209 protein-coding genes and 3 tRNA genes (1 of these 212 cut by a window edge) are annotated in these 228521 nt (G+C 64.0%); 100 read left to right on the forward strand and 112 right to left on the reverse strand.

The window, feature by feature from the left end:
• The first annotated feature begins 138 nt into the window (after positions 1 to 138).
• On the forward strand, positions 139 to 1563 hold the full coding sequence (locus ACOOE2_RS07785; RefSeq protein WP_420382446.1) for a M20/M25/M40 family metallo-hydrolase: 1425 nt from the start codon (positions 139 to 141) through the stop codon (positions 1561 to 1563).
• Between the two features lie 45 nt (positions 1564 to 1608).
• On the opposite strand, the gene ACOOE2_RS07790 is transcribed toward ACOOE2_RS07785, so the two are convergent.
• The 4 genes from ACOOE2_RS07790 to ACOOE2_RS07805 all read right to left on the reverse strand — a co-directional run bounded on the left by ACOOE2_RS07790 (position 1609) and on the right by ACOOE2_RS07805 (position 5340).
• Positions 1609 to 2274, reverse strand: a complete 666-nt coding sequence (locus ACOOE2_RS07790; RefSeq protein WP_420382447.1) for a nitroreductase — start codon at positions 2272 to 2274, stop codon at positions 1609 to 1611.
• A 14-nt stretch (positions 2275 to 2288) separates the two neighbouring features.
• Positions 2289 to 3566: an amino acid permease gene (locus ACOOE2_RS07795; RefSeq protein WP_420382448.1), complete on the reverse strand. Its 1278-nt coding sequence runs from the start codon at positions 3564 to 3566 to the stop codon at positions 2289 to 2291.
• Positions 3567 to 3664: 98 nt separating this feature from the next.
• A complete protein-coding gene (locus tag ACOOE2_RS07800) occupies positions 3665 to 4453 on the reverse strand; it encodes a glycosyltransferase family 2 protein (protein ID WP_420382449.1) in 789 nt (262 codons plus the stop codon).
• A gap of 215 nt (positions 4454 to 4668) precedes the next feature.
• The gene (locus tag ACOOE2_RS07805) at positions 4669 to 5340 is read right to left on the reverse strand and encodes a response regulator transcription factor (RefSeq protein WP_420382450.1); all 672 of its coding nucleotides are present in this window, start codon (positions 5338 to 5340) and stop codon (positions 4669 to 4671) included.
• 142 nt (positions 5341 to 5482) lie between these two features.
• Between ACOOE2_RS07805 and ACOOE2_RS07810 the strand changes: the two genes are divergently transcribed.
• Positions 5483 to 6208, forward strand: coding sequence for an MIP/aquaporin family protein (locus ACOOE2_RS07810; protein WP_420382451.1), 726 nt, complete (start codon positions 5483 to 5485; stop codon positions 6206 to 6208).
• A 27-nt stretch (positions 6209 to 6235) separates the two neighbouring features.
• Here the strand turns inward: ACOOE2_RS07810 and ACOOE2_RS07815 are convergent, their stop codons facing one another.
• The 11 genes from ACOOE2_RS07815 to ACOOE2_RS07865 form a co-directional block, all read right to left on the reverse strand.
• The gene (locus ACOOE2_RS07815; RefSeq protein WP_420382452.1) at positions 6236 to 7345 is read right to left on the reverse strand and encodes a sulfotransferase; all 1110 of its coding nucleotides are present in this window, start codon (positions 7343 to 7345) and stop codon (positions 6236 to 6238) included.
• Positions 7257 to 7688, reverse strand: a complete 432-nt coding sequence (locus ACOOE2_RS07820; RefSeq protein ID WP_420382453.1) for a hypothetical protein — start codon at positions 7686 to 7688, stop codon at positions 7257 to 7259. The genes ACOOE2_RS07815 and ACOOE2_RS07820 overlap by 89 nt, the downstream gene beginning before the upstream one ends.
• Positions 7685 to 7972, reverse strand: a complete 288-nt coding sequence (locus ACOOE2_RS07825) for a hypothetical protein (RefSeq protein ID WP_420382454.1) — start codon at positions 7970 to 7972, stop codon at positions 7685 to 7687. The genes ACOOE2_RS07820 and ACOOE2_RS07825 overlap by 4 nt, the downstream gene beginning before the upstream one ends.
• Positions 7973 to 8031: 59 nt before the next feature.
• Positions 8032 to 9405 carry an arylsulfotransferase family protein gene (locus ACOOE2_RS07830; protein ID WP_420382455.1) on the reverse strand — a complete coding sequence of 458 codons (1374 nt, stop codon included), beginning with the start codon at positions 9403 to 9405 and terminating at the stop codon, positions 8032 to 8034.
• A 195-nt stretch (positions 9406 to 9600) separates the two neighbouring features.
• Positions 9601 to 9855: an ATP synthase F1 subunit epsilon gene (locus ACOOE2_RS07835; protein WP_420382456.1), complete on the reverse strand. Its 255-nt coding sequence runs from the start codon at positions 9853 to 9855 to the stop codon at positions 9601 to 9603.
• A gap of 25 nt (positions 9856 to 9880) precedes the next feature.
• Positions 9881 to 11326: a F0F1 ATP synthase subunit beta gene (atpD, locus tag ACOOE2_RS07840; RefSeq protein WP_420382457.1), complete on the reverse strand. Its 1446-nt coding sequence runs from the start codon at positions 11324 to 11326 to the stop codon at positions 9881 to 9883.
• Positions 11327 to 11343: 17 nt separating this feature from the next.
• The gene (locus ACOOE2_RS07845; RefSeq protein ID WP_420382458.1) at positions 11344 to 11760 is read right to left on the reverse strand and encodes a DUF4259 domain-containing protein; all 417 of its coding nucleotides are present in this window, start codon (positions 11758 to 11760) and stop codon (positions 11344 to 11346) included.
• Positions 11729 to 12601 carry a F0F1 ATP synthase subunit gamma gene (locus ACOOE2_RS07850; RefSeq protein WP_420382459.1) on the reverse strand — a complete coding sequence of 291 codons (873 nt, stop codon included), beginning with the start codon at positions 12599 to 12601 and terminating at the stop codon, positions 11729 to 11731. The genes ACOOE2_RS07845 and ACOOE2_RS07850 overlap by 32 nt, the downstream gene beginning before the upstream one ends.
• 56 nt (positions 12602 to 12657) lie before the next feature.
• Complete coding sequence (gene atpA / locus ACOOE2_RS07855; RefSeq protein WP_420382460.1) at positions 12658 to 14187, reverse strand: F0F1 ATP synthase subunit alpha; 1530 nt, start codon at positions 14185 to 14187, stop codon at positions 12658 to 12660.
• A 55-nt stretch (positions 14188 to 14242) separates the two neighbouring features.
• On the reverse strand, positions 14243 to 14797 hold the full coding sequence (locus ACOOE2_RS07860) for a F0F1 ATP synthase subunit delta (protein WP_420382461.1): 555 nt from the start codon (positions 14795 to 14797) through the stop codon (positions 14243 to 14245).
• A gap of 205 nt (positions 14798 to 15002) precedes the next feature.
• Positions 15003 to 16559, reverse strand: a complete 1557-nt coding sequence (locus ACOOE2_RS07865) for a S1 family peptidase (RefSeq protein ID WP_420382462.1) — start codon at positions 16557 to 16559, stop codon at positions 15003 to 15005.
• 107 nt (positions 16560 to 16666) lie between these two features.
• Here ACOOE2_RS07865 and ACOOE2_RS07870 point away from each other — a divergent pair, with 107 nt between their 5' ends.
• Positions 16667 to 17698, forward strand: coding sequence for a bifunctional transcriptional activator/DNA repair enzyme AdaA (locus ACOOE2_RS07870; protein ID WP_420382463.1), 1032 nt, complete (start codon positions 16667 to 16669; stop codon positions 17696 to 17698).
• Between the two features lie 188 nt (positions 17699 to 17886).
• Here the strand turns inward: ACOOE2_RS07870 and ACOOE2_RS07875 are convergent, their stop codons facing one another.
• The 5 genes from ACOOE2_RS07875 to ACOOE2_RS07895 form a co-directional block, all read right to left on the reverse strand.
• Positions 17887 to 19446, reverse strand: a complete 1560-nt coding sequence (locus tag ACOOE2_RS07875) for a cryptochrome/photolyase family protein (protein ID WP_420382464.1) — start codon at positions 19444 to 19446, stop codon at positions 17887 to 17889.
• Between the two features lie 257 nt (positions 19447 to 19703).
• On the reverse strand, positions 19704 to 20924 hold the full coding sequence (locus ACOOE2_RS07880; RefSeq protein WP_420382465.1) for a GAF domain-containing sensor histidine kinase: 1221 nt from the start codon (positions 20922 to 20924) through the stop codon (positions 19704 to 19706).
• 54 nt (positions 20925 to 20978) lie between these two features.
• Positions 20979 to 21677, reverse strand: coding sequence for a TetR/AcrR family transcriptional regulator (locus ACOOE2_RS07885; RefSeq protein ID WP_420382466.1), 699 nt, complete (start codon positions 21675 to 21677; stop codon positions 20979 to 20981).
• 13 nt (positions 21678 to 21690) lie between these two features.
• Entirely contained in the window at positions 21691 to 25110 is a 3420-nt protein-coding gene (locus tag ACOOE2_RS07890; protein ID WP_420382467.1) for a TonB-dependent receptor domain-containing protein, read from the reverse strand.
• 128 nt (positions 25111 to 25238) lie between these two features.
• Positions 25239 to 27446 carry a primosomal protein N' gene (locus tag ACOOE2_RS07895; protein WP_420382468.1) on the reverse strand — a complete coding sequence of 736 codons (2208 nt, stop codon included), beginning with the start codon at positions 27444 to 27446 and terminating at the stop codon, positions 25239 to 25241.
• Positions 27447 to 27502: 56 nt separating this feature from the next.
• On the opposite strand from ACOOE2_RS07895, the gene ACOOE2_RS07900 reads away from it, so the two are divergent.
• From ACOOE2_RS07900 to ACOOE2_RS07920, 5 genes are all read left to right on the forward strand, one after another.
• Complete coding sequence (locus ACOOE2_RS07900) at positions 27503 to 28159, forward strand: DUF4197 family protein (RefSeq protein WP_420382469.1); 657 nt, start codon at positions 27503 to 27505, stop codon at positions 28157 to 28159.
• A gap of 96 nt (positions 28160 to 28255) precedes the next feature.
• Positions 28256 to 28909 carry a fructose-6-phosphate aldolase gene (gene fsa, locus ACOOE2_RS07905; protein ID WP_420382470.1) on the forward strand — a complete coding sequence of 218 codons (654 nt, stop codon included), beginning with the start codon at positions 28256 to 28258 and terminating at the stop codon, positions 28907 to 28909.
• Between the two features lie 20 nt (positions 28910 to 28929).
• A complete protein-coding gene (gene cobT, locus ACOOE2_RS07910) occupies positions 28930 to 30747 on the forward strand; it encodes a cobaltochelatase subunit CobT (protein ID WP_420382471.1) in 1818 nt (605 codons plus the stop codon).
• Positions 30748 to 30960: 213 nt separating this feature from the next.
• The gene (cysS, locus tag ACOOE2_RS07915; protein WP_420382472.1) at positions 30961 to 32418 is read left to right on the forward strand and encodes a cysteine--tRNA ligase; all 1458 of its coding nucleotides are present in this window, start codon (positions 30961 to 30963) and stop codon (positions 32416 to 32418) included.
• 105 nt (positions 32419 to 32523) lie between these two features.
• Positions 32524 to 33498: a D-2-hydroxyacid dehydrogenase gene (locus tag ACOOE2_RS07920; protein ID WP_420382473.1), complete on the forward strand. Its 975-nt coding sequence runs from the start codon at positions 32524 to 32526 to the stop codon at positions 33496 to 33498.
• On the opposite strand, the gene ACOOE2_RS07925 is transcribed toward ACOOE2_RS07920, so the two are convergent.
• The gene (locus ACOOE2_RS07925) at positions 33495 to 33914 is read right to left on the reverse strand and encodes a hypothetical protein (RefSeq protein ID WP_420382474.1); all 420 of its coding nucleotides are present in this window, start codon (positions 33912 to 33914) and stop codon (positions 33495 to 33497) included. The genes ACOOE2_RS07920 and ACOOE2_RS07925 overlap by 4 nt on opposite strands.
• A 258-nt stretch (positions 33915 to 34172) precedes the next feature.
• On the opposite strand from ACOOE2_RS07925, the gene ACOOE2_RS07930 reads away from it, so the two are divergent.
• Both ACOOE2_RS07930 and ACOOE2_RS07935 read left to right on the forward strand, forming a co-directional pair.
• A complete protein-coding gene (locus tag ACOOE2_RS07930) occupies positions 34173 to 34853 on the forward strand; it encodes a S24 family peptidase (RefSeq protein ID WP_420382475.1) in 681 nt (226 codons plus the stop codon).
• A 41-nt stretch (positions 34854 to 34894) separates the two neighbouring features.
• Positions 34895 to 35563, forward strand: a complete 669-nt coding sequence (locus ACOOE2_RS07935) for an MBL fold metallo-hydrolase (protein ID WP_420382476.1) — start codon at positions 34895 to 34897, stop codon at positions 35561 to 35563.
• A gap of 48 nt (positions 35564 to 35611) precedes the next feature.
• Here ACOOE2_RS07935 and ACOOE2_RS07940 read toward each other — a convergent pair whose 3' ends face one another.
• A complete protein-coding gene (locus tag ACOOE2_RS07940) occupies positions 35612 to 36004 on the reverse strand; it encodes an MAPEG family protein (RefSeq protein WP_420382477.1) in 393 nt (130 codons plus the stop codon).
• 245 nt (positions 36005 to 36249) lie between these two features.
• On the opposite strand from ACOOE2_RS07940, the gene rpmF reads away from it, so the two are divergent.
• From rpmF to ACOOE2_RS07965, 5 genes are all read left to right on the forward strand, one after another.
• On the forward strand, positions 36250 to 36429 hold the full coding sequence (rpmF, locus tag ACOOE2_RS07945; protein WP_420382478.1) for a 50S ribosomal protein L32: 180 nt from the start codon (positions 36250 to 36252) through the stop codon (positions 36427 to 36429).
• Between the two features lie 203 nt (positions 36430 to 36632).
• Complete coding sequence (gene plsX, locus ACOOE2_RS07950; RefSeq protein ID WP_420382479.1) at positions 36633 to 37739, forward strand: phosphate acyltransferase PlsX; 1107 nt, start codon at positions 36633 to 36635, stop codon at positions 37737 to 37739.
• Complete coding sequence (locus ACOOE2_RS07955; protein ID WP_420382480.1) at positions 37736 to 38725, forward strand: beta-ketoacyl-ACP synthase III; 990 nt, start codon at positions 37736 to 37738, stop codon at positions 38723 to 38725. Before plsX ends, ACOOE2_RS07955 begins: the two co-directional genes overlap by 4 nt.
• A gap of 137 nt (positions 38726 to 38862) precedes the next feature.
• Complete coding sequence (locus tag ACOOE2_RS07960) at positions 38863 to 39162, forward strand: integration host factor subunit alpha (protein WP_420382481.1); 300 nt, start codon at positions 38863 to 38865, stop codon at positions 39160 to 39162.
• A gap of 10 nt (positions 39163 to 39172) precedes the next feature.
• A complete protein-coding gene (locus tag ACOOE2_RS07965; RefSeq protein ID WP_420382482.1) occupies positions 39173 to 39628 on the forward strand; it encodes a MerR family transcriptional regulator in 456 nt (151 codons plus the stop codon).
• A gap of 29 nt (positions 39629 to 39657) precedes the next feature.
• Here the strand turns inward: ACOOE2_RS07965 and ACOOE2_RS07970 are convergent, their stop codons facing one another.
• The 3 genes from ACOOE2_RS07970 to ACOOE2_RS07980 are packed head-to-tail and all read right to left on the reverse strand — an operon-like array spanning position 39658 to position 44404.
• The gene (locus ACOOE2_RS07970; RefSeq protein ID WP_420382483.1) at positions 39658 to 41055 is read right to left on the reverse strand and encodes a peptide MFS transporter; all 1398 of its coding nucleotides are present in this window, start codon (positions 41053 to 41055) and stop codon (positions 39658 to 39660) included.
• 2 nt (positions 41056 to 41057) lie between these two features.
• Positions 41058 to 41603, reverse strand: coding sequence for a SixA phosphatase family protein (locus tag ACOOE2_RS07975; protein WP_420384575.1), 546 nt, complete (start codon positions 41601 to 41603; stop codon positions 41058 to 41060).
• Positions 41600 to 44404 carry an ATP-dependent DNA helicase gene (locus tag ACOOE2_RS07980; RefSeq protein ID WP_420382484.1) on the reverse strand — a complete coding sequence of 935 codons (2805 nt, stop codon included), beginning with the start codon at positions 44402 to 44404 and terminating at the stop codon, positions 41600 to 41602. Before ACOOE2_RS07980 ends, ACOOE2_RS07975 begins: the two co-directional genes overlap by 4 nt.
• Positions 44405 to 44494: 90 nt before the next feature.
• On the opposite strand from ACOOE2_RS07980, the gene ACOOE2_RS07985 reads away from it, so the two are divergent.
• The gene (locus ACOOE2_RS07985; RefSeq protein ID WP_420382485.1) at positions 44495 to 45067 is read left to right on the forward strand and encodes a phosphoribosyltransferase; all 573 of its coding nucleotides are present in this window, start codon (positions 44495 to 44497) and stop codon (positions 45065 to 45067) included.
• 254 nt (positions 45068 to 45321) lie between these two features.
• Positions 45322 to 46977 carry a lysine--tRNA ligase gene (locus tag ACOOE2_RS07990; protein WP_420382486.1) on the forward strand — a complete coding sequence of 552 codons (1656 nt, stop codon included), beginning with the start codon at positions 45322 to 45324 and terminating at the stop codon, positions 46975 to 46977.
• Between the two features lie 25 nt (positions 46978 to 47002).
• On the opposite strand, the gene ACOOE2_RS07995 is transcribed toward ACOOE2_RS07990, so the two are convergent.
• Positions 47003 to 47125: a hypothetical protein gene (locus ACOOE2_RS07995; protein WP_420382487.1), complete on the reverse strand. Its 123-nt coding sequence runs from the start codon at positions 47123 to 47125 to the stop codon at positions 47003 to 47005.
• 67 nt (positions 47126 to 47192) lie between these two features.
• Positions 47193 to 49334, reverse strand: a complete 2142-nt coding sequence (locus ACOOE2_RS08000) for a TonB-dependent receptor (protein ID WP_420382488.1) — start codon at positions 49332 to 49334, stop codon at positions 47193 to 47195.
• Positions 49335 to 49573: 239 nt separating this feature from the next.
• On the opposite strand from ACOOE2_RS08000, the gene nikR reads away from it, so the two are divergent.
• The gene (nikR, locus tag ACOOE2_RS08005) at positions 49574 to 50047 is read left to right on the forward strand and encodes a nickel-responsive transcriptional regulator NikR (protein WP_420382489.1); all 474 of its coding nucleotides are present in this window, start codon (positions 49574 to 49576) and stop codon (positions 50045 to 50047) included.
• Between the two features lie 137 nt (positions 50048 to 50184).
• On the opposite strand, the gene ACOOE2_RS08010 is transcribed toward nikR, so the two are convergent.
• The 3 genes from ACOOE2_RS08010 to ettA all read right to left on the reverse strand — a co-directional run bounded on the left by ACOOE2_RS08010 (position 50185) and on the right by ettA (position 54585).
• Positions 50185 to 52107 (reverse strand): DUF885 domain-containing protein, encoded by a 1923-nt coding sequence (locus ACOOE2_RS08010; protein ID WP_420382490.1) that lies wholly within the window; start codon positions 52105 to 52107, stop codon positions 50185 to 50187.
• The gene (locus ACOOE2_RS08015; protein WP_420382491.1) at positions 52098 to 52775 is read right to left on the reverse strand and encodes a prolyl hydroxylase family protein; all 678 of its coding nucleotides are present in this window, start codon (positions 52773 to 52775) and stop codon (positions 52098 to 52100) included. The genes ACOOE2_RS08010 and ACOOE2_RS08015 overlap by 10 nt, the downstream gene beginning before the upstream one ends.
• A 130-nt stretch (positions 52776 to 52905) precedes the next feature.
• Complete coding sequence (ettA, locus tag ACOOE2_RS08020; RefSeq protein WP_420382492.1) at positions 52906 to 54585, reverse strand: energy-dependent translational throttle protein EttA; 1680 nt, start codon at positions 54583 to 54585, stop codon at positions 52906 to 52908.
• A 160-nt stretch (positions 54586 to 54745) separates the two neighbouring features.
• On the opposite strand from ettA, the gene trxB reads away from it, so the two are divergent.
• Positions 54746 to 55714, forward strand: coding sequence for a thioredoxin-disulfide reductase (gene trxB / locus ACOOE2_RS08025; RefSeq protein WP_420382493.1), 969 nt, complete (start codon positions 54746 to 54748; stop codon positions 55712 to 55714).
• Positions 55715 to 55914: 200 nt separating this feature from the next.
• Here the strand turns inward: trxB and ACOOE2_RS08030 are convergent, their stop codons facing one another.
• Genes ACOOE2_RS08030 through ACOOE2_RS08045 form a run of 4 tightly spaced genes read right to left on the reverse strand, consistent with a single transcriptional unit; the run spans position 55915 to position 58633 of the window.
• On the reverse strand, positions 55915 to 56706 hold the full coding sequence (locus tag ACOOE2_RS08030; RefSeq protein WP_420382494.1) for a hydrolase 1, exosortase A system-associated: 792 nt from the start codon (positions 56704 to 56706) through the stop codon (positions 55915 to 55917).
• On the reverse strand, positions 56703 to 57362 hold the full coding sequence (locus tag ACOOE2_RS08035; RefSeq protein WP_420382495.1) for a hypothetical protein: 660 nt from the start codon (positions 57360 to 57362) through the stop codon (positions 56703 to 56705). Before ACOOE2_RS08035 ends, ACOOE2_RS08030 begins: the two co-directional genes overlap by 4 nt.
• On the reverse strand, positions 57359 to 57616 hold the full coding sequence (locus tag ACOOE2_RS08040; RefSeq protein WP_420382496.1) for an acyl carrier protein: 258 nt from the start codon (positions 57614 to 57616) through the stop codon (positions 57359 to 57361). Before ACOOE2_RS08040 ends, ACOOE2_RS08035 begins: the two co-directional genes overlap by 4 nt.
• A 9-nt stretch (positions 57617 to 57625) precedes the next feature.
• Entirely contained in the window at positions 57626 to 58633 is a 1008-nt protein-coding gene (locus ACOOE2_RS08045) for a GNAT family N-acetyltransferase (RefSeq protein WP_420382497.1), read from the reverse strand.
• A 73-nt stretch (positions 58634 to 58706) separates the two neighbouring features.
• On the opposite strand from ACOOE2_RS08045, the gene ACOOE2_RS08050 reads away from it, so the two are divergent.
• From ACOOE2_RS08050 to ACOOE2_RS08110, 13 genes are all read left to right on the forward strand, one after another.
• Positions 58707 to 60176, forward strand: a complete 1470-nt coding sequence (locus ACOOE2_RS08050; RefSeq protein WP_420384576.1) for an acyl-CoA ligase (AMP-forming), exosortase A system-associated — start codon at positions 58707 to 58709, stop codon at positions 60174 to 60176.
• Positions 60173 to 61411 carry a pyridoxal-dependent decarboxylase, exosortase A system-associated gene (locus ACOOE2_RS08055; protein ID WP_420382498.1) on the forward strand — a complete coding sequence of 413 codons (1239 nt, stop codon included), beginning with the start codon at positions 60173 to 60175 and terminating at the stop codon, positions 61409 to 61411. The genes ACOOE2_RS08050 and ACOOE2_RS08055 overlap by 4 nt, the downstream gene beginning before the upstream one ends.
• Before the next feature lie 250 nt (positions 61412 to 61661).
• Positions 61662 to 62285 carry an XrtA/PEP-CTERM system exopolysaccharide export protein gene (locus ACOOE2_RS08060; protein ID WP_420384577.1) on the forward strand — a complete coding sequence of 208 codons (624 nt, stop codon included), beginning with the start codon at positions 61662 to 61664 and terminating at the stop codon, positions 62283 to 62285.
• 15 nt (positions 62286 to 62300) lie between these two features.
• Positions 62301 to 63824, forward strand: a complete 1524-nt coding sequence (locus ACOOE2_RS08065) for an XrtA system polysaccharide chain length determinant (protein ID WP_420382499.1) — start codon at positions 62301 to 62303, stop codon at positions 63822 to 63824.
• A gap of 14 nt (positions 63825 to 63838) precedes the next feature.
• Positions 63839 to 64927 carry a capsular biosynthesis protein gene (locus ACOOE2_RS08070; RefSeq protein ID WP_420382500.1) on the forward strand — a complete coding sequence of 363 codons (1089 nt, stop codon included), beginning with the start codon at positions 63839 to 63841 and terminating at the stop codon, positions 64925 to 64927.
• A 6-nt stretch (positions 64928 to 64933) separates the two neighbouring features.
• Entirely contained in the window at positions 64934 to 66721 is a 1788-nt protein-coding gene (locus ACOOE2_RS08075; RefSeq protein ID WP_420382501.1) for a hypothetical protein, read from the forward strand.
• Between the two features lie 9 nt (positions 66722 to 66730).
• On the forward strand, positions 66731 to 67921 hold the full coding sequence (locus ACOOE2_RS08080) for an AAA family ATPase (RefSeq protein WP_420382502.1): 1191 nt from the start codon (positions 66731 to 66733) through the stop codon (positions 67919 to 67921).
• 10 nt (positions 67922 to 67931) lie between these two features.
• Positions 67932 to 68789, forward strand: a complete 858-nt coding sequence (locus ACOOE2_RS08085; protein WP_420382503.1) for an XrtA system polysaccharide deacetylase — start codon at positions 67932 to 67934, stop codon at positions 68787 to 68789.
• 2 nt (positions 68790 to 68791) lie between these two features.
• Complete coding sequence (locus ACOOE2_RS08090) at positions 68792 to 69847, forward strand: FemAB family XrtA/PEP-CTERM system-associated protein (protein WP_420384578.1); 1056 nt, start codon at positions 68792 to 68794, stop codon at positions 69845 to 69847.
• Positions 69848 to 69852: 5 nt separating this feature from the next.
• The gene (locus tag ACOOE2_RS08095) at positions 69853 to 71064 is read left to right on the forward strand and encodes a TIGR03087 family PEP-CTERM/XrtA system glycosyltransferase (RefSeq protein WP_420382504.1); all 1212 of its coding nucleotides are present in this window, start codon (positions 69853 to 69855) and stop codon (positions 71062 to 71064) included.
• A 4-nt stretch (positions 71065 to 71068) separates the two neighbouring features.
• A complete protein-coding gene (gene xrtA / locus ACOOE2_RS08100) occupies positions 71069 to 72610 on the forward strand; it encodes an exosortase A (protein WP_420382505.1) in 1542 nt (513 codons plus the stop codon).
• A gap of 4 nt (positions 72611 to 72614) precedes the next feature.
• Complete coding sequence (locus tag ACOOE2_RS08105; protein WP_420382506.1) at positions 72615 to 74528, forward strand: XrtA/PEP-CTERM system amidotransferase; 1914 nt, start codon at positions 72615 to 72617, stop codon at positions 74526 to 74528.
• Between the two features lie 109 nt (positions 74529 to 74637).
• Positions 74638 to 76890, forward strand: coding sequence for an EAL domain-containing protein (locus tag ACOOE2_RS08110; protein ID WP_420382507.1), 2253 nt, complete (start codon positions 74638 to 74640; stop codon positions 76888 to 76890).
• A 360-nt stretch (positions 76891 to 77250) separates the two neighbouring features.
• Here ACOOE2_RS08110 and zapE read toward each other — a convergent pair whose 3' ends face one another.
• The 5 genes from zapE to ACOOE2_RS08135 form a co-directional block, all read right to left on the reverse strand.
• Positions 77251 to 78393, reverse strand: a complete 1143-nt coding sequence (zapE, locus tag ACOOE2_RS08115; protein WP_420382508.1) for a cell division protein ZapE — start codon at positions 78391 to 78393, stop codon at positions 77251 to 77253.
• The gene (locus tag ACOOE2_RS08120) at positions 78393 to 78872 is read right to left on the reverse strand and encodes a PaaI family thioesterase (RefSeq protein ID WP_420382509.1); all 480 of its coding nucleotides are present in this window, start codon (positions 78870 to 78872) and stop codon (positions 78393 to 78395) included. Before ACOOE2_RS08120 ends, zapE begins: the two co-directional genes overlap by 1 nt.
• Before the next feature lie 7 nt (positions 78873 to 78879).
• A complete protein-coding gene (locus tag ACOOE2_RS08125) occupies positions 78880 to 79662 on the reverse strand; it encodes a succinate dehydrogenase iron-sulfur subunit (protein WP_420382510.1) in 783 nt (260 codons plus the stop codon).
• Between the two features lie 416 nt (positions 79663 to 80078).
• Positions 80079 to 80876: a nitrilase-related carbon-nitrogen hydrolase gene (locus ACOOE2_RS08130; RefSeq protein WP_420382511.1), complete on the reverse strand. Its 798-nt coding sequence runs from the start codon at positions 80874 to 80876 to the stop codon at positions 80079 to 80081.
• Between the two features lie 70 nt (positions 80877 to 80946).
• Positions 80947 to 83778, reverse strand: a complete 2832-nt coding sequence (locus ACOOE2_RS08135; RefSeq protein WP_420382512.1) for an Rne/Rng family ribonuclease — start codon at positions 83776 to 83778, stop codon at positions 80947 to 80949.
• A gap of 680 nt (positions 83779 to 84458) precedes the next feature.
• Between ACOOE2_RS08135 and ACOOE2_RS08140 the strand changes: the two genes are divergently transcribed.
• The 5 genes from ACOOE2_RS08140 to ACOOE2_RS08160 all read left to right on the forward strand — a co-directional run bounded on the left by ACOOE2_RS08140 (position 84459) and on the right by ACOOE2_RS08160 (position 91531).
• Positions 84459 to 85361, forward strand: a complete 903-nt coding sequence (locus ACOOE2_RS08140; protein ID WP_420382513.1) for an N-acetylmuramoyl-L-alanine amidase family protein — start codon at positions 84459 to 84461, stop codon at positions 85359 to 85361.
• Positions 85362 to 85426: 65 nt separating this feature from the next.
• A complete protein-coding gene (locus tag ACOOE2_RS08145; protein WP_420382514.1) occupies positions 85427 to 87967 on the forward strand; it encodes a penicillin-binding protein 1A in 2541 nt (846 codons plus the stop codon).
• Positions 87968 to 88011: 44 nt separating this feature from the next.
• The gene (locus tag ACOOE2_RS08150; protein ID WP_420382515.1) at positions 88012 to 88578 is read left to right on the forward strand and encodes a peroxiredoxin; all 567 of its coding nucleotides are present in this window, start codon (positions 88012 to 88014) and stop codon (positions 88576 to 88578) included.
• A 265-nt stretch (positions 88579 to 88843) separates the two neighbouring features.
• The gene (gene prfB / locus ACOOE2_RS08155) at positions 88844 to 89971 is read left to right on the forward strand and encodes a peptide chain release factor 2 (RefSeq protein WP_420382516.1); all 1128 of its coding nucleotides are present in this window, start codon (positions 88844 to 88846) and stop codon (positions 89969 to 89971) included.
• A 150-nt stretch (positions 89972 to 90121) separates the two neighbouring features.
• Positions 90122 to 91531, forward strand: a complete 1410-nt coding sequence (locus ACOOE2_RS08160) for an NAD(P)H-dependent flavin oxidoreductase (RefSeq protein WP_420382517.1) — start codon at positions 90122 to 90124, stop codon at positions 91529 to 91531.
• 30 nt (positions 91532 to 91561) lie between these two features.
• On the opposite strand, the gene ACOOE2_RS08165 is transcribed toward ACOOE2_RS08160, so the two are convergent.
• Together ACOOE2_RS08165 and ACOOE2_RS08170 are read right to left on the reverse strand one after the other, a co-directional pair.
• Positions 91562 to 92905 carry an ammonium transporter gene (locus ACOOE2_RS08165; protein ID WP_420382518.1) on the reverse strand — a complete coding sequence of 448 codons (1344 nt, stop codon included), beginning with the start codon at positions 92903 to 92905 and terminating at the stop codon, positions 91562 to 91564.
• Positions 92906 to 92919: 14 nt separating this feature from the next.
• The gene (locus tag ACOOE2_RS08170) at positions 92920 to 93942 is read right to left on the reverse strand and encodes a 2-hydroxyacid dehydrogenase (RefSeq protein ID WP_420382519.1); all 1023 of its coding nucleotides are present in this window, start codon (positions 93940 to 93942) and stop codon (positions 92920 to 92922) included.
• 115 nt (positions 93943 to 94057) lie between these two features.
• Here ACOOE2_RS08170 and ACOOE2_RS08175 point away from each other — a divergent pair, with 115 nt between their 5' ends.
• Positions 94058 to 94543 carry an SH3 domain-containing protein gene (locus ACOOE2_RS08175; RefSeq protein WP_420382520.1) on the forward strand — a complete coding sequence of 162 codons (486 nt, stop codon included), beginning with the start codon at positions 94058 to 94060 and terminating at the stop codon, positions 94541 to 94543.
• Between the two features lie 200 nt (positions 94544 to 94743).
• Here ACOOE2_RS08175 and ACOOE2_RS08180 read toward each other — a convergent pair whose 3' ends face one another.
• A complete protein-coding gene (locus tag ACOOE2_RS08180; protein WP_420382521.1) occupies positions 94744 to 95940 on the reverse strand; it encodes an acetyl-CoA C-acyltransferase in 1197 nt (398 codons plus the stop codon).
• 269 nt (positions 95941 to 96209) lie between these two features.
• Between ACOOE2_RS08180 and ACOOE2_RS08185 the strand changes: the two genes are divergently transcribed.
• From ACOOE2_RS08185 to ACOOE2_RS08280, 20 genes are all read left to right on the forward strand, one after another.
• Positions 96210 to 96596: an NADH-quinone oxidoreductase subunit A gene (locus ACOOE2_RS08185; RefSeq protein ID WP_420382522.1), complete on the forward strand. Its 387-nt coding sequence runs from the start codon at positions 96210 to 96212 to the stop codon at positions 96594 to 96596.
• Positions 96597 to 96604: 8 nt separating this feature from the next.
• On the forward strand, positions 96605 to 97159 hold the full coding sequence (locus ACOOE2_RS08190) for a NuoB/complex I 20 kDa subunit family protein (protein ID WP_420382523.1): 555 nt from the start codon (positions 96605 to 96607) through the stop codon (positions 97157 to 97159).
• 10 nt (positions 97160 to 97169) lie between these two features.
• Positions 97170 to 97859 carry an NADH-quinone oxidoreductase subunit C gene (locus tag ACOOE2_RS08195; RefSeq protein ID WP_420382524.1) on the forward strand — a complete coding sequence of 230 codons (690 nt, stop codon included), beginning with the start codon at positions 97170 to 97172 and terminating at the stop codon, positions 97857 to 97859.
• The gene (locus ACOOE2_RS08200) at positions 97856 to 99067 is read left to right on the forward strand and encodes an NADH-quinone oxidoreductase subunit D (RefSeq protein ID WP_420382525.1); all 1212 of its coding nucleotides are present in this window, start codon (positions 97856 to 97858) and stop codon (positions 99065 to 99067) included. Before ACOOE2_RS08195 ends, ACOOE2_RS08200 begins: the two co-directional genes overlap by 4 nt.
• Complete coding sequence (locus tag ACOOE2_RS08205; protein ID WP_420382526.1) at positions 99064 to 99270, forward strand: hypothetical protein; 207 nt, start codon at positions 99064 to 99066, stop codon at positions 99268 to 99270. Before ACOOE2_RS08200 ends, ACOOE2_RS08205 begins: the two co-directional genes overlap by 4 nt.
• A gap of 36 nt (positions 99271 to 99306) precedes the next feature.
• Positions 99307 to 99975, forward strand: coding sequence for a complex I 24 kDa subunit family protein (locus tag ACOOE2_RS08210; protein WP_420382527.1), 669 nt, complete (start codon positions 99307 to 99309; stop codon positions 99973 to 99975).
• Positions 99976 to 100149: 174 nt separating this feature from the next.
• A complete protein-coding gene (nuoF, locus tag ACOOE2_RS08215; protein ID WP_420382528.1) occupies positions 100150 to 101442 on the forward strand; it encodes an NADH-quinone oxidoreductase subunit NuoF in 1293 nt (430 codons plus the stop codon).
• The gene (gene nuoG / locus ACOOE2_RS08220) at positions 101442 to 103448 is read left to right on the forward strand and encodes an NADH-quinone oxidoreductase subunit NuoG (protein ID WP_420382529.1); all 2007 of its coding nucleotides are present in this window, start codon (positions 101442 to 101444) and stop codon (positions 103446 to 103448) included. Before nuoF ends, nuoG begins: the two co-directional genes overlap by 1 nt.
• On the forward strand, positions 103445 to 104491 hold the full coding sequence (gene nuoH / locus ACOOE2_RS08225) for an NADH-quinone oxidoreductase subunit NuoH (protein WP_420382530.1): 1047 nt from the start codon (positions 103445 to 103447) through the stop codon (positions 104489 to 104491). The genes nuoG and nuoH overlap by 4 nt, the downstream gene beginning before the upstream one ends.
• Positions 104488 to 104949 (forward strand): hypothetical protein, encoded by a 462-nt coding sequence (locus ACOOE2_RS08230; protein ID WP_420382531.1) that lies wholly within the window; start codon positions 104488 to 104490, stop codon positions 104947 to 104949. Before nuoH ends, ACOOE2_RS08230 begins: the two co-directional genes overlap by 4 nt.
• A 1-nt stretch (position 104950) precedes the next feature.
• Positions 104951 to 105436: an NADH-quinone oxidoreductase subunit NuoI gene (gene nuoI, locus ACOOE2_RS08235; RefSeq protein WP_420382532.1), complete on the forward strand. Its 486-nt coding sequence runs from the start codon at positions 104951 to 104953 to the stop codon at positions 105434 to 105436.
• Positions 105437 to 105445: 9 nt separating this feature from the next.
• Entirely contained in the window at positions 105446 to 106063 is a 618-nt protein-coding gene (locus tag ACOOE2_RS08240; protein ID WP_420382533.1) for an NADH-quinone oxidoreductase subunit J, read from the forward strand.
• Entirely contained in the window at positions 106060 to 106365 is a 306-nt protein-coding gene (gene nuoK, locus ACOOE2_RS08245; RefSeq protein WP_420382534.1) for an NADH-quinone oxidoreductase subunit NuoK, read from the forward strand. The genes ACOOE2_RS08240 and nuoK overlap by 4 nt, the downstream gene beginning before the upstream one ends.
• Before the next feature lie 8 nt (positions 106366 to 106373).
• Entirely contained in the window at positions 106374 to 108425 is a 2052-nt protein-coding gene (nuoL, locus tag ACOOE2_RS08250; RefSeq protein WP_420382535.1) for an NADH-quinone oxidoreductase subunit L, read from the forward strand.
• Positions 108422 to 109957 (forward strand): NADH-quinone oxidoreductase subunit M, encoded by a 1536-nt coding sequence (locus ACOOE2_RS08255; RefSeq protein WP_420382536.1) that lies wholly within the window; start codon positions 108422 to 108424, stop codon positions 109955 to 109957. The genes nuoL and ACOOE2_RS08255 overlap by 4 nt, the downstream gene beginning before the upstream one ends.
• Positions 109957 to 111423 (forward strand): NADH-quinone oxidoreductase subunit NuoN, encoded by a 1467-nt coding sequence (gene nuoN / locus ACOOE2_RS08260; protein ID WP_420382537.1) that lies wholly within the window; start codon positions 109957 to 109959, stop codon positions 111421 to 111423. Before ACOOE2_RS08255 ends, nuoN begins: the two co-directional genes overlap by 1 nt.
• Positions 111420 to 112253: a biotin--[acetyl-CoA-carboxylase] ligase gene (locus ACOOE2_RS08265; protein ID WP_420382538.1), complete on the forward strand. Its 834-nt coding sequence runs from the start codon at positions 111420 to 111422 to the stop codon at positions 112251 to 112253. The genes nuoN and ACOOE2_RS08265 overlap by 4 nt, the downstream gene beginning before the upstream one ends.
• Complete coding sequence (locus tag ACOOE2_RS08270) at positions 112253 to 113032, forward strand: type III pantothenate kinase (RefSeq protein WP_420382539.1); 780 nt, start codon at positions 112253 to 112255, stop codon at positions 113030 to 113032. The genes ACOOE2_RS08265 and ACOOE2_RS08270 overlap by 1 nt, the downstream gene beginning before the upstream one ends.
• A 173-nt stretch (positions 113033 to 113205) precedes the next feature.
• Positions 113206 to 114858: a ribonuclease J gene (locus ACOOE2_RS08275; protein ID WP_420382540.1), complete on the forward strand. Its 1653-nt coding sequence runs from the start codon at positions 113206 to 113208 to the stop codon at positions 114856 to 114858.
• A gap of 3 nt (positions 114859 to 114861) precedes the next feature.
• Positions 114862 to 115149 carry a DUF1467 family protein gene (locus ACOOE2_RS08280; RefSeq protein ID WP_420382541.1) on the forward strand — a complete coding sequence of 96 codons (288 nt, stop codon included), beginning with the start codon at positions 114862 to 114864 and terminating at the stop codon, positions 115147 to 115149.
• A 142-nt stretch (positions 115150 to 115291) separates the two neighbouring features.
• Here the strand turns inward: ACOOE2_RS08280 and phoB are convergent, their stop codons facing one another.
• The 8 genes from phoB to recJ all read right to left on the reverse strand — a co-directional run bounded on the left by phoB (position 115292) and on the right by recJ (position 121421).
• The gene (gene phoB, locus ACOOE2_RS08285) at positions 115292 to 115981 is read right to left on the reverse strand and encodes a phosphate regulon transcriptional regulator PhoB (RefSeq protein WP_420382542.1); all 690 of its coding nucleotides are present in this window, start codon (positions 115979 to 115981) and stop codon (positions 115292 to 115294) included.
• A gap of 133 nt (positions 115982 to 116114) precedes the next feature.
• Complete coding sequence (phoU, locus tag ACOOE2_RS08290; protein ID WP_420382543.1) at positions 116115 to 116801, reverse strand: phosphate signaling complex protein PhoU; 687 nt, start codon at positions 116799 to 116801, stop codon at positions 116115 to 116117.
• Positions 116802 to 116925: 124 nt separating this feature from the next.
• Positions 116926 to 118143: a sensor histidine kinase gene (locus ACOOE2_RS08295; protein ID WP_420382544.1), complete on the reverse strand. Its 1218-nt coding sequence runs from the start codon at positions 118141 to 118143 to the stop codon at positions 116926 to 116928.
• Between the two features lie 88 nt (positions 118144 to 118231).
• Complete coding sequence (locus ACOOE2_RS08300) at positions 118232 to 118441, reverse strand: hypothetical protein (RefSeq protein ID WP_420382545.1); 210 nt, start codon at positions 118439 to 118441, stop codon at positions 118232 to 118234.
• Positions 118442 to 118681: 240 nt separating this feature from the next.
• Complete coding sequence (locus ACOOE2_RS08305) at positions 118682 to 119251, reverse strand: hypothetical protein (RefSeq protein WP_420382546.1); 570 nt, start codon at positions 119249 to 119251, stop codon at positions 118682 to 118684.
• A gap of 72 nt (positions 119252 to 119323) precedes the next feature.
• Positions 119324 to 119398: transfer RNA gene (locus tag ACOOE2_RS08310), tRNA-Glu, on the reverse strand.
• Positions 119399 to 119447: 49 nt separating this feature from the next.
• Positions 119448 to 119522, reverse strand: a tRNA-Glu gene (locus ACOOE2_RS08315).
• Positions 119523 to 119639: 117 nt separating this feature from the next.
• Positions 119640 to 121421 (reverse strand): single-stranded-DNA-specific exonuclease RecJ, encoded by a 1782-nt coding sequence (gene recJ, locus ACOOE2_RS08320; protein ID WP_420382547.1) that lies wholly within the window; start codon positions 121419 to 121421, stop codon positions 119640 to 119642.
• Between the two features lie 221 nt (positions 121422 to 121642).
• On the opposite strand from recJ, the gene ACOOE2_RS08325 reads away from it, so the two are divergent.
• The 3 genes from ACOOE2_RS08325 (at position 121643) to ACOOE2_RS08335 (ending at position 123602) form a co-directional block, all read left to right on the forward strand.
• On the forward strand, positions 121643 to 122083 hold the full coding sequence (locus tag ACOOE2_RS08325; protein WP_420384579.1) for a flavodoxin family protein: 441 nt from the start codon (positions 121643 to 121645) through the stop codon (positions 122081 to 122083).
• 144 nt (positions 122084 to 122227) lie between these two features.
• Positions 122228 to 122974 (forward strand): hypothetical protein, encoded by a 747-nt coding sequence (locus tag ACOOE2_RS08330; RefSeq protein WP_420382548.1) that lies wholly within the window; start codon positions 122228 to 122230, stop codon positions 122972 to 122974.
• A gap of 181 nt (positions 122975 to 123155) precedes the next feature.
• Positions 123156 to 123602 (forward strand): AHH domain-containing protein, encoded by a 447-nt coding sequence (locus ACOOE2_RS08335; RefSeq protein ID WP_420382549.1) that lies wholly within the window; start codon positions 123156 to 123158, stop codon positions 123600 to 123602.
• A gap of 3 nt (positions 123603 to 123605) precedes the next feature.
• Here ACOOE2_RS08335 and ACOOE2_RS08340 read toward each other — a convergent pair whose 3' ends face one another.
• The 6 genes from ACOOE2_RS08340 to ACOOE2_RS08365 all read right to left on the reverse strand — a co-directional run bounded on the left by ACOOE2_RS08340 (position 123606) and on the right by ACOOE2_RS08365 (position 131925).
• Positions 123606 to 124586, reverse strand: a complete 981-nt coding sequence (locus tag ACOOE2_RS08340) for an NAD(P)H-dependent flavin oxidoreductase (protein WP_420382550.1) — start codon at positions 124584 to 124586, stop codon at positions 123606 to 123608.
• Between the two features lie 103 nt (positions 124587 to 124689).
• Positions 124690 to 126363 carry a 2-isopropylmalate synthase gene (gene leuA / locus ACOOE2_RS08345; protein ID WP_420382551.1) on the reverse strand — a complete coding sequence of 558 codons (1674 nt, stop codon included), beginning with the start codon at positions 126361 to 126363 and terminating at the stop codon, positions 124690 to 124692.
• A gap of 393 nt (positions 126364 to 126756) precedes the next feature.
• Positions 126757 to 127845, reverse strand: a complete 1089-nt coding sequence (locus ACOOE2_RS08350; RefSeq protein WP_420382552.1) for an LLM class flavin-dependent oxidoreductase — start codon at positions 127843 to 127845, stop codon at positions 126757 to 126759.
• Positions 127842 to 128756 (reverse strand): aldo/keto reductase, encoded by a 915-nt coding sequence (locus tag ACOOE2_RS08355; RefSeq protein ID WP_420382553.1) that lies wholly within the window; start codon positions 128754 to 128756, stop codon positions 127842 to 127844. The genes ACOOE2_RS08350 and ACOOE2_RS08355 overlap by 4 nt, the downstream gene beginning before the upstream one ends.
• Before the next feature lie 2 nt (positions 128757 to 128758).
• Positions 128759 to 129781 (reverse strand): LacI family DNA-binding transcriptional regulator, encoded by a 1023-nt coding sequence (locus tag ACOOE2_RS08360; RefSeq protein WP_420382554.1) that lies wholly within the window; start codon positions 129779 to 129781, stop codon positions 128759 to 128761.
• The gene (locus ACOOE2_RS08365) at positions 129778 to 131925 is read right to left on the reverse strand and encodes an alpha-glucosidase (protein ID WP_420382555.1); all 2148 of its coding nucleotides are present in this window, start codon (positions 131923 to 131925) and stop codon (positions 129778 to 129780) included. Before ACOOE2_RS08365 ends, ACOOE2_RS08360 begins: the two co-directional genes overlap by 4 nt.
• 427 nt (positions 131926 to 132352) lie before the next feature.
• Here ACOOE2_RS08365 and ACOOE2_RS08370 point away from each other — a divergent pair, with 427 nt between their 5' ends.
• Complete coding sequence (locus ACOOE2_RS08370; protein WP_420382556.1) at positions 132353 to 134761, forward strand: TonB-dependent receptor; 2409 nt, start codon at positions 132353 to 132355, stop codon at positions 134759 to 134761.
• Between the two features lie 52 nt (positions 134762 to 134813).
• Here ACOOE2_RS08370 and ACOOE2_RS08375 read toward each other — a convergent pair whose 3' ends face one another.
• The 5 genes from ACOOE2_RS08375 to miaA form a co-directional block, all read right to left on the reverse strand.
• On the reverse strand, positions 134814 to 136037 hold the full coding sequence (locus ACOOE2_RS08375) for an MFS transporter (RefSeq protein WP_420382557.1): 1224 nt from the start codon (positions 136035 to 136037) through the stop codon (positions 134814 to 134816).
• A gap of 327 nt (positions 136038 to 136364) precedes the next feature.
• Entirely contained in the window at positions 136365 to 137384 is a 1020-nt protein-coding gene (ilvC, locus tag ACOOE2_RS08380) for a ketol-acid reductoisomerase (RefSeq protein WP_420382558.1), read from the reverse strand.
• A 46-nt stretch (positions 137385 to 137430) separates the two neighbouring features.
• Positions 137431 to 137949, reverse strand: a complete 519-nt coding sequence (gene ilvN / locus ACOOE2_RS08385; RefSeq protein WP_420382559.1) for an acetolactate synthase small subunit — start codon at positions 137947 to 137949, stop codon at positions 137431 to 137433.
• Positions 137950 to 137962: 13 nt separating this feature from the next.
• On the reverse strand, positions 137963 to 139711 hold the full coding sequence (gene ilvB / locus ACOOE2_RS08390) for a biosynthetic-type acetolactate synthase large subunit (RefSeq protein ID WP_420382560.1): 1749 nt from the start codon (positions 139709 to 139711) through the stop codon (positions 137963 to 137965).
• Positions 139712 to 139870: 159 nt separating this feature from the next.
• Positions 139871 to 140830 carry a tRNA (adenosine(37)-N6)-dimethylallyltransferase MiaA gene (gene miaA, locus ACOOE2_RS08395; protein ID WP_420382561.1) on the reverse strand — a complete coding sequence of 320 codons (960 nt, stop codon included), beginning with the start codon at positions 140828 to 140830 and terminating at the stop codon, positions 139871 to 139873.
• Here miaA and serB point away from each other — a divergent pair.
• Together serB and ACOOE2_RS08405 are read left to right on the forward strand one after the other, a co-directional pair.
• On the forward strand, positions 140823 to 141704 hold the full coding sequence (serB, locus tag ACOOE2_RS08400) for a phosphoserine phosphatase SerB (protein ID WP_420382562.1): 882 nt from the start codon (positions 140823 to 140825) through the stop codon (positions 141702 to 141704). The two genes, miaA and serB, sit on opposite strands and share 8 nt — an antisense overlap.
• Before the next feature lie 57 nt (positions 141705 to 141761).
• The gene (locus ACOOE2_RS08405) at positions 141762 to 142547 is read left to right on the forward strand and encodes a Coq4 family protein (RefSeq protein ID WP_420382563.1); all 786 of its coding nucleotides are present in this window, start codon (positions 141762 to 141764) and stop codon (positions 142545 to 142547) included.
• Positions 142548 to 142733: 186 nt separating this feature from the next.
• Here the strand turns inward: ACOOE2_RS08405 and purL are convergent, their stop codons facing one another.
• Positions 142734 to 144932 carry a phosphoribosylformylglycinamidine synthase subunit PurL gene (gene purL / locus ACOOE2_RS08410; protein ID WP_420382564.1) on the reverse strand — a complete coding sequence of 733 codons (2199 nt, stop codon included), beginning with the start codon at positions 144930 to 144932 and terminating at the stop codon, positions 142734 to 142736.
• Between the two features lie 93 nt (positions 144933 to 145025).
• Positions 145026 to 145424, reverse strand: a complete 399-nt coding sequence (locus ACOOE2_RS08415) for a DUF2177 family protein (RefSeq protein ID WP_420382565.1) — start codon at positions 145422 to 145424, stop codon at positions 145026 to 145028.
• Between the two features lie 90 nt (positions 145425 to 145514).
• Between ACOOE2_RS08415 and ACOOE2_RS08420 the strand changes: the two genes are divergently transcribed.
• The 5 genes from ACOOE2_RS08420 (at position 145515) to queA (ending at position 149370) form a co-directional block, all read left to right on the forward strand.
• Positions 145515 to 145766, forward strand: coding sequence for an exodeoxyribonuclease VII small subunit (locus ACOOE2_RS08420; RefSeq protein ID WP_420382566.1), 252 nt, complete (start codon positions 145515 to 145517; stop codon positions 145764 to 145766).
• A 5-nt stretch (positions 145767 to 145771) separates the two neighbouring features.
• Positions 145772 to 146692 carry a polyprenyl synthetase family protein gene (locus tag ACOOE2_RS08425; RefSeq protein ID WP_420382567.1) on the forward strand — a complete coding sequence of 307 codons (921 nt, stop codon included), beginning with the start codon at positions 145772 to 145774 and terminating at the stop codon, positions 146690 to 146692.
• Positions 146693 to 146718: 26 nt separating this feature from the next.
• Complete coding sequence (gene coaD / locus ACOOE2_RS08430; RefSeq protein ID WP_420382568.1) at positions 146719 to 147240, forward strand: pantetheine-phosphate adenylyltransferase; 522 nt, start codon at positions 146719 to 146721, stop codon at positions 147238 to 147240.
• A gap of 375 nt (positions 147241 to 147615) precedes the next feature.
• Positions 147616 to 148323: a peptidylprolyl isomerase gene (locus ACOOE2_RS08435; protein WP_420382569.1), complete on the forward strand. Its 708-nt coding sequence runs from the start codon at positions 147616 to 147618 to the stop codon at positions 148321 to 148323.
• Between the two features lie 18 nt (positions 148324 to 148341).
• The gene (queA, locus tag ACOOE2_RS08440) at positions 148342 to 149370 is read left to right on the forward strand and encodes a tRNA preQ1(34) S-adenosylmethionine ribosyltransferase-isomerase QueA (protein WP_420382570.1); all 1029 of its coding nucleotides are present in this window, start codon (positions 148342 to 148344) and stop codon (positions 149368 to 149370) included.
• Between the two features lie 14 nt (positions 149371 to 149384).
• Here the strand turns inward: queA and ACOOE2_RS08445 are convergent, their stop codons facing one another.
• On the reverse strand, positions 149385 to 150170 hold the full coding sequence (locus ACOOE2_RS08445) for a TSUP family transporter (RefSeq protein ID WP_420382571.1): 786 nt from the start codon (positions 150168 to 150170) through the stop codon (positions 149385 to 149387).
• Positions 150171 to 150233: 63 nt separating this feature from the next.
• Between ACOOE2_RS08445 and tgt the strand changes: the two genes are divergently transcribed.
• Both tgt and ACOOE2_RS08455 read left to right on the forward strand, forming a co-directional pair.
• Positions 150234 to 151358, forward strand: a complete 1125-nt coding sequence (gene tgt / locus ACOOE2_RS08450; protein ID WP_420382572.1) for a tRNA guanosine(34) transglycosylase Tgt — start codon at positions 150234 to 150236, stop codon at positions 151356 to 151358.
• A gap of 55 nt (positions 151359 to 151413) precedes the next feature.
• Entirely contained in the window at positions 151414 to 151755 is a 342-nt protein-coding gene (locus ACOOE2_RS08455; protein WP_420382573.1) for a GIY-YIG nuclease family protein, read from the forward strand.
• Between the two features lie 81 nt (positions 151756 to 151836).
• Here ACOOE2_RS08455 and rpsD read toward each other — a convergent pair whose 3' ends face one another.
• From rpsD to rpiB, 5 genes are all read right to left on the reverse strand, one after another.
• The gene (gene rpsD, locus ACOOE2_RS08460; RefSeq protein WP_420382574.1) at positions 151837 to 152448 is read right to left on the reverse strand and encodes a 30S ribosomal protein S4; all 612 of its coding nucleotides are present in this window, start codon (positions 152446 to 152448) and stop codon (positions 151837 to 151839) included.
• A 221-nt stretch (positions 152449 to 152669) separates the two neighbouring features.
• Entirely contained in the window at positions 152670 to 153389 is a 720-nt protein-coding gene (locus ACOOE2_RS08465; protein WP_420382575.1) for an RNA methyltransferase, read from the reverse strand.
• Positions 153386 to 153847, reverse strand: coding sequence for a transcriptional regulator NrdR (nrdR, locus tag ACOOE2_RS08470; protein WP_420382576.1), 462 nt, complete (start codon positions 153845 to 153847; stop codon positions 153386 to 153388). The genes ACOOE2_RS08465 and nrdR overlap by 4 nt, the downstream gene beginning before the upstream one ends.
• Positions 153848 to 155170 (reverse strand): serine hydroxymethyltransferase, encoded by a 1323-nt coding sequence (gene glyA / locus ACOOE2_RS08475; protein ID WP_420382577.1) that lies wholly within the window; start codon positions 155168 to 155170, stop codon positions 153848 to 153850.
• Between the two features lie 23 nt (positions 155171 to 155193).
• Entirely contained in the window at positions 155194 to 155631 is a 438-nt protein-coding gene (rpiB, locus tag ACOOE2_RS08480; RefSeq protein ID WP_420382578.1) for a ribose 5-phosphate isomerase B, read from the reverse strand.
• 137 nt (positions 155632 to 155768) lie between these two features.
• Between rpiB and ACOOE2_RS08485 the strand changes: the two genes are divergently transcribed.
• Positions 155769 to 157526 carry a M20/M25/M40 family metallo-hydrolase gene (locus ACOOE2_RS08485; protein ID WP_420382579.1) on the forward strand — a complete coding sequence of 586 codons (1758 nt, stop codon included), beginning with the start codon at positions 155769 to 155771 and terminating at the stop codon, positions 157524 to 157526.
• Positions 157527 to 157535: 9 nt separating this feature from the next.
• Here the strand turns inward: ACOOE2_RS08485 and ACOOE2_RS08490 are convergent, their stop codons facing one another.
• From ACOOE2_RS08490 to ACOOE2_RS08520, 7 genes are all read right to left on the reverse strand, one after another.
• The gene (locus tag ACOOE2_RS08490; protein WP_420382580.1) at positions 157536 to 158108 is read right to left on the reverse strand and encodes an HD domain-containing protein; all 573 of its coding nucleotides are present in this window, start codon (positions 158106 to 158108) and stop codon (positions 157536 to 157538) included.
• Positions 158105 to 159268 carry a 2-trimethylaminoethylphosphonate dioxygenase gene (gene tmpA, locus ACOOE2_RS08495; RefSeq protein ID WP_420382581.1) on the reverse strand — a complete coding sequence of 388 codons (1164 nt, stop codon included), beginning with the start codon at positions 159266 to 159268 and terminating at the stop codon, positions 158105 to 158107. Before tmpA ends, ACOOE2_RS08490 begins: the two co-directional genes overlap by 4 nt.
• A complete protein-coding gene (locus tag ACOOE2_RS08500) occupies positions 159265 to 160593 on the reverse strand; it encodes a DUF5690 family protein (protein ID WP_420382582.1) in 1329 nt (442 codons plus the stop codon). The genes tmpA and ACOOE2_RS08500 overlap by 4 nt, the downstream gene beginning before the upstream one ends.
• A gap of 102 nt (positions 160594 to 160695) precedes the next feature.
• On the reverse strand, positions 160696 to 161301 hold the full coding sequence (locus ACOOE2_RS08505) for a DUF2059 domain-containing protein (RefSeq protein WP_420382583.1): 606 nt from the start codon (positions 161299 to 161301) through the stop codon (positions 160696 to 160698).
• Positions 161302 to 161351: 50 nt separating this feature from the next.
• A complete protein-coding gene (rpoD, locus tag ACOOE2_RS08510) occupies positions 161352 to 163364 on the reverse strand; it encodes an RNA polymerase sigma factor RpoD (RefSeq protein ID WP_420382584.1) in 2013 nt (670 codons plus the stop codon).
• 78 nt (positions 163365 to 163442) lie between these two features.
• On the reverse strand, positions 163443 to 165338 hold the full coding sequence (gene dnaG, locus ACOOE2_RS08515; RefSeq protein ID WP_420382585.1) for a DNA primase: 1896 nt from the start codon (positions 165336 to 165338) through the stop codon (positions 163443 to 163445).
• A 34-nt stretch (positions 165339 to 165372) separates the two neighbouring features.
• The gene (locus ACOOE2_RS08520; protein WP_420382586.1) at positions 165373 to 165828 is read right to left on the reverse strand and encodes a GatB/YqeY domain-containing protein; all 456 of its coding nucleotides are present in this window, start codon (positions 165826 to 165828) and stop codon (positions 165373 to 165375) included.
• A gap of 139 nt (positions 165829 to 165967) precedes the next feature.
• Here ACOOE2_RS08520 and carA point away from each other — a divergent pair, with 139 nt between their 5' ends.
• From carA to greA, 3 genes are all read left to right on the forward strand, one after another.
• Entirely contained in the window at positions 165968 to 167167 is a 1200-nt protein-coding gene (gene carA / locus ACOOE2_RS08525) for a glutamine-hydrolyzing carbamoyl-phosphate synthase small subunit (RefSeq protein ID WP_420382587.1), read from the forward strand.
• Positions 167168 to 167390: 223 nt separating this feature from the next.
• Positions 167391 to 170711 (forward strand): carbamoyl-phosphate synthase large subunit, encoded by a 3321-nt coding sequence (carB, locus tag ACOOE2_RS08530; protein WP_420382588.1) that lies wholly within the window; start codon positions 167391 to 167393, stop codon positions 170709 to 170711.
• Between the two features lie 127 nt (positions 170712 to 170838).
• Entirely contained in the window at positions 170839 to 171312 is a 474-nt protein-coding gene (gene greA, locus ACOOE2_RS08535) for a transcription elongation factor GreA (RefSeq protein ID WP_420382589.1), read from the forward strand.
• A 118-nt stretch (positions 171313 to 171430) separates the two neighbouring features.
• On the opposite strand, the gene ACOOE2_RS08540 is transcribed toward greA, so the two are convergent.
• The 5 genes from ACOOE2_RS08540 to ACOOE2_RS08560 all read right to left on the reverse strand — a co-directional run bounded on the left by ACOOE2_RS08540 (position 171431) and on the right by ACOOE2_RS08560 (position 173758).
• A complete protein-coding gene (locus ACOOE2_RS08540) occupies positions 171431 to 171652 on the reverse strand; it encodes a DUF4170 domain-containing protein (RefSeq protein ID WP_420382590.1) in 222 nt (73 codons plus the stop codon).
• Positions 171653 to 171862: 210 nt separating this feature from the next.
• Positions 171863 to 172417, reverse strand: a complete 555-nt coding sequence (locus ACOOE2_RS08545; RefSeq protein WP_420382591.1) for a hypothetical protein — start codon at positions 172415 to 172417, stop codon at positions 171863 to 171865.
• Between the two features lie 53 nt (positions 172418 to 172470).
• The gene (locus ACOOE2_RS08550) at positions 172471 to 172782 is read right to left on the reverse strand and encodes a hypothetical protein (protein ID WP_420382592.1); all 312 of its coding nucleotides are present in this window, start codon (positions 172780 to 172782) and stop codon (positions 172471 to 172473) included.
• Complete coding sequence (locus ACOOE2_RS08555) at positions 172779 to 173165, reverse strand: phage holin family protein (protein WP_420382593.1); 387 nt, start codon at positions 173163 to 173165, stop codon at positions 172779 to 172781. Before ACOOE2_RS08555 ends, ACOOE2_RS08550 begins: the two co-directional genes overlap by 4 nt.
• Before the next feature lie 26 nt (positions 173166 to 173191).
• Entirely contained in the window at positions 173192 to 173758 is a 567-nt protein-coding gene (locus ACOOE2_RS08560) for a hypothetical protein (RefSeq protein ID WP_420382594.1), read from the reverse strand.
• 214 nt (positions 173759 to 173972) lie between these two features.
• Between ACOOE2_RS08560 and eno the strand changes: the two genes are divergently transcribed.
• Positions 173973 to 175259 (forward strand): phosphopyruvate hydratase, encoded by a 1287-nt coding sequence (gene eno / locus ACOOE2_RS08565; protein WP_420382595.1) that lies wholly within the window; start codon positions 173973 to 173975, stop codon positions 175257 to 175259.
• A 116-nt stretch (positions 175260 to 175375) separates the two neighbouring features.
• On the opposite strand, the gene ACOOE2_RS08570 is transcribed toward eno, so the two are convergent.
• From ACOOE2_RS08570 to ACOOE2_RS08585, 4 genes are all read right to left on the reverse strand, one after another.
• Positions 175376 to 176221, reverse strand: a complete 846-nt coding sequence (locus ACOOE2_RS08570) for an EamA family transporter (protein WP_420382596.1) — start codon at positions 176219 to 176221, stop codon at positions 175376 to 175378.
• The gene (gene ribH, locus ACOOE2_RS08575; RefSeq protein ID WP_420382597.1) at positions 176221 to 176640 is read right to left on the reverse strand and encodes a 6,7-dimethyl-8-ribityllumazine synthase; all 420 of its coding nucleotides are present in this window, start codon (positions 176638 to 176640) and stop codon (positions 176221 to 176223) included. The genes ACOOE2_RS08570 and ribH overlap by 1 nt, the downstream gene beginning before the upstream one ends.
• 14 nt (positions 176641 to 176654) lie before the next feature.
• Positions 176655 to 177926: a 3,4-dihydroxy-2-butanone-4-phosphate synthase gene (gene ribB, locus ACOOE2_RS08580; RefSeq protein ID WP_420382598.1), complete on the reverse strand. Its 1272-nt coding sequence runs from the start codon at positions 177924 to 177926 to the stop codon at positions 176655 to 176657.
• A 184-nt stretch (positions 177927 to 178110) separates the two neighbouring features.
• Complete coding sequence (locus ACOOE2_RS08585) at positions 178111 to 178455, reverse strand: hypothetical protein (protein WP_420382599.1); 345 nt, start codon at positions 178453 to 178455, stop codon at positions 178111 to 178113.
• Positions 178456 to 178885: 430 nt separating this feature from the next.
• On the opposite strand from ACOOE2_RS08585, the gene ACOOE2_RS08590 reads away from it, so the two are divergent.
• The 3 genes from ACOOE2_RS08590 to ACOOE2_RS08600 are packed head-to-tail and all read left to right on the forward strand — an operon-like array spanning position 178886 to position 182729.
• A complete protein-coding gene (locus tag ACOOE2_RS08590) occupies positions 178886 to 179404 on the forward strand; it encodes a 2Fe-2S iron-sulfur cluster-binding protein (RefSeq protein WP_420382600.1) in 519 nt (172 codons plus the stop codon).
• Entirely contained in the window at positions 179401 to 180387 is a 987-nt protein-coding gene (locus ACOOE2_RS08595) for an FAD binding domain-containing protein (protein ID WP_420382601.1), read from the forward strand. The genes ACOOE2_RS08590 and ACOOE2_RS08595 overlap by 4 nt, the downstream gene beginning before the upstream one ends.
• Positions 180384 to 182729 (forward strand): xanthine dehydrogenase family protein molybdopterin-binding subunit, encoded by a 2346-nt coding sequence (locus tag ACOOE2_RS08600; RefSeq protein WP_420382602.1) that lies wholly within the window; start codon positions 180384 to 180386, stop codon positions 182727 to 182729. Before ACOOE2_RS08595 ends, ACOOE2_RS08600 begins: the two co-directional genes overlap by 4 nt.
• A 68-nt stretch (positions 182730 to 182797) precedes the next feature.
• Here the strand turns inward: ACOOE2_RS08600 and ACOOE2_RS08605 are convergent, their stop codons facing one another.
• Together ACOOE2_RS08605 and ACOOE2_RS08610 are read right to left on the reverse strand one after the other, a co-directional pair.
• Positions 182798 to 183268 (reverse strand): Lrp/AsnC family transcriptional regulator, encoded by a 471-nt coding sequence (locus tag ACOOE2_RS08605; protein WP_420382603.1) that lies wholly within the window; start codon positions 183266 to 183268, stop codon positions 182798 to 182800.
• The gene (locus ACOOE2_RS08610) at positions 183268 to 183447 is read right to left on the reverse strand and encodes a hypothetical protein (protein ID WP_420382604.1); all 180 of its coding nucleotides are present in this window, start codon (positions 183445 to 183447) and stop codon (positions 183268 to 183270) included. The genes ACOOE2_RS08605 and ACOOE2_RS08610 overlap by 1 nt, the downstream gene beginning before the upstream one ends.
• Positions 183448 to 183487: 40 nt before the next feature.
• On the opposite strand from ACOOE2_RS08610, the gene ACOOE2_RS08615 reads away from it, so the two are divergent.
• The 3 genes from ACOOE2_RS08615 to ACOOE2_RS08625 all read left to right on the forward strand — a co-directional run bounded on the left by ACOOE2_RS08615 (position 183488) and on the right by ACOOE2_RS08625 (position 184736).
• On the forward strand, positions 183488 to 183826 hold the full coding sequence (locus ACOOE2_RS08615) for an SDR family oxidoreductase (protein ID WP_420384580.1): 339 nt from the start codon (positions 183488 to 183490) through the stop codon (positions 183824 to 183826).
• Positions 183827 to 183912: 86 nt separating this feature from the next.
• Positions 183913 to 184107: a hypothetical protein gene (locus tag ACOOE2_RS08620; RefSeq protein WP_420382605.1), complete on the forward strand. Its 195-nt coding sequence runs from the start codon at positions 183913 to 183915 to the stop codon at positions 184105 to 184107.
• A 62-nt stretch (positions 184108 to 184169) separates the two neighbouring features.
• Entirely contained in the window at positions 184170 to 184736 is a 567-nt protein-coding gene (locus tag ACOOE2_RS08625; RefSeq protein ID WP_420382606.1) for a hypothetical protein, read from the forward strand.
• Positions 184737 to 184839: 103 nt separating this feature from the next.
• Here ACOOE2_RS08625 and ACOOE2_RS08630 read toward each other — a convergent pair whose 3' ends face one another.
• The 7 genes from ACOOE2_RS08630 to ACOOE2_RS08660 all read right to left on the reverse strand — a co-directional run bounded on the left by ACOOE2_RS08630 (position 184840) and on the right by ACOOE2_RS08660 (position 191593).
• Complete coding sequence (locus ACOOE2_RS08630) at positions 184840 to 185379, reverse strand: hypothetical protein (RefSeq protein WP_420382607.1); 540 nt, start codon at positions 185377 to 185379, stop codon at positions 184840 to 184842.
• A 200-nt stretch (positions 185380 to 185579) separates the two neighbouring features.
• A tRNA-Lys gene (locus ACOOE2_RS08635) sits at positions 185580 to 185655 on the reverse strand.
• A gap of 94 nt (positions 185656 to 185749) precedes the next feature.
• On the reverse strand, positions 185750 to 186865 hold the full coding sequence (rodA, locus tag ACOOE2_RS08640) for a rod shape-determining protein RodA (RefSeq protein ID WP_420382608.1): 1116 nt from the start codon (positions 186863 to 186865) through the stop codon (positions 185750 to 185752).
• On the reverse strand, positions 186865 to 188949 hold the full coding sequence (gene mrdA / locus ACOOE2_RS08645; RefSeq protein ID WP_420382609.1) for a penicillin-binding protein 2: 2085 nt from the start codon (positions 188947 to 188949) through the stop codon (positions 186865 to 186867). The genes rodA and mrdA overlap by 1 nt, the downstream gene beginning before the upstream one ends.
• The gene (mreD, locus tag ACOOE2_RS08650; protein WP_420382610.1) at positions 188949 to 189524 is read right to left on the reverse strand and encodes a rod shape-determining protein MreD; all 576 of its coding nucleotides are present in this window, start codon (positions 189522 to 189524) and stop codon (positions 188949 to 188951) included. The genes mrdA and mreD overlap by 1 nt, the downstream gene beginning before the upstream one ends.
• A 3-nt stretch (positions 189525 to 189527) precedes the next feature.
• Complete coding sequence (gene mreC, locus ACOOE2_RS08655) at positions 189528 to 190433, reverse strand: rod shape-determining protein MreC (protein ID WP_420382611.1); 906 nt, start codon at positions 190431 to 190433, stop codon at positions 189528 to 189530.
• A 113-nt stretch (positions 190434 to 190546) separates the two neighbouring features.
• A complete protein-coding gene (locus tag ACOOE2_RS08660; protein WP_420382612.1) occupies positions 190547 to 191593 on the reverse strand; it encodes a rod shape-determining protein in 1047 nt (348 codons plus the stop codon).
• Between the two features lie 195 nt (positions 191594 to 191788).
• Here ACOOE2_RS08660 and mutL point away from each other — a divergent pair, with 195 nt between their 5' ends.
• Both mutL and ACOOE2_RS08670 read left to right on the forward strand, forming a co-directional pair.
• Positions 191789 to 193639, forward strand: coding sequence for a DNA mismatch repair endonuclease MutL (gene mutL, locus ACOOE2_RS08665; RefSeq protein ID WP_420382613.1), 1851 nt, complete (start codon positions 191789 to 191791; stop codon positions 193637 to 193639).
• Complete coding sequence (locus ACOOE2_RS08670; RefSeq protein WP_420382614.1) at positions 193639 to 194094, forward strand: hypothetical protein; 456 nt, start codon at positions 193639 to 193641, stop codon at positions 194092 to 194094. The genes mutL and ACOOE2_RS08670 overlap by 1 nt, the downstream gene beginning before the upstream one ends.
• A gap of 37 nt (positions 194095 to 194131) precedes the next feature.
• On the opposite strand, the gene ACOOE2_RS08675 is transcribed toward ACOOE2_RS08670, so the two are convergent.
• The 7 genes from ACOOE2_RS08675 to ACOOE2_RS08705 all read right to left on the reverse strand — a co-directional run bounded on the left by ACOOE2_RS08675 (position 194132) and on the right by ACOOE2_RS08705 (position 199605).
• On the reverse strand, positions 194132 to 194488 hold the full coding sequence (locus tag ACOOE2_RS08675; RefSeq protein ID WP_420382615.1) for a hypothetical protein: 357 nt from the start codon (positions 194486 to 194488) through the stop codon (positions 194132 to 194134).
• A gap of 16 nt (positions 194489 to 194504) precedes the next feature.
• On the reverse strand, positions 194505 to 194963 hold the full coding sequence (locus tag ACOOE2_RS08680; RefSeq protein WP_420384581.1) for a MaoC family dehydratase: 459 nt from the start codon (positions 194961 to 194963) through the stop codon (positions 194505 to 194507).
• Positions 194963 to 196063 carry a redox-regulated ATPase YchF gene (gene ychF, locus ACOOE2_RS08685; RefSeq protein ID WP_420382616.1) on the reverse strand — a complete coding sequence of 367 codons (1101 nt, stop codon included), beginning with the start codon at positions 196061 to 196063 and terminating at the stop codon, positions 194963 to 194965. The genes ACOOE2_RS08680 and ychF overlap by 1 nt, the downstream gene beginning before the upstream one ends.
• A 79-nt stretch (positions 196064 to 196142) precedes the next feature.
• Positions 196143 to 196712 carry an aminoacyl-tRNA hydrolase gene (gene pth / locus ACOOE2_RS08690; RefSeq protein WP_420382617.1) on the reverse strand — a complete coding sequence of 190 codons (570 nt, stop codon included), beginning with the start codon at positions 196710 to 196712 and terminating at the stop codon, positions 196143 to 196145.
• Between the two features lie 207 nt (positions 196713 to 196919).
• The gene (locus ACOOE2_RS08695) at positions 196920 to 197522 is read right to left on the reverse strand and encodes a 50S ribosomal protein L25/general stress protein Ctc (protein WP_420382618.1); all 603 of its coding nucleotides are present in this window, start codon (positions 197520 to 197522) and stop codon (positions 196920 to 196922) included.
• Between the two features lie 302 nt (positions 197523 to 197824).
• Positions 197825 to 198703, reverse strand: a complete 879-nt coding sequence (locus ACOOE2_RS08700) for a TraB/GumN family protein (protein WP_420382619.1) — start codon at positions 198701 to 198703, stop codon at positions 197825 to 197827.
• Positions 198700 to 199605, reverse strand: coding sequence for a TraB/GumN family protein (locus tag ACOOE2_RS08705; RefSeq protein ID WP_420382620.1), 906 nt, complete (start codon positions 199603 to 199605; stop codon positions 198700 to 198702). Before ACOOE2_RS08705 ends, ACOOE2_RS08700 begins: the two co-directional genes overlap by 4 nt.
• Positions 199606 to 199709: 104 nt before the next feature.
• Here ACOOE2_RS08705 and ACOOE2_RS08710 point away from each other — a divergent pair, with 104 nt between their 5' ends.
• From ACOOE2_RS08710 to ppdK, 3 genes are read left to right on the forward strand one after another with little or no spacing between them, the layout of a single operon-like run.
• A complete protein-coding gene (locus ACOOE2_RS08710) occupies positions 199710 to 200615 on the forward strand; it encodes a glycine--tRNA ligase subunit alpha (protein WP_420384582.1) in 906 nt (301 codons plus the stop codon).
• Positions 200612 to 202660 (forward strand): glycine--tRNA ligase subunit beta, encoded by a 2049-nt coding sequence (gene glyS, locus ACOOE2_RS08715; protein WP_420382621.1) that lies wholly within the window; start codon positions 200612 to 200614, stop codon positions 202658 to 202660. The genes ACOOE2_RS08710 and glyS overlap by 4 nt, the downstream gene beginning before the upstream one ends.
• 53 nt (positions 202661 to 202713) lie before the next feature.
• Positions 202714 to 205377, forward strand: coding sequence for a pyruvate, phosphate dikinase (ppdK, locus tag ACOOE2_RS08720; RefSeq protein WP_420382622.1), 2664 nt, complete (start codon positions 202714 to 202716; stop codon positions 205375 to 205377).
• Positions 205378 to 205455: 78 nt separating this feature from the next.
• Here ppdK and ACOOE2_RS08725 read toward each other — a convergent pair whose 3' ends face one another.
• The gene (locus tag ACOOE2_RS08725) at positions 205456 to 206262 is read right to left on the reverse strand and encodes a class I SAM-dependent methyltransferase (protein ID WP_420382623.1); all 807 of its coding nucleotides are present in this window, start codon (positions 206260 to 206262) and stop codon (positions 205456 to 205458) included.
• Positions 206263 to 206346: 84 nt separating this feature from the next.
• Here ACOOE2_RS08725 and ACOOE2_RS08730 point away from each other — a divergent pair, with 84 nt between their 5' ends.
• The 3 genes from ACOOE2_RS08730 (at position 206347) to ACOOE2_RS08740 (ending at position 208476) form a co-directional block, all read left to right on the forward strand.
• Entirely contained in the window at positions 206347 to 207237 is an 891-nt protein-coding gene (locus ACOOE2_RS08730; protein WP_420382624.1) for a ComF family protein, read from the forward strand.
• 419 nt (positions 207238 to 207656) lie between these two features.
• Positions 207657 to 207992 (forward strand): phosphoribosyl-AMP cyclohydrolase, encoded by a 336-nt coding sequence (gene hisI / locus ACOOE2_RS08735; protein WP_420382625.1) that lies wholly within the window; start codon positions 207657 to 207659, stop codon positions 207990 to 207992.
• A gap of 64 nt (positions 207993 to 208056) precedes the next feature.
• Complete coding sequence (locus ACOOE2_RS08740) at positions 208057 to 208476, forward strand: MerR family transcriptional regulator (protein ID WP_420382626.1); 420 nt, start codon at positions 208057 to 208059, stop codon at positions 208474 to 208476.
• 49 nt (positions 208477 to 208525) lie between these two features.
• Here the strand turns inward: ACOOE2_RS08740 and cysK are convergent, their stop codons facing one another.
• The 4 genes from cysK to tyrS all read right to left on the reverse strand — a co-directional run bounded on the left by cysK (position 208526) and on the right by tyrS (position 212627).
• Entirely contained in the window at positions 208526 to 209443 is a 918-nt protein-coding gene (gene cysK / locus ACOOE2_RS08745) for a cysteine synthase A (protein WP_420382627.1), read from the reverse strand.
• On the reverse strand, positions 209440 to 210732 hold the full coding sequence (locus ACOOE2_RS08750) for an MFS transporter (protein WP_420384583.1): 1293 nt from the start codon (positions 210730 to 210732) through the stop codon (positions 209440 to 209442). Before ACOOE2_RS08750 ends, cysK begins: the two co-directional genes overlap by 4 nt.
• Positions 210733 to 210843: 111 nt before the next feature.
• Positions 210844 to 211182, reverse strand: coding sequence for a PilZ domain-containing protein (locus ACOOE2_RS08755; protein ID WP_420382628.1), 339 nt, complete (start codon positions 211180 to 211182; stop codon positions 210844 to 210846).
• A 200-nt stretch (positions 211183 to 211382) separates the two neighbouring features.
• On the reverse strand, positions 211383 to 212627 hold the full coding sequence (tyrS, locus tag ACOOE2_RS08760) for a tyrosine--tRNA ligase (protein ID WP_420382629.1): 1245 nt from the start codon (positions 212625 to 212627) through the stop codon (positions 211383 to 211385).
• Positions 212628 to 212687: 60 nt separating this feature from the next.
• Between tyrS and ACOOE2_RS08765 the strand changes: the two genes are divergently transcribed.
• Both ACOOE2_RS08765 and ACOOE2_RS08770 read left to right on the forward strand, forming a co-directional pair.
• The gene (locus ACOOE2_RS08765; RefSeq protein ID WP_420382630.1) at positions 212688 to 213224 is read left to right on the forward strand and encodes a DOMON-like domain-containing protein; all 537 of its coding nucleotides are present in this window, start codon (positions 212688 to 212690) and stop codon (positions 213222 to 213224) included.
• Complete coding sequence (locus tag ACOOE2_RS08770) at positions 213221 to 214432, forward strand: exo-beta-N-acetylmuramidase NamZ domain-containing protein (protein ID WP_420382631.1); 1212 nt, start codon at positions 213221 to 213223, stop codon at positions 214430 to 214432. Before ACOOE2_RS08765 ends, ACOOE2_RS08770 begins: the two co-directional genes overlap by 4 nt.
• 155 nt (positions 214433 to 214587) lie before the next feature.
• Here ACOOE2_RS08770 and ACOOE2_RS08775 read toward each other — a convergent pair whose 3' ends face one another.
• The 4 genes from ACOOE2_RS08775 to ACOOE2_RS08790 all read right to left on the reverse strand — a co-directional run bounded on the left by ACOOE2_RS08775 (position 214588) and on the right by ACOOE2_RS08790 (position 218592).
• Positions 214588 to 215892 (reverse strand): MFS transporter, encoded by a 1305-nt coding sequence (locus ACOOE2_RS08775; RefSeq protein WP_420382632.1) that lies wholly within the window; start codon positions 215890 to 215892, stop codon positions 214588 to 214590.
• 239 nt (positions 215893 to 216131) lie between these two features.
• Positions 216132 to 217313, reverse strand: a complete 1182-nt coding sequence (locus ACOOE2_RS08780) for a vWA domain-containing protein (protein WP_420382633.1) — start codon at positions 217311 to 217313, stop codon at positions 216132 to 216134.
• A gap of 3 nt (positions 217314 to 217316) precedes the next feature.
• Positions 217317 to 217742: a GFA family protein gene (locus ACOOE2_RS08785; RefSeq protein WP_420382634.1), complete on the reverse strand. Its 426-nt coding sequence runs from the start codon at positions 217740 to 217742 to the stop codon at positions 217317 to 217319.
• Between the two features lie 7 nt (positions 217743 to 217749).
• Positions 217750 to 218592, reverse strand: coding sequence for an AAA family ATPase (locus tag ACOOE2_RS08790; protein WP_420382635.1), 843 nt, complete (start codon positions 218590 to 218592; stop codon positions 217750 to 217752).
• Between the two features lie 308 nt (positions 218593 to 218900).
• Between ACOOE2_RS08790 and ACOOE2_RS08795 the strand changes: the two genes are divergently transcribed.
• Genes ACOOE2_RS08795 through ACOOE2_RS08805 form a run of 3 tightly spaced genes read left to right on the forward strand, consistent with a single transcriptional unit; the run spans position 218901 to position 220335 of the window.
• Entirely contained in the window at positions 218901 to 219686 is a 786-nt protein-coding gene (locus ACOOE2_RS08795; protein ID WP_420382636.1) for a hypothetical protein, read from the forward strand.
• 38 nt (positions 219687 to 219724) lie between these two features.
• Positions 219725 to 220027, forward strand: a complete 303-nt coding sequence (locus ACOOE2_RS08800; RefSeq protein WP_420382637.1) for a ribbon-helix-helix domain-containing protein — start codon at positions 219725 to 219727, stop codon at positions 220025 to 220027.
• Positions 220024 to 220335 carry a type II toxin-antitoxin system RelE/ParE family toxin gene (locus tag ACOOE2_RS08805; protein WP_420382638.1) on the forward strand — a complete coding sequence of 104 codons (312 nt, stop codon included), beginning with the start codon at positions 220024 to 220026 and terminating at the stop codon, positions 220333 to 220335. Before ACOOE2_RS08800 ends, ACOOE2_RS08805 begins: the two co-directional genes overlap by 4 nt.
• A gap of 38 nt (positions 220336 to 220373) precedes the next feature.
• Here ACOOE2_RS08805 and ACOOE2_RS08810 read toward each other — a convergent pair whose 3' ends face one another.
• Together ACOOE2_RS08810 and ACOOE2_RS08815 are read right to left on the reverse strand one after the other, a co-directional pair.
• Complete coding sequence (locus tag ACOOE2_RS08810; protein ID WP_420382639.1) at positions 220374 to 222389, reverse strand: DNA topoisomerase IV subunit B; 2016 nt, start codon at positions 222387 to 222389, stop codon at positions 220374 to 220376.
• Between the two features lie 121 nt (positions 222390 to 222510).
• On the reverse strand, positions 222511 to 223710 hold the full coding sequence (locus tag ACOOE2_RS08815; protein WP_420382640.1) for a penicillin-binding protein activator: 1200 nt from the start codon (positions 223708 to 223710) through the stop codon (positions 222511 to 222513).
• A gap of 40 nt (positions 223711 to 223750) precedes the next feature.
• On the opposite strand from ACOOE2_RS08815, the gene rsmI reads away from it, so the two are divergent.
• The 5 genes from rsmI to ACOOE2_RS08840 all read left to right on the forward strand — a co-directional run.
• Complete coding sequence (gene rsmI, locus ACOOE2_RS08820; protein ID WP_420382641.1) at positions 223751 to 224626, forward strand: 16S rRNA (cytidine(1402)-2'-O)-methyltransferase; 876 nt, start codon at positions 223751 to 223753, stop codon at positions 224624 to 224626.
• Positions 224623 to 224991 (forward strand): YraN family protein, encoded by a 369-nt coding sequence (locus ACOOE2_RS08825; RefSeq protein WP_420382642.1) that lies wholly within the window; start codon positions 224623 to 224625, stop codon positions 224989 to 224991. The genes rsmI and ACOOE2_RS08825 overlap by 4 nt, the downstream gene beginning before the upstream one ends.
• Before the next feature lie 205 nt (positions 224992 to 225196).
• Positions 225197 to 226153, forward strand: a complete 957-nt coding sequence (gene gshB, locus ACOOE2_RS08830) for a glutathione synthase (RefSeq protein ID WP_420382643.1) — start codon at positions 225197 to 225199, stop codon at positions 226151 to 226153.
• A 10-nt stretch (positions 226154 to 226163) separates the two neighbouring features.
• Positions 226164 to 227825 carry an acid phosphatase gene (gene acpA, locus ACOOE2_RS08835; RefSeq protein ID WP_420382644.1) on the forward strand — a complete coding sequence of 554 codons (1662 nt, stop codon included), beginning with the start codon at positions 226164 to 226166 and terminating at the stop codon, positions 227823 to 227825.
• A gap of 21 nt (positions 227826 to 227846) precedes the next feature.
• Positions 227847 to 228521 carry the start of a beta strand repeat-containing protein gene (locus tag ACOOE2_RS08840; RefSeq protein WP_420382645.1) on the forward strand. The gene runs 2706 nt beyond the window's last position, so only the first 675 of its 3381 coding nucleotides appear in the window; it begins with the start codon at positions 227847 to 227849; its stop codon lies off the right edge, out of view.

Raw genomic sequence — 228521 nt, forward strand, 5'->3', positions numbered from 1 at the left:
GCATCACACGCCATTTTCGAGGGTCATACGGTTCATTCCGAACCGGATCGAATCACTATTCGACAGGCTGCGTCCGATAGGCGGTTGCCATTCCGGCGCGCAGGCGTCAGCTAATCCGGCGAAGGAGATTTCCCCACCATGACCAGTTGCACAGCTTTGCGCCGCCTGACTACGAGCGCATTTGCGCTTGCCGCCATGATCCCGGCGCTTGCGCATTCCGCCCCGGTGCCGGTGCCGACATCGGCCGAGGCGGCACAGGCGCTCGATCTGGCGCAGCGCGAAATTGCCATCCGCTCGGTCCGCGGCGAGGCCAACCGCACGGCCGACGTGGCTGCGCTCATCCGTGATCGCCTGATCGCCGGCGGCTGGGCGCCGGGGGACGTGGTGGTGACCAAGCGCGGCGAAACCGCGACGCTGGTGGCAAAGTGGGCAGGCAGCGATCCCAGGCTGAAACCGCTGGTGTTGTCGGGCCATATGGACGTGGTCGAGGCCAAGCGTGGCGACTGGGTGCGTGATCCGTTCGGCCCGGTGATCGAGGACGGCGTGCTGTACGGACGCGGCGCAACCGACATGAAATTCGACGGTGCGCTGATGGTTTCGGCGGTGATCGATCTGCGCGCGCATGGCTACAAACCGCGCCGGGGCATCGTAATCGCGTTTTCGGGCGACGAGGAAACCGTGATGGCGACGAGCGCCGCGCTCGCCAACGAATTGAAAGACGCCGATATGGTGATCAACGCCGATGGCGGCGGCGGCACATTTGCGGATGGGACGGACAAGCCGCTGTTCTGGCTGTGGGACGGCAACGAGAAAGCCTATGCCGATTACCGGCTGGAAGTTACCAATCCCGGCGGCCACAGCTCGGAACCGCGCCACGACAATGCGATCGTCCAATTGGCGCAGGCACTGGTGGAAGTCGGCGCCTATCAGTTTCCGCCCGAACAGAACGAACTGACCAAAGCCTGGTTCGAACGCGCCGCGCAATTTCAGGCCGACCCGGCCAAAGCCGCAGCCATGCGCGCCTTTGCCGCCAATCCCAATGATGCCGCGCCGCTGGCGCTGGTCCGTGCAGATCCCGATCTGGTCGGCAAGACCGGCACGACGTGCGTGGCCACGATGCTGTCGGGCGGCCACGCCGAAAACGCGCTGCCCCAGCGCGCGCGTGCCAATATCAACTGCCGTATTTTTCCCGGCCACAGTCGCGAGGCGATCATGGCCGAACTGAAAGGTGCGATCGCGTCCGACGTGGTCAAGATCACCGATGTCACCGACGGGTCGATCACTCCGCCGGTCACGCCATTGCGCGCCGATTACGTTGCCGCGGCGGACAAGGCGATCCACGCCGCCTGGGGCAGGGACATCGCGATCCTGCCGAACCAGGCGTCGGGCGGATCGGATTCGATGTTCTATCGCGCCAATGGCGTGCCGGCGTACAATGCCAGCCCGGTGTTTACCCGCCGCGACGAACGGATGAGCCACGGCCTCAACGAACGCGTCCGCCTCGTCAATATCAAGCCCGCGCTGACGTTCTATTTCAATCTGATCCCCGACCTGACGAAGTAACCGTCCTGAAGCCCCTCCCCGGAAGGGGAGGGGTTGGAGCAGGCTTTACGGTTGGAAGCCCTGAAACGTTACCTGCTCGGCGAGCGGCACGCGTTCGCGTCCGAAATGGTTGACCGGCGCCTTGTCATCCTTCCAGCCGATCGCCAGGCCGCAGAACAGCATGTGATCCTCGGGCAAACCCAGGTGCGCCTTGATCGTCCGGCCGTAATTGCCCATGTATTCCTGCGGGCAGCTGTCGAGCCCTTCGCCGCGCAGCAGCAGCATGATCGTCTGCAGCCACATGCCGACATCGGACCACTGCGGCTCCTTCATGAATTTGGGAAAGTGGCACAGCAACAGCACCGGCGCGCCGAACGACACCAGATTGGCGCGGGTGAAATCGGTGCGGTTTTCCTTGTCTTCGCGCGCGATCGCCAGCGCGCCGTACATCGCCGCGCCGACCCCTTGCAGCCGGGCCTGATATCGGGGACTGGCTGCGGGCGCTGCCCAGTCGTATTCCGCCGGGTCATCGGGTGTTGCGGCGAGCAACACCTTCTGCAACGCGTCCAATGGTGCGCCGGTCAACACGACCGCTTCCCACGGTTGATAATTGCATCCCGAGGGGGCCCAGCGCGCCTGATCGAGCACACGCTCGATCGTTGCATGGGGCACTGGCGTATCGAGAAATTCGCGCACGGAACGGCGCGAGGCAACGGCATCGGCAACAGTCATAACATCTCCCCTATTCAAACACGTGTGCGGCGCACCAGCCAGTAGATCGGCAGCCCGATCAAGATCAGCACCACGCCATAGCCTACCGCTTCGCCGCCCAGGCCCCATGTCGCCCAGCCGGTAAACGCTGTGGCAAACAGCGCGACCGGAATCAACGTACGTTCGCCGGGCAACAGGCGGATCGCCGCGATCATCGTCATGGCATAAGGCAACATGCCGGCCGCCAGGCTGATCGAGGCGATGAACGTAAACAGATCGCCCATGCCGCGCCCGAAATTCAGCAGCGTGACGACGCTGAGCAAGGCGCTCGACACCAGATGCGCGCGCGCCGGCGTGCCGGCGGCAGTCTCGCGTTCGAACCAGCGCGGAAAGACGCCGCCGCACGCCATCGCCAGCGGCATTTCGCCCTGGACCAGGATGAACCCGTTCAACGTGCCGAACGCGCTGATTGCGGCAAACACCGCGACCGTGCCCGCAACCGTGGCACCGAAATACCGCCCGAGGAAATCGGCCACCGGCGCGGGCGACGCGGCGGAGACCGCATCGGGCATGTACCCCAGGAACGCGAGCGAGATGCCGATGTAGATCAATCCGGCAAGCGCAGTGCCCGCCAATGTCGCGATCGGCACGATCCGTGCCGCATTCTCGACCTTTTCGGCCGGGACCGTTGCCGATTCGAGCCCGAGAAACCCCCAGAACGTCAGCCCGGCGGCCATCGCGATATGCCCGCCGGTGATCGCCACATGCGGTTGCGCGATCACCGGCGTTCCGCGCAGCCACAGCACCAGCGCCAGCCCGATGAGCGCGACTAGCGGCACCAGCTTGATCGCCGTGGTGACCAGCGAGATATCACCCGCCTTGCGCACGCCCAGGATGTTGATCGCGGTCAGCAGCCACACGCACGCCACCGCCAGCACCGCCGGCAGGCCCGCAACATGCCCGATCATCGGAAAAACCAGCGACAGATTGCTGACCACCGCCACCGCCAGCGCGCCATTGCCCGCCCACAGCATGACCCAGTAGCTCCACGCACAGACATAGCCCGGGAACGGCCCGAACGCCGCCTGGACATAGGCATACGGCCCGCCCGCCATCGGCCGGCGCGCCGACAGCCGCGCAAACACCGTCGCCAGCGCCAGCGCGCCGGCGATCGTCACGAGCCAGCCGAAAATCTGGTTCGTGCCCAGCGGCGCCAGCGTCGCCGGCAACAGATATACGCCCGACCCGATCAGATTGCCGATGACCAGCGCCAGCACCATCCACGGGCCCAGGCCTCGTGGCGCGGATGTCATGGCAGTCGTCATCGGGTGGTGCGCGCAGCCCAGTCGTGGATGAAGTCGTTCGAGCTGCGACATTCGGCCATCTCGCGCGTTCCCCACTGCGGTTGCGTTTACTCCCAGCTGCGATTGCGCAGGGCCTCGCTCATCATCTTGCGCCGTTTGAACCGCCCCGCAAGATGCGAATGGAAAAACCATGGCATCGCGCGCGCAGGCAGCACGCCGTACGCGATCTTTTCCCAGGTATTCCAGCTGACTGCGGCGGAATTCGTGCGCCGTGTCGAGGGGAAGCAATAATGCCCGGCGTCATAGATCGACGGGCCCTTGTCCATCATCCGCACCATGATCTCGTGATCTTCGAGCACATACGGCCAGATCGCGCTGTCGAACGCGCCGGCGGCCATGAACGGCGCGCGGCGCCAGCATTGCGCATATGTGCCCGCGTGCGATTTCTTGCGCATGATCCGGCTGGCAAACAGCACACGTCGCAGGCGTTTTTGCGCTGCTGCGCTATCCGCCGGGCTGTAAAGGTCGATCGCCATCACGCTGCCGGCGGTGGGGTTGGCATCGAACAGCGCCAGCGCGCCCGACACGTAGTGCGGCGGATAGATCGTATCGGCGTTAAGGAATCCGATGAATTCGCCCGTGGCCAGCGCAATGCCCTTCATCAGCGCGGGTACGACGCCGGGGGTGTCTTCCTCGACGTGGGCATAGTCGATATCGCTTGCCGCCAGAAATGCCTCGACCAGCGCGGGCGATCCGTCGCTCGACCGATTGTTGACCACGATCAGCGTAAAATCGCGCGTGTCCTGCGCCGCGATCGCCGCCAGCGTCGACAGGATAAAATGCTCTTCGTTGTAATAGGGCAGGACCAGCGCGATCCGCTTTGGCAGTGATGTCACGTTGTGGCTCTCGACGGAATTTCAATTCCCGCTCATCCTGAGCTTGTCGAAGGACACGCGCCAAGATTTGCCCAAAGCGCAGCGTGGTTGCACCAAGTTCGAACGTCGCGCGCATCCTTCGACAGGCTCAGGATGAGCGAGGTTGTGTTAAACCAAACCGGTGGATTGGGCCAGAGCCCAGGCACCCTGGAAAAATCAGGCGCTAGCCACGCAACCTACGGCTTGTCGAGCACGTAGCCCAGCGAGCGGACGGTGCGCAAGGGCGACCCGGCGCCGCTGTCGCGCAAGGCCCGGCGCAACCGGCTGACCCAGGCATCGACAGTGCGTTCGTCGATCGGTTGGCCTTTCTTGCCCAGCGCGCCGATCAGTTGCAGCCGCGAAAACACCTGGCCAGGCTGCTCCATCAGATAGCGCAACAAACGGAATTCATTGGGCATCAGACCGATCGGCTTGTCCTTCCACCGCGCCTGCAGCGCGGACAGGTCGAGCGACAGGTGATCCAGCCGCAAAGTCCGCGCGGGGCTTTCGGCATCGGGCAATTGCACCGACAGCACGCGATCGAGCACGGTCGACCGGTCGATCGGCCCGATCAGATAATCATCGGCGCCGGCGCGCAGCGCGCGGCGCTTGACCTCTGCTTCGTCTTCTTCGAGCACCATCGTCACATGCGCGGATTCGGTCTGCGGATCGCAGCGCAGGCGGCGGCACAGTTCCAGACCCGAAAATTCGGGCAGCACCCAGTCGACAAACGCCCAGGGCTGCCCGTCGAGCAGCGGCAGCGGTGCATCGCCCAGCCAGCGATGGAACACGACGCGCAGATCGCCATGGAGGAAGTTGTCATTGCCGCCATTGAGCGCGCCGGTCACCAGGATATCGATCTGCCGCATCGGGTGGCCTCATGTTTGCAGGTTAAACGCCTGCACGGCCATGTCGCCATAATATGACCGGTGTATGACGATGTCTGGCGGGTTGCCATCGTGGCCCTTTAGCGCTTTGAAGGGCGATGAGGACAAGAGGGGGATGACCGTGATGCACGGCGCTGTTTTCGGGGAATTTCTGGGCACGATGGTCATGTTGCTGTTCGGCAACGGCGTCGTCGCCAACGTGGTGCTCGACAAATCGAAAGGCCAGAACGGCGGGTGGATCGTGATCACCGCGGGCTGGGGCTTTGCCGTCTTCTGCGGCATCGTGGTCAGTGTCGGGGTGGGCGGGGTCGCGCATCTCAATCCCGCGGTCACGATCGCATCGGCGATCGTATCGGGCGATTACAGTCACGTCGTGCCCTATGTGCTGGCGCAAATGGCGGGCGCGATCGTCTCGGGGGTGCTGGTGTGGCTGACCTACCTGCCGCATTGGCCGGTCAGCGATCCCGATGCGAAACTCGCCGTGTTCTGCACCCAGCCTGCGATCCGCAATCCGTTCGGCAATGTGATGAGCGAAGTGATCGGGACGATCATGCTGATCATGATCGGCATGGGGCTGGCGTCGAAGGGGTTTGTCGGCAGCGGCCTGGCGCCGGGCATTGGGCCGTTTTTCTGGGGTATCGTCGTATGGGCGCTCGGCCTCTCGCTCGGCGGGCAGACCGGCTATGCGATCAACCCCGCGCGCGACCTGGGCCCGCGCATCGCGCACTGGCTGCTGCCGATCGCGGGCAAACGCGATTCGGACTGGGGTTACGCCTGGGTGCCGGTGCTCGGGCCGATCATCGGTGCGATCGTGGGGGCACTTATCGTCAAAGCAACCGGCATAGCCTGAATATCCTCGCCGGGACGGGGAGGATATTCAGACCGCCGCACGTGCGAGCAGCCGGGCGTGTATCGCCTGCGCCTCCGCAAGTTCGGCGCGCGGTACATCGGCAGCGTCGATCCCGTGCGGCGCAGGCGGGCGCAATCCGTCCCCGGCCAGCGGTTCGGCCAGCCCAAGCCGCTGCGCCAGCCGCTCGCGCAAGCGCAGATCGCCGGTTACCAGCCGGTCATAATCGACGAAACACTGCATCGCCGCGACGTCGGCCGGCTGGACCAGCAGATGCGTGTGCACGCCTGTCCAGGTGCGCAGCCAGAACGCCAGTGTATCGGGATTGCCCACAGGGCCAGACCCGGGCGGCAGCAGGATCGCGCGCTGATCGACGCCGAATTCATGATGCCCCAGCCAGCGCATGAACGACGCGCGGAACGCATCGGTCCGGCCCAGCGCGACGGCGCGGCGGTGCTGCATCAGCAGCGAGGCGGCCTGTTCCAGCGGCGCGCGAAACGGATGGATCAGCACAGCATCCGTCGCGGTCTGCGCCAGCGCGCGCAGCCGCAGAATGTTGGCATTGTTTTTAGACAGATACCGGTCGCCGCCATAGCGCAGGCAGACGAGCCGCATCAGCATCGCGAAATCTTCAAGCGTGGCCGGCGCGGGCGCATGCGCGCGCATGCCTGTGGCAGACAGATACTGATCGCCTTCGCGCAGTTTCCAGAACACTTCCTCGATCGCCTCCGGGCTGTCGAGATCGTGAGTCAGCCCGTCGCCATGGCCGCGTTCGTGCGCGGGGATCGCGCGCCTGCGCTTTTCCGTCAGCGCAGCCCACGAATTGGGTGCCAGCGGAAACGGCATGTCGCGATAGCGCAGCGAGGCAAAGCGGTCGGCGCCGTGGATTTTCTGCATCAGGATCGTCGTGCCCGCGCGCGCCAGACCGGTGACGAACACCGGCGGGCGCAACGTCTGCGCGGCTGCGGCCTTGCCAAAGCGGCCTTTTTCCAGATCGAAACTCAGATCCAGAACGGCAGGAATACCCAGCGCGATGCGGTGGAGCAGCCGGTCAATGCCCCTGTATGTGGAGGCGGAGCCGGGGTTGGACGAGCGTGCGCCGGCCGAGTCTGGGGACGATGACGCTGCGGGTGACGACAAGACAGACTCCGATGGCAAGGATGGTCAGGCGTGCGCCGGGATCGGCCAGCGCGGCGCGGGTCGGCACGCCGGTCCAGCCATCGAGCGCGATGGCCGCTACCAGCGGCAGCGCGACGACCACCAGCATTGCGCCCGCGACCAGTGCCTGGGTCATCATCCGTCGCGCCAGAATCCGCGCGGCGCGTTCCCTGGAAAAATCGGACGCACCGTGGCAACCCATGATCCGCACCGAACGCCTGCCGGTCGCGGCGAGCCGCGCAAACCGACCCATGAGGCCGGACACCCGCGCGAGCATGGCCACGGCAAGCAGCGCGCAGCCCAGCAGCATCGTGGCGGCGATCACGATACGATCTCTTCAGCGACAGGGCCCCGGTCATCCTGGCGCAGAACCGGGGTAGCAGGCGCGGCAAACCGCGCGCGCACGCGGCGGATCAGGCGCTTTACCGGATACCAGATGAACGCGATGATCCCCAGGATGATCGCACCGACGACACCGAGCGCGGTCGATACCGCGCCAAGCCCGAGCCCGGGCCCGACATAAGCCGAAGCCGGCATCGTGCTGGCCACGAAGATCAGTGCGGATAGCCCCGCAGTGCCGGCAAACGGGATCGAAATGGTCATGCGCATCGGGCGGTCTCCGCAGCGTGAATGCCGGCCTGGTCTGAAACGGGGTCCACATAGCGGGATCAGCGAAGTTCGTAGCGTCGGTTGTGGTCGTCGGCCGAGATGTAGCGCCAGCGCACCGTGCCATCGGGGGCCACGCGCATCACGCGGCCCCATTCGGTTTCCTCGATCATCGTATCGCCACCCGGCAGCGGGGTGGCACGGCCCTGCGCCCTGGTCTTTATCGCCAGGGTTTCGAACGCCCTGGCCAGCGGTTCGCTGGTGGCATGCGTGGCGAAATCATAGACGACCAGATGGTTGGTGCGGTCGTTCGCGACGTGTTCGGGCTGATCCCAGGCGAATTTCAGATGGTTGTCGAACACGCTGATCCGATGGTCGTCGATCACCGAGACATCGTGCTGGAACCGCCACGGCATCGCCTGGCTCCACAGCACCCGGCCCGTCGAGGGACGATAAAGCAGCACCAGCGACAGGTTACGCAGCGATACGAACACATCGCCCCGGCGCCAGTACGGCCCGTCACCGGGAACCGGCTGGATGTCGTTGACGTGGAGCGGATCGTCGAGATACGGCCGCGACCGCCACAGATACCCCAGGCCATTGCGATCGAGCAGCGCGATGACCGAAGTGCGCGCAAGCACGTGCCCGGCTGGTGTCAACTGCACGAGGCTTTCATCGATGAAGGCCGGGCCGACGCCGGGCTCGTGCGATACAGGCGCGCGATAATTGGCCCACAGCGTGCCGTCTGGCGCGGTTTCGATCGCGTGGTGAAATATCCCGTCGATCATCCATTCCCGGCGACCGCACGCATCGACACGCACCAGCGGCGATTCGTCGTGAAGGATCAGGCCGCCATCCGCCATCAGCAGCGGGTGCATCGGCATGTACCGCCCGTTGCCCTTGTCACGCGCCAGGTCGACAATATCCGAATGGAATGCCGAATGCGCGTGGATCGCGGTTATGTCGGGCGCATAGTCGCGCAGCACTTTGCCATCGCTAAGCCGCACCAGCTTCACCACATAGCGTCTGCGCGCAATGTCGAAAACCGTGACGAGCAGCGCGCCGCCATCCACCAGCGGCTGCGCCGGATTGCGCCATAGACCGCCCGGTATCGGATCATACCCGCCGGGCAGCGAAGGATGGTAGGTGCCGATCGAATCGTCGATCCGCTGCAGCGTTTCGGGAACCGTCGCGATCGCAACGGCCATCGCGCCCAGGCTGCCATGAGCCCCTGGATCGCGCATCACCGCGCCATATTCGATCAGCCCCGCAAAGCCGCTCACCACGATCAGCCCGACCAGCCACAGCGGCGCGCGCGCACTGCTCCAGCGTTCCAGCCGGCCGGGACCAACGCGGCGCGCAAGGCTGCCGTTGGGCCCCGAAGGCTGGCGTATCTTGGCAACGTCAGGTGTTACGTCGCATCCTTCCCTATTCATGGGAGCGAAAGCTACACCTGACATGTATTGGGATTTTATCGGCGGGAGCCCGCTTTGTCTCGATTTGTCGCGCTTTGGGATCCCGATGCGTGGTCGAAAGCCGCGGGCTGCATAAATCTACGCCAGATTACGCAGTCCAAACGAAAACGGCCCACCGCAAGGGCAGGCCGTCTATCCGCGCATCAATGGACCGTATTACCCCACATGCTCGGCCAGCACGGTCAAGCCTGACGCGCTGACTTCGGCAAAGCCGCCCTTGACGGGGTATTCCTTGGGGTTGCCGCCAGCCGACGCCCACACCCGGATCACACCGTCCTTGACCGTGGTGGCGAACGGGGCGTGCCCTTCGAGCACGCCGAATTCACCCTCGGTGCCAGGCACGTTGACCATATAGACGTCTTCCGACAGGACCAGCCGGGCCGGCGTCACGAGTTCAAAATGCAGCGCCATATCAAGCGGTTCCCGTACCTAACGATCAGACTTCGGCAGCCATCTTCTTGGCCTTTTCAACCGCTTCCTCGATACCGCCGACCATGTAGAACGCGGATTCGGGCAAGTGATCGTATTCGCCGTCGACCACCGCCTTGAACGATTTGACCGTGTCTTCCAGCTGCACGAACTTGCCCGAGATGCCGGTGAACACTTCGGCAACGTGGAACGGCTGGCTGAGGAAGCGCTGGATCTTGCGCGCGCGGGCCACCGTGACTTTGTCCTCTTCGGACAATTCGTCCATGCCCAGGATGGCGATGATGTCCTGCAGCGACTTGTATTTCTGCAGCGTTTCCTGGACGCGGCGCGCGGTCGCGTAATGCTCTTCGCCGACGATGCGCGGTTCGAGCACACGGCTGGTCGAATCGAGCGGATCGACCGCGGGATAGATCCCCAGTTCCGAAATCGCGCGGTTCAGCGTGGTGGTCGCATCAAGGTGGGCAAACGAAGCGGCCGGCGCAGGGTCGGTCAAATCGTCGGCCGGCACGTAGATCGCCTGGACCGAGGTGATCGAGCCCTTGTTGGTCGAGGTGATGCGTTCCTGCAACTGGCCCATGTCGGTCGCCAGCGTCGGCTGATAGCCCACGGCTGACGGGATACGGCCGAGCAGCGCCGACACTTCCGAGCCCGCCTGGGTGAAGCGGAAGATGTTGTCGACGAAGAACAGCACGTCCTGGCCTTCTTCATCGCGGAAATATTCCGCCATCGTCAGGCCCGACAGCGCAACGCGCGCGCGCGCGCCCGGCGGCTCGTTCATCTGGCCGAACACCAGCGCCACTTTGGAACCCTCCGACGTGGCATTGCCATCGGCGTCCTTGGCAATGACGCCCGCATCGAGAAATTCGTGGTACAGGTCGTTGCCCTCGCGGGTGCGTTCACCCACGCCCGCAAACACCGACACGCCGCCGTGGCCTTTGGCAATGTTGTTGATCAGTTCCTGGATCAGCACGGTCTTGCCCACGCCCGCGCCGCCGAACAGGCCGATCTTGCCGCCGCGCGCATACGGCGCGAGCAGGTCGATGACCTTGATCCCGGTGACCAGGATCGCCGATTCGGTCGACTGGTCGATGAATTCCGGCGCCTTGGCATGGATTGGCGCGAACTGCGTCGCGCCGACCGGACCCATCTCGTCGATCGGTTCCCCGATCACGTTGAGAATGCGGCCGAGCGTCTTGGGGCCGACCGGCACAGTGATCTGCGCGCCGGTGCTGCGCACTCTCTGGCCGCGCGTCAAACCTTCGGTCGCGTCCATCGCAATCGTGCGCACGGTGCCTTCGCCCAGATGCTGCGCGACTTCGAGAACCAGGCGGTTGCCGTTGTTGTCGGTTTCCAGCGCGGTCAGGATCGGTGGCAATTCGCCATCGAACGCGACGTCGACAACGGCGCCGATGACCTGGCGGATTTTGCCGGTAGAGGGGAGCACGGTGGCCATGGATTACCTTCCGATTTTCAAAGTCTTGATAGGGTTTCGTTCACGGACGCTTGCCAGTCCGTATATTCATCGGCTTCTTGCCAAAGTTCGTTCAGCTCGCTGTCGTCTCGCACTCGTTTAACTGCATCGATCGCATGTTGACGACGGGGCACGGCATCAGATGCATTTTTAGATGCCCACTCGGTCATCCGAATTTCAAGCTTGGGTGAAGCCTTGGCCAAGCCCGCAGCAACAATTTCGGCGGCTGCCAAAGCGGCCGATGCGTCTGGCGCTTCAACATATCCAGACCCCGTCATCGCTAGTGCGTGATCAACGGCTTCCCAACTCGGGGCATCAACGAAGTCTGCCAGCCAATCGGCAGCATCGTCGTTTTCGTCAAATTGGAAGCCCCAAGCGCCCATCTTACAGCGCTTCCGCGCCAGCGATGATTTCAATCAATTCGGTGGTGATCGCGGCCTGGCGGCTGCGGTTGTACTGGATCGTCAGTTTCTTGATCAGGTCGCCGGCGTTGCGCGTGGCGTTGTCCATCGCGGTCATCGACGCGCCCTGTTCGCTGGCGAGATTTTCCAGCAAGGCGCCGAACAGCTGCGTACGCAGATAGCGCGGCAGCAATTCAGCCAGGATCGTTTCTTCATCGGGCTCGTATTCGACCACCGCGCCGTCGCTCACGACCGCTTTGGGCGTCGGCACGGGGATGATCTGCTGCACGGTCGGTTCCTGCACCAGCGCGCTGCGGAACCGGGCATAGACCAGATGCGCCACATCGAACTGCCGCGCGGCAAACAGCGCGAGCAATTCGTCGGCAATCCCTTCGGCCTCGTCGAACCCGGGTTCGCGCACGCCGGTGGTATCGTACATGCCCAGGATCGCATCGGGATATTCGCGGCGGATGATCGGGCGACCCTTGCGGCCGATCAGATAGAACAGCACGGTCTTGCCCTGCGCGAGCAGCTCGTTGGCTTTCACCCGCGCCGCCTTGACGATATTGGCGTTGAACGCGCCGCACAGGCCGCGATCCGAATTGGCCACGACCAGCAGGTGGACCTGGTCGCGGCCGGTGCCACCCAGCAACGGCGGCGAGCCTTCACCGACGAGCACGGTAGAGGCAAGGCTGGCCACGACTTCGGAAAGCCGCGAAGCGTACGGGCGTGCAGCTTCGGCAGCGGCTTGCGCCTTGCGCAGCTTGGCTGCGGCCACCATCTGCTTGGCCTTGGTGATCTTCTGGGTCGACTTGACCGAGTTGATCCGACCTTTGAGTTCCTTGAGCGAGGCCACTCGTCGTTATCCCTGGACCTGGCAGGGCGCCTTAGAAGCGCCCTGCAAGTGATTGATTAGGCGAACTGTTTGCCGAACGTCTCGAGCGCGGCCTTGACTTTCGCCTTGACGCCGTCGCCCAGATCCTTGGTGTCGCGGATTTCCTTGAGCACGTCGGCATGGTTGGCGTGCATGAAGCTGAGCATTTCTTCTTCGTAATTCACTACGTCCTTGACCGGGACAGCATCGAGATAGCCGTTGGTGCCGGCAAAGATCACCACGGTCTGTTCCTCGAACGCCAGCGGCGAAAACTGCGCCTGCTTGAGCAACTCGGTCAGGCGCGAGCCACGGTTGAGCAGTTTCTGCGTCGAGGCATCGAGATCGGAACCGAATTGCGCAAACGCCGCCATTTCGCGGTACTGCGCCAGCTCCAGCTTGATCGAGCCGGACACCTTTTTCATCGCCTTGGTCTGCGCGGCCGAGCCGACGCGGCTGACCGACAGGCCGACGTTGATCGCCGGACGCACACCCTGGTAGAACAGGCCGGTTTCGAGGAAGATCTGGCCATCGGTGATCGAGATCACGTTGGTCGGGATATACGCCGAAACGTCGCCGGCCTGCGTTTCGATGATCGGCAGCGCGGTCAGCGAACCCGAACCGTTGTCCTTGTTCATCTTCGCGGCGCGCTCGAGCAGGCGGCTGTGCAGGTAGAACACGTCGCCCGGATACGCTTCGCGGCCCGGCGGGCGGCGCAGCAGCAGCGACATCTGGCGATAGGCCACGGCCTGCTTCGACAGATCGTCATAGACGATGACCGCGTGCATGCCGTTGTCGCGGAAGAATTCGCCCATCGTGCAACCGGTGTAGGGCGCCAGGTACTGCAGCGGCGCAGGCTCCGACGCCGTGGCGGCGACGACGATCGAGTATTCCATCGCGCCGTTTTCTTCGAGCTGGCGCACGATCTGCGCAACCGTCGAACGCTTCTGGCCGACCGCGACATAGATGCAGTACAGCTTCTTGCCTTCGTCGGTGCCGCCGTTGGCTTCCTTCTGGTTGATGAAGGTGTCGATCGCGACGGCAGTCTTGCCGGTCTGGCGATCGCCGATGATCAATTCGCGCTGGCCCCGGCCGATCGGCACGAGCGCGTCGATAGCCTTGAGCCCGGTCTGCACCGGCTCGTGCACCGAGGTGCGCGGGATGATGCCCGGCGCCTTGATTTCGACGCGGCGGCGTTCGGTGTACTCGATCGGGCCCTTGCCATCGATCGGGTTGCCCAGCGCATCGACGACGCGGCCGAGCAGGCCCTTGCCGATCGGCACGTCGACGATCGTGCCGGTGCGGCGCACGACGTCGCCTTCCTTGATGTCGCTGTCGGTGCCGAAGATCACGACGCCGACATTGTCGGCCTCAAGATTGAGCGCCATCCCTTTGATGCCGTTCGAAAATTCGACCATTTCGCCGGCCTGGACCTGATCCAGCCCATAGATGCGGGCAATACCATCGCCGACCGACAGCACCGAACCGACTTCCGAAACTTTGGCTTCGGTGCCGAAACTGGCGATCTGGTCCTTGATGACCCGGGAAATTTCAGCAGCGCGGATTTCCATGTTCTGCCTTTCTGAGACAGGTAAAATGATCAGGCCCTGGCGGGCCGGAAATGGATCAGGCCTTCATGACCTGGGCAAGCGAATTGAGACGGGTACGGATCGAGCTGTCCACCATCTGGCTGCCGATCTGAACGACCAGGCCGCCCAGGATCGCCGGATCGACATGCGTGCGCAACGTGACCGCACGGCCTTCGCGCTGCGCCAGCTTCGCCGACAGTTCGGTCAGCTGGTCAGGCAGCAGCGGATGCGCGGTGGTGACATCGGCCGTGACCTCACCGCGCGCATCGGCGGCGATTGCGCGAAACGCGGCGATCACGCCGGGCAGGCTGGCCAGGCGGCGGTTTGCCGCCAGCACACCGAGAAAGTTCGTCGTCAGCGGATTGAGCGATGCAACATCGCCGACCGCCTTGACCGCATGTTCGGCGGCGTCACGCGAAACCTGCGGGTCGTGCAGCAATTGCGCGAATTCGGGCGAATCGGCAATGGCCGTCGTCAGCCCGTCGAAATCGCCTTCAATGGTCGCGACCGAGCCCTGTGAGCTGGCAAGATCGTACAACGCCGAAGCGTATCGCCCTGCCAGGCTGGCCGTAATGCCGCCGGATATTCCCACGCGCGATAGTCCCCAGTTAGAATGCAGGTCGTGACAGCCGCATTGCGAATGCGCCTTGTGTATCGACTTGTGACCGGGGCGCGCCTAGCAACCCCACGTTCGTATGACAAGATGCCAACTGGCAAGTGTGTCCGCCGATTGTGCAGACGTATGCGCGTTGGCGCCGCGAAACAAGCCGGCCCGACGTCCGATCCATGGATTTGCGTTATTTGACGGACTGGCAGGTATAGCGCATCCGCTCGTTCGGCTCGGCGGGCAACATCGCCTTGATCGCGCCCTGGCTTTCGCCGAACTGGCGGGCGACCGCCTCGCTGGCGCCGCATTGCGGGATGGACATTTTTTGCCGTTCGCTGCGCGCGCGGGTCATGTCGTTGATGCCCATCAGAAATCGCTCGAGCGTGTAGGTGTGCGTTGCGGGGTCATAATGCGTCAGCGAAATCGTATCCTCGCCATTCGGCACCAGCACACGAGACCAGCCGTCGCCCGCCAGCCCGTATTGCGCGCGCGAATTGACACAGCCGTCCGCGCTCCATGTCAGCGGGATATCGGTAATGTCGGAGACGGTCACGCGGCTGCGGCGCGGATCGAGCACACAGATCAGCTTGTGCGTGGCAGCGTCCGCTTTTGCGCCGGATTCCACCGGGGGAATGCCGCTCGCATCGATTTCGGCCATGTGGTCCTTGGCGCGTTCGTCGATCGCGCGCAGCGGCGGGCGCAGCACCCAGACAAACAGCGCCGCGATCACGAATACGGCGGCGAGGCCAAGCCCAAGCCGCCCGAACCGCGGTTTTGCGCGCTGGACAAAGCCGAACGTCGCCGCCCCGATTGCCGCGACCAGCAGCAGTGCCGCTACCGCCAGGCCGTTGTCGCGTTCGGACAACACGTCGAGTTCGGCATTGCGGCGCGCAGTGTCGAGTTCGTGATCGCGCGCGGTGCTGCGCGCGGCGGATTGCGCGGCGACGCGCACCTGGTCGTCGGCGGCGCGCTGGGTATCGGCGCGATCGAGATCGGCGATCGAGGTGCAGGGCAGGCCGGCGAGATGCGGAACGACATGCGCGAACTTCAGAAACGGTTCGAGCTCATGCATCGAAATCGCGAAAAAGAAGGATGAATCCGTGCCGTTGCTGCTCACCGTGCCAAAGCTGTTGACGCCAAGCACGCGGCCGCATGTATCGAGCAGCGGCCCGCCCGAATTGCCCGCACCCAGCTGCGCGGTGTGCAGGATCGTATCGAACTGTTTCGAAGACCGCCCCGATGAAACCTGGCCATACGTCTTTACGGTATCCTGCGGCTTGACCAGATCGCCCGAATTGAGCCCTTGCGCCGCATCGACATTGCCCGGGTAGCCAACTGCCGCGATCTGCATGCCGTCCGGCACGACGCCGGCAAACAGCGTCAGCGGGGCGAGCGCAGCGTGATTGCCCAGTTGCAGCAGCGCCAGATCGTTGGCGGCCGAATAGGCAACGATATGCGCGGGATAACTGTCACGGCCCTGCGAAGGGATCACGCCGATCAGCACGTTGCCGTCGCCATGCGCGTCCTCGACCACGTGGGCATTGGTCACGACCATGTCGGGTGCGACGGCAAAGCCCGAACCGTGACCGAGCATCGACACGCCGGTCCAGCCATTGCGCACCAGCACGACGCGCACCACGCCCCGGCTGGCGGCGGCAATGTCGGCCGGATCGGCCACGGCTGGTTGCGCCAGGCCGAGCAGCGCGGCCAATGCGATGAACAGAGAGGTGAAGCGAAAGCTGCGCATGCGACTGCTCTTGCCCGTCCCGGGATTTGATCGCAAGGCGCGGGATGCATTGTCATGCGGTGGCGCGCAAAAGGACGCGACGCCAGGCAACCGCGATGGAGCACCCGATGACCGAAGTTGCAACGACCGACGAACAGGCCTGGGCCGCGGTCCAGGCGCGCGATCGCGCCTTTGACGGGCGGTTCGTGACCGGCGTGCTGACCACGGGAATCTATTGCCGTCCGTCATGCGCGGCGCGGCATCCCCGGCGCGAAAATGTCCGCTTTTTCAGCGATGGCGCGCAGGCGCAGGCGCAAGGTCTGCGCCCCTGCCGGCGTTGCCGACCCGACGATCTGGCGCGCGACGAACGCGCGATCCTGACCGCGATCGCCGCGATCCGTGATGCGGGCGAGGCGCTGTCGCTTGGCGAACTGGCGCTGTCGGCCGGATACAGCCCGACGCATTTTCAACGCCTGTTTACCCGTCACACCGGCCTGTCGCCGGCAGGCTACGCCCGCGCGCTGCGTGCGGAACGCGCCGCGCAGGCGCTGAGCGAGGCTGCCACCGTGACCGAGGCGATCTACGACGCCGGCTTTTCGGGCCCCTCTCGGTTTTATGCCGCCAGCGACGGGCGGCTGGGCATGGCCGCATCGGCATGGGTCGATGGCGGGCGCGGCGCGGAAATCCACTGGGCGGTCGTGCCGACCAGCATGGGCCCGCTGCTCGTCGCGGCGACAGACAAGGGCGTCTGCCGGCTGTCGTTTGCCGAAGATGGCGCGGCGCTTGGCCAGCGGTTTCCCAGGGCGACGCTGATCGAGGGCGGCGACAGCTTTGCCGCGCTGCTGGCGGATGTTGTCGCGGCGGTCGAATCGCCCGGCACCGGTGATCACATCCCGATCGATGTGCGCGGCACTGTGTTTCAAGAGGCGGTGTGGCAGGCGTTGCGCGCGATCCCGCCGGGCGAAACGCGCAGCTATGCAGCGATAGCGGCCAGCATCGGGTACCCCCGGGCTGTACGCGCCGCGGGCAGCGCCAATGGTGCCAACCACGTCGCGGTGCTGATCCCGTGCCACCGCGTGATCCGCGCCGACGGCAAGCTGGGCGGTTATGCCTATGGCGAGGATATCAAACGCGAATTGCTGGCCCGCGAACGCGCCTAAATCCTCCCCGGAACGGGGAGGGGGACCACGCCCAAGTCTTTTTTGGGCAGTGGTGGAGGGGCGGTGCCTCTGGGCGAAACCTGGCGATGGGACACCCATGAACAGCGCCTCATGGTAAAGTCGGCGCTTGTGGCCCGGCCCCTCCACCACCCTGCGGGCGGTCCCCCTCCCCGTTCCGGGGAGGATTGTCAGGCGCGCGCCCACCCGGGCGCCGCCGGTTCCAGCGTCATCAGGAACGCCTCGGCGCTTGCCAGTGTGTCGGCGCGTTTGTCTTCGCTCATCCGGCGCCATGTCGCATAGGCTGTCGCCAGGCGCGGGTTGCGCCCGAGCCGCGACGCGTTGCGATCGAGAAAATGCCAGTACAGCGCGTTGAACGGGCACGCCTGCGGACCGGTCTTGAGCTTCACCTTGTAAGCGCAATCGCCGCAATAATCGCTCATCCGCGAAATGTACGCGCCGCTCGCCGCATAAGGCTTTGACGCCAGCCGCCCGCCATCGGCATGCAGCGCCATGCCTGCAACATTGGGCAATTCGACCCATTCGTAGGCATCGGCATAGACCGCCAGGAACCAGTCGGCGACCTGGGCCGGATCGAGCCCTGACAGCAACGCAAAGTTGCCCATCACCATCAGGCGCTGGATATGGTGCGCATAGGCATTGTCGCGCGTTGCGCGCACGGTCTGCGCGATACAGCGCATCGGCGTGTCACCCGTCCACCAGAATTCGGGCACGGGCCGCGTGGCGTTCAATTCATTGGCACTGGCCATGCCGGGCATATCGAGCCAGTACATCCCCCGGATATATTCGCGCCAGCCGATGATCTGGCGGATAAAGCCTTCGACCGCAGCCAGCGGCGCGCGACCTTCGCGGTATTCCGCCTCTGCGCGCCGGCACACCTCGACCGGGTCGAGCAGCCCGCAATTGATCGCAGGCGACAGCAGCGCATGGAACATCGTGTCATGATCGCTCAGCATCGCATCCTGCCACTGGCCGAACAGCGGCAGCCGCTCCGCCAGGAACCGTTCGAGCAACGCTTGCGCATCGGCGCGCATGACCGGCCAGCCGAAATGATCGAGACTGCCGAAATGGTGACCGAACCGTGCGCGCACCAGGTCGATCACGTCGCGCGTGATCGCATCGGGCACGAAGGTCATCGGCGCCGGCGGGTTCAGCCCCGGCGGCGGGCCAGAGCGGTTCTCGGGATCGAAGTTCCATCGCCCGCCGGCGGGGTCGTCGCCGTCCATCAACAGCCCGGTGCGCCGGCGCATGTCGCGGTAAAACCATTCCATCCGCAATTCGCGGCGCGGCGCTGCCCAGGCATAGAAATCGGGCAAGGGACACACGAACCGCGTATCGCCGAGCACCCGCACGCGCAGCCCGCTTGCCTCGGCCCAGCCATCCATCATCCGCCGCACCCGCCATTCGCCGGGCTCGGTCACCTGGATCCCGCGCGCATCGTGGCGCTTTGCGGCGCGCAACACTTCATCGGTGAACGTGCCGGTGTTGGCGCGATCATCGAGCGCAATGTAATCGACACGCCAGCCGCCCGCGCGCAATTCGTCGGCAAAATGGCGCATCGCGGACAGGATGAGCGCGATCTTGGCCTGGTGGTGGCGGACGTAGCCGGTCTCTTCGGCCACCTCCATCATCAGCACCACGGTATCATCGGACTTGCGATCGGCGAGGCTGGAGATCGCTGGGGTTAGTTGGTCGCCCAGGATCGGGACAAGGACCGGGCGCTTCGTCATGCATCTGTGATATTGCGCAAGGGGCGGGGCGGTTCAACCTGTTCTTCGGGCCGGGGTGCACTTCTGGTCCACCCGGCTTGCGTCAACTGCACAACATCAACCCGGCTCCCGGCCTTGATCCGGGATCAGGCGTTCTTTTGGGCGCGAGCGAGAAAGAACAAGAACAAGCTTAAGCCCGGATCAAGTCCGGGCAGACGAAAAAACGGGGGAAGGGACAAAAGAGCGAGCGTGGGAACAGGACGCAGCCTGTACCGCGCTCAGGCGCCGCGCAGTGGCACCCGGAAAATGAACGCGGTCTCGTTTGCATCCGATGTTGCGGTCAATGTCCCGCCGTGCGCCCTGGCGATTTCGGAGGCGATATACAGCCCCAGGCCCAGCCCCTGCAGGCTGGGGCGGACTTCGCCGCGGGCGAACGGGGCGAACAGCTTCCGCATCGCTTCGGGCGGTATCGGGTCGCCCTGGTTGATCGTGCGCAGTTCGAAATGAGCGGCATCGATCGTGGCGATCGCGCGGATCGGCGCATCGGACGCGCCGTGTGTCAGCGCGTTGCCCAGCAGGTTTGAAAACAGCTGACCGATGCGCACAGGATCGCAGTCGATCATGCCCGGCACGTCCAGCTGCGCGTTGATCACGCGGTCGGGCGAACTCACGCGCAGTTCGTTGATCACCTGGCGCAGCACGGGCTCGATCGCCACCGAACAGCGTTCCAGCGTGATGCCGCCGCCGAGGCGGCCGCGCGCAAAATCCATTACATTGTCGATCAGGCCGCCCATGCGTTCAACGGTCTGATGGACCATGGCAAGGACTGCGTTGCCCCGCTCGGTCAGTTTTTCGCGCTCGAGATAACGCACCGCGCCGCTGATCCCGGCAAGCGGATTGCGCAGATCGTGGCCGAGCACCGCGATGAACTGTTCGCGCAAGGCCGATGTCTGCTGTTCGCCGATCAGGTCGGTGGTCTTTGCTGCCAGTTGCTGATGCGTTTCGATATTCTGCGCGATCAACTTCGCAAACAGTCTGAACATGCCGATCACATGCGGCTGGCTGACATGCGCGGGACGCGGGTCGATCGCGCACAGTGTTCCGAAAAAATGACCATCGGACAGGACGATCGGCATCGAGATATAGCTTTTCAGCCCGTAAAGCGCCGGCGTGTGATGCCCGGCATAAACCGGATCGGCATCGACATCGTCGATCACCACGATTTCGCGATGCTCGCGGATTTCATGGCAGATTGTGGTTGTTATATCGAGTTCGCCGCCGGCCTGAAGCCCGAATTCGATCGTATCCCTGACGCTGCACGCAATCCAGCGGTCTTCGGTCACGCGCGCGACAGCGGCAAATCCCATGCCCGTCGCCTGGCACACGACTTCCAGGATCGACGGAACCGTACCAATGCTGTTGATCAGGCCGACGGCGTCGCCGTACGAGTCGGGCGAAGTTTCAGACGGCGCCAGGATATAAGGCATGATCGATGACATGCGCCGCTTTGTAATGCGCCTTTGCGGTGCCGACAATCCCGATCGAGGGCGCGTTCATTTGTGATCATTCCGATACGACGCCAACAGCCGCTCGCGATCGATATTGCCGTCCTCGGGCTCGGGATCGCCGCGCATCGCCGGCTCCATGATGGCCAGCGCGCAGACGATCAGGCGGTCCGCGAGCGTAGCGGTCGGCGTACCGCAGGTGTTGGCGTAATGCCACGACGCGGTTTCAAGGCAATAGGTGGTCATGCACAGTTCGAACAGCGCCGCATCGCTCCACGGCGAGCCCAGCGTCTTGAGCAGATCGACCGTATCATCGGTGATATAGATCGCATGCAACGTATCGATCCGGCGGATTTCCGGAATCATGAAGCCCGCGCTAGCCAGGCTGATATCGAAATCGGTGCTGCGTTCGGCACCTTTGAGCACTTCGATGTACGTGCGCACCGCGGCGCGCCAGTCATCGCCGCGCTGGAAGGTCACCCGGATTTCGTTACCGATCGCGCGAACCTGGCGGATCTTGTCTTCATAGACCTTGCAGACGATCGCTTCCTTGTTGGGAAACAGGCGATAGACCGTGCCCACCGCCATGCCCGACTGGCGCGCGACTGCCGCTGTGCTCAATCCGTCGATACCCTCGGTTTTCAGGATATGATGGGCTGCATCGAGCACCGCCTGCAACGTGCGCGCCCCGCGCGGCTGGACCGGCGTGGCGCGTGGTTCGAGATTGCGCGGCGCGGCTTTGTTCACCCGCGCAGCGGTGTCATGGTTTGGCCAGGGTGTAAACCAGCTTGCCCCGGAACCAGGTCTTGAGCACGCGGGTCGTGCCGATGGCGTCTGCCTTGCCGGCGCGTTCCAGCGCGAACACATCCTGGTCGATCACGATGAAATCGGCCGATTTGCCCATGGTCAGCGATCCGAATTCGCGGTCGCGTCCCATCGCGCGTGCGCCGTCGATGGTATACGCCTGCAAGGCTTCGTGCAGGGTGATGTGTTGGCCGATACTCGCTGCCGGCTCGCCCGGGACCGCACGCGTGATCGCCAATTGCATGTTGACGAACGGTTGCGGATCGGGCGTGTTGACAGGGGCATCGGACCCGGCAACCAGAATACCCCCCGCATCGCGCGTTTCGCGCACGGGATAGAATTCGTGCTCGTACTTGAACGCCGGATCGTGGAATGCCTTGTATCCGGTGCCCGTCACATGTTCGAAAAACGGGATCGTCACCAGGTCATAGTCGGGGTCGGCGTTGGCCCAGCTGTACGTATAGGCCAGGAACAGGTGATCGCGCCCGATCCGCGCCACATCCTCAGGCGTGACCAGTTGGAGATGCGCGATCGTGTCGGGGGTGTGATCATTGCCGTCGGCCGCGCGCGCGCCTTCGATCGCATCGATCGCGGTGCGGACGGCCGCATCGCTGATCGCGTGGATATGCAGCGTAAACCCGGCAAGATGCGCGGCTTTCGCGTAATCGAGAATCACCTGGCGATCGTGCTGCAATTGCCCCTGCGACAGCGCGCATTGCGCCGGCAGATAGCCGTGCGCCCTGGCAAAGCCCGCACCATCGGCATAGCGCGCCGGATTGGCGCGCACGTCGGCGCATAGCGTCGATGCGGTATCGACATAACCCGTCACCATCAGCTTGCCATCGGGACCGGGCCCGAAGGTCGGTTGAAGGTACGGCGTCAGCTTTGGCGCATCGGGCAGCGCGGGCGGGGTGGCATAAGGATTGGCCTCCAGCACGCCATCGGCAAAGATTTTCAGCGCTTCGGCGCGGATCAGATCGTCGCCGGCGAATTTGGTGCGGTACGATTTGGCCAGTGTGATCACGGCCGGATAGTCGATCGCGCCCGCCGCATTGCGGAATGCTTCAGGGTTGTAAAGCTGCATCAGATTGGCGCGAAAGGTCATCAGGCCCGATTTGCGCAGCAGCTCGTAATACGGCACGGTCGCTGGCACGACCAGCGCGTCCTGCACCGCGGTTATCCCCGATTTCGCCAGCCGTTCGGACACTTTTTCGGGATGTTTCATCAGCGCATTCAGGCTGACCGTGATCAGATCGGGCGAATCCATCATGTCGCGTGCGTCTTCGTTGACCGTGCCATCGGGTTCGCCTGCGGCATCCACGCCGATGATCTTGCTTTGCGCGGCAAACACGGTGGCCAGCGTCGCCTTGCTGAACCCGATCGCTTTGCCTGCGGGCGTGTGCGCCCTGGCCAGCGCCACACTGTTGTACGCGCCGTGATGCCCGTCATTGCCGAGCAGCGTCACCGGAAGATCGCGGCTCGCGCGATCGAGCGCGGCGCGCAGGTTTGGCGTTTGTGCGTCGGGCTCATTGCCCTTCGAAAAATTCCACCCCGTCACGGCAAGCCATTCGCCGTGCTTGATCCCGAAGCGATGGATGCAGTCCTGAACGAACGGTGCCAGGTCTTTCAGCGCGATCAGCTTGGTCTTGGCGCCCAGTTCATAGCTCCACAGGCTGTCCGATTTGTAGGTGTCGGGCACCCTGGCATAGCCCTGCGCCCCGATGTCGCAGAAATCGGACAGCGGCGCGTTCGATCCGCCGATGCGATAGCCTTTGGCCGCGATGGCATAATATAGCGTCTTGTCGGTCTGGTACGATACGCCGAATTTGGGCGTGACCGGCGTTTCGGTGGTCGATGTGCGCGGGCCAACGACCGTGGCACCGACGAACGGCCCGGTGGCATAGCTCTGCCCGATGAACGTCGCGCGCGCCACGCGCAGCCCGGCGGTCAGTTTCAGCGCATCGGTCAGGTGATAGTTGACCTCGCCAAACGCGGCGATCTGACGATCGCGCCCTTGCGAGTTGGCGACAAGCGAATACGTGTTGGCGATCAGCGCCTGGCCCAGCAGGTCCGCAGGCGGCCCGCCGATGACTTCGGCCGTTTTGGGATCGACGATGTTTTCGTATGATCTCTGCTGCGAGGTCGAGGCAAACAGGCCCACTACCCACGACAGCCGCGCGGCCTTGTCCGACGATTGCGCGCGCAACTCCTGCGTCCACGAGGTTTGCACATTGCGCATTTGCGCATACGCGGCGTAGCCGGGATCGCCAGGCACGAAATTGACCATCGGCCCGGTTTGTGCCGGGTTGAAGATCGGGTTGAACACCGCCGGCACCAGCGTTGAATAGTCGTCGATCGCATCATCGACGCGCGCAAAGAACGAGGTGTTGGAAATCACGGTGACGCCCGGCAGGTCAAGCTGTGCGCGCACTGCCGGCAGCACGAAGCGGTCATGATCGGGCTGCGCGAGCGGCTGACCGTTGACCAGTTTGCCGTCCGGTTCGTCCGCGCCTTCCCAGAAGGTGCTGATATCGTGGATCTTGCGATCCTGCAGCAGCACCGAGGGCGCAATCACCAGGTTGGGCGCGGCCTGCCATTTCAGCGCGAACCGGCCGACCACGCTCTGGGCGTGGTTGGCATTGCGCTCGATCGGCGCGGATCCGGTCAGTTCGGGGTTCCGGTCCTGGCGATCGATATAGCCGCCCTCGTGCTGGGTCCAGATGCTGGCGCGAAAGCCCAGGACATCGCGGATGATCGGCGCACCGAAGGCCACGCCGACTTCGCCGCCTGGGTCGCCGCCCTTGGTGGCGGTCAGTTCGGCACGCGCATAGACCGAGGTTTTGGTCAGGCTCGGCTCGGGCGTGATGAACCGCACCGCGCCGCCTTCGGCCCCGCTGCCGAACAGCGTGCCCTGCGGCCCGCGCAGCACTTCGACCCGGTCCAGATCGAACACCAGCGGATACGTGTTGGTCGACGAATAGCCGACGACGCGTGTCTGGACAGGGGTGTCGTCGATGTAGATGCCGGTCGTGGCCGAACCGACTTGCGAACTGATCCCGCGAATGGAGATATCCGCCTGCGAGCCGAAACCGTTGGGATTGAGCGTGAGGCCCGGCGTCATCAGCGCGATATCGGCAACATTCTTGATCCCGCGCCGGTCGAGCGCGGCCTCGTTCAGCGCAGACACGCTGGCCGCGATCTTCGACAGCGGCTCGGCCTGCCGCGTGGCAGTCACGACGATTTCGGCAGGGTCGGATGGCGCCACGACGGTCTTGGCATCATCGGCAGCATGGGCCTGCACCGCGGCAAGACCGATCCAGACGGACGGCATCAGCCGCAATGCCTGTTTGAAACGCGTCCCGAAGTGCGCCGCCATGTCGATTTCCCCCATGAATATGAACCTGACGTCATATTCATGTTTTACCCGAATTATGTCAACGCGGCATTCGCTGCAAAAAACGAACCGCCGGTGCGCATCGCCGGGCGGGGTATGTCCCGCCCCGGTCACACAAAGCTGTAGGGATCGATATCCACCGCGACCCGCACGCCCTGCGGAAATTTCAGCGTGCCAAGCCAGTCGCGCAGGACGGTTTGCAGATCGCTCGACCGCCGCGCATTGACCAGCAGGCGGTAGCGGTGGCGGCCGCGCAAGAGCGACAGCGGTGCGGGCGCCGGGCCCATGATCGCCACGTCGTCGAGCACCGGGCGAGTCCCGCCGATCGCGCGCGCGGCCGCTTTTGCTTCGGCTTCGTCTTCGCTCGACACGATGATCGCGGCCCAGCGGCCGAATGGCGGCGCGCCGGCATCGCGGCGCGCCTCGGTCTCGGCGGCGTAGAACGCATCGCGGTCGCCGCTGGCCAGCGCCGCAATCACCGCCGCATCGGGATGGCGCGTCTGGAGCAGCACTTCGCCCGGTTTTTCGCCGCGACCGGCGCGGCCGGCGACTTGGGCAATCTGCTGATAGGTGCGTTCGGCGGCGCGCAAGTCGCCGCCTTCGAGACCCATGTCCGCATCGATCACACCGACGAGCGTCAGATTGGGGAAATGGAAGCCTTTGGTGACCAGTTGGGTGCCGACGATCACATCGACCCCGCCTTGTGTAGCGATCGCTACGAAATCGGCGGCCTTGGCCGGGCTGTTGAGCGTATCGGATGTCGCCAGGATGACCCGCGCCTCGGGCAGGATCTCGGCCAGCTCGTCGGCGATGCGTTCCACCCCCGGGCCGCAGGCGACCATGCAATCGGGCTCGTGGCATTCGGGGCAGGCAGGCGGCGGGGGCACTTCGTGGCCGCAGTGATGGCATGCCAGCCGGCGCGACAGGCGGTGTTCGACCAGCCAGGCCGAACAGTTGGGGCAACAGAAGCGATAGCCGCAGGCGCGGCACAACGTCAGCGGGGCATAGCCGCGCCGGTTGAGGAACAGCAGGCTCTGTTCGCCGCGTTCGGCACGGTCTTTCAGCGCCTTGACCAGCGGCGGCGCGATCCAGCGGCCACGGTCTGGCTGATGCTCGCGCAAGTCGACGATCTGGATATCGGGCATCAGCGCACCGCCGAAGCGGTCGGGCAGGATCAGGCGTTCATACCGCCCGGCCTCGGCCATCGCCAGGCTTTCCAGCGCGGGTGTGGCGCTGGCCAGCACCACCGGGATCGATTCGAACCGTGCACGCATCACCGCAACATCGCGCGCGTTGTACCGCACGCCGTCGTCCTGCTTGAACGCGATCTCGTGCGCCTCATCGACCACGATCAGGCCCAGATCGGCAAAGGGCAGGAACAGGGCGGACCGTGCGCCGACCACGACTTTGGCGCCGCCCAGTGCAACCTGGCGCCAGGCGCGCCGCCGTTCGGATGCCTTCAGCCCGGAATGCCACGCCACCGGCGGCGCACCGAACCGCGCCTCGAACCGCGCCAGGAAATTCTGCGTCAGCGCGATTTCGGGCAGCAGCACCAGCACCTGGCGACCCATCGCCAGCGCAGCGGCGATCGCCTCGGCATAGACTTCGGTCTTGCCCGAGCCGGTCACGCCATCGAGCAGGAACGGCTGGAACGAGCGGCTTTCGACCTCTGCGATGATCCGTGCCGCCGCTTCGGCCTGGCCGGGATTGAGTGCGGGTACGGCATGGCCCTGGTCTGGCGGCGGATAAGGGCGGTCGCTATCGACCCGCACGGCCTCGAGCAGGCCCGCACCGACCATGCCGCGCAACACTGCATCGGACACACTGGCGATGACCGCCAGTTCGCGGATCGTCGCCTGTGCGCCGTCGAGCCGCTCGATGGCCTGCGCCCGCTGGGATGTGAGGCGTTTGGGCTCTTCGCCGGTTTGCGTCAGGCGATATTCGGTGATCATCCCGCCACCCTGCAGCGCGGCATTGCTCGACAGCGCCATGCGCGCGACCGAGGCCAGCGACGACAGGTAATAATCGGCGGTCCATTCGATCAGCCGCCGCAAGGGCTCGGCCAGCGGCGGCACCGGCAGCACCTGCAACAGCGGGCGCAATTTGGCGATCGGGAAATCCGCGCCTGGCAGGCGCCCTTCGTCCCACACGATCCCCAGGATCTGGCGCGGACCGAGCGGGCACAGCACGACGCTGCCCGGCTCCACCGTCATGCCCGCCGGCACGCGGTAATCGAGCACTTCCAGCACCGGATTGAACACCAGGCAACGGCACCGTGCCGGAACGGGCGTGGGGGGAAAGGTCTTGGCGGCGTTCATGTTTGGCGGGATATAGTGCGCGTGGTGATTTCTACCCAGTGCAAATCGGAGCCGTGATGACGCCTGCAATCCTTTCCCGGCGCGCGACGATCGGCGGCATGGCCGCTTTGCTCGCGGCCTGCGCTGCCTTGCCTCCGCTCAGTGTCGATGAAGCGGTGCGCCGCCTGCTGCGCAAATCGACCGAACGCGCGCTGGCAAAGCTGTATGCGCCTGGCGGGGTGTGGGATCGCTTTGTCATGGGCCTCGATCTGGGCGGCGGTGTGGCCGGCATGGTGTTGCAGCGCGCGCTGATGTCGGACGATTTTCACCGGCGCCTCGATGACTGGGTCCGCCCGATCGCGCTGCGCGCCGCGCACGCCGCCGCCCCGCGCATCGCCGCCGCTGTGAAAACCATGGGCATCGCCAATGCGCGCGCCGTCATGGCCGGCGGCCCGCGCGCCGCGACCGACCTGTTGCGCAGCGAAATGGGCCCGGCCGTGGTCGAGGCGATGGTCCCTGAATTCCGCAATGCGCTGGATACGGTGGGCGATCCGGTCCTGGCGCGGATTTTCGCCGCGCTGCTGCGGGTCGGCGGCGATGCCCTGGCGCAGAAGCTGGCGCACCATGCCGACGACGCGGTGTGGGGCGCGATCGGCGACGAGGAAGCCGCGATCCGCGCCGATCCGACGGCCGGCGGCGATCCGCAACTGGCGGCGTACCTGGCGCATCCGTGATCCTCCCCGTTCCGGGGAGGATTTGCGTGTTCGAGGGGCTTTGCCTATAGGGCTGGCAAGCCTCGGGTGTTGGGGATTACAGCCAGGATACCCATCATGAAATTCTTCGTCGACACCGCCGACACTGCTGACATTGCCGATCTGGCCGCGACCGGGTTGCTCGATGGCGTTACCACCAATCCCAGCCTGATTGCCAAGGCGGGCAAGAATTTCCTCGAAGTCGTGGCCGAGATCTGCACGTTGACGGCAGGGCCGGTCAGCGCCGAAGTGGTCGCGCTCGATCATCCCACGATGATGAAAGAGGCCGAAATCCTGCGCAAGATCGCCGACAATGTCTGCGTGAAGGTGCCACTGACGATCGACGGCCTGAAAACCTGCAAGGCGCTGACGTCGGATGGCACGATGGTCAATGTGACGCTGTGCTTTGCCGCGACGCAGGCGTTGCTGGCGGCCAAGGCGGGGGCGACGTTCATTTCGCCGTTCGTGGGCCGGCTCGACGACAATGGCTATGACGGGATGCAGCTGATCGACGATATCCGCCTGATCTACGACAATTATGACTACACGACCGAAATCCTGGTCGCCTCGATCCGCAACGGCATGCACGTGCTGGAAGCGGCGAAAATCGGCGCCGATGTGATCACCGCGCCGCCGGCGGTGATCAAGGGCCTGTTCAAGCACGTGCTGACCGACAAGGGCATCGAAGGGTTCCTTGCGGACTGGGCCAAGACTGGGCAGAGCATCGGCTGAGCTAGAGGAAGTTTTCAGCCTTGCGTGACGAATCGCCGCTAGACCAGTTCCGCGCCGTGCTGACCGGCACGTCGCGGGCGCTTGCCGATGAGCCCGAGATCGAGGTGGCATGGACTGCCGATGCGCCCGGTCAGGCGGGCGCGTCCTTGCGCGTGCCGATGCCGCCGCGCGCATTGCCCGCGGCGCAAGTGGCGCAGGCGCGCGGCTTTGCCGATTCGATGGCGCTGAAATTGCGGCACCATAACGCCGCACTGCATCAGGCGCGCGCGCCGGGCGAACCGGTGGCGCGCGCGGTCTACGATGCGATCGAACAGGTCCGCTACGAGGCGCTCGGGTCGGACGGATACGCCGGCATCCGCGGCAATATCGGCGCGGCGACCGACATGCGCACGCTGAGCGACCCGATCGCGCGCGCCGCGCGGGCCGAGGACGTGCCGTTGCAGTCCGCGGTGTCGCTGTTGCTGCGCGAGGCGCTGACCGGCCAGCCCGTGCCCGATTCGGCGAAGCTGGGCACCGAGATGGTGCGCAGCTGGATCGCTGGCAAAGCGGGCGACGATTTTGCCGCGCTGGGCGACGCGCTCGGTGACCAGAAAGCGTTTCAGAAACTGGCGCTCGACATGCTCGGGCACCTGGAGCTGACGCTGCCCAGCGACATGCCCGAAACCGATCCCGACGACAGCGGCGAGGACGATCAGCAGGACGAAGGCGAGGACGCGCCCGACGACAGCGAAGGGTCGCAGGACCAGGACCCCAGCGAGGCAGCGGGCGAAAGCAGCGAAGACGGCGAGGACAACGACCAGGACCAGGACCAGTCAGAGGCCGAAGACAGCGCCGATGCCGACATGGCCGACGATGGTGAGGAGGGCATGCTGCCCACGCGGCCCAACCGGCCGTGGACCGACTTTCCCGACGGCTTCGACTACAAGGCCTATACCGAACAGTTCGACGAAGTGATCGCGGCCAGCGACTTGTGCGACGAGGAAGAGCTGACCCGGCTGCGCGCCTATCTCGATGCGCAGATGAAGGGGTTGCAGTCGGTCGTCACGCGGCTGGCCAACCGGTTGCAGCGGCGGCTGATGGCGCAGCAGAACCGGTCGTGGGATTTCGACCAGGAAGAGGGCATCATCGACGCGGCGCGGCTGGCGCGCGTGGTGATTTCGCCTGGGCATTCGCTCAGCTACAAGATCGAGCGCGACATCGAATTCAAGGATACGCTGGTCACGCTGCTGATCGACAATTCGGGGTCGATGCGCGGGCGCCCGATCTCGATCGCGGCGATCAGCGCGGATATCCTGGCGCGCACGCTGGAACGCTGCGGGGTCAAGACCGAAGTGCTCGGCTTTACCACGCGGGCGTGGAAAGGCGGGCAGTCGCGCGAGTCCTGGCTGTTGAGCGGAAAGCAGGCAAATCCCGGCCGTTTGAACGACTTGCGGCATATTGTTTACAAAAAGGCTGATGAGCCGTGGCGCCGTGCGCGCAAGAATCTCGGGCTGATGATGCGCGAGGGGCTGCTCAAGGAAAACATCGACGGCGAGGCGTTGTTGTGGGCGCATGCGCGGTTGCTGGCGCGGCCTGAGGATCGCCGGATTTTGATGGTGATTTCGGACGGTGCGCCGGTGGATGATTCGACGCTGTCGGTGAACAGTGCGGGATATCTGGAACAGCATCTGCGCAAGGTGATCGACTGGATCGAGAAACAGTCGCCGGTGCAACTCGTCGCGATCGGCATCGGACACGATGTCACGCGGTATTATCGGCGTGCGGTGACGATCATGGACGTCGAACAACTGGGCGGCACGATCGTCGAGCAACTGGCAGATCTGTTCGACGACGATTGACGCAAGCTCAACCTCGCGCGGCACGATCCCCTATCCAAGCTTGTCATTCCCGCGGACGCGGGAATCCAGGCTAGGCGCAATGCGGTGAGGCTAGCGAGTGAGCGATACGTCGCCACTGGATTCCCGCGTTCGCGGGAATGACGAAGAGGGGGTGTGGCCGGGGTTATATCCCGCTCTTGACGCCGCGCCCTACCCCAAGGCAATGCCGCACCCATGACCGCCGCAACTCCGCTCGTGCTGTTCAACAGCCTGACCCGCCAGCTCGAACCGTTCGAGCCCGTCCATCCGGGCGAGGCGCGCGTCTATACCTGCGGGCCGACGGTCTACAACTATCCGCATATCGGCAACATGCGCGCCTATGTGTTTGCCGATGTGCTGGGCCGCGCGCTCAGCCACAAGGGCTATGCGCTGACGCATGTGATCAACATCACCGACGTTGGCCATCTGACCGATGATGCCGATGACGGCGAAGACAAGATGGAGCGTGCCGCCGCCGCGCGCGCGCAGTCGATCTGGGACGTGTCGCGCCATTATACGCAGGCCTATTGGGACGATATCGCGGCGCTGAATATCCGCGCGCCGGCGCACTGGTCGATCGCGACCGACTACGTGCCGCAGATGCTCGCATTTGCGCAGACGATCGCGCCTGCGCATTGCTATGAATTGCCGAGCGGGCTGTATTTCGATGTCGGGTCGGTTGCGGATTACGGGCGGTTGGCGCGGGCGCAGACCGAAGAGGGTTCCGGGCGCATCGATGAGGTGGCGGGCAAGCGCCACCCGGCCGATTTTGCGATCTGGCGCAGGACTCCGGCGGGCGAAAGCCGGCAGATGGAATGGGATTCGCCGTGGGGCCGGGGCGCGCCGGGCTGGCATCTGGAATGCAGCGTGATGAGCGGACAGTTGCTCGGCTTTCCGTTCGATATCCACACCGGCGGGATCGATCATCGCGAAATCCACCACCCCAATGAAATCGCGCAGAACCAGGCGTTCTGCTGCACCGGTGGCCTCGATCTGCCGGCCAATTCGGGTGCGCGGATGTGGCTGCACAACAATTTCCTGGTCGAGCGATCTGGCAAGATGTCGAAAAGCTCGGGCGAATTCCTGCGCCTGCAACTGCTGATCGATCGCGGCTATCATCCGCTGGCCTATCGCCTGATGTGTTTGCAGGCGCAGTATCGCAGCGAGCTGGAATTCAGCTGGGACGGGCTCGGCGCGGCGCTGACGCGGCTGAAGCGGCTGGTCATGGCTGTCGGGCAATTGCGCGAACGGGCCGGCGACGGTGCAGGTCTGCTGGGGCCGCGCTTTGCCGATGTGCTGGCGCGGTTCGACGCGGCGATCAGCGACGATCTGAACACGCCGCTGGCGCTGACCGTGCTGGACGAGATCGTGGCGATGAAGAAGGTCGATCCGGGCGAGAAGCTGGCGGCGATCGGACTTGTGGACGCGGTGCTGGGGCTGGGCTTGTTGACGCTTGGCCGGGAGGCGTTGCGCTTGCGGCCCAAGGCGGCGGTGATGGATGACAGCGCGATTGCAGCGGTGCTCGATCAACGCCGCGCGGCGCGGGCGGACAAGGATTTTGCGCGGTCGGATGCGTTGCGCGACGAGCTTGCGCGGGCTGGGGTCGAAGTGATGGATGGCGATCCGCTTGGGTGGGACTGGACGCCGGGTTAAAAGCGGAGAAGAAGCTTTGGCCCGGATCAAGTCCGGGCAGACGAAAAAAACAGAAAACAAAAGAAAAAAAGAGAAAACGAAAGAGTTGAGGGCGGGACAGACGTGATGACTTCCACGACGGACAGCACCAATTCGCCAGCGCGCACTGTGGTCGTCGTCAATGCGATGGCCGTGCCGTTGTTGGCCGCGCGCGTGCCCGACTGGGTCGATCTGCGCGGCTTTGCCAGCACGGAACAGCTGATGCAGCTGGCGCCGCTGGCCGATATCGGCTGGTTCGACTTGCTCAAACCAGAGGGTATGCCGCCTGCCATCGTTGCCGCGACGCGGTTGCGCTGGCTCAATTCGATCTATGCCGGGGTGGATTTCTTTCCGCTCGATCTGCTAAAGCAACGCGGCGTGGTGCTGACCAACGGGACCGGGATCAATGCGATCACGATCGCCGAATATGTCGTGATGGGCATGCTGACGATCGCCAAGGGCTATCGTGAGGTGGTGCGCGCGCAGGACCGGCAGGAATGGCTGTTCGATTCGCCAGGCAAACGCGAATTGCATGGCAGCCGCGCGCTGATCCTGGGCGCGGGCGAAATAGGCAGCCGTGTCGCGCGAATGCTCGCCGGGTTCGATGTCGAGGCGACGTTGGTGCGCCGCAGCCCCGCGCCGGGCTGTATCGGGCCCGATGCGTGGCGGGCGCGGCTGGGCGAATTCGACTGGGTGATCCTGGCCGTGCCGTCGACGCCCGGTACGGTGGGAATGATCGGCACGTCCGAACTGGCGGCGATGAAGCGCGACGCGGTGCTGATCAATGTCGCGCGCGGCAGCGTGGTCGATCAGGATGCGCTGATCGCCGCGCTGGAGGCAAAGGCACTTGGCGGTGCGTTTCTCGATGTCTGTACGCCAGAGCCTCTGCCGGCCGGGCATCCGCTGTGGTCGGTGCCCGGTGCCCACGTCACGATGCATCTGTCGGGGCGCGCGCAGGACCAGATGTTCATGCGCGCAGTCGAGCGGTTTCTTGCCAATCTCGACCGCTGGCACCGGGGCGAGCCTGTCGCCCCGATGGTGGACCTGACAGCCGGGTATTAGGCCTGGTCGAGCAGCAGGACGCTGACCTCGATTTCGGCCTCGGGCTGGGGCAGCAGTGTCTGCGTAAAGCGGGTGACGGTGATTTCGGCGATCAGCGCGCCCATGATCGCGACTTCGTCGTCGCTGATCGCCAAAGTCAGCGTTTCGGCATCGGCGACCGCTTCGGTGCCCTGAAACCGCAGCACAAAGGTGTGGCGCGCGCCGGTGAAGGTCGCGCTGGCCCATTGGGTTTCGCCGTGGCGGACAAGGCGCGCGAGCGGACCGGCCAGATCGAACAGCGCCTGCGCCAGACGCTGGCCCGGGGTGACGCGCGGGCGGTGACCGGGGCGGTGTGCGTGCCGTTCGCTGTGATGCGGGGCGGGGCGGGTTTCGTCGGAATTGCGCCACATGGCCGAGGTGCTCCTTGCTATGTTCATGAAATGTTCTCCTAAAGATGTCAGCTTGGCGGAGGCGCTTTGAGTGCGCCGCGGTGGTGCGGGAATTGGATCGCGGTTTGGGGCAGCGGCTTGGGCAGTCGGCGCGCGCGCTGGAAGGCTTGGGGACATGGCTGGGCTCCTTCGATTCGGCGTAAGATATTTCCTAGATTGACATAAAAATATCTACCGTCTAGGAAAAATCCTTCGAGATTGGGGTGAGGAATCGTCAACCATGGTTCTGGTACGATCCGTTCCGAGATGGTGATCACCGACACTACCGAGGCCGACGTGCGCGATCGGTTGATGGCGCTGGCAACGGGCCGGGGGGTCAGCCTGTCGGCGCTGTCGGCCATGCTGGGGCGCAATGCGGCGTATCTGCAGCAGTTCGTGCGCAAGGGATCGCCGCGCAAGCTCGAGGAAACCGACCGGCGCACGCTCGCGACGTTTTTCGGCGTCGATGAGGCCGAACTGGGCGCGCCCGGTGCGCCGGTGGTGGCGACGGCCACGATCCGGCCGGGGGCCCGCATGTCTTCGGCTGAGTGGGTCGATATTCCGCGCCTGGCGCTCGGCGCTTCGGCGGGGCCGGGGGCGGTGGCGGCCGATGAGGACGCAGGCGAGCGGTTCCGGTTTCGGCAGCAGTGGCTGCGCAAGCTGGGGCTCGATCCGGCGCAACTGTCGGTGATCGAGGTCACCGGCGATTCGATGGAGCCGACGTTGCGCGATGGCGACGAGATCTTGGTCGACCGGTCGCAGCGGCCGTGGCGCGACGGCATCCATGTCGTGCGGATCGACGATGTGTTGCTGGTCAAGCGGCTGGAGCAGGGCGCGGCGGGCATGATCGGGGTGATCAGCGACAATCCTGCCTATCCGCGCAGCGTGCGCGCGCATGCGGATGTGACGATCGTCGGGCGCGTCGTGTGGAAGGGCGGCCGGATCTGATGGCCTTGCGCTCGCGCACGTGTCGCCTCATCTAGGGCGCGATGACCGAACCGCAACAGCCTCCGCTCAAAGTCGCCATCCTGCCTGTCACCCCGCTGCAGCAGAACTGCACGCTGGTGTGGTGCACCAAAACCATGCGCGGCGCGTTTGTCGATGCCGGCGGTGATCTGCCGTTGTTGCGCCAGGCGATCGCCAAGACCGGGGTGACGATCGAGAAGCTGCTCGTGACGCATGGCCATATCGACCATTGCGGCGGAACTCATGCGTTTGCGCGCGAACTGGGCGTGCCGATCGAGGGACCGGAGGAGGCCGACCGCTACTGGATCGCCAAGCTGGACGAAGACGGCGCGCGCTATGGCATTCCGGGCGAAGTGTTCGAGCCCGATCGCTGGCTGCACGACGGCGATACTGTGACGATCGGCGAATGCGTGCTCGATGTCGTGCATTGCCCCGGGCACACGCCGGGGCATGTTGTATTTTTCCACGCGCCGTCGCGCTTTGCCATCGTGGGAGACGTTATTTTCCAGGGGTCGATCGGACGGACTGATTTTCCGCTCGGCAATCACCAGCAATTGCTCGATTCGATAACGCAGAAATTATGGCCGCTGGGCAGCGATGTGACGTTCGTGCCGGGGCATGGCGCGGTGAGCACGTTCGGACGCGAGCGGCAAACCAATGCGTATGTCGCAGACGATGTGCTGGCGGGGTAGGCGGGGTAGGCGGGGTCACGCTTCTCCTCGGTATGACGAAGGGAAGCGTTATTTCAGGACCGCAATCACCACCGCCCACAGGCCCAGGCCCAGCAGCGTCAGCATCGTGGTCAGCGTGCCGACCATGCGGCCTTGGCCAAGCGTACCGCCATCCATGCCCACGCCATGCGCCACGCGGCCCAGGATGAACACACCGGCGATGATTGCCAGCCACAGGTTCATCGGGCGCGCGGCCTCGATCACAGCGATCAGGATCAGCGCAATCGGGGTGTTCTCGATGAAATTGGCCTGCGCGCGCATGCGGCGCATCAGGCTTTCGTCGCCGCCATCGCCGACCGACACTTTTTTCGCCGCGCGCAGCGAGCCGATGCGGATCGACAGCCACAGGTTGATCAGCGCGGCAGCACCCGCCGCGGCGAGCGAAATCGGCAAAATCATCATCGTATAATCCCCCATGGCCGGCGCACGCTCTGGTGCGGCGACGTCTTGTGCGTCATCTATCGCAGGCCGTCTTGCAAATCATCTGAAATTGCGTATAGGCCCCCTTCGCCCGCGATTGGTACCAGTCGGTTCGGCCCCTCCTGTGTGCCATCATGCAATTTGGTTCGCGGGGGTTGTCTGGCTGTCCGGTTTTGCCTATCGCGCCGTAATCCGTAAACTTTGATCAATCAGGAACAGGTGCCGAAATGGCCGTCCCAAAGCGAAAAACATCGCCCTCCCGCCGTGGGATGCGTCGCAGCCACGATGCGCTGAAGGTTGAAGCCTTCCACGAGTGCTCGAACTGTGGCGAGCTGAAGCGTCCGCATTGCCTGTGCAATGCTTGCGGCCATTACAATGGTCGTGAAGTGATCGCGATCGGCGCCTGATACGGGGCTTCGCGCGCCGGGGTGATTCGGCGTGCGCAGGACTTTGAACGACGGCGTGGGTCGCAAGGGCCGGGCCGTCAGTTCTTCGCAAAGTGCATCTTCGCTAAATACCGGCGTGCATTGCCGGATCTGCCCGCAAGCAGATATTGTGTCACACAATATCGTTATGACCGGCAGACCGATCGCGTCAGAGGGGACCTTGGATGAGCCTGCCGCGTATCGCCATTGACGCGATGGGCGGCGATGAAGGGCTCAGCGTAATGGTCGCCGGCGCGGCGCTGGCGCTGGACGCCGATCCACGCCTGACATTCCTGATGGTGGGCGACGAGCCCCGCGTGGCCGAAACCATGGCCCGCTATCCCGCGCTGGTCGCGCGGACGCAGATCCGTCATGCCCCCGATGTCGTCACCGGCGATGAAAAGCCGACGCAGGCGTTGCGCCGCGCGCGTACGACATCGATGGGGCTGGCGATCGATGCGGTAAAGCAGGGTGATGCCGGTGCTGCAGTCAGCGCGGGCAACACCGGCGCGCTGATGGCGATGGCCAAAGTGTCGCTGCGCACGTTGCCCGGCATCGACCGGCCGGCGCTGGCGGCATTGGTGCCAACGCTTGGCGACCACGACCTGGTCATGCTCGACCTGGGCGCCAATACGACATGCGACGCGCGCAATCTGGTGCAGTTTGCGATCATGGGGGCGGCCTATGCGCGAATCGCCAATGGCCTGGCCAGCCCGCGCGTACGCCTGCTCAATATCGGCAGCGAGGAAACCAAGGGCACCGAAGATCTGCGCGATGCGGCGGCCTTGCTCAAGGATGTCGATGCCGCGCTGGCGCTGACCTTCGACGGTTTTATCGAGGCGGACAAGATCAGCCGGGGCGATGTCGATGTCGTCGTGACCGACGGATTTTCGGGCAATATCGCGCTGAAGGCGATGGAGGGCGCGGCGCGGTTCGTCACCGACCTGCTGCGGCGCAGTTTTTCCAGCTCGCTGCGGTCGAAATTCGGCTTCCTGATTTCGCGCCCGGCTACCGAATTGCTCCGCAACCGGCTCGACCCCAACAATCACAATGGCGCGCTGTTCGTCGGGCTGAACGGGGTCGTCGTCAAAAGCCATGGCAGTGCCAGCCCGCGCGGCGTGGCCCATGCGATCGAAATTACCGCGCGGCTGCTGTCGGAAAACCTGACCGAGCGCATCGCCGCCGATCTGGCCGATGTCGGCGCGGAAAAAATCCAGATGGCGGTGCGGTCGGCCAGAACCAGTCAGCCAGCCGAAGCGACAGATCTGGCCAATTCGGAGAGAGATGCATGAGCGGCCAACGCGTGCGGCGTTCGGTTATTCGCGGCAGTGGCTCCGCTTTGCCCGAAACCTGTGTGACCAATGCCGAACTGGCGAAGCGCGTGGATACGACCGACGAATGGATCGTCGAACGCACCGGTATCCGCGCACGCTACATCGCCAACGCGTCCGAAACGACAAGCTCGCTGGCGACTCTGGCGGCGCAGCGCGCGATCGCGGCGGCCGGGATTGCTGCATCGGATATCGACCTGATCATTGTGGCGACCGCGACGCCCGATCAGACATTTCCCGCCTGTGCCACGATCGTGCAGCACAATCTGGGCTGTAATGGCGGGATTGCGTTCGATGTCGCCGCAGTGTGTTCGGGGTTTCTCTATGCGATGACCACGGCCGATGCTTTGCTGCGCGGCGGCAATGCGCGCCGCGCACTGGTGATCGGCGCCGAGACGTTCAGCCGCATTCTCGATTGGGACGATCGCACGACATGCGTGCTGTTTGGCGATGGCGCCGGCGCGCTGGTGCTTGAAGCGGTCGATGGCGATGCCGATGACATGGCCGCACCGGGCATCATCGCGACACGGCTGCACGCCGATGGCGCGTACAACGACATGCTGTATGTCGATGGCGGTCCGTCGACCACGCAGACTGTGGGAAAACTGCGCATGAAGGGCCGCGAGGTGTTTCGCCATGCCGTCGTGAACCTGGCCAGCGTCCTGGCCGAAGTGCTGGCGGTGGCCGGAATGACGTCGGCCGACCTCGACTGGGTCGTGCCACACCAGGCGAATTACCGCATTCTGGATGCCACCGCGCGCAAGCTGTCGCTGCCGGCCGAAAAGGTGATCGTCACGGTCGATCATCATGCCAACACCAGCGCTGCCTCGGTTCCGCTCGCCTATGACGAAGCTGTGCGCGACGGCCGGATCAGGCCGGGCCATATGGTCATGTTCGAGGCGATGGGCGGCGGGTTCACGTGGGGCGCGGTGCTCGCGCGCGTCTGATTTCGGTACATTTCGCCCCTGTGCGTGGTAAAAAAGGGCGCGGTGGGTAGGGCGCGTAACGCATTGCCATTGCCCGAAAACCCGTTATTCCTGTAATGGGGCAATGGTAAACTGATACAATTAGGGGGGAGTATCTGATGCGGTCAGTTGGGACTTTGACGCGAGCGGATCTGGCCGAAGGCATCAATCGCCGGGTGGGTCTGTCGCGTGCTGAATCGCTGGATATGGTCGAAAGTATTCTTCATCATCTGTGCCACGCGCTGGCCGAGGGTGAAAATGTCAAGATTTCGGGTTTCGGCACATTCCTGCTGCGCGACAAGGCCGAACGGGTCGGTCGCAATCCCAAGACCGGCATCGAAGTGCCGATCACGCCACGCCGCGTCCTAACGTTCCGCGCCAGCCAGATGCTGAAGGACAGAATTTGCGCGGGCGATTGAACCCTTCTGCATGAACGATCCGGCTGATCCCGGAACAAGCCCGCGCAAACGTGCGGCGCAGGGCAGGCAGGTGCCGGGGGCGGGGCCGGACGGCACGTTCCGGGATGGCAAGCACGTCGATGCGCTGCGCACGATTGGCGAAGTCGCGCAAGCGCTCGGGCTGCGCCAGCATGTGTTGCGCTATTGGGAAGAACAGTTTCCGATGTTGCGCCCGCTGACGCGCGCGGGCGGGCGACGCTATTACCGGCCCGAGGATATCGCGCTGCTGCGCCGGATCAACGGGCTGGTGCACGGGCAGGGATACACCATCCGCGGCGCGCGTCTGGCGCTGATGGCGCCGGCGGCGGTTGATTTGGCTGTGGACAGCGACGAGCCCGAAATGGCGATTGTCACCGCAATGGCTGTGTTGCGCGCACACTTGAGCGCGATCCAGGCGCGTTTGGCGGCCGCACTGGCGGATTCATGAAATGGGGTAAGCCCCTTCCTTGAAGGGGGCTAAGCGAGCAGGCGCCGCGCCAAGGTTACCTTGAACAGCGCAAACGCCACCAGGCCGACCCCGGCACTGGCGACATGCAGCAGCCAGAACTGCGGCGTGGACATCGAGGAATACCAGCCGCCGACCACGCCCACGATCTTGTTCGCCGCGAAAAATGCCAGGTAATAGATCCCGGTGATCGTCGCGTTCATCGCGCGCGGCGCCAACCGGGTGAACAGCGCCAGGCTGACCGGCAGGATGTGCGCAAAGCCGATCGAGTTGAACAGGTGGAACATCACCGGCCAGAACAGCCCGATCTTGCCCGGGCCGGCATGGGCAGCGGCAAACCACAGGCACAACCCGCCCAGCATCGAAAACACGCTGCCGATCATCATCTTGCCCAGTTCGTCAGGCTCGGTCCCAGTGCGCTCCAGGCGCCATTTCCAGAACGCCGCCACCACGATCAGCATCGAGAAACTGAGCGTGGCATCGATCGTGATCATCCAGCTGGTCGGGAGTGTCTGGCCATTGAAGGTCAGCTGAAACGCCGCATCCGCCCAGACGAGATAGGCGTTGAAAATCTCCTGGTTGGTCAGCAGCGCGACCGCCATGACCGGTACCAGCAGGCAGATCCCGAGGATCCGCGCGCCATCGCCCGGCGCCAGCGCGGCGCGCAGGGCGGTGCTGCCGGCAACACGCACATCGGCCGGGCGGACATCGGCCGGCAGCCAAGGCCGCGCCGCCAGGTAGATCAGCAATCCGGCGACCATGACCACGCCGGCGCAGCCAAAGCCCCAGTGCCAGCCATACCGTTCGCCCAGGGTGCCCGAAATCAGCGGCGCGGCGACCACGCTGATATTGATCGCGATGTAGAAAATCTGGAACGCCATTGCGCGGCGCAGATCGCCGGGGCGGTACAATTCGCCGACCTGGCTGGCGATATTGCCCTTGAACAGGCCCACCCCAGCGACCAGCGCGACCAGCGCAAACAGAAACGCGCCTTCGATCGCCAGCAGGAAATGGCCCAGCGCCATGATCAGCCCGCCCGCGATCAGCGTCGCGCGCCGGCCCAGCCAGCGGTCGGCGACAAACCCGCCAAGGATCGGCGTCAGATACACCAGCGCGGTGTAATCGCCGAATATTGCCGAAGCGAGCGGCTGCGCGTCTTTGTGATACCAATGCTCCGCCAGCCAGCCCAGGCCTGCAACATGTGCCATATGATCGGGCAACAACAGGTACTTGACCATATACAGCGTCAGCAGCGTCTGCATCGAATAGTACGAAAACCGCTCGCACCCTTCGACCACCGCCAGATAGCCCAGGCCCTTGGGATGGCCCAGGAATGCGCGGTCGTGCGCGGCGAGGTGCGCCAACTCGGGCGCGTCATCGAGTTCGGGCGTGGCTTCGGCAATGGTCATGATCAATCCATCAATTCGGGGCCCAGGGTCGGATCGAGATCGCGCGGGCGAGTCAATTGCGTAAGGCGCGCGCAGCCGGGGGCAAGCTCTGCCCAGCGGTCGATCGCGCATTCGAGCACGGCAAATGTCGCGGTCGGGAATTTCTGCTCGACGATTTCGCGCAGAGGACTGCTGCCATCATCGGGCACGAGGTCGAAGATCAGGTCTTCGAGGCTTGGATTGTGGCCGACCATCAACAGGTTGCCCGGATTGCCGGTAATGTCGCGCAGCAAGTCCATCAATGTCGCCGAGCTTGCGAGATATATCCGCCGGTCCCATTCGATCGGGAATGTCCGGCCCCAGGCCTGACTGGCGATCTCCATCGTTTCGGCCACGCGCACCGCGGGCGAGGCGATGATCCGGTCGAACCGCCAGCCGCCGCCCTGCACATGGCGGCCCATCGCCAAAGCGCCGCGTTGGCCGCGCGCATTCAGCGGGCGATCGAAATCGCGCGCCCGCGCATCGGACCAGTCGGATTTGGCATGGCGGATCAGCGCGAGCGTTTTCAGGCAGGGTCCCCGGATACAGCAGGCGCGATGGCGCCCGCGACAGGCCCAGAAACACTGGCGACGATGCTTTGTAAAGCCGCATCAAGCGTCACCCGGCGCACCGGCGTGCCCGCCGGAAACGCGGAAATCAGCCGCGACGGAAATGCCGACGACAGCACGACGAATGTGCCCCGGTCGGCATCCGAGCGGATCAGGCGGCCAAAGGCCTGCGCCAGGCGCGCGCGAATGATCGCATCGTCATACGCCTGTCCGCCACCCGCCAGCCGCCGCGCGCGGTGCAGGATCGACGGTTTGGGCCAGGGCACCTGTTCCATCATCACCAGCCGCAACGAATCACCGGGCACATCGACCCCGTCGCGCAGGGCGTCGGTGCCCAGCAGCGAAGCGCGCGGATCGTCGCGGAATATATCCACCAGCGTGCCGGTGTCGATCGGATCGACATGTTGCGCATACAGCGGCAGCCCGGCGCGCGCGAGCCGGTCGACAATGCGGCCATGGACGCCGCGCAAGCGGCGGATCGCGGTGAACAGCCCCAGCGCGCCGCCGCCCGAGGCCTCGATCAGGCGCGCATAGGCACCGGCCAGCGCAGCGATGTCACCGCGCGGCACATCGGTGACGATCAGCACTTGCGCCTGCGCGGCGTAATCGAACGGGCTGTTTACAGCAAAGCGCCGCGGCTCGATCGACAGATACCGTGCGCCGCTGCGCGCGACCGCGCCGGCCCAGTCGGGCTCTGCCCCTGCATCGATCGACCGGCGATCGCACAGCGTGGCGCTGGTCATCAATACGCCGTGCGCGGGCGCCAGCACGGTTGCGGCAAACGGTTTCATCGGATCGAGATGGCGCCGGTGCAGCCCGATATCCCATTCGCGCCCTTCGGAGCGATCGACCGCCAGCCAGTCGACGAAATCGGGATCGGCCGGGCCACCGAGGCGTGCCAGCAGCGCGATCCAGCCGCCCAGTGTGTCGCAGCGCCACTGGATCGACCCGCGCGCGCCCTCGATCCGCGCGCGCGCCGATCCATCGAGCCAGTCGGGCGGATCGGTCAGGATCGCTTCCAGCCGGGTGCCCAGGCGCACCAGCGGCTGGCGCAGCGCCTCGAGCGCATCGTGCGCGACACCGGCGGCGGAAATCGTCGCGGGATCGAGCCCGGCGGCCTCGGTCTCCAGGCCATAGCCCGCATCCTGGCCGCCGCTTTCATCGCGCGCGTGAACCACATCGCGCACCGCGGCGAGCAAGTGCTCGATCGGCCCGGTTGCCATGCCTTCGCCGATGCGCCCCAGCCAGCCGTCGCCGGGCAGCGCTTCGGCGGCTTCCCGCGCGCGGCTGATTGCGCGCCCGCCGTCCTCGTCATAGCTGGCGACATCGGCCAGCCGTGCGGCCAGGCCACGCCGGCGGCCACGCGACTTGCCTTCCGGCCCGATTACCCAGCGGCGCAGTTCGATCGTTTCGGCGCCGGTCAGCGCGGCGGCAAAGGTCGAATCGGCGGCATCGAACACATGATGCCCTTCGTCGAACACGATCCGCGTCGGCTGGCCCCCCGTTTCGCGGCCGCGCGCCGCGTTGATCATCACCAGCGCGTGGTTGGCGATCACCAGGTCGGCCTCTGCCGAGGCGCGGCTCGCGCGTTCGATGAAGCATTTGCGGTAATGCGGGCATGCGGCATAAATGCATTCGCCGCGCTGGTCGGTCAGCGCGGCCATGCCCCGGCGGCGGAACAGCGTGCCCAGCCAGCCGGGCAGATCGCCGCCGACCATGTCGCCATCCTGGCTATACGCCGCCCAGCGCGCGACCAGTTGCGCCATGATCGCCGGGCGGCCCTGGAACCCGCCCTGCAACGCGTCTTCCAGATTGAGCAGGCACAGGTAGTTTTCGCGGCCCTTGCGCACGACCACGTTGGCGCGTTCTCCTGTCGCGCGATCGGCGAACGCGCGGCGGCTTTCGCGGCGCAATTGGCGCTGCAGGGCCTTGGTATACGTCGAAACCCAGACCGTGCCGCCCGAGGCCGCGCTCCATAGCGACGCGGGTGCGAGGTAGCCAAGCGTCTTGCCGGTGCCGGTGCCGGCCTGCGCCAGCACGACATGCGGTTCGCGCGTGCGGCCACGCGGCGCAAAGGCGCGGCCTGCTTCCTGCGCAAACTGGCGCTGCGCCGGGCGGTCCTCTGCATCGCTGCCCGCAATCGTGGCCAGCCGCGTCGCGATCGCGTCGGGTTCGAGCACGACTTGCGCGGGCTGGGGCCGGGCGGGCGCTTCTTCCCATTCGGGCAGGCGGGTGAACAGCCAGCGTTCGGCGCGTTCGGGCCGGCGGATCGTCTGCACCAGATGCGGCGCCCACGGCCAGTGCAGGCGGATCATCGTCTGCAGCACGGTCCACGCGCCTTCGCGTTCCTGCCAGGCCGGCCGCGCGGTTTCGGCAATCAGCGCGGCGGCGGCGAGGCGCAGGAACGCGGGCACCGCCGCATCGCCCTGCGGCTCGGGCAGGTCGAGCACATGCGCCAGCCCGCGCGGGGTGGGCACCATGAACCGCGCCGGGAATATGAACGCGAACAGTTCGAGCAGATCGAGCCCCGCCAGATCGGGATAGCCCAGCCGGCTGGCCACCAGCGGCGCGTTCAGCACGATCAGCCCGGGCTCGGCGGCAGCGATGATCGCATCGCCCTTGCTGACCTGGCGCGCGAACGTATCGCCCCCCTGACCATGCGCTCGTCCATTATCGATCCAGCACCCGCCGTGGCTGGCATGCAGCGCCGGCAGGGCCAGCGGCAGGATCGGCTGGGCAGGGGGCAGGGACGATTCCATCATCCACCCGTCTGGCGTGCGGACCGCCGAATGTAAACGTCGCCGCCATGATCCGATGTTGCATCGCCGTCAGGCTTGTGGCCTTAGTTGCCGATGGAAAACGTCGCTGCTGCCATCGAAAAAGTCTGGCTGACTGCCGATCGCCTGCTCGAGGATTCGTTTCGGCTGGCCAATCTGATCGCCGACAGCGGGTTTGCGCCCACCCATATCGTCGGCATCTGGCGCGGCGGGGCGCCGGTTGGCATCGCGGTGCAGGAATTGCTGGAATATCGCGGGATCGAGGCCGACCATATCGCGATACGCACCAAATCCTACGCGGGGATCGACCGGCAGAATGCCGAAGTGCGCGTCTATTCGCTCGGCTATCTGGTCGATACGCTGTTGCCCGACGACCGGCTGGTGATCGTCGACGATGTGTTCGATTCCGGCCGCTCGATCGAGGCGACGCTGCAGGAGCTGCGGGCACGCTGCCGGCACAACACCCCGCGCGCAATCCGCATCGCCACCGTGTACTGGAAGCCCAAGCGCAACCAGACGGCGCTGCAACCCGATTACTATATCCACCAGACCGACGAATGGCTGGTGTTCCCGCACGAAATCTGCGGCCTAAGCGAAGAGGAAATCCGCGCGCATAAGCCCCAGGCGGGTTTGATTTTGCGCGCCTGAGCGCGCTTTGCGCCAACATTAAATTCGTCATCCCGGACCTGATCCGGGATTGTGCTTCTTCTTTGCTTCCGGTGCGGACATCGGTTGCGCCAAAAGAAGCACAATCCCGGATCAAGTCCGGGATGACGGAATGGTTTGAAGGTGGCGCCTTGGCCATCGCCTCTGGCGCCGGTTTTTTTGCTCGGAAACGTGGTCGGAGTCGGTGGCTCAGTCATCTCTTGCAAATCCGGGCGTAATCGCGTCTGGCCGGCGTCATGACCGACACCACCACCAAGCCCGCCCTTCTTCGCGACGATGCCGTTCACCAGGCGGCGCAGGTATCGAAATCCTGGCCGTTTGAAGAAGCGCGCAAAGTGCTGAAGCGCTATCCGCAGGGCAAGCGCGATGCGACAGGGGCGCTGGTGCCGGTGGTGTTCGAAACCGGCTATGGCCCCTCGGGCCTGCCGCATATCGGCACGTTTACCGAAGTGTTGCGCACGACGCTGGTGCGCCGCGCGTACGAGGAACTGACCCGCGACGCCGATGGCAATCCCGCACCGACGCGGCTGGTGGCGTTTTCGGATGACATGGACGGGTTGCGCAAAGTGCCCGACAATGTGCCCGACAAGGACATGCTGACGGCCAATCTGGGCAAGCCGCTGTCGCGCATTCCCGATCCGTTCGGCACGCATGCCAGCTTTGCCGCGCACAACAACGCGCTGCTGCGCGAATTTCTCGACCAGTTCGGGTTCGACTACGAGTTCGTCGCGGCGTCGGAGCGGTATGATGCGGGCGCGTTCGACGACGCGTTGAAAAACGTGCTGCGCCATTACGATGCGATCATGGCGATCATGCTGCCGACCTTGCGCGAGGAACGGCGCAAAACCTATTCGCCGGTTCTGCCGATTTCGCCCAAGACAGGCGTCGTGCTGCAGGTGCCGATCGAAGTGGTCGATGCCGATGCCGGCCTGATCCGCTTTACCGATGAGGATGGCACGGCGATCGAACACAGCGTGCTGGGCGGGCAAGCCAAGCTGCAATGGAAAGTCGACTGGGCGATGCGCTGGGTCGCGCTGGGCGTCGATTACGAAATGTTCGGCAAGGACCTGACCGACAGCGGCACGCAATCGGGCAAGATTGCGCAAGTGCTGGGCGGCCGGCGGCCCGATGGCCTGATCTACGAGCTGTTTCTCGACGAAAAGGGCGAAAAGATTTCGAAGTCGAAAGGCAATGGCCTGACGATCGAACAGTTCCTGGAATACGGCACCGAAGAGGCGATGGCGTTCTACCTGTTTCGCGAGCCCAAGAGCGCCAAGTCGCTGCATGTCGGGGTCATCCCGCGCGCGGCGGACGAATACTGGCAGTTTCGCGAAAAATTGTCCGCGCAGCCGGTCGAACAGCAGCTCGGCAATCCGGTGTGGCATCTGTTGCGCACCAATGGCTATCACGGCGGCGCGGGTGACAGCCTGCCGGTGACGTATGGCCTGTTGCTCAATCTGGTCGGCGTGCTGGGCGCGGGTGCCAGCCGCGATCAGGTGTGGTCGTACCTGGGCAACTATGTCGCCAATGCCGATGCGGCGGCCCACCCTGCGCTCGACGCGCTGGTGACCCGCGCGCTGGCATACAACCGCGATTTCATCGCGCCGACGTTGCAACGGCGCAAGCCGCAGCCCAACGAGGCGGCCGCGCTGGCCGCACTGGATGGAGCGCTTGCGGGCATGGCGCCCGATGCCGGAGCCGAAGCGTTCCAGACGGTCGTCTACGAAGTGGGCAAGACCGAAGCGTTCGGTTTTGAATCGTTGCGCGACTGGTTCAGGGCGCTTTACGAAACGCTGCTGGGATCAGCCCAGGGCCCGCGCATGGGCAGCTTCATCGCGCTGTATGGCCTGGCCAACACCCGCGCGCTGATCGCCGAGGCGCTGGGCGCATAGCCAAACTGGCTGTCCGGATAGCCCGTCAGGGCACGATCACGGGCAGCAGCGACAGAGTCTTGGCGTGTTGTGCAAGCCTGCGATCGAATGTCACGAATGCGCTGCAATCGGCTGATCGTGCAAGATGCAGGGCATCGGCGAAATCCATGCCCTGACTCAACCAGTCGAGCGCACAAACGCGTAGTGGATAGGCAGTATAGCTGACCTAATCGATTTTAGAAGCCAAGCGTGAATGACGCGCGGATCTCGCGCGGTTCCGAGGGATGGGTATGAATGTCGGCCACTCCGGCGACAGGCTCGCCGGGCAGGCGTGACACATAATAATAGTCGATGTCGCTCGACTTGTTATCGAGCAGATTGAAGACATTGACACCCAGCCGCGCGTGGTCCGAGATCCGATAGCCGAAATCGGCATAGAGCAGCGTTGTCGCTTTGGATTTTACGGTCCCGTCCTGCGTGAGTGGGCGAGGACCGAAATAGCGCAATCGCAGACCTGCGGAAAAACGCGATACCCGGCCGGGCAGATCGTGCAGCGCAATACCGCCGTCGAAGGTCGAGACCAGTGCCTCGGGCACATAATTTCCGTCCGGTTCGACATCGGTAAAGCGGGCATGGCTCCAGGCGTAATCGGCATCGATCGTCAGCCATTTCGTCGGTGTGTACCAGTTAGCAAATTCGACGCCGTAACGCGTCGTCGGGCCGCTTGGCGTGTTGGTTCCAGCGTCACCGTCCCACACCAGTTCGGATTGGAGGTGCAGCCGCCACAGCGACAACTCGCTGCGCAGATGCGGAATGCGCGTTGTACGCAGACCGATTTCCTCGCCGCTGGATCGCGGCAAGGCCGTGGCGGGATCGAGGTTCGAAGTGACTCCCCGTGCGTCGTTGGAATGAAAGCCGCGGCCGTAATCGAGATACAGTTCGGTCTTTTCCCAAGGGCCAAAGACGACGTTGACCTTTGGGCTGAAGATCTGGCGGTTTGCATTGCCGGAATTGCCTCCTGCCTTGTTGTCGACGTTCATCCAGAACGCATCGGCCCGCAGACCCACGATGGTCCGCAACCAGTCCGTCCAGTGAGTCTGGTTCTGGACATAGGGCGCGACGCTGGTTTCAACGATGTGGTTGACCGTTGTTGCGGAAAGCCTGATCCTGTCTTCGGTGTGATAGAGGCCGTTGTTGATAATGTCGCTGCGCACATCGAGGCCGAGCGTCGTGTCGGAAGGGCGCCCCAGGAGGGTGTGATGCCAATTCTGATCAAGATGACCGCCGATGATCCAGCGTTGATCCTGTTGCTCGATCTGATCGCCATGCACCGGATCGTCGAGGAAGTAGCTGAAGTTTGAAAACAGATTGAGATCATAATGCAGCACATAGGCGCTGGCATGCGTGGAACTGGCCTGGCCCGTATGGCGCCACGCTGCCGTCAGCGCGTAGCGCCCTGTATTTCCGCCATCCGACCCGTCGATTTCGCCATAGCGGGAGATCAGATCAGGCGCTGGCGGTGTCGGCGCACCGACCGGATCGGCCAGGCCGGCAATCGCGCGATCGGGCACCTGGTCGGTCGAATTCCAGATATTGTGATAGGCGGAGGCCGTAATCGACCAGCCATTGGCGGCGGTGCCGGACGCATAGCGCAGCAGGCCGTCGATCTTGCGCTCGTTGTCGCCTTTTACCCAGGGTCCGTCATTGTGTTCGACTTCGATTGCGTAGAGCAGATTGTCGGCGCCGATCGCCTGACTGTTCGCGATCAGTGCGCGCCCGTAGCCATACTGGCCGCCCTCGATTTGCGCGATACCGTGCGGCAGGCGATCGTAATAATGCAGGTCGAATGCGCCTGCCGAACCGAAATCGCCGACATCGGCATAATATGGCCCTTTCTTGTAATCGATCTTTTCCACCAGTTCGGGGATCAGGAAATTGAGATCGGCGTAGCCCTGGCCATGGGCGTGGCTGGGCATGTTGACGGGCACGCCATCGACGCTGACCGCCAGATCGGTGCCATGATCCAGATTGAACCCGCGCAGGAAATACTGGTTGGCTTTGCCGCTGCCGGAATGCTGGGTGATGATCACGCCTGGAATCTGCTCGACGACTTCGCCGGGTCGCAGCAGCGGACGCAGGGCGATATCGGCGGCACTCACCTCACCTTGATTGGCTGAGTCGGCAACCCCCGTCAGATCGGCACGCCGCCCGGTCACCATGATGGAATCAGTGAGATTATCGGGGTGCGGTTTGCTCTGCGTGCTGGTCGGGCGATTGCCGGATGTGCCATCGGACGGCAGGGCAGCTTGCTGGGCAAAGGCGCTTGTTGCAGAAGCCGCAGCGTATAGTGCGCACGTCGCCGCCATGAACCGTTTCATGCCAAAACCCCCCAATTGAACATTTGGTTTCCGCCTGAATGACGGCCCCGGATATTATACGATTGGCCCGACCTAAAAGTTTCATAACTTTTTAAAAAAAGTTAAGCACTCGTCACTTAAGTGGTTTATGAGAGATCCTGTCCCGTCTGCATGGCGGCAAGGATCCAGATCGCGAGAGCGGTGGTTTGATGTGGGCCTAGCTGTCATAGGTGATGCACAACATTACGAGGCATCGATCAATGCAACGGATCACCATATCACTGGACGACCCCCTGGCGGCAGCGCTCGACGCATTTCTTCAAAAGACCGGCTATCATAGTCGCTCGGAAGGGGTACGCGACCTCGTGCGCGAAGCGATGGGCCGAACAGCAAACGAGCAGGCGGTTCATGCCATCAGCGTTGCGAACCTGTCGTATATCTACAACCGTCGGGTCCGGTTGCTGGCGAGCCGGTTGTCAGACATGCAGCATGCGCATCACAATCTGATTGCATCGACCACGCTGGTCCATCTTGACCACGATTTCAGCCTGGAAAGCGTGATGCTTAAAGGTCCCACCCAATCGGTCCGGGATTTTGCCGACAAGGTGCGGGCCGAGCGAGGTGTCCTGTCTGCGATGCTGAACCTGGTTGGGGTTGAGGCCGGGGATCTCCATGAGCACGATCATGACCACTCGCATACCGGACAAAAACACCTGTCGCCCACTGTATCCTAGATTTGTGGATAGGCGTCGAAGCAGGACCCCCGCAAAAATCCGACACAATAATTGAAAATGTGCATCCCCCCTGGTTGCAGCGGGATCGACCTGGCCCAAGCCGGATGGCCGCAACAGCGAATACAGCCATATGGCGATCAATCGGCGGGCGCGGCCTGCGCCGCGATCCACCGGTGGATCTTCGCCTCCAGGATGGGCAGCGGCAGCGCGCCGCTGTTCAGCACTTCGTCGTGAAAGGTGCGGATGTCGAACCGCGCGCCCAGCGCGGTGCAGGCTTCGTCGCGCAACCGCTGGATCGTCATCGCGCCGATTTTGTACGCCAGCGCCTGGCCGGGGTTGGCGATATAACGATCGACTTCGGCGGCGGCGTCGATCCGGCCGATGCCTGAATTGGCGAGCATATAGGCGATCGCCTGGTCGCGGGTCCACGCGCGGGTGTGCAGCCCGGTGTCGACCACCAGCCGCATCGCGCGCAGCATTTCGTCATCGAGCGTGCCCCAATGCTGCAGCGGATCGCGGTACAGCCCCATGTCATAGCCCAGCGTTTCGGCATAGAGCGCCCAGCCTTCGACGAATGCGGCATTGCCGCCGAACCGCTGAAAATCGGGCAGGGCCGCGTTCTCCTGCGCCAGGCTGATTTGGAAATGGTGCCCCGGTGCGCCTTCGTGCAGGTACAACGTGGTCACCCCGGTCATGAAGCGGTGCGGCCAGTCGTACGTGTTGTACCAGAACACCCCGGGGCGGCTGCCGTCTGGCATGCCCTCGCTATAGCTGCCCCCGGCCTCGAACTGCGCGCGATAGTCGGGATAGGGCTGAATCAGCAGCGGGGTGACCGGCACGTGCCGGAAATAGCGCGGGGCAAGGCGTGCGACTTTGTCGCCGGCGGCGCGAAAGCCCTGGCCCAGCTCCTCGGCGGTTTTGGGATGAAACCGGGGATCGATGCGGATCACATCGAAAAAGTCGCGCAATGGCCCGGTATAGCCCAGCTCATGCTGCACACCGGTCATCGCGGTCTGGATCCGCGCGACTTCGCCAAGGCCGGTCTGGTACACCGCGCCGGGATCAAGATCGAGCGTGGTCTGCGCGTGGACCAGCAGGCGGTACAGCCCGGTACCGCCCGGGATCGCCGAAAGGCCGACCGACTGGCGCGCGGCGGGCAGGTATTCGTCGGCCAGAAAGCGGCGCAATTTGCGATAGGCGGGGTAGACGTCTTCGCGCGTGGCCGCCGCAAAGCCGCGTTGCAGCCGCTCACGCGCGGGGAGCGAAGTCTGGCGTGGCAGATGGTGCAGCGGCGCCATGAACAGCGAATGCTCGGGCGCGCGCGCCAGGATTATATCGATTTCCGCGATCATATTGACGACGGTCATACGCGGCTCGACCACGCCGCTGGCCATGCCTTCGCGAAAGCGGTGGATCGCATTGTCGAACAGCACCGGCAGCGTGCGTTCCACGTCCAGCCGCGCCGCGACATCGGCGACGGTGCGCAGCGATCCGCCTTCGCTGGTCGCCACCATGTCGGGAAATTCGACCGGAAAGCCCATGAAATGGTTGAACGGCTGCACCCCGATCAGCGCCTGCGCCGCGGGTGCCAGGATCGCGCGCTGATCGGTCAGTGATTGTTGGAACACGTCGTACGACAGCTGGCGCGGTGCATCGAGCGCATCGCGGTCGATCCGCCCGAGCGCCGCCAACGCGTGCGCGATGACCGCGCGCTGCAGTTCGGCCAGTGCCGGCGTATACATCAGCACCAGCAGATCGTGCGGCACCGCTTCGCCGCGCACCATCGCGCCCAGCGGATCGAGCGCCTGTTGCGCGCGGCTGTCTTCGGCAAACAGCCGGTCGAGCCGGTCGGCCACCGATGCCGCGAGCGCGGGCGATACGGCTGTGGCAGCAAGCCCGGTGTTGGGCGGCGAGGCCAAGCGCGGGGAGAGGGGCGGCGTGTCGAGCCTGGCGATGGCGGGCGGGGGTTGGGCCACGTTAACGCGTGGCGCGGTGGTATGCGCTGCACAGCCGGCCACCAGCAGCGCCAGGGCGCCGATGCCCGCCCGTTTCACCGCCACGGCTGCGCGCGGTACCAGCGGGTCAGCACGTATTTGACGCCCTCGGTCACCGGTGTGCCCGCGTGCAGGGTGCGCGGATTGGGCCGGCCATCGGGCATCATGTTGTTCCACACCAGCAGCACCCCGGCACGCGGCGGAATGGTCAGCTCGACCTTGCGGAAATCGGTTGCACCGCCGCCTGCGACATCGTTGAGATAGCCCATCGCGGTCCAGCTGCGCTGCCCGCCGCGCCGGCGCTCCTCGTCCCAATAGGCGTGTTTGGGCAGGAAATAGTCGTAGTGGTGCTTGAATTCCTGCCCCACCGCATAGCGCTGGCCCTGAACGGTTTCGCCCAGCGCCGGATCGATACCCAGCAGCTCGTCGATCCGGCGCTGAAGCGTCCGCACGAATGGATCGGCGGGATCGACATCGCCGGTATAACTGGTGCGGCCACCATCGATATTGTCGTTGTACGTGGGCGATGGCCGCGCCACGGCATCGACTTTGGTGATCATGCGCCGGCAGTCGTCGGACGACAGGAAATCGGCCACGGCGTAGATTTCGATCCCGTCCGTCGGCAGGCGATAGGCCGCCGGGGCCGCATCCAGCCGCGCACGCACGGTTTCGCCAAGCTGGCGCAATTCGGCGCGATCAGGGTCGCGAGCGGCGGAACTGAACGAAAAAACCATGACTGCGCAAGCTCATGGCCGAGGCACGGACCGGGCGACGGCAGTTGGTGACAGGCGGTATCGGGGGAACGGCGTAATGGCAGGACGGTGGCAGGACGGCGGCAGGACGCGCCGCCCTGCCGCCCATCGGTCAGCGTGACAGCTTCTTGTACGACAGCGGCGTCGGCCGGTCCGCAGCATCGCCCAGACGGCGGCGCTTGTCTTCTTCGTAGCTGGCAAAGTTGCCTTCGAACCATTCGACATGGCTTTCGCCCTCGAACGCCAGGATATGCGTGGCCAGGCGATCGAGGAAGAAGCGGTCATGGCTGATCACCACTGCGCATCCCGCGAAGTTTTCGATCGCTTCTTCCAGCGCGCCCAGCGTTTCGACATCGAGATCGTTGGTCGGTTCGTCGAGCAGCAGGACATTGCCGCCGGTTTTCAGCATTTTGGCCATGTGGACGCGGTTGCGTTCACCGCCCGACAGTTTGCCGACGTTCTTCTGCTGGTCCTGGCCCTTGAAGTTGAAGGCGCCGACATAGGCGCGGGTCGAGGTGTCGAACCCGTTGACCTTCATGTAGTCGTGGCTGTCGGAAATTTCCTGCCACACGTTGTTGGCGGGGTTCAGCTTGTCGCGGCTCTGGTCGACATAGCCCAGCCGCACGGTCGATCCGATGTCGATCGCGCCGCTGTCGGGCTCTTCCTGCCCGGTGATCAGCTTGAACAGCGTCGATTTGCCCGCGCCGTTGGGTCCGATCACCCCGACGATGCCGCCCGGGGGCAGCAGGAACGACAGGTCTTCGAACAACAGCTTGTCGCCATACGACTTGGTGACGCCCTTCAGCTCGATGACTTTGCCGCCCAGCCGCTCGGGCACCTGGATAACGATCTGCGCCTTGCCCGGGCTGCGGCTGTTCTGGCCCGCGACCAGTTCCTCGAACTTCTTGATGCGCGATTTGGATTTGGTCTGGCGGCCCTTGGTACCGGCGCGGATCCATTCGAGCTCGTCGTTGATCGCCTTCTGGCGGCCAGTCGCCTCGCGGTCTTCCTGTTCCAGGCGCTTCGACTTCTTTTCGAGATAGGTCGAATAATTGCCCTCGTACGGGAAGTATTTCCCGCGATCGAGCTCGAGAATCCAGCCGACGACGTTGTCGAGGAAATAGCGGTCGTGGGTGATCATCAGCACCGCGCCGGCGTATTCCTTCAGATGGTTTTCCAGCCATTCGACGCTTTCGGCATCGAGGTGGTTGGTCGGTTCGTCGAGCAGCAGGATCGACGGCTTCTGGATCAACAAGCGCGTCAGCGCGACGCGGCGGCGTTCACCGCCCGACAGGTTTTCGACAGAGGCATCCGACGGCGGGCAGCGCAGCGCCTCCATGGCGATTTCCAGCTGGTTATCGAGCGTCCAGCCGTCGACCGCGTCGATCTTGCCCTGCAGATCGCCCATTTCATCCATCAGCGCGTCGAAATCGACGTCTTCGGGCGGGTCGCCCATGATGTTGGAAATTTCGTTGAAACGATCGACCAGGTCGGCAACTTCGCGCGCGCCATCCTTGACGTTTTCGAGCACGGTCTTGGTCGGATCGAGCTCGGGCTCCTGCGCCAGATAGCCGACGGTGATGTGTTCGCCGGGCCACGCTTCGCCGGTGTAGTCGGTATCGATCCCCGCCATGATCTTCATCAGCGTGGACTTGCCCGCGCCGTTGGGCCCGACGATCCCGATCTTTGCGCCCTGGTAGAACTGCAGATTGATATCGCTGAGTACCGGTTTCGGCGCACCGGGAAAGGTCTTCGTCATGCTTTTCATGACGTAGGCGTACTGCGCGGCCATGGTCGTCCTTCTTGGGAAGCTGGTTATCGCCGCGCTCTACAGGGGCCGCGCGGGCGCTGCAAGCGGGGAGGCGTGGGCGCACTCTTGATGGGGCGTGTCATTCGGACTCGATTGACTCTGTCCCGCTCGCACCTATTTCGCAGGGGAAACGGAGACAGTCATGGCCACCACGCACAAGACACGCATGCTGATAATCGGTTCGGGCCCCGCCGGGCTGAGCGCTGCGATCTATGGCGCGCGTGCGGGGATGCAGCCGATCGTGGTGCAGGGCCTGCAGCCGGGCGGACAATTGACGATCACCACCGATGTCGAAAACTATCCCGGGTTTCGCGATGTGATCCAGGGCCCGTGGCTGATGGAAGAGATGCAGGCGCAGGCCGAACATGTCGGCACGCGCATGCTGTGGGACACGATCACGGAAATATCGATGACCGGATCACCATTCCGCGCGATCGGCGACAGCGGCGACATCTATGAAGGCGATGCGCTGGTGATCGCCACCGGCGCGCAGGCGCGCTGGCTGGGTGTGCCCGGCGAGCAGGAGATGTCGGGCAAGGGCGTTTCGGCCTGCGCCACATGCGACGGGTTTTTCTTTCGCGGCAAAAAGGTCGTGGTGATCGGCGGCGGCAACACCGCGGTCGAGGAAGCGCTGTACCTGACCAACCATGCCACCGAAGTCGTGCTGATCCATCGGCGCGACAGCCTGCGCGCGGAAAAGATCCTGCAGGACCGGTTGTTTGCGCATCCCAAGATCAGCATCGTGTGGAACAAGGCGGTCGATCGCTTTGTGGGGGACAGCAATCCGGGCGGCGGGCTGACGGGCGTCGCACTGACTGACACCGTGACCGGCGAAACCAGCGAGATCGCCACCGACGGCGCGTTCGTGGCGATCGGCCATGCGCCGGCGACCGGGCTGTTCAAGGGCAAGCTGGAACTCGATGCGGCGGGCTATATCGTGGTCGAACCGGGTACGCCCAAGACCGCGATTCCAGGCGTATTCGCGTGCGGCGACGTGATGGATCACACCTATCGCCAGGCAGTGACCGCGGCGGGTACCGGCTGCATGGCCGCGCTCGACGCGGAACGATTCCTGGCGCACCGCGATTATGTTGCCGAGGCGACGTACTGACGCCATTCAAAATCCTCCCCGGAACGGGGAGGGGGACCGCCCGCAGGGTGGTGGAGGGGCCGGGCCCCACGCGGAAATGCCCGCGACAAGTCACCTGTAGGGTGCGGGTTGCTGGCGTTCTTTCGCGAGGTTTGCGTCATGAGGCACCGCCCCTCCACCACGGCTTCGCGTGGTCCCCCTCCGCGTGCCGGGGAGGATTTTTAATGGCGCGACGCTGTTGCCTCCAACAGCTGCGCATAAAGCCATTGCGCGCTGTCGGCATCTTCGCCGAAGCTGTGGCTGCTCCCGGGGTGACGATGAACGCGCGGGTCGTTGTCGGGCCACAGATCGAGAAACCGCTCGCCGACACGGTCGCGTTCGGCGGCCAGGATAGCGACCGGGCGCACACCTTGCGCCAGGCTGTCATGCAATTGGTCGGCCAGCGGTGACGCTGCTTCATTGGGCTGCGCGGCCTGGCCCAGACCGCGCCACAATTTGCGCAAATCCACTTTGCCGCTGACGAGTTGCCACAGAGCGCGCGGGTTGGTCAGCTTGGCCAGATACCGCCGGCGCAGCGCGCCGGGGGTGTGCGCCGCATCGTCGTCGGTTTCGTATGTCCATGGGTTGACCAGCACCAGCCCGTCGAGCGCGGAGCCATGCAGCATCAGCGCGCTGGCGGCGTCGCAGATGCCGAACCCGACCACGCGCCGCATCCCGGGCAGCACAGTGCGAAACGCGGCCAGCGCGGCGGCGATATCGTCGTGCGAGCCGCGCCAGCCGGTGTTTTCGCCCTCGCTGTCGCCGATCCCGCGCCGGTCGTAGCGGAACACGGGCACGCCCGCTTCCTGCGCCAGCCGCGCGGCCAGGTGCGCGGTGCCGGCAAAGGCACCGGCGCGGATTTCATTGCCGCCAGACACGATCAGCAGCCCGGTCATGCCATGCGCGTCGGCGCAGTCGAGCATGCCGGACAGTGTGTCGGGCCCGCAAGCAAAGGCAATCGGACGCCGGCTCATGCGGTTATGCCATCGGCGATGATTTGCGCCAGCCGCAGCGCCTGCGCCGGATCATCGCCCGGTTCGGCGCGCAGCCACAGCGCGGCGCCGCCAAGATCGGACTGGTTGATCTGGCGCTGGCCCTCGTCGAGCGGGCGCGCGGTTTCCAGTCCCGCGACCAGGCCCGGGCCGAGGTCATATCCGGCCAGCATCAAGCCCTCGCTACGGCCCAGTTCGATCAGCGCCGCGGTGTCTTCATGGTCGCCGCGCTCGCGCGCCGCGACCGTGCGTGCGCGCACCATCTGGCGCAGGATTGCCGCGCCCGACACCGGCTCCAGCGCCCAGCCGGGCAGCACGTTGGGAAAGATCAGCGCGCCGCCACGCACCGCCAGCACATGGCTGGCGGCGAAATGTTTTGCGGCGCGTTCCATCGCGGTGCGCCAGGTGTGCAGGCTTTGCGCATAGAGCGGCGCGGTGCTTTCGTTGGTGCCCGGCAGATCGGGCGCAAAACTGTCGACGCCATGGACATCGAGCGCGCGCATGGTGCCTGCGATCAGGCGGCGCATGCGGTTCATTTCGGCGAACAGCGGCGGCACGATCAGCACACGGTGACGCCGCCGACGGTCGATCACCGCAGCGAATTCGTCGCCACCGGAATTGGGCCAAATCTCGATCAAGCGGCGGTTTTCGCGTTTACGAACGCCAGCAACGTGCCATAGGTTTCAAGCACTTCGCCGCTGATCTCATCGTCATTTATGAACAGATCGAACTTTTCCTCGATCGCGCCGAACAGCGTTGCGACGGCCATTGAATCGAGCTCGGGCAGCGCGCCGAACAGCGGGCTGCCGGGTGCCAGGGCGTCACGCCGGGCGGGGCTGAGTCCCAGGACATCGGACAGAACCTGGCGCAATTTTGGATCGATGTCGGTCATGATGGTCCTTTACGTACAGGTTTCGGGCCGGGCAAGCGCGTCCGGGCGAAGGATCGCCCTGGCCAGAAGTCTGGCCAGGGCCGGCCAGCGGCGCGGATTGCCGGGCCAGACCGCATCGAGCCGGTATCGCGGGCGGACCTCGTCCATCCAGTCGCGTTTGTAGCCATCGTCGCCGGTGCCGAAGTCGATCAGCGCAACGCGGTCCTGATCGAACGCCATGGCGAACAGCGCATGGCTGAGCAAGGTGCCAGGCGAATGCGCAGTGGCAGCGGGATCGTGCGCCAGCTTGTGGATGAACGCGGTGCCGTCCTCCACGGTCCAGAATTGGGCCGCGACAGGGGTGCCATCGACATGGGCCAGACCCAGCCGCAGGCGGCCGGCAGCGCCTTCGTCGCGCGCAAAGCGGCGCAGGAGTTGCGGCGAGCTCTCGGCGGGTTTCCAGCTGCTGGCGTAGATGGCCTCGTACGCGTCCCAGTCTGCATCGTCGAAGGTGGTGGCAATGCGGATCGTGACCGCGCCCTTGCGCGATTTGCGCCGCACGGTTTCGCGCAAGAGTCCGGGGCGCTTTGCCCACCAGGTCGCGAAATCGGCGCCGGCGGTGCGCAGCACGTGGTTGTGATCGGCGTGGCGCAGTTGCGCGACCCAGCCGGCGCGGCGCGCGGCATCGCGCAGCAACACCGCCTCGCGTTCGGGCAGGGGCGCGAAGGATAGCGCGCCGACGGGGTTGAGACTGCGCATGATTGCCGTCAGCAGCGCGGGATCGGTGCCGAGCGGGCGCGCGATGAAGCTGTACCAGTTGCCGAGCGCGGCATAGCCGGTGCGATGCAGCACCAGCGGTAGCGCGGCAATCGCATCGCCGTCCTGCGCCACCGCGATTACCGCGCGCGCGGGCGCCAGGCATTCCTGCGCCATCAGGCGCAACCACGCGATCCGGTCGAACGGCGTAATGCCGGGGCCGGGCGCGAGCAAGGCGAGGTCGGCTTGCGCTTCGTTAATATCGGCGTGATACACGGTCATCGTGACTGCTGTCGTTCCTCTGGCCCAACTGGCACCCCCATTTGCGCCCCGCCCGATCGATCACCTGCCGCTGATGGGGGCGGGCGATGCTCCGGCTTTGCAACTGGGCGATCGCGTGATGGACTACACAGGGTTAAATCGGCGTGTAGGCCAACTGGCCTGCTGGCTGGCCGAGCAGTGTGGCCTACGCGACCGCGTGGCAAGCTGGTTGTCCAAGGGGGAAATCACCTGCCTGCTGCCGCTGGCCTGTGCGCGGGCGGGGCTGATCCATGTGCCGGTGAACCCGGTGCTGAAACGCGGGCAGGTCGCGCATATTCTGGCCGACAGTGCCGCTGTGCTGCTGATCACCAATCTGGCGCGTGCTGTCACACTTGAAGAGGATGATCTGGGCGCATGTCGCCTGTGCGATGATGTGCAGACGCTGGCGGCGGTCGACGCCTGCGATCCGCTGCCGCCGTCGCAGGCCCCGGTCGATGATCTGGTCGCATTGTTGTACACCAGTGGCTCGACCGGGCGGCCCAAGGGCGTGATGATTTCGCATGCCAACTTGTGGCTCGGCGCGCACAGCGTTGCGTATTACACCCGGCTGGCGCCCGACGATCGCGTGCTGGCGGTGCTGCCGCTGGCGTTCGATTACGGACAGAATCAGCTGCTGTCGGCGTGGGTTTCGGGCGCATGCGTGGTGCCGCATGATTATCTGGTGCCGCGCGATGTGCTGCGCGCGGTCGAGCGACGCGCGATTACCACGCTGGCGGGGGTACCGCCGCTGTGGCGCCAGCTTGCGGCGTTCGAATGGCCGGCAGGCTTGCGGCGGCTGACCAACAGTGGCGGCGCGCTCGATGTGGCGCTGGTGCGGCGGCTGCGCGCTCTGGCGCCTGAGGCCGATCTGTATGCCATGTATGGCCTGACCGAGGCGTTTCGCTCGACGTATCTCGACCCCGCGTTGATCGACGCGCATCCGACCGCGATCGGCGATGCCATTCCCTATGCCGAAATCCTGGTGGTGCGCGACGATGGCATGCCGGCGGGGCCGGGCGAGGCGGGCGAACTGGTGCATGCGGGGCCGCTTGTCGCGCATGGGTATTGGCGCGATGCGGCGCGTACTGCCGAACGGTTTCGTGCCGCCCCGGCGTGGTCGCAATCGGGCGGCACGGCGGTGTGGTCGGGCGACCGGGTGCGCCGCGATGCGGCGGGGCTGTTGTATTTCGTCGGGCGGCGCGATGCGATGATCAAGACTGCGGGCAACCGGGTCAGCCCGCAGGAGGTCGAGGATGCCGCACTGGCGACCGGGCTGGTCGTCGATGTGGTCGCGTTCGGCCTGCCCGATGAAGCGCTGGGGCAGGCGATCCATTGCGTGGCCAGCCCGACCGGTGAGGCGGACAGCGCCGCGCTGATCGCGGCAATGGCGCGGGACCTGCCCAATTTCATGGTGCCGCGCGTGGTCCACTGGCGCGATGCCTTGCCGCAAAATGCCAATGGCAAAGTCGATCGCGCTGCGCTTTACCGGGAATTATCGGATTTGGTGGATAGGCAAGCCTCATGACCCTTTCCAGCAAACCGATGGGCTCCATACCGGCGGGCTTTGGCGTGATCGACGGGCAACTGGCGATCGGCAAGGTGTCTGCGCGCGATTGCGTGGCCATGGCGGGCGGCGCGCCGCTGTTTGTCTATGATGCCGCGCTGATCGCCGCGCGGATCGCGGCGTTTCGCGAGGCGGTGCCGGGCGCCGATCTGCACTACGCGATCAAGGCCAATCCCTATGCGCCGCTGCTGGCGTTCATGGCCTCGCGCGTCGATGGCTTCGACGTGGCCTCGGGCGGCGAACTGGCGCTGTTGCAGGCGGCCGGCGTCGCCGGCGCGCGGATCGGCTTTGCCGGGCCGGGAAAGCGCGATGCCGATCTGGCCATGGCGATTGCCGCGGGCGTGACGCTGCATATCGAATCCGCTGGCGAGGCGGATCGTGCGCTTGCTGCGGGCATGCGCGCCGGCATCGCGCCGCGTGTTGCGATCCGGGTCAATCCCGATTTCGAACTCGCTGGCGCCGGCATGCGCATGGGCGGCGGCGCGCGGCCGTTTGGCGTCGATGCGCCCGATGTGCCCGCACTGGCGCGGCATCTGGTTGCGCAAGGCGCCGATTGGCAGGGTTTTCACGTTTACGCGGGCAGCCAGTCGCTCGATGCCGGAGCGATCGTCGCGGCCCAGATCGCAATGCTCGATCTTGTCGCGCGGCTGGCCGATGCGGCAGGTGTCGGCGTGCCCGGCTGCAATCTGGGTGGCGGGTTCGGCATTCCCTATTTTTCCGGGCAGACACCGCTCGATCTGGCGATGGTCGGGGCAGGGCTGGGCGAGGCGCTGGCCAATCGCGCGGCCGTTCTTGCCGACACGCGCTTCATCATCGAGCTTGGCCGCTGGTTGGTGGGAGAGGCGGGGGTGTACCTGGCCGAAGTGATCGAGCGCAAGACCAGCCGGGGCGAGACGTTCCTGGTCGTCGATGGCGGGATGCACCACCAACTGGCCGCCAGCGGCAATTTTGGCGCGGTCATCCGCCGCAATTACCCTTGCGCGGTCGCCACGCGAATCGCTGAACCTGCGCACGATGTCGCGCATGTCGTGGGGTGCCTGTGTACCCCGCTCGATCGGCTGGGCGAATCGCTGGCGCTGCCCCATGCCGGGCCGGGCGACCTGATCGCGGTGTTTTGTGCAGGGGCCTATGGCGCGAGTGCCAGCCCGGCGGCATTTCTGGGGCATGGCCCCGCGCGCGAGCTGCTGCTTGGTTAAGCTATCCGTAATGCAGTGTGCTGTCCTGGCACACAACCACATGCACAGTCCGGCGGGACCAAAGCACTAACCGTATCTTCACCCTTTTTGGACATAGCTGCAGTGTGGAAATGCGCAGGTTCCGTCCCTTCCGGGGACAGGCGGGACACTGCGCGAAAGTGTTTTCAAAGGATGGTTCATGTCGAACGACGCCGCGCCTGCCCCTGCCGCGCCTGCTTCTGGCGACCGCCCGTTCAGCCGGCGTTCGGCCATGGCGTTTGCCGGGCTCGCCGTAGCCGGGCTCGCGCTATCGGGTTGCGCAAGCGGCGGGCCGGCGGGGCAGTTGCCCTCGGCCTCGTTCGTTTCGCTGCAGGAAGGTCCGGGCGAGGATTACATCATCGGGCCCTTGGATGAGCTGACGATCTTCGTGTGGCGCAATCCCGAGCTTGGCGCGCAAGTCCAGGTGCGCCCCGATGGCCGCATCACCACGCCGCTGATCACCGACATGCCGGCCGTGGGCAAAACCCCGTCGATGCTGGCCGAAGACATCAAGCTGCAGCTTTCGCAATATATCCAGGAGCCGATCGTTTCGGTGATCGTCAACAAATTTGCCGGCACATTCAGCCAGCAAGTGCGTGTCGTCGGCGCGACCGAGAAACCGGCCTCGATCCCCTATCGCGCCAACATGACGCTGCTCGACGCGATGATCGCGGTCGGCGGATTGTCCGAATTTGCCGCGGGCAATCGCGCGCGGCTGGTGCGGTTCGACAAGACCACCGGCAAGCAGAAGGAATATGCCGTTCGTATCAACGACCTGCTGCGCAAGGGTGATACCCGCGCCAATGTCATGCTGTTTCCGGGCGATGTGATCATCATCCCCGAAAGCATGTTCTGAGCGGGGCCTGAAACCATGGACGGTCTTGCAGACCAGATCAGAGGCGCGCTGCACAGCGTGTGGAACCGGCGCTGGATCGCGCTGGGGCTCGCGTGGGTCGTGTGCCTGGCCGGATGGCTGGCGGTGGGGGCGATCCCCAACAAATACGAATCGCACGCCCGTATTTTCGTGCAGATCGACGATGTGCTGTCCGACCAGATCGGCGTCGGTGCCGACAGGCATCGCGATATCAACCGCGTGCGCGAAACGCTGACCAGCGCGGTGAACCTCGAAAAGGTCGTCCGCGCGACGCGGCTGGGCGAAAAGGTGACCACCGAAAAGCAGATGGAGGGCGCAGTCGCCTCGCTCGCCAATGCGGTCAAGGTTACCAACAGCCAGGAAAACCTGTTCGAACTCAGCGCCACTTCGGGCAGCAGCGGCTATTCCGACGCCGAAAACGCGAAGCTGTCGCAGGACATCACGCAAAAGTTGATCGACATCTTTCGCGAGGAAAACCTGTCGGGCGGGCGCGGCGAAATGAGCGACACGCTGGCGTTCATGGATACGCAGCTGACCGATCGGCAAAAGGATCTGGAAGCAGCCGAGCAGAAGCGCCAGGCATTCGAATCGAAGAATGCCGGGATGCTGCCGGGCACAGGTGCGGCGTCTGCGCGCATCGAAGGCGCGCGATCCGAATTGCGCGGTATCGATTCGGACCTGTTGGCAGCACAAAGCGCCGTGGCCTCGATCAGCGGACAGATGGCCGGCACCCCGCCGACGATCACGTTGCCCGGCACCAGCGGTGGCGCCAAGGGCGCGCTGGCCCAGGCGCAGTCGGACCTTGCCGCAATGCATGCCAAGGGCCTGACCGACAGCCACCCCGATGTGATCGCACAACGCGCGCAGATCGCGCAATTGTCACGCGCCGCGGCGGCCGAAGGCAATCACGGCGGCGGCGGTTCGCCCAATCCGGCCTATGCCTCGCTGCAGTCGATCAGGGCCGACCGCGAAGCCAGCCTGATTGCGCTGCAATCGCGCAAGTCTTCGCTGCAGCAGGAAATCGCGCAGCTGACCACGCAGCAGTTCAGCGAGCCGGCGGTTGCCGCCGAAGCCGCGCGGATCAACCGCGATTACGACGTGCTGAAGGAACAGTATGACAAGCTGCTGCGCGATCGCGAGGCGCTGCGCCTGCGCGGCCAGGTCGAAAACGAGCACAACGCGATCAAATTCAATGTGATCGATCCGCCGACCGTGCCGCATGAACCTTCGGCGCCCAACCGCCCGCTGTTACTGGCCGGGGTGCTGATCGCTGGCCTGGGCATCGGTTGCGGCGTGGCATTCGGCCTCGGCCATATTCGCGGCACGTTTGCAACGACCACGGCGCTCGAACGCGCGATCGGCCTGCCGGTGCTGGGCGCGGTTACGCTGTCGCGCACGACGGCGGCGCTGATCGAACAGCGGCGGCAGTTGAAATGGTTTGGCGGCGGTGTCGCCGGGCTGGTCCTGGTGCTGATGGTGCTGATGGCGCTGGAATTCATGAAGCGCCGGTTGGTGGCCTGAACGGAAGCTATGACATGACCGATCAGACCCCGCTCCCCCCGCCCAAGCGCGTCAAGCGCGCCTCGTTGATCGAGCGCGCCGGTGGCGGCGATGACTGGCGCAGGATCGTTGCGCCCCCCGCGGCTGCTCCGCCTGTCGCCGTTGCGCCTCCCGCGGCTGCTCCGCCAGTCGCCGCTGCGCCTGTCGCTGCACCGGAACCCGTCATCGTGCCGGCGATCATCCCTGCTACGCCCGAACCGGTGTTCGACGTTGCGCCGATGCCAGCACCGTTTCCCGTGCCGCCCGTACCCTCGTTCGGCGCGCCTGCCGTGCAGGGTGCGCGAGAGCCCGCGCCACTCGATCGCCCGACCGGCGCGCAGCTGTTTCGCGGCACGTTCCATGCGATCGACCGCAAACACTTGCGCGAACGCGGCATGATCGAGCCCGAAGGCCCGGTAACCGCGCTGCTCGAAGAATTCCGCATCATCAAGCGCCAGTTGCTTCAGACCGCCGCCGAAACCCGTGCGGGCCGTGGCCCGGCGCATGGCGAGCGGATCCTGGTCTGTTCAGCATTGCCGGGCGAAGGCAAGACGTTCTGCTCGGTCAACCTGGCGCTGTCGATGGCGGCGGAAAAAGACACCGAAGTGCTGCTGGTCGATGCCGATTTTGCCAAGCCGTCGGTGCTGTCCACGCTTGGCCTGCCGGGCGGGCCGGGGCTGCTCGATGCGCTGTCCGATCCGCGCGTTGCGGTCGAGGACTGCATCCTGGGCACCGATGTGCCGGGGCTGTTCGTGCTGCCTGCTGGCAATGCTTCGGGTTCGGATACCGAATGGCTGGCGGCGGCGCGCACGGCGCAAGTGCTCGACCGGCTGACCTCACAGACGCGCGGGCGCATCGTGATTTTCGACAGTTCGCCGGTGCTCGCCGCGTCTCCGGCCAGTGCCCTGGCGCTGCATGTCGGGCAGGCGGTCGTCGTCGTGCGCGCCGACATGACCAGCGAAGCGGCGCTGCGCGATGCGGTCGGTCTGCTGTCCGGATGCAACGATATCAAGCTGTTGCTCAATGGATCGCATTTTTCTCCCAGCGGGCGCCGGTTTGGCACCTATTATGGATACAAGGACTAATCCGGCATGAAGGGGGTTTGGACCATCACCGTCAGCGCCGTCGCGCTGATCGCATCGGCAGGGGGGGGCGCATCCGCGCTTGCCCAGGCGGCGCCGGGCGGAGCGGGGCTGTCGTACAACAACGCGACCGCTGTGGACGACACCGCGACCGCGCCCGACGGCACCAGCGCTTCGGCATCGAGCGCTTCGGACGGGGCCTATACCCCCCCGCTCGCGCACGGCAACGCGCAGCGCAAGCGCAAGCGCACGAAGATCATCCCGTATCTGGAGGTCGATCAGACGGTCTATGACCAGGTCACGCCGCACCAGCCCTTTGTCACATATACGACAGTGGCCGCTGGCGTTGATGTTCAGCTGAATGACAAGCGCACCACCGGCTTTGTCAGCCTGCGCTACGAACACCATTTCGACGAAGCCGGCGGCATCGGCAATTCCGACACGTTTACCGGCATCCTGCGCACCACCACGACGATCATTCCGCGCACGCTGACGTTCGATGTGGGGGGCCTGGCCACCCGCACGTCGATCGAACAGAGCGGCGGCGTGCTGATCAATCCGATCGAAAACCAGGGTTCGATCTACCAGATCTATTCGATCTATGGTGGTCCTTCGCTGTCGACGCATGCGGGCATTGTCGGGATCAAGGCGGCGTACAACGTCGGCTACAACGAAATCGACCAGATCTACCATTATGCGCAGGCCAACGGTGGCGCGCAGCCCGATCTTTTCGGCCATTCGCTGACGCAGCAAGGCATGGTTTCGGCCGGCGTGCGCCCGGGCGCGGTGCTGCCGTTCGGGGTGACGCTGATCGGCAGCTATCTGAAGGAAAACATCAACAGCCTCGATCAGCAGCTGATCGACGAGCGCGCCGGTGTCGAATTTACGCAGCCGATCACTCGCGCGGTCGCGCTCGTGGCCGATATCGGCTGGGAAAAGGTCGCGGTGTCGCAGCGCAATGCCGAATTCGACGGCAATGGCATTCCGATCCTTGCCGCCAACGGGCAATACGCGGTCGACCGCAGCCAGCCGCGCCAGATCGCCTACAAGACCGATGGCCTGACCTGGGATGTCGGTGTCGTCTGGCACCCGAGCAAGCGCACGATGGCCGCAGCCTATGTGGGCCGCCGCTATGACAGCACGACGTATTACGGTTCGCTGTTTCACGCCCCCGACAGCCGCCAGACGTTGAGCGCGTCGGTCTACGACGGGATCTACGGCTTCGGTTCCGGGCTGATGACCGCGCTGCAACAGGTACCGACCGACAGCACGGTCGTGCGCGATCCGTTCAGCGGCAATGTCGGCGGGTGTTATACCGGCACGCCCAATGGGGCCGGCGGCGCAGGCGGCGGTTGCGTCACCGGCACGCTGGGGTCGGCCAATGCGCTGGTGTTCCGCTCGCGCGGGTTCAACGCGGCCTATGGGCTGAATGTCGGGCGGCTGAATTTCAGCGTCGGGGGCGGGTACACCACGCGCCGCTATATCGCGGCGCCCGATACCATCCTGGCCAGCGAAAACGGCAAGCTCGATCAGACCTGGTATGTCGATGCGGGCATTTCGGGTCCGATCGATCGCCAGACACGGTTCTATGTCAGCGCGTTCGGATCGATCTATCACACCGATACGTATGTGTATGGCGGGACGGCCGACTGGGGCGTAAGCGGGTCGTTGGTGCACCATTTGACCGATCGCCTGGTCGCGACCGGGTCATTCGAAGTGATGGGGGTCAATCCGCAGATTTCGCAGGACCAGCTCGAAACGCTCGGCCAGCTTGGGCTCCGCTACAACTTCCGCTAAGGATCAGGTATGTACGATCAGTTCTACGGGTTCAGTGGCCGGCCGTTTCAGCTTGCGCCCGATCCCGAATTCTATTTCGAAAGCCTGACGCACCGCAAGGCGCTGTCGTACCTGGGCTATGGCCTGGCGCAGGGCGAGGGCTTCATCGTGATCACCGGTGAAGTTGGTGCGGGCAAATCGACACTGGCCGCGCATCTGGTGGCGTCGATCGACCGGCAGCGGCTGAGCGTCGGGCAGATCGTGACCAGCCGGCTCGATGCGGGCGAACTGGTGCGCGTTGCGGCGCAGGCCTTCGGCGTGGCCCAGGCTGGCGGATTCGACAAGGCCGCGACGCTGGCCAGCCTGGAGCAATACCTGCAGAACGAAGCGCGCGCCGGGCGCCGCACGCTACTGATCGTGGACGAAGCGCAGAACCTGGCGGTGGCCGCGCTCGAAGAGCTGCGGATGCTGTCGAACTTTCATCTCGGCGCGCATCCGTTGTTGCAGATATTGCTGCTGGGCCAGCCCGAATTCCGCGCGACGGTCAATTCGCCGGGGCTGGAGCAATTGCGCCAGCGGGTGATCGCGACGCATCATCTCGATGCGATGGAGGTCGAGGAAGTCGGCGCCTATGTCGAACACCGGCTGACGCATGTCGGCTGGACAGGCCGCCCGACGTTTGCACCAGGGGTCTATGCGCGGCTGGCCGAAGCGAGCGGCTGCGTGCCGCGCCGGATCAACCAGCTGGTCAATCGCCTGTTGCTGCTGGGCGAAGTCGAACACGCCGATACGATCGATCTCGACATGCTCGATGAAGTGATCGCCGATCTTGCAGGCGACGCCGACGACGATTCGATCGCGCCGCCCCACCCGGTGGAATTCAGGCTCGATCATGCCGAAACGCAGGCGCCGGCGCCCGACAGTTCGGCGCAGGCCGGCGGTATGATGGAGGCCATGTCGCGTGAACTGGCCGCGCGCGACGAACAGATTGCCGAATTGCAGGCGGCGGTCATGGAACTGGCCGAGATGCGCGATGCTCCTGTGGCGGAGCACGCGCCCGCCATCGATCACGCGCCGCTGATGACCACGATCACCGAACTGACGCATCGGATCGAGGCGCTCGAAACGCGCACGACCGACCAGAATGAAGCGATCCGCCATGTGCTGACGATGCTGATCGAATGGCTCGAGGGCGAGAACGCCTCGGCCCGCGCGGCCTGATCCTCACGCCATGGCATCCGATCTGATCAACGGCCTGTCGGTCGATGTCGAGGACTGGTTTCAGGTCGGCGCGTTCGAAAATGTGATCGATCGCGCGCGCTGGGACAGCCTGGACCTGCGCGTCGAGCGCAATTGCGATGCGATCCTGGCACTGTTTGACGAGGCCGGGGTCAAAGGCACGTTCTTTACGCTCGGCTGGGTGGCGCAGCGCTGCCCCGAGATGATGCGCCGCATTGCGGGCGAAGGGCACGAGATTGCCAGCCATGGCTGGGACCACCGCCGGGTGTTTACATTGGGCCGCGCGGAATTCGCCGCCGACCTGGTGCGCGCGCGCGACGTGCTGCAGGATATCACGGGCGCGCAGGTCATCGGCTATCGCGCGCCCAGTTTCTCGATCGATACGCGCACGCCATGGGCGCACGAAGTGCTGGCCGAACAGAGCTATCGCTATTCGTCGAGCGTCGCGCCGATCGTGCATGACCATTACGGCTGGCGCGAGGCGCCGCGCTTTGCGTTTCGCCCGGTGGCGGGCGCAGAGCTGATCGAAATTCCGGTGACGACCGCTGAAGTTGCAGGCCGGCGCATGGCGGCAGGCGGCGGCGGGTTTTTCCGGTTGTTGCCTTATGCGCTGTCGCACTGGGCTTTGCACCGGGTCAATCGCCACGATGCGCGGCCGGCGCTGACATATTTTCATCCGTGGGAGATCGACCAGGCGCAACCGCGTGTGGCCGAGGCTTCGCTGAAATCGAAGATCCGCCATTACAGCCGACTGGGCGCGATGCAGGGCAAACTGGCGCGGTTGCTGCATGATTTCGAATGGGGCCGGATGGATGCGCTCGCGGCGCGCGAAGCCGCACGGACGCCGTGATGATGCATGCAACCTTTCCGCTGGCGCGCATCCGTACGGCGGGCGCCGAGGATGCGCCGCGCATTGCTGCCTTTGTTGCACAGTGCGCCGATGCGACCGTGTTTCACCGGCCGGAATGGTTGAGCGCGGTCGAAGCCGCCTGCGGCCATGATACGCATGTGCTGCTGGCCGAAACGGCGGGCGACATCGTGGCGATGTTGCCGCTGAACGCCGTGCATTCGCCGCTGTTCGGCCGCGCGCTGGTGTCGACCGGGTTTGCCGTGGATGGCGGGGTGATCGGTGATCCGGCTCAGACGCAGCCGCTGGCCGACGCTGCGCTGCGGCTGGCGGCGCGGCTGTCGTGCCCATGTGTCGAGTTGCGCGGCGGCGCATTGCCCGAGGGGGCGGGGTGGCATCACAAGACCGATAGCCATGCCGGGTTCGTCATGCCGCTGGCCGCCGACGATGATGCGCAATTGACCGCGATCCCGCGCAAACAGCGCGCCGAAGTGCGCAAGGGGCTGGGCAATGCGATGACGGTGCAGATCGGGCGCAGCGCCGCCGATCGCGCAATGCATTATGCGGTCTACGCCGAATCGGTGCGCAATCTGGGCACGCCGGTGTTTCCGCGCGCGCTGTTCGATGCCGTGCTCGACAGTTTTGGCGATGATGCCGATATCCTGACCGTGCGCGACGGCGACCGGGCCGTGGCATCGGTGCTCAGCCTGTATCATCGCGGCGCGGTCATGCCCTATTGGGGCGGCGGGATCGCGGATGCGCGGCGGCTGCGCGCCAACGACGTGATGTATTACGCGCTGATGTGCCATGCGCGCCAAAAGGGCTGCGACCGGTTCGATTTCGGCCGGTCGAAGACCGACAGCGGTGCGTATCATTTCAAGCGCAACTGGGGTTTTGCGCCGCGCCCGCTGGCCTACGCGCAATGGAGTGCCGACGGCGTACCTGCGCGCGATATCAATCCGCTGAGCCCCAGATACCGCGCCCGGATCGTGCTGTGGCAAAAGCTTCCTCTCGCAATTGCCAACCGTCTCGGGCCGTTGATCGCCGCAGGGCTGGCGTGACGGCAATGCAACCGCAGGTCCTGTTCCTGGCGCACCGCATTCCGTGGCCGCCGGATCGTGGCGACCGCATCCGCTCGTGGAACCTGTTGCGCGCGCTGTCGGCGCATGCCGATGTGCATCTGGGCTGTCTGGTCGAGGATGTCGCAGAAATGGCGCGGGCAGGGGCGGCGATCGATGGCGTCACAGCAAGCACGTGCATGGCGCTGCGCAAGGGGTCGATCGGCTGGGCCGGGATCCGCGCGCTGATCACCGGGCAACCGGTGTCGGTCGCGGCATTCCGGTCGTGGCGGCTCAAACAGTGGGTGCGCCGGACCTTGGCCGAGCGCGCGATCGACGCGATTTTCGTATTTTCCGGGCAGATGGCGCAATTCGTACCCGCCGATTTCCGTGGCCGCGTGGTCATGGATTTCGTCGATGTGGATTCGGCCAAGTTCGCCGATTACGCCGCCGCGATGCGCCCCGGCCCGGTGCGCGCGATCCATGCGCGCGAGGCGCGCGTGCTGGGCGCCTACGAGGAACGCTTTGCCCGCCGCGCCGATATTGCGCTGCTGGTCACGCCCGAGGAACGCGATCTGTTCATCGCAGGGTTGGCCAATCCAAAGGGTATCACCGTCGGCGCGCTGGGCAACGGCATCGATGCAGTCACCTTTGCCCCCGATGCGGTGCCGGCCGAACCGGGGCTGGCCAGCCCGCAGATCGTGTTTACCGGGCAGATGGATTACGCGCCCAATGTGGCCGCCGTGGTAATGTTTGCGCGCGATGTGATGCCCTTGGTCCGCGCGCGGTATCCGGCGGCGGGCTTTGCCATCGTCGGCCGCGCGCCGAATGCCGAAGTGCGCGCGCTCCAAGGTGTCAATGGCACGCATGTCACCGGCGAAGTGGCTGACGTCCGCCCGTGGCTGGCCGGCGCCGATGTGGTGACGGCGCCGCTGCTGATTGCGCGGGGGGTGCAGAACAAGGTTCTCGAAGCGATGGCCATGGCGCGCCCGGTGGTGCTGACTTCGGCGGCGGCGACGGGTATCGGCGCGCGCGATGGCCACCAGTTCGCCATTGCCGAAGGTGCGCCCGCGCTCGCCGCGCGGGTGCTGGCGCTGCTGGATGATGGCGATGCCGCGCTGGCCATGGGCGCGTCGGCTCGTGCGTTCGTGCTGGCCCATGCCGGGTGGGATGCCGTGCTGGCGCCGCTGCGCGCCATGGTCCTGGCCGATGCAGGCTGAGGCGATGGCTATCGGACCGGCGCGCGCGCTGCCCGTGATCTGGCGCGCGCCGCTGGTGCAACTGGCAGCGGTCTGGGCCGGGCTGATCGTGCTGTTCCTTGGCGACTGGTCAGCGATGGCGAAGCAATGGTGGGGCAGCTCGACATTCAACCATATCCTGCTCGTCCCGCCGATCCTGGGCTGGATGATTGCGCAGCGCCGCCACGAACTGCTGCGCCTGACGCCGGTCGCATGGGGCCCCGCGCTGCTCGTGTTCGCCGGCGCGGGGCTGCTGTGGCTGCTCGGCGATTTCGCCGGGGTCGCGGCCGCGCGGCAATTGGCGGTCGTGATCATGGCGCAGGCCTCTTTTGCCGCGATCATGGGGCCCGAGGTCGTCGCGGGGCTGATGTTCCCGCTGTGCTACATGCTGTTCCTGGTGCCGATGGGGGACGAACTGATCCCCGCGCTGCAGACCATGACCGCATCGCTGACGATGGTGTTTCTTCACGCTGCGCATGTGACGGCAACCATCAACGGCGTATTCATCACGACGCCTGCCGGGTATTTCCAGGTCGCCGAAGCGTGTTCGGGGGTCAAATTCCTGATCGCGATGGTCGCTTATGGCGCGCTGGTCGCCAATGTCTGTTTTGTGCGCTGGCTGCGGCGGCTGGCGTTCATGGCGGTATCTGTCGTGGTGCCGATCATTGCCAACGGGCTGCGCGCGTTCGGCACGATCTGGATCGCGGGCTGGTACGGCATGACTTTTGCCAGCAGTTTCGATCATGTGTTCTACGGCTGGGTGTTCTTTGCCGTGGTCATGGCGCTGTGCATGGCCGTCGGCTGGCGGTTTTTCGATCGGTCGGTCGACGCCCCGATGATCGACCCCGTGGCGATCGCGGCTTCGCCGCTGGTGCGCCGGTTGCGGGCGATGGCACTGCCGGCGCGCGCGGCGATCCCGGCGATGCTGGCAATGGCGCTGGTGTGTCTGGCATGGGGCGCGTCGGCGCAGATGCGGGTGGCACAGTTGCCACAGGGCCTGCCTCTGCCGCAGATCAAGGGGTGGGAGGCCGTGCCCGGCGATTCCGGCGTGGCATGGAATCCGCTGCACGGCGGGGCCGACCGGCATCTGCGCATGCGGTTGCGCAATGCAGCGGGGCAGACCGTCGATCTATCCTTTGCACTCTATGCCAGCCAGCACACCGGCAACGCGGCGGGCGGGTTTGGCCAGGGCGATCTGCCCCTGGGTTCGCCGTGGGCATGGGTCGGCCCGGGGTATCCGTTGGGAATTGCAAAAAGCGAGGTGATCCAGGCGCCTGGCCCGTCCGGGCCCGAGCACCGCATTTGCGGCACCTGGTATCGCAGCGGCGGCCTGCTGACCGGCAGCAATCTCGCCTTGCGCCTGCACGCCATGGTCGATCACCTGTTGCTGCGGCGCCGCGCGACCGCCGTGGTCATCCTGTCCGCGTCGGATCGGTTCAATCGCGATCCTGCCGCTGCGGTCATCGCATTCACGGCGGCCACGGGTCCGCTCGACCGCTGGATCGACGGCATGGTAACAGGGGCCTGATGCAATGTGTGGCATAGCCGGGATCTTCGACACGCGCGGGTTGCGGCCGATCGACACCGCGCTGGTCGATCGCATGCTTGCCGCCGCGCCGCATCGCGGGCCCGATGGTCGCGGCACGTGGACTGCGCCCGGCATTGGCCTTGGCCACTTGCGCCTGTCGATCATCGACCTGGCCGGATCGCCGCAACCGATGCCGTCGAACGATGGCTCGGTCATGCTGGTGTTCAACGGCGAGATCTACAATTTCCGCGAATTGCGCCGCGAATTGCAGGCGATGGGCGCGCATTTCCGCACCGACGGTGACAGCGAAGTGATCATTGCCGCGTGGCAGCGCTGGGGCACCGAATGCCTGTCACGCCTGCACGGCATGTTCGCGTTTGCGCTGTACGATCTGCGGCAGAAGACGCTGTTTCTGGCGCGCGACCGACTGGGCGTAAAACCGCTGTTCAGCGCATTGCTTGATGACGGCAGCCTGATTTTCGGGTCCGAGCTGAAACAGTTGCTCGCACATCCCGGACTTGGCCGGGCAATCGATCCGCTGGCGATCGAGGATTTCATGACCTGGGGCTATGTCCCCGATGCGCGCTCCATCCTGAAGTGCGTCACCAAACTGCCGGCGGGCCATTACCAGCTGCTGCGCCACGGCGCGCCGGTGCCGGAGCCGGTGCAATGGTGGGATATCAGTTTTGCCGACCGCGCCACCGGCTCGGTTGAAAGCCTGGCCGAAGAGCTGGTCGACACGATGCAGGCGGCGGTAAAATCGCGGATGGCCGCCGATGTACCGCTGGGCGCATTCCTGTCGGGCGGGGTGGATAGCTCGACCGTGGTCGCGATGATGGCCGGCGCGAGCAGCGATCCGGTGACGACCTGCTCGATCGGGTTCGATGTCGCCGCGCTCGATGAAACCGCCTATGCCGACCGCATCGCGGAACAGTTTCAGACCACGCATTACCGCCGGATGGTTGGTTCGGATGATTTCGCCCACGTCGATACGCTTGTCGCGATGTTTGATGAGCCGTTCGCCGATGCCTCGGCGCTGCCGACGTGGCGCGTGTGCCAGCTGGCGCGCGAGCATGTGACCGTGGCATTGTCGGGCGATGGCGCCGACGAGGCGCTGGCCGGTTATCGCCGGCTCGCGTTTCACCACCACGAAGACCAGGTGAGAGGGCTGTTGCCATCCGGCTTGCGGCGCGGCGTGTTCGGCGCGCTGGGCCGGGCGTATCCTGCGCTGGGTTGGGCACCGCGCCCGTTGCGCGCGCGCGGCACGTTCCAGAGCCTCGCGCTCGACAGCGACGTGGCTTATGCGCGCACGCTGTCGGTCACGCGCGCCGAAACACGCGGCGGGCTGTATTCAGACGCGTTTCTACGCTCGCTCGGCGGCTACGCCGGCGAGGACCCGATGATTGATTTGATGCGGCAGGCACCCGCGCGCAGCGGGCTCGACCGTGCGCAATATGCCGATCTCAAATGCTATCTTCCCGGCGACATCCTGACCAAAGTCGACCGCGCGAGCATGGCGGTCAGCCTGGAAGCGCGCGAGCCGCTGCTCGATCATCGCCTGATCGAATTTGCCGCGCGGCTGCCCGAAACCATGCGCGTGCGCGGCACCACGGGCAAATGGCTGATGAAGCACGCGATGCGCCCCAGCCTGCCCGAAGATATCCTGTTCCGCCCGAAAATGGGTTTCGTCACGCCGATCGCGGCGTGGTTGCGCGGGCCGCTGGCAGCCGCGGCACGCGCAATTGCCTCCGGCGACCTCGTGCAATCGGGATGGTTTGCACCCGAGGCGATCACGGCGTTGGTCGATACGCATCTGTCGGGCCGCGCCGATACCAGTCGCACGCTGTGGCAATTGCTGATGCTCGAACGCAGTCTCGCGCGTCTAACACGCTCTGAAATCAAGGTTTCCAGCGGGTAACTATCGCGATCCGGCAAAGGTTTGCTTGGTTGATAAAACGTAACACGGGTAAGGGGATATCAATCAATTCGGGCTAATTCCGGATAGGTTTCAGACGGCATAAGGGCCCATGCGTAGACTTTTGCGAACACCACTATGGCTCGCGCTGTTCATTGCCCTCGCAGGATGGGCAACGGACTTCGGCGAACCCGTGGCGCATATCTACTGGAATGTGCTGTACAAGAACTGGCACCATCAGGCGCCACAATCGATCGTCGTCGTCAACACGGCCGACATCGCGACACTTGGCGCCGCGGGTGAGGCGCAGTTGATCGACATGGCGCGGCAAAGCAATCCGCACCGGCTTTACATTGATACCAAGCTGCAATTCGGGGCCGACAAGTCGGGCGATGCGCGGCTGCGCGATGTGCTGGGGAAGCTGGGCAGCAATGCGGTGTTTGTCGTCCGGCCGGTGGTCGATACGGCCTTTACCAAATCCTTCATCATTCCCGATGCCTCGCTCGTTCACCATCATCCGATCGTGGTGGCAGCGTGGGCGACCAATTTCCTGAGCTATGTCGAACATGCACCCTATTGGGTGGATATCGATGGCGCCCGCTATCCTACGGTCAGCACCGATCTGAGCGGTGTGCACTCCGGCTTTCAATCCGACTATTACGCCGATTTCTCGGTCGATCCCGGCACGATCCCGACTATCTCGGGGCGCGACTTGCTCGATGGCAAAGTCCGCCCGGATAAGCTTTCCGGCAAATCGGTCATGCTGACCTCGTTCGATGCACGTGACGGCCGCACGTACTATTTCGGTCACGGCCTCGTCAATCCGGTTGCCCATGACATTGCCGGGGCGGTTGCGCTCGAACGGCCGGTCAATGCCTCGCTCACTGGGTTGGCGATGCTCTCGCTGGTGTTCGGCCTGCTGTACCTGGGCCACAATGCCCCGCGCAAACGGATCAAGCTGGCGATCTATGCCACTGTGCTCGGCGCACTGGTCATACTGCCGGCCGCATTGCGCACCGTGGGCCTGGTCGCGACGTCCGACAGCGCGCTGCTGCTCGTGCTGTTGTTTGCAGGTATGCGCATCTGGCAGAAACGCACGCGGCGCATCCAGCATACCAGCGCATCGGGCCTGCCCAATATGCTGGCGCTGTCGGCCAGCACGCTGCCGATCGGTTGCGACGTCGTGGTCGCCGCGATTGCGCGCTACGACGAAATGCTGGCGACCCTGCCGCGCGATCTGCGCGGCGAATGTTCGCGCCAGATCGCGCGGCGCATTTCGGTCGGTTGCGGCGCGACCGAAGTCTATCATTCGGACGGCGGCCATTTCTCGTGGACCGAGGAAGCCCGCCCGCTCGACATGCAATTGAGCCATCTGGAAGGGCTGCGCGCGCTGTTCGCCTCGCCATTGCAGGTCGGGCCACACACCTTCGATACCAACATTCACTTCGGTCTCGATCGCAACGAAGGCGTCGAAACCGCAACGCGTGTCAATTCCGCGTTGGCCAGCGCCAACGAGGCGCTCGCCAACGGTCGTGCGATCGAACTGTTCGAGGCGCATCGCCTGGCCGAGGCGCCGTGGGAGCTTTCGCTGCATGCGCGGATCGATGAAGGCCTGCGCAATGGCGACATCTGGCTGGCATTCCAGTCGCAGTGGGATGTCGCCAGCCACCGCATCTGCGGCGCGGAAGCGCTGATCCGCTGGAACCATCCGACGCGCGGGCCGATCGCGCCCAACGCGTTCATCCTGCAGGCCGAACGTGCCGGACGCATCGACGCGCTGACGTATTGGGTGCTCGACCAGGCGATTACCGCAACTTTGGCGATCAATGCCAAGGGCGAACGGTTTCAGATGAGTGTCAATCTGTCGGGGCAGATGGTCGACAAGCCCGATCTGGTGCGCAATTTTGCCGAGATCACTGCGCGGCGCGGTGTCGATCCGGGTCTGATTACCGTGGAAATCACCGAAACCAGTTCGATGGGCAATCGCGCCGCCGCGGTGTTCAACCTGTCGCAATTGCGCCAGCTGGGTTTTCGACTTTCGATCGACGACTTCGGCACGGGAGAGGCCAGCCTGGCGTATCTCGCCGATCTGCCCAGTGATGAACTAAAACTCGACCGACGCTTCATCGCGCGGATCTGCGACAGCGAGCGCGAGCGGGCAATCGTCGCCAGCACGATCGGGCTCGCGCATGCGTTGGGGCAAACCGTGGTTGCCGAAGGGATCGAGGACGCGCCGACGCTGGCGTTGTTGCGCGACATGGGTTGCGACCAGGCGCAGGGCTTTTATCTCGGACGGCCACAACCGTTTGCGGTCTTTGAACGGGAGTACGACGCGAACGGCATTCGCCGTTTCGGTCATGTTTAGACATTGTTAACCTTAAGGCGAAATGCTACATAATAGTCCTCTTCGTGGATGGAGGACTAAAATCATGTGGCGTTATCTCGTTAGCTGATTGATGCCGCAAGGCATCGAAATGGTGTTTTCTGGGCGCCGAAATCACGGATTTCCGCGAAATTACCCGCCTGGCAAGTGCCATAAAGACGAAGCCCGCGTGAAAACGCGGGCTTCTTTTTTGGTTAACGCATCTGCCGATTCGCGGTTTACGAATGGTTTCGACAAAACCGATGCCGGCCGTCAGACACGGCGGTGCATAGTTGATGTCTCGAAATGGGACTGTACCCAGCGGTAGGGAGAGTGGTCAACCCCTGCCTCAAAATTCGCGGATCAATCTTCGCCGTGACCCAGGGCAAGGTAATCCTGGCTCTGCATTTCCATCAGCCGGCTGACGGTGCGATCGAACGCAAACCGGCCTTCTTCGTCACCGCCGCTGCTGGTGTCGTACAGCTCCGCCGGCTCGGCCGCTGCGGTCACGATCAGCTTGACCTTGCGCTCATACAGCGCGTCGATCAGCGTGATGAAGCGCATCGTTTCGTTGCGCCGATCGGGCCCCAGCCGCGGGATCGCGACCACGATCACGGTATGATACTTGCGCGCAATCGCAAGGTAATCTGATGCGCCCCGAGCTTCGGTGCACAGGCGCTTGAAGCTGAATACCGCAACGCCCTTGAGGCTCTTGGGCACATGCAGCACGCGCCCGCCGCCCAGGTCGAGCTCGGCCGAGGGGACGTTTTCGCTGTCTTCGGGCGGAAAGTCGGTCAGCCGGAAAAACGCCTCGCGCACTTGCGCAGTGGCCGCATCGCCCACGGGCGTGTGCCAGGTGCCCACACCCTGCATGCGGTCGAGCCGGTAATCCGTCGGGCCGTTGAGCCCCAGGACGTCGATCCGCTGCCCGATCAAAGCAATGAACGGCAGAAAATGCTCGCGATTGAGCCCGTTCTTGTACAAGTCGGCGGGCGCGCGGTTCGATGTCGTGACGATCACCAGATCGTGGCGCACGATCATCGCGGTGAACAGCCGGCTCATGATCATCGCATCGGCGCTGTTGTTGACGACCATCTCGTCGAACGCCAGCACGCGCGTTTCTGCAGCGATCGCGGCCGCGACCGGCGCAATCGGATCGCCGCTTTCCTTTTTTCGCTCCTCGCGCAGGCGCGCATGCACATCGAGCATGAATTCGTGAAAATGCACGCGGCGCTTTGCAGGGATGGCCAGGTTATCGTGAAACAGGTCCATTAGCATCGACTTGCCGCGCCCGACGCTGCCCCACAGATAGACTCCGCGCGGGATTGCGGGTTGCTTGTGGCCGAACAGGCGTCCGATAATGCTTGATGCCGGGCCGAATGCCGGGGGGGGGGGCTCGAGTTCCTGCTGAAGCTGGTCCAGCCGGGCGGCGGCGGCGGCCTGTTCGGGATCGGGGCGCAATTCGCCGGCGGCCACGAGCTGCGCGTAGCGGACCGAAACGCGCATCAGCGGGCCGTTGGAGGGGGAGGGGACGGCTTGCGCACAGTGCCCTGGAACGCTGCGATCAGCGTGTCGCCCTGCTCGACGGTGCCGCGGACAAACACCAGGCGGCGGGTTTCGCGCATGATTTCGGTGATCGCGTCGAGCGGTTCGTCGATGCGCCCCGCGCCGATGAACTGCGTGGACAAATCAAGCGTAACCGAACCGGAGGCATCGCCCCCCAAAATCAGCCGAATGCCGGTGAACAGCGACACATCGATCAGCGCGAGGGTGATTGCGCCATGTACCGCGCCCTGCAGATTGCTGTGGCGCGTTTGGGGAAACATGCGCAGACGCATCGCCCGGGCGCCACCGGGCAGCGTCTCTTCGCGCACGACCATGCTGCCCATGGTCTGCGCATTGAACAGCGCCGTGTCGCGCACGTTCCATGTGTGCCACCCCGGATGATCCGGGGATGGCTCGTACCGGAAATCGCTATCGGACATCGCTGGATCAAATGACGCGTTCAGCCTGCATCTTCTTGATTTCGGCAATCGCGCGCGCCGGTGACAGCCCCTTGGGACAGACATTGGCGCAATTCATGATCGTGTGGCAGCGATAGAGGCGGAAGGGATCTTCCAGCTCGTCAAGCCGTTCACCGGTCATTTCGTCGCGGCTGTCGGCCAGCCAGCGATAGGCCTGAAGCAGGATTGCGGGGCCCAGGAACTTGTCCGAATTCCACCAGTAGCTTGGGCACGAGGTCGAACAGCATGCGCACAGGATGCATTCGTACAAGCCGTCGAGCTTTTCGCGCTGTGCGGGGCTTTGCAGCCGCTCCTTGCCCGAAGGCGTCGGTGAAACGGTCTGCAGCCAGGGGCGGATCGAGGCATATTGTGCATAGAAATGCGTGAAATCGGGAACGAGATCCTTGATCACTTCCATATGCGGCAGCGGCGTGATGCGGATCTCGCCGGTCAGGTCTTCGATCGCGGTGGTGCACGCCAGGCCATTGCGACCGTTCAGGTTCATCGAGCACGACCCGCAGATGCCTTCACGGCACGAGCGGCGGAAGGTCAGTGAGGGGTCCTGCTCCGCCTTCATCTTGATCAGTGCGTCGAGCACCATCGGGCCGCACTGGTCCAGATCGATGTCGAACGTATCGTAGCGCGGATTTTCTCCGCTGTCGGGGTCATAGCGATAGACCTTGAACTTCCGGATCTTGCCATGGGTCGCGGCCGCGTAGTGACGCGCTTTGCCCGTGATCCTGGAATTTTTCGGAAGACTGAAAGTCGCCATGTTCAACCCTTCATTCGCCGCTGGGGTGTGGCCGATACGCTTGACCGGCAAAACTGTTCGCACTTGCAAACATGCACGTAGTACTTAGCGCGACAGGCGCAAGGGGCAAGATGCGCATTCGGGCAGGGCACCGTGCGTCGCAATGGCAAAATGACGGCGCCGGCCATGGGAGGCAACCCATGATTGGCCGGCGCCGCCGAGATTTCGCCCATGCGCGCCCCGGTCGCAAGGGGGCGGCGGTGCAGGGGCGACGATTGCGGCGCAAGCCCCGCAATCATGGCATCGCGCACCAGGGCAGGCGGCAGACGATGTCGCAGGCACGATGAACGTCTGACGTTAAGCGAAATTTGACCAACGCGGTTGACCGCGCGGAAACCATGGTTTTGGTCGATTTGGCAGCATACGAACGATCCGGACTAAAGCCTTGGTGCAGCCCAGCGCATCTCGTGCAGGTACGGCATTTCGGCGCGCGCGGCGGGAAGCGCCGCCGGGTCGAGCGTCACAACCAACAGTGCTTCGTCTTCGTCAGCGCGGGCCCGGACCACCCCGTCGGGGCCGACGATCGCCGACTGCCCGTCGAACCGATAGCCAAGTTCCTCGCCCGAGCGATTGGCAAATGCCAGCCACACGCCGTTCTCGGCTGCGCGCACGCGGATGATCGCCTCACCAACCAGCGCGAATTCGCGGCCCACGGCGGCCGGCGCCAGCACCAGATCGGCACCGCGCATCGCCATATCGCGCACCGTTTCGGGGTATTCCGTGTCATAACAGATCGAAAATCCGATTCGCCAGCCGTGCAGTTCGGCAATGGCGCTGGGCGTGTCACCGGCGGTGAACAGCGCGCGTTCGTAATCGGCCCACAAATTGACCTTGCGATAATGCAGGATCGCCCGCCCGGTCGGATCGACCAGTTGTGCGGAATTATAAGGTCGAGATCGGTTGTGTTCGGCGTATCCGAACGCCACGGCCACGCCATGCTTGCTGGCGAGCGCAGCGATTTTTCCGGGGTAAACGCCATTGGGACGTTCGCTCCCCTCTGTAACGGCGAGCGCATCCATATAGCCGGTCGTCCACAATTCCGGCAGCAGCAACAGGTCCACCCCGGCAAGCGCGCCTCTGGCGAACAGCGCCGCAAGTCGCTCGACCATCGTATAGGGTTCGCCGGGCACGCCCGGTTGCTGCCATATTGCGAGGGTGAGCGGGCGGTCGGGCAAGGGCCGGGCCTTTCGTTAGAATGAGCCCCGCCCACGGCCTTTCGGCGCATGGGCGGGGTGATCCATCAGGTCATGCGCCGAATGTGCGCTGCCACCAGCCACGCCGCGGCGCGCCGTTTTCATCGACCGAGTCGTCGGCGCCCGTTTCCGCGTCGCCGTCTGCCCCGGCTTCTGCCGCAGCTGCAGGTTCGGCCGGCGCGGTCTCGGGCGCAAGCGATTCGCCGGGCGTTTCGACTGGCGCTTCAGCGGTTTCCGCTTCTGCCGTCACATCGGCTTTCTTGCGCCGCGTGCGCTTCGGCTTTTCGGCGGCCGGTTCAACAGCCGCTTCAACGGGCGCTTCGACAAGTGCCTGGGCAACCACCTCGGCATCGGCCTTCTTGCGGCGGCTGCGCTTGGGCTTTTCCGCAACCGTTTCGGCTTCGCCCGGTGCTTCCGCTGCGGCTGGCGCTTCGGTTGCGGCTGGCGCTTCGGCTACGACTTCGCCGTCGTCAGACGCCTTTTTGCGGCGGCTGCGCTTGGGCTTGGGCGCTGGTTCGGCGTCGACGGCTTCTTCCACCGCTGAAACCGGTTCGGCCTGGTCATCGCCGCCATCCGCTTCGGGTGCATCGCCTTCGGACGTTTCGCCGTTCGTTTCGGTATCGGCGGGCGATCCGTCACGGTTGCGACGGCGACGGTTGCGACGACGACGCTTGCGGCGGCCATCGCCGTTTTCGCCGCCTTCACCGGCCTGTGCAACGGTTTCGCCGGCGGTGTCTTCGTCACCATCTTCATCGGTGCCGGTATCTTCGCCGTCACCGTTTTCGCCCGCTGTTTCGCCGTTCTCAGGCGCGCCATCCTCGCGATCACGATTGCGCCCGCGCCGGCGGCGGCGGCGTTTGCGCTTTGCGCCATCGCCGCCTTCGGCATCGCGGGGTTCGCGTGGCTCGCGCTGTTCGCGCGGCTCCCGCGCCGTTTCGCGCTCGACCTCTTCTTCCTCGATCTCGTCCTCTTCTTCATCCAGATCGTCCTCGATCGGCTCGGCGATCGGTTCGAAACGGGGGATGAATTCGGGGCGCGGCCCGCGCGAGGCGACGCGCATTTTCGCGCCTTCGTTCTCGCCTTCGGGGATTACTTCGACCAGCACGCCATAGCGCGCCTCGATCTCGGCGAGATCATGACGCTTGGCATTGAGCACGTAGATGGCGGCTTCCTGGCTGGCATACAGCGTGATGATGCTGCCTTTGCCCTTGGCTGCCTCATCCTCGATCATGCGCAGCGCCGACAGCCCGGCCGACGAGGCCGTGCGTACCAGGCCCGAGCCGTCGCAATGCGGACACCCGCGCGTCGTCGCTTCCAACACGCCGGTGCGCAGCCGCTGGCGGCTCATTTCCATCAGGCCGAAGCCCGAGATCCGGCCGACCTGGATGCGCGCGCGATCGTCCTTCAGCGCGTCCTTCATCGCCTTTTCGACTTTGCGGACGTTCGATCCGTATTCCATGTCGATGAAATCGATCACGACCAGCCCGGCCATGTCGCGCAAGCGCAACTGGCGCGCGATTTCGCGCGCGGCTTCGAGGTTGGTCGAAACCGCGGTCTGCTCGATGCCGAGTTCCTTGGTTGACCGGCCCGAGTTGATGTCGATCGACACCAGCGCTTCGGTCGGGTTGATCACCAGGTAGCCGCCGCTGCGCAATTGCACGACCGGATCGTACATCGCGGTCAGCTGGTCTTCGGCGCCATAGCGCTGGTACAGCGGCACCGGATCGGCGTACTGCTTCACCCGCTTGCCGTGGCTGGGCATCAGCAGCTTCATGAAATCCTTGGCGGCGCGGTATCCCGCTTCGCCTTCGACGACGACCTCTTCGATTTCGCGATTGTAGATGTCGCGGATCGCGCGCTTGACCAGATCGCTGTCCGAATGGATCAGTTCGGGCGCATTCGCCTTCATCGTGTTTTCGCGGATGTCGTCCCACAGGCGCGCCAGATAGTCGAAATCGCGCTTGATCTCGGTCTTGTTGCGCTGCAGCCCGGCAGTGCGCACGATGCAGCTCATCGACTTGGGCAGTGCCATGTCCGAAATGATCGTTTTGAGCCGCTTGCGGTCGGCCGACGAATTGATCTTGCGGCTGATCCCGCCGCCATGGCTGGAATTGGGCATCAGCACGCAATAGCGGCCGGCCAGGCTGAGATACGTGGTCAGCGCCGCGCCCTTGTTGCCGCGTTCTTCCTTTACGACCTGGACCAGCAGCACCTGGCGGCGCTGGATCACGTCCTGGATCTTGTAGCGGCGGCGCAGCGCCAGGCGACGCGCGCGCAGGTCGTCGGCTTCCTTGGCCTGGCCGCGCGACTGGCGGCGGCGGCCGCGACCACGGCGCTGGCCGTTTTCGTCGTCGGAGGCGCCGTCTTCGGCATGGCCGTCTTCGCGATCGCCCGCGGTATCGTGGTCTGCTTCGTCGTGCTCGGCGCCATCTTCGATTACGCCGCCCTCGATTGTGGCGACGCGGCCGGTGCCGGCGTCGTCGATCTCGGTCACGCCATCGGCGTCGTCGTAATGATCGCCTTCTTCGAAATCTGCGCCTTCGAATTCATCGTCTTCTTCGTCTTCGGCGGCGCGCAGTGCGGCCTCTTCCTCGGCGTGGTGGGCCTCTTCGGCCAGCAGCGCCTCGCGATCCTCCTTGGGGATCTGGTAATAGTCGGGGTGGATTTCGCTGAACGCCAGGAAGCCATGGCGATTGCCGCCAAAGTCGACGAAAGCGGCCTGCAGCGAGGGTTCTACCCGGGTAACCTTGGCAAGGTAGATATTGCCCTTGATCTGCTTGTGGTCGGCAGATTCAAAATCGAACTCTTCAATCCGATTGCCTTTTAGCACCGCCACCCGGGTTTCTTCCTGGTGGCGCGCATCGATCAGCATGCGCGTAGTCATCAAATAATCTCCAGCCGCGCGGCCGCGGGACGAATCCCGGGTCCTGGGCGCGGTTCATTGCGGTGGCGCGAACGCCAGCCGGGCAGCACAGGCTGCCGGCGGGGCGGATCGCGAATGCGGATGTGCCGGATGCGAGCGGGGAAAAGGCCCCCATATGCTCGCCGCCCGGCGGCGGTTGGTGTGAATCTGCCCGCATGGCGATGCGCGACGCTGTGCGCGCAAGCCTGTTTGTGCGTTCCCGACGGTTATGGTCGGGACAAGGGTTGCCGGGTTTATTCCAGTCGCGAAGGGCCCCGGTGGGGCGCTTCGTCAGGCTGGAAAATCGGCTCGTCATTGTGGGCATCAACCTTTGGCGGGGGCAGGGCATGAACATCGTGCGCCTCGTCCCGCAATTTTTACCGGATCGTCCTGCCAACGGCCACGCTCGCCGCACTTGCGATTGATACGCAGGTGCCTGGCTGGTGCCGGTGCCGGCAATCCCCGGTATTTGGGTTGCTAGCATCGCAATTGCAAAGCGGCAATTAAAACCCGCGCATCTTTTATAGCCATGCTGGTTCCATTGGGTGCAATGCACGCGCATTTTTTTCACAACCGCTGCGCTGGCACTGGCGCTGGGCCGCGCGGCAGGGTTAATGGCGCTTCGGGAAACCAGGTGGGGGCATGATGAGCGCGGTCGCCGGATGAGTGAGCAGGCACGCAATACGGTGGATTGGCGGCGCCTGTCGTGGATCGCGGCGATCGTCATGCTGTTTGCGCTGTCGCTGGCCGCGCTGGGCGCGCAATTTCGGCTGCCCGGCGGCGCGCTTGGCCGCGTGCCCGCCTATGTCGTGCGGATTGCGCTGCCCGATGGCCAATCGGCGATCGGCCTGCCGCCAATCGAGGGCCCTGCCGATGCCAGTCGGCCGCTGGTGGTGATCGATGCAGGGCACGGCGGGCACGATCCGGGCGCGTCTGGGCCGGGAGGCGAGCGTGAAAAGGTGCTGACATTGGCGCTGGCGCTCGCGGTGCGCGATGCATTGCTCGCCGACGGGCATGTCCGCGTGGCGCTGACGCGCAGCGACGACCGGTTTCTGGCGCTGACCGAACGCTCCGGCATCGCCAGCCGGATGCACGCCAGCCTGTTCCTGTCGATCCACGCCGATGCCGCCGATGTGCCCGATGCGACGGGCGCCACGGTCTATACGCTGTCGGACAAGGCGTCGGACGCGCTGGCCGGCGCGGTGGCGGCGCGCGAAAACAAGGTCGATACGATCAATGGCGTTTCGCTCGATGGCAAGGGCGATACCGTCTCCCAATTCCTGGTCGATCTGTCCCAACAGCGCATGCGGCTCGATTCCGCCCGCTTCGCCGCATTGCTTCGCCGCGAAGGGCAGGGCCAGATCGCCTTTCGCGATGTGCCGTTGCAGCAGGCCGCGTTCGTCGTGCTCAAATCGCTCGATTTGCCATCGGCGCTGCTGGAGGCGGGCTATGTCAGCAATCCGGCCGATGCCCGCGCGATGACCTCGCGGCCGTGGCGCGACGGGTTTGGCAAGGCAGTGGCGCGCGCCATCGCGATATTTCTGGCAGGTGGGCCTGGTGCCTGATTAAGGACCAGGCGTGAACTCGATTATTCCCAAACCGCAGAACCTGCTCTAAAGCCCGGCGCACAATGGTCAACGACACCCCGCCCGACGATACCCCGCCGCAAGACACGCCCGGCGCGCAGCCCGTGTCGTTTCGCATCCGCCGCGCAGGATCCGGCCGGATTGCCGGGATCTGGCGCGCGCTGACGACCCGGGGCTGGACCCGCCGCATTGCGATCGTCGTGCTGGTCATCGCGCTGGCCTATGGCGTGTTGTGGGCGTCGGTGCTGCGCGGATTGCCCAGCGCGGACAAATTGCTGACCTATCAGCCGACATTGCCGACAATGGTGCGCGGCAGCGATGGCGAAATCGCCTCCACGTTTGCGCGCGAGCGTCGCGTGGAACTGCGCTATGTCGATTTCCCCGAGCCGCTGATCGGCGCGTTCCTGTCGGCAGAAGACAAATCGTTCTTTCAGCACCACGGCGTCGACGTCACCGGGCTTGGCGCCGCGGTGATCGACTATGCGACCAAGTTCGGCACGGGCAACCGCGCACGCGGCGGTTCGACGATCACGCAGCAGGTGGCGAAAAACCTGCTGATCGGCAACGAATACAAAGTCTCGCGCAAGCTCAAGGAAATGGTGCTGGCGATGCGGATCGAATCCGTGTTGACCAAGCAGCAAATTCTCGAGCTGTACCTTAATGAAATCGCGCTGGGGCGGAACAGCTTTGGCGTGCAGGCGGCCTCGCGCGCCTATTTCGACAAGGACGTCGGCGATCTGAAGCTGAACGAGGCGGCGTTCCTCGCGATCCTGCCCAAGGCGCCCGAAGAATACGGCCGCGCGAAATTCCTCGACAAGGCGATGACCCGGCGCAACTGGGTGCTCGATCAGATGGTCAAGAATGGCTATGCGACGCGCAGCGCAGCCGACGATGCCAAGGCGCAGCCGCTCGGCCTCGTCACGCGCCGGCCCGACAATTACACGACCGACGCGGGCTATTTCCTCGAGGAAGTGCGCCGGCAACTGATCGACCAGTTCGGCGAAAATCCCGATGACGGCGTCAACAGCGTCTATGGCGGCGGGCTGTGGGTGCGCACTTCGCTCGATACGCGGTTGCAATCGGCAGCGCAGGCGTCGTTGCGCACGGGGCTTTTGCGCTATGCCGCCGGGCACGCCTGGCACGGCCCGATCGCCAAGGTCGATCCGGCGCAATGGCAGGGGCAGCTGATCGGCAGCAACATTTCGATCAAGTATCTCGACTGGCGGGTCGGCGCGATTCTGGAAAAATCGGGATCGACCGGCCGCATCGGGTTTACCGACGGATCTACCGGCGCAGTCGCGGGCCTGGCCGATGCGATCCGCCCCGGCGATGTCGTCGCCGTCGCGCCGAACGGTACGAACTGGGCGCTGCGCATCATTCCCGAAGTGTCGGGCGGCATGGTGGTCCAGGACCCCGAAAACGGCCGCGTACTGGCGATGCAGGGCGGGTTCGACGCGCGGCTCGGTTCGTTCAACCGTGCGACGCAGGCCAATCGCCAGCCGGGTTCGGCGATCAAGCCGTTCGTCTATGCCACTGCGCTCGACAACGGCATGACGCCGGCCTCGATCGTGCTCGACGGGACGTTCTGCGTCTATCAGGGCGCGGCGCTGGGCCAGAAATGCTTCAAGAACTTTGGCGATGAAGGCGCCGGCGGCAGCCACACGATGCGCTGGGGCCTGGAGCAATCGCGCAACCTGATGACCGTGCGCATCGCCAACGACATCGGCATGGACAAAGTCGTGCGGATGATCAAGACGATGGGCATCGGCAATTATCCGCCCTATCTGGCGATGGCGCTGGGCGCGGGTGACACGACGGTTGCGCGCCTGGTCAATGCCTATGGCGCGCTGGCCGATCATGGCCGGCTGCACGACCAGACGCTGATCGATTTCGTGCAGGACCGCAACGGCAAGGTGATTTACCGCGCCGACAAGCGCAATTGCGACACGTGCAACATGGCGCAATGGGACGGCCACGCGATGCCGCGCTTCAAACCGACCGGGCGCCAGGCGATGGATGCACGCACCGCATTCCAGGTCGAACATATGCTCGAAGGTGTCGTTGTGCGCGGCACGGCCGCCAGCTTGCGCGATCTCAACCTGCCGATCTTCGGCAAGACAGGCACGACAAGCGGTCCCACGAACGTGTGGTTCGTGGGCGGATCGCCCAATATCATCGCGGGCATCTACATGGGGTATGATCAGCCGCGCAGCCTGGGCGGCTATGCGCAAGGGGGGCGCATCGCGGGGCCGATCTTCCACCAGTTTGTCACGACCACGCGCGACGAGTGGCACGCCATTCCGTTTACCGCGCCCGAAGGCGTGCGCATGGCCAAGATCGACCGCGTATCGGGCAAGCACGTGTTCGAAGGCACGCCCGATGATCGCGATCCCAAGGCCGGGATCATCTGGGAAGCGTTCAAGCCCGACAGCGAACCGCGCCGCACCAGCCGCGACCTGCAGGTATCGACGCGCGAGGCGGTGCTCGATGCGTTGCGCAAGGCCTATGCCGCGAAATACGGCGCGATTGCCGCCCCGGCCGAAAGCGATGCGGTGCCGGTCGAGGATGATGGCACAGTTTATTGAACGGCGGGCTTGAGGCCACGCAAAGCTGTGGTATCGTGCGCGCCATGACCACAAAAACCCTCATTGCGGCCGCTGCCGCAATCTCGTCCACCCTGGCGCTCGCCATGGTCCCCCTGACCGCACACGCCGAACTGGCCGTGGGCACGATGGCGCCTGATTTCGCCACGCAGGGCGCACTGGCAGGTCAGCCGCTGCCGGTTTCGCTCAAGGCGTTGCTCGCCAAGGGCCCGGTGGTGCTGTATTTCTATCCCAAGGCGTTCACACCGGGCTGCACGCTCGAAGCGCACGCGTTTGCCGATGCCAGCGCTGACTTTACCGCCGCCGGCGCGACCGTGGTCGGCATGTCCAACGACAATATCGAAGCGCTCGAAAAATTCTCGTCCCTCGATTGCCGCGACAAATTTACCGTCGCCAGCGCCAGCCCGGTCGTGATCAAGGAGTATGACGTCCACCTGATGGGCAAGGATGGCAAGGACACCGGCCTCGCCAGCCGTACCAGCTATGTGATCACGCCCGATGGCAAGATCGTCTATGCGCACACCGACATGGACTACCGCAGCCACGTCGAGCAGACGCTGGCCCTGGTGCAGAAGCTGAACAAGGAACATTGAAAAATCCTCCCCGGAACGGGGAGGGGGACCGCGCGAAGCGTGGTGGAGGGGCGCGGTGCCTCATGGTGCACCCCCCTCGATGAGGCGTCGCAAGCCAGCGCGTCCAGGCGATGTTTCCGCGTGGGGCACCGCCCCTCCACCGCTGCTGCGCGCGGTCCCCCTCCCCGTTCCGGGGAGGATTTAACGTGCGTTCCCCTTTACAACCCGCGCTGCATTGCTAAGCGCCGCAGCTTGTCCGTTGTGGACACCGACGGAGATCAAAGTCATGCGTGCCGAAGGGCAGGCCCATATCGACCGTATCGAGAGCGCGCTCGCGCTGGTCCGGAAATTCCTCGTGTGGGATCGCGCGGTGCGCCGGCTCGACGAGTTGAACGCGCGGGTCGAGGATCCCAAGCTGTGGGATGACCCCAAACAGGCCGAAGTGCTGATGCGCGAACGCCGCCGGCTCGATGCGTCGATCGGCACAGTGCGGCAGATCAGCCAGGAAATGGCCGACGCGATCGAATTCATTGAAATGGGCGATGCCGAGGGCGACGAAGATATTGCCAACGAGGGCCTGGCGACGCTGGCTGCGCTTGCCGCGCGCGCCGATGCCGACAAGGTCCAGGCGCTGCTGGCGGGCGAAGCCGATGCCAACAATGCCTTCCTCGAAGTGCACGCGGGCGCGGGCGGCACCGAGAGCCAGGACTGGGCCGAAATGCTGCAGCGGATGTATTCGCGCTGGGGCGAACGCCACGGTTACAAAGTCGATCTGGTCGACTATCACGCGGGCGAAGCGGCCGGGATCAAAAGCGCGACGCTGCTGATCAAGGGCGAAAACGCCTATGGCTATGCCAAGACCGAAAGCGGCGTGCACCGGCTGGTGCGGATCAGTCCGTATGACAGCTCGGCTCGGCGCCACACGTCGTTCAGCTCGGTATGGGTCTATCCCGAAATCGACGACAATATCGATATCGACATCAATCCGGCCGATCTGAAAATGGATACCTACCGCGCGTCGGGCGCGGGCGGGCAGCATGTGAACACCACCGATTCGGCGGTACGCATCACGCATATTCCCAGCGGAATCATCGTCGCCAGCCAGAACGACCGCAGCCAGCACAAGAACAGGGCGACCGCGATGGGCATGTTGCGCGCGCGGCTGTACGAGGCGGAACTGGCCAAGCGCGAAGCCGTCGCCAGCGGCGAATACGCGGCCAAGACCGAAATCGGCTGGGGCCACCAGATCCGATCCTACGTGCTGCAGCCGTATCAGCAGGTCAAGGATCTGCGCACCGGGGTCGTCTCGACCAACCCGGGCGACGTACTCGACGGGGCGCTCGATCCGTTCATGGCGGCCGCGCTGTCGCAGCGGGTCAGCGGCGAAAAAGTCTCGGTCACCGATGACGATTGAGGGGAGGATCGACCGGCTTTGGGCTCTTTCGCTTTGGCAGGATTGCGCCTAGTCAGGCTGGTGCGATCGGCCTGCATTGGGGGGCCGAAGGCGTTCGTTAGGCTGCCGTGGGCGAGTGGACCCGTCCGATGTCAGATCTGAAAGTGTGATATGTCTGTTTTCAAAGCTTTGAAGCCGATCCTCTATGGTGGACGCGAAGTCTGGCCGTTGATCGAGGGGGGCAAGGGGGTTGCCGCCAGCAATCACGCCAGTTCGGGCGCCTGGGCGGCGGCCGGCGGGATCGGCACGGTCAGTGCGGTCAATGCCGACAGCTATGACCCGACGGGCAAGATCGTGCCGCAGCTCTATCCACAGCTGACCCGGCGCGAACGCCACGAACAGCTGATCCAGTACGCGATCGACGGCGCGGTCGAACAGGTGCGCCGCGCATACGAGATTTCGAACGGACAGGGCGCGATCAATATCAACGTCTTGTGGGAAATGGGCGGCGCGCAGCCGGTCCTGGAAGGCGTTCTCGAAGCGACGCGCGGGATGGTCACCGGCGTGACGTGCGGTGCGGGCATGCCATACAAGCTGGCCGAAATCGCCGAGCGGTTCGATGTCCAGTACCTGCCAATCGTATCGTCGGGCCGCGCCTTTCGCGCGCTGTGGAAACGCGCCTATCACAAGGTCGCGCATCTGATGGCAGCGGTGGTCTATGAAGACCCGTGGCTTGCCGGCGGGCACAACGGTTTGTCCAATGCCGAAGATCCGCGCAGGCCGGAAGACCCGTACCCGCGCGTGAAAGCCTTGCGCGATATCATGCGCATCGAGGGCGTGGCCGACAGCGTGCCGATCATCATGGCCGGCGGCGTATGGTGCCTGCGCGAATGGAACGACTGGATCGACAATCCCGAATTGGGCGCGATCGCATTCCAGTTCGGCACGCGGCCGCTGCTGACCGAGGAAAGCCCGATCCCCCAGGGGTGGAAAGACCGTTTGCGCACGATCGAGCCGGGCGATGTGCTGCTCCACAAGTTTTCGCCGACAGGGTTCTATTCGTCGGCGGTGCACAATCCGTTCTTGCGCAGCCTGGAGGCGCGCAGCCATCGCCAGGTGCCGTATTCGAAGGTTGCGGCAGGTGAACACACCGTGCAGCTGGATGTCGGCGTGCGCGGCAAGAATTTCTGGGTGACGCCGACCGATCTGGCGCATGCCCGCGAATGGGCCGCCAGCGGGTTCGAAACCGCGCTGCGCACGCCCGACGATACCGTGGTGTTCGTCAGCGCCGCAGAGCGGGACACGATCCGCAAGGACCAGGCCGATTGCATGGGTTGCCTGTCGCATTGCGGGTTTTCGTCATGGAAGGACCATGACGATTATTCGACCGGTCGCCTGGCCGATCCGCGCAGTTTCTGCATCCAGAAAACGCTGCAGGACATCGCGCACGGCGGCGATCTGGATAACAACCTGATGTTCGCCGGTCACGCCGCGTACCGGTTCAAGCAGGACCCGTTCTATTCGAACAATTTCACCCCGACGGTGAAGCAACTGGTCGACCGGATTTTGACCGGCGATTAAACAACCCTCCCCGGCACGGGCAGGGGAACATTATGCGGTTTCTTCGGCTTCGCTGATGCGCATCGGCACGACCATCGCGACCATCAGCGCGACGATCGCGGTGCCGATCGCGGCCCATCCGGCGATGACACCGGCGCCGATCGCCTGGGCAACCACCTGGCGCATCGGTGTCATGCCCGGCGCATAGCCTGTGCCACCCAGCGTACCGGCGATCAGCGGCGCGGCGAGCAAGGCGCCGGCGAGACCGGCAATGCCGTGGACCGCGACCAGGTCGACGGCATCGTCGATACCGCTGTACCGGATCAGGCGCGCGGCAAGCCATGCCACCACCGCGCCGACGAGCCCTGCCACCATGGCCGAGCCCGGCGCAATTGCGTTCACTGCGGCGCTCGATGCGACAATCCCCGCCAATGCACCGCGCGCCAAGGCAAAACCATGCGCTTTGCCGCCGGTTATCGCATCGGCCAGCAACCAGACGAGCGCGCCTGCGGCCGCGGCGAGTTGCGCATTGACGAGCGCGGTCGCAGCGTCGTCGCTGGCGGCAAGCGTTGCCCCCGCCGTCAGCGCCAGCAGCGCGGCCCACACCATGCCCGTGCCGGCAAACGCCAGCCCGGACGATCCACCATGCGCGTCGTCGGCGCGCGCCCGGCGCCCGATCAGCAATGTGATCACCAGCGCCGAAATCCCGGCGCTGGTATGCACGACCAGTGCGCCGCCGAAATCGACCGTGCCCAACCGAGTGGCGAGCCAGCCGCCGCCCCACACCCAGTGCGCGACCGGCGCATAGACGATCAGGCTCCATAGCCCGGCAAAGGGCACGGCCCAGGCGATATTGCCGCGCTCGGCCCAGGCCCCGGTCAGCAGGGCCGCCGCCAGAATGGCAAACCCCAGTTGCAACAGCACGAAGGCGACTTCGGGCACCGCACTGGCGCCGCGCACGTTTCCGAGATCGTTCAGCATCCACGCATTGCCGCTGCCCAGCCAACCGCTGGTGACGTTGCCGAATCCGAGCGTATAGCCGACCATGACCCACAACAGCGTGACGACCGCAGCAATCGCGCCGACTTGCGTTGCAGTCGCACCAAACGCCCGCGCGCGCAGCCGGGCGCCGTGATGCAGCGCGATGCCGGGCAGGATCATGGCAAGTCCGAGCAGAGCCATGGCGATGACGAAGGCGGTGTCGCCGCTGTCGGTCACACCGATGGCATCGGGAACGCCATCGGCGGCCTGCGCCTGCGCCAGGCCCGGCAACAGCAGCAGTGCCGCGCCCGCGCAAACGCGCTGTGCCAACCCGAAAATGCCCGAAACCCGCATGACCGCCCCTGATACGCTGCTGCCCGAAGGCGCTGTTCCGGCCGGGTATGCCCCGAACATCGTTAACAAAACTGCTATAGCCAGCCGTCCAGCACCTGATCGGGCGGGCGGTGGCCATCGACCCAGAAGCGGATGTTGGCGATGACCTTGTCGCCCGAGGCGAGGCGGCCTTCGACCGTGGCGCTGCCCATGTGCGGCAGGATCGCGACATTGTGATGATCGCGCAGCCGCGCATCGACCATCGGTTCGTGTTCGAACACATCGAGCCCGGCGCCCCCGAGATGGCCCGACACAAGCGCCGCGATCATCGCCTCTTCCTCGACGATTTTGCCGCGCGCGGTGTTGATGACAAAGGCGCCGGGCTTCATCAGCGCGATCCGCCGGGCGTCGATCAGGTGGTGCGTGTCGGGCGTGGCCGGGCAATGCAGCGTCAGGATGTCGGCCGAGGCCAGCAGCGTGTCGAGATCGGGCTCATAGCGTGCGCCCAGCATCATCTCCAGCGCATCGGGCAACCGGTGCCGGTTGTGATACACCACCGCGAGGCCAAAGGCGCGTGCACGATGCGCCACCGCCTGGCCGATACGGCCCATGCCGACGATCCCGAGCACCCGGCCGCCCAGCCGCGCGCCCAGCATTGTCGACGGCGACCAGCCCTGCCATTGCCCGCTGCGCAACACGCGCCCGCCGTAATTCATCCGCCGCGCGACCGACAGGATCAGCGCCAGCGTCATGTCGGCGGTATCGTCGGTAAACACGCCCGGCGTGTTGGTGACGACGATCTTTCTGGCACGCGCGGCGCGCAAGTCGACATGATCGATGCCCACGCCGAAGTTGGCGATCAGGCGCAGACGCGGGCCGGCCGCAGCGATCAGGTCGGCATCGATCGTATCGGTCACCGTAGGTACCAGCACATCGGCATCGGCCATTGCGGCGGTCAGCTCGGCCCGCGACAGCGCGTGATCGTCGCGATTGACCACGACATCGAACAGTTCGGCCATCCGTGCCTCGGTTTCGGGCAGCAAGCGGCGCGTGACGACGACACGCGGTTTGCCAATGACACGGCGGGTTTCGATTGGATGGGTCGGGGCGCGGGTCATGCGACAGGGCTAGGCTGGCTTGGGGGCAGGGGTCAATACAATCTCCACCGAATGCGACACACGGCGGCCTTGCCCCGCGCGCATGATGTTGTATCGCAAGCCCATGCGGTTACGGATGAGACGTGTCTTCGGTTTGGCGGCGCTGCCTGCGCTCATGGTGAGCGCGGCCGCAATTCCCGTCGCGCATGCCGCCGATACCGACGCCGTGCCGTACTGGGTGTCGCTGCGCAACAGCCAGACCAACATGCGAGTCGGCCCCGGGCGCGATTATCGGATCAACTGGATCTACGGCCGCGTCGGCCTGCCGCTGAAGGTCCTGCGCGAAATGGGCGGCTGGGTCCTCGTCGAGGATCCCGATGGCGCGCGCGGATGGATGCTGACGCAATTCGTGTCGCGCAAGGCGCATACCGCGATCGTGCAGGGCGCGATCATCGAAATTCATCCGAATAACGACGGTTCGGGCCCGATCATGTGGCGTGCCGAGCCCGGCGTGATCGCGCGCATGATCGGCGATTGCACCGGACAATGGTGCAAAGTGGACATCGACGGCCGCCAGGGCTTTGCCCCTGCGGCATCGCTGTGGGGCGCGGCGAAACCGTAAAATCCTCCCCGGAACGGGGAGGGGGACCACGCGAAGCCGTGGTGGAGGGGCGGTGCCCCACGGGATTCGTCGCGATGATACAGTAGGCGCCATCCCCACGCGCGGGGGTGCGTTGCCGAGTGACGACGAGGACGGAGCGCAATGAGGCACCGCCCCTCCACCACGCTTCGCGCGGTCCCCCTCCCCGTTTCGGGGAGGATTTAGACCAGCTCAACCGCAATCGCGGTCGCTTCGCCGCCGCCGATGCACAGGCTGGCCACACCCTTTTTCAACCCGCGCGCTTTCAGTGCGCCGATCAGCGTGGTGATGATGCGCGCGCCCGATGCGCCGATCGGATGGCCCAGCGCGGTCGCGCCGCCGTTGACGTTGATCTTGTCGTGGGGGATGCCCAGATCGTGCATCGCAAACATGGCGACGCAGGCAAAAGCTTCGTTGATCTCGAACAGGTCGACATCGCCGATCGACCAGCCGGCCTTGGCCAGCAGGTGCCGGATCGCGCCGACAGGGGCCGTGGTGAAATCCTTTGGCGCCTGCGAATGCGCGGCGACCGCGATCACGGTGGCGACCGGGCTCAGCCCGGCAGCAGCCGCAACCGACTGCCGTGTCAGCACCAGCGCAGCCGCGCCGTCCGAAATCGATGACGACGTCGCAGCGGTGATCGTGCCGTCCTTGGCAAAGGCGGGCTTCAGCGCGGGGATCTTGTCGGGCTTGCTCTTGCCCGGTGCTTCGTCGGTATCGACCACGGTTTCGCCGCTGCGCGATGTGACTGTGACCGGCGCGATCTCTCCGGCAAAGCGGCCCTCGGCAATCGCGCTTTGCGCGCGGCGCAACGATTCGAGCGTATAGCTGTCCTGTGCCTCGCGGGTCAGCTGGTATGCGTTGGCGGTATCCTGCGCAAATGTGCCCATCGCGCGGCCCGGTTCATAAGCGTCTTCGAGCCCGTCGAGGAACATGTGATCATAGGCGGTGTCATGGCCGATGCGCGCGCCCGAGCGATGCTTTTTCAGCAGATACGGCGCGTTGGTCATCGATTCCATGCCGCCCGACACGACATAGTCGATCGAACCCGACGCCAGCGCCTCGGCGCCCATGATCACCGTCTGCATGCCCGAACCGCAGACCTTGTTGACCGTTGTCGCCTGCACGGATGTCGGCAGGCCGGCCTTGATCGCGGCCTGGCGCGCGGGCGCCTGGCCCAGCCCTGCGGGCAGGACGCAGCCCATGTAGATGCGATCGAACTTGTCACCCGCCACGCCCGAGCGTTCGACCGCCGCCCTGACCGCCGTCGCGCCAAGATCAGTGGCGGACATATCGGCCAGCGCGCCCTGCATCGCGCCCATCGGCGTGCGCGCGTACGACAGGATGACGACCGGATCTGCGGCGGAAAACTGGGCCATGATGATACATCCTGTGCTTGGGCGATTAGATTGCTCGATTGGCATCTAGGGAGGCGCGGGCGCCTTTGCAATTCGGCGCCGGGGTTGCGGCTGCGAAAATTGTTGCATTGCGGCAAAGATGATTGGGCGCGACGGGAGCACGTCCCCCATGCGGGCCGTGTCATGCCCAAAAAGGATGATGATCAAGGGCAATATGCATTGGCTACCACTTGCGCGGGCGGCGAGGCAGGACTAGGGGCCGGGGCAGAGACTTCAAAAGGCGCCCCCCCTTGGTCGACCAAACATCCTATCTGGCGGGTTACCTGCCAATCCTCATCTTTCTGGGCATTGCGCTTGCGCTGTCCTCGGCGTTCGTGTTCCTGCCGATGGGTGCGGCGCGGCTGACCGGCACGCACAATCCCGATCCGGAAAAGCTGTCGGAGTACGAATGCGGCTTTCCCGCGTTCGAGGATCCGCGCAGCCAGTTCGACGTGCGGTTCTACCTCGTCGCAATCCTGTTCATCATCTTCGATCTGGAGGCGGCGTTCCTGTTTCCGTGGGCGGTCAGCCTGAAGCAGACGCAGTGGACCGGCTGGACCACGATGATGCTGTTCCTGTTCGAATTGATCATCGGCTTTATCTACGCCTGGAAAAAAGGGGCGTTGGACTGGGAATGACCGATATGATGTCAACGCCGCTCATGCCTGCCAATCCTGCCACGGCGGGACAGGGGATCGTCGCGCCGAACGCCGCGTACTTCGACAGCGTGAATGCCGAAGTGTCGGACAAGGGCTTTTTGCTCACATCGACCGAGGATCTGTTCCAGTGGGCGCGTACCGGCTCGCTGTGGTGGATGACGTTCGGCCTGGCGTGCTGTGCGGTCGAGATGATCCATGTGAACATGCCGCGCTATGACATGGAACGCTTTGGCGCCGCGCCGCGCGCATCCCCGCGCCAGTCCGACGTGATGATCGTGGCGGGCACGCTGTGCAACAAGATGGCACCGGCGCTGCGCAAGGTCTATGACCAGATGTCCGATCCGAAATACGTGATTTCGATGGGCAGCTGCGCCAATGGCGGCGGCTATTATCACTACAGCTATTCGGTGGTGCGCGGGTGCGATCGCATCGTGCCGGTCGATATCTATGTGCCCGGTTGCCCGCCCTCGGCCGAAGCCCTGCTGTATGGCGTGATGCAGTTGCAGCGCAAGATCCGCCGCTCCGGCACGCTGGCGCGCTGAGGACATAGCCATGGCAACTGTGCTCCATTCCGCGCCAAGATACGCTTCGTTCGATGGCGTGCTCGATGCGCTGCTCGTCCGGCTGGGCGGGCATGTGCTCGCCAGCCGCGAGGAACATGGCGAGATCGTGATCGACGTCGCGCGCGACCAGGTCGAACATGTGCTGCGCACGTTGCGCGATGACGAGCAGTTCCAGCAGCTGATGGATATTGCCGGCGTCGACTACCCCGATCGCGCCGAGCGATTCGAAGTCGTCTATTGCCTGCTGTCGGTCACGCGCAATCTGCGCCTGATCGTCAAGGTATCGACCGATGAGGCGACGCCGGTGCCGACGGTGACGACGCTGTGGCCCAATGCCGGCTGGTACGAGCGCGAAGTCTACGACATGTTCGGCGTGCTGTTTGCCGGCAATCCCGATCTTCGCCGAATCCTGACCGACTATGGGTTCCAGGGGCATCCGTTCCGCAAGGATTTCCCGCTGACCGGCTATGTCGAGCTGCGCTATTCGGAAGAAGACAAGCGCGTGGTCTATGAGCCGGTGCGGCTGGCGCAGGATTTCCGCCAGTTCGATTATACCAGCCCGTGGGAAGGCGCGAACTACGTGCTGCCCGGCGATGAAAAGGCCGGCACGGATGCGAACCGCCAGGCCCCGGCTCCGCCAGTGCCGCCTGCGCAGACGACAGGAGCGCCCAAGCCATGAGCTTTTCGCTTGAGCAGTCGCCGACCACCGGCGACGAAGTCATCAGCAACTACACGATCAATTTCGGCCCGCAGCATCCGGCCGCGCACGGCGTGTTGCGCATGGTCATGGAACTCGATGGCGAGATCATCGAACGGATCGATCCGCATGTCGGCCTGCTGCACCGCGGCACCGAGAAACTGATCGAGCACAAGACGTATTTGCAGGCGTTGCCGTATTTCGACCGGCTCGATTACTGCTCGCCGCTGGCCATGGAATATTCCTATGTGCTCGCGATCGAGAAGATGCTCAATCTGGCGGTGCCGATCCGCGCACAATATCTGCGTGTGCTGTTTGCCGAGCTGACGCGCATCTGCAATCACATGCTCAACCTGGGCAGCCATGTGATGGACGTCGGTGCAATGACGCCGAACCTGTGGCTGTTCGAAATCCGCGAGGACTGCCTGACGTTCTTCGAACGCGCATCGGGCGCGCGGATGCATTCGGCCTGGTTCCGCCCGGGCGGGGTGCATCAGGATGTGCCGCTCAAGCTGCTGACCGACATCGCCGACTGGCTCGACACGCGCCTGCCGGATCTGTTCGAAGACGCGATGAGCCTGGTTGTCGACAACCGCATTTTCAAACAGCGCAATGTCGATATCGCGCTGGTCAGCCGTGAAGACGCCCTCGCGTGGGGTTTTTCGGGCCCGATGATCCGTGCCGCGGGCATCCCGTGGGATCTGCGCAAGTCGCAGCCGTACGATGTCTATGACCGGATGGATTTCGAAGTGCCGGTGGGCACGCGCTCGGATTGCTACGACCGGTTCATGGTCCGCGTCGAGGAAGTGCGCCAGTCGGCGCGCATCATGAAGCAGTGCCTGGCGGAAATGCCCGATGGGCCGATTGCGTCGGACGATCGCAAGGTCGTGCCGCCCAAGCGCGGCGAAATGAAAAGCTCGATGGAATCGCTGATCCATCACTTCAAGCTGTATACCGAAGGCTTTCACGTGCCGGCGGGCGAAGTCTATGTCGCGACCGAAAGCCCCAAGGGCGAATTCGGCGTCTATCTGGTCAGCGATGGCACCAACAAGCCGTACCGCTGCAAGATCCGGCCGACGGCGTTTTCGCACCTGCAGGCGATGGATTTCATGTCGAAAGGCCACATGTTGCCCGATGCGACCGCAATCCTGGGCGCGATCGACGTGGTGTTCGGGGAGTGTGACCGGTGACGGGCCCGTCGCGTAGCGAGATCCTGCGCCAGGTGTCGATCGCCGCGTGCATCGTCGGGCTGGCCACCGCCACGGTCTATTTCCTTGCGCGGTGGAAGGGCATTCCCGTGCCGCAATGGATGCCGATGCTGATCGCCATGATGGGCGGGTATGAACTGGTGCAATGGGCGCAGGCACTGTGGCTCAAGCGGGCAGGGCGGTGACCGTGACTGCATATTTTATCGAGGATATTGCCTGAGATGGCCAATCGTCATCCCGAACCCGACAGTCCTGAGCTGCGCGCGCGCTGGGGCCAGTTCGCCTGGACGCAAGGCAATGCAACGCTGGCACAGGACATCATCGCGCGCTATCCCGCCGGGCGCCAGCGCAGCGCGGTGATGCCGCTGCTCGATCTGGCGCAGCGCCAGGTCGGCGCGGAAGAAAACACGCAAGGCTGGCTGCCGCTGCCGGTAATCGAATTCGTCGCGAAAGAGCTGGCAATGCCGGTGATGCGCGTGCTCGAAGTCGCGACATTCTACACGATGTACAACATCGCGCCGATCGGCCGGTTTCACGTGCAGGTGTGCGGCACGACGCCGTGCATGCTGCGCGGGTCTGACGACATCATGGCCGCGTGCAAGGCGCGCGGCATGAGCAAGGGCCACACCACGCCCGACGGACTGTTTTCGCTGACCGAAGTCGAATGCATGGGCAATTGCGCTTCGGCGCCGATGGTGCAGATCAACGACGACAATTACGAAGACCTGACGCCCGACCGGCTTGATTTCGTGCTGAACGAACTCGCCGCCGGGCGTCAGCCGAAGACCGGGACGCAGGACCCGGCGCGCCATACGGTCGAACCGGTCGGCGCCCCGACCAACCTGGCCGCGATGGTGACCGAAAATCACGATTATCGAGGGGAGTGGTAACGTGACCGCTCGCTTCACCTCTTTCCCCACACCCGCTCGTGCTGAGCCTGTCGAGGCAGGCGCGCAGGGTGTGGGCTGGGCGCTCGGAGCCGCACCACGCCCACGGTTAGGGCGTGGCCTTCGACAGGCTCAGGCTGAGCGGGTCTTGTTTGAAATTACTGCGGGAGGTGGACTGTGAGTCTCCAGGACAAAGACCGCATCTTTACCAACGTCTATGGCTATCAGCCATGGAACCTGCCTGCTGCGCAGAAACGCGGTGACTGGGACAACACCAAGGCGCTGATCGAGCTCGGCCGCGACACGATCATTCAGACGATGAAGGATTCGGGGTTGCGCGGGCGCGGTGGCGCAGGCTTTCCGACCGGCATGAAATGGTCGTTCATGCCCAAGGAATCGAAGGACGGCCGTCCCAGCTTCCTGGTGATCAACGCCGACGAATCGGAACCCGGTTCGTGCAAGGACCGCGAGATCATCCGCCACGATCCGCACAAGCTGATCGAAGGCGCGCTGGTCGCGGGCTTCGCGATGGGCGCGCGCGCGGCGTATATCTACATCCGCGGCGAATATATCCGTGAGGCCGAGACGCTGTTTGCCGCCGTGCGCGAAGCGTATGACGCCGGGCTGATCGGCAAGAACGCCAGCCAGTCAGGCTATGATTTCGATGTCTTCGTCCATCGCGGCGCGGGCGCCTACATCTGCGGTGAAGAGACCGCGATGCTCGAAAGCCTGGAAGGCAAGAAGGGCCAGCCGCGCCTGAAACCGCCGTTTCCGGCGGGCGCGGGGCTGTATGGCTGCCCCACGACGGTCAACAATGTCGAATCGATCGCGGTGGCGCCGACGATCCTGCGGCGCGGCGCCGCATGGTTTTCGTCGTTCGGCGCGGCCAACAACAAGGGCACGAAGCTCTTCCAGATCTCGGGCCATGTCGAGCGCCCGTGCGTGGTCGAGGAAGAGATGTCGATCCCGTTCCGCGAGCTGATCGAGCGGCATTGCGGCGGCATTCGCGGCGGGTGGGACAATCTGCTGGCGGTCATCCCCGGCGGATCGTCGGTGCCGCTGGTGCCGGCGCATGACATTATCGATGCGCCGATGGATTTCGACGGGCTGCGCGCGGTCGGTTCGGGTCTTGGCACCGCGGCAGTGATCGTCATGGACAAGTCGACCGACATCGTGCGCGCGATCGCGCGGCTGTCGCATTTCTACATGCATGAAAGCTGCGGCCAGTGCACGCCGTGCCGCGAAGGCACCGGCTGGATGTGGCGCGTGATGGAACGGATGCGCACCGGCGACGCGCATATCGAGGAAATCGACATGCTGTACAACGTCACCAAGCAGGTCGAGGGCCACACGATCTGCGCGCTGGGCGATGCCGCGGCCTGGCCGATCCAGGGCCTAATCAAGCATTTCCGCCCCGAGATGGAACGCCGCATCCACGAGAATGCTTCGCTTAAAGAGGCTGCCGAATAATGCCCAAGCTCAAAGTAGACGGCGTCGAACTCGAAGTCCCGGCAGGCGCGACGATCCTGCAGGCGTGCGAACTGGCGGGCAAGGAAATCCCCCGGTTCTGCTATCACGAGCGGCTGTCGATCGCCGGCAACTGCCGGATGTGCCTGGTCGAAGTGAAGCCCGGCCCGCCCAAGCCGCAGGCGTCGTGCGCGCTGCCCGCGGCCGAAGGCCAGGAAATCCGCACCGACAGCGAAATGGTCAAGAAGGCGCGTGAAGGGGTGATGGAGTTCTTGCTCATCAACCACCCGCTCGATTGCCCGATCTGCGACCAGGGCGGCGAATGCGATCTGCAGGACCAGTCGGTCGCCTATGGCCGGGGTGGCTCGCGCTATCACGAGGACAAGCGCGCGGTTACGCAAAAGACGATGGGGCCGTTGATCAAGACGATCATGACCCGCTGCATCCATTGCACGCGCTGCGTCCGCTTCAGCGAGGAAGTCGCCGGAGTCGATGAAATCGGCGCGCTGTATCGCGGCGAAGGCATGGAAATCACGACGTATCTGGAACAGGCGGCCAAGCACGAGCTGTCGGCCAATGTGATCGACCTGTGCCCGGTCGGCGCGCTGACCAGCCGGCCTTATGCGTTCGAAGCACGTCCGTGGGAATTGAAGAAGACGCTGGGCATCGACGTGTCCGACGCAATCGGCGCGAATATCCGCATCGATTCGCGCGGGCGCGAAGTGCTGCGCGTCCTGCCGCGCGTCAACGATGACGTGAACGAGGAATGGCTGGCGGATCGCGGGCGCTATCTGGTCGACGGCCTAACGCGGCGCCGGCTCGACCGCCCGTGGCTGCGCGTTGATAACACATTGCAGCCGGTGACGTGGGGCGAGGCGCTGGCCGCCGTGGGCAGGATCAATCCGGGTTCGTCTGTCGCGGTGGTTGCGGGCGATATGGTCGATTGCGAAACGCAATTTGCCGCCGCAACGCTGGCCAGGGCACTCGGCTCGACATTGCTCGAAGGGCGCCAGACCGGTCTGGCGTATGACACGAGCAACCTAACAGCGGTCGCGTTCAACACGACGCTGGCGGGAATCGAAAACGCCGATGCGATCCTGATCTACGGCAGCCATGTGCGTGACGAAGCGCCGCTGCTGAACCCGCGCCTGCGCAAGGCGGTCAAGAAGGGCGCGAAAGTCTGGATCATCGGGCCCTGGTGGGAGCCGACGTATCCGGCCACGCATCTGGGCGATGACGCGGGTGCGATCGGCAGCTTGCCCGATGACATGGCCGACGTGTTTGCCAAGGCGCAACGCCCGGCGATCATCATTGGCGGCGGCGCGCTGGCCAAAGGTGGCCTCGCCACCGGACTGGCATTTGCCGAAACCTACAATCTGGTGCGCGACGGTTGGAACGGCTTCAACGTGCTGCACTTTGCCGCCGCGCGGATGGGCGGGCTGATGCTGGGCTATGCGCAAGCCGGCGGCATTGCCGATCTGGTCGATGCGAAGCCGAAAGTGCTGATTTCGCTTGGCGCGGATGAGGTGGATTTCACCCGATTTGCCGGTTCGATGATCGTGCACATCGGGCATCACGGCGACAAGGCGGCGCATGTCGCCGATGTCATTTTGCCAGCCGCCGCGTTCACCGAAAAGGACGGCACTTACGTCAACACCGAAGGCCGCGTGCAGTATGGCGAAAAGGCCGTGTTTGCGCCGGGTGACGCGCGCGAGGACTGGGCGATCATCCGCGCGCTGGCCGATGCGCTGAACGTGTCGGTCGGGTTCGACAGCTTTGCCGAACTGCGCGCGGCGATGGTCGCGGCGGTGCCGGCGCTGGGTGTCGAAGGCCTTGCCGATTATGGCGCCTTGCCCGCCGTACCTGCTGGCGCGAGCGCCTCGGGCGTGATCGGCTACGCGGTCAAGGACCGGTACCTGACCAACGCGATCGGCCGCGCCAGCCCGACGCTGCAACGCTGTTCGGCCGAACTGATTCACGGCGAGATCCTGGCGGAGGCCGCAGAATGACGCCGTTTTTCCTCTGGACCGGCCTGCCGTTCGCATGGGCCTGGGGCATTGCCACGGTCCTTGAAATCCTGCTGATCGCGTTTCCGGTCATGCTGGCGGTCGCGATGGTGATCTATGCCGATCGCAAGATATGGGCGGCAATGGCGCTGCGCAAAGGGCCGAACGTGGTCGGGCCGTTCGGCCTGCTGCAATCGTTCGCCGACGGGCTGAAAGTCTTCCTGCAGGAAACGATCATTCCGGCAGCGGCGAACAAGGCGCTGTTCCTGATCGCGCCGATCATCACCTTTACCGTCGCGCTGCTTGGCTGGGCAGTGATGCCGTTTGCGCATGGCGCGATCCTGGGCGATATCAATGTCGGGCTGTTGTATATCCTGGCGATGTCGTCGCTCGGGGTTTACGGCATCGTGATTGCCGGCTGGGCGTCGAATTCTAAATACCCGTTCTTTTCCGCGATGCGCGCCGCCGCGCAGATGATTTCCTACGAAGTCTCGATCGGGTTCATCCTGATCTGTGTCGTGTTGTGGGCGGGCAGTTTCAACCTGGGCGCGATTGTCGAGGCGCAGCGCGGGTTCGGCTTTGGCATCATCAACGGTTTCTGGTGCAGCCCGCTGATGTTCCCGGTCTGGGTGATGTTCCTGATCTCGTCGATGGCGGAGACGCAACGCGCGCCGTTCGACATGACCGAGGCCGAAAGCGAGCTCGTCGCCGGGTACCAGACCGAATATTCGTCGATGTCGTTCGCGCTGTACTGGCTGGGCGAATACGCCAACGTGCTGCTGATGTGCGCGCTCAATGCGACGCTGTTCTGGGGCGGATATCTGCCGCCGCTCAACTGGGCGCCGCTGTATATCATTCCCGCCTTCCTCTGGCTGGTGCTGAAAATCGCGTTCGGGTTTTTCGTGTTCAGCTGGGTCAAGGCGACGGTGCCGCGGTACCGCTATGATCAGCTGATGCGCCTGGGCTGGAAAATCTTCCTGCCACTCTCGCTGCTGTTCGTCTTCCTGATCAGCGGCTACCTGATGCTGACGGGGCATTTCGCATGAGCACGCAGAGTTCGTTGCGGAAAATTGCGGCCATTGCGATATGCGTTGCGATGGCGTCGTATCCGGCATTGGCGACGACTACCAAGGGGCTGCCAAGTTTTTATTGTTACGATGCTGCAGTTGAAACTGCGCCAGCAGAATTCAAGTTCAGCAAAATTCAACTCGGAGATAAGGACGTCTGGCAGGTTACGCTGTCAGACGGGCACACGTATGCGACGGACCGCCTGCCCAGAACCGATCCACCGCCGGTTGGAACGGGCGAAGCATTCGGGTGGGAAGGCGCAGGCGGTAATCGGAAGGTCGCAGTTGTGGATTTCTCTGATGTCATTGATGCATCCGGCCCGAAAATGGCAACCCTTCTGCTGCTCGCCAAAGATGCTCCAAATGGTAAAAAGTACCAATGCATTCCGTCTGTTATAGCCCTTGGCTTCAAGGGCAAAGATCGGCCAGGATTTTAACATGACCGTCGCCCATCTGATCAAGAGCTTCACGCTGTGGGAGTTTTTGAAGGCGCATTGGCTGACCTTGAAGTACTTCTTCAAGCCCAAGGCGACGATCAACTACCCCTACGAGAAAAGCCCGATTTCTCCGCGTTTTCGTGGCGAACATGTGCTGCGCCGCTATCCCAATGGCGAGGAACGCTGCATCGCGTGCAAGCTGTGCGAAGCGGTGTGCCCCGCGCAGGCGATCACGATCGAATCCGAACCGCGCGAAGACGGCAGCCGCCGCACCACGCGCTACGACATCGACATGACCAAGTGCATCTTCTGCGGTTTCTGCCAGGAAGCCTGCCCGGTCGATGCGGTCGTCGAAGGGCCGAACTTTGAATATGCCACCGAAACCCGCGAAGAACTGCTGTATGACAAAGCCAAGCTGCTCGCCAATGGCGACAAGTGGGAGCGAGCGATCGCTGCCAACCTCGAAGCCGATGCACCGTACCGGTAAGGGCAACCCATGATCCAGGCCATCGCCTTTTACCTGTTCGCCACGCTGATGATCACATCGGGCGCGGTCACGATCCTCGCACGCAATCCCGTGCATTCGGTGCTGTGGCTGATCCTGGCGTTCTTCAACGCCGCCGGGCTGATGGTGCTGGTCGGCGCCGAGTTCATCGCGATGCTGCTGATCATCGTCTATGTCGGCGCGGTCGCGGTGCTGTTCCTGTTTGTCGTGATGATGCTCAACATCGATTTCGCGGCGTTTCGCGCGGGGTTCATCCGCAATGCGCCGTTGGGCGCTGTGCTGGGCGTGGTGCTGTTCGTCGAGCTGTTCATCGGCATCCTGGTGCGCAGCGGCGGGGATATGGCGCTGGGTAACGCGGCAGCCGCTTCGGCGACGCCTGCGGGCCTGTCGAACACGGCGGCGATCGGCGCGCTGTTGTACACGCGGTATCTGTTTGAATTCGAAGCGGCCGGCATGATCCTGCTGGTCGCAATGATCGGCGCGATCGTGTTGACCCACCGCCAGCGCACCGGCGTGCGCGGGCAGAATGTGTCGCACCAGATCGCGCGGCGGCCACAGGACGCCACGGTCAATGTGAAACCCGAAATCGGCAAGGGGGTCACGCTGTGATCGGTATCGGCCACTATGTCACTGTCAGCGCGATCATGTTCGTGCTGGGCGTGCTGGGCATTTTTCTCAATCGCAAGAACGTCATCATCATCCTGATGGCCATCGAGTTGATCCTGTTGTCGGTGAACCTCAATCTCGTGGCGTTTTCGGCCTATCTGCATGACCTGGTCGGGCAGATTTTCGCGATGTTCGTGCTGACCGTTGCAGCGGGTGAAGCGGCGATCGGCCTGGCCATTCTCGTGATCTATTTCCGCGACCGTGGCACGATCGCGGTCGACGATGTCAATCGGATGAAGGGCTGAGTATCCAGATGTCTCCCATCCTGATCATCGTATTCGCGCCGCTGTTTGCGGCGATTGTCGGCGGCCTTGGCAACAAGACGTTCGGTTTCCTGCCGACCAAGCTGATCACCACCGGTTCGCTGTTCCTGGCATGTGCGCTGTCGTGGCCGATTTTCGTGTCGTTTCTGACCGGCCACGCCGAGCCGAGCGTGACGCCGGTGCTGCACTGGGTGAAATCGGGCAATCTCGATTTCGAGTGGGCGTTGCGCGTCGATACGCTGACCGCGGTCATGCTGGTCGTCGTGACCAGCGTTTCGGCTCTCGTGCACACTTACTCATGGGGCTACATGAGCGAGGACCCTGATCAGCCGCGCTTTTTCGCGTATCTGTCGCTGTTCACGTTCGCGATGCTGATGCTGGTGACCGCGAACAACCTGGTGCAGATGTTCTTCGGCTGGGAAGGCGTCGGGCTTGCCTCGTACCTGCTGATCGGGTTCTGGTTCCGCAAACCGAGCGCCAATGCCGCCGCGATGAAGGCGTTCGTGGTCAACCGCGTCGGCGATCTGGGCTTCATGCTCGGAATTTTCGGCGTGTACCTGGTGTTCGGCACCGTCTCGATCCCCGAAATCCTGCACAATGCGCCGGGCCTGGCCGGATCGACGATCGGCTTCCTCGGGTTCCGCTTTGAAACCGCGACCGTGCTGTGCATCCTGCTGTTCATCGGCGCGATGGGCAAATCGGCGCAATTGGGGCTGCACACCTGGCTGCCCGACGCGATGGAAGGCCCGACTCCGGTTTCCGCGCTGATCCATGCGGCGACGATGGTCACCGCCGGCGTGTTCATGGTGTGCCGCCTGTCGCCGCTGTTCGAACAGAGCCAGACTGCCCAGCATTTCGTCACGATCGTCGGCGCTGCGACCTGTTTCTTCGCCGCCACGATCGGCACGACTCAGACCGATATCAAGCGCGTGATCGCCTATTCGACCTGTTCGCAGCTGGGCTACATGTTCTTTGCCGCAGGCGTCGGCGCTTATGGCGCAGCGATGTTCCATCTGTTCACACACGCGTTCTTCAAGGCGCTGCTGTTCCTGGGCGCCGGCTCGGTGATCCATGCGATGCACCATGAGCAGGACATGCGCTATTATGGCGGCCTGTGGAAAAAGATCCCGCTGACGTTTGCGGTCATGGTTGCCGGCACCCTGGCGATCACCGGGGTCGGTATCGACGGCGTGTTCGGGTTCGCCGGGTTCTATTCGAAAGATGCGATCCTGGAGGCAGCGTATGCGCGTGGCGGCGAAACCGGCGGCTTTGCCTTTGCCATGGGCATTGTCGCGGCGTTGCTGACCAGCTTCTATTCGTGGCGCCTGATCTTCCTGACGTTCTTCGGCAAACCGCGCTGGGATCTGTCGGAGCATATCCAGCACGCGGTGCATGACGCGCATGGCCATGACGCAATCGTTCACGATGATCACGCGCACGCGCATGATGCCCACGGTCATCATGCGGTCGTTGACGGCACGGCGGGCTATTATCCGCACGAAAGCCCGCTGAACATGACCCTGCCACTGGTCATCTTGGCGATCGGCGCGGTGTTTGCCGGCTTCGTGTTCGCGCCGTGGTTCCTCAGCGAAGGCACCGGCGAATTCTGGAAGGGCGCGCTGGTGTTCAACGAGAGCCTGCTGTCCGGGATGGAGCATGTGCCGTTCTGGGTGAAGCAGGCCCCGTTCATCGTCATGCTGATCGGCTTGCTGATCGCGATCTACGGCTACCTGATCAACACGGCATTCCCCGCCGCGTTCGTCGGACAGTTCGGGTTCCTCTACCGCTTCTTGTTCAACAAGTGGTATTTCGACGAGCTGTATGCCGCGATCTTCGTCCGTCCTGCCGTGTGGCTGGGCCGGGTGTTCTGGAAAGTGGGCGATGTCGGCATCATCGACCGGTTCGGTCCGAACGGCGCCGCCTGGGTGGTTGCGCGCGCCAGCCGGGGGGCGGTCAAGCTCCAGTCCGGATACCTTTATAGTTATGCGCTGGTCATGCTCGTCGGCCTTGTCGGCGCGATCAGCTGGGTGATTGCACGATGACCGGCTTTCCAATCCTTTCGCTGATGTTGCTGGTGCCGCTCGTCGGCGCGGTGGCCTGCGTCAAGGCCAGCCGCGAACTGGCGCGCACGATCGCGCTGGGCACGACGCTGGTGAATTTCGCGCTCGGCGTGGTGCTGTGGCTGAATTACGATGTCGGCGGTGCGCAGTGGCAGTTCCAGGAACATGCCGACCTGTTTGCCGGATTTTCGTGGAAACTCGGTATCGACGGCATCGCGCTGGTGCTGCTCGAACTCACCGTGTTCCTGATGCCGGTTTGCATCGGCGCCAGCTGGAATTCGATCGAGAAGCGCGCCGGCGAATATTACGCGGCGTTTCTCGCGATGGAAACGCTGATGATCGGCGTGTTCACCGCGCAGGATCTGTTCCTGTTCTACATCATGTTCGAGGCCGGCCTGATTCCGATGTATCTGATCATCGGGGTGTGGGGCGGGGCGGAGCGGATCTACGCCAGCTACAAATTCTTTCTCTACACGCTGCTCGGCTCGGTGCTGATGCTGATCGCGATGTTCTGGATGGTCAATGTTGCCGGCACGACCGACATCCCGACGCTGATGCAGTTCGACTTTCCGCCGCAGGCGCAAACCTGGCTGTTCCTGGCGTTCTTTGCCAGCTTTGCGGTCAAGATGCCGATGTGGCCGGTGCACACCTGGCTGCCCGATGCGCACGTGCAGGCGCCGACCGGGGGCTCGGTCATTCTGGCGGGCGTGCTGCTGAAAATGGGCGGTTATGGCTTTATCCGGTTTTCGCTGCCGATGTTCCCCGTTGCGTCGGCGTATTTCGCGCCGATGATCTGGGGCCTGTCGATGATTGCGGTGGTGGTGACCTCGCTGATCGCGCTAGTGCAGACCGACATGAAAAAGCTGATCGCCTATTCGTCGGTCGCCCACATGGCGATCGTCACGATCGGGCTGTTTGCATTCAACCGCCAGGGTCTCGAAGGCTCGATGATCGTCATGCTCAGCCATGGGCTGGTTTCGGGCGCGCTGTTCATGATGGTGGGCGTGATCTACGACCGGCTGCATACGCGTGACATCGCGCGCTACGGCGGCCTTGCGATCAACATGCCGTATTATGCGCTGTTTTTCCTGCTGTTTACGATGGCCTCGATCGGGCTGCCGGGCACGAGCGGGTTCGTCGGTGAATTCCTGTCGCTGCTGGGGGTCTACCAAGTGTCGAGCTGGGTCTCGCTGGTTGCGACGACCGGCATCATCCTGGGCGCGGCGTATATGCTGTACCTCTATGCCCGCGTGGTGTTCGGCGTGCAGAAAAATGCCGATGCCGCCGCGATGCCCGATCTCGATATGCGCGAATGGGCGATGGTCGTGCCGCTGGCCGCTGCCGTGTTGTGGATGGGGATTTACCCCGAATCGTTCCTGGCGCCGATGCGCAAGGATATCGGGGTCGTCGAGGCGCGTGTCGCGATCGCGAAGCCCAAAGGAGATGCCCAGGTGAGGACGGCTTCGCACGCGATCGCTCGGACTGCGGGCCAAAATGCCGTGGAGCCGCGCTGATGAATTTCGTCAATTCCCTGATCGCGGTTTCTGCCGAAGAACTGCTGAGCGGCGCCAGTCTCGTGCTGTTGCTGGTCGCGGCGTGGGGCGGGGACAAGGCCGGCCGCGCGATCTCGATCGCGGCGTTTGCCGTGCTCGTCGGCGCCGCCGCGATTGCGGTCCCCGCGCTGGTGGGCAGCCTTGGTGGTACGGCGTCGATGGCCTTCGATGGCCATATCCGCCTCGATGCCTTTGCTTCCTTTGCCAAATTGCTGATCTACCTGGGCGCCGGGTTTACGTTGATCATCGCACCGGGCTTTTTTGACCGCGAGGGTGGTCTGCGCGCAGAATTTCCGTTGCTGGTGCTGCTTGCCGCGCTCGGCATGGGCATCATGGTTTCGGCCAACAACATGCTCACGCTGTATCTGGGGCTCGAACTGAACAGCCTGGCGGCGTATGTGCTCGCTGCGATCCTGCGCTCGAACGGGCGTTCGGCGGAAGCGGGCCTGAAATACTTCGTGCTCGGCTCGCTCGCGTCGGGCATCCTGCTTTACGGGATCAGCCTGACGTACGGGTTTACCGGCACGACCTCGTTCGACGGTATCCGCGCGGCGCTCGGTGCCGGGCCCATGTCGATCGGCGCGACGTTCGGGCTGGTGTTCGTGCTGTCGGGGCTGGCGTTCAAGGTCAGCGCGGCACCGTTCCACATGTGGACGCCCGACGTGTACGAGGGCGCACCGACGCCGGTAACCGCGTTCTTTGCCACCGCGCCCAAAGTTGCGGCGCTGGCCTTGCTGATGCGTGTCAGCCTGGGCGCGTTTGGCGCGCAGCCGGGCGCGTGGCAGCAGATCGTGATCTTTGCCTCGCTACTGTCGATCGTGATCGGCGCGCTGGGTGCGATCGGACAGGACAGCATCAAGCGCCTGCTCGCGTATTCGTCGATCAACAACGTCGGCTACATGCTGATCGGTCTGGCTGCGGGTACGGCTGCGGGCGCATCGGCGATGCTGGTGTACCTGGTGATCTATGTCGTCACGACAGTCGCAGCATTTGTGGTGGTGCTGGCCCTGCGGGATGCGGACGGCAATGCAATCGAATCGATTCCCGATCTGGGCGGATTGTCGCGCACGCGGCCTGGCCTGGCCTTTGCAATGGCGTCAGTCATGTTCGGGCTTGCCGGCATCCCGCCGTTGTTCGGATTTTACGGCAAGTTCGTGGTGTTTCAGGCAGCGGTTCAGGCGCATCTGATGGTCCTGGCCGTGCTGGGCTATGTCGCTTCGGTGATTGGCGCATTCTATTACCTGAAGGTCGTGAAAGTGCTGTATTTCGACGATGCCACCGACAAGGTGCACGGGCAAAACCCGTTTGCCAATGGTGCGTTGCTGATCGCTTCGAGCCTGTTTCTGTCACCGCTGGGCTATGTCCTGACGCCCTGGCTCAGCGGCCTTGCCAGCAACGCCGCTGCTGCGTTGTTCCGCCTCACTTGATCGAAACTGTCGCCGAAACCGCTTCGACCAACAGCGCGCAGCTTGCGCGACTAGGGCAGGGCGAAGCGATCGGCGAGGGCACCTGGCTCATCGCCGATCGCCAGACGGCCGGACGCGGTCGCGCTGGGCGGGCATGGAGCGATGGCCATGGCAATTTCATGGGATCCACCGTCGCGCAATTGCGCGCCGGGGATCCGCCAGCGCCGACATTGTCGCTGGTTGCAGGGGTCGCGCTGCACCGGGCGATTTGCGCGGCGGCCCACTTCTTCCCCCCTCCCCTTCAGGGGGGCCGGGGGTGGGGCCTCTCGGCTGCATTCCACGTCGCACGGACCTCGGCGAGTGGGGAGAGGCCCCACCCCAACCCCTCCCCTGAAGGGGAGGGGCTTGATGGCCTGCAGCTTAAATGGCCGAATGACGTGCTGGTCGATGGTGCAAAGCTGGCCGGTATCCTGCTGGAACGCCATGACAGCACTGTCGTCGTAGGTATGGGCGTCAATCTGGCGCAGGCGCCCGAGTTGCCCGACCGGCCTACGGTGTCGCTGGCGGCGCTGGGCTGCAACATCACGCGCGACGACTTTGCAAACATGCTGGCCGAACAATGGCACGCCGCACTGGCGCAATGGCATGACCATGGCTGGCCGTCCTTGCGCGAGGAATGGCTGTCGCGCGCGCATCCGCGCGGTACGCTGCTGCAAGTCCATGACAGCGATGCCGGCATGATCATCGGTGCCTTTGCCGGGCTCGACCGCGATGGCGCGGCGCTTCTGCGCTTGGCGGATGGCGAACAGCGTGCGATCCACGCCGGCGACATGGAACTGGTGAGGGACTGATGCTGCTGGCGATTGATGTTGGAAACACCAATGTCGTCTTTGCGCTGATCGACGGGCGCGCCATTCTCGGGCGGTGGCGTATTGCCACCGATCCCCGGCGCACGGCCGACGAATACGCGGTGTGGCTGCTGCAACTGTTGCAGTTTCAGGGCTATTCGCCCGCACAGGTTACACGGGTGATCGTGTCGACCGTGGTGCCACGCGCGCTGCACAACATCCAGGTGCTGTCGAACAAGTACTTTCACCACGATGCCTGGATTGCGGGCAATGCGCCGGTCGAATGGGACATGCGCATCGACATCGAACAGCCGCGCTCGCTGGGCGCCGACCGCGCGGTCAATGCGATTGCCGCGCATGCGCGGTTTGGGGGTGATCTGGTGGTGGTCGATTTCGGCACCGCGACCACGTTCGACGTGATCGACGCCGATGGCACGTACAAGGGCGGGATCATCGCGCCGGGGATCAACCTTTCGCTCGAGGCGCTGGTCAATGCCGCCGCTCGCCTGCCGCGCATCGCGATCGAGCCGCCGCGCAACAATGGCAGCGTCATCGGGCGCAATACCGAAGATGCCATGCATATCGGCGTGTTCTGGGGTTATGTCGCGATGATGGAAGGGCTGATTGCGCGCATGCGCACCGAGATTGGCCGCCCGGTTACAGTGGTTGCCACCGGTGGGCTCGCAGTGTTGTTTCATGACCACACGACGATATTTGATCATGTCGAGACCGACCTGACGATCGAAGGGCTTGCGCTGCTGGCCGAACGGGTCAAGGACTGAATGTGATTTAGTAAGCCGCTCCCCTTCAGGGTAGGGGTTGGGGTGGGGCCTCTCCCCACTCGTCGACGTTCATGATTCAATGCAAGCTGGGGGTGTAGCCGAGAGGCCCCACCCCCAGCCGCTCCCCTGAAGGGGAGGGGGGCCATTGATAACTTTAAAGATCAGGAAATTACGTGAAGCCTGGAAAAGAATTGCTGTTTCTGGCGCTCGGTGGCTCGGGCGAAATCGGGATGAACGTCAACCTCTACGGCTGCGATGGCAAATGGTTGATGGTGGATCTCGGCATGACATTTGCCGATCCGTGGTACCCGGGCGTCGACCTGGTGTTTGCCGATCTGGAATTCATCGAGGACCGCCTCGATGACCTGATCGGGATCGTGCTGACCCATGCACACGAAGATCACATCGGCGCGGTGCCCTATTTCGCCGCAGACCTCGGCGTGCCGCTGTATGCGACACCGTTCACCGCGCGCCTAGTCAAGGAAAAGCTGGTCGAGGCGGGCATCGACAAGACGGTCAAGCTCAACGTCATCCAGAACAACGGCAGCCTGTCATTGGGGCCGTTCGATATCCGCTATGTGCCGCTGGCGCACTCTATTGCAGAGGGCAACGCGCTGGTCATCGATACGCCCTATGGCCGGGTGTTCCACACCGGCGACTGGAAACTCGACGATGCGCCGCAGGTCGGCGAACCGGCAACCCCGGCCGAACTGACCGCCATCGGTGACGAGGGCGTGCTTGCGCTGGTGTGCGATTCGACCAACGTGTTCAACGACAAGCCTTCCGGGTCCGAAGGCGCGGTGCGCGACGGCCTGCTGGAAACCGTAACGGGCCTCAAGGGCCGGCGCGTGGTCGTGACCACCTTTGCCTCGAACGTTGCGCGGCTGCAGACGCTGGGCTGGGTTGCACAGCAGACCGGGCGGCAATTGTGCGTCGCCGGGCGTTCGCTCGATCGCATCATCGGCGCGGCCAAGGCCAGCGGGTACCTGAAGGACCTGCCGCCGATCGTGCCACTGGATCGCGCGATGGATGTGCCGCGCGGCAATCTGCTGGTGCTGGCGACAGGTGGCCAGGGTGAACAGCGCGCCGCACTGGCGCGCATCGCCAATGATTCGCATCAGATCAAGCTGGAATCAGGCGATGCCGTCGTGTTTTCCAGCCGCCAGATCCCCGGCAACGAATTGCAGATCGGCCGCATTCACAACGCGCTCGTCGGCAAAGGCGTGCGGGTCGTTACCGATCGGCAGTCGGTCATCCATGTTTCGGGACACCCCGGCCGGCCTGAACTGATCGAGCTGTACAAATGGATCCGCCCCGAAATCCTCGTCCCCGTGCATGGCGAGCTGCGCCACATGGACGAACAGGCGCGCCTGGGCCTGGAGCAGGGCATTCCGCGCGCGATCCTGCAGAAAAACGGCGATCTGGTGCGGCTTGCGCCCAAGGGCCCGCACAAGGTGCAGAGCGTGCGTAACGGCCGCTTCGTGCTCGATGGCGATATCATCGCGCCGGCCGACGGTCCGACGATGTCAGCACGGCGCAAGCTTGGTGAAATGGGTGTGATCACGGTTGCCCTGGCGGTCAATGCCGAGGGCAAGCAGGTCTCGCCGGTCGAAGTCGCCACGCTCGGCATTCCGCTCGATGAAGACATGGATGCCTTTGTCGCCGAAGCGCAAGTGGATGCGGCCGAAGCCGTCACCCGGCTCAAGGGCGAAAAGCGCCGCGATCGCCATGCGATTACCGAGGCGGTGCGCGCGGCGATCCGCAAATGCGGCCAACGCTGGATCGGGCGCAAGCCGATGGTCCAGGTCATGCTGCGTACGCATTAAGCCATGCGCTGGACTTCGATCGTCGCGATTTTCACGCTGTTCTGGGTGCTGGCGGCATTCCTGGTGATGCCGTTCGGCATTCGCACGCATGACGAGCTCGGGTTGGAAAAAGTGCCTGGCCAGGTGCATAGCGCACCGGGCAATTTCCGCCCGCGTGCGTTTTTGCTGCGCACGACGGTGCTCGCGATCGTGATGTTCGGGCTGTATTACGCAAACTACGTGCACCAGTGGGTGACCGTGGACGATCTGGATATCGCGCCGTGGCTGGGGGCGCCCAAGACCGCTGGTTAAGCGGACTGGGCCCTCGTCATTCGTCACCCCGGATTTGATCGGGGGGTGTGCGTTACAAGTGAGCTTGGAAAAGGCAGCACAATCCCGGATCAAGTCCGGGATGACGTGGGTGGGGGCCGTGTGTCGGCTTATCCAGCCAAAATCACACGCCCTCGAGCGCGTACCCCGCCGAACGCACGGTGCGCACCGGATCCGCCGCGCCGTTGATCGCGATGGCCTGGCGCAGCCGGCGGATATGCACGTCGACCGTGCGCAATTCGATGTCGCTGCCGCTGCCCCATACCGCGTCGAGCAGTTGCCCGCGCGAAAACACCCGGCCCGGGTGCTCCATGAAATGGCGCAGCAGGCGGAACTCGGTCGGCCCGATCTTGATCGGTTCGTCGCGCCGCGTTACGCGGTGCGCGGTCGGGTCGAGCGACAGGTCGCCCACGGTGATCGTCTCACCCGCGAGCGCGGGACGCACGCGGCGCAGCACCGCGCCGACACGCGCGATCAGTTCGCGCGGCGAAAACGGCTTGGTCACGTAATCGTCGGCACCGATTTCCAGCCCGCGCACGCGGTCATCCTCGTCGCTGCGCGCGGTCAGCATGATGATCGGCACATGCGCGGTGGCCTTTTGGCGGCGCAGGCGGCGACACACTTCGATCCCGCTGGTCCCGCCGATCATCCAGTCGAGCAGCACCAGGTCGGGCGTATCTTCGGCCGCGAGCAGCAGCGCTTCGTCACCATCGTCGGTGGTGCGCACGTCGTACCCTTCGCCGCGAAAGCGATATTCGACCAGCTCGGCCAGCGCGGTGTCGTCCTCGACGAGGAGCAGCTTGGGCGCGGACATCGCGTCAATTCCTTCATTCGGATCGGGGTACCGTCCCCTGCCGGCATCTCGCGCAGACACCAATAGTGTTACGATGTCATGACTGGCCAGCCCGGCTTACGCGCCATTGTGCCAATTTGTATCAAGTCGTGGCTCAGGCCGGGGGTGGCACGTCTTCGCGTTCGGGCAAATAGGTGCCGGTTGCCGCAAAATGTACCATTTCGGCGATATTGGTTGCGTGGTCGCCGATGCGTTCGATATTGCGTGCGACAAACATCAATTGCGCCACGCTGCTGATCGTGGCCGGATTTTCCACCATGTACGATACGAAATTGCGGAACACGCTGTCGTAGAACGCATCGACTTTGGCATCGCGCTGCACGATCTCGGCGGCGGCGACCGGATCGCGCGCGGCATAGGCGGTCAGCACATCATGCACCATGTCGCCCGCCAGTTCGTTCATCATCGGTAGCAGCGTCAACGGCTCGAACCGCTTGCGCCCTTCGATATGCCCCACCCGTTTGGCGATGTTCTTGGCATAGTCGCCGATCCGCTCGATCACGCCCGCAATTTTCAGCGCGGCGATCACTTCGCGCAGATCCTCTGCCATCGGCGCGCGCAGCGCCAGCACACGCACCGACAGACGATCAACCTCGCTTTCCAGCGCGTCGATCCGCTTGTCACGCGCGATCACGCCCGCGGCAAGATCCTCGTCGCCACTCACCAGCGCGTCCATCGCTTCGGAAATCGACAGCTCGGCCAGGCCACCCATTTCGGCAACAAGCCCGCGCAGGCGCGTCATGTCCTCATCGAATGCCTTGACGGTGTGTTCAGCGACCATGGGGCCCTATCCGTGTTGAACGTGCGTACTGAAACGTGCGGCCTTTGCGCGCAATAGGCAATGCGGCCGCGCCGGCCTGGCAGGTCCGCTGCTGCACAAAGCTGTTCGTAAACCGGGACAGGGCCTAATCCACCAGGGCAAGTCGAATGGTAACGGTCGTGCCCACGCCCTGTTTGCTGGTGATGTCGAGCTTTCCGCGGTGGCGCTCGACGATATGCTTGACGATCGCCAGACCCAGGCCGGTGCCGCCGGCGGCACGGCTGCGGCCGGGATCGGTGCGATAGAACCGGCGGGTGAGGTGGGGGATGTGATCGGCATGGATGCCTTCGCCGTGGTCGGTCACGCTCAGCACGGCCTCGGTACCGCGACGTACGACGCTCAGCTCGACCGGGCGCGAGGCGTCGGAATATTTCATCGAATTGTCGACCAGGTTGCGGATTACCTGGTCCAGTTGCTGGCGATCGCCCAGCACGGTGCCCGGCTCGGTGACGATCACAATGCGATCTTCGCCCACGGTCGCGCCGACTTCGCCGCCGATCGAGGCGGCCATCTGGCCCAGGTCGATCAGATCGCGCGGTATGTCATGCTTTTCGGCCTCGATCCGCGACAGCGACATCAGGTCCTCGACCAGATGCTGCAGGCGTTTGGATTCGCGCAGCACCGTTGCGTGAAAGCGCGCAGTCGTAGCGGCATCGATCCGCGCATCGGGATCGGCCAGCGTTTCGATATACCCGATGATCGATGACAGCGGCGTGCGCAATTCGTGGCTGGCATTGGCGACGAAATCGGTATGCGCGCGGCTGATGTCGGCTTCGGCGGTCTTGTCGGCCAGCTCGATCAGCGAAAACCGGTCGTCCATCGCCACCCGGCGCACCTGCCAGATGCTGCGCGGCCCGGTCAGCCCGCGCACCGTTACGATGCCCTCACGCATATCGAGCAGCGTGATCGCCTCGGGGTGGCGCAAGGCGACGCGCGCATCCTGGCCGACGATATGATTGCCAAGTTCGGTGCGTGCGGCGGCATTGGCCGCGGCAATACGCTGCCCGTCGAGCATCAGCATGGGCACGCTGAACGGTTCGAGCAGGTCGATCATCGCGAGCCGCGATACGCTGCCGACTTCGACGGTGCGCACTTCGACGATGGTTTCGGGGCGGACGGACCACAAACTGGCCAGCCAGGCCAGCACGACAGCGCCGGTCACCAGCAGTCCGACGCCCGCCAGCAACAGTCCTGCGCCCGCGATCAACGCAATGACAACGCCGACCCATGGCACGCGCGGCAGCCCCGGCAGGATGCCGGGGGTGTTCGCGGGGGCGTTCAGGGTTGCAGGATTTGTGCTCATCACCGGGCGCAGTGTTACAGGGAGGTCAGTCGGCGTACCAGCGCCAGGTTACTGATTTTGGACAAAGAAGCGCGCCAAAGGCCTTTGTTCAAAACGCCGCGTGCAAACCCCGCGCCAGGCACGCGATCGCGATGATCATCGCGAAGATCGAAACCTTGCCCCAGGCGACCAGGCTGACCCGGTCGAGATCACGCCGGCGACTGTGGCGGTAGTCGGTGATCGTGCCGAACAGGGCTATTGCGCCGGCTATGGCGGCGGCGATCAGCAGCGGGTTCCAGGTGATCGACGGCAGATCCATGATGCGGCCATGGCAGGCGGCCGGATTGATGTCGAGCTAAGCGCGATGTCGGTGCCTAATCAGTTACGACCGAGATCGGGCTGATCAAGGCTGACAGGCTCAGCCACAGGCCGGGAATTGCGCGGTTGCCGGTCGCGCTGACGAGCCATGTAACGATAAATGGCGTTGGCAAACTCGCCCACACCAAGAAGTCGTACATTTCCGGGAAGTTCCGCTCGCAATCCTCAACGCGTCACCGGACTATTCGGCATGCCGGCTTTGGAGCGTCTCAATCAGCTTTTTCATGTTTGCAGCATTTGTGAAGCGATTTGCAATCACAAGTGCGCAGCCATCACTGATCATGATAAAAAGCCTTGAGCCGATGGGCTTATAGGATTGTATTGTTGCCCATTTGTATAATGTTCGAACATTGTCCGTTTCGGCCACCAACCCCTCGGAATCATAAGACAGGTAAATGTTTCTGCTGCGTTTTCGTGATCTGAGTGCAGGCCCTCCAACGAACATTCCAGTTAATGCCCCAATAGCCATAAAAATCATCGGCAGATCACTGGTCGCCGCTCCGATAATGGCCACAACCGCGCCGACGATCATTATCAGACCGGTTTTTATACGAGTTGCTTTGGCTCCGGTCACGAATGAGATCGCAAGTGACGCGGCGACCAGGTCGCCACGGCTAAATGCATATGGACCGATTTTTTCAAAGCACATTATCAGGCACCTAGCTCCGACTCCCGCCCAGCGTACGATTCGCCAAACTCGCAATAAAATGGCGAGCTTATTCATGTCGTGCCGGCTGTTGACCATCGCCAAAGCATGTCCAATGGGAAGCTAACAAATCGAGATATATTGGCAAATACCCGCATTTCTCACTTTTGTGAAAAGTGGTGACCCCTACGGGACTTGAACCCGTGTTTCAGCCGTGAGAGGGCCGCGTCCTGACCACTAGACGAAGGGGCCGCCGGTGCGGCTCGGGCGTATCGCCAAAGACGCGCTGCACTGCCAAAGGTGGTGACCCCAACGGGAATCGAACCCGTGTTTCAGCCGTGAAAGGGCCGCGTCCTAACCGCTAGACGATGGGGCCTCCTGATCAGCGACTGGCGCTGGTGCTGCGGGGCAGGTCCGCGCCTCTATTGGCTCTTACCCGGGTCGTCAACCCCCCCTGTCGCCCAATGTCATGACACTTTTGGTACACTGTTTTTCAGTCTGCGAACGCGGCGTCCTCGACGTGCAGTTCGGCGGCGGGGCGGCTTGCCCAATCGTCGATCTTTGCGCGCCCGGCCAGCCAGAACTTGCGGCCCTTGTGAGCGTTCAGCAGCGCCTGGCCCAATTCGGTCGGCGCAGCGCGAAATGCGATCGCCTTGAACGAACGACCGTCGTTGCCCGCGGCGACCATGCGCACATGATCGGTGCCGACCATATCCACCTTGATCAGCCGTACCGGGCCGATCGCCACGCGCGGCCCGGGCCAGCCGATCCCGAACGGACCGGCCGCATCGAGCGAATTGACCAGATCGGGGGTCAGGCCGCCGGGCGCCAGCGACAGGTCGAGCAGCATCGTCTGCGCGTTGCGCGCGTGCGCGACATCGTGCGCCAGCCGCTCGTTCAGGAACGCGCGCAGGGCATCGAGCTGCCCCGGCGCGATCGTCAGCCCGCAGGCCATCGCATGCCCGCCGCCCGCCACCAGGAGGCCGGAAGCGCGCGCCGCAATCACCGCCGCGCCCAGATCCACGCCGGCGATCGACCGCCCCGATCCCTTGCCATGCCCGGCCTCGTCGGCATCGAGTGCGATGATCAGCACTGGTTTGCCCGTCTTTTCCTTGATCCTCCCGGCAACAATGCCGATCACCCCGGGGTGCCAGCCTGCGCCGGCCAGCACGGGCACGCAGGTGTCGCCCGCCGCTGCCAGGCAGGCCTCGGCGGCCTCCTGGACGACCTGTTCTATACCGCGCCGTTCATCGTTCAGCGTCGACAGCTGTGCCGCGATTGCCGCCGCTTCATCGGGATCATCGGTCGTCAACAACCGCACGCCCAGCGAACTGTCGCCGATCCGCCCCGCCGCATTGATGCGCGGCCCCAGCGCAAAGCCCAGGTCGCTGCAGGTCGGCTGGCGATTGATGCGGCTGGCATCGATCAGCGCGGCCAGCCCGACATTGTCGCGCCGGGCCATGATCTTCAGCCCCTGCGCGACCAGCGCGCGATTGAGCCCGCGCAATTGCGCGACATCGGCCACCGTGCCCAACGCGACCAGATCGAGCAGCGCCATCAGGTCTGGTGGCGCATTCGTGCCGAAGTACCCGCGCTGGCGCAATTCGCGTGCGGTCGCAATTGCGAGCAAAAAGGCCATGCCGACCGCCGCGAGATGCCCGAACGCTGCGGCCTCGTCGCTTTCATCGAGCCGGTTGGGATTGACCAGCGCGACCATCATCGGCAATTCGGCGGCGCATTTGTGATGATCGACCACGATCACTTCGACCCCGGCGCGCGCGGCCATCGCCAGCGCATCGTGCGCCATCGCGCCGCAATCGACCGTCACGACCAGTTTGGCGCCCTCTGTGCCGAGCCGGACGAGCGCTTCACCAGTCGGGCCATAGCCTTCGAGCAGGCGATCGGGGATATAGGCGCGCGCGGTGGTACCGCACAGGTTGAGGAACCGGATCAGCAGCGCCGCGCTGGTCGCGCCGTCGACATCGTAATCGCCATAGACCGCGATGGCCTCGCGCGAGGTGATCGCATCGGCCAGCCGCGCCGCGGCCTTGTCCATGTCGCGAAAGATCGAAGGGTCGGGCAGGAATTCCCGCAAGGTCGGGCGGCGGTGACGTTCGAGCTCGGACCGGTCGACTCCGCGCGACAGCAGCAGTTGATCGACCAGATCGTCGCCCGATGTCAGGTGCGGCGCAGCATTGCCGAAATCCATGTTGCCGCCGCGCCAGCGCCAGGCCTGGCCGGACAACGAACGGTCGATCGCGGTAACCGGGATCATGCGCAAAGGATCGGAAAAAACGGGAGCGGGTTGGAATGGACCATGCCTTTGCGTCTAGACGATCGCGGCGCGAAGCAAAAGGAGGTTGGCCATGGCGCAGGCTTGCCGGTATCGACTGTGGATAAGTCGGGGGATCGATTGTGGAGCGACCTGTGGATAATTCTGTGGCAGCCACCGGCCTGTTGATCGTGTGGCACAGTCGGACCGGCGCAGCACAGGCCATGGCCGCAGCGGCCCTGTCCGGTGCGCATGAGGACCAGGATAGCGCCGCGCGCAGTCTGCGCGCCAGTGACGCCACGCCCGGCGATATGCTGGCAGCGGCAGGCTACCTGTTCGTCAGCCCTGAAAACCTGGGGACAATCAGCGGCGAAATGAAGGAATTTTTCGATCGCTGCTATTACCCGCTGCTGGGCCGTATCGAAGGGCGCGGTTATGCCAGCGCGATTGCGGCGGGCAACGCGGGGCAGGGTGCAGAGGCACAGATCGATCGCATTGCAACCGGCTGGCGATTGCGCCGGGTCGCGCCATCGCTGATCGTGCGGACGGGTGCCGACACCCCGGTGGCGATCCTTGCCCCCAAGCTGGTGCAACGTAACGACTTGCAAAGATGCCGGGATTTGGGGCGATCTGTCGCAATGGGCTTGCATCTTGGTATTTTCTGACCCTTTTGGAGTAATCTGTGCAGCAGCGTTTCGATGGGGTGAGGCGGTGGACGGGGCCGCCAACCGGGACGATGACAGCAGGATAACGATGACGCCGGGGTGGAAATGACAGGGGCCCAAGACCGCAACAGTAAAGACCGGCGCGTGCCGGGCGCGGCAAACCGTCCGCCAGGGCGCGCTGCCGGCGTGCCGGTGGCAGCGTTGTTGTTCGATCCGGACGCGCGCCCCGTGCTGGCCGATCTGCAGGCGCTGTCGCTGGGCCGGGCGTTTCGGGTCATGGATGACGGTGGCGTCGGGGGCCACGCCCGATTGCTGTGCGACGGCCTGGCGTTCGATTGCCAGGGGCTTGCGCCTGCAACAGCCCGGCGGATCGATACACCGCTGCAAGGCATCACTTTGCCCGCCGGCTTTGCCGCCGCCGATCAAGCGCTGGTGACATTGAGCCCCGGCGCGGAGCTGGCAGGCGCGGCCCGATTGCTGCCGGTCATGCGCGTGTTGTCGGGTCTGGTCATCACGCTGGCGGATTTGCCCGGCGTGCGCGCAATCGCCTGGCTGCCCGCGCGCATGGCGATGTCGCCGGCGTGGTTTGCCGAGGCGGTCGGCATCTGGTTGAACGGCGGACCTTTCCCTGCCCTTGCGCTAACCGCGCTTTCCCGGTCGGACGAGGGTTTTACCAGCCGGGGCCTTGCCTATTTCATCGGGCAGGAATTCGTCTTGACCGGCAGGAATGGCGTGGTGCGCGACACCGATGCGCGCGGGGCGATCCGGCTGACCGACTGGCTGGTTGCGCATGGCCGTATCGATTCCCCGCAAACAGTCGAATTGCCCGGATTTGGCACGGTGTACCTCGAACCTGCAGGCTCCGATGCGGTGCTCGCACGCACTCTTTAACACCGATATGGTACCAACCCGGCCGATGCTGATTCCGGCAAGGGTTTGTTTACAAGTGCACGCCAGCCTAGTCCCGTAACCCTTGGGGGGACTACGAAATGATTTTGCCGTGAAGGCGCCGCGTGCGGCGCTACCCTTCAGATCCGTCAATATACCGGGTTGCGCCGGATATTGTGCCGGCTTGCAACGCCACCACCTGCTGCCACGGCAATTGCTCGATGTGCGCAGCGTCGCCAGCCTGATCGAGGAAATCGGGTCCGACAGCGTGGGATTCCATGACTTTCACCGGAACGGCCTGTTGCTGCCCGCGACCGAAGAGACGGCGGTTCGGCTGGGTCTGCCGTTGCATCGCGGGCCGCACCATTCATACAACGACCTGGTGATCGAACGCATGGGTCAGATCGAGGCCAGCTGGCAGAAACGGCGGCGCGAACGGCGCAATGCGGGCGCGAAGGTCGAGGCGCTGATGCGGATCGACCTGTTGCAGCGCGCCTTGCGCGTGCGCCTGCTCGATCCGGCGCGGTGGCGCGGCACCCGGCTGAGCAGCCGCGATCCGGCGCTCGATTACAGCCATCTCGACCGCATGGCCGAAATGCTGTGGCGCGAAACCGAGCCGGTTACCGGGTGAGAATCAGAACCGGAAGGGTTCGCTGTTGGCGGCCAGTTCGGTGATAGCGTCATGGTATTCGGTTTCGAACTGCGCCACGCGGGTCTCCACGCTGGCGACAGACTTGATCGCGCCGATGCCCTGGCCCGAACCCCAGATATCCTTCCAGGCTTTGGCGTCGGTGTTGCCGCCTGAGCCAAAGCTCATCTGCGATGCGTCGCTTTGCGGCAACTGGTCGGGATCAAGCCCGGCGTTGACGATCGATGACCGCAGATAATTGCCGTGCACCCCGGTAAACAGGTTGGAATAGACGATGTCATCGGCGCCCGATGCCACGATCGCCTGTTTGTACCCCTCGATGGCGCGGGCCTCGTCGGTTGCGATCCAGGCAGAGCCGATATACGCGAAATCGGCGCCAAGCGCCTGCGCCGCCAGGATCGACCGGCCATGCCCGATCGCACCCGACAGCGCGACCAGCCCGCCGAACCACGACCGGATTTCCTGCATCAGCGCAAACGGCGATTGCACCCCGGCATGCCCGCCGGCGCCCGCCGCCACCGGTACCAGGCCATCGGCGCCCTTTTCGATCGCCTTGTGCGCAAAGCGGTTGTTGATCACATCGTGCAGCACGATTCCGCCCCAGCCATGCGCGGCGCTGTAGACATCCTCGCGCGCGCCCAGCGACGTGATCAGCAGCGGCACCTGCCATTTGGCACACAGCGCCATATCCGCTTCCAGCCGGTTGTTTGTCTTGTGCACGATTTGGTTGACCGCGAACGGCGCAGCCGGGCGATCGGGATTGGCGCGATTGTGCGCGGCCAATTCCTCGGTAATCTGGTGCAGCCATTCGTCGAGCATGCTGGCCGGGCGCGCGTTGAGCGCGGGAAAACTGCCGACCACGCCGGCCTTGCACTGCGCGATGACCAGCTCGGGCCCGGAAATGATGAACAGCGGCGAGGCGATCACCGGCAGGCGCAGATTGGCAAACAGCTTGGGCAGCGGCATGGAAGGTCTTTCGTCGGTTTAAGCAGACGATTAAAATGCTAGCCGCGTGGGGTGCGGTTTGTCAATCGGCGCGCCCGGCCCGATCGGCCGGGCGCCCCGATCATTACCCCCGCGCCGCGTTGGCCGCCGAAAGGACCGCGCGCACGCTGGCAGTGGCAACGTCTTCGTCGATACCCACACCCCATACGACGCGGCCGTCGCCGGTCACGCATTCGACATAGGCCGCCGCGCGCGCATCGCTGCCGCCGGTCAGTGCGTGTTCGGAATAGTCGCGCACATCGATCGTGATGCCGAAATGTTCGCCGAGCGTGGCCACCACCGACGAGATCAGCCCATTGCCGCGCCCGCTGACCGATTGCACCTGCCCGGCAACCGCGATCTTGCCGGCAAACACGCGCGTGCCGTCATGCGCCTTGGCTTCCTCGTAATCGACCAGCTGAAAATGCTGCGGATCGTCCAGCCGGTACGCCTTGCGGAACACTGTCCAGATATCGTCGGCATGCAATTCGCGGCCGAGTTCATCGGCCAGCGCCTGGACATGCCGGCTGAAATCGGCCTGCATTTTCTTGGGCAATTTCAGCCCCTGGTCCTGCTCGATCACCCAGGCGAAACCGCCCTTGCCGCTCTGCGAATTGACGCGGATCACCGCTTCATAACTGCGGCCCAGGTCGGCCGGGTCGATCGGCAGGTAGGGCACTGCCCACATCTGGTCATTGCGGCGTTCCTGCGCGGCAAAGCCCTTTTTGATCGCGTCCTGATGGCTGCCCGAAAACGCGGTGAACACCAGTTCGCCGCCATAGGGATGGCGCTCGGCCACCGGCAGCTGGTTGCAGTATTCGACTGTCTGGATCACGTCGTCGATGTCGGAAAAATCCAGCTCGGGATCGACACCTTGCGTATATAGGTTGAGCGCGACCGTCACCAGGCAGCAGTTGCCCGTACGCTCGCCATTGCCGAACAGGCAGCCTTCGACACGGTCGGCGCCCGCCATCAGGCCCAGTTCGGCCGCGGCGACACCGGTGCCGCGATCGTTGTGCGTGTGCAGGCTGATCACCGCGCGGTCGCGATGTGGCAGGTTGCGGCAGAAATATTCGATCTGGTCGGCGTAGATATTGGCTGTTGCCGCCTCGACTGTCGCGGGCAGGTTGAGGATGATGGGCTTTTCCACCGTCGGCTGCAGGATCTCCATCACCGCCTCGCACGCGGCGATGCTGAAATCGAGCTCGGCTGTCGAAAACGTCTCGGGGCTGTATTCGAAATGCCAGTCGGTCTGCGGGAACCGCGCTGCCTGATCGCGCAAACCGGTGGCGCCGGCGCGCGCGATATCGATGATCTGCGGCTGGCTCATGCCGAACACCACGTCGCGCCACAGCGGCGATACCGCATTGTAGACATGCACGATCGCCTGTTTTGCGCCGGCCAGGCTTTCGAACGTGGTCGCGATCAGGTCTGCGCGCGACTGGGTCAGCACCTGAACCATCACATCATCGGGAATGCGTCCCTGATCGACCAGGCCGCGGATGAAATCATATTCGGTCGCGCCGGCGCTGGGAAAACCAACCTCGATTTCCTTCAGTCCGACTTTGAGCAGCAGGTCGAAAAAGCGGGCCTTTTTCTCGGCATCCATCGGGTCGATCAACGACTGGTTGCCATCGCGCATGTCTGTCGACAGCCAGCGCGGCGCTTTGGTGATCGTCCGGCTCGGCCATTGCCGATCGGGCAAGGGCACTTGCGGAAACGGTCGATATTTGACGGACGGATTTTTCAGCATGGTCATGGGTGCGTGCTCTGGAACCTGAATGTTGCAAATACAATGCCGGGCGACGTGCGCGCTGCCGGCCTTGTGATGTGTGCAATCCCCTGGGCGCCGTCACGCGGCGGCATACCGACGCGTCAGCTCACGCCCAAGGGCGGATAAGTCGCAGGGTTAGGGCCAGGGAGCGGTTCATGCACAAAGCTATGGGGAAACGCAGCGGAGTTGTCCAGACGCAAAATCCTCCCCGAATCGGGGAGGGGGACCACGCGAAGCCGTGGTGGAGGGGCGGGACCTCATGGTGCGCAGCTCGCATAGTTGCACCTTGAGCGGGTGCGTCATCGCGAAGGTTGCTCCATGAGGCACCGCCCCTCCACCACCCTGTGGGCGGTCCCCCTCCCCGTGCCGGGGAGGATTTTAAAACGTCAGCGGCCCGTGGTGGATATGCGGCAGGACATGCCGCGCGAACAGGTCGGCTTCCTGCGCGTGGGGGTATCCCGACAGGATGAACGCCTCGATTCCTTCGGCCTGGTATGCGCGCAATTTGGCCAGCACCTGGTCGGGATTGCCGACGATCGCCGCGCCGCAGCCCGATCGCGCGCGGCCGATGCCGGTCCACAAGTTGTCCTCGACGAACCCGTCGCCACCAGCGGCTCCGCGCAATTCCGCCTGGCGCTGCACGCCGAAATTGTTCGCATCGAGCGATTGCTGGCGGATCGCCGCGCCGGCGGCATCGTCGAGTTTCGACAGCAGGCGGTCGGCATAGGCGCGCGCCTCGTCCTCGGTCTCACGCACGACCACATGCACGCGGTAGCCGAAGCGCAAAGTGCGCCCATAGGTGGCTGCGCGCGCGGTCATGTCGGCGATGATCTCGCGCACATTGGGCATCGTGTCGGGCCACATCAGATAGACATCGGCGCCTTGTGCCGCGCAATCACGCGCATCGGGGCTCAGCCCGCCGAAATAGAACGCGGGCGCGCGCCCCGAAATCGTCGTCACGCGCGGCGGTTCGAGCTTCAGCTGGTAGAATTCGCCCTCGTGATCGAGCGCCTGGCCATTCAGCAGCGTGCGCACGATGGTCATCACCTCGGTCGCACGCGCATAGCGCGCCGCCGAGGCGATCTTTTCGCCGGGCATTTCCGACGAGATGATGTTCACGTTCAGCCGCCCGCCGGTGCCCGCCGCATCGGGCCCGAGGATGCGATCGAGCGTCGCGATCCGGCGCGCCAGTTGCGGCGGCCAGTCTTCGCCGATGCGTGTCGCCCACAGCAGTTTCATCCGCCGCACTTGCGTGGCGACGGCGGCGGCAAACGCCGTGGTATCGAGCCCCAGGCTATAGCCCGACGGCAGCAGGATGTTGTCGAACCCGCCTTCTTCGGCGCGCATCACGATATTGCGGCAATGCTCCCAGCTCGATTTCAGCTGTGCATCGGGCACGCCCAGGAATTCGTAGTCATCGTCGCACAGCGCGGAAAACCAGGCGATTTCGCATTCCTGTCCGGTCATGGCAGTTTCACTCCGCGTGCGGCGACGAGCACCGCGTACCAGTCGGTCCGGCTCCACTGCACCGCGCCCGCGGCGGCGCCTTCGGCGACGCGCGCAGGGTTTTGTGATCCGATAATCGGCACGATGCCGGCGGGATGCGCCATCAGCCAGCTATAGGCGGCGACGCTGCGGCTGATGCCGCGCGGAGTGGCCACCGCATCGAGTGCAGCGGCGACCGCGATGCCGCGCGGCGTTTTGGGATCGAGCAATTGCCCGCCGCCCAGCGGCGACCACGCCATCGGGGTCAGGCCAAGCATCATCGCCTGATCGAGCTCGCCGTTTTCGAAGCTATCGATGCGCAGCGGGCTGATCTCGGGCTGCGTCGTCACCAGCTTGTGGTCGAGGAAATGGTTGAGCGCGGCGACTTGCGGCATCGTGAAATTCGATACGCCAAGCGCGCGCACCTTGCCCGCCATCACCGCGTTGTCGAGCGCGCGCGCGACTTCGTGCGGATGCGCCAGGATGTCGGGGCGATGGATCTGCCACAGGTCGACCGCATCGGTCTGCAGCCGTTTGAGCGAGGCGTCGATCGCCTTGGCCAGGTAATGCGGGCTCTGGTCATAGGGCGAGGGCGGGGCGATGCCGCCCTTGGTCGCCAGCACCATGCGGCCGCGCAACGCAGGCTCTGCGTGCAGCACTTCGCCCAGCAGCGCTTCGGCATCGCCGAACCCGCCGGTGCCGTCGAACCCGTAGATATCGGCGGTGTCGAACAGCGTGATCCCGGCGTCGAGCGCAGTATGGATCAACTTCGACGCATCGGCTGCAGTGGCGCCGTCATCGGCAAGGCGCCACATGCCCCAGGCGATCGGCGAGATTGCGAGGCCCGATGATCCAAGCTGACGGTAGGCTGGCGCTATTGGCAAAAGGCTCATGACTATATCCCGGAGTTCTTGAGAGGAGCAGGCGGCGCGACGGAAGCGCGTTCGACCAGGGTGTGGGGCAGGCGGCGATGGTTGATATCGCCGCCGGCAATGAGGATTTCGGTCGCGGTGCGCGCCAGATCGGCCATCGGCTGATGGATCGTGGTCAGCGCCGGCCAGACGGTGCGCGCCAACGTGGTATCGTCGAACCCTGCGACCGACAATTGCTCGGGCAGGATGAGCCCGCGCCCGTGCGCAACCGCCAGCACGCCGGCGGCCATGTCGTCATTCGCGGCAAAGATCGCGGTCGGCGCATTGTGCAGATCGAGCAGCAAGGCGCCCGCGGCCATCCCGCTTTCGAAATCGAACGCGCCCGGCATGACCAGCTGCGGCTCGAACGCGATGCCGGCACGATCGAGCGCGCGGCGATACCCGAACAGCCGGTCGTCGCTGGCCATGTGGTTGGGATGCCCCTTGATGAACCCGATGCGGCGATGGCCCAGGTTGATCAGATGCGTGGTCATATCGTCGGCGGCCTGCGCATCGTCCATGAACACCGACGAGGTCAGCGCATGGTTGGTACCCGGCGAAATCCGCACGAACGGGATATCGAGCGCATCGAGCGCGCGCAGAACCGGCACGCAGTCCGTCACCGGCGACGACAGCACGATGCCATCGACATGCGTTTCGCTGACCAGCCCGCGCACCTGTTCGCCGACATCGGGGTCGGTCACATCGACCGGCTGGCCCAGCAGGCGGATGCCGTTGGCCTTGCAGCATTCCCAGCATCCGGTCTGGATCTGGAACATGTAATAGGGGCTGTGGTTGTCATAGATCAGCGCGATCTGGTTCGATTTCGATCCCGAGAGGATGCGCGCGGCGACGCTCGGGCGGAATTCGAGCTCCGCCATCGCGCGCTCGACCTTTTCGCGCATCGGCGCGCTGACGTAGGGGTGGCCGTTGAGCACGCGGCTGACGGTTTTTACCGCAACGCCGGCGAGCGCGGCGACGTCGCGGATGTTGGAACGATCGGTCATTGTGGAACTTTCACACGAGCGTCCAGATCGCGCAACCAAAGCCCCTCTCCTTCAGGGGAGGGGTTGGGGTGGGGCCTCTCGGTTACGTTCGACGCGTCATGCGGGCTCGGCGAGTGGGGAGAGGCCCCACCCCCAGCCCCTCCCCCGAAGGAGAGGGGGGCAAGAAGGGACGCGAACAGGTCGGCAAACGCGCTGTCGGGGCGGTAGAATACAGGCGGCTGGCCGATCGGTGCCGGCACCGTGTGCGAGCCGGGCTGATAATCGGTTCCCGACCAGAGATGGCGCCATGGTCGTTCGCCGGGGAGGACCACGTCGCGCGCCGTCGCGCCCTGCTCGATCACCGGCGCAACCAGCAGATCGGCGCCGTACAGAAACGCATCCTGGATCGGGTAGAGCGCCTTGTCATCGGGATAATGCACGAACAGCGGGCGCTGTGCGGGCAGGCCGGTCGCCACCGCTTCGGCACACAGCGCACGGGTATATGGCGCCAGCGCCGCATGCACCCGGCTCCAGTGCGCAAAACACGCCAGCAGTTCGGGCGTGCTGTCGTATTGCAGATTATCATCGGGCCGATTGCCCTCGTGGCTGCGCATCACCGGCGCGAAGGCCGCCAGTTCGCACCAGCGCTGCATCAGCTCGATCGTACGCACATTGCCGTGGAGCGACGTATAGCCGCCGCAATCCGAATGGCTGAACGTATTGCCGACCAGGCCCGCCGACAGCGCGGCGGTGATCACCGTGCCGATGCCGTCGTGGCGGGTAAAATCGACCGACTGGTCGCCCGCCCACAACAGCGGGCAATGCTGCGACACGCCCGAAAACCCCGCGCGCATGAAAAACAGTGTGTCGCCCTGCGCCCCGCGCAAGGCCAGCGCGCGGTCGTTGACTTGCGCCCACAGCACCGGCCAGGCGTTGTGCGCGGCCATCGCGTCGATCCCGCTGTGCAGGCGCACATCGACAGGCAGGTATTCGCCGAAATCGGCCATCCATCCCGCAATGCCGATGTCGAGCATTTCGCGCCCGAGCACGCGATCGGCAAACCATTCGCAGGTTTCCGGGCGGGTGAAATCGACCACCCCGCAATCGAATTCGCCGAAATCGACGTGATACGGCGCGTCGCTATCCTGGCGCAGGCACAAATGGCCGCCGGCCAGAGCCTCGCCGTATTGGGTGCCGTCGATCGCCAGGTAGGGATTGGCATACGCCAGGAAACGGATGCCGCGCGCGTTCAACGCGCGGATGCGGCCGGGCAGGTCGGGATAGCGGGTGCGGCTCCACGTCCAGTCCCAGAACAGTCGGCGGCCAAAGCTGGTTTCACGCACACCCGCCCAGTCTTCGCACCACAGCCCGGAAATCGCGGCGCCTGCCTCGATGAACGTGTCGAGGCGGGTAAAGCTGTCCAGCCCCTGCTTGAGCCCGAGAATCGCGCCGCCGATCGCCCATTCGGGCAACGCGCGCGGGCGGCCGAAATATGTCGACAGCTGTCCGATCAGGTCTCGCGGCCCGCCGGCGGCAAACAGCACGATCTGCGCAGTATTGTCCCACACTTCGATCGTGTGGCGTGACGGATCGGTGAAATCGAGCACGCTGTAGCATGTCGTCGTGCAATGCACCGCCAGCCAGCGCGAGGTCAGGAAGGTCGGCTGCGGATAATTGGTGTTCCAGTAATCGCCGCCCGCCATGCCGTCTGCGTCCATCGTCTGCGTCAGCGCGGTGGTCTTGTCACGGCCCACGCCGGGCTCGCTGGTCCACATCGGATAACGCCGTCCGTTCAGCGCAAAATGGCTCATCTGTTCGCCGCCGCCCCACACGGTTTCGTGCGTATCGGCATAAAGATGCAGCCACAGGCGGTCATGCGCCGCGTCGCTGGCGGTCACGGCCAGGCCCTTGGCGGTCATGGCGACGCGGGCGATTTCGGTTCCGCCATTGCTCATCACGATCGTATCGCCATCGCGGCGCCAGTCGGTCGGCGTGATCAGGTCATACGGTGCGTCACCGATACGAAAGTTGCCGCGCACCATCGTCACATCGGGTTTCCCGCGCGCGAATGTCAGCGCCGGACACGCCTCGCTGTGGCGCAGCACGACGCGGTCGCCGAACGCAAGTTCGAATCCTGCACCAGTTGCTGAAAACGCGAGTTCCATCCTGCATCCCAAATGACCGTGCGCAGCACTGTTTTGCGGTTCACGGGCAGGTTTGTCGATCCTGCCGGCATATTTGCGCTGTCGTTATGACACCGGTTGACATATCGAGCGCCGAACGGCAAATCAACCATCAATCGCAACCCCGCCGCCAGGCCGGGGCAAGCGCCAGGGCAGCCGATAGACTGCTGATGGATTGGGAGAAATGTCATGAAATCAAGCTCCAATACCCTTATGACTCCGCCCCCGGGCGCGATGGTACATTGGCAACGCGCAACCATCGCGCTGCGCCCGGTCGCGGCATTGATGTCGGGCGCTTACTCTACAAATTAAGTTGACATATCGCGTGGCCGTCGTCAGTTCGCTGACGCCAGCCCACCGCAAGACCAAGCGAACGGCCGAAAATGCCGCGTTCACAGGGGAGATCGACATGAAATCAAAGTATTCCGCGCTATTGTCCGCATCGCTGGTGGCGATCGCCGGCATGCCAGCCGTGGCACAAACCGCGCCCGCCGCGGCTGTGACACCGGTGGTCGATGATTCAGCGCCTGCAGAAATCATCGTGACCGCGCAAAAACGCGCTGAGCCGCTGCAGAAAGTCCCCGTCGCGATCACCGTCGTATCGGGCGATGCGATGCAGCGCCTGTCGACCAGCAATATCGAGGACACGCAGAAACTCGTGCCCGCGCTGACTTTCGTCAAAGGCGATACCAGCCTCAATTCGGCGCTGTTCCTGCGCGGCCTGGGCACCGTCAGCTTTTCGATCGCGGCCGAACCCAGCGTGACCAGCGTGCTCGATGGTGTCGTGCTGGCGCGCGCGGGCGAAAGCTTTGGCGACCTCTATGATATCGACCGCGTCGAAGTGCTGCGCGGCCCCCAGGGCACGCTGTTCGGCAAGAACGCATCGGCTGGCGTGATCAACATCGTGACGAAGGAACCGGGCAAGACGCTCGGCGGGTACATGGATGTCGAGGCGTTCACTGGCGGCGAATACAAGGTGAAGGCCAGCATCAGCGGCCCGATCAGCGACAACTGGCGCGCCGGCGTCACCGCGTTCTACAGCGATTACAAAGGCAACATCTGGGATACGACGACGCGGAGCAAGATCAATGGCTACAAGCACTACGGCGTGCGTGGCCAGGTGATCGGCGATGTCGGAAACCTGCATATCAAGGCGATCGCCGACTATCGCAAATCGGATGACGACTGCTGCGCTTTCGTCATTGGCGGGCTGAACAACACCAGCACGGGTACCACCGCTGCAAACCGCGCGATCGAAAGCATCCTTGCCCCAGCCCGCTATGGCGCAACACGGCAGAGCATCCAGAGCCTGCCCAACCATACCAACGAGGAAACCTATGGCGGATCGGTCCAGGCCGACCTGGCGCTCGGTGGCCACACGCTGACCTCGATCACGTCGTTCCGCCAGTGGAACAACGAGGAAATTCGCGATGGCGACTGGGTCGACCAGGTCTATCGCCAGATCCCGCTGATTCATGACGATGGTCCCGAACGGTCGCACACCTTTACCCAGGAACTGCGCCTGACGTCGCCCACCGGCGGGTTTGTCGATTACGTCATCGGCGCGTTCTATTATCAGGCGGTCGCCGCGCGCACCTATACGCGCACCGATACCTATTGCACCGCGACAACCGCTGCCACGCTGCCCAACGGACTGACTCCGTGCCCGCCCGCGCAATCGACGTTCGTCAATCCGCAGGGGGTCGGCGTGTTCGGATCGACGTTCTACAACGCGGCGGCCTATGGCCAGGCGACGTGGCATTTCGCCCCGACCTTCCGATTGGTGACGGGGCTGCGTTATACGCATGACAAAGTCACCGCGTACGACACGCGCACCGACAATTTTACCGGTACCAAATATCCGGGTCTGGCAAACGCTCCGGGTGGCATCGGTGCCGATTTCGATGCCAATGTTGCAGCCTCGAACAACACCACCGGCGCCGGCTTCAACGGCACGCCGTGGCGTGGTTCGGCCAGCGCAGACAATGTCTCGGGCAAGGCCGCGCTGGAATACGACCTGGCGCCGCACAACATGATTTACGCCAGCTATGCGCGCGGGTACAAAGGTCCGGCGTTCAACGTGTTCTTCAACATGCAGGCGTTCAACACCGCGCCGATTTCGCCCGAGACATCGAACGCGTTCGAAGGCGGCATCAAGAACAGCTTTGCCAATGGCCGCGTGATCTTCAACGTCGACGGGTTCTACACCAAGGTCTACAATTATCAGGCCAACTACCCGACCACCGTCAACGGCACAGTCACGACGACGATCATCAACGCGGGCAAAGTCTCCACACGCGGCGCCGAAGCCGAACTGCTGCTCCGCCCGACGCGCAATTTCACGATCAACGCAGGCTACAGCTATACCGATGCGCGGGTCGATCAGTTCCTGGAGCCGCCGGCAGCGCAGCAGATAAACTACATCAACCCCGGCACGCCGCTGGCTTTTGCGCCGAAGAACAAGGGCAATCTGGGCGCGACGTACACCGCCGAATTTGCCGGACTGCCGTTCGGGATCGAATTCAACGGTCTGGCGTCATACACCAGCAAGCAGATCTCGACGCTGGCCGCGACCAACACGGCGGACCAGATCGCAGCGTACAATGCGCAGATCATTGCCGGGTACGCACAAGTCGATGCCAGCATCGCTGCGGTTGATTTGGGCAAGCATTACCGGGTGTCGTTCCTGGTCAAAAACCTGTTCAACAACCACTACGCCTCGACGATCGGCACCGGCGGGCCGGGCGGATCGTACATCTACCAGATCCCGCGCGATTCCGACCGCTACTTCGGCGCAACGGTGCGTTACAACTTCTGATCTGTCTGGCGTGAATGAACCGGGGGCCGGTGCCAAGCACCGGCCCCCTTTTTTATGCTTCGGCGGCCACCAGCCGCGGCATGACCAGCGAAATCCAGGCCAGCGCCATCAGATAGGCGAGACCGCAGTAGACAAACATCGGCGTGTATCCGAGCCCGGTGTGCAGCGCATATCCTGCCAGTTCGATCACTGCCAGACCCGCCAGATTGCCCGCAACCGCGCCCAGCGCGATCACGCTGGCGATGTGGCCGGCCGGAACGATGTCGGTCGCCATGCCGAAAATGCTGGTCGAAAACCCCTGGTGCGCAAACAGCCCGAGCCCGATCAGCAGCGCGGCGATCCACGGATTGGGCGCCAGCAGCGCCAGCGGCATCGCCAGGACGATCAGGGCAAACACCAGCATCAGCAGCTTGCGCGCCCGGTTGATGTCCATGCCGCTGCGCAGCAACCGGGGGTAGAGATACCCCGCTGTCAGCGCGCCGGTCGCGGCCAGTGCAAACACGATCGCGATCGGCTGGCCCAGCCGCGCCTGGTTCATGCCGTACACCCGGTAAAAAAAGTCAGGCATCCAGAACAGGACGAACCACCACACGCCGTCGGTAAAGAACTTTGCGCCGATCACGGCCCAGGTGCTGCGTTCGCCCAGCATGTGGCGCCAGGCGACCGGTGCGCGGCGGACAGCAGGTCCGACCGGATCGAGGTTGCGCGTGCCGATCACCCAGGCCAGCACCCACACCAGACCAAGCCCGCCCGTCACGAAAAACGCCGCTTTCCAGCCGAACGCGACCGCAAACGGGGGGATAATCAGCGGGGTCAGGATCGCGCCGATGTTGGGTGCGGTGTTGATCACACCCAGTGCGTGGTTGCGCTGCGTCGGTGTCATGTACAGCGTCGCCGCCTTGACCCCGGCAGGCGTGCTGACGGTTTCGCCGATGCCCAGGATTACACGTGCACCGACAAATTGCGTGACTGTACTGGCCACCGCATGCGCCATCCCGGCCAGGCTCCACACCAGCACCGCCAGCCCATAGCTGATCCGCACGCCCAGCCGGTCGATGAACCAGCCGACGAAGATAAGCGCGCTGGCGGCGGCAAGCTGGAACGCTGCGCCCAGATTGGCGTAATCGCCATCGGACCAGTGGAATGCGGCCTGTAGCGTCGGTTTCAGCAGCGCGACGACCTGGCGATCGACATAGTTCAACGCGTTGCCGGCGAACAGCAGCACGATCAGGCCGGTGGCCATTGCAGAAGATACGGGCCTGCGCGCGGTGGTCATTCTTATTCTCTCCCCGGGGCAACGCTATACCGGGTCAGCACGACTTGCAAAAGCCCAATATGACACCGTCGGACAAGCACGGTAAAAATCCTCCCCGACACGGGGAGGGGGACCGCCCGCAGGGTGGTGGAGGGGCTTCTCCGGATTGCGCAACGTCGGGAAATCGCGCCGTGTGGCCAAGCGTTGATGTGCGTCACGGTGAGGGCGTCCACCCATCCGCGACGCCCCTCCACCACCCTGCGGGCGGTCCCCCTCCCCGTTTCGGGGAGGATAAAAAAAAGGGGCCCCGCGCGAACGCGGAGCCCCTTTTTGAGACGTCCAGTAAAATCAGTTCTTCGTCTGATCCACCAGCTTGTTCGCACCGATCCACGGCATCATCGCGCGAAGGGCCGCACCGGTCTGTTCGATCGGGTGCGCGGCGGCGGCCTTGCGCGCGGCTTTCAGCTCGGGCTGGCCAGCGCGGTTGTCGAGCACGAAGTTCTTCACGAAACGGCCCGCCTGGATGTCGGCGAGCACGCGCTTCATTTCGGCCTTGGTGTCCGAGGTGATGATGCGCGGGCCGGTGGTGATGTCGCCGTATTCTGCGGTGTTCGAGATCGAATAGCGCATGTTGGCGATACCGCCTTCATAGATCAGGTCGACGATCAGCTTCACTTCGTGCAGGCATTCGAAATAGGCCATTTCGGGCGCATAGCCCGCTTCGACCAGCGTTTCGAATCCGGCCTGGATCAGGTGGGTCAGACCGCCGCACAACACGGCCTGCTCGCCGAACAGATCGGTTTCGCACTCTTCGCGGAAATTGGTTTCGATGATGCCCGAGCGGCCGCCGCCGACGCCCGACGCATAGGCCAGCGCCACGTCATGTGCATTGCCGGTGGCATCCTGCGCGACCGCGATCAGGCACGGCACGCCGCCGCCGCGGACATATTCGCTGCGCACGGTATGGCCCGGGCCCTTGGGCGCGATCATGATCACGTCGATGTCGGTGCGCGGCTCGATCAGGCCGAAATGCACGTTCAGCCCGTGGGCAAACGCCATTGCGGTGCCGGGGCGCAGATTGGCGTGCAGGTCTTCGGCATAGATCGCGGCCTGGTGCTCGTCGGGCGCCAGGATCATCAAAATGTCGGCCCAGGCAGCGGCTTCGGCATTGGGCATGACCTTGAAACCGGCAGCTTCGGCCTTCTTAGCGCTGGCGGAGCCGGGACGCAGCGCGATCGCGACATCCTTGATGCCCGAATCGCGCAGGTTCTGCGCGTGGGCGTGGCCCTGGCTGCCATAGCCGAGCACGGCGATCTTCTTGTCGATGATCAGGTTGAGATCGGCGTCGGCGTCGTAATAGACCTTCATGTCGGTTCCGTTTCCAATGAATGCTGTGAGTGAATATGCGAAATTGTCAGGCGGCTTCCTTGCCGCGCACCATGCCGACGACGCCCGAGCGGCTGACTTCGACGAGGCCGAGTTCCTTCATCAGCGCGACGAACGTGTTGATCTTGTCGGGCGCGCCGGTCAGTTCGAAGACGAAGCTCGACGTCGTGGTGTCGACCACCTTGGCGCGAAAGATATCCGCCACGCGCAGCGCTTCGACCCGGTCGTTGCCCATGCCGGCCACCTTGATCAGCGCCAGTTCGCGTTCGACATAAGGGCCCACTTCGGTCAGATCGACGACCTTGTGCACCGGCACCAGCCGTTCGAGCTGCGCGCGGATCTGGTCGATCACCGAGGGCGGGCCCTGGGTGACGATCGTGATCCGGCTCACTTCGTGGGTTTCGGTGATGTCTGCCACGGTTAGGCTGTCGATGTTGTACCCGCGCGCAGTGAACAGGCCCGCGATCTTGGCGAGAATGCCGGCTTCGTTGTCGACAGTGATGGTCAGGACGTGACGCTCTGAAACTTCGGCAATTTGCGTAGTCATGCGTATGTCTTTCTCAGACCAGCGCCCGGGCGCTGTCATCCGTGATCGGAACGACATCGTCACCGTACAGGATCATGTCGGTATGCGCTGCGCCCGATGGAATCATCGGGAAGCAGTTTGCGTCCTTCACCACCACGCAATCGACAAACACCGGGCCGTCATGATCGATCATCGCCTGGATGCCCGCATCGAGTTCATCCATCGAGGTGATGCGGATGCCCTTCCAGCCATAGGCTTCGGCCAGCTTCACGAAATCGGGCAGGCTGTCCGAATACGAATTCGAATAGCGGCTTTCATACGTCAGTTCCTGCCACTGGCGGACCATGCCCATCCATTCGTTGTTCAGCACGAACACCTTTACCGGCAGGCGGTACTGGCTGGCGGTGCCCATTTCCTGGATGTTCATCTGGATCGAGGCGTCGCCGGCGATGTCGATCACCAGCGCATCGGGCAGGCCGACTTGCGCGCCGATCGCGGCGGGCAGGCCATAGCCCATCGTGCCGAGGCCGCCTGAGGTCAGCCATTTGTTGGGCGCGTCGAAATGAAAATACTGCGCCGCCCACATCTGATGCTGGCCGACTTCGGTGCTGATGACCGGCGCGCGATGCTTTGTCAGCTCGTACAGCCGCTCGACCGCCTTTTGCGGCATGATGTCGCCACCGCGCGAGGGATAGGCCAGGCTGTTGCGTGCGCGCCAGCCGTCGATCTGCGCGGTCCAGCCGCGCAAGTCGGCCCGTTCGTGCCCGGCGGCGCGCCAGGCCGCGATCATCTGGTCGATCACGATGGCGCAATCGCCGACGATGCCCAGATCCACCGGCACGATCTTGTTGATCGAGGCGCGATCGATATCGACGTGGATCTTCAGGCTGTTCGGCGAAAACGCATCGAGCCGCCCGGTCACGCGATCATCGAACCGCGCGCCCAGCGCGATGATCAGGTCGGCGCGGTTCATCGCCATATTGGCTTCATACGTGCCATGCATGCCGAGCATGCCCAGCCATGCCCGGTCCTGCGGCGGAAACGCGCCCAGGCCCATCAGCGTGGATGTCACCGGCGCGCCGGTCATCGCCTGCAATTCGCGCAAGGCCCGCGTGGCTTCGGGCCCGGCGTTGATGATCCCGCCGCCGGTGTAGAACACCGGGCGCTCGGCAACCGCGATCATCGCGACCGCGCGTTCGATATCCGCGTGCGGGGCCGTCGTCTGCGGCGCATAGCGGCTGCGGCGTTCGGGCAGCCTGCCGGTCCATGCAGCGGTGGCGATCTGCACATCCTTGGGAATGTCGATCACGACCGGGCCGGGGCGGCCGGCGGTGGCAATATGAAAGGCCTCGTCGACGACGCTCGCCAGATCTGCGGTATTTTTCACCAAGTAGTTGTGCTTGGTGCAATGGCGGGTCAGGCCGACGGTATCTGCCTCCTGAAACGCGTCGGTGCCGATCAGGCCGGTGGGGACCTGGCCGGTGATCACGATCAACGGAATCGAATCCATGAACGCATCGGCAATCCCGGTGACGGCATTGGTCGCGCCGGGGCCGGAGGTGACAAGCACGACGCCCGGCTTGCCCGTAGCGCGCGCATAGCCCTCGGCCGCATGCGCCGCACCGGCTTCGTGCCGGACGAGGATGTGACGGATGCGATTGTCGCCAAACAGCGCGTCATAGATCGGCAGCACCGAACCGCCCGGATAGCCGAACACGAATTCGACTCCCTTTGCGACCAGGCTTTCGACCAGGATTTCGGCGCCGCTGCGCTCGGTGTTCACGGGTGTATTCCTCGGTTTGGCGGAAGTGCGGGCCAATAGACCCGTCCGCCGCTCAAAAACAGTGCAAATGCGCACATCAGCGAAAAAGCGTAGCCCGGCCACGAACACGGCCAAGCGACTGCTGGCCTGCTATGGGATACATTCTATCATGTCAACCGGCTAAAGTTGAAATAATGATGCGAGGTTATGGTTCTCGATGTAACTTTCGGTCGCGAGCCGGGGCCAGCTCGCAGGCATCTGGTTGCGCAGCCAGGTGTACTGGCGTTTGGCGTAATTGCGCGTGGCCTGCGCTCCTGCGGCAATCGCGTCGTCTTCGGCCATATCGCCGTTCAGCACAGCCGCGACTTCGCGCACGCCGATCGCGCGCATCACCGGCAGATCGGGATCGAGCCCGCGCGCCAGCAAGGCGCGCACTTCATCGACCGCACCGCGCTGCCACATCGCGCCAAACCGCCGGTCGCACCGGTCATACAGCCAGGCGCGTTCAGGCATCAGCACGACCGCAGACACATCGACCTGGTCGCCGATCCCGCCGCTGCGCTGCGCATGCCAGTGCGCCATCGGCATCCCGGTCGACCGTACGACTTCGAGCGCGCGCGCGACGCGCGTGGTATCGGCGGGCGCCAGCGCGGCCGCGCGGGCTGGGTCTTCGCGCAACAGCGCGGCATAGGCATCGCCAACGGGCAGGGCGCGGACGCTTTCGCGGATTGCGGGATCGATCGGCGGGATGGGGGCAATGCCGTCGCACAAGGTACGGATATACAGGCCGGTGCCGCCAACCAAGATCGGCAGCGCGCCCGCGCGGTGTGCCGCGTCGATTTCTGCGCGCGCGGCAAGCGCCCAGTCGGCTGCGGAACAGCTATGCGCGCCGTCCCACGCGCCGAACAGGCGATGCGGGATGCCCTGCATTTCGTCCACCGTCGGCCGCGCGCTCAACACCGAAAGGTCGGCATAGACTTGCGCACTGTCGGCGTTGATCACGACAGCGGGGGAGGCCGCGCGCGCAAGACGAACGGCAAGATCGCTCTTGCCGCTGGCGGTCGGCCCTGCGATGAGCGCGAGCCTTGCTCGCGATCCAGTGGGCGATGCATGTTGATTTGGGGAATTGCCGGTGCTCATCGTTCGCCTGATAGCAGACACCGAAACACTTGGAGACCGGCTTGCGGTCGCGATGGCAGAAATCGAGGAGACCGGCGCCGAAGTCGTCGGCGCGGGGATGCTCGAGACCAATCCCGATGTGCTCGAACTCGAAGTCGAGGACAGCGATGCGATCACGCTGCGCCGCGTGATCGAGGCGCATTTCGGCGATGCCGACCTGTTGATAGCGCAGGCGCCGATCGCGCTGCCCGGCCTGTTTGTGTCGGACATGGATTCGACGATGATCGGGCAGGAATGCATCGACGAACTGGCCGATTTTGCCGGGCTCAAACCGCAGATCGCTGCGATCACCGAACGCGCAATGCGCGGCGAGATGGATTTCGGCGCGGCGTTGCGCGAGCGTGTGGCGTTGCTGAAGGGTCTGCCCGAAGTTGTGATCAAACAATGCCTCGATGAGCGTATCCGCCCGATGGCGGGCGCAGCGACCCTGGTGCGGACGCTGAAAGCGCATGGCGCGCATTGCGTGCTGGTGACTGGCGGCTTTCATGCCTTTGCCGATCCGGTGGCGCAAATGCTCGGGTTCGACCGGGTCGTGGGCAACCATCTGGCCGTCGCCGATGGCGTACTGACCGGCGAAGTCAGCGGCGCAATCGTCGATGGCGGGGTCAAGCGCGCGGTGCTGGCCGAGGAAACGGCACGGTTGAGCGGCGCGTCGAGCCTTGCCACCGGTGATGGTGCCAATGATATTCCGATGCTGATCGCGGCGACGTGCGGCATTGCGTTTCACGCCAAGCCCAAAGCGCGCGAAGCCGCCGACGGCCGTGTCGATCAAGGCGATCTTACTGCAATTCTTGACCTTTATGGCATTCCGCGAGAAGCTTGGGTCATGTCTTGACGCACTATTTACATTGATGTAAATAAGAGTGCGACCCTACGAGAGTGAACTCGCGCCATGATCACCACGTTTTCTTCCGACCTGCCGATCTGGGACCCGCGCCGCAAAGTGCTGAAAACACGCCCGCGCAAGGCGTGGAACCATTTTCGCGAACTGCTGAAGGACAAGGAGCGCACCGACCAGGTGTTCTTCATTTTCGAAGCGCTGCCATGGCGCGGCGCGCGTGCAGCGGGCATGCGCTATCTCGCAAGCGCCAAAGGGCGGGCCAATGTTGCGCGCGAGCCTTACCTGCCGCCGATCCTGGACGATCATGAGGCGCTGCGCCGGATGCCGGCGGGTTCGCTGGCGCATGCCTATTGCGATTTCATGGAGCGCGAAGGGCTGAGCGCGCAGGGCCTCGTCGACGAATTCGGCAAGTTTGCCAAAGGCAAGCCGAAATTCGAGGACCAGTTCTCGTGGTATCTGCACCGGATGCGCGATTGCCACGACCTGCTCCACATCCTGACCGGCTATGGCCGCGATTCGCTGGGCGAGGCCTGCGTCCTGGCGTTTACGTACAGCCAGCAGCCAAGCCCGGGCCATCTGTTCATTGGCTATATGGCCGGTCTGAACATGAAGAAGACCATCAAGAGCGACGCCCCGGTGCTGCGCGCGATACGCGAAGGCCAGCGGTTGGGCAAAGCGTGTCCGCGCCTGATCGAACAGTCGATCACCGAACTGCTGCCGCTGCCGCTGGAGGAAGTGCGCCGCCGGCTGAACATCACCCTGCCGCAGCATTACCACCACGCGCACACGGTTTGGCGCGCGAAGGGTATCGACCCGTACGACCTGATGGCGGCGTAGCATCCTCCCCGTTGCGGGCTACGGCATTCATACAAGTCTTTTAACCATCTGTTTTTAAACAATATCCGCTCATCCTGAGCTTGTCGAAGGACGCGCGCGTCCTTCGACAAGCTCAGGATGAGCGAGGTTGCTTTTTTGGGCGCTCACGCGACTTGGGTGAATCCTGTAGCCGTCCCGGGGAAGGATTCAGGTTTCCATCCAATCGCGGAAAAACGCCTCGTTGCGCGTTTTCAGCGCTTCGATCGACACTGCAAAGCCCTGGCCTCTGACCGCACTGCCGCCGGTCGTGCCGATGCGCCGCGCGGTCACGCCCGGCGCCGACACTTTCGCGTCGGCAGCAGTGGTCACCACATACCGGCTCTGATCTTCGCCAAACGCGCTTGCCGCATCCATCGCATCATCGACCACGACACCGATCCCGCTCGCCATCGCCATTTCCGCCAGCGCAACCAGCACGCCGCCATCGGCCACATCGTGCACTGCGCTGACGCGCTCATCGGCGATCAGTTCGCGCACGAATTCGCCATTGCGGCGCTCGACCAGCAAATCGACCGCTGGCGGCGCGCCAGCCTCGGCACCCAGAATTTCGCGCAGATACAGCGACTGCCCCAGATGGCCGCCATCGGCCGCGCCGATCAGCCACACCGCCTCACCTTCGCGCTTGAAGCGGATCGTTGCCATCGTCGCATGATCGAGCATCAGCCCGACGCCGCCGATCGCCGGCGTCGGCAAAATCGCGCTGCCGCCGCCGGTGGCTTTCGATTCGTTGTACAGCGACACATTGCCCGACACGATCGGGTAATCGAGCGCGCGGCACGCATCGCCCATGCCGTTCAGCGCCTCGACGATCTGTGCCATGATCTCGGGGCGCTGCGGGTTGGCGAAATTCAGGCAATTGGTGATCGCCAGCGGCGTCGCGCCGACCGCGCACAGATTGCGCCAGGTTTCGGCAACGGCCTGCTTGCCGCCTTCGTACGGGTCGGCATAGCAATAGCGCGGGGTACAATCGGTGGTGATCGCCAGCGCCTTTTCGCTGTCGTGAATGCGCACGACCGCGGCATCCCCGCCCGATTTCTGCAAGGTATCCGCGCCGACCTGGCTGTCGTACTGTTCCCAGATCCAACGCCGGCTGGCCAGATCAGGACACCCGATCAGCGTCAGCAGATCGGCGCCCAGATCGGCGCTGGCTGGCATATCGGGCATAGCGGGCACTGCGGCCCACGCCTTGTAATCGGCAAGCGACAGATGCGGCCGGTCATACAGCGGTGCCTCGTCGGCGAGCGGATCGAGCGGAATGTCGCACACCACTTCGCCGTTCCATTCCAGCACCATGTGCCCGGTATCGGTCACTTCGCCGATCACGGCAAAATCAAGTTCCCACTTGCGGAAAATGGCTTCGGCCATCGGCTCCTTGCCGGGCTTGAGCACCATGAGCATGCGCTCCTGGCTTTCTGACAGCATCATTTCGTACGGTGTCATGCCGGTTTCGCGGCAGGGTACCTTGTTCATGTCCAGCCGGATCCCCGCGCCGCCCTTGCTGGCCATCTCGACCGAACTCGAGGTCAGGCCGGCCGCACCCATGTCCTGGATCGCGACGATCGCATCCGTCGCCATCAGTTCGAGGCAGGCCTCGATCAGCAGTTTTTCGGTGAACGGATCGCCGACTTGCACGGTCGGGCGTTTTTCATCGCTCTTGTCGTCGAAATCGGCGCTGGCCATCGTCGCGCCGTGGATACCGTCGCGCCCGGTCTTCGATCCGACATAGACGATCGAATTGCCAAGGCCCGTGGCCGCCGAATAGAAAATCTTGTCCTGCTGCGCGACGCCCACGGTCATCGCGTTGACCAGGATATTGCCGTCATAGGCCTTGTGGAAATTGGTTTCGCCGCCCACCGTCGGCACGCCGACGCAATTGCCATAGCCGCCGATGCCCGCGATCACGCCCTGGACCAGGTGCTTCATCTTGGGATGATCGGGCCGGCCAAAGCGCAACGCATTCATGTTGGCAATCGGCCGCGCGCCCATCGTGAACACATCGCGCAGGATGCCGCCAACGCCGGTCGCCGCGCCCTGATAAGGCTCGATATAGCTGGGGTGGTTGTGGCTCTCCATCTTGAAGATCGCGGCCTGGCCATCGCCGATATCGATCACGCCGGCATTTTCGCCCGGCCCGCAGATCACCCAGGGTGCTTCGGTCGGCAATTTCTTCAGATGCAGCCGGCTCGATTTGTACGAGCAATGCTCGGACCACATGACCGAAAAAATACCGAGCTCGACCATATTCGGCTCGCGCCCCAGCGCGTGCAGCACGCGGGCATATTCCGCGTCGGTAAAGCCGTGTGCGGCGACAGTTTCGGGCGTGATGGCGCTGGGTTGTGCTGACATGGCCGCGGCTCTAGACCAAGCAGGCGCAAAGTTGCACCCGGTTTTTTCAGGTGCAGGTGACGCGCGCGCCGGTCATCCGCACACCGCGATCATTTACGCGCTCCAGCGCCGTACCGCCATCGTCGCAACACTCGCCGCAACCGCCGTTGCAAAGCTGCCCCAGGCAATGTCGCACAGCGTCAGCGTGAGCGGCCAGCGTACCAGCGTCGCCTGGTTGGTCAGATCGTACGTCGCATAACACATGGCCCCGAGCAGTGCGCCATTCAGCGCCGCCGCGCCCACCCCGCCCGCAAGGCCCGGCCGCACCGCAAACCACACCATGCCCGCCAGGTACAGCGCATAGAACACGACCGCCGGCCCGCCGCGAAACTGCGGCGCGAGCAGGTTGCCCAGCATCGGGCGGTACAGCCGTGATCCCGCCCAACTCAGCCAGCAGGCATCGAGCCCGCCGAACACCAGCGCCGCAACGCCATAACCGATCAGCCATTTCATCTGCGTGTTCTTCCGTTATCTGGCACGGCGTGCAAATTGCCGGGGTGACAGGCTTGACCCTGACGACGCAGGCGGTCAATTGTCCCTTTGATGACAACGCACCCCGAAACCGCCGCTCTCTCGTTCGAAGACGCGCTCAAAGCTCTCGAAGATGTCGTCCGGCGTCTGGAAAGTGGCGAGGCACCGCTCGATGAATCGATCGAACTCTATGCCCGGGGCGATGCCCTGCGTGCGCATTGCCAGGCGCGGCTGAACGCGGCGCAAGCGCGAATCGAGGCGATCGTGACTGACCGCGATGGCGCGCCTGTCGGCACGCGGCCGTTCGACGACATGGCGTCCTGATCGCCATGACGCTGGAACTGGCGCCCGATCCCCAACCAGATCCCTTGCTGGCAGAGGCGCTCGCGCGCACGCAGCGCGAAGTCGACGCCTGTTTCGACAGGCTGCTGCCCGTGCCCGGCGATGCGCGCGACCAGCTGTACCTGGCGATGCGCTATGCCGCGATCGGCGGCGGCAAGCGGTTGCGGCCGCTGCTGGTGGCGGCGGTCGCGGCGCTGTTCGGGGTGGATCGCTCGGTTGCCGTTCGCGTGGGCTGCGCGATCGAGGCGATCCATGTCTATTCGCTGATCCATGACGACTTGCCGTGCATGGATGACGACGCGCTGCGCCACGGCAAGCCGACGCTGCATATCGAATACGATGAAGCGACTGCGGTACTGGCGGGCGATGCGCTGCATGCGCTGGCGTTCGACATCCTGGCCGACCAAACGCTGATCGGCGATCCCGGCATCCGCATCGAACTGGTGCGCACGCTGGCCATGGCGAGCGGCGCGGGCGGCATGGCCGGCGGGCAGATGATGGACATGGTCGCTGAAACGACATCGTTCGATCTGCCTACCGTCACGCGCCTGCAACAGCTCAAAACCGGCGCCTTGCTGAGCGCGGCGGTGGAAATGGGCGCGATCCTCGGACGGTTTTCGCCCGACGGCCGCACACATCTGCGCGGTTATGCGCGCGATATCGGCCTGGCGTTTCAGATCATCGACGATCTGCTCGACACCGAAGGCGACCAGCACGTCGCGGGCAAGACGCTGCGCAAGGATGAAGTTGCGGGCAAGCAGACGTTCGTGTCGCTGCTCGGCCCCGATCGCGCGCGTGCGCAGGCGCACATGCTGGTCGACCAGGCGATCGGCTATCTCGCTTCGCATGGCAAGGAAGCCGATCTGTTGCGCGCCATTGCCCGATATATCGTCGCGCGCGACCGCTGACCGCAGAAACATGAGGGGGTTTTTCCGTGGCTAGCCATAAAGAGCGCATCGGGGTCTATCCCGGCACATTCGATCCGATCACGCGCGGGCATCTCGATATCATCCGCCGCGGGGCAAAGCTGGTCGATCGCCTGATCATCGGCGTGACCACCAACATGTCGAAAAATCCGATGTTCACGCCCGAAGAACGCATCGCCATGGTCAAGCGCGAAGTCGCGATCGAGGGCATTGCCAATGTCGAAGTCACCGGGTTCAACGCGCTGCTGATGAAATTCGCCGAGAAGCAGGGCGCCAACATGATCGTGCGCGGCCTGCGCGCCGTCGCCGACTTCGAATACGAATACCAGATGGCCGGCATGAACCAGCAGATCAACAACCGCATCGAAACGGTGTTCCTGATGGCCGATGTCAGCCTGCAACCGATCGCGTCGAAACTGGTCAAGGAAATCGCGCTGTTCGGCGGCGACATCACGCATTTCGTGTCGCCGCTGGTGCGCGACGAAGTGGTTGCGCGGGTCGAGGCGCAGGGGCGTTTGGGGGATTATTAAAGGGCCTCCGGCGGGCAAGGGTTATCACCCTTGCATCCCGATACTGTCGTGAACCGTGCGTTATTCGCACAAGCTGCGCGCAAATCAGCGAGTAACGGGATCAAAGGGCAATAGCCCATAGGCGCTAACTTTGTTTTTTCTCGTCTTCCCGGGCTTGACCCGGGATCCCGCTTTTCTTTCGCGGTACCTTCAAATTCGGGCGTTTTCGCGCCGAAGAAGCGGGACCCCGGGTCAAGCCCGGGGCGACGGTATTGTTATGTTAGCGCCTATGGGCAATAGCCCTTTGCCGCCGGACGCCGTCCTCTTGAATTGTTCATTGCAGCGCAAGCCCCGCTCGCCTATCCGCCAAGCAACACTTTCCACAGGATGTCTTTGATGCGGTTTCGCCTGGCTCTTTCCCTTGCATTCGGCGCTGTGCTGGCAGCGTCGCCGGCCATGGCCCAGCATGCCGCACCCAAGGAAGAGGTCAAGCCGTTCAAGATCGACCGCCTGGTGTCTTCGAACACGCTGCAATATGCGATCGACGGCAACGAGGATCATGATCCTGAAAACGTGCTGGTGTTGTACCTGTCGAATGGCGGCCGCGTGGCGATCCGCCTGATGCCGAAATGGGCGCCCAAGCATGTCGAGCGGATCAAGACGCTGGTGCGGCAGGGCTTTTATGACGGGATCATCTTTCACCGCGTGATCGACGGTTTCATGGCGCAGACCGGAGATCCGACGGGCACGGGCGAGGGCGGGTCGAAACTGCCCGACCTTGCGGCGGAATTCAACGATGTGCCGCATGGCCGCGGCACGGTGTCGATGGCACGCACCGATGCGCCCGATTCGGCCAACAGCCAGTTTTTCATCGTGTTTTACCCGCGTGCCGCGCTCGACCGGAAATACACCAATTTCGGCCGGGTGATTTCGGGCATGGCAGCGGCCGACACGATTACCCGCGGCGAACCGCCCAAGAACCCCACCAGGATCCTGCAGGCCTCGATCGCGGCGGATCACAAGCCGGCACCGGTGGTGGGCCTGCCGACGCAGGCGCCGGCCTCGATCACCGCCGATATGCTCAACCATTCGACGGCGCATTGATCACCGTCTGATCGCCCGATGCGCGTCGACCTGTTCGATTTCGATCTGCCGACAGACCGCATCGCGCTGCGCCCGGCGCGGCCACGCGATGCCGCGCGGTTGTTGCATGTCGGCGCGTCCGGCGCATTTGCGGACCTTGGCGTAACCGACCTGCCGCGCCTGTTGCGTGCGGGCGATGTGCTGGTGTTCAACGACACACGCGTTATCCCGGCGCAACTGGAAGGCCGGCGCGGCCAGGCGCGAATCGGCGCGACGCTGCACAAACGGATCGACCTGCGCCGATGGCAGGCGTTCGTGCGCAACGGCAAGCGACTGCACCAGGGCGATGTGGTGGAATTCGGCGCCGATGTGACCGCGCTGGCCGAAGCCTTGCATCCCGATGGCAGCTGGACCTTTGCTTTTGGCGGCGAGGAGCCGGTCGAGGTGTTGCTCGAACGCGCCGGACGCATGCCGCTGCCGCCGTATATCGCGGGAAAACGGCCGACCGATATTGCCGACCACAGCGATTACCAGACGATGTTCGCCGCGCGTGACGGCGCGGTCGCGGCGCCCACGGCGGCGCTGCATTTTACGCCCGGATTGCTGGATGCGCTGGCTGCGGCCGGCATCGGACATGAAACGCTGACGCTGCATGTCGGCGCCGGGACGTTCCTGCCGGTCAAGGTGGACGACACCGCCACCCATGCGATGCATGCCGAATGGGGCCGGATCGAGGCGGAGACCGCCGACCGCCTCAACGCCGTGCGTGCCGCCGGTGGCCGCATCATCGCGGTGGGCACGACCAGCTTGCGCCTGTTGGAAAGCGCGACCGGCGAGGATCGCGTGATCCGGCCGTTTTCCGGGGATACGTCGATTTTCATCACGCCCGGGTACACCTTCCGTGCGATCGACGGGTTGATGACCAATTTCCATCTCCCGCGCTCGACGCTGTTCATGCTGGTCTCCGCGCTGATGGGGCTCGACCGGATGCAGGCGGCCTATGCGCATGCGATTGCAAGGGAATACCGGTTTTACAGCTATGGCGATGCGAGCCTGCTGCTACCCTGACAGGGCGAAGACTATCACCGGGCAAACCATGCCCACACCAGTTTGGCCGTCAACAACAGGCTGACGGTTACCAGCAGGGGCCGGATGACGGCCGCGCCATGGCGCGTTGCCAGCCGGCTGCCGATCAGCGATCCGGTCATCGCGCCAAGGCCGATCGTCAGCCCGAGCAGCCACAGCACGTGCCCGCCCAGGACAAACACGACCATGCTGCCCAGATTGCTCGATACGTTGAGCAGCTTGGTCAGCCCCATCGCGCGGGTAAGGCCCATACCGCGCAGCGATACCAGTGTGGTGGCATAGAACTGGCCCGCGCCGGGCCCGAAAAACCCGTCGTAAAATCCCACGCCGGCGATCACCGGGGCAAAGGCGCGACCGCTCAGCCGGGGATGCACATCCTGATCGTCCATGCGCGGCGACAGCACGGTGTACCCGGCCACCGCGATCAGCAACAGCGGCACGACCAGCCCCAGCACATGCGAATCGATCCGGCTGATCAGGATCGCGCCCGCAATCCCGCCCGCCAGCGCGAGCGCCGCCAGCGGTGCGCCGGCGCGCAGCGACAGCATTCCGGCGCGGCGATAGCGCCAGGTGGCCATGCTGGTGCCCATGATCGATTGCAATTTGTTGGTGCCCAGCACCAGGTGCGGGGGCAGGCCGGCGGTGATCAGCGCCGGCATCATGATCAGCCCCCCGCCGCCTGCGATCGCATCGACGGCGCCTGAAATCACCCCGACCGCGGCGAGCACCACAAACAGCACGGGGCTGACGGAAGCAGGTTCGATCGCGGCAAGCAGGGTCATTTGCACGCCATGGCAATCGTGCGTAAAGGCCGCAATCCCTTTCCCGTCGAACAGCGCCGCACCATGACCCGATTTGCATTTGATATCCACGCCACAGATGGCCGCGCGCGCACCGGCGTCATTCGCATGCAGCGCGGCGACATCCGCACGCCCGCGTTCATGCCGGTCGGAACCGCCGCCACGGTCAAGGCGATGAAAATGGAGGATGTGCGCGCCGCCGGCGCCGATATCATCCTGGGCAACACCTACCACCTGATGCTGCGCCCGGGCGCAGAGCGGATGGCGCGGCTCGGGGGCCTGCACAAGTTCGGCGGCTGGGACCGGCCCATATTGACCGACAGCGGCGGATATCAGGTGATGAGCCTGTCATCGTTGCGCAAGATCACCGAGGACGGCGTGACGTTTGCCAGCCATCTCGATGGGTCGCGCCACATGCTCAGCCCCGAACGGTCGATGGAAATCCAGCGTCTGCTGGGGTCGGATATCGTGATGTGTTTCGACGAATGCCCGAAGATCGATCAACCGCGTGACGTGATCGCGCGGTCGATGGAAATGTCGATGCGCTGGGCCCGGCGCAGCCGTGATGCGTTCGATGCGGGCGGCGAGCATGCGGCCGGGTCGGCGCTGTTCGGTATTCAGCAAGGCGGGCTGGACGAACGGCTGCGCGCCGAAAGCGCGGGCGCCCTGGCGGCGATCGGCTTTGATGGCTACGCGATCGGCGGCCTTGCCGTGGGTGAGGGGCAGGAGGCGATGTTCGCCACGCTCGATTTCGCAACAGGCCAGTTGCCCGAGGCCGCACCGCGCTATCTGATGGGCGTGGGCAAGCCCGATGATCTGGTCGGGGCGGTCGAGCGCGGGGTCGACATGTTCGACTGCGTATTGCCGACCCGATCAGGGCGAAACGGGCAGGGGTTCACCTGGGCCGGACCGGTCAATATCCGCAACGCGCGCCACGCCGAGGACTCAGAACCACTCGATGCGCGCTGCGCGTGCCCGGTCTGCGCGAAATACAGCCGCGCGTATCTGCACCACTTGCACCGCGCTGGCGAAATGCTCGGCGCGATGTTGCTGACCGAGCACAACATCTGGTTTTACCAGCAGTTGATGGCGGCGATGCGCGCGGCGATTGCCGGCGGAACGTTCGCGGCCTTCGCGGCGCAATTCCGGCGCGATTATCTCAAGACGTAGCCATTTTAGAACTGAGTCATTCCCGCGAACGCGGGAATCCAGCTACAACGCTGCAATGGCTCGCGACTTCGCCCCCATGGTTTACCTGATGGCGTCCAGGCGTAACGGCACGTTGTACGTAGGCGTGACGTCGAACCTACTGAAACGCGTGGCGCAACATCGGCAGGGTACGTTTGGCGGGTTCACTGAAGCTTATGCCGTCAAAATGCTGGTCTGGTTCGAACCACACGTGGAAATGGCGTCCGCGATCCTGCGCGAAAAGCGGATCAAGAAGTGGCGCCGGACTTTGAAGTTGGAGTTGATCGAAACGGCCAACCCCGATTGGCGCGATCTGGCCACCGATTACGGATTCGAGCCGCTGCACCTGGATTCCCGCGTTCGCGGGAATGACTCGTGAGTGGGGGTGTGGATGGTGTACCCTAACAATAAAGGCGGGGTTGCCCCCGCCTTTTCGTAGCTTGGCAATGAAACCCGCCGATCAGCGCGAATAGAATTCGACGACCAGGTTGGGTTCCATCTTCACCGGATACGGCACTTCGTCCAGCGTCGGAACGCGGACGAAGGTCGCCTTGTCGGCTTCGCTCGACACATATTCCGGCACATCGCGCTCGGGCAGGGTCAGGGCTTCGGCGATCAACGCCATTTCCTTGGCCTTGGTGCCCAGGCTGATCACGTCGCCCGGGCGCACGCGACGGCTGGCGATGTTGCAGCGCACGCCGTTGACCAGGATATGGCCATGGCTGACGATCTGTCGTGCCGAAAAGATGGTCGGCGCAAACTTGGCGCGGTAGACGATCATGTCGAGACGCTGTTCGAGCAGGCCGATCAGGTTCTGGCCGGTGTCGCCCTTCATGCGCGAGGCTTCCTGGTACGTCGCCTTGAACTGCTTTTCGGTAACGTCGCCATAGTAGCCCTTGAGCTTCTGCTTGGCGCGCAGCTGAATGCCGAAATCCGACACTTTGCTCTTGCGACGCTGGCCGTGCTGGCCGGGGCCATAGCTGCGGCGGTTGACCGCACTCTTGGGACGGCCCCAGATATTTTCGCCCATGCGGCGGTCAAGTTTGAACTTCGAAGACTTACGTTTCGACACGCAAGGTACCTTTCATTTGCGCAAGGGACGCGGCACGATTGCCATTGCCCCTTTCAAGACCCGGCTTCGCACCATGACGCCGATATACGCCATGCGGCCTCCGCTTCACCGGGTGTGCGGGGCCAATCGGACCTGGTTCCGGAACAGCCGTGGCCGCCGGGGTTCGCGTGGAAGCGCGCGCATGACCAGACTTGAAAGCCGATGTCAAGCAAAGTCCCGGATCAGGGCCGCGGTTTGCGGGTGATCGTCGTCAGCACACCGCGCAGTGTGCGCAATTCGTAGTGGTTCCAAGCGGGCTTGGTCAGAATCGTGCGCAACGTGCGGCGTGTGGCCGGGGCGCGGATTTCGGGTTCGAAATAGCCGAGCGGTTCGAGCATTGCGGACAACTGTTCGAACATGCCTTCAAATTCGGCCTGCGGGGCAGGGGGCAGGATTTCCTCGATCGGCGGTTGCGCCAGGTCCTTGTGCTTCGACCATTCATACGCGCACAGGATTACCGCCTGGGCGAGGTTGAGCGAGCCGAATTCGGGATTTATCGGCACGGTGATGATCGTGCGCGCCAAGGCGACGTCTTCGGTATCGAGGCCGGATCGTTCGGGGCCGAATACGATCGCGCTCAATCCTGGGCCTGCGACAATGGCAGTACCGGCGGCTTCGGGGGTGATCACCGGCTTGGTTACGCCGCGTTTGCGCACCGTGGTGGCGTAGACATGCGCGCAGTCCGCCACCGCGTCCGCCAGCGTATCATAGACTTTGGCATCGGCGATCACGCTGTCGGCGCCGGCCGCCGATGGTCCGGCGCTGGGATTGGGCCAGCCGTCGCGCGGGGCGACCAGGCGCAATTCGGTCAGGCCGAAATTGAGCATCGCGCGCGCGGCCTTGCCGATGTTTTCGCCCAGTTGCGGGCGGACCAGCACGATAACGGGTGCAGGGCTTATCAAGGATGGCCAACTTCGCGCACGGTGCTGGCGAATTCCTCGAAATCGCGCGCTTCGGTGAAGTCGCGATAGACGCTGGCGAAGCGGATATACGCGACGCTGTCGATTTCGCGCAAAGCGTCCATCACGGTTTCGCCGATGCGCTTCGACGGCACCTCGCTTTCGCCCAGCGTTTCGATCTGGCGCTGGATGCCGGTGACCAGCTGGTCCAGTCGTTCCTGATCGATCCGCCGTTTGCGACAGGCGAGCGTAACCGACTGTTCGATCTTGGCGCGGTCGAACGGTTCGCGCCGGTCATCGGATTTGATCACGATCACTTCGCGCAATTGTACGCGTTCGAACGTGGTGAACCGCCCGCCGCACCCTTCGCAGGCCCGACGCCGGCGGATCGAGGTGTTGTCCTCGCTCGGCCGGCTGTCTTTGACCTGGCTGTTGTCATGGGCACAAAACGGGCAGCGCAATTACATCTCCGGATAGATCGGGTTGGCGGCGCACAATTCGGCGACCTTGTCGCGCACACGCTGTTCGACCTGCCCATCGCCCTCATCGCCGTTGCGCGCAAGCCCTTCGACGACCTGGGCGATCAATTCGCCGACGATGCGGAACTCGTCTTCGCGAAACCCGCGTGTCGTGGCCGCCGGCGTGCCCAGGCGAATGCCCGAGGTGACGAACGGCGAACGCTTGTCGAACGGCACGCCGTTCTTGTTGCAAGTCAGCCAGGCCCGATCGAGGCCTTTTTCGGCCGCCTTGCCGGTGACGTCCTTCACGGTCAGGTCGGCCAGCATAAGGTGGTTGTCGGTGCCGCCTGAAACGATCGCAATGCCATTGTCCTGCAGGCTTTTGGCCAGCGCACGCGCATTCGCCACGACCTGGTGGGCATAAGCCTTGAATTCGGGACGCAGCGCTTCGCCAAACGCAATCGCCTTGCCCGCGATCGTGTGCATCATCGGCCCGCCCTGCAGGCCGGGAAACACCGCCATGTTGAATTTCTTGGCCAGCGCTTCGTCGTTGGTCAGGATCACGCCCGAGCGCGGCCCGCGCAGCGACTTGTGCGTGGTCGAGGTCACGACATGCGCGTGCGGCACCGGAGAATCATGCGCGCCGCCCGCGACCAGGCCCGAAATATGCGACATGTCGACCAGCAGGTATGCGCCCACTTCATCGGCAATCTTGCGGAACGCGGCCCAATCCCATGGCCGCGAATAGGCGGTGCCACCCGCGATGATCAGCTTGGGCTTGTGCTCGCGCGCCAGCGCCGCGACATTGTCCATATCGATCAGGTGATCGTCGGGGCGCACGCCATACGGGATCGGCTTGAACCATTTGCCGCTCATGTTGACCGGCGAACCGTGCGTGAGATGTCCGCCCGAATTGAGATCGAGCCCCATGAAGGTGTCGCCCGGCGACAGCAGCGCCAGGAACACGGCCTGGTTCATCTGGCTGCCCGAATTGGGCTGCACATTGGCGAATTCACAGCCGAACAGCTGCTTGGCGCGCTCGATCGCCAGGTTCTCGACGATATCGGCGTATTCGCAACCGCCATAATAGCGCTTGCCCGGATACCCTTCGGCATATTTGTTGGTGAAGATCGATCCGGTCGCTTCCAGAACGGCGAGGCTGGTGATGTTTTCCGACGCGATCAGCTCGATCTTGGTCTGCTGTCGATGCAGCTCCTTGCGGATCGCGGCGTTGATCTCGGGATCGGCGCTGGCGAGGTGCTCGGTAAAGAAACCCGGCTTGCGGATGTCTGGCCCGATATCTTGCAAATTGGTGGTTGCGGTCATCGTCGGCGCTCCCTGCATAAGTGTCACAATGTTGGACTGGATAGCTTGGCAATACGGCCGGCATGGCGGCCGCCGGCGAATTCGCCGGCCAGAAATGCTTCGAGACAGGCCCTGGCCTGGTCGATGCCGACCAGCCGGGCACCCATCGCGATGACATTGGCATCGTTGTGTTCGCGCGCCAGCGTGGCCGAATAGGGATCGGAAACCAGCGCGGCGCGACATGCCGGATGGCGATTGACCGCGATCGAAATGCCGATGCCCGATCCGCACAGCGCCACGCCGCGATCGGCGCTGCCGCCGGCTATCGCATCTGCCAGCTTGTAGCCGTAATCGGGATAATCGACGCGCGAATCGCTGTCCGGCCCCAGATCGATCACCTCGTGACCCCATTGCGCCAGAGCGGCGGCAAGTTCTGCCTTCAGCGCGAATGCAGCGTGGTCGGAGGCGATGGCGATGCGCAAGGGCGGGGCAAACCTGACTGTCGAATGACGGGTGGATTCGGTGTGCGCCGCCCATAAGGCCATCCGCGCTTAGGCACCACATAATTTGCCTTTATACCACGACCGGCGTTAGAGCTTCATCAGAGGAGACTGGTGCGATGGGCAGACTGCTGGACACCGTCATGCGCCATTATCCCGCGCTGTCGGTGCTGGTGCTGGCGCTGGTGCTGGCGATTATCGGCACGACGACACCCTGGCCGGCCCCTGCAGACCGCCCGCTGTCGGAATTTTCCGCCGGGCGCGCCATGGCCGATATCCGCGTGATCGCGCGCGTGCCCCATCCCGCAGGCTCGGCCGCCGAAGCGCAGTTGCGCGCGTATCTGGTCCAACGGCTGGCGGGGCTGGGGATGACAGTGCGGACAGACGCGTTTGTGCCCGATGCCGACCGTATCGCGCGCGATATCGACTGGGGTGGGCCGGCCGATCGGCCCCATATCCTGACCAATGTGATCGCGGTGTTGCCCGGCACGAACCGGGCCTTGCCGGCGGTTGCGCTGATGGCGCATTATGACAGTGTTGCCGGGTCTCCCGCAGCGGCGGACGACGGCACCGGGCTGGCCGCGATCCTGGAAACCGTGCGTGCGGTTGGCGCAGGACCCCGGCCGCCGCGCGATCTGGTGGTGCTGTTTACCGATGGCGAGGAAGTGGGGCTTGATGGCGCACGGCGGTTTTTTGTCGGGTTGCCGCCGGCGGCAGATCCTGTGCGCGATCATCTCGGCGCGGTGATCAATCTTGAATCGCGCGGCGGCGGGGGGCGCGCGACGCTGTTTCAGACCGCGGATCACAATGGCAATGCGATCGCGCTGGCAGCCCACGCGATCCATCACCCTGGCGGATCATCGCTGGCGACGTATCTGTACCATGTGCTGCCCAACAACACCGATCTGAGTGAGGCGCTTGGCTGGGCCGCGCAGCATCACGCGGCGGCGTACAACTTCGCCTTCATTGGGCGGCCGGCGCTGTACCATTCGCCCAAGGCGACCGCCGATCGGCTGGACCAGGGATCGGTACAGGATATCGGCGGGCAAACGCTCGACCTGACGCGCGCGCTGCTGGGCGCCCCCGAAATGCCCAAGCCCGCGGATGACGTGGTGTTTTTCGATCTGTTCGGGCTGACCATGGTTGCGCTGCCGGCGTTTGCCGGGTGGATCGCCCTGGTGCTGGCGGCCACTGCGATCAGCATGATCTGGCACCAGTGCGGGCGCGGGCGGGGGCATTGGCGCGCGGCGCTGGGCGGGGCGGGGCGTATCCTGGGGCTCGCCGGGATGACCGCGCTGCTGGCGATGGGCGCGAACCTGGTGTCGTTTCATGTCGGCGGGCCGAACTATTACGACCGCCTGGCGGCGATCCCGCGGATCGAGGCGATGGCGGTGCTCAGCGCGATGAGTGCGTTTTTCATCGTCGTGGCGCGGTGGCGACCAATGCGCGCGGCGCTGGTCGGCGCCTTGGTGGTATGCTGGTTGCTGGGCGCGGCGTTGCAGGTGCTGGCGCCGGTTGCGGCTTATGTCGTGGTCGTGCCGGTGCTGCTGGCGGCAGTTATTGCGCTGTTGCCGGGGGGCCGGGTCTGGCGCGTGATCGCGGTGGTGATCGCCGGCGGAGTGGTCGGGTATCAATTCATGCTGGGGCACCAGTTGATCCAGGGTGTGGGCAGCGATCTGCCGCTGGTCGCCGCGTTGCCGCTGGTGCTGGCGACAGTCACGATCCTGCCGCTATGGCACCCGCTGCCGCGCCGCTCGCGCCGCGTCGCGGTGCTGGCCTGCGGGTTGGCGGCGGTCGCGATCGCGCTGATGATCCGCGCGGCGCCGATCGCCGATACGATTCCGGCATACAGCCAGACGACGCGGCCCGTCTCTTAACTCCTTCCCCTAACCGGAAGGGGGGCAGGACGCGGTACGCGCCAGCAACGGGCGGAATTCCTCGAAGGTCATCGTCCGCATGTCGGGCACCTTGCCGGCATCGTCCCACCGGCGCACCAGCACGGCGTCGGCGTGTTCGCGCAATTGCTCGAACGCGGCGACTTCCTCGGCATTCATCGCCCCGCCCTGCAGCTTCAGGCTGTGCTTCGACGCACCCGACAGCGCATCGTAATACGCCGGCTCGACCGCGCACAAATAGCGCTTGGCCGTCACATGCAGCCGCACGGTTTCGACCACGCGCGGCGGAAAATGCCCGGCAAGGACTTTGGCGCCGGCATCGTCGTGACGCCGGTCGACCGTGTCATCGTCCCGGTACGCGCCGAATTCGCTCGTAAAATGGCCGATATCGTGCAGCAAGGCCGCCGCCACCAGCGCATCGGGTGCGCCGGCATGGTGCGCGAGCGTCGCGGTCTGGAGCATATGCTCCGCCATTGTCACCGCTTCGCCAAGGTACGCCTCGGCGCCGCGGCGCTTGAAAATGTCGGCGATCAGCGCGACGATGTCATCGGCATGGGCGCTCATGGCCTGGTGCTTTCTTCGAGTGCGGCAAGGGTCGACAGCAATCCGTCCCGGTCGGCGTAACAGCCTTGCAGGTGGCGATTGCCCTGGCTGGTAATCGCGGTGCGCGCGTGGAGCACGCGCAGGTTATCGACGACGAACGCCGTGCCCGGCGCCAGCCGGAAGCGCATCGCCAGCGCGGGATCGTCGACCAGTTCGGCCATCCGGCGATAGGCGCGGTAATAACCTGCCATCCGGTCATAGGCGATGTCGGTAAACGGCGCGGCGGAACGGTTGTTGAACCGCACCGCCAGCAATTCGCCGTCGGGGCCGAGTTCGATCAGCGGCTTTTTGGCATGCAGGCGCACGCCCTGTGCGCCGGTATAGGCAAACCGTGCCGGGGTTTGAGTCAGCAGCGCAAACCCTTCGGGCCATTCTGCCTGCAATCGCGCGGCGATCGCAAATCCGTCGACCACGATCGAATCGCCGCCCTCGACATCGTTGTGCAGGCAGGCGAGGATCTGCAGGCCCGGGGCGGGGTCGCGATAGGGATTGTCGGTGTGTGCCTGCAGCCCGAGGTTGGTGTAGGCCAGGTTGCTGGGATTGACCTCGACCCGTACGTCGAAAATCCGCCCGTAATTGGTTTCGCGCACATAGCCGAACTGTGCGGCGATTTCAGCGGGAACACCATCGGTGGTGGGCACGCCGGTCAGCCGGGCGACACCGTATTCGCGGATCGCGGTCAGCCAGCGCAACCGCTCTGCGTCATTGCCGCAAATGTCGCCATAGCGCGCGCTGCACACCGTTGCGGATGCATCCCACCGTGTGATGCCGGGCTTGGTCCATCCGCTCGCGCGAGTTTGCGGCGTGTCGTAGGCATGCGCGGCCAGCCAGTCGGCTGCGAAATCGACCACTTTGCCTTCGGGTGCGAAGCAGACCCGAAGCCGGTCGCCGGCCCATTCGGCACTGGCGATCGTGATGTCGGCAGGGATATCGAGCAGGGTGATCAGGCGCTGACCGTTGGTTGTGCTGCGCGTTTGCGCATCCATGGCATTGTCGCGCAGCCAGATCGCGTGAAACCGCCGGGCTTCGCCATCGATTTCGATCCGCAGCGCGGCGCCCTGGTCGAGGATGCGGGGACAAGAGCGGTCGATGGTGGTGGCGACGCGGCAATCCTTTGTCATGCGCGTGCCGCAGCGACACCTGGCAGCGGCGACGCAGCGCCCTTGCTGGCGGGAACGGCCGAGCGACGATAGAAATACAGCGCTGCGAGCATCGTCAAAAGCGTTCCGATCACACTGGTGATATAGGCGCCGGCGGTGAAAAACTGCAGCCAGTTTACCGACGACTGCCCGAAATTGCGCCACAGCAACAGCACGACACTGCCCAGATACCCGAACGAATCCGCGACATAGATCAAAAACCCGGCGTTCGCGATCCGCCCGCTTGCCGCGACCAGCCGGTCGAACAGCACGGCGTTGATGGGGTTATACGCGATATACAGCCCCGATCCCGCCAGGATCATCCACGCCAGCGGCGAAATCCAATGCATCTGGAATGCCAGCGTGGCCAGCCCCAGCAGCGCAAACCCGCCGGCGACCATCGCATGGATGACCATCAAAGCGCGCCGGTTGTCGCGGACCATGATCACCAGCGCCATCGCGACCAGCGCGATCACCGCCACGGGCAGTTCGCTGGCGGAAAAAATCCCCGCTTCCCCGCCATGGCCGAGCGCCGTCCAGATTTCGGCCGCGAAATTGTCGCGAAAATCGCGGAACGCGGTGAGCAGCACATAGGCCAGCACGATCGCAAACAGGCCCGGCGCATAGGCGCGCAGGAAACTGCTCCGTTCGCTCGCCGTCATCGGCGCGCGCGTCACGCGTTCGGCCTGGTCGCGCGCGTTGGGCGGTGGAAGCTGACTCAGTACCCAGACCGCGACCAGCAGCATCGGCATGAAGATCACGCCCGTCGCCGCCGGCATCCAGAACCGGTCGACGTGCATGTCCGTCATCAGCCAGGTGCCGATCGATTTGACCACGCCCGACGACAGGATGAAACTGGCGCACAGCATCGATGCCAGCACTTCCGAAATGCGCCGCCCCTCCATGAAGCCATAGACCAGCCCCCAGATCAGCCCCAGCGGCACGCCATTGACGAACAGCGCCGCCACGTTCCATGGCGCGGGGATCAGTGCAAAGGCGACCAGCGCGAGCCAGGATATGCCGATCAGCGCCAGGATCGCAGCCGCGCGATGGCGTGGCTGAATTTCGCCGATTACCTTGATCCCGACAAATTTGGACAGCGCATAGCCGGCGACTTGCGCAACGATCAGTGCGATCTTGTAATTGAGCGCCATATGCCAGCCCGGCACATCGTCGAATGTCGCGGCGGTAAACGGCTTGCGAAACGCATACATCGCGAAATAGGCGCAAAAGCCTGCCGTGCCCGCAACCGCTGCAAATACAGCGGGGTGGGCTCGTTCCAATGCCTGACGAACGCGATCGGCCACGGTGCAGTGCTCACTTGAAAACAGGGTCCAGCCCGGTCGGATAGCGCAGAACGATGACGATATCGCGTCGGCGAATTTTGGCCAGCGGGTTGTTGCGCCACCCTACTGCGCAAGTTTCTTCGCCACCTCGGGATGCGCTGCCAGGTAGGCCTTGATCCTGACCTTGAAGCTCTCGATGGCAGGCTGCATCTTGTCCGTTGTCTGGTTCATGGACTGGACCATCAGCGCCTTGATGCTGCTGTCCTGCATCAATTCGCTCGCACGGCTCAGATACTTCGCGCCAGTCGGTGTTTTTCCGAATGCCAGGATCTGGGTCAATTCATCGCGCGTGAAATGGCGCGCATAGGCGACCGAATAGGCGACGCGCATCCGGGGTATCAAGCTGCGCATCGTTTCCCGCGCGGTTGCGGTGACTTGGTCGATGAAACTGGCCCAGATCGTTTTCAATCCGGGATCGCTGTCGAATTTTGCGCCGGCGCTGGCAATCATCGGCGCGGTAATCGCGTCCATCATCCGCGTTACGGTCAGCTCGGCCTGATCGGGCGGTAGCACGATGGCAATGACTTGCTGCGCCAGCGCCAGCCGCTCGGGATCGGGCAAATCGGCCCCGGCCCTCGCCGCGCCGGCAACAGGCGCCGTTTCGGCCTGCGCCGAAAGTGGCGTCAACGCCAGCAGCGCAAACATCGCGAAACGCGGACGGTGTGCCATCAAAATTCCCCCCAAATGCAAAACGCCGGAGTTTCCCCCGGCGCCTTGTCTTACTGATCCAGAAACGACCGCATCTTCCGACTGCGGCTTGGATGTTTCAATTTCCGCAAGGCCTTTGCCTCGATCTGGCGGATGCGTTCGCGCGTCACCGAAAACTGCTGGCCGACTTCTTCCAGCGTATGATCGGTGTTCATCCCGATGCCAAAGCGCATGCGCAGCACGCGTTCTTCGCGCGGGGTCAGGCTGGCGAGCACGCGGGTCACGGTTTCCTTCAGGTTGGACTGGATTGCGGCATCCACGGGGATGATCGCGTTCTTGTCCTCAATGAAATCGCCCAGATGCGAATCCTCCTCGTCGCCGATCGGCGTTTCCAGGCTGATCGGCTCCTTGGCGATCTTCATCACCTTGCGCACTTTTTCGAGCGGCATCGACAGGCGCTCGGCCATTTCCTCGGGCGTAGGCTCGCGGCCCTGCTCGTGGAGGAACTGGCGGCTGGTTCGCACCAGCTTGTTGATCGTTTCGATCATGTGCACCGGAATGCGGATCGTGCGCGCCTGGTCGGCGATCGAGCGCGTGATCGCCTGGCGGATCCACCAGGTTGCATATGTCGAAAACTTGTAGCCGCGGCGGTATTCGAATTTGTCGACCGCCTTCATCAGGCCAATATTGCCTTCCTGGATCAGATCCAGGAACTGCAGGCCGCGATTGGTGTATTTCTTGGCGATGGAAATAACCAGGCGCAGGTTGGCCTCGACCATTTCCTTCTTGGCGATGCGCGCTTCGCGCTCGCCCTTCTGCACCATGTTGACGATGCGGCGGAATTCGCCGAGCGACATGCCGGTGGCCGACGCGATATCGGAAATCTCGATGCGGATGCGTTCGACCGCGCTGCCTTCGATCGTGACGAATGCGCCCCATTTCTTGTCGCGACCGGCGACGCTGGGCATCCAGCCTTCATCCAGCTCTCGCCCGACATAGCTGTCGAGAAAATCCTTGCGCGGCACTTTGTGGCGTTCCGCCAGGCGCAGCATCTGCCCGCCCAGCGTCGTCAGCCGGCGGTTGAATGCGTACAGGTTGTCGACCAGGTATTCGATCTTGGTCGCATGGAACTGCACCGATTCCACCAGTGCCGTCAGCTCTTCGCGCAACGCGTGATAGCGCGTTTCCTTGGCCGCCGGGAAATTGATGCCCAGCCCGATCGCATCGAGGCGCGCGGCCTGCAGCTTTTCGAACGCGCGGAACGATTCGGTGATTTCGGCGAATTTTTCGAGCGCCGAAGGCTTCAGCTGCGCCTCCATCTGGGCGAGCGAGAGGGTGTTGTCCTCTTCTTCCTCTTCCTCGGCGCGCGGCGTGCGGCGTTCGCGCAGCTCGTCGTCCTCGTCCTCGGCGGCGGGTTCCTCCTCGACTTCTTCTTCTTCTTTGAACGTCGGGCCGGCGGTCGCCTCGGTGATTTCACCGGTGGACTCTTCGCCGTCTTCGCTCAGGTTTTCAGGCGCTGGCTCCTTCGACAGCATCGCGTCGAGATCGAGGATTTCGCGCAGCTGCATCTCGCCGGCGTTCAGCGCTTCGGACCACTGGATGATCGCGTGGAACGTGATCGGGCTTTCGCACAAACCCATGATCATCGTATCGCGGCCAGCTTCGATCCGCTTGGCGATGGCGATTTCGCCTTCGCGGCTCAGCAGTTCGACCGCGCCCATTTCGCGCAAGTACATCCGCACCGGATCATCGGTGCGTTCGATGGTTTCCTTGCGCTTTTCGACGACCGGGCGGTCGTCCATGCCGGTTTCGGGCTCTTCGGCCTCACGGTCTTCGGCTTCGCGATCTTCGGGATCGACCGCGTCATCGTCGCTTTCGACGATATTGACGCCCATCTCGGAAATCGCGGCCATGATGTCCTCGATCTGTTCCGAGTTCATCTGGTCCTGCGGCAGGGCCTCGTTCAATTCATCGTACGTGATGATCCCGCGGCGTTTCGCGCGTGCAATCAGCTTCTTGATCGAAGCGTCGTTGAGGTCGATCAGCGGAGCATCGCCGCCGTCGGTCTTGTCATTCGATGCCATTGAACCCCGGTACCACCCGTTTGCGCCGCGTCCCTGTTGAGACGCCCGACGATGTTCCAACAATATTTTATGCTATAATTATAACGCTGCACGGGCACGACCCATGTGCCCTAATCGCGCACGCAAAGCCAGCCTTCGTTGCACAAGTCTTTGCTGTTCTGCGAAGCTTTGTTCGCTCAATTCGTGTTCCGCCGCTTGCGTGGCCTGCGCCATTGCAGCTTCGACCCGGGGCATTTCCACCAGCAGTTCCACTGCTTCGGCGATCAGATCGGCATCGCCGCCGGCAATTGCGCCGTATGGCAGGCCGCCAAAATCGGCGGAATTGGGCACTTTGACCCCGCGTTTTGTCAATATGGGACCCAGGCTTGCGCTTTCAAGACCACTTGCCTGCAAATCGCCAGCGTCCAGCGATTCGCCCAGGTGAAGCAATGTGTCGAGCAGGTGTGCCATTTCTGCATCACCCGGTTCGAGATGCGCCAGTGCCTCGGCATGACGTGAAATTTCGCGCGGGTTGGCGATCAATCCGGCCAGCACGGCGTTGAGCAGCGGCGCCAGCACTTTGCCGAACTGTCCGACCAGTTGCAGGCGCGCGGTGTCGGCCGCGCCCAACGGTTGTTCGGGCGGCATCCAGCGGCCTTTGGCATCCTTGGTGCCGCGCCGGTTGGCATTGCCCGCCTGGCGCTGAAACGGTGCGCCCCGGTCGCGCGCGGGATAGGCCAGTGCACCAAACCGGTCGAGCAGATCACGACGGTACAGCGCGCGAATATCACCATGCTGGATGGTATCGGTCTGTTCGATCAGCCGCTGTTTCAGCCCGGCCTTGGCCTCGGGCGTTTCCAGTGGCCCGGCGTCGCGCTCGGTCTGCCACAAGGCTTCGATCAGCGAGGTGCCCTGGCCCAGCAGGGTTTCCATCGCGGCGGGACCCTGTTTCCTGATCACGTCGTCGGGGTCCATCTTGTCGGGCAGCGTGACGATCGACAGGCTGTGCCCCGGCCTGAGCAACGGCAGCGCTCGCACGATCGCCCGGCGGGCCGCGCGCTGCCCCGCCGCATCGCCATCGAAACACAGCACGGGGCAGGGCGCGACCTGCCACAGCCGTTCGATCTGGTCTTCGGTCAGCGCAGTGCCCAGCGGCGCCACGGCTTCGGTGATCCCTGCCGCCGCCAGCGCGACCGCGTCCATATAGCCCTCGACCACGATCACGCGGTTTTTGGTGCGCGCGGTCGGCGCGGCGCGGTGCAGGTTGTAAAGCGTGCGGCCTTTGTCGAACAACGGCGTGTCGGGCGAATTGAGATACTTGGGCGCATCGGTCTTTTCCGCCGACAGGATCCGCCCGCCAAACGCGATGACCCGCCCGCGCGGGTCATGGATCGGCAGCATCAGCCGCCCGCGAAACCGGTCATACGGATCGCGGCCCTCGACCGCGATCAGCAACCCGCATTCGATCAGTTGCGCATCGCCGAACGACACCAGCGCCGCTTTCAGCCCGGTGCGCGAATCGGGTGCAAATCCGAACCCGAAGCTGTCGATCACGCTGGCCGGAAACCCGCGCGTTGCCAGGTACGCGCGCGCCGCTGCGCCGCCCGTACCTGTCAGGCTGGCGCGGAAATACGCCTGCGCCGCGGCCATCGTGTCGTGCAGCGTCCTGGCCGCCTCGGCGCGCTGCGCTGCGCGGGGGTCGGGCGCGGGCACATCCATATTGGCAATCGCGGCCAATTCCTTGACCGCATCCATGAACGGCAGGCCTTGATGGTCGGTCATCCAACGGATCGCGTCGCCATGCGCGCCGCAGCCGAAGCAGTGGTAGAACCCCTTGTCGTCGTTGATCGTGAAACTGGGCGATTTCTCGTTATGAAACGGGCAGCACGCCTTGAATTCGCGCCCGGCCTTCTGCACGCGCACGGTCCGCCCGATCAGTGCCGACAGCGTCACCCGCGTGCGCAGTTCATCCAGCCATTGGGGCGACAGGCTCATCGTGTGGTCACGCCGACAGGATTGGGTTCCGCGATCACGCGGACAGGGCGGCTTTCACCAGGCCACTGGCTGCGCCCATGTCGATCTCTGTGCCATGGCGCGCTTTCAGCGCGCCGACGATTTTGCCCATGTCTTTCACGCTGGTGGCGCCCGTTTCGGCGATCAGCGCGGTGATGATTGCGCGGACCTGGTCTTCGCTCAGCCGCGCGGGCAGGAATTCCTCGATCACCGCCAACTCGCCATGTTCGATATCGGCCAGTTCCTGGCGGCCGCCGGTTTCATACAGCGCGATCGATTCGCGGCGCTGCTTGGCCATTTTCTGCAGCACATCGACCGCCAGCTGGTCATCGTCGGGCACGGCGCTGGCGGTGCGCAATTCGATATCGCGGTCTTTCAATTTGGCCAGGATCAGGCGCACGGCGTTCAGGCGCGGCTTGTCGCCGGCTTTCATCGCGGAAATCTGGGCGGCCTTGATGGTATCGCGGATCATCGCATGCTCTTTTCTGAGGAAGATGCCTCGCCTTAGGCGAAGATTAAACGCCATGCTAGGTTGACGCTGCACGCGCTTGGGCCTAGCGGACGCGGCTTAGCAACATCGCAAATAATTGACCAACGGAGCGCCCCAGACCATGGCCGACCCCGCACTTTCGCACGCGCCCATCTCCGAGGGCACCCGCCCCGACGGGGCCACGCCGAAAGATGCTACCGCTGTGCTCGTGCTCGCCGACGGGCATATCGCGTGGGGCCGCGGCTTTGGCGCTGTCGGCAACGCGGTGGGCGAAGTGTGCTTCAACACGGCGATGACCGGATACCAGGAGGTGATGACCGATCCGTCGTATGCCGGGCAGATCGTCACATTCACCTTTCCGCATATCGGCAATGTCGGCACATGCAGCGAAGACATGGAAAGCCACGGCGTTGCCGGCGCGGTGGGCTGCATCGTGCGCGAAGACGTGACGGCGCCGGCCAATTTTCGCAGCCAGGCCGATTTCTCCCGCTGGCTGGAATTGCAGGGCAAGATCGGCATTTCCGGCATCGACACCCGCGCGCTGACCCGCCGCATTCGAATCAGCGGCGCGCCCAACGCCGTGATAGCGCATGACCCCAAGGGCGATTTCGATATCGAGGCGCTGATGGACCGCGCGCGCAATTGGCCCGGGCTGAAAGGCATGGACCTGGCCGTCAAAGTCAGCCGCGAAGGCAACGAGGACTGGCAGGGCTCGATCTGGCAACTGGGCGAGGGCTATACGTCTGCGTGCGATGGCACGCACCCGCATGTCGTGGCGATCGACTATGGCGCGAAGGACAATATTTTCCGCAATCTGGTCAAAGCCGGCGCAAATGTCACTGTGGTGCCCGCAGAAACCGGGCTGGAGGCGATCATCGCTTTGCAACCGGCAGGCGTGTTCCTGTCGAACGGTCCGGGCGATCCGGCGGCCACCGGTGCCTACGCAGTGCCGGTGATCAAGGGGCTGCTTGATGCCGATGTCCCGGTGTTCGGCATTTGCCTTGGCCACCAGATGCTGGCGCTCGCCGCTGGTGCGCAGACGATCAAGATGCACCAGGGCCATCGCGGTGCCAATCACCCGGTCAAGCGGATCGAAGACAACGTCGTCGAGATTACCTCGATGAACCACGGCTTTGCGGTCGATGCGGCAACTTTGCCCGAGGGCGTCGTGGAAACGCATGTGTCGCTGTTCGACGGATCGAACTGCGGCATCGCGATCACCGGCAAGAATGCCTTCAGCGTACAGTACCATCCCGAAGCGAGCCCGGGGCCGCAGGACAGTTTCTACCTGTTTGAAAAGTTCGTGGGATCGCTGGTTTGATAACGACGGTGCCATTGTTAATCCTCCCCGGAACGGGGAGGGGGACCGCGCCCCTCTTTCTTGGGGCGTGGTGGAGGGGCGGTGCCTCATGACGCAACCCTTAGACCGCGCGTGGTCTCGCTACCACGGTTCCATGAGGCACCGCCCCTCCACGACGCTTCGCGCGGTCCCCCTCCCCGTTCCGGGGAGGATTTTCAAATCCTCACAGGCAGCATAACCACCCATGCCCAAACGCACTGACATCTCCTCGATCCTGATCATCGGCGCCGGGCCGATCGTCATCGGCCAGGCTTGCGAATTCGATTATTCGGGGACGCAGGCGGTCAAGGCGTTGAAGGAAGAGGGCTATCGCATCATCCTGGTCAATTCGAACCCGGCGACGATCATGACCGATCCGGAAATGGCCGACGCGACGTATGTCGAGCCGATCACGCCCGAGATCGTGGCCAAGATCATCGCCAGGGAACGTCCCGACGCGTTGCTGCCGACGATGGGCGGGCAGACCGCGCTCAACACCGCGCTGGCGCTGTTTCGCGACGGTACGCTGGAAAAGTACGGCGTGACGATGATCGGCGCCGATGCCGAAGCAATCGACAAGGCCGAAGATCGCCTGAAATTCCGCAATGCGATGGACAAGATCGGGCTCAATTCGGCAAAATCGGGCGTGGCGCATACCGTCGATGAGGCGCTGGCGGTGCTCGAAACCACCGGGCTGCCATCGATCATCCGTCCCTCGTTTACATTGGGGGGCACCGGCGGCGGGATCGCGTACAACAAGGACGAGTTCATCCAGATCGTGCGCGGCGGGCTCGAAGCATCACCCACCACCGAAGTGCTGATCGAGGAATCGCTGCTCGGGTGGAAAGAGTACGAGATGGAAGTCGTGCGCGATCGCAACGACAACTGCATCATCGTCTGCTCGATCGAAAACGTCGATCCGATGGGCGTGCACACCGGCGATTCGATCACCGTTGCGCCGGCGCTGACGCTCACCGACAAGGAATACCAGATCATGCGCAGCGCATCGATCGCGGTGCTGCGCGAGATCGGCGTCGAAACCGGCGGGTCGAATGTGCAATTCGCGGTCAATCCGGTCGATGGCCGCCTGATCGTGATCGAAATGAACCCGCGCGTGTCGCGCTCGTCGGCGCTGGCGTCCAAAGCCACCGGGTTCCCGATTGCCAAAGTCGCGGCCAAGCTGGCAGTCGGCTATACGCTCGACGAAATCACCAATGACATCACCGGCGCGACGCCCGCGAGTTTCGAGCCGACGATCGATTACGTCGTCACGAAAATCCCGCGCTTTGCGTTCGAAAAATTCAAGGGCGCCGAGCCGCTGCTGTCGACCGCGATGAAATCGGTCGGCGAAGTCATGGCGATCGGCCGCAATTTCAAGGAATCGGTGCAGAAAGCGTTGCGCGGCCTCGAAACCGGGCTCGACGGGTTCAACCGGGTGGACGAGCTGGTCGGCGCCAGCCGCGACCAGATCAACGCCGCGTTGTCGCGCGCGACGCCTGATCGCCTGCTCACGATCGGACAGGCGTTTCGCGAAGGATTCAGCGTTGCCGAAGTGCAGGCCGTGACCAAGTACGAGCCGTGGTTCCTGCGCCAGATTGCTGAAATCGTTGCCGAGGAAGCCGCCGTTGTCGACGATGGCCTGCCGGTGGATGCGGCAGGCATGCGCAGGTTGAAGGCAATGGGTTTTTCCGACAGCCGCCTGGCGAAACTGGCAGTACGGTCGGTGAACATGGTCGGCAGCGCTGACATGGCGCGTGCCGGGCTGCTGCACGATGTCGTCGAAGGGATGGCGGGTGCGACGAGCGAGGCCGAAGTGCGGGCGCTGCGCCAGGGCATGGGCGTGCGGCCGGTGTTCAAGCGCATCGACAGCTGCGCCGCCGAATTCGAAGCGGTGACACCGTACATGTATTCGACCTACGAAGGCGGCCTGTTTGGCGAGCCCGAGAACGAAGCAGCTCCGAGCGATCGCAAAAAGATCGTTATTCTGGGCGGTGGGCCGAACCGCATCGGGCAGGGGATCGAATTCGACTATTGCTGCTGCCACGCGTGTTTCGCGCTGGAAGATGCCGGCTACGAAACGATCATGATCAACTGCAACCCGGAAACCGTGTCGACCGATTACGACACATCGGACCGGTTGTATTTCGAACCGCTGACCGCCGAAGACGTGCTTGAAATCCTCGATGTGGAACGCACCAACGGGACGCTGGTCGGCGTCATCGTGCAATTCGGCGGGCAGACCCCGCTGAAACTAGCGCAGGCGTTGCAGGATGCCGGGGTGCCGATCCTGGGCACATCGCCCGATTCGATCGATCTGGCCGAAGATCGCGAGCGGTTTTCCGATCTGGTCGAAAAGCTCGGTCTGTTGCAGCCGCTCGGTGGCATGGCGCGCAGCCGCGACGAGGCGGTCGCTGTCGCCACGCGCATCGGGTATCCGGTGCTGATCCGCCCGAGCTATGTGCTGGGCGGCCGCGCGATGGAAATCGTCGACAGCCAGGCACAGCTCGATGATTATATCGCAACCGCTGTGAAAGTGTCGGGCGATAGCCCGGTGCTGATCGACCAGTATCTGCGCGATGCGATCGAATGCGATGTCGATGCGCTGGCCGATGGCGACCAGGTCGTGATCGCCGGCGTGTTGCAGCATATCGAGGAGGCCGGCATCCATTCGGGCGACAGCGCCTGCACGCTGCCGCCATACAACCTGCCGCCCGAAATCATTGCCGAAATGGAACGTCAGGCGGTGCTGCTGGCCGAAGGGCTGAGCGTGTGCGGGCTGATGAATATTCAGTTCGCGGTGAAGGACGGACAGGTCTACCTGATCGAAGTCAATCCGCGCGCCAGCCGGACGGTGCCGTTCGTGGCCAAGGCGATCGGCCAGCCGATCGCCAAATACGCCGCGCGGATCATGGCGGGCGAAAAGCTTGCCGACCTGCCGCCGATCCGGCGCGATGTACCCTATATGGCTGTGAAAGAGGCAGTGTTCCCGTTCGCGCGCTTCCCGGGTGTCGATCCGGTCCTGTCGCCCGAAATGAAGTCCACCGGCGAAGTCATGGGGATCGACGCCAATTTCGCGATGGCGTTCGCCAAGGCGCAGCTGGGCGCAGGCCTCGACTTGCCGATGTCGGGCAAATTGTTTGTGTCGGTCAAGGACAGCGACAAGCCGGTGATCGTGCCGGCAGTGCGTACGCTCGCGCGGCTTGGCTTCAAGGTCGTCGCGACCGGCGGCACTGCGCGCTATCTCGAAGACCTGGGCATCGCCGTCGAGCATGTCAACAAGGTCGCCGAAGGGCGCCCGCATATCGTCGATCATATCATCGACGGCGACATCGCGCTGATCTTCAACACCACCGAAGGCTGGCAGAGCCACAAGGATTCGCAATCGATCCGCCGATCCGCGCTGACCGGCAAAGTGTGTTACTTCACGACGGCGGCGGCTTCGCTGGCGGCGGCAGAAGCAATAGAGGCGCTTTGCGGCGCCGAACTTGAAGTCAGGTCGCTTCAGGACTATTATGGTCGCGTCTGACACCTAGCTTCACCAGGATCCCCTGACCAAGCGAATACCTGCCCTGCGCCCCATCGGTCGCAGGTCGGGATGGTTTTTTGCCGCGGCGCCACGGTTGCGTCGGGGTGTATGAGAAAAGGATTACGGGATGGCGACTGAAAAGCTGCCGATGCTCCAGGATGGCTATGACAAGCAGCGCCGCGAATTGCAGGCGCTGCGCGAGGAACGGCCGCGCATCGTCGATGCGATCGAGGAAGCACGTGCGCACGGCGATCTTTCGGAAAACGCCGAATATCATGCGGCCAAGGAACGCCAGGGCCAGGTCGAGGCGATGATCGTGGATCTCGAGGACAAGCTGAACCGCGCGCTGATCATCGACCCGACGACGCTGTCGGGCGATCGTATCGTGTTCGGTGCGACGGTGACATTGCTCGACGATGACGACAAACCGGTGCGCTATCAGATCGTCGGCCAAGCCGAAGCCGATGCAAAGATCGGCCGGATCAGCTACAATTCGCCACTCGGCAAGGCGCTGATCGGCCGCAAGGTCGAGGAAGAAGTCGAAGTCACCGTGCCAGCGGGCGACCGGTGCTACGTGGTCGAAAAGATCGAATTCATCTGAATCCTGGTTTATGTCGGCGCCGGTTTATTCAGTCCGACGTGGCAGCCGGGCAATCGGATGCAAACGGCGTATTCGCATAAAAAAGCCACGCAACGGTCGGTTGCGTGGCTTTTTCAATTCAGCCTTCGGGCTCTGACGGATCGAGCAGTCGGTGCAGGTGGACGATCACATAGCGCATTTCGGCATCGTCGACCGTACGTTGCGCCGATGCGCGCCAGGCTTCCTCGGCACTGGCATAGTCGGGAAAGACCCCGACCAGATCGACCGCCTTCAGATCGACAAAGTCCAGGCCCTGCGGATCCTTGACCCGCCCGCCCATCACGAGGTGCATCTTGTTCATGGGTGACTTTCATCGAGATGAGGAAATCAGCCCCTGACAAAAGCGGCTCTTAAATTCAAGTGGGTCGGACGCCTTTGTCGGATAAACAATCGATCTGCTCATCCTTGCCGGCACGAGCAGGAGGCCACGCAAAAAAACGCGGTAAAGGGCCTCTGCCCTTTACCGCGCTCCAGGAAAGTGGACACGTCCACTGCCGATCCGGAAAAACGATCAGTCCTTGATGTATTTGTTCATCCGCGACAGCGCTGTTTCGGCTGAGTCGCGCAACGAATTGATCACGGCATCCGCCAGTCCTGCAGCCTTGCGGCTTGCTTCTGCGCCTTGCTTGCCGGCTTCGTTGTTCAATTGGCTCATATGCTCGTTGAAGCGATCTTCCAGCTTGCCGGCGCCATCCCTGCTGGCCGAGGCAACACGCGCGGCGTAGGCCATCGCGAGGTCGGCGCCGATCGAGGCGAGATGGCTGAGCCGATCCGAAATGACATTGACGTCGGCACTGGCTTTGCGTGCAACGGTATCGGTGCGGGTGGGCAGGCTGCGGGCAAAGGCGCCAGCGAACAGCGCGCCGATGGCAATACCGCCGGCGATCGTCGCAACCGGGTGGTCATGCACGAAATCGCGCGCAGTCTTGGTCGCATTGCTGGCCAGTTCGGTGCTGCGCACGCGCGCGGTTTCGACGCGATCGGCAAGGCTGGGCTCGGTCACGGATTCCACCGTCGATTTGACGGTGTCTGACAGAGTGTCGACGATTTTTTCGGGCTCGGTCATGGGCGTATTCCTTGATCTTGATAGAGAGAAAAGCGGACGGGCTCAGGCAGCGATCAGCGACGCCAGCGCTTCAACGCCCGTCTGGACAAGGAACTCATGCGCCCGGCCAATGTTCCCAGCGGACGCCGGAACACCCAACCAGCAGCGGCAGCCAATGTCAGCCCGACGATGACCCGATTCTCGTTCGCCAGCGCAACGCCCTCTTCGGCCGTTTGCGTGACGGACATCACGACCCGATCCCGCACACGCGCCAGCAGGGACCGTTCGGCAAGGGCCAAACGTACGATCGAAACATCGGTCTTCAAAGTGCTCCGCGCCACGTCGCGCAATTGCCGCGCGGCGAGCACCTCTGCGGCGGTGGTCATGACTTGCCTCCGGATTTGCCAATCAGGACCGCAACCATCTGGCGCCCCCCGCGAATGACGAACCATGCCGAAATTGCAGTCAACAATGCCAGTACGCCCGCCACCACAGCCACCGCCGCCCAGGCGCCAATCATTGGCGCCAGTGCCAGCAGCAGCCCGACGACGATAGCCATCAGCGTGAAGAACAGGAAAAACACCGCCAGCACCAAGGCGATGGCGATGCTTTTGACACGCCCAAGCACGAAGGCCACCGCGGCTTTGATAAAGCCGGCTTCTGCTTCGACCATTGTCTGCGCATCCTCGACCAGCGCGCGCAACACTGCAGGCAGTGTCGGCGGCTGGCCGGGATCGTCGAATTCGGGATTGGGGGTGGACGCGGTCACGTCAGCGCCGATTTCGCGCAACTGGCTCAGGCGTTATCTCCGCCCGAACGGCTGAAAATACGCGCCAGCAGGAAACCGGTCACGGCCGCGATGCCCAGTGCGGTTGCGGGGCTGGTACGAACGAACGCCTTCACGTCATCGCCAAGCTCGGTCAGGTCCTTGTTGGCAAGCCGGTCAGCCGAATTTTCCAAGGCGCCCGCAGCCGAACGCGCATAATTTCCATAAGTAACGCCCAGCTTTTCATCGATCACCGGCGCAGTGTCCGAAATTGCCCGGCTGACCGCAACGATCGCGTCGCTGGTCTTGTCCTTGCCCTGGCGCGCGAGATCGAGCCCCATGTCGCGCGACTGGCTGGCCAGTGCGCTTGCCTGCTCAGCGGCCTTTTTGCGGGCGTTGGCGGCCAGGTCGGCTGCGTCCGAGCGCAGGCTTTCCGCGCTCGCGCGCGCGTCGTCGATGGCTTTTGAAAAGCGCGACTTGATCGCCGCTTCGCCTTCATCGCTCGCCACTTTCGCGGTGTCCTGAACCGCGGCAGCGGCGGCGGCGATCTTTTCGCCGGCGTGGTTGGCGGAATCTTCGAGTTTGGAATCGACCATGGCAAAACTCCTCATGCAGGCGAATGTTATAGGGACCGAATGCCGGCCTCGAGTCAATGTTCCCGCAACGGCAGCCACGGCGGCGCAGTATTGTGCCGAACATCATCGCCGAGGCTCGTTGTAAATCGACGGCAAGCCTTGCCTGTCACAACGTCTCCCGATAGGAGCCGCGCCAAACCCGTCTACCGCGTTTCCGCTTTCAGAAAGGCCGATCATGACCGCGATCATCGACATCCATGCGCGCGAAATCCTCGACAGCCGTGGCAATCCCACTGTCGAAGTCGACATTCTGCTGGAAGACGGCTCGTTCGGCCGCGCTGCCGTGCCATCGGGTGCATCGACCGGCGCGCACGAGGCGGTCGAATTGCGCGACGGGGACAAAAGCCGGTATCTGGGCAAGGGCGTGCTGAAAGCGGTCAGCGCGGTCAACGGTGAAATAACCGAAGTGCTGGTCGGCATCGATGCCGAAGACCAGCGCGAAATCGACCTGGCGATGATCGATCTCGACGGCACCGAAAACAAATCGCGCCTTGGCGCCAATGCCATCCTGGGTGTCAGCCTGGCCGTGGCCAAGGCCGCGGCTGATGCGCGCGGACTGCCTTTGTACAGCTATATCGGCGGCGTTTCCGCGCATGTCCTGCCGGTGCCGATGATGAACATCATCAACGGCGGCGAACACGCGGACAACCCGATCGATTTCCAGGAATTCATGATCATGCCGGTCGGCGCGCCGTCGCTTGCCGAAGCGGTGCGGTGGGGCAGCGAAGTGTTTCACACGCTTAAGAAGGGCCTGTCCGAAAAAGGCCTCGCCACCGCAGTCGGCGATGAAGGCGGCTTTGCCCCCAATCTGTCGAGCACCCGCGACGCGCTCGATTTCATCCTCGCCTCGATCGAAAAGGCCGGGTTCAAGCCGGGTGAAGACATCGCGCTCGCGCTGGATTGCGCCGCGACCGAATTCTACCGCGACGGCAAGTACGAAATCAGCGGCGAGGGTTTGTCGCTGACCGGCGAAGCGTTCGCCGACTACCTCGCCGCGCTGACGCAGGCCTATCCGATCGTGTCGATCGAAGACGGCATGAGCGAGGACGACTTTGCCGGCTGGGCCGCGCTGACATCGAAAATCGGCGACAAGGTGCAGATCGTCGGCGACGACCTGTTCGTGACCAACCCGCGGCGCCTGACGATGGGCATCGAACACGGCCTTGCCAATTCGCTGCTGGTCAAAGTCAACCAGATCGGCACGCTGACCGAGACGCTTGAAGCGGTCAGCATCGCCAACCGCAACGGCTATACCGCCGTGATGTCGCACCGTTCGGGTGAGACCGAAGACGCGACGATCGCCGACCTGGCGGTTGCGACGAACTGCGGCCAGATCAAGACGGGATCGCTGGCGCGCAGTGACCGGCTGGCCAAATACAACCAGCTGATCCGGATCGAGGAAGAACTGGGCAGCACCGCGGTTTATGCAGGGCGCGGCGCGTTCGGGCGGATCAAGATCTAGGGGTTGGGGTAGGGTAGCGCGTACAAACCTACCCTCATACGTCATCCCGGATCAGGTCCGGGATGACGTGTGTGGAGGGTGGGGCGTCTTCGCCCGGAAGGGGATGAGGACGTCCTTCAACTCAAGACGATCAACACAACCGCGCCTAGCGCAATCACCCCGCCGCCGATCGCCCGCGTGCGATTGACATGCTCGCGTAAAAACACCGCAGCGATAACCAGCCCGAACACGATCGATGTTTCGCGCAGGGCCGCCAGCCGGGCGACATTGCCCAGCCGGTATGCGCCCAGCGCCAGGCCATACGACACGATCGACAACGCGCCGGCCGCCAGACCCACACGCCACTGCGTGCGTGCGGCGTCGATAAAATCCTGACCCCGGCGCCAGGCGAAGAAGCCGCCGATGCCGATACCGGTGATCAGGAAATTCCATGCGATATAGCTCAGCGCATTCTCGGTAACGCGCACGCCGCGCGCGTCGATCACGGTGTAGGCGGCGATCGCGGCGCCGGTGCCCAATGCCCAGCCGAGTGCGTGGAGCGGGGGCGCATTGCGCAGCGCGACCATCAGCGTGCCGGCGGTGACGCAGGCGATGCCCAGTGCGATCGGCCAGGTCATCGCGTCGCCCAGCACAAGCACCGAGGCGACGGCGGCGATGACGGGCGCGCTGCCGCGCATGACCGGATAGACCGCGCTCATGTCCGCGACCGAAAAGGCGCGGATCAAACAGAGCAGATAGACCAGATGCGTTGCGGTCGAGGCCAGCAGCCACAGCCAGGCGCCGTGCGGCAAGGGCACAAACAGCGGCAGCGGCATCATGATCAGTGCGCTCGACCCGTCGATCATCGCGCGGCCCGACATCTTGTCGCTGCCGCCGGCCTTGAAAATCGCGTTGACCGTGGCGTGGGCCATGCCCGACCCGATCATCATGGCCCCGGCGATGTGCGCAGGGCCGATCGACATCAGGAGAAGCGCTCTTTCAACGCGTACAGCGCCAGCGCGGCCTTGGCCGCTTCGCCGCCCTTGTCCTTTTGCGCGGGGTCGGCGCGGACCAGCGCCTGCGCTTCGTCCTCGACAGTCAGGATGCCATTGCCGATGGCCAGGCCGTCGATTGTCAGCGCCATGATCCCGCGCGCGCTTTCGCCGGCGACGATTTCGAAATGATAGGTTTCGCCGCGGATCACCACGCCGATCGCGATATAGCCTTCGTAATCACCGCTCTGATCGGCAAGCGCGATCGCGGCGGGGATTTCGAGCGCGCCGGGCACGGTCAACACTTCGGATTTGTGCCCGGCGGCCTTCAGCGCAGCCTTGGCACCCGCGATCAGCTGGTCGTTGAGGTGGTCGTAGAAACGGGCTTCGACAATCAGGAATTTGGCCATGCGCGTGCCCCTTTTTATTCGGCGATGATCGGCTGTTCGCCGACGATATTCAGGCCGTAGCCTTCGATGGCGACGACATTGCGATGCGAATTGGTCAGCAGGATCATGTCGTGCACGCCCAGGTCCGCCAGGATCTGCGCACCGATGCCATAACTGCGCAAGTCCATGTCCATCGCGCCTTTGCCGCTGACTTCGTTGACAAGCTGCTCCGGTTCCGACGGCATCAACAGCACGATGACACCGGCGCCGGCGCGGCCGATTTCACCCATTGCCCGCTGCAGCACGCGCTTGCGCGGGCCGGGCGAACCCAGGACGTCGGCCAGGATCGAGATGGCGTGGACACGCACCAGCGTGGGCGCATCGGGCACGACCGTGCCCTTTTGCAGCACCAGGTGCACGGACCCATCGACCTTGTTGCGATACGTGCGGATCGTCCAGTCGCCGCCGTAATCCGATTGAAACGGCGCAACCGCAACGCATTCGACCAGATTGTCATGGCGGTGGCGATATTCGATCAGATCGCGGATCGTGCCGATTTTCAGGTTGTGACGCCGTGCAAACGGAATCAGGTCGTCCATCCGCGCCATCGTGCCGTCGTCGCGCATGATTTCGCAGATCACGCCCGACGGATTGAGCCCGGCCAGACGCGAAATGTCGACTGCCGCCTCGGTATGCCCGGCGCGCACCAGCGTGCCGCCATCGCGCGCGATCAGCGGGAAGACATGGCCCGGGGTCACGATATCGTCGCGCGTTTTCCCTGAATCGATTGCGACCGCGACGGTACGCGCGCGATCGGCGGCGGAGATGCCGGTCGTCACGCCGTGCAGCGCCTCGATCGAGACGGTGAATGCGGTTTCGTGGCGCGTCCCGTTCTTGCGGCTCATCAGTTCGAGCCCGAGTGCCTCGCAACGCGAACGTGGCAGGGTCAGGCAGATCAGCCCGCGACCGTGCGTCGCCATGAAATTGATCGCATCGGGCGTGGCCATTTGCGCAGGGATGACCAGGTCGCCCTCATTTTCGCGATCCTCGTCATCGACCAGGATGAACATGCGGCCGTTGCGCGCTTCGTCGATGATCTCTTCGATCGGGGCGAGGGCAGGGGTGTCGTCGTTTTCGGTCAGCACGCGTTCGAGCTTGGCCAGCGTTTCGGCGGTAGGGTTCCAGCCGGGCAGCGTGATGTCGCGCAAGGTGTTTGCGTGAAGCCCGGCGGCACGCGCCAGGCCCGAGCGGGACATGCCGCCCTGGGTGATGAGTCGCCGGAAGCGATCGATGAGGTCGTTGGACATGTCCGAGGGCTACGCCACTACGATGTGTATTGCAAGCGAGCGTTACACATTATGATGTGAAAATGCTGCAAAAAGCGCAAAATGCTGCAATGTATGCCGCAGCTTTCACAGACGTTGTGCCCGATTTTAATATCCGGTTGACAAACAATCGGCCAGGTTCAGTCTGTTTGCAGGCAGTCCACAATCAACGATGGACGCCGCTGGAGAGCGATAGTCTGGGGCGATCAGGGACGCGAAACCGCCCTGTGGTCAGGGTATTACCCTTGGCCAACGCCATCTTGTCGATCGGGATCCAGGCGGTGGCTGCGCAGCTGCCGCGTTGCGGTGCCGGGTTCAGAGAGCTTGGGGGGCCGGTCTCGTTACACAGGCCGGTTTGGGAGGAAACGCCGGGGGCCGAAAAGGTCCCCGGCGTTTTTTGCTTTGCGGGTAAAGTCAGCTCGCCGGCCACAATGTCGGAATTGCGCGGCGCCACCATCGACATCGAGTTCGATACCGCCAGCATGAAAGCGCGTGCGCTCGCAAGCTTCATCGAGCAGGTCCTGAGCGATCGCTTTAGCCGGGGGCGATGGCCCAAAGGCGCTACCATAACAATACCGTCGCCCCGGGCTTGACCCGGGGTCCCGCTTCTTCGGCGCGGAGACGCCCGAATTTGCAGGTACCGCGAAAGAAAAGCGGGATCCCGGGTCAAGCCCGGGAAGACGAGAAAAAAACAAAGTTAGCGCCTATGAGCAATAGCCCGCCGCGGCGGTGTCGCCGGCCGTGATCGCACAGCTCACCGGTACCGTTACCATATTCCGCCGTATATGGCGGAACGTATCGGCAGGGTAAGGGTTAGATAGCCTGAGGTTTCCGATCAGAGTCGCGCGAGCCGCTGATCTATCCTAGGATTTTCAGCGGTCCGTCACCGGCTTGTCGCATTCTTGCCCAATGTATCCTCGCCCAAACAAGAGGCTTTTTGCATGTCGCTGACGATCAACGGGTATAGCGCCGAATTGCCGCGCGACCCGCGCGTTTCACTGCTCGATTTCCTGCGCGAGACGATGCACCTGTCGGGCACCAAGAAAGGGTGCAACCAGGGGGCCTGCGGAGCCTGCACAGTGCTGGTCGATGGCGAGCGTATCCTGTCGTGCCTGACGCTGGCGGTGCAGATGGATGGCCGCACGGTCACGACGATCGAGGGCGTGGCCCACGATGGCGTGCTCGATCCGCTGCAAACGGCATTTATCGAACATGACGGGTTTCAGTGCGGCTATTGCACGCCGGGCCAGATCTGCTCGGCGATCGGCATGGCGGCAGAGGCCCGGCGCGGCGCACCCAGCCATGTCAGCGCCGATCTGGGCGGCGATGTCACGCTCACCCGCGAAGAACTGCAGGAGCGGATGAGCGGCAATCTGTGCCGCTGCGGCGCGCACAACGGCATTATCGAGGCGATTGCCCAGGTCTACGCCGATGCGCCGTCGGCACAGGTGCCGGCATGACCCCGTTTGACTACACCCGTGCGGGTGATGTGGGCGAGGCATTGCGGCTGGGTGGAGACCTTGCCGCTGCGTATCTTGGCGGCGGTACCAACCTGATCGATCTGATGCGCGAGGACCTGGCGCACCCGGGTCATCTCGTCGACGTGACCGGGCTGTCGGCCGCGATCGAACAGACCGACGGCGGTGGCCTGATGATCGGCGCGGCAGTGCGCAACAGCGCACTGGCCGAACATCGCGGGATCAGGACGGACTATCCGGTACTGGCGCGTGCGCTTCTGGCCGGCGCATCGGCGCAGATCCGCAATATGGCGACAGTCGGTGGCAATGTCCTGCAACGCACGCGCTGCACGTATTTCTATGATGCCGACGGATCGCGCTGCAACAAGCGTGCGCCGGGATCTGGCTGCGATGCGGTCGATGGATTCAACCGGATTCATGCCATCCTGGGCGCATCGAGCGCCTGCGTTGCGACACACCCTTCGGATATGTGCGTCGCGCTCGCCGCGCTCGATGCCACCGTGCATTTGCAGGGCAGGGACGGCACACGCACGCTGCCGTTTGTTGAATTGCACCGCCTGCCAGGCGATAATCCGGCGTTCGACACCGTGCTGGAACCAGGCGAGCTGATCACTGCGATCGAATTGCCCGCGCCCGCAGCGGGCGCTGTTTCGACCTATCGCAAAGTGCGGGACCGGGCGAGCTATGCCTTTGCCCTGGTCTCGGTCGCGGCGGTGTTGCGTGTCGAAAACGGCATGGTCGGCGATGTCGCGATCGCGCTTGGCGGCGTGGCGCATAAACCGTGGCGTGCGTCAAAGGCCGAGGCGGTGTTGCGCGGTGGTCCAGCCCATGCGGACGCATTTCGCGCGGCTGCAATTGCGGAATTGGCCGACGCCAAACCGTTGCGCGACAACGCCTTCAAGATCGAACTCGTCACCCGGACGCTTGTCGCTGTCCTTGGTGAACTGGCCGGAGCATCCGCATGACCATCATCGATTCGGCCAAGGCGGCGGTCCAGACCGCGATGCAGACGGCCATGACCAAGCTGGTGCCGCTGGCGCCCGACACCTGGATCCCCGGCGGCGTGCCCGATCCGCTGATCCGCCATCAGCACGGCATGATCGGCAAACCGGTCTCGCGGCTCGACGGCGCGTTGAAAGTAAAGGGGGCGGCACGGTTCGCGACCGAATTTCCGCTCGATGACATGGTCTATGCAGCACTCGCCCACGCGACTATCCCGCACGGACGGATCGCCTCGCTGGATACCACGCGCGCGCAGGCCGCATCCGGCGTGATCGCGGTGATGACGCACCAGAATGCCCCGCGCATGAAGCCGCCGGCGATGTTCGGCACATCGCCCACTGCCGCGGGCGCGGCCGATCTGCCGGTGATGCAGGATGATCGCGTGCACTGGAATGGTCAGCCGATCGCGGTTGTCCTGGCCGAAACGCAGGAACAGGCCGATCATGCCGTGTCGATGATCATGGCGAGCTATGCGCGCGAAGATGCCACGACCTCACTGGCCAAGGCCAAGGCCGCGGGTACGCAGCCGGCGATGTTCATGGGCGAGCCCTTGCTCAATGAAACCGGCGATGCCGAGGCCATGCTTGCCGACGCGCCGGTTAAAGTCGATCATCTCTATCGCACGCCGCGCCACAATCACAATGCGATCGAATTGCACGGCGCCACGATCGCCTGGGTTGGCGACGACCTCATCATCCACGACGCGACGCAGTTGGTCACGGCCGAGGCCGCAACGATCGCCGGGGTGTTCGATATCAAACCGGAACAGGTGCGTGTCACATCGCCCTATGTCGGTGGCGGTTTCGGCGGGAAATGCCTGTGGGATCATCAGATCCTGGGCGCGGCGGCGGCAAAGATGGTCGGCCGCCCGGTGCGCATCGCGCTGACCCGCGAAGGCGTCTATCGCGGTGTCGGCGGCCGCACGTTGACCGAACAGCGCGTGGCGATCGGTGCAGATGCCGATGGCCATTTCCGCGCGATCATCCACACCGGCCTGTCGGTGATGACCCCGCACAACGCCATGCCCGAAGCGTTCATCCTGGGCACGCGCTCGGGTTATGCCGCCGACAGTTTCAAGCTGTCGGTCGAAACCGTGACGATGAACATGCTGGCCAACACGTTCATGCGCGCGCCCGGCGAATCCGTCGGCACGTTCGCGCTGGAATCGGCGATCGACGAGCTCGCTGTCGAACTCGGCATCGATCCCATGGAATTGCGCATCCGCAACGAGCCCGACAAGGACCCGACCTCTGGCCTGCCGTTCTCTTCGCGCGACATCGTGCAGGCCTGGCGCGACGGCGCGGAAAAATTTGGCTGGGACAAGCGCGATGCCACCCCCGGCACGCGCCGCGAAGGCGAATGGATGATCGGCATGGGCTGTGCCACCGCGACATACCCCTACCACCGCATGGCCGGCGCCGCAGCGCGCATCACGCTGCGCCGTGATGACACCCACGGCATCGGCGCGCTGATCGAAGTTGCCGCGCATGAAATGGGCATGGGCACCGCGACCACGACCGCGATGGTCGCATCCGAACGGCTGGGCCTGCCGATGGATGCCATCGAGGTGAAATACGGCGATTCGATCATCCCCGGCGCCATTCTTGCCGGCGGATCGCAGCAGACCGCCGCAATCGGCGGCGCAGTCATCGCCGCACACAACGCGCTGGTTGCGCAGTTGCTGAAACTCGCAGGCAACAACTCGCCGCTCGCCGGGCTGTCGCCCGATCAGGTCGGCAGCGAAGGCGGCGGCCTGACCAAACTGGACGACCCATCGGCGCGCGAAACCTACGCTTCGATCTTTGACCGCGCACAATGCGACAGCGTGGTTGCGGCCGAGGCGGCGGCCAAGCCGCTCGAACTGATGCACTGGTCGATGCATTCGCACGGCGCGGTGTTCTGCGAAGTGCGCGTCAACACGGTCACCGCCGAAACCCGCGTCACCCGCATGCTGGGATCGTACGACACCGGCCGCATCCTCAACCCAAAGACCGCGCGCAGCCAGTTCCGCGGCGGCATCATCATGGGCATCGGCATGGCGCTGATGGAAGAAACCCAGTTCGACGAACGCAACGGCCGCATCATGAACCCCAGCCTGGCGGAGTACCACATGCCGGTGCATATGGACGTGCCGGAGATCGATGTGATCTGGACCGATATCGCCGACCCGCATGCGCCAATGGGCGCGCATGGGGTGGGGGAGATCGGGATTACCGGGGTTGCGGCGGCAATCGCGAATGCGATTTACAACGCGACGGGCAAGCGGGTGCGGGATTTGCCGATAACGCTGGACAAGCTGCTTTAGGGTCTGGCGTCAGCCAGCCGCCTTGGCAGCTTGACGAGTGCGAAGCTCCCGATGTGCGGCATTTCCAGTTAGAACTGCGGGTTCAGTTTTGCCATTCGCTCGTTGAAATTGATCGACTTTATCACGATCTCGCTTTCGACGCGCAGCACGCCTGGCAGGACGCAAATCTGCTTGTTCACGAATTCGTCGACGCTTTCCAATTTTTCGAACAGGCTGACGGCGACGATGTTGAAGCGGCCGAGGAACATCAGGACGCTCAGCACTTCGTCCATCGTGGTGATCTGCTGACCAACCGTGCGCGCCATGGCGCTTTCGGTTTTGATACGGATGAACGCCAGGTTGGGCCGGCCTTGCTGGCGATCATCGGTTATGGCGGTGAAGCGCAGCAGGTTTGCGGTCTGCATGCGCTTGATCCGGCTGCGGACGGTGCCTTCGACGAGCCCCAGATGACTGGCGATCGCGCGATTGCTGAGCCTTGCATTCCTTCCGAGCAAGTCGAGAATACGGCGATCGAGGTCATCGATTTTGGCCTCGGCCATTATTTTGACCCGCCATCGAAATGATAGCTCAAAATGTCGGTGGCGATCCCGACATGGATGCCGGCGACGCCTGCGATCCCTTCGAGATGCCCGATCACCCGGCTCGACACTTCACCAAAATCCTGCGCCGCAATCAGGATTTCCAGCTGATACGCGCCCGTCACATGATGGATGGCCATGACTTAAAGGAAGGCGGCGAAATCGGCTGCGACATCATCGATCGATCGGCCTTGTACGTCGACGGGCGCGGCAAGCGCCGCGTATCTCCGCTTCAAGGCGGATCATCCCGAAATGGCGGCGAGCATGGACGCGGCCAATCCCATGGGCCGGATCGGCGATGTCGATGCGGATATCGCGCCGGTCGTGCTGTTCCTGGCCAGCGATGAAAGCCGTTACATAACCAGCAACACGCTTTTCGACGGCGGGCCATATCAACGGGGTCGCCTGGGCGCCCGAGCCGCAGGGGGCCTGAACAGTGGGCCAGGGATGCAACCCTGTCCCGACCATCGCCACCGCGCTTCTGCAATAGAAAACGCGTATTTTATGTTGTTTAAGTGAACGCATTCGTATAATAAAATGTATAGTTTAGCCTTTAATGCGCAAAAATAGGGGGATAACCGCCACTTTGGGGGAGTATTCGCGACATGGAAAAGCGTTACGACGTTCCCGACGGCGAGGGCGGCACGACCTGGCGCTTCACCAGGCCGCCGGCACCGATGCGTCTGACCATGGTCAACGGCGTCGTGACGTTCGACGGCAAGGCCTTCACAGGCGCCATGCCCGGGCATTACCTTGCGCCACGCGCAGTGGCCGTGCCGGCACTCGAAGCCGCCGAATAACGCAAAAAAGGGCGGCGGCTCCCGGGATCGTCGCCTCTTTTGCTTTCGTAAGGAGACAGGTCTTGCCCGATCCAAAGGCATCTGAAATCACCGCCCCCGCCATCGGCCCGATGGCGGGTTTTGCGATATTGGTTGCATTGGTACCGCTTATCGCCGGTTACATCGCGCTCGGCGTCATGGCGGACAGGTTTTTGCCTGTCAGGATCAACGTATCCGAATACCTTTTTACCGGCTTTCTGTTTTCGCTGTACTGGGGCGGCATCAAGCAGATGGCTCCCACCCAGTTTTGCCCGGCGATGGCGGGATCACTCGGCGGGATCGGCACCGCCTATCTGTCATTTGCGCTACCCCCGGTGCTTGGACCCGCCGGGTCGGTCATCGCGCTCTTTGTGATCGCGCTGTCGGTCTATCTGCTGATCCGCAACAAGTGCACATCGCTGATCAACAACGCGTTCATGCTGCTGCTGACAGTCGGCACGTGCAAGGCATTCGAGCGCAATACGGACTATATTGCAGGCGCTTTCACCATCGTCCTGGCGGCCGCCTATATGCAGGCTCTGATGTTGATCGCGGGCAAGGTTGCGACCCTGCGCGCCGCAAGGGCGCCGATCGCGGTATCTGCCGAATAACATGTAGGAAATGGTGGACGCACTTTGGCTCGAACCAAGGGCCCGCTGTTCAAGAGTTCGTGTCGAAACGAACCTAACTATCCCGAACTACCCCTTTGAGGCGTCAAAAAGCCCGTTGGTTGGGATCTACCTTTTGACACTCTCCAGCGAAAGAGCCGACCTTGCCGTCTAACGCGACCGAACCGGCGCGCCGATCAAGGCGCAAATTCGGATGATTGGCATAGTTAATCGCGACCTTGCCGGTAATGTCGGTTTCATTGATCACGAGGTCATGAACTTCGAACCATCCGCCATCGCCACCATGCAGCGGCGGGAGAAACCGGCGTGGCACGCGCACCTTTGCCGTACTGCCCGTTATGTTGATGTCCATCTGCTCACCAAATTGCGATAGCTGCTGGTTTGCACCTACAGCATACGCGGACCGGCCGTGCGATCCGAAGGCAAAAGCGCTGCCAAATGTGTTGACCTTGTGCTCGCCTGCGCCCCGGCAAATCAACTGCAAGGCAAATGCGCCAGCGTCGGGCGAAGGCTGGACTTGCGCTTGGGCGGGCGAGACTTCGGGCTGTGGCAGCGCAATCGCTTGAGCCTGCGCCATCGATCCAGTCAGGCAGCCAATGACGGCCAGCGCCTCGAATGTTCTCATTATGCAGTATCCCCCATAGGCCTCGGCTTGTAGCGATATAGCGGGCGATGGCTCAATGCACGCGCGTTGTTTTGCGGCGAGCCGATGGGCCGATATGGAGTGCCATAGCCGCGAAACTGATCCGCGTGCTTGCTATGTGATTGCTAGTGATGCAAGCCGCGCACGTGGGGGGCTAAATCATCGCCTAAGTAATTGAAAAATGGTGGACGCACTTGGGCTCGAACCAAGGACCCGCTGATTAAGAGTCAGCTGCTCTGCCAACTGAGCTATGCGTCCGTATCCGCCGGCGGGGCAATGCCGCTGGGGAAGGGCTCCCTTAGCGATTTTTGCTGCGCTGCCAAGCCTTAATCTTGGCAACCCTTGCAATTTCCTATTCCAGCCCTCGGGGCGCGCGGCGCGACCAGCGGTCTACCGCCATGATCGTGCCGATACAGATCATGTTGGTCATCATCGAGGATCCGCCGTGGCTGAGGAAGGGCAGGGGGATGCCCACCACAGGCGCGAGGCCCATGACCATCATCATGTTGATGCACACATAGAAAAAGATCGTGGTGACCATGCCGGCGGCGAGCAGGCGGGAGAAGCGGTCGGGCGCGCGCATCGCCACTCTCAATCCCCAGCCGAGCACCATGGCGAAGACGGCGAGCACGAACAGGCCGCCGATCATGCCCCATTCTTCGGCCATCGTGGCAAACACGAAATCGGTGTGTGCCTCGGGCAGGTAGTCGAGGTGGCTTTGCGATCCGTTGCCAAAGCCCTTGCCGAAGATGCCGCCCGACCCGATCGCGATCTTCGATTGGGTGATGTGGTAGCCGGCGCCCAGCGGATCGCTTTCGGGATTGAGGAAGATCAGCACCCGCTTGCGCTGATAATCGTGCATCACGAAAAAGAACATGACCGGTGCCGCGATCGCGGCGGCCAGGCCGCCGCCGACAAACAGCCAGAGCGGCAGGCCGGCGATGAACATCATCACCAGCGCGCCAAAGCTGATCGCCAGCGCCGTGCCGAGGTCGGGTTGCAGCATCACCAGCCCCGCCGGGATCGCCAGAATCACGATTGCCGGTAAAATCGCGCGCAGGCCCTTGACCTCGTTCATCGGCAGCATCGCGTAGAACCACGCCAACACCAGCACGATACCCGGTTTCATCAGCTCCGACGGTTGCAGCGTCATGAATCCCAGGTTGAGCCAGCGCTGGCTGCCCCCGCCGATCCGCCCGATCAGTTCGACCAGCACCAGCAACCCGCACAGCAGGACATAGCCGGGCAGGGCAAAGCGTTTGAACCAGTCCTGCGGCGCGCGCGCGAGCAGCATCGCCATGACCAGAAACCCGAAATAGCGGATGACATGCATCGCCGCCCACGGCTGAAACCGGCCACCGGCGGCGGAATACAGCACGGTGCCGCCAAACAGCGTCAGCGCGGTCAGCGGCAGGATCACCTGCCACGGCTGGCGCGCGATCGCCTGGGGGATATAGGCGTTGGGCATTATTGCGCGTTCGGCTCTGGCGTGGTGGTCACCTTGGGCGCGGGCTCGATATTCACGAGCGGCGCCTCGGGCTCTGGCGCGGGGCTGGCGGCGTCGGTTTGCGGGGTCGCGGGTTCGTCGTCATGCGCGGGCACGTTGGCCTGGTCTTCGGCGGCATCGTCGCTGGGCGCGGCAGGCGCGGCGGCGCCGTATTTTGCGGCATAGCTGGCGTATTCCTTGGTCATGCGCTCCTGCATCGTGCCGCCCCATTGCTTCTCGTAATCGGCCAGCACGGCCATCGCCTTGCCCTGATCGAACAGGTACGTCATCACATCGCGCGCGATCGGATAGGCCGAGCCCGATCCCCCGCCATGTTCCACCGCGACCGCCAGGGCATAGCGCGGCTTGTCGAACGGGGCAAAGCAGATGAAATGACCATGATCGCGGCGCTTCCACTGGCCGCCCTTGCCGTTGCCCATGTTCAGGCCGACGACTTGCGCGGTGCCGGTCTTGCCCGCCATCTGCACGCCGGGGATCGGGATGCGCGCCTTGCCCGCGGTGCCGCGCCCGTTGACGACTTCGTTCATCGCGTTGTGGATCAAGTCGAGGTGGTCCTGCTTGAACCCCATCGAGGGCGCCTGTGGCGCATGGCGATCGAGCATGACGCGCGGAAACAGTTTCAGCCCCGAGGCGAGGCGCGAAACATATGTCGCCTGCTGCAACGGATTGACCAGCATGTAACCCTGGCCGATCGTCGCGTTGACGGTGTCATACACCGCCCATTCCTTGTGATATTTGCGCATTTTCCACGCGGGATCGGGCACGGTGCCGAACGATTGCCCGGGATAGGGCATCGGAAATTCCGAACCGAGCCCCATGCGGCGCATCATCGCGGCGATCGTGTCCATGCCGATCTGTTGCGCAAAGTGATAGAAATACACGTCGCAAGACTGATAGATGCCCTTGAGCATATTCGTCGCGCCGTGGCCGTGGTGGTTCCAGCAATGGAACACCCGGTTGCCAACACGCAGGCCGCCGGCGCAATTCACCGAGGCCTCGGGATCGAGCCCGGCCTCCAGAAACGACAGCGCGACCATCGGCTTGACCGTCGATCCGGGCGGATACAGCCCGCGCAGGACCTTGTTGCGTAGCGGCACATGGTCGTTTTCCGACAGCATTTTCCACTCGATGCGGCCGATACCGTCGGAAAACGAATTGGGATCGTAACACGGCATCGACACCATCGCGAGCACGTCGCCCGTCCGGCAGTCCATCACCACGACCGATCCGCTTTCCAGCCCCATGCGCCGCGCCGCATATTCCTGCAGGCCCGCATGCACGGTCAATTGCACCGGGGCACCCGGCACGTCTTCGCGCGTGCCTAGATCGCGCACCACTCGCCCGCTGGCGGTTGCCTCGACCCGCCGTGCCCCGGGCACGCCGCGCAGTTTCACATCGAATGTCTTTTCGAGCGCATCCTTGCCGATCTTGAAGCCGGGCGTGATCAGCAGCGGGTTATGTTCGCGCACATAATCGTCGGCCGACGCCGGCCCGACATAGCCGACCAGATGGCCGACCGCCGCGCCCGAGGGATAAAACCTGGAAAACCCGCGCTGCGGCACGACGCCGGGCAGTTCGGGCAGACGCACGCTGACCGCAGCGAATTTGTCCCATTCCAGCTTGCTGGCCACTTCGACGGGCTGAAACCCGTGCGATTTGCCGATCTTGTCCTTGATATCGGCAACATGGTCGGGAGTCAGATCGAGCAGGCTCTGCAGCGTGGCCAGGGTCGCATCGGGATTGGCGATGCGGTCGGGGATCAGATCGACGCGGAAATCGGCGCGGTTCGATGCGATCGCCACGCCGTTGCGATCGAGCACCCAGCCGCGCCGGGGCGGGATCAGCGACAGATTGACGCGGTTGCTTTCGGACGCGGCGGCGTATTTCGCGTTTTGCGTCACCGCCAGATAGGCCAGCCGCCCGCCGAGCAACAGCCCGACACCGCCTTGCACAGCGCCCAGCAGGAATGTGCGCCGTTCGAACGTCTGCGTCAGCCGCGCGGCGGTCATCGGCAATTTGCCGGGGTTTGGTGGCCTGGACGCCATTACAGCCTCCGGATCGGGACGAGCCGCACGCGGTCGAGCAGCGCGACCAGGCGGTTGACCACCGGAAACGACACGATCGATATCAGCAATTGCGGACCGATCGTCAGCGGCAGCGGATAGCGCGCGGCAATGCCGGCAATGCCCGATGCCAGCAGCACATACAGCGCCATCAGCACGATCGCAGCCAGCCAGTCCTGCATGAAACTGCGCCACAGGAACCGTTCGTCGACCAGGTCCATCGCCAGCATCGCCAGCGACCACAGGACGATGGCAGAGCCGAACGGCTGCCCGCTATACAGATCGTCCCACGCGCCCAGCGGCAGCCCGGCCCAGATCGGCAGAAAACCGGGGCGCAACATGCGCCACGCCAGCAGCGCCATGAACGCGATTGGCGGCATCACCGGGGCAGAGGCGATGATCGGTGAAAACGTCAGGGTCGAGGCCAGCATGATCGACACCCACGGCAGGCCGGTGGCCAGCCACGGCATCGGCGCGCGGTTGATCGGGCGGTTCGGCGTGGCATCGCGGCCCGTGGCGAGCGCGGTCGATGCAGTGCTGGTGGAACTCAGCGCCACGGTTCAGTTGTCGTCCTTTGGCGGGGGCCCGGCGGCTTTGACCGCGTCGGCCATCGCAGCCACCGCAGGCGCCTGATAAACCGGCAGCACGAACACATAATCGGTCGCGGCGGGATCGGCGGCCAGGCGCCCTTCGGCGCCATCGCGTCGCGTCTGCGACACGACCGCGACCGGAACGCCCGGGGGATAGATGCCGCCCGATCCCGACGTGACGAACACGTCGCCGGGGTGCAGCGGATTGTTGCCCAGCGACAGCAGGCGGATCGCGATCTTGCCATTGGCGGTCCCTTGCACAAAGCCGGGCAGGCCATCGCCGGCGCGGCGGACCGGCACGACATTGCTGGCATCGCTGACCAGCAGGATGCGCGCGGTATCGCGGCTGGTTTCGACGACGCGGCCGATCAGGCCGGCTGCGCCGCGTACCGGCTGCCCCGCGCGCACGCCATGGGCATCGCCCGCATCGATCACGGCATACCGCCGCGCGCTGGCCGCGGTCGATCCGATCAGGCGTGCGGCGCTGACCGGCGGGGCGGCGGGGTCGACGATATGCAGCAGCGCTTTGAGCCGGCGGTTTTCATCGGCCGTCGCGCGCGCGCTGACGGCGGCGGCGCGTGCGCCGGCGATTTCGTGGATGAGTTCGAGATTCTGGTGCCCGGTTTCAAACCAGGCCTCGATCGCGGATACCAGCCCGGCGCCTGATCGGCGGGTGGCGGTCGAGGCTTCGCCCGCGGGCGCGGAGATCTCGCTGGCCGCGCCGCGCAGGAACCCGAACGCAGCAGGATTGAGCAGCGAGATGCCAAGCGCGATCAGCCCGATGATCACGCCGCCGACGGCGATCACATAAGCGGTGAATATCCCGTACTGCGCCCTGCGCGAATAGCCCGGGCGCAAATCTCGCGACCGCGCCATAAAACCGAATTCCTTTCCAACCGCGCCCAGTGTGCAGGATTATGCCAGATGTCACTGACCCTGGCACCAGCCACGATGAAACTGTCGTGAACGGCCCAGATATGGGCGCGCGTTTATGCCGTCATCAACACGCCGCGATAGATCGGATCTTCCATCGCACGACCGGTGCCCAGCGCGACACAGCTCAGCGGATCTTCGGCGACGGTCACAGGCAACCCGGTTTCATTGGCCAGATGCTCGTCAAGCCCCTGGATCAGTGCGCCGCCACCCGTGAGCACGATGCCCTGGTCGACGATATCCGCCGCGAGTTCGGGAGCGGTGTTTTCCAGCGCGATGCGCACGCCTTCGACGATCGCGCCGATCGGCTCCGACAGCGCTTCGGCGACATTGGCCTGGCTGATCGTGATTTCCTTGGGCACGCCGTTGACCAGATCGCGGCCCTTGATGTGGATGATTTCACCCACGCCATCGGCGGGCATCGTGGCGATGCCGTATTCCTTCTTGATGCGCTCGGCCGTGGCTTCACCGATCAGCAGGTTGTGATGGCGGCGCACGTAGGACACGATCGATTCGTCCATCTTGTCCCCGCCGACGCGCACCGACGTGGTATAGGCCAGACCGCGCAGTGACAGCACCGCGACTTCGGTCGTGCCACCACCGATATCGACGACCATCGAACCGATCGGCTCGGTCACCGGCATATCGGCGCCGATTGCGGCGGCCATCGGCTCCAGGATCAGGAACACCTGGCTGGCGCCGGCGTTGCTGGCGGCGTCGCGGATCGCGCGGCGTTCGACAGAGGTCGATCCCGATGGCACGCAGATCACGATCTCGGGATAGCGCAGCACGCTTTTCTTGCCGTGAACTTTCTGAATGAAATGCTTGATCATCGCTTCGGCAACCTCGATGTCGGCAATCACGCCGTCACGCAATGGGCGGATCGCCTCGATATTGTCCGGCGTCTTGCCCATCATCATCTTCGCGTCGTCGCCGACGGCCTTGACGCGCTTGATCCCGTTGATGGTTTCGATCGCGACCACCGATGGTTCGTTGAGCACGATCCCGCGATCCTGGACATAGACCAGCGTGTTGGCCGTGCCGAGGTCGATCGCGATGTTCTGGGAACCGAATTTGAAGAATCGAGAAAACAGCGATGCCATTAGAAAATCCGTCGAATCAAGAGGTTGTTCGTGGGGATTGGCATGGTGCGAAATGCCAATCGCAACTATGATGCAATGCGAAGCCTGGGCATTAGCGCAGTGTCATGGCAAAACCCAACCAATTATGACGCGCAAACCGGGATAACCTGCGCCGCCCATCTCGAAAACCACCGGGTTCATCGCTAGAACACCAATATGGCACCACAAACACGCCAGATCCGCAGGCTTCCCGAGCATCTCGTCAACCGCATTGCGGCGGGCGAAGTGGTCGAGCGCCCGGCGAGCGCGCTCAAGGAGCTGATCGAAAACGCGATTGACGCAGGCGCCACGCAGATCGGCGTCCGCCTGACCGAGGGCGGCCTGGCGATGATCGAGGTCACCGACGATGGCTGCGGCATGCGTGCCGACGAGATCGCGCTGGCGCTCGAACGCCATGCCACGTCGAAACTGCCCGAAAGCCTGATCGGCAATGACGCCTTTGACGGTAACTGGGCATTGGAACGCGTGGTCACACTGGGATTTCGCGGCGAGGCCTTGCCCTCGATCGCGTCGGTCGCGCGGTTGACGATCGAGAGCCGGCCCGCGGGCGCCGAGCCGTGGAAACGCGTCGTCGATCATGGCGATCTGATCCACGATGGCCCCGCCGCGCTGCCCAGGGGCACGCGCGTGCGGGTGGAGGACCTGTTCGGCCGGGTGCCGGCGCGGCGCAAGTTCCTGCGCTCGGCGCGCAGCGAGTGGGCCGCCGCGCTCGATGTCGTGCGCCGGCTGGCGATGGCGCGGCCCGATATCGGCTTTACGCTGGAACACGATGGCCGGCGGGCGTTCCAGGTGCAACCCGATGACCGGCTCGATACGCGCGTGGCGCAGCTTGTCTCGCGTGATCTGGTCGCCAATTCGGTGGCGGTCGATCTGGTGCGCGATGACTATCACCTGGTCGGTGTCGCGGGTCTGCCGACATACAATCGCGGCGTTGCCGATCACCAGTATCTGTTCGTCAATGGCCGCCCGGTAAAGGACCGGCTGCTGATCGGCGCGGTGCGCGGGGCTTATGCCGATATGCTGGCGCGCGACCGGCATGCAGTGCTCGCGCTGTTCCTGACGCTTCCGGCCGAAGAGGTCGATGTCAACGTGCATCCGGCCAAGACCGAAGTGCGGTTTCGCGATTCAGGGCTGGTGCGCGGGATGATCGTGACGGGGCTGCGCCAGGCGCTGTCGGGCGGTGACCGCCGCACCGCACAGGCGCCCGATGCCGCTGCAATGCGCGCGTGGCAGGTCGAGCCGGTGGTGGATCTGCAAAGCACGCTGTTTGCGCGCCAGTCCGCGCCGGCTTCGTACGCCGCGCCGCGCCTGGCCGAAGCGGGTGCCGTCTGGCGCGACTATGAAGCGGGGGTCATGGCCCCGCTGGCGGCGCGCGCCGAGCCGGCGGCCGAGCCCGTGCCGATTGCCGCGCAACACCCGCTGGGCGTGGCGCGGGGACAAGTCGCGCGGACGTATATTGTTGCCGAAGCCGATGACGGGCTGGTGCTGGTCGACCAGCATGCCGCGCACGAACGCCTGGTGCTCGAACGGTTGCGCGCGGGCGGTGCAGGGCAGGGGCCAGATGGGGGAGGGGCGCCGTCGCAGGCGATGCTGCTGCCCGAAGTGGTCGAACTCGATGAGCCCGATTGCGACCGGCTGGAGGAAGCGGCGCAGGACCTCGCGCGTTTCGGGCTGGTGCTCGAACGGTTCGGCCCGGCGGCGGTGCTGGTGCGCGCAGTCCCCGCGGCGCTCGGCAAGGGCGATCCGCATGCGCTGGTGCGCGATGTTGCCGACGATCTGACGCGCAACGGCGCCAGCCTGCTGGTCGGTGAGCGGCTCGATCTGGTCTTGGCGACCATGGCCTGCCACGGATCGGTGCGCGCCGGGCGCGTGCTGTCGGTCGCCGAAATGAATGCGCTGCTGCGCGAGATGGAGGCGACGCCGCGTTCGGGCCAATGCAACCATGGTCGCCCGACGTGGATCAAGCTGGCGCACGGCGATATCGAGAAACTGTTCGGGAGGACGTGATGCGACAATTGGTCTGGTTTATCGAAGCACTGGGTCTGACGCTGGCCCTGTCGGCCTGTTCGGCGGGCAAGCCCGATCCGGCGCCGCAACTGGCACTGCAACCGATCCTCTATCCCGATATCGCGCAGAACAAATTGTATGGGTCCGGGTGCAACTTCGTCGCGTCGGATGGTGGCATGGGCGCGGTGTTCATGGCGCAGGATGCGCGCGGGCTGATGAAGCTCGACGGGCACATCGTTGCGATCCCGGCCGCGACCGACGCCACCGCATTGCCGCAGGGCGCGCACACGCATTATGCAGGGCCGCTGTATAGCGCGACATTGACGCAAAGTTCGGGCGGCAAGCCCAAGGTGAACGGCGTGGTCAACGATTTCGCCGCGCATCTGACCGTGTTCGACGCGCGCAGACAGCCGGTATACGACGCCGCCGGCGACGCACAGTGCAAACCGATGTGACGTTTTCCGGGGCCCCTGCCCGGACAGAACAGGGGCTCTAGTGAAACGACCCGCGCCGGCCTGACCGGACCTGGGCGGCGCGGTTCAGGTCGCGGGTGTAGGCGTGCAATCCCGACGATACGAGTGCGGCGGGGATATGCTGGCCTGCGGCATCGAGCGCTTCGATTGCGGTTTCCAACAAAGCAACGATGCCTGTTGGCGAATCGTTCTGCGCAAAGGCGACAGTTTTGAGAGCCGATTTCACGAATATTGCCTCGATACCGAATATTGCCCGGATCGGCATGACCCAGCACAACTGATCGTTTGCTGAATCGTTTGTGCAGCCTGTGTTCAGATCGGGAATGGCGAATTGCTGCAATGCCCATGAAACCGGGCTTTGGTGATATCGGCGCATCCGCTCTGCCCGGTCTTCAGTCGGCGCCCTGCGGATCGCGGGTCTTGACCATGGCGCGGCTGTTCATGCTCATCACCATCACGCCGTCCTGGTTGAACACGCGCGTGGCGGTCGTGAAAATGCCGCGATCGGGCTTCGACGCGCTACGGCGTTTTTCCAGCACTTCGGTTTCCACGCTCAGCGTATCGCCGGGGTAAACCGGGCGCAGCCAGCGCAATTCGTCGATGCCCGGCGATCCCAGGCCCTGATGCCCCAGCGCCTGGTGATTGGCGACGATCATCGCCATCGTCATGCCGCAGGTGTGCCAGCCGCTGGCGGACAGGCGCCCGAAATGCGTCTGCGCCGCGGCGGCATCATCGAGGTGGAACGGCTGCGGATCGAATTTCGTCGCATAGGCAATCACCTCTTCGCGGGTGACTGCATAAGCGCCGAACCGGTGGACTTCGCCCACGGCCATGTCTTCATAGAATTGCATCACACATTGAACCGGAAGTTGAGCACGTCGCCGTCCTTGACCACGTAGTCCTTGCCTTCCTGGCGCAATTTGCCCGCATCGCGCGCGCCGGCTTCGCCGCCCAGCGCAATGTAGTCGTCATAGCCAATCGTTTCCGCGCGGATGAAACCGCGTTCGAAATCGGTGTGGATTTCGCCTGCCGCCTGCGGTGCGCGCGCGCCCTGGTGCACTGTCCAGGCGCGGGTTTCCTTGGGCCCCACTGTGAAAAACGTGATCAGGTGCAGCAATTCGTACCCGGCGCGGATCACGCGGTTCAACCCGGTTTCGTGCAGGCCCATTTCGGCGAGGAACGCCAGGCGTTCCTCGCCGTCCATGCCGCACAGATCCGCCTCGATCGCGGCCGACACGATCACCGCCTCGGCGCCTTCGGCCTTGGCCTTGGCAAACACCTTGGCCGACAGCGCATTGCCCTCGGCGGCGCAATCTTCCTCGACATTGCAGACATACAGCACCGGCTTGGCTGTCAGCAACTGCGCCTGGGCAAACACGCGCTGTTCGTCCTCGTCCCTGGGCTGCGTCAGCCGCGCCGGCTTGCCTTCGCGCAACAGGTCGAGCGCCTGGCCAAGCACCGAGGCCAGCACTTTGGCCTCCTTGTCGCCCGAATTGGCCTTTTTCTGCGCGGCCGGCACGCGCTTTTCCAGGCTTTCCAGGTCGGCCAGCATCAGCTCGGTCTCGACCGTTTCGGCGTCCGAAATCGGATCGATACGGTTGTCGACATGCTGGATATCGTCGTTTTCAAAACAGCGCAGCACGTGGACGATCGCATCGACTTCGCGGATATTGCCCAGGAACTGGTTGCCCAGCCCTTCGCCTTTCGATGCGCCACGCACGAGCCCTGCGATATCGACAAAGCCCAGCTGCGTCGCGATGATCTTCTGGCTGTGCGCGATCGCGGCCAGTTTATCGAGCCGCGGATCGGGCACGCCGACATTGCCGACATTGGGCTCGATCGTGCAGAACGGGTAGTTGGCCGCCTGCGCCGCCTGCGTTTCGGTCAGGGCGTTGAACAGCGTCGACTTGCCGACGTTGGGCAGGCCCACGATACCGCAGCGAAAACCCATGTGCGTGTCACTTTCCAAAAAACAAACCGGTGGCCGCGCGATGGTATCCCTTTGCGCGAAGGTCAAGGGCGTAGGTCGGTCAACCCTGCTGGATCAGCGCGACATCGTTCATGAACCGCACGTCGTCGCCCGTCGCCAGCCACGGCGCCGCGCGTGCCACCGCGCCGAGCATATCCGCCAGGTCGTCGGTTTCGGCCTTGGCGTAATTGCCCAGCACATAGCTCAGCACGCGGTCCTTGTGTCCCGGGTGGCCGATGCCCAGCCGCACGCGGCGGAAATCGGCATCGGCGTGGGCTTCGATCGAGCGCAATCCATTGTGCCCGGCCGTGCCGCCACCCACCTTAACCTTGACCTTGTGCGGTGCGATATCGAGCTCGTCATGAAACACCGTCACCGCATCGGTGCCCAGCTTGTAGAACCGCATCGCCTCGCCGACCGCGCGCCCGCTTTCGTTCATGAACGTCGCGGGCTTCAGCAGGATCACGCGCTCGGTACCGATCCGGCCGTCCTGGACCCAGCCCTGGAATTTCTTCTGCACCGGGCCGAAGTCATGCACATCGGCAATCGTGTCGAGCGCCATGAACCCGACATTATGGCGGTTCAGCGCGTATTGCGCACCCGGATTGCCAAGACCCACCCAGATTTGCACGATTCTGCTCCTTCTTGCTCCCCTCCCCTTCAGGGGAGGGGCTGGGGGTGGGGCCTCTCGGCTATATTCCACGTTCGCATGAGCCTGGGCGAGTGGGGAGAGGCCCCACCCCAACCCCTCCCCTTCAGGGGAAGGGCTCGGAACAAAAAAGGACCCCTTCTCGCGGGCGAGAAGAGGTCCTTTTTGCAATCAGAACATCGGTCCCGATCAGGCCGCTTCGTCGCCTTCGACAGGTTCCGGTTCCGATGGCAACACGATCGTCGCGATCGTCGCGTCGGCTTCATGCGTGATGACCTTCACGCCTTCCGGAAGCGTCAGATCGGCCAGATGAATCGAATCGCCGATTTCCAACCCGGTCAGATCGACCGTGATATCGTTGGGGATCGCTTCGGGGATCGACACCAGTTCGAGCTCGTGCGCAACGATGTTGAGCACGCCACCCTTCTTGATACCGGGTGCGGCGTCTTCGTTGATGAACACCACCGGCACTTTGACATGCACGGCGTGCGTTGCCGAAACCCGCAGGAAATCGACATGGACCGGGCGGTCCGACACCGGATGAAACGCAACGTCCTTGGGCAGGGTGCGGATCACGGTGCCGCCATCGATTGTCAGTTCGACGATCGAATTGAGAAAATGGCCGGTGCTGAGCGCCTTGCGCAGCGCCTTTTCCTCAAGATGGATGGAAACCGGGGTCTGTTTGTCGCCATAGACGACGGCGGGTGTACGGCCGGCACGACGCAGCACGCGGGAGGCTCCCTTGCCTACCTGTTCGCGTGCTTCAGCCGACAGATGCAGCGTTTCGCTCATATGTCTGGTCCTTGCAAAATTTGAGAAACATTCGATAATTCCCGCCACGCCTCCAGGGATGACCATAACGGGAAGCGGCGGCGCATAGCGGGTTCGCGCAAAAAAGCAAGCGCAAGCAAATCCTCCCCGGCACGGGGAGGGGGACCGCCCAAAGGGTGGTGGAGGGGCGGTGCCTCGTGGCGCAAGCGGTGCGATGACGCGCAATCAAGCTTTTGACCTGGCGCACTGACCCCGTGGGAATCCCTGGGGCCCGGCCCCTCCACCACGCTTCGCGCGGTCCCCCTCCCCGTGCCGGGGAGGATTTAGTACACCCGCTTCACCGTCCAGCCCTTGGTTCGCAGCATCTCGGGCAAGCCATCGCGTCCCGACACATGCGCGGCGCCCACCGCGATGAACGGATGCGCCCCGCCACGCAGCAGGTTGTCGATCTGTGCCGTCCAAGCGCGATTGCGCGCGGTCAGCAGCGCCTCGTGCAGCGCGGGATCGGCCAGGAAATCGCTGTTGGCCTCTCGCGCCAGCCCCAGGTCATCGCCTTTGAGCCAGAGCGCCAGCATATCGGCATCGCTGTCGCGATGCGCCGTCGCCTCGCGCGCCACATCGGCCAGCAACAGGTTTTGCGCGCGAGCGGGCAAACCGTCGAACACCGCGAACTGGCTGTCCACCGTCTCCAGCCCCGCGACAGGCTTGCCCGCCATGCGCGCGCGCAATTGCGGCTCCACGCCATCGGCCGGATCGGCACCCTCCTTCTGCGTGGCCAGCGCCGAAATCTGCAACGCGACCGCCCACGATTCCTCGTCGCGAAATTTGTCATCGTTCAGCCCGAGCAGCTGATACGCGGCCAGCAACGCCTTGGCGCCTGCCGGATCGAGCCGCGCGGTGGGCGGGGGCAGGCCGGGGGTCATCGCCAGCCGCGCCAGTGCCTTGCCGGCAATAGCCGGATCGATCTGCTCGCCTATTTCCATCACCAGCCGGTCGGCCGACGCCATTGCGGCATCGATCGCCGGGCGCCGCCACACCGTTCCGGGCGGCAGCGAATGGACTGTGCCCAACAGCCAGCCGCCGGTCTTGCCGGGCCCGCTGATCGCCCATAGCGCGACTTGCGGCGTGGCGACATGCGCCGGCGCCTTGTGACAGGCACACAACAGCGTCAGGCCGATAACGACTATCCAGCGCCGCATCATTGCACGCGCACGGCCGAAATACCCGATTTCGCCAGCACCTGCTGCACGCTGCCGGTGCCCGCCAGATGCCCCGCGCCGATCGCCATGAACACCGACCCCGGCTTGTCCAGCCGCTGCGCAATCCACGCGGCAAAGCCCCGGTTGCGCGCGAGAATCAGCCGCTCGATCAACAGCGGATCATCCTTGCCTTCGTCTTCGTTCATGATCCTGGCCAGCGTCGTGGCATCGCCTTTGCCCCAGGCGGTCACCATTGCGTCGATTTCGCCATCGATCTTGTCGAAGTCGTCGATCACGTTTTTGAGATAGGCCAATTGCGACGCCTGCGGCAGGCCGTCGAGGATCGCCAGTTGTCCTTCGGGCGTTTCGATTCCGGTATGCTGGACCGCGCGTCCGGCTTCGCGCGCGGTCAGGCCGGCCTCGACCCCGTTGCGGGCATCATACCCCCGGCGCAGCACGGGCAAGGTCGACAGCGCGACTGCGGCATACCATGGCTTGTCGGGGTCGAGCCGATCGGCGCTCAGCCCGAACCGCGCAAGCCGTTCGGCCAGCGCCGCACGCTCGGCTTCGGGCAACAGCGCGGACAAGTGCTGGCCTGGCGGCAGCAACGCGCGCGCGGCCAGCGCGGTGCGGGTCGCATCGCCGCCGGGATCGTTGATTTCGGTTGCGACTTCGTCGGCGCTGTCCACGGCCTGGGCGACCGGGCCGGTCAGCCAGTTTGCGCCGGCGGGAAGCATATGGATCGTGCCGAACAGCCAGATCGTCGTGTCGCCGCGCGTGATTTTCCACAACGCTGGGTGAAGCGGCGCAGGAACCGCGCTGGACGTCGCATCCGGTGCGGCAAAGACAGGCAGGGGCGCGGCCAGCAGCAGCGCAAGCGCCATGCGGAAAGGGCGGAGTTTCATCATCCGGTGGCATGGCGCAGCGCGCTGTAGACGGCAAGCCTTATGCACGACGGTTGATTTGCCCGGGCGTATCGGCCAGATGCGCGCTTATGGCCGATACCCATATGTTCGAGGCCGGCACGACGCCGCCCAGCTTCCAGGATATGATCCTGCGCCTCCATGCCTATTGGAGCGCGCAGGGCTGCCTGATTTTGCAGCCGTTCGACATGCGCGTCGGGGCAGGGACGTTCCACCCTGCGACGACCTTGCGCTCGCTCGGCCCCGAATCGTGGAATGCCGCCTATGTGCAGCCCAGCCGCCGCCCGACCGATGGCCGCTATGGCGAAAACCCCAACCGGCTGCAGCATTATTACCAGTACCAGGTGATCATGAAGCCGAGCCCGGCGCATTTTCAGGAGCTCTATCTGGGCAGCCTGTTTGCGATCGGCATCGATCCGTTGCTGCACGATATCCGCTTTGTCGAGGATGACTGGGAATCGCCCACGCTAGGCGCGTGGGGCCTGGGCTGGGAAGTGTGGTGCGACGGCATGGAAGTCAGCCAGTTCACCTATTTTCAGCAGATGGGCGGGTTCGATTGCAAACCGGTTTCGGGCGAGCTGACCTACGGGCTCGAGCGGCTGGCGATGTATATTCAAGGTGTCGACAGCATCTACGACCTTCGGTTCAATCATGCCGGCGTCTCGTATGGCGACGTGTTCCTGGAAAACGAGCGGCAGATGTCGAAATGGAATTTCGAAGTCGCCGACACCGATACGCTGTTCAAGGGGTTTCAGGCGGCCGAGGCCGAATGCCAGCGCGCGATCGCGGCCGATGTGCCGATCGCGGCCTATGAACAGGCGATCGAGGCGAGCCACCTGTTCAACCTGTTGCAGGCGCGCGGCGTGATCTCTGTGCAGGAACGTGCCAGCTACATGGGCCGGGTGCGCGATTGCGCGCGAGGGTCGGCCAAGGCCTATATGGACAAGTTCAGCGACGAATGGGCCGTAAAATTCCCGGGGTGGAGCGCATGAGCGATTTCCTGCTCGAACTGCGCTGCGAGGAAATTCCCGCGCGGATGCAGGCCGGCGCGCGTGCCGATCTCGCACGGCTGTTTGCCAAGGCGCTGGACAGCGCCGGGCTGACGCCGGGCACAATCGACGTCTGGTCCACGCCCCGCCGTCTTGCGCTGATCGCGCGCGATCTGCCGCTGGCGACGCAGGCGATCAGCGAAGAGGCCAAGGGCCCGCACACGAGCGCGCCGCCCCAAGCGCTTGAGGGCTTTCTGCGTAAGACCGGGCTTGCTGTGGACCAGCTGGTCGATCGCGATGGCGTGTGGTTTGCCGTGATCGAAAAGCCCGGCCGCGCCACCGCGGATGTGCTGGCCGAAGCCATCCCCGCGCTGATCCGCACATTCCCCTGGCCCAAATCGCAACGCTGGGGCGATGCATCGCTGTCGAGCGAAAGCCTGCGCTGGGTGCGGCCGCTGTCGGGTATCGTCGCGCTGCTGGGCGGTGAGGTCATCCATTGCGAAATCGGCGGCATCGTCTCCGGCCGCGAAACAATGGGCCACCGGTTTCACCATACCGGCCCGATCACGATCGATGGCGCGGATGACTACGCCGCGAAACTGCGCGCCGCGCATGTGATCCTCGATCACACCGAACGCGAAAGCATCGTGCGCGAAGGCGCTCGCGCTGCTGCGGCGCACGCCGGGCTGGTGCTGGTCGAAGACGAAGGGTTGGTCATCGAAAACGCCGGCCTGACCGAATGGCCCGTGCCGCTGCTGGGCCGCTTCGACGAAGCGTTCCTGGCCGTGCCCCCGGAAGTCATCCAACTGACCACCCGCATCAACCAGAAATACTTCGTCACCGAAAATCCTCCCCGGAACGGGGAGGGGGACCATGCAAAGCATGGTGGAGGGGCCTCGCCCCAAGCGCAAACGCTGGCGAACGCGTTCATCTGCACCGCGAACATCGCCGCCACCGACGGCGGCACCGAAATCATCGCCGGCAACCGCAAAGTCCTGGCCGCGCGCCTGTCCGATGCGCGGTTCTTTTGGCAACAGGACCAGAAAACGCCGCTCGCCGAACAAGCCCAAAAGCTGTCGCGGATCACATTCCACGAAAAGCTGGGCAGCCTCGCCGACAAAGTCGCGCGCGTCGCGACGCTGGCCGAATGGCTCGCCAGCGAGGGCATCGTCCCCGGCGCAAACCCGGTTCAGGCGCGCCAGGCCGCCGAGCTGTGCAAGGCCGACCTTGTGACCGAAATGGTCGGAGAATTTCCCGAACTACAAGGGACTATGGGCGGATATTACGCGCGTGTCGAAGGACTGCCCGATGCGGTGGCCGACGCCATTCGCGATCATTACAAGCCCATCGGCCAAAGTGACGGTGTCCCGCACGCGCCCGTCACCGTGGCCGTGGCCCTGGCCGACAAGCTCGACACTCTGCGCGGGTTCTTTGCTGTCGATGAAAAGCCGACCGGATCGAAAGACCCGTTCGCCTTGCGCCGCGCCGCGCTCGGCGTCATCCGGCTCATCACCGATAACGGCTTGCGCTTCGGCGTTGCCGACGGTGATCTGCTCGCGTTCTTTGTCGATCGCCTGAAAGTCCAGCAACGCGAAGCCGGCGTGCGCCACGACCTGATCGACGCGATTTTTGCACTGGGCGGCGAGGACGATCTGGTGCGCGTGCTTGCGCGCGTCCACGCACTCCAGGCGTTCGTCGGCACTGATGACGGCATCAACCTGCTTGCCGGATACAAGCGCGCGGCCAATATCCTGAAAAAGGAAACCTGGCAGCCTGCACCCATGAATTACACGCCGGAACCTGTCGAAGCCGCGTTGCGTGCCGCCGTGGACCAGGCTGGGCCATCAGTTATCGCAAGCCTTGCCGCCGAGGATTTCACCGCTGCGATGGCCGCGCTGGCCAGTCTGCGCGCGCCGATCGACGCGTTTTTTGTATCCGTAACGGTTAATGATACGGACCCGTGCAAGCGCGCCAACCGGTTGGCGCTGCTTGACGAATTTCGTGCTGCGGTGCACAAGGTCGCCGATTTTTCACGTATCGAAGGTTAGGCGGCAGGGACCAACCCAGTCGTTGAAGGTTCAAACGAGAGGCCGTTCAAACCATGAGTGCATACGTATTCCAATTTGGTCCCGGCGCCCGTTCAACCGATCCTCGCTCGCGCGACAAGACGATAACCGGTGGCAAAGGCGCCAATCTGGCCGAGATGGCGGCGATCGGACTGCCGGTCCCGCCGGGTTTCACGATCAGCACCGAAGTCTGCACCCAGTACAACAGCCAGGGCAAGACCTTCGACGCCGATCTGCGCGCAGCCGTGGCCAATGGGGTTGCGCATATCGAGCAATCGACCGGCCGCAAATTCGGCGATGCGATCACTCCGCTGCTGGTGTCGGTTCGTTCCGGCGCGCGGGTATCGATGCCCGGGATGATGGATACCGTGCTTAACCTGGGGCTCAACGACGCGACGGTCGAAGGCCTTGCCACTGGCTCGGGCGATGCACGGTTCGCATGGGATTCGTACCGCCGGTTCGTGCAGATGTATTCGGACGTGGTGCTCGGGCTCGACCATCACCGGTTCGAGGATGCGCTGGAGATCGTCAAGGAAGACAATGGCTTCTACACGGATACCGAGATGCAGGCCGAACATTGGCAGGCGCTGGTTGCGCAATACAAGACCATCGTTGCCGAAGAACTGGGCCGCCCCTTTCCGCAGGATGTGCATGAACAGCTGTGGGGTGCAATCGCAGCGGTGTTCGACAGCTGGGAAAGCGATCGCGCGCGCGTCTATCGCCGCCTCAACGACATTCCCGCCGACTGGGGCACGGCGGTCAACGTGCAGGCGATGGTGTTCGGCAACATGGGCGAAACCTCGGCCACCGGCGTTGCATTCACCCGCGATCCCGCCACCGGTACCAAATCGTATTACGGCGAATGGTTGGTCAATGCGCAGGGTGAAGACGTCGTCGCCGGGATCCGCACCCCGCAATACCTGACCAAAGCCGCGCGCGAGGCCGCGAATGCCAAGCCGCTGTCGATGGAAGAGGCGATGCCCGGCGCCTATGGCGAGCTGGCGGCGGTGTTCGAGCTGCTGGAAAAACATTACGCCGATATGCAGGATATCGAATTTACCGTCGAACAGGGCAAGCTGTGGATGCTGCAGACCCGTTCGGGCAAGCGCACCGCCAAGGCCGCGCTGAAAATGGCGGTCGACATGGTGTCGGAGGGCCTGATCGACCAGGCCACCGCAATCCGCCGCATCGATCCGATGGCGCTCGACCAGCTGCTGCATCCCACGCTCGACCCGACCGCGCCGCGCGATGTGCTGACGCGCGGACTGCCGGCATCGCCAGGGGCTGCCTCGGGCGCGGTGGTGTTCGATGCCGATACCGCAGAACGCCGCGCCGAACGCGGTGATGCGGTGATCCTGGTCCGTGTGGAAACCAGCCCCGAAGACATTCATGGCATGCATGCGGCGCGCGGCGTGCTGACCGCGCGCGGTGGCATGACCAGCCACGCGGCGGTCGTGGCACGCGGCATGGGGCGCCCGTGCGTATCGGGCGCATCGGCAGTGTCGATCGATCTTGCCAAACGCGTGGCGCGGATCGGCGATCGTCAGGTTGCCGAGGGCGATGTGATCACGCTCGATGGATCGAACGGCGAAGTCATGTGGGGCGAAGTGCGCACGGTCGAGCCCGAACTGGTCGGCGATTTCGGCGTGCTGATGGCCTGGGCCGATGGCCATCGCCGCATGAAAGTGCGCGCGAATGCCGAAACCCCGCACGACTGCCAGGTCGCGCGCCAGTTCGGCGCCGAGGGCGTGGGACTGTGCCGCACCGAACACATGTTCTTCGACGCCGGCCGCATCACGTCGGTGCGCCAGATGATCCTGGCCGACGACGAGGCCGGCCGCAGCGCCGCGCTGGCCAAGTTGCTGCCCGAACAGCGTGCCGATTTCACCGCGATTTTCGAAGTGATGGCGGGGCTGCCGGTCACTATCCGCCTGCTCGATCCGCCGCTGCACGAATTTCTGCCGCATAGCGATGCCGAATTCGGCGAAGTGGCCGAAGTCACCGGCCTGGGCATCGATCACCTGAAGCGCCGCGCGGATGAATTGCACGAATTCAACCCGATGCTCGGCCATCGCGGGTGCCGGCTGGGGATCACGTTCCCCGAAATCTATGCGATGCAGGCGCGTGCGATCTTTGAAGCGGCAATCGATGTCGCGGCGAAATCAGGCGAAGCGGTCGTGCCCGAAATCATGATTCCGCTGGTCGCGACGAAAAAGGAACTGCAGATCCTGCGCGCGCTGGTCGACAAAGCGGCGGATGAAGTCTTTGCCGAGCGCGGTACCAGCCTCGATTATATGGTCGGCACGATGATCGAACTGCCGCGCGCTGCGCTGATGGCGCACGAGATCGCCGAAGAGGGCAAATTCTTCTCGTTCGGCACCAACGATCTGACGCAGACCACGTTGGGCGTCAGCCGCGACGATGCCGCGCGGTTCCTCAATCCCTATGTGGAAAAGGGGATCTATCCGCGCGATCCGTTCGTCAGCCTGGATATCGAAGGCGTCGGGCAACTGGTCGAGATCGCGGTCGAACGTGGGCGCAGGACGCGGCCCGACATCAAGCTGGGGATTTGCGGGGAGCACGGCGGCGATCCGGCGTCGATCGCGTTCTGCGAAAAGGTCGGGCTGGATTATGTCTCGGCGAGCCCGTACCGCGTGCCGATCGCACGGCTGGCCGCGGCGCAGGCGGCGCTGGGGTGAAGCTCGTTCCTATCGCGGCAGCGCGCTGACCTTTTCTCATGACGTGTGTGGGGAGGGGGGTAGAGGCGCCTCTTGATCTCAGAACTTCGGTGGCTTGAGCGCTTTTGCCCAGCCTGACAGCGTCAGAATCTCGAACGTCTCCGTCACGCGGCCCTCTTCCGCCAGTTCCGCAAACGCCGTTTCAGCGCGCGCCAGCGCCGCTTTGCTCAAGGGCGCACCGCCGCGTGCCAGACAGGCCGACAGGCCCTGCGCGCGCAAGTCGCCGACCAATTTGCCAAGCGTGCGATAGCTGGCGCGCAGCGAGTGGCTGTCGACCACCGGGTCGGCAAAGCCGGCGCGTTGCAGCAGTTGTCCGCCGGCGCGCACATCGATTTGCGGATGCAGGCGCGGGGCCGGGCGATCACCATCGGCGGCCAGCATGATCGCGCGCATCGCAGGCAGGCTGCCCGCGCCCGGAATGGCGATAATCGCCAACCCGCCCGGCGCCATGGCACGGCGCAGGTGGATCAGCGCGCCGGGCAGGTCGTTGACCGTATCGAGCGTGCCCAGGCTTACGACCAGGTCGAATCCCTGCCCAAACGGCAGCGGCTGTTCTTCGTCGATCGCGATCGCATCGAACCCCGGTGCGGGGTCCGCGCGAGTCACGGCAACGCCCTGCGCCCGCAGGGCGGCCGAGAGCGCGCCTGTAACATCCCCGACAACCAGCGCATTTGCCGGCTGGTGGCGCAGGAACGCAAGCCGATCGACCACATCCTCGACCATGTCGTCGGTGATGAAGCGTGCCGCATCTGCCTGCATCTGCAACGCGCGCATCCGCCGGCGCAGGGCGATGCGGCGCGCGGGCGCAAATATCACGGGCGGGCTATTGGAGGGAGGACTGGTCATTGGGCCATCCCTGCCGCTGTGAGTGGCTCTTGCCAAGTCCGTCGTGACGCCCGAGAAGTGTTTGGTGACAAGCGGGGGCGGGTGATGAACACCACAAGTTTCAAACGCAGTGTCGCCCCGTTGGTCGATCTGGTGTTTCCGCCGCGCTGTCCGCTGTGCGGCGGAGCAGTCGCCGAGCATGGCGGATTGTGTGTGGAATGCTGGAGCGGCCTGATCATCCCGGGCGAACCGTGCTGTGCGAAATGCCAGCGGCCGCTGCCCGATCGTGTGGCGGCTCAGGGCATCGATGCGGCACTGGCGCTGGCTGACGCCGCGCAAGGCGAATGGATTTGTGCGCCGTGCCTGGCCGATCCGCCCAAACATGCCGGAATCGCGGCTGCCACGATCTACAACGATGTGTCACGGCAACTGATCCTGTCGTTCAAGCATGGGCGCAAGATTGCGCTGGCAGACCTGATGGTGCGGCTGATGGTGCCCCGCCTGCCGATGCTGGAGGGCGAATGGGTGTTGGTGCCTGTGCCGCTGCACCGCTGGCGGCTGTGGCGGCGCGGGTTCAACCAGTCGGCACTGCTGGCGCGGGGCCTCGCGCGCGCAGTGGGGCAGGTGCTGTTGGTCGACGCGCTGCAACGCCCGCGCGCCACGCCAACGCTTGGGCATCATGGCAAGACCCGGCGCGCCGCGCTGTTGCAGGGCGCGATCCGGGGCAACCCGGCGCACGCCGCGCGGTTGAAAGGGGCCAATGTCGTGTTGGTCGATGATGTGTTGACCAGCGGAGCGACGACCGATGCGTGTCTGGTGGCCTTGCGCAAATGCGGCGTGAGCCGGGTGCGGGTTGCGTGTTTTTCGCGCGTGCTCGATGAAACAAAGGCCATCGACACGCATTTCGGAAGGCACGCAGGTGGAACAACGCCCCCCCGCGAAGCCTGGCGCACAAACAATGACGCCCGAAGCGTAAGCTCCGGGCGTCAGTCGTGACGAAGTTTCAGCGAAGCTGGCAAGTTTGCACTCACCAAGCGGCCCCCCGACCGCCAACGCTTATAGTCCCTCATGTTCTCCTCACCAGGCGATTCAACGCACCGGCCTGGCGAAGTATTTCCCTGAACTTTGGCGCCTTGTCACGCCTTACGGCGTTGGATTTATGCGCCGCCCTTGCGGGCGGTCCAGATTGCGGTTCCCTCAAACCGCGTATTCTGTGTGCCGCGAATGGGGCCGCGTGGAAACGAGATTGTAACATACACCAGGATTTCGCCTCTCCCCTGTGGTTATCCTGCAACAAATAGAGCATAGGGCGCGCTCCACGCGATCAATTGCCCAAGGATCCAGCGATTTTGGTGCCCGAATCGACCCCAGCAAAGTCCGAAAATCCAGATTTGAGAGAATCGGGCAGCGTGTTCATGCCGCGATTCGACTCGCTCGGGCTGGTCACCGCAATTGCGACCGATCGTGCCAGCGGCCGTCTGCTGATGCTGGCGCATATGAATGCCGAAGCGATCGCGCGCACGCGCGAAACCGGCATGGCGCATTTCTGGTCGCGGTCGCGCCAGAGCCTGTGGATGAAAGGCGAAACGTCGGGCCACGTGTTGCGCGTGATCGAGATGCGTGTCGATTGCGACCAGGATGCGATCGAACTGGTGGTCGATGCGGCAGGGCCGGCCTGTCATACCCTTGCGCAAAGCTGCTTTTACCGCCGGATTACCGATGATGGATCGCTCGAGCGGATTGACGTTTGACGCTTACGTAAAGGACAGCTAGCCTCGGGCGATGTCCACGTTGTCACCTTCGCTTGCCGACCCCATGACGGGGGATCATACCGGCCATCTGCATCAACCCGATGCACTGGCTCGCGATACATACACGATTTCCGATCTATCGGCCGAATTTGGCGTAACCGCGCGCGCGCTGCGGTTTTACGAGGACGAGGGGCTGATTGCGCCGACCCGTAACGGGCTGGCGCGAATCTATTCGAAACGCGATCGCGCGCGGCTGGCCTGGATCATGCGCGCCAAGAATGTCGGGTTCAGCCTGTCGGACATCCGCGACATGATCGACCTGTATGATCGCGGCGACGGGCGCAGCGAGCAACGCCGCGTCACGATCGCGAAATGCCGCGAACGCATCGAAAACCTGCACCGCCAGCATCACGATATCGAAGCGACGATCGCCGAACTGACCAGCTTTGTCGCGCTGGTCGTCGCGCAGGACAGCAAAGGCTGATCGTTCCCCGGCTTTGACCCAGGAACGACGTGTTGGCGGTCGCGTGTTGTTACTCCGGCAGGAAATCGGGGACCGACAGATAGCGTTCGCCGGTGTCGTAGTTGAAGCCCAGCACGCGGTTTCCGGCGGGCAATTCGGGCAGTTTCTGCGCGATGGCCGCCAGTGTCGCGCCCGAACTGATCCCGACCAGCAGGCCCTCAACGCGCGCGCTGCGCCGGGCCCATTCCTTGGCGTCGGCGGGGTCGACCTGGATTGCGCCCTCGATCGACTGCGTATGCAGGTTGCCGGGGATGAACCCGGCGCCGATACCCTGGATCGGATGCGGCGCAGGCTGGCCGCCCGAGATGACCGGCGACAGCGTCGGCTCGACCGCCCAGGCTTTCAGATGTGGCCAGTCCTGTTTCAGCCGTTCGGCGCATCCCGTCAGGTGCCCACCGGTGCCGACCCCGGTGATCATCGTGTCGATCGGCGAGTCGCGGAAATCGTTGAGTATTTCCTGGGCCGTCGTGGCGACATGCGCCGCGATGTTTGCCGGATTTTCGAATTGTTGCGGCATCCACGCGCCGGGATGTTCGTCCAGCAACTGGTTGGCGCGTTCGAGCGCGCCTTTCATCCCGCGCTCGCGCGGGGTCAGGTCGAATGTCGCACCATAGGCCAGCATCAGCCGGCGGCGTTCGATCGACATCGAATCGGGCATGACCAGGATCAGGCGATAGCCCTTGACCGCAGCGACGAGCGCCAGGCCGATGCCGGTGTTGCCCGAGGTCGGCTCGACAATCGTGCCGCCGGGCTTCAGGCTGCCATCGGCTTCGGCCGCCTCGATCATGGCCAGCGCGATGCGGTCCTTGATCGATCCGCCGGGGTTGGATCGTTCGCTCTTGATCCACACCTCGTGGTCGGGGAACAGGCGGGCCAGCCGGATGTGAGGGGTCTGGCCGATCGTCGCAAGTACGGAATCCACTTTCATGTCGCTTGCTCCTTCAAGGTGTTTTCGGGTTCTGCGTAAGTCGTTGCAAACGTGCGCGCGCGGCGCAATTCGGGAAAAGCCCAGGTCCAGATCAGCGTTACGGCAATCGCGCCCAGCCCGCCGAACACCACCGCGCCGGCTGCGCCAAGCAGCGCGGCGGCCAGTCCCGATTCCATCTCGCCCAATTCGTTCGAGGCCGAAATCGCCAGGCCCGAAATCGACGAAACCCGTCCGCGCACCGCATCGGGCGTATGCAACTGCACCAGTGTGCTGCGAATGAACACCGAAACCATGTCCGCCGCGCCCAGCAGCGCGAGCAGGCCCAGCGACAGCACAAAATTGCGCGAGATGCCGAATGCGGCAGTGGCCGCGCCAAACACCGCGACCGACATCAGCATGCGCGCGCCAACGTCGTTTTCGATCGGCCGCCGGGCAATCACCAGGCCGATCGCCGATGCGCCAAGGCTGGGCATGGCGCGCATCAGCCCCAGCCCGAACGAACCGACCGCATGCCCGTTCCACATGAGAATATCGCGCGCATACACCGGCAGCAAAGCGGACGCGCCACCCAGCAACACCGCAAACAGATCGAGCGTGACGCAGCCCAGCAGAAACCGGTCTTGCCAGACATAGGCCAGGCCATCGAGCATCTGCCGCAAGGGATGCACATGCGCATTGCCCGACGGCGGCGGTACGGGGCGAATGCGGATGATGGCGGTGGCAGCGATCACCAGCAGGACAGTGGCCACGCCATACGGCAGCGCGGGATTGAGCGCAAACATCACGCCGGCCAGCGCCGGGCCACCGATCGATCCGACCTGCCACGACATGGCGCTGATCGCGATCGCGCGCGGCATCAGCGCGGCCGGCACGATATTGGGCGCGATCGACGATTGCGCGGGGCCGATGAACGCGCGGATCGCGCCGTGCAGTGCCGCCAGCGTGAACAGGAATGGCAGCGACAACGTTCCCAATGCGGTGATCAAAGTCAACGCAAGCGCCACCAGGACATCGAGCGCAGTCGCCAGCGCGGTGATATTGCGCCGGTCAAACCGATCGGCAATGACGCCCGCAACCGGCGCCAGCAGGATCTGCGGCAGGAACTGGACAAGCCCAAGCAGACCGAGCTGAAATGCCGCGGCCCTGATCGACATGCCGTATGTGCCGCGCGCGACATCGTACAATTGATAGCCGAGCACGACGACCATGCCGCTGGTCGCAAATACCGAGGCGCAGCGCGCGACCCAGAACTTGCGGTAATCGGCAATCGCCAGGGGCGAGGCGGGCATCGGGAAGGATGTGGAATCGGTCACGCCTCGCAGGCATGACAGCGCGGCGACGGCTTGCCAAGAGATCAAACGTTTGGCGCGCTAAATCTCAACTGAATTGCTTGATAAAAATCAGTGGGTCGGACGCAACCGTGGATTGGGCTGAAGCGATTTGATCATCTTGCCAAAGTCATCCGCGCGAATGATGCGTTCAAATTGAAACCCCGCACGATCGCCTTCCGACCATACCAGAAATGCCTCGATCCGGCCGATCTGCGGCAGGCGTATCGTCACGCGCTCGCCCCGCCCGAAATCCAGCGCACCACGCGTCATGAAGCCGGTGGTCGATACGTTGATCAGCTGCAGCTTTACATCGCCGATGCGGCGATGTTCGGCGATCACCGGCAGGTCCACCGGATGGCGGGTGGAATTTCGCTGGTCCGTGACCGATAGTTGCGCCCCGCCTGACATCGGCATTCCTTTTGCGTGATACGAATTCGATCGTGCCCGTACAGGCCGACAGGGCCAGCGGGCGTCTCACGGTTATCGGGGCAATTGGCTTATAATTCGTAAAACCGGCGGCAAACCCTTGCCGGGTAGGGCAACTGTTTGCCGGACATAGTTTGATAACGGTTTTGGCGCTGCAGATAGCATTCTGGTTTCAAACGAAATTACGCGCGTCGCAAGATCCCGTGCTTTTTCTTGCCCGACGACAGCCGCGCTTCGCCGCCCGTCAGCACGATCACATGATTTTCATCGCTGATCGCCGCGCCGTCGACCCGCGCGCCGCCTCCCGCGACCAGGCGCTTGGCCTCGCCGCGGCTGGCGGCAAAGCCCAAAGTGATGAGCGCGTCGATCACGCCGATGCCATCGGGGCCGACATCGGCGGTGGGCAGATCCTGGCCGATGCCGCCGCCGGCAAAGGCGGCCGCTGCGGTCGATTGCGCGGCGGTCGCTGCGTCGGGCCCGCGCACCAGCGTGGTCACTTCATTGGCCAACACCACTTTGGCGGCGTTGATCTCGCTGCCGGCCAGCGCTTCGAGCCGGGCGATTTCATCAAGCGGCAGATCGGTAAACAGCCGCAGGAACCGGCCGACATCGCGGTCGTCGACATTGCGCCAGTATTGCCAGAAGTCGTAACCCGGCAGGCTGTCTTCATTCAGCCAGACTGCGCCGTTGACACTCTTGCCCATTTTCGCGCCATCGGCGGTCGTCAGCAGCGGCGTGGTTGCGCCGTACAGCTCGATTGCATTCATCCGCCGCGTCAGCTCGATGCCGTTGACGATATTGCCCCACTGGTCCGATCCGCCGAGCTGCAGCCGGCAGCCATGGCGCAGCGCCAGCTCGCGGAAATCGTAGGCCTGGAGAATCATGTAGTTGAATTCGAGGAAGGTCAGCGGCTGTTCGCGATCGAGCCGGGTTTTCACCGAATCGAACGCGAGCATGCGGTTGACCGTGAAATGCGGGCCGACACTGCGCAGTAGGTCGATATACCCCAGTTCGGACAACCAGTCGTCGTTGTTGACCATAATGGCGTCGGTCGGGCCCCCGCCGTTTGTATCGGCGCCGAAATCGAGCAGGCGATGAAACACCTGCGCGATGCTGGTGATGTTCGCGTTGATCAGCTCGGTCGTCAGCAGCTTGCGCGTTTCGTCCTTGCCGCTGGGATCGCCGATCTTGGTGGTGCCCCCGCCCATCAGCGCGATCGGCTTGTGCCCGGCCTGTTGCAATCGGCGCAGCAGCATGACCGACGCCAGATTGCCGATATGCAGCGAAGACGCGGTCGCATCGAACCCGGTATAGGCGGTCACGATCGAAGTGGTGGCCAGCGTGTCGAGCCCGTGACCGTCGGTGAGCTGATGAATATGCCCGCGCTCTGACAGCAGGCGGAGCAGATCGGACTTGAATTGCGTCATGACGGCCTTCTATTCGCAAGGTTTGCGATGGTGCAGCGCGCCTAGCATGGAGTTTTCACGTTGCAAACTTTTGGCCTGCTTGCCCACCCGGCGCATCCGCCCGCGGCCGTACGCTGTGTGACCACGCGGGTGTTGTCGATGGACGCGAACTGGTGCGTGTTGCGGTGGAAAATCGAGGGCGCCGCAGGCGTGGTCGTGCCTGCCTTTGCCGGCAATGGGCGTGCCGACGGCTTGTGGCGGACGACGTGTTTCGAGCTGTTCGTGGCGGGGCAGCGCGGCTACGCCGAATTCAACTTCGCCCCGTCAGAACGCTGGGCGGCCTACGATTTTACCGGATACCGCGAGGGCATGGCCGATCGCGCGATGGCGCGCGCGCCGGTGATCACGCCCCGCCGGGGCGGGGATGTGCTGTTTTGCGATGTGGCGATCGCGTCTGCGCAATTGCCGCCGCTGCCCTGGCGGTACGCGCTGACGGCGGTGATCGAGGAGGCGGGCGGGGTGAAATCGTTCTGGGCGCCGGTGCATGGCGGAGAACGGCCCGATTTCCATGATCCGGCTTGCCTTGCCGGCGTGCTTGCGGCACCGATCGGGGCATGACTTCTGTCCGCTTCGGCATAGACCGCCTGATCACCGATCCTGCATTGCGCCAGCCGCTGATCGGGCGGCGCGTGGCCTTGGTCGCGCATCCCGCCTCGCTTACGGCCGGCCTGGTCCATTCGCTCGATGCGCTGGCGGCCTTGCCCGAGATCAGACTGACCGCCGCATTCGGCCCGCAACACGGGCTGAAAGGCGACAAGCAGGACAACATGGTCGAAACGGCGGATTTCCATGATCCCGATCATGGCATCCCGGTGTTCAGCCTCTATGGCCAAGTGCGCCGGCCGACCGCGGCGATGATCGAGACCGCCGATGTGTTCCTGTTCGATCTGCAGGATCTGGGCTGCCGGATCTACACATTCGTGACGACGCTGCTGTACCTGCTCGAAGCCGTTTCGGGCACGGGCAAGGCGGTGTGGGTGCTCGATCGGCCCAATCCCGCCGGCCGCCCGGTCGAGGGTATGACGCTGTTGCCAGGATATGAAAGTTTTGTCGGCGCGGGGCCGATGCCGATGCGCCATGGGCTGACGCTGGGTGAGATGGGCCGCTGGTTTGTCGATCACTTCGGGCTCGATGTCGATTACCGGGTGATCGCGATGGACGGGTGGCAGGGCGATGCCGCGCCCGGGTTCGGGTGGCCCACCGATCGCATATGGATCAATCCGTCGCCCAATGCGGCCAGCCTGAACATGGCGCGCGCCTATGCCGGAACGGTCATGATCGAAGGCGCAACCGTGTCCGAAGGGCGCGGGACGACGCGGCCGCTGGAAGTGCTGTTCGGCGCGCCCGATGTCGCTGCGCGCGACGTGCTGGCAGAAATGCAGCGGTTTGCGCCGCACTGGATGAGCGGCTGCGCGTTGCGCGAATGCTGGTTCGAACCGACGTTTCACAAACACGCGCACCAGGCGTGTTCGGCGCTGATGATCCATGCCGAGGGGCCATATTACGACCACCACGCGTTCCGGCCATGGCGGCTGCAGTCGCTGGCGTTCAAGGCCATCCGGACGCTGTATCCCGACTACCCGCTGTGGCGCGATTTCCCGTACGAATACGTCGAGAACCGGCTGGCGATCGATGTGATCAACGGCGGTCCGGGGTTGCGCGAATGGGTAGATGACCTGGGCGCGACGCCTGGCGATCTGGAAGCTCTGGCGACGCGGGATGAGGCGGCGTGGGTGACCGAAACGCGGCGGTATCGGCTGTATTAAGGCGGGTGCAGTAGCTCGGCACGCCAGACCGCGTCTCCTCACCGCGCCGAATAAATCCTACCCATCCACTACGTCACCCCGGATCAAGTCCGGGGAGACGTGTGGGGTGGGGGAGTACCCGGATATCCGAAGTTGGCGCGTGGTGAGAGGTTGTCTTACGCCGGCACCACCCCACGCGCACGCCCGCGCCGAATGCTCATCGGCGCGCTTTCGGGCAGGAACAGCATTGCGACCAGGCTCGTGCAGGCGATCGCCATCATGTAATAGGCCAGCACCGCCGGATTGTGGGTAACTTCGATCAGCCACGCCAGGACCGGCTGGGTCGATCCGCCCATCGTCGTCACAGGGATAGTATAGACCAGCGCAAACGCGCGTGCGCGCATGCCGCGCGGCAGGCTTTCGGCCACGGCGGTGAACGCGGCGGAAAACGGCATCGTGCCCAGGCCCGACAGCACGAGATTGACCACCACGAACGCCGCCACTGTGGGCGCGCCCAGAAACCAGGCGAACATCGGCAGGATCAGGATCACGAACCCCAGTTGCGGCCAGATCATCGCCGGGCGCCGCCCGACCTTGTCGGACAGCCAGCCGCCGATGATCGCGGTGACCATGCCCGCACCATTGCACGCCAGATCGCCCGCCATGCCGACCCACGCCGGCAGGTGCAGCGTATGCTGCGCAAAGGTCGCCATATACAGAAAGATATACGTCGTCGTGGTACCCGTGCCGATGATCACCATGCCCAGGATGACGATGCGCCAGAACCCGGCCGGCGTCGCCGACAGGGCTTCGGCCTCGGTCATCGGCGTTTCGGCATGCGCTGGAAAATCGGGCAGGCTCGACCGGATCACCAGCGCGAACGGCAGGATCAGCGTGCCCGCGAGCAGCGCGATACGCCAGCCGAACGCCGACAACTGGGCATCGTCGAACACCAGGCTGAGCATGAAGGCGACCAGCGCGCCGACGGTGAATGCCACCATCTGGCTGGAATTCTGCCAGCTCGAGGCCCAGCCGCGCCGTTCGGGCGGGACGGCTTCGAGCATGTAGGTCGTCGCCGCACCGACTTCGCCGCCCAGCGCAAACCCCTGGCACAGCCGGGCGCAGATCGCGATGATCGGCGCGGCAATGCCGATCGTGGCATAGCCCGGCGTCAGCGCGAGCGCGAAGATCCCGGCGCCCATCAGCAGCATTGAAAGGAACATGCCCTTTTTGCGCCCGACCCGGTCGGCATAGCCGCCGATGACCCAGGCGCCGATCGGCCGCGCGGCAAATCCGGCGCCGAATGTGGCAAGCGATCCCATCAGGCTGAGAAAGCTGGACGTCGAGGGAAAAAACGTGTGGCCGATCTGAATCGCGAAGTAGGCGTACGTCACGAAATCATAGAATTCGAGCGCATTGCCGCACGTGGCCGCGATGATCGCGCGGCGGGCAATGCGGGCGTCATGCGCAGACGAAGCCATGGATTTCCTTTTTCGGGTGGGCGCGGGGTATGGGGCACTAATCAGTCTGCGCTGCGACAGGTCAAGGCGGCGGTGCACCTTTTTTGGATTTCACGAGTTTACGCCTCACAAATGTCGCTCTCGTCTCCCCGGACTTGATCCGGGGTCCCGCTTCTTCTCTGGCTTTGCGCGGAAGAAAGCGGGGTCCCGGATCAGGTCCGGGACGACGGCTGCGTTTATCTTGCAAATGCGAAGCGCGTTCAGCCCTTCTTGCGCGTCAGTTCGCGCATCGCCGCATCGAGGCCGCCCAGCGTCAGCGGATGCATCGACCCGCCAACCAGATCACGGATCAGCTTGGTCGATTGCGAATAGGCCCATTGCTTCTCGGCCACCGGGTTGAGCCACACCGTCGCAGGATACGTCTGCGCCACGCGGTGCAGCCACACCGCGCCGGCTTCCTCGTTGAAATGTTCGACCGATCCGCCCGGGTGGGTGATTTCATAGGGGCTCATCGCCGCGTCGCCGACAAAGATCACTTTGTAATCATGGCCGAATTTGTGAAGCAGGTCCCATGTCTGAGTGCGTTCGGCAAAGCGCCGGCGGTTGTCCTTCCACACGCCTTCATACAGGCAGTTGTGAAAATAATAGAATTCCATGTTCTTGAACTCGCTGGTCGCCGCGCTGAACAGCTCCTCGACGAGCTTGATGAACGGGTCCATCGAACCGCCGACATCGAGAAACAGCAGCAGCTTGACCGCATTGTGCCGTTCGGGCCGCATGCGGATGTCGAGCCAGCCCTGGCGCGCCGTGCCCTCGATCGTTGCGTCGATATCGAGTTCATCCGCAGCGCCTTCGCGGGCAAACCGGCGCAGGCGGCGCAAGGCGATCTTGATATTGCGCGTGCCCAGTTCGCGCGTGCTGTCGAGGTTCTGGAACTCGCGCTTTTCCCACACCTTGATCGCGCGGCCGTGCTTGCTTTCGCCGCCGATGCGCACGCCTTCGGGATTGTATCCGCCATTGCCGAACGGGCTGGTGCCGCCGGTGCCGATCCATTTGCTGCCGCCCTGGTGGCGTTTTTCCTGCTCTTCGAGCCGTTTCTTCAACGTCTCCATGATCTCTTCCCAGGATCCGAGCGCCTTGATCGCCGCCATTTCCTCTGCGCTGAGGAACTTCTCGGCGATCGCCTTCAGCCAGTCCTCGGGTACATCGACCGGTTTCTGCCCGTAATCGGACAGGATGCCCTTGAAGACCTTGTTGAACACCTGGTCGAAGCGGTCGAGCAGGCCTTCGTCTTTGACGAAGGTCGCGCGCGCCAGATAATAAAAAGCCTCGGGCGTGCTGTCGATCACGTCCTTTTCGAGCGCTTCGAGCAGCACCAGGTGCTCCTTGAAACTGGCCGAAATCCCGGCGCTGCGCAATTCATCGACGAAGTTGAAAAACATGGTTCAGGCCGCAGGCGTGGGCGGGGCAGGGGGCTGACGCGCGAACAGCTCCAGCGTTGGGTCAAACACCGCCCATGGAGGCGCGTCCTCGGTCCAGATGACTGCCGAGGGGGCCAAGTCGTGCGGCTGATCGATCACGCCGAACCGCACGGTCTTCATGGTGGGGCGCGCCGAGCTCTGACCATAGACCTGCGACCCGCACGCGGCGCAGAAATGAAATGTCAGTGTGTTGCCGCTGTCTGCATTCCAGCTCGATGTACCGAGCGTGCCCTCGATCGCGACCGCGTCGGCGGGAAAGATCGCATTGGTGGTTGGGCCGCCCGCCGCGATCGCCTGGCATTGGCGGCACCAGCACTGGCGCGTGGCCAGCGGCTTGGCGTCGATCTGCAAGGTTACCGCGCCACACGCGCATTTTCCGGTATAGCTCATGACGCGATCATCCGTTGCGGCGGGACATGAAGGCCAGCCGTTCGAACAGCATGATATCATGCTCGTTTTTCAAAAGCGCGCCGTGCAGCGGCGGGATTGCCTTGGTCGGGTCGCGGTTTTGCAGCACGTCGAGCGGCATGTCTTCGTTGAGCAGCAGTTTGAGCCAGTCGAGCAGTTCGGACGTGCTCGGCTTTTTCTTCAGGCCCGGCACGTCGCGCACTTCGTAGAACACCTCCATCGCCTTGGCGATCAGCGTGCGCTGGATACCGGGGAAATGGACATCGATAATCGCGCGCATCGTGTCGCGGTCGGGAAACTTGATATAGTGGAAGAAACAGCGGCGCAGGAACGCGTCGGGCAATTCCTTTTCGTTGTTCGACGTGATCACCACGATCGGGCGCTCGACCGCAGTGATCCGCTGCTGCGTCTCATAGACGTCGAAGCTCATGCGATCGAGCTCCTGCAACAGGTCGTTGGGGAATTCGATGTCGGCCTTGTCGATTTCGTCGATCAGCAGGACGGGCAGTTGCGGCGCGGTAAACGCCTCCCACAATTTGCCCTTCTTGATATAGTTGGCGATGTCGTGGACGCGCTCGTCGCCGAGTTGGCCATCGCGCAGGCGGGCCACCGCGTCGTATTCATACAGGCCCTGCTGCGCCTTGGTGGTCGATTTGACATTCCATTCGATCAGCGGCGCGCCGACGGCTTTGGCAATTTCATGCGCCAGCACGGTCTTGCCGGTACCCGGCTCGCCCTTTACCAGCAGCGGGCGGCGCAGCAGCACGGCGGCATTGACGGCGACTTTCAGGTCGTCTGTGGCGACATAATTGCTGGTGCCTTCGAAACGCATCGATCTGTCCTGCCCGCTTAACCAAGGGGTTAACGCTACCGTCAACGTGCGCCCCCGGCAAGAGGCGTGGTAATAAGTCGCAAAGGGTATCACAAGTCACGGTAATGCCGGAAAAACCGTTGCATAGCGCGCAGCGGCTTGGCAGGGCAGCAATCGGGGACCGGCCATGTGATCAACTGGTCTTGTTGCATTGGCGGTGCCCTGAATTTTTTGCGCCCTTTTGCAGACAAGGCTCGGTCGGAAGCGTTTATCGGGTAATGGATTTGTCCCAGCCTTCCTCCCCCGGCAGTGCCGTGCCAAGCGCACCAGTGGATGCGCCCTATGAGCGCAGCCATTATCATTCGCCGACGCGATCGCGCTATGTCGCGGCGCTTCTGTCGCTCGGCATCTGCGCGCTGCTGCTGCTTCTGATCCTGTCGATGGCGGCGCTCACCATCCAGAAGGGCGAACCGGCCAATCTGTTGACCGCAATCAAGCTGACCCCGCCGCCCCAGGAAATCTTGAAAGCGCATGCCGGGGCCAAGTCGAAGCCCAAACAGAACAACGTGCCGATCCAGACGCAAGCCGCGATCAAACTGCCGCCGCATGTCAATATCGAAAACCCCCACAAAGTCGAATGGCCGCCCGGGTTCATCCATATGAACCATGCCGATCTGGCCAATTCGGATATCAGCAATATCCATTCGACAGGCGGCGGCGGCCAGGGCCACGACGATGGTGCCGGCGGCGGCAAGGGCGGCGACAACGGGCCCGGAGAATCGAGCTTCTACAACGTGGAATGGTATCGCAAACCGCCAAAGCGCGCGCTGGACTCGTATATGAAGCCGGGCCAGGATCCCGGCCGGATGGCGACGATCGAATGCCGCATGATCGAGAACTATCATGTCGACGATTGCCACGAAGTCAGCGAAACCCCGCGCGGAACCGGCATGGCGCGGGTGTTGCGCGAGGCATCCTGGCAGTTCGAAGTACGCCCGCCGCGCTTGAACGGCAAGACGCTGCTCGGCACGCGGGTGCATATCACCTACACGTTCAGCGAGTTTGAAAAAGCGACCGAAGGTGCCAATCCCTTGGAGCATCCGGCGGGTGATTAGGTCTGGCCCGTTGCGGGGAAGATTGTCTTGTAAAGAATATGTGGTATATCGAGGACATCTGTTCAGGAGAACGTCGCATGGCGAACATGACTCTCAATGTCCGGGTTGGCGGTGTGCTTGGCGAATTCGTGGCCGCCAATGTCGGTGAGGACGGCAGCTATGACAATGTCAGCGAGTATGTGCGGGATCTGATCCGGAAGGACAAGGCCCTGGCTGACGAGGTCGCATTCGAACGGTTGAAAGCCGAATTGCAGGCTGCATTTGCAACGCCGGATGAGGAATTTCGATCTTTGACAGCGGAAGATTTCATCGCGCGGAATCGTAAACGCCGGGCTGCGTGACGGTGTATCGCATTTCGGAAAGGGCCGATGATCGGCTCGATGAGATATACGACCATACATACGACAGATGGGGTCAGGCACAAGCGGAGCGCTATGGATTGGGGTTCATTGCCCGGTTCGAGGCGATCGCTGCTCGATCAGTTTCGTGGCGCGTTATCCCCGCCGAATTCGGTGCGCGCGGGTACTTTTGCCGATATGAGCATCACTATATTTATTGGCGGGTGTTGAGCGACGGCTCGGTGGGTATCATCACGATCTTGCATGAGCGAATGCATCGGATCGACAAGCTTGCCGGCGAGATGACGTGATTCCGGGGGTGAGGTAAACGGCCAAAGGGCACGGCAACTCAGGCGTCGATCAGATCCGGATCGATATCCGCCGCGCGGTTCTGGATGAACATGAAGCGGTGTTCGGGATTGCGGCCCATCAGGCGGTCGACCAGGTCCTTGATCACGTGGCGCTGTTCATGCGTTTCGGGCAGGGTCACGCGCAGCAGCGATCGCGTCGCCGGGCTCATCGTGGTTTCGCGCAATTGCCCTGGGTTCATTTCGCCCAGGCCCTTGAACCGGCCGACCTCGACCTTCTTGCCCTTGAACGTGGTTTTTTCCAGCTCGGCGCGATGGGCATCGTCGCGGGCATAGGCGCTGAGCGTTCCCGAAGTCAGGCGATAGAGCGGCGGCTGGGCGAGGTACAGGTGTCCGCGCCGCACGACTTCGGGCATTTCCTGGAAAAAGAACGTCATCAAAAGCGTGGCGATATGCGCGCCGTCGACATCGGCGTCGGTCATGATCACGATGCGGTCATAGCGCAGCGCGTCGGGGTTGCAGTCCTTGCGATTGCCGCAGCCGAGCGCGAGATTGAGATCGGCGATTTCCTGGTTGGCGCGGATCTTGTCGTTGGTGGCCGAGGCGACATTGAGGATCTTGCCGCGGATGGGCAAGATCGCCTGGGTCTTGCGATCGCGCGCCTGCTTGGCGCTGCCACCGGCGCTGTCGCCTTCGACGATGAACAGTTCGGTCTCGCCACTGCCTTCGCCGGTGCAATCGGTCAGCTTGCCCGGCAGCCGCAATTTGCGCGTGTTCGTCGCAGTCTTGCGCTTGATCTCGCGCTCGGCCTTGCGCCGCAGCCGCTCGTCCATGCGATCCATCACCGAGCCGAGCAGTGCCTTGCCGCGATCCATATTGTCGGTCAGGAAATGGTCGAAATGGTCGCGCATTGCCGCCTCGACCATCCGCGCGGCATCGGGGCTGGTCAGGCGGTCCTTGGTCTGGCTCTGGAACTGCGGGTCGCGCACGAACACCGACAGCATCACTTCGCTGCCGGTGATCATGTCCTCGGGCGCGATGTCCTTGGCCTTTTTTTGGCCGATCAGCTCTCCGAATGCGCGGATGCCCCGCGTCAGCGCGGCGCGCAGACCCTGTTCATGCGTGCCGCCATCGGGGGTGGGGATGGTATTGCAATAGTAGCTGTAGGTGCCGTCGGACCACAACGGCCAGGCGATCGCCCATTCGACGCGGCCCATTTCTTCACCGCCGGGGCCCGGAGGAAAATCCTGCCTGCCGGTAAACGGCACCGTCGTCACGCATTCGCGCGACGCGATCTGTTCGGCCAGGTGATCGGCCAGGCCGCCGGGAAACTGAAACGTGGCTTCTGCGGGGACATCGTCGACGCACAGCGCGGGCGCACATTTCCAGCGGATTTCGACGCCCGCGAACAGATAGGCCTTTGACCGGGCCAGCCGGAACAGCCGCGCCGGCTTGAATTTGGCATCGGCGCCAAAGATCGAGATATCGGGCACGAATGTGACGGTGGTGCCGCGCCGGTTGGGCGCATTGCCAATCTTTTCGATCGGGCCCTTGGCGAACCCGCAGGAAAATTCCTGCGCATACAGACCTTTGTTGCGCGCGACTTCGACCCGGGTCAGCGTCGACAGCGCGTTGACCACCGAAATGCCCACGCCGTGCAGGCCGCCCGAGGTGGCATAGGCCTTGCCTGAAAACTTGCCGCCCGAATGGAGCGTGGTCATGATCACTTCGAGCGCGGATTTGCCCGGATATTTGGGGTGTTCGTCGACCGGAATGCCGCGCCCGTTGTCGCTGATCGTGATCCGGCCGGGCGCCCCGGGTTCTTCCTCCAGCGTGATCTCGATGCGGTTGGCATGGCCCGCGACGGCTTCGTCCATCGCATTGTCGAGCACTTCGGCGACGAGATGGTGCAGCGCGCGTTCGTCGGTGCCGCCGATGTACATGCCCGGGCGACGCCGGACCGGCTCCAGCCCTTCGAGGACCTCGATCGCAGAGCCATCGTAACTCTCCGCGGCGGCGAGCAGCGCGGTCTGCTTGTCGAACAAGTCATCTGCCATGCGGGGCGTCATAGCGGATGGGGGGAATCCAGCGCAAGGCGGGGGAGGCGCTTATTCCGCCGCTTTTTAGCACACGCGTGGCCCACCAAACGAGCGAGGGTTCGGGATTGTAGCTGGCAGCTCAGATCCCGGCGCGATGCTGGATCTGGTAATCCTCCTGCGTGAAATGCACAGGCGCCGGGCTGATTGTCGTGAACGTCCCGGTGCCGACTTCGCGCACTTCCATCGCGCGTTCGGCAATGCCGAATTCGTTGAAACGGAACACGCCGTCCAGCCCGATGAAGCCTTGCGAATCAAACAGCTTGCCCGTGGGGAACACGGTGCCCGATCGCCAGCTGCGCGCGACGTTCAGCGTCAGCAGCACCGAGTCATAGCCAAGCGTCGAAATGCGCGGTGGGTTGACGCCAAACCGGTTGTGATACGACGTTTCGAACTGGCCAAAGCGCTTGTCCGAAATTGCGGCAAACCACGCACCGCGCAAGGGCGCCATATGCGTGATCGTGGCGTCGCCTGCCCACAATTCGGTGCCGAGCAGGCGCACGCCATTGGCCATCGGCGCGGCGAGCGCGGCGATCCGCGCGCGGTCCGCAATCACGATTGCATCGACCTGGCCCTTGGCTTTCACCCGGCGGATTGCGCTGGCGACCGACGTGTTGGTGCGTTCGTAGGTTTCCACGTCTGTCACGCGCACATTGTACTGCCGTGCCGCACCGTTTAGCCCGGCGGCGACCCGCTGGCCATACACGCCTGTCGGGATCAGCGCGCCGACAGCGGTGATGCCATGCGCGCGGGCATAGCCGATCACGCGCGCGACCGATTGCCCGGGCGCCTGGCCAAAGACGAACACATCGCGCGCGGCGGCATCGGCGTCGTTGGAATACGTGATCATCGGCACATGCGCCGGGCGCGCCGCGGCAGCAACTGCGCCGACGTCTTCGGAATTCAATGGCCCCAGGATCAGCTTGTTGCCGTCTGCAATCGCTTTGGCTGCGGCCGGGCCTGCGCCGGACGCGGCAGTGTCGTACGTGGTGATGCGCAAATTCGCCGCATTGGTGTCGAGCAGCGCCATCGTCGTTGCATTGGCGATCGCCTGGCCGATCGCGGCATTGGCGCCGGTCATCGGCACGAGCAGCGCGATGCGGTGGCGATCGGTGTCGCTGGGCAGGACATTGGCCTGCGGCGCGGCTTCGACCGGGCGCTGCACCGGCGCGTGTGCCACCGGTTTGGGCACGACCGCGCACCCGGCCAGCAACGCCAGGGTGGCGGCCGCCACCGCGCGGCGCAGAACGCTTGTGCGATTATCGTTGCGATACCTGATCATTGGCTTGCCTCGTTCCCCTGCGGCGGTCCATGCTCGTGCGATGGACAATCTCTCTATCGAAGACCGGTCGCCCGATAATCCCACGCTCGAACCGGGCCTGTATATTGTTGCCACCCCGATTGGCAATCTTGGAGACATGACCCGGCGCGCCGTCGAAGTTCTGGGCGCGGTTGCTGCCATAGCGTGCGAAGACACGCGCGTCACGGGCAAGCTGATGGCGCATCTGGGAATTCGCAAACCGTTGCGCCGCTATGACGATCATGCCGACGTCTCGGCGCGCGATGCGCTGATCGCGCAGATGCGGACCGAGCCCGTGGCGCTGGTGTCCGACGCCGGCACACCGCTGATTTCCGACCCCGGCTATCGGCTGGTCCGCGCGGCGCAGGCCGAAGGCATCATGGTCACCAGCCTGCCGGGGCCAAGCGCGCTGATCACCGCGCTGACATTGGCCGGATTGCCGACCGACCGCTTTCTGTTCGGCGGATTTCTGCCGGGCAAGGACAAGGCGCGCGGCGATGTTCTGCGCGAGCTGGCAGGGGTGCCGGCGACGCTGGTGTTCTATGATACCGGACCGCGCCTGGCCGATACGCTGGATGCGATGGCCGAGTTGCTCCCCCGGCGCGAGATCGCGGTGGCGCGCGAACTGACCAAGCTGTTCGAGGAATGCCGCCGGGGTAGCGCAAGCGAACTGGCCGCGCATTACCGCGAACATCCGCCCCGGGGCGAGATCGTCGTGCTCGCCGGGCCGCAGGGTGAGGCGCCCAAGCCCGACGAGGCCGCAATCGACGCCGCGCTATACGAGGCGCTGGCGCGGCTGCCCGTCGCCAAGGCGGCCAAGGAAGTTGCGCGTGCGACGGGCCTTGATCGCAAGGATCTGTATGTGCGGGCGCTTGCGCTGCAATCCGATCCCGCATGAGCAGGCGAAAGTCGCGTGCCGAACGCGATGGGCAGCGCGGCGAACGGACGGCGGCGTGGTATCTGCGCGCCAAAGGCTGGCGGATTTTGCAACGCCAGGTGCGCGTGGGGCATGGGCGCGGCGTGGGCGAGGTGGATATCATCGCCAGACGCGGCCGCGTTCTGGCATTTATCGAGGTGAAATGGCGCCGCGAGGCCAAGGCGCTCGACCAGGCGATCGACGAGCGCCGCCTGCTCCGCGCCGCGCGGGTGGCGCAGGCGCTGGCGCCGCAATTGGCGCGGCCCACGGATGACGTGCGGATCGATGTGATATTGCTTGCACCATGGCACTGGCCGCGCCACATCACCCACGTCTGGCAGCCCTGATACCGGGCCTGCGATGATCGCACTTTTCTAAAGCCCCTCCCCTTCTGGGGAGGGGTTGGGGTGGGGCCTCTCGGCATCATTCTACGCTTCGGGCGGACTCGGCGAGTGGGGAGAGGCCCCACCCCCGGCCCCTCCCTGAAGGGGAGGGGAGCAGGTTGTGTCATCGTGCGTTCGTATCACTGCATCATCACAGGAAGTCGAGCACATGACGATCCGCGTCGCGGTCCAGATGGACCCCATTGCCACGATCAATATCGCCGGGGATTCCTCGTTTCACCTGATGCTGTCGGCGCAGGCGCGCGGCCACCAGCTATGGGTCTACGATGTCCGCTCGCTGGCATGGGAAGCCGGTCGTGTCACCGCAGAGGCGTCGCCTGTCACCGTGCAGCGTGTGCATGGCGATCATCATACCCTGGGAGAAATGCGCAAGATCGACCTTGGCCACGACATCGACGTGGTGTTGATGCGCCAGGATCCGCCGTTCGATCTGGGCTATATCACCGCGACGCATCTGCTCGAACGGCTCGAGGGCGAAACGCTGGTCGTCAACGATCCGCATTCGGTGCGCAATGCGCCCGAAAAAGTCTATGTGCTCGATTATGCGCGGTTCATGCCGCCCACGCTGATCACGCGCTCGGCCGCCGATGTCCGCGCGTTTCAGGCCAGCCACGGCGGCGGCGCGGTGGTGGTCAAGCCGCTGCACGGCAATGGCGGCAAGGCGGTGTTCAAGATCGAACCCGATGGCAGCAACCTGTCGGCGCTGGCCGAACTGTTCGGCCAGGTCTGGCCCGAACCGTTCATGGTCCAGACGTTCCTGCCCGAAGTGGCCGAGGGCGACAAACGCATCGTGCTGGTCGATGGCGAAGTGCTGGGCGCGATCAACCGCAAGCCGGGCGTGGGCGAATTTCGCTCGAACCTGGCGGTCGGCGGCTATGCCGAAAAAAGCACGCTGACCGATCGCGAGGCGGAAATCTGCGCCGCGATGGGCGCCGATCTGAAAGCCAAGGGGCTGGTGTTCGTCGGTATCGATGTCATCGGCGGAAAATGGCTGACTGAAATCAATGTGACTTCCCCGACGGGCATAGTCGCGATCGAAACATTCGATGGTACCGATACCGGTGGCGCCATCTGGCATGCGATCGAGCGCCGCCTGACAGCTTGAGGGTTTGCAAATGAGCAAGGATGACCTGAAAACCGATCGGCGCGGCGTTCTTGGCGGGCTTGCGTTCGGCATTGGCGCGGCGGCGCTGACCGGAACCGCCCAGGCGGCGGCTGTGGACAAGCCTGTCGATAAGCCCGGGCACAAGTCTGTGGATGCCGCGCTGGCGCATCACATCGACACCATCGTGGTCATCTACGCCGAAAACCGCAGCTTCAACAATCTGTTCGCCGATTTCCCGGGCCTGGCCGAGCCGCTGTCGGGCGTATCGCCCGAACGCGCGGCACAGCGCGATCGCGATGGCAGCATCATGCCGCATCTGCCGCCGGTGTGGGACGGCATCGTTCCGGCCGAACAGGTTGTCGAACACCGCACGCATGTCATCGGTGAGGATGACCTGCCGCAACTGTCAAATGGACCCTTCGCCCTGTCGACGCTGGCGGGCGATCCGCTGCCGACCGGCGTGGTGACGCGCGATCTCGTTCACCGTTTCTACGAAAACCAGATGCAGATCAACGGCGGGCGCAACGACGGGTTTGCCGCGTGGGGCGATAGTGGCGGGCTGGTCATGGGGTATTACGCGCAGACCCGGCGCGATTTGCGGCTATGGCAGCTCGCGCGCGAATTCACGCTGTGCGACCGGTTTTTCATGGGCGTGTTCGGCGGCTCGTTCGTCAACCATCAGTATCTGGTCGCCGCCGCCCCGCCGGTCTATCCGCATGCCGATACCAGCATCGCGCGCGACATGATCGCGCAACTCGACGATGGCCCCGGCGGCGTCCGGCTGAAACGTACGCCCGAATGCAAGGCCAGCGCGATCGACGGCCCGGCCGTATTCGTTCCCAGCACGATTGCACCGCCTGCGCCGGGCTATCCCGAATTTGCCGTGGTCAACACGATGATGCCACCGTTTCAGCCGTCACCATCGTCCGATGTGATGAAGCCGGGCTGGGCGCTGGCCAGTGACGCGAACGTGCTGATGCCGCAAACGCATGATACGATCGGCAGCAAGCTGGACAAGGCCGGCGTGGCATGGGCGTGGTATGCCGGTGGCTGGGCCGCAACGCTGGCGGGGATGATGACCGACGGGCAATATCCGCCTGCACCCAATTTCCAGTATCACCATCAGCCTTTCAACTATTTCGCCGCACTGGCGCCGGACACGCCGCAACGCGACTTGCGCCTGCGCGATGCAGGGGTGGGCGATACGGCGCGCACCAACCACCTGATCGCCGATGCGGTGGCAGGAACATTGCCGCCAGTCACGTTCTACAAGCCGCAGGGCAACCTGAACATGCACGCGGGGTATTCGGATGTCGATTCGGGCGATCGGCATATTGCGGCGGTGGTCGATGCCTTGCGCTCCGGTCCGCAGTGGGATCGCATGGTGATCGTGATCACGTTCGATGAAAATGGCGGCTGGTGGGACCACGTCGCCCCGCCAAAGGGCGACCGCTGGGGCCCGGGCACGCGCGTGCCCGCGCTGGTGATCAGCCCGCATGCCAGGAAGGGCCATGTCGATCACACCACCTACGACACCGGCTCGATCCTGCGCCTGATCACGCGACGGTTCGGGCTGGAAAAATTGGATGGCCTTGCGCTGCGCGACAAGGCGATGGTCGAGGCGGGCGGGCCGGCGCCGGGCGATTTGACCGGGGCGCTCGACCTGGCTTAGGTGTGACCATGATACGGTCAAATGCGGTTGGGTGGGATCACGATGACGGTTTATAACGGTACCAGTGGCAATGACACGTTCTTGATTGGGCCGAATGACGTCGAGCAGGCGGGCTCGGTGTTCGATGGTGGCGGTGGCACCAACACGCTGGTCATCGATAATGCCACCGACCTGAGCCAGGACACTGTCGCAAATTTCCAGACGATCGTGAACAATTCGTCGGGTACGGTCACGCTCGATATCTCGCAACTGGCCGGGGTGACCGAGCTCGACGGCAAATACACGATCGTGGGTAACGGCATCGCCAATTTTGCGAGCCTTCAGGTTCTCAAGACCGGCCCCACCTATTTTGGCGCGGGCGTCACAAGCGTCGATTTTTCGCACACGCAGTTGCTTGATCAGCCGCAGAATTCCCCGTTCTTCGAGCTCGACAACGCGGGGATGTCGTTCTTTGGCGGCAATTTTGCGTATTTCGTTCACGTCGCGGCGAGCGGGGTAACAGTGACTTCGGGCAGTGGCGGTGGCTTTGCCGACCTGGGCTATGGCGGTGGCACGTTTATCGGCGGCAGCGGCACGGATTCCGTCAATGTCGACGCGGGACTCGTCAATATCACCGGCGGGTCGGGCAATTTGTCGGTGTATTTGATCGGCCCGCCGACCAAGGGTTCGACATTTACCGGTTCCACCGGGACGAGC

The sequence above is a fragment of the Novosphingobium sp. genome (assembly GCF_965214355.1).
Taxonomy (GTDB): Bacteria; Pseudomonadota; Alphaproteobacteria; order Sphingomonadales; family Sphingomonadaceae; genus Novosphingobium.

What these genes read in the sequence shown, in the direction of transcription:
- ACOOE2_RS08710 (WP_420384582.1), top strand. Translation starts at nt 199,710, where the DNA reads ATGTTCGAGGCCGGCACGACGCCGCCCAGCTTCCAGGATATGATCCTG.
- ACOOE2_RS08790 (WP_420382635.1), bottom strand. Translation starts at nt 218,592, where the DNA reads ATGCGTTTCGAAGGCACCAGCAATTATGTCGCCACAGACGACCTGAAA.
- ACOOE2_RS08455 (WP_420382573.1), top strand. Translation starts at nt 151,414, where the DNA reads ATGGCTCGCGACTTCGCCCCCATGGTTTACCTGATGGCGTCCAGGCGT.
- glyS (WP_420382621.1), top strand. Translation starts at nt 200,612, where the DNA reads ATGAGCGATTTCCTGCTCGAACTGCGCTGCGAGGAAATTCCCGCGCGG.
- ACOOE2_RS08340 (WP_420382550.1), bottom strand. Translation starts at nt 124,586, where the DNA reads ATGCCGCTGCCCAAGCTGTTTGCCAATCTGCGCCTGCCGGTGATCGCC.
- ACOOE2_RS07995 (WP_420382487.1), bottom strand. Translation starts at nt 47,125, where the DNA reads ATGGATTTCGCCGATGCCCTGCATCTTGCACGATCAGCCGATTGCAGC.
- ACOOE2_RS08415 (WP_420382565.1), bottom strand. Translation starts at nt 145,424, where the DNA reads ATGAAATGGCTGATCGGTTATGGCGTTGCGGCGCTGGTGTTCGGCGGG.
- ACOOE2_RS08135 (WP_420382512.1), bottom strand. Translation starts at nt 83,778, where the DNA reads ATGACTACGCGCATGCTGATCGATGCGCGCCACCAGGAAGAAACCCGG.
- ACOOE2_RS08780 (WP_420382633.1), bottom strand. Translation starts at nt 217,313, where the DNA reads ATGTTTTTCAACTTCGTCGATGAATTGCGCAGCGCCGGGATTTCGGCC.
- ACOOE2_RS08280 (WP_420382541.1), top strand. Translation starts at nt 114,862, where the DNA reads ATGCGCTGGACTTCGATCGTCGCGATTTTCACGCTGTTCTGGGTGCTG.
- ACOOE2_RS08705 (WP_420382620.1), bottom strand. Translation starts at nt 199,605, where the DNA reads ATGAAACTCCGCCCTTTCCGCATGGCGCTTGCGCTGCTGCTGGCCGCG.
- ACOOE2_RS07955 (WP_420382480.1), top strand. Translation starts at nt 37,736, where the DNA reads ATGAGCGGCCAACGCGTGCGGCGTTCGGTTATTCGCGGCAGTGGCTCC.
- ACOOE2_RS08595 (WP_420382601.1), top strand. Translation starts at nt 179,401, where the DNA reads ATGACCCCGTTTGACTACACCCGTGCGGGTGATGTGGGCGAGGCATTG.
- ACOOE2_RS08740 (WP_420382626.1), top strand. Translation starts at nt 208,057, where the DNA reads ATGACGGGGGATCATACCGGCCATCTGCATCAACCCGATGCACTGGCT.
- rsmI (WP_420382641.1), top strand. Translation starts at nt 223,751, where the DNA reads ATGGACAATCTCTCTATCGAAGACCGGTCGCCCGATAATCCCACGCTC.
- ACOOE2_RS07940 (WP_420382477.1), bottom strand. Translation starts at nt 36,004, where the DNA reads ATGATGATTTTGCCGATTTCGCTCGCCGCGGCGGGTGCTGCCGCGCTG.
- ACOOE2_RS08350 (WP_420382552.1), bottom strand. Translation starts at nt 127,845, where the DNA reads ATGACCGGACAGGAATGCGAAATCGCCTGGTTTTCCGCGCTGTGCGAC.
- ACOOE2_RS08160 (WP_420382517.1), top strand. Translation starts at nt 90,122, where the DNA reads ATGTCTGTTTTCAAAGCTTTGAAGCCGATCCTCTATGGTGGACGCGAA.
- rodA (WP_420382608.1), bottom strand. Translation starts at nt 186,865, where the DNA reads ATGCCCAACGCCTATATCCCCCAGGCGATCGCGCGCCAGCCGTGGCAG.
- ACOOE2_RS08435 (WP_420382569.1), top strand. Translation starts at nt 147,616, where the DNA reads ATGCGGTTTCGCCTGGCTCTTTCCCTTGCATTCGGCGCTGTGCTGGCA.
- ACOOE2_RS08200 (WP_420382525.1), top strand. Translation starts at nt 97,856, where the DNA reads ATGAGCTTTTCGCTTGAGCAGTCGCCGACCACCGGCGACGAAGTCATC.
- ACOOE2_RS07900 (WP_420382469.1), top strand. Translation starts at nt 27,503, where the DNA reads ATGACGCCTGCAATCCTTTCCCGGCGCGCGACGATCGGCGGCATGGCC.
- ACOOE2_RS07930 (WP_420382475.1), top strand. Translation starts at nt 34,173, where the DNA reads ATGGTGATCACCGACACTACCGAGGCCGACGTGCGCGATCGGTTGATG.
- ACOOE2_RS08505 (WP_420382583.1), bottom strand. Translation starts at nt 161,301, where the DNA reads ATGGCACACCGTCCGCGTTTCGCGATGTTTGCGCTGCTGGCGTTGACG.
- ACOOE2_RS08420 (WP_420382566.1), top strand. Translation starts at nt 145,515, where the DNA reads ATGACAACGCACCCCGAAACCGCCGCTCTCTCGTTCGAAGACGCGCTC.
- ACOOE2_RS07980 (WP_420382484.1), bottom strand. Translation starts at nt 44,404, where the DNA reads ATGATGGAATCGTCCCTGCCCCCTGCCCAGCCGATCCTGCCGCTGGCC.
- ACOOE2_RS08045 (WP_420382497.1), bottom strand. Translation starts at nt 58,633, where the DNA reads ATGACCGTGTATCACGCCGATATTAACGAAGCGCAAGCCGACCTCGCC.
- rpoD (WP_420382584.1), bottom strand. Translation starts at nt 163,364, where the DNA reads ATGGCATCGAATGACAAGACCGACGGCGGCGATGCTCCGCTGATCGAC.
- ACOOE2_RS08590 (WP_420382600.1), top strand. Translation starts at nt 178,886, where the DNA reads ATGTCGCTGACGATCAACGGGTATAGCGCCGAATTGCCGCGCGACCCG.
- trxB (WP_420382493.1), top strand. Translation starts at nt 54,746, where the DNA reads ATGGCCACCACGCACAAGACACGCATGCTGATAATCGGTTCGGGCCCC.
- ACOOE2_RS08095 (WP_420382504.1), top strand. Translation starts at nt 69,853, where the DNA reads ATGCAACCGCAGGTCCTGTTCCTGGCGCACCGCATTCCGTGGCCGCCG.
- nuoI (WP_420382532.1), top strand. Translation starts at nt 104,951, where the DNA reads ATGACCGTCGCCCATCTGATCAAGAGCTTCACGCTGTGGGAGTTTTTG.
- ACOOE2_RS07925 (WP_420382474.1), bottom strand. Translation starts at nt 33,914, where the DNA reads ATGAACATAGCAAGGAGCACCTCGGCCATGTGGCGCAATTCCGACGAA.
- ACOOE2_RS08725 (WP_420382623.1), bottom strand. Translation starts at nt 206,262, where the DNA reads ATGACCAGTCCTCCCTCCAATAGCCCGCCCGTGATATTTGCGCCCGCG.
- ACOOE2_RS08750 (WP_420384583.1), bottom strand. Translation starts at nt 210,732, where the DNA reads ATGCCCGCCTCGCCCCTGGCGATTGCCGATTACCGCAAGTTCTGGGTC.
- ilvN (WP_420382559.1), bottom strand. Translation starts at nt 137,949, where the DNA reads ATGACTACGCAAATTGCCGAAGTTTCAGAGCGTCACGTCCTGACCATC.
- ACOOE2_RS08140 (WP_420382513.1), top strand. Translation starts at nt 84,459, where the DNA reads ATGAGTGAGCAGGCACGCAATACGGTGGATTGGCGGCGCCTGTCGTGG.
- mrdA (WP_420382609.1), bottom strand. Translation starts at nt 188,949, where the DNA reads ATGGCGTCCAGGCCACCAAACCCCGGCAAATTGCCGATGACCGCCGCG.
- ACOOE2_RS07970 (WP_420382483.1), bottom strand. Translation starts at nt 41,055, where the DNA reads ATGACCATTGCCGAAGCCACGCCCGAACTCGATGACGCGCCCGAGTTG.
- ACOOE2_RS08090 (WP_420384578.1), top strand. Translation starts at nt 68,792, where the DNA reads ATGCATGCAACCTTTCCGCTGGCGCGCATCCGTACGGCGGGCGCCGAG.
- ACOOE2_RS08770 (WP_420382631.1), top strand. Translation starts at nt 213,221, where the DNA reads ATGACTTCTGTCCGCTTCGGCATAGACCGCCTGATCACCGATCCTGCA.
- ACOOE2_RS08165 (WP_420382518.1), bottom strand. Translation starts at nt 92,905, where the DNA reads ATGTTCGGGGCATACCCGGCCGGAACAGCGCCTTCGGGCAGCAGCGTA.
- ACOOE2_RS08230 (WP_420382531.1), top strand. Translation starts at nt 104,488, where the DNA reads ATGAGCACGCAGAGTTCGTTGCGGAAAATTGCGGCCATTGCGATATGC.
- cysK (WP_420382627.1), bottom strand. Translation starts at nt 209,443, where the DNA reads ATGAAAGTGGATTCCGTACTTGCGACGATCGGCCAGACCCCTCACATC.
- ACOOE2_RS08545 (WP_420382591.1), bottom strand. Translation starts at nt 172,417, where the DNA reads ATGACCGAGCCCGAAAAAATCGTCGACACTCTGTCAGACACCGTCAAA.
- ACOOE2_RS08755 (WP_420382628.1), bottom strand. Translation starts at nt 211,182, where the DNA reads ATGTCAGGCGGGGCGCAACTATCGGTCACGGACCAGCGAAATTCCACC.
- ACOOE2_RS07935 (WP_420382476.1), top strand. Translation starts at nt 34,895, where the DNA reads ATGACCGAACCGCAACAGCCTCCGCTCAAAGTCGCCATCCTGCCTGTC.
- gshB (WP_420382643.1), top strand. Translation starts at nt 225,197, where the DNA reads ATGACGATCCGCGTCGCGGTCCAGATGGACCCCATTGCCACGATCAAT.
- ACOOE2_RS08605 (WP_420382603.1), bottom strand. Translation starts at nt 183,268, where the DNA reads ATGGCCGAGGCCAAAATCGATGACCTCGATCGCCGTATTCTCGACTTG.
- ACOOE2_RS08815 (WP_420382640.1), bottom strand. Translation starts at nt 223,710, where the DNA reads ATGATCAGGTATCGCAACGATAATCGCACAAGCGTTCTGCGCCGCGCG.
- ribH (WP_420382597.1), bottom strand. Translation starts at nt 176,640, where the DNA reads ATGGCCAAATTCCTGATTGTCGAAGCCCGTTTCTACGACCACCTCAAC.
- ACOOE2_RS08600 (WP_420382602.1), top strand. Translation starts at nt 180,384, where the DNA reads ATGACCATCATCGATTCGGCCAAGGCGGCGGTCCAGACCGCGATGCAG.
- ACOOE2_RS08570 (WP_420382596.1), bottom strand. Translation starts at nt 176,221, where the DNA reads ATGTCGATCGGCCCTGCGCACATCGCCGGGGCCATGATGATCGGGTCG.
- ACOOE2_RS07880 (WP_420382465.1), bottom strand. Translation starts at nt 20,924, where the DNA reads ATGTCATCGATCATGCCTTATATCCTGGCGCCGTCTGAAACTTCGCCC.
- ACOOE2_RS07830 (WP_420382455.1), bottom strand. Translation starts at nt 9,405, where the DNA reads ATGAATAGGGAAGGATGCGACGTAACACCTGACGTTGCCAAGATACGC.
- ACOOE2_RS08610 (WP_420382604.1), bottom strand. Translation starts at nt 183,447, where the DNA reads ATGGCCATCCATCATGTGACGGGCGCGTATCAGCTGGAAATCCTGATT.
- ACOOE2_RS08105 (WP_420382506.1), top strand. Translation starts at nt 72,615, where the DNA reads ATGTGTGGCATAGCCGGGATCTTCGACACGCGCGGGTTGCGGCCGATC.
- cysS (WP_420382472.1), top strand. Translation starts at nt 30,961, where the DNA reads ATGACCGCCGCAACTCCGCTCGTGCTGTTCAACAGCCTGACCCGCCAG.
- ACOOE2_RS08070 (WP_420382500.1), top strand. Translation starts at nt 63,839, where the DNA reads ATGACCGATCAGACCCCGCTCCCCCCGCCCAAGCGCGTCAAGCGCGCC.
- ACOOE2_RS08675 (WP_420382615.1), bottom strand. Translation starts at nt 194,488, where the DNA reads ATGCGCCGATATCACCAAAGCCCGGTTTCATGGGCATTGCAGCAATTC.
- prfB (WP_420382516.1), top strand. Translation starts at nt 88,844, where the DNA reads ATGCGTGCCGAAGGGCAGGCCCATATCGACCGTATCGAGAGCGCGCTC.
- ACOOE2_RS08700 (WP_420382619.1), bottom strand. Translation starts at nt 198,703, where the DNA reads ATGATGCGGCGCTGGATAGTCGTTATCGGCCTGACGCTGTTGTGTGCC.
- ACOOE2_RS08085 (WP_420382503.1), top strand. Translation starts at nt 67,932, where the DNA reads ATGGCATCCGATCTGATCAACGGCCTGTCGGTCGATGTCGAGGACTGG.
- mutL (WP_420382613.1), top strand. Translation starts at nt 191,789, where the DNA reads ATGGCACCACAAACACGCCAGATCCGCAGGCTTCCCGAGCATCTCGTC.
- ACOOE2_RS07920 (WP_420382473.1), top strand. Translation starts at nt 32,524, where the DNA reads ATGACTTCCACGACGGACAGCACCAATTCGCCAGCGCGCACTGTGGTC.
- ribB (WP_420382598.1), bottom strand. Translation starts at nt 177,926, where the DNA reads ATGTCCAACGACCTCATCGATCGCTTCCGGCGACTCATCACCCAGGGC.
- ACOOE2_RS08355 (WP_420382553.1), bottom strand. Translation starts at nt 128,756, where the DNA reads ATGAGCCTTTTGCCAATAGCGCCAGCCTACCGTCAGCTTGGATCATCG.
- phoB (WP_420382542.1), bottom strand. Translation starts at nt 115,981, where the DNA reads ATGTCCGCGCCCAAGCTGCTCCTCGTCGAGGACGACACCGCGCTGGCC.
- mreC (WP_420382611.1), bottom strand. Translation starts at nt 190,433, where the DNA reads ATGGCGCGGTCGCGAGATTTGCGCCCGGGCTATTCGCGCAGGGCGCAG.
- ACOOE2_RS08630 (WP_420382607.1), bottom strand. Translation starts at nt 185,379, where the DNA reads ATGAGAACATTCGAGGCGCTGGCCGTCATTGGCTGCCTGACTGGATCG.
- ACOOE2_RS07785 (WP_420382446.1), top strand. Translation starts at nt 139, where the DNA reads ATGACCAGTTGCACAGCTTTGCGCCGCCTGACTACGAGCGCATTTGCG.
- ACOOE2_RS08825 (WP_420382642.1), top strand. Translation starts at nt 224,623, where the DNA reads ATGAGCAGGCGAAAGTCGCGTGCCGAACGCGATGGGCAGCGCGGCGAA.
- carA (WP_420382587.1), top strand. Translation starts at nt 165,968, where the DNA reads ATGGCCGACCCCGCACTTTCGCACGCGCCCATCTCCGAGGGCACCCGC.
- ACOOE2_RS07960 (WP_420382481.1), top strand. Translation starts at nt 38,863, where the DNA reads ATGCGGTCAGTTGGGACTTTGACGCGAGCGGATCTGGCCGAAGGCATC.
- atpA (WP_420382460.1), bottom strand. Translation starts at nt 14,187, where the DNA reads ATGGAAATCCGCGCTGCTGAAATTTCCCGGGTCATCAAGGACCAGATC.
- ACOOE2_RS07865 (WP_420382462.1), bottom strand. Translation starts at nt 16,559, where the DNA reads ATGCGCAGCTTTCGCTTCACCTCTCTGTTCATCGCATTGGCCGCGCTG.
- fsa (WP_420382470.1), top strand. Translation starts at nt 28,256, where the DNA reads ATGAAATTCTTCGTCGACACCGCCGACACTGCTGACATTGCCGATCTG.
- ACOOE2_RS08075 (WP_420382501.1), top strand. Translation starts at nt 64,934, where the DNA reads ATGAAGGGGGTTTGGACCATCACCGTCAGCGCCGTCGCGCTGATCGCA.
- ACOOE2_RS08785 (WP_420382634.1), bottom strand. Translation starts at nt 217,742, where the DNA reads ATGAGCTATACCGGAAAATGCGCGTGTGGCGCGGTAACCTTGCAGATC.
- plsX (WP_420382479.1), top strand. Translation starts at nt 36,633, where the DNA reads ATGAGCCTGCCGCGTATCGCCATTGACGCGATGGGCGGCGATGAAGGG.
- ACOOE2_RS08030 (WP_420382494.1), bottom strand. Translation starts at nt 56,706, where the DNA reads ATGAGCCGGCGTCCGATTGCCTTTGCTTGCGGGCCCGACACACTGTCC.
- ACOOE2_RS08325 (WP_420384579.1), top strand. Translation starts at nt 121,643, where the DNA reads ATGGCCGCAGCGGCCCTGTCCGGTGCGCATGAGGACCAGGATAGCGCC.
- ACOOE2_RS07965 (WP_420382482.1), top strand. Translation starts at nt 39,173, where the DNA reads ATGAACGATCCGGCTGATCCCGGAACAAGCCCGCGCAAACGTGCGGCG.
- ACOOE2_RS08490 (WP_420382580.1), bottom strand. Translation starts at nt 158,108, where the DNA reads ATGAGCGCCCATGCCGATGACATCGTCGCGCTGATCGCCGACATTTTC.
- ACOOE2_RS08055 (WP_420382498.1), top strand. Translation starts at nt 60,173, where the DNA reads ATGACCCTTTCCAGCAAACCGATGGGCTCCATACCGGCGGGCTTTGGC.
- ychF (WP_420382616.1), bottom strand. Translation starts at nt 196,063, where the DNA reads ATGGGTTTTCGCTGCGGTATCGTGGGCCTGCCCAACGTCGGCAAGTCG.
- nikR (WP_420382489.1), top strand. Translation starts at nt 49,574, where the DNA reads ATGCAACGGATCACCATATCACTGGACGACCCCCTGGCGGCAGCGCTC.
- ACOOE2_RS08695 (WP_420382618.1), bottom strand. Translation starts at nt 197,522, where the DNA reads ATGAGCGAAACGCTGCATCTGTCGGCTGAAGCACGCGAACAGGTAGGC.
- ACOOE2_RS08620 (WP_420382605.1), top strand. Translation starts at nt 183,913, where the DNA reads ATGGAAAAGCGTTACGACGTTCCCGACGGCGAGGGCGGCACGACCTGG.
- ACOOE2_RS08540 (WP_420382590.1), bottom strand. Translation starts at nt 171,652, where the DNA reads ATGAACAAGATGCACCTCGTGATGGGCGGGCGGGTCAAGGATCCGCAG.
- rpmF (WP_420382478.1), top strand. Translation starts at nt 36,250, where the DNA reads ATGGCCGTCCCAAAGCGAAAAACATCGCCCTCCCGCCGTGGGATGCGT.
- greA (WP_420382589.1), top strand. Translation starts at nt 170,839, where the DNA reads ATGGCGACTGAAAAGCTGCCGATGCTCCAGGATGGCTATGACAAGCAG.
- ACOOE2_RS07795 (WP_420382448.1), bottom strand. Translation starts at nt 3,566, where the DNA reads ATGACATCCGCGCCACGAGGCCTGGGCCCGTGGATGGTGCTGGCGCTG.
- tgt (WP_420382572.1), top strand. Translation starts at nt 150,234, where the DNA reads ATGACCCGATTTGCATTTGATATCCACGCCACAGATGGCCGCGCGCGC.
- ACOOE2_RS08240 (WP_420382533.1), top strand. Translation starts at nt 105,446, where the DNA reads ATGATCCAGGCCATCGCCTTTTACCTGTTCGCCACGCTGATGATCACA.
- ACOOE2_RS08730 (WP_420382624.1), top strand. Translation starts at nt 206,347, where the DNA reads ATGAACACCACAAGTTTCAAACGCAGTGTCGCCCCGTTGGTCGATCTG.
- nuoL (WP_420382535.1), top strand. Translation starts at nt 106,374, where the DNA reads ATGTCTCCCATCCTGATCATCGTATTCGCGCCGCTGTTTGCGGCGATT.
- ACOOE2_RS08125 (WP_420382510.1), bottom strand. Translation starts at nt 79,662, where the DNA reads ATGGCGACTTTCAGTCTTCCGAAAAATTCCAGGATCACGGGCAAAGCG.
- ACOOE2_RS08065 (WP_420382499.1), top strand. Translation starts at nt 62,301, where the DNA reads ATGGACGGTCTTGCAGACCAGATCAGAGGCGCGCTGCACAGCGTGTGG.
- ACOOE2_RS08550 (WP_420382592.1), bottom strand. Translation starts at nt 172,782, where the DNA reads ATGACCACCGCCGCAGAGGTGCTCGCCGCGCGGCAATTGCGCGACGTG.
- ACOOE2_RS07990 (WP_420382486.1), top strand. Translation starts at nt 45,322, where the DNA reads ATGACCGACACCACCACCAAGCCCGCCCTTCTTCGCGACGATGCCGTT.
- ACOOE2_RS07810 (WP_420382451.1), top strand. Translation starts at nt 5,483, where the DNA reads ATGCACGGCGCTGTTTTCGGGGAATTTCTGGGCACGATGGTCATGTTG.
- ACOOE2_RS08190 (WP_420382523.1), top strand. Translation starts at nt 96,605, where the DNA reads ATGTCAACGCCGCTCATGCCTGCCAATCCTGCCACGGCGGGACAGGGG.
- queA (WP_420382570.1), top strand. Translation starts at nt 148,342, where the DNA reads ATGCGCGTCGACCTGTTCGATTTCGATCTGCCGACAGACCGCATCGCG.
- ACOOE2_RS07825 (WP_420382454.1), bottom strand. Translation starts at nt 7,972, where the DNA reads ATGCGCATGACCATTTCGATCCCGTTTGCCGGCACTGCGGGGCTATCC.
- ACOOE2_RS08180 (WP_420382521.1), bottom strand. Translation starts at nt 95,940, where the DNA reads ATGGCCCAGTTTTCCGCCGCAGATCCGGTCGTCATCCTGTCGTACGCG.
- ilvC (WP_420382558.1), bottom strand. Translation starts at nt 137,384, where the DNA reads ATGAAGGTCTATTACGACGCCGACGCCGATCTCAACCTGATCATCGAC.
- tyrS (WP_420382629.1), bottom strand. Translation starts at nt 212,627, where the DNA reads ATGACGCAATTCAAGTCCGATCTGCTCCGCCTGCTGTCAGAGCGCGGG.
- ACOOE2_RS08680 (WP_420384581.1), bottom strand. Translation starts at nt 194,963, where the DNA reads ATGCAATTCTATGAAGACATGGCCGTGGGCGAAGTCCACCGGTTCGGC.
- ACOOE2_RS08585 (WP_420382599.1), bottom strand. Translation starts at nt 178,455, where the DNA reads ATGAAGCTTGCGAGCGCACGCGCTTTCATGCTGGCGGTATCGAACTCG.
- ACOOE2_RS08145 (WP_420382514.1), top strand. Translation starts at nt 85,427, where the DNA reads ATGGTCAACGACACCCCGCCCGACGATACCCCGCCGCAAGACACGCCC.
- ACOOE2_RS08810 (WP_420382639.1), bottom strand. Translation starts at nt 222,389, where the DNA reads ATGGCAGATGACTTGTTCGACAAGCAGACCGCGCTGCTCGCCGCCGCG.
- xrtA (WP_420382505.1), top strand. Translation starts at nt 71,069, where the DNA reads ATGGCTATCGGACCGGCGCGCGCGCTGCCCGTGATCTGGCGCGCGCCG.
- ACOOE2_RS08775 (WP_420382632.1), bottom strand. Translation starts at nt 215,892, where the DNA reads ATGGCTTCGTCTGCGCATGACGCCCGCATTGCCCGCCGCGCGATCATC.
- ACOOE2_RS08485 (WP_420382579.1), top strand. Translation starts at nt 155,769, where the DNA reads ATGGGCAGACTGCTGGACACCGTCATGCGCCATTATCCCGCGCTGTCG.
- atpD (WP_420382457.1), bottom strand. Translation starts at nt 11,326, where the DNA reads ATGGCCACCGTGCTCCCCTCTACCGGCAAAATCCGCCAGGTCATCGGC.
- nuoN (WP_420382537.1), top strand. Translation starts at nt 109,957, where the DNA reads ATGAATTTCGTCAATTCCCTGATCGCGGTTTCTGCCGAAGAACTGCTG.
- ACOOE2_RS08295 (WP_420382544.1), bottom strand. Translation starts at nt 118,143, where the DNA reads ATGAGCACAAATCCTGCAACCCTGAACGCCCCCGCGAACACCCCCGGC.
- ettA (WP_420382492.1), bottom strand. Translation starts at nt 54,585, where the DNA reads ATGGCCGCGCAGTACGCCTACGTCATGAAAAGCATGACGAAGACCTTT.
- ACOOE2_RS08110 (WP_420382507.1), top strand. Translation starts at nt 74,638, where the DNA reads ATGCGTAGACTTTTGCGAACACCACTATGGCTCGCGCTGTTCATTGCC.
- miaA (WP_420382561.1), bottom strand. Translation starts at nt 140,830, where the DNA reads ATGAGCACCGGCAATTCCCCAAATCAACATGCATCGCCCACTGGATCG.
- ACOOE2_RS07890 (WP_420382467.1), bottom strand. Translation starts at nt 25,110, where the DNA reads ATGGCGGCGCACTTCGGGACGCGTTTCAAACAGGCATTGCGGCTGATG.
- ACOOE2_RS08040 (WP_420382496.1), bottom strand. Translation starts at nt 57,616, where the DNA reads ATGACCGACATCGATCCAAAATTGCGCCAGGTTCTGTCCGATGTCCTG.
- ACOOE2_RS08170 (WP_420382519.1), bottom strand. Translation starts at nt 93,942, where the DNA reads ATGACCCGCGCCCCGACCCATCCAATCGAAACCCGCCGTGTCATTGGC.
- ACOOE2_RS07835 (WP_420382456.1), bottom strand. Translation starts at nt 9,855, where the DNA reads ATGGCGCTGCATTTTGAACTCGTGACGCCGGCCCGGCTGGTCCTGTCG.
- ACOOE2_RS07875 (WP_420382464.1), bottom strand. Translation starts at nt 19,446, where the DNA reads ATGACGAAGCGCCCGGTCCTTGTCCCGATCCTGGGCGACCAACTAACC.
- ACOOE2_RS08360 (WP_420382554.1), bottom strand. Translation starts at nt 129,781, where the DNA reads ATGACCGATCGTTCCAACATCCGCGACGTCGCCGCGCTCGCCGGCGTT.
- recJ (WP_420382547.1), bottom strand. Translation starts at nt 121,421, where the DNA reads ATGATCCCGGTTACCGCGATCGACCGTTCGTTGTCCGGCCAGGCCTGG.
- ACOOE2_RS08255 (WP_420382536.1), top strand. Translation starts at nt 108,422, where the DNA reads ATGACCGGCTTTCCAATCCTTTCGCTGATGTTGCTGGTGCCGCTCGTC.
- ACOOE2_RS07895 (WP_420382468.1), bottom strand. Translation starts at nt 27,446, where the DNA reads ATGAACGCCGCCAAGACCTTTCCCCCCACGCCCGTTCCGGCACGGTGC.
- ACOOE2_RS08150 (WP_420382515.1), top strand. Translation starts at nt 88,012, where the DNA reads ATGACCACAAAAACCCTCATTGCGGCCGCTGCCGCAATCTCGTCCACC.
- dnaG (WP_420382585.1), bottom strand. Translation starts at nt 165,338, where the DNA reads ATGAGCCTGTCGCCCCAATGGCTGGATGAACTGCGCACGCGGGTGACG.
- carB (WP_420382588.1), top strand. Translation starts at nt 167,391, where the DNA reads ATGCCCAAACGCACTGACATCTCCTCGATCCTGATCATCGGCGCCGGG.
- ACOOE2_RS08365 (WP_420382555.1), bottom strand. Translation starts at nt 131,925, where the DNA reads ATGGAACTCGCGTTTTCAGCAACTGGTGCAGGATTCGAACTTGCGTTC.
- ACOOE2_RS08425 (WP_420382567.1), top strand. Translation starts at nt 145,772, where the DNA reads ATGACGCTGGAACTGGCGCCCGATCCCCAACCAGATCCCTTGCTGGCA.
- phoU (WP_420382543.1), bottom strand. Translation starts at nt 116,801, where the DNA reads ATGGTCGCTGAACACACCGTCAAGGCATTCGATGAGGACATGACGCGC.
- ACOOE2_RS08375 (WP_420382557.1), bottom strand. Translation starts at nt 136,037, where the DNA reads ATGACCACCGCGCGCAGGCCCGTATCTTCTGCAATGGCCACCGGCCTG.
- zapE (WP_420382508.1), bottom strand. Translation starts at nt 78,393, where the DNA reads ATGCGCGTTTCGGTCCGCTACGCGCAGCTCGTGGCCGCCGGCGAATTG.
- ACOOE2_RS08060 (WP_420384577.1), top strand. Translation starts at nt 61,662, where the DNA reads ATGGCGTTTGCCGGGCTCGCCGTAGCCGGGCTCGCGCTATCGGGTTGC.
- tmpA (WP_420382581.1), bottom strand. Translation starts at nt 159,268, where the DNA reads ATGACAAAGGATTGCCGCGTCGCCACCACCATCGACCGCTCTTGTCCC.
- ACOOE2_RS07805 (WP_420382450.1), bottom strand. Translation starts at nt 5,340, where the DNA reads ATGCGGCAGATCGATATCCTGGTGACCGGCGCGCTCAATGGCGGCAAT.
- ACOOE2_RS08080 (WP_420382502.1), top strand. Translation starts at nt 66,731, where the DNA reads ATGTACGATCAGTTCTACGGGTTCAGTGGCCGGCCGTTTCAGCTTGCG.
- ACOOE2_RS08370 (WP_420382556.1), top strand. Translation starts at nt 132,353, where the DNA reads ATGAAATCAAAGTATTCCGCGCTATTGTCCGCATCGCTGGTGGCGATC.
- ACOOE2_RS08210 (WP_420382527.1), top strand. Translation starts at nt 99,307, where the DNA reads ATGGCCAATCGTCATCCCGAACCCGACAGTCCTGAGCTGCGCGCGCGC.
- ACOOE2_RS07790 (WP_420382447.1), bottom strand. Translation starts at nt 2,274, where the DNA reads ATGACTGTTGCCGATGCCGTTGCCTCGCGCCGTTCCGTGCGCGAATTT.
- eno (WP_420382595.1), top strand. Translation starts at nt 173,973, where the DNA reads ATGACCGCGATCATCGACATCCATGCGCGCGAAATCCTCGACAGCCGT.
- ACOOE2_RS08015 (WP_420382491.1), bottom strand. Translation starts at nt 52,775, where the DNA reads ATGGTTTTTTCGTTCAGTTCCGCCGCTCGCGACCCTGATCGCGCCGAA.
- ACOOE2_RS08800 (WP_420382637.1), top strand. Translation starts at nt 219,725, where the DNA reads ATGTGGTATATCGAGGACATCTGTTCAGGAGAACGTCGCATGGCGAAC.
- ACOOE2_RS08050 (WP_420384576.1), top strand. Translation starts at nt 58,707, where the DNA reads ATGGGGGCGGGCGATGCTCCGGCTTTGCAACTGGGCGATCGCGTGATG.
- purL (WP_420382564.1), bottom strand. Translation starts at nt 144,932, where the DNA reads ATGTCAGCACAACCCAGCGCCATCACGCCCGAAACTGTCGCCGCACAC.
- ACOOE2_RS08670 (WP_420382614.1), top strand. Translation starts at nt 193,639, where the DNA reads ATGCGACAATTGGTCTGGTTTATCGAAGCACTGGGTCTGACGCTGGCC.
- ACOOE2_RS08405 (WP_420382563.1), top strand. Translation starts at nt 141,762, where the DNA reads ATGATCACCACGTTTTCTTCCGACCTGCCGATCTGGGACCCGCGCCGC.
- ACOOE2_RS08445 (WP_420382571.1), bottom strand. Translation starts at nt 150,170, where the DNA reads ATGACCCTGCTTGCCGCGATCGAACCTGCTTCCGTCAGCCCCGTGCTG.
- glyA (WP_420382577.1), bottom strand. Translation starts at nt 155,170, where the DNA reads ATGACCGCAACCACCAATTTGCAAGATATCGGGCCAGACATCCGCAAG.
- ACOOE2_RS07985 (WP_420382485.1), top strand. Translation starts at nt 44,495, where the DNA reads ATGGAAAACGTCGCTGCTGCCATCGAAAAAGTCTGGCTGACTGCCGAT.
- hisI (WP_420382625.1), top strand. Translation starts at nt 207,657, where the DNA reads ATGCCGCGATTCGACTCGCTCGGGCTGGTCACCGCAATTGCGACCGAT.
- ACOOE2_RS07870 (WP_420382463.1), top strand. Translation starts at nt 16,667, where the DNA reads ATGACCGAAGTTGCAACGACCGACGAACAGGCCTGGGCCGCGGTCCAG.
- nuoH (WP_420382530.1), top strand. Translation starts at nt 103,445, where the DNA reads ATGACGCCGTTTTTCCTCTGGACCGGCCTGCCGTTCGCATGGGCCTGG.
- ACOOE2_RS08560 (WP_420382594.1), bottom strand. Translation starts at nt 173,758, where the DNA reads ATGGTCGATTCCAAACTCGAAGATTCCGCCAACCACGCCGGCGAAAAG.
- ACOOE2_RS08300 (WP_420382545.1), bottom strand. Translation starts at nt 118,441, where the DNA reads ATGGATCTGCCGTCGATCACCTGGAACCCGCTGCTGATCGCCGCCGCC.
- ACOOE2_RS08120 (WP_420382509.1), bottom strand. Translation starts at nt 78,872, where the DNA reads ATGTCCGATAGCGATTTCCGGTACGAGCCATCCCCGGATCATCCGGGG.
- ACOOE2_RS08270 (WP_420382539.1), top strand. Translation starts at nt 112,253, where the DNA reads ATGCTGCTGGCGATTGATGTTGGAAACACCAATGTCGTCTTTGCGCTG.
- ACOOE2_RS08520 (WP_420382586.1), bottom strand. Translation starts at nt 165,828, where the DNA reads ATGATCCGCGATACCATCAAGGCCGCCCAGATTTCCGCGATGAAAGCC.
- leuA (WP_420382551.1), bottom strand. Translation starts at nt 126,363, where the DNA reads ATGACCATGCTGAAAAATCCGTCCGTCAAATATCGACCGTTTCCGCAA.
- nuoG (WP_420382529.1), top strand. Translation starts at nt 101,442, where the DNA reads ATGCCCAAGCTCAAAGTAGACGGCGTCGAACTCGAAGTCCCGGCAGGC.
- acpA (WP_420382644.1), top strand. Translation starts at nt 226,164, where the DNA reads ATGAGCAAGGATGACCTGAAAACCGATCGGCGCGGCGTTCTTGGCGGG.
- ACOOE2_RS08195 (WP_420382524.1), top strand. Translation starts at nt 97,170, where the DNA reads ATGGCAACTGTGCTCCATTCCGCGCCAAGATACGCTTCGTTCGATGGC.
- ppdK (WP_420382622.1), top strand. Translation starts at nt 202,714, where the DNA reads ATGAGTGCATACGTATTCCAATTTGGTCCCGGCGCCCGTTCAACCGAT.
- ACOOE2_RS08175 (WP_420382520.1), top strand. Translation starts at nt 94,058, where the DNA reads ATGAGACGTGTCTTCGGTTTGGCGGCGCTGCCTGCGCTCATGGTGAGC.
- ACOOE2_RS08660 (WP_420382612.1), bottom strand. Translation starts at nt 191,593, where the DNA reads ATGGCATCGCTGTTTTCTCGATTCTTCAAATTCGGTTCCCAGAACATC.
- ACOOE2_RS08000 (WP_420382488.1), bottom strand. Translation starts at nt 49,334, where the DNA reads ATGAAACGGTTCATGGCGGCGACGTGCGCACTATACGCTGCGGCTTCT.